This is a genomic window from Aeromonas sp. OTU364 (assembly GCF_038440395.1).
GTDB lineage: Bacteria > Pseudomonadota > Gammaproteobacteria > Enterobacterales > Aeromonadaceae > Aeromonas.
This window is the reverse complement of sequence record NZ_JASATR010000001.1, coordinates 227,035-454,235: the sequence shown is the minus strand read 5'-3', so window position 1 is coordinate 454,235 and position 227,201 is coordinate 227,035. Positions and strand designations below refer to the sequence as shown.

Genomic DNA, 227,201 nt, shown 5'->3' with positions numbered 1-227,201 from the left:
GAGCCCGCAGTGGAAGCTGCTTGGGCCGCTGGAGGCGGTCAACGGCGCCCTGATGATAGGCCTCTCCGGCGCCTCCATGCTGGCGGTCTTGCAGCATCACATTCGCAAGCAGCTCAATGACGGCGCCCCCTGAGCGGGCTGTGCTCCTGATGTAGAAAAGGGCCACTCCATGGAGTGGCCCTTTTTCATGCACAGCAGGGGATTGGGCCATGTCGGCCGGGCAGCACTATTCGGCGAAGGCCAGCTGCCAGGTCTTGAAGCCGCCGGAGAGGTTCTTCACCCGAAAGCCGTGCTGGCTCAGCAGGCGGCAGGCCACGTGACCGCGCAAGCCCACCTGACAGCTGATGAGCAGCTCCTTGTCTCTTGGCAACTCCTCGAAGCGGCCGCGCAGCTCGTCGAGGGGAATGTGCATCGCCCCCGGGATGCGCCCCAGCTTGTCGAGCTCGGGGCCGTTTCGCACATCCACCACCTGCTGGTGAGGGTGGCGGGCCTGCACCTCGGCCGCGTGGCAGAGGATGGTGTCCCCCTTCAGGTGGTTGCTCGCCACGAAGCCCGCCATGTTGATCACATCCTTGGCCGAGCCGAACGGCGGCGCATAGGTGAGCTCCAGATCCTGCAGGTCAAAGACGGTGAGACCGGCGCGCTGGGCCACCGCCAGCACGTCGATGCGCTTGTCGATGCCATCCTTGCCGATGGCCTGGGCGCCGTAAATCTTGCCATCCGGGGCAAACAGCAGCTTGAGGCTGACTGGGTGAGCGCCGGGGTAGTAGCCGGCGTGACTGCCCGGGTGGACATAGACCTTCTCGAACGGCAGCCCCAGCTGCACCAGTCGCTTCTCGTTGAGCCCAGTGCTGGCCACCGCCAAGTCGAACAGCTTGCAGATGGCGGTCCCTTGCGTCTTCTTGTAGGTTTCGCTTCGGCCCAGCATGTTGTCGGCGGCGATGCGCCCCTGCCGGTTGGCGGGGCCCGCCAGCGGGATCAGCACGGATTCGCCGGTGACGAAGTCGGTCTCCTCCACCGCATCCCCCACCGCAAAGATAAAGGGATCCGAGGTGCGCATGCCGGCATCTACCTTGATGCCGCCGCGGGGGCCCAGCGCCAGCCCCGCCTTGGCGGCGAGCAGGGTTTCCGGTTTGACGCCGATGGCGAGGATCAGCAGGCCGGTATCGAGGTGAGTGCCGTCGCTCAGGGTCAGGCGCAGGCCGCCGCTGTTGGCGGTGGGCACGGCCGCCGTCATCTCGGCGGGCAGATCCAGACTCTCGATAGCCGATAGGCCGGTGCGCAGACGCAGATCGATCCCCTCTTCCCGGATGCGGGCGTGGAGCATGTTGGCCATCTCCTTGTCCACCGGCGCCATCACCTGATCGGAGAGCTCCAGCAGGGTGACCGCCAGCTGGCGCTGGTGCAGCGCCTCCATCATCTCCAGCCCGATAAAGCCGCCGCCCACCACGGTGACGTGGCGCGGCTTGTCGTGGTGCAGGGCCGCCAGGATGCGATCCATGTCCGGGATATTGCGCAGGGTGTACACGCCAGGGCTGTCGATGCCGGGGAAGGGAGGACGAATGGGCGCCGCCCCCGGGCTCAGCAGCAGCACGTCGTAAGGCTCGCGCCGCTCCTCGCCGGTTTGCAGGTTGCGCACCAGCAGGCTCTTGCCCGCCTTGTCTATCTCGATCACATCGTGGAATACCCGCACATCGACGTTGAAACGGCGCTTGAAGCTCTGGGGCGTCTGCAGCAGCAGGGCATCCCGACTGGGGATATCCCCCCCGATATGATAGGGCAGACCGCAGTTGGCGAAGCTGACGAACTCCCCCCGCTCGAACATCACTATCTCTGCCTCTTCGCTCAACCGACGGGCGCGGGCCGCCGCCGAGGCGCCCCCGGCGACGCCACCCACAATCAGGATCCGTTTCATCTGCAAGACTCCACTCAACAGGAAATGACCAATAAATTAGACTCATCTAATTTAGGTTTCAATGAAATTTTGTTTGCCGCAGATTTGCAGTATTCTTGCCCTCCGACAATTGCTCAACAGGATAGTGCCAGTTCATGTCGTCTACCGCGCTCAGTCATCTCCCGACAGCCAGCCAGGCCCCCCTGTTCTTTCGCCTGGATACCCGTAGTCAACGGCTGGTCGCCCTGACCGATGTGATGCAGACCCCGCTCCACTGGCTCGATGAGCCCCGCAGCGCCTGGCCGGCCCAGTTGCCGGACGTCCTGCGCCAGCCCATAGAGCAGCGGCTCGCCAGCGGCAAGGGGGGCAAGCTGCTGCTGCGCTTTGCCGCCCAGCAGTGGCATATCTCCCTCTCCCATGAACAGGACGCCTTCTGGCTCATCTGCCTGCAGACCCAGCCCCAGGAGAGTGCGGCCAACTTGTCGCTGCAACTGCCGCGCCTGAGCCAGATGGCCAGTCAGCAGCAGTACGCCCCTATGCTGGAGAGCCTCAGGGAGTGCCTGGGGGCCGATCGCCTCATCCTCTGGCACTACCAGGCCAACGGCCCCCTCGGTAGCGAGCAGCTGACCCCTGTCTTCACCCTGAATGCTGATTCTGTCGGTGCCATTCGCGGTGACAGCCGCTACATCCGGGCCTTGCGCACCCGGGGCGCCCTGAGCTTCTCGGAGGCCGCCCATCAGCCCATGCTGAGCCAGCACTATTATCTGGCCAATGCCAATGTCAGCTCCCGCCTGGACGGCGCCCTGCTGGAGCAGGAGAAACTCATCGGCGTGCTCAGCCTCGAGTACGCCGAGACGACCCTGATAGGCGAAGAGACGCTGCAGCTGGTGCGCCACTGCGCCCAGTTGCTGGGTCACTGGCAGCCCGAACCCGAGGTGGTCGAGGCCTCCCCCTTCACCCTGCCAGGCGGGCTCAGTTGCAAGACCGGCAATGAGTATTGCCGCGCCCTGGTGCGCTGGGCCATGACGGCGAGCGGCGCCCGCATCGGCTGGCTCGGGGAGTTTCAGCTGCGCGGCCAGGATCTCTGGCTCATTCCCCGCTGCGTGCTGGAAGGAGAGACCTTCTCCGCGGTCAAGCCCATGCGAATGGAGATAGGTCCGGGCCGGGAGATCTTCCAGCACGGCCAGAGCCTCTACGTGGAAGACCTGCCCCTGCGCTATCCCCAGGCCACCCAGTTGCTGGCCCTCGACGCCAAGGCCTATATCGGCATCCCCCTCCAGGGCCAGGGCGGCGTTCCCCTGGGTCAGATCACCCTGATGCTGGACGGGCCGCTGGCCGACCCCATTCCCCTGCTCGATGCCCTCCATGAGCAGCGCGAGCGAGCCGCCATCGAGCTGCAGCGCCTCGCCAACGACGATGCCCTGCGCCTGGCGGAAGTGGCCTTCAACACCCACGACGGTCTGCTGGTGATGGATCACGGCGGCATCATCCTCAAGGTCAACGACTCCTTCAGCCGCATCACCGGCTTTGCCAGCGAGGAGATGCTGGGTCAGCATATCGAGGCCCTGAGGCCCACCTACTATGGCGACAGCCTCAAGCAGGAGGTCATCGCCGCCGTCGACAAGCAGGGATACTGGCTCGGCGAGGAGCAGTGCCTGCACAGGGACGGCCATCTCTTCCCGGTACGGCTGATGGTGAGCGGCGTCAAGGATGAGGAGGACGAGATCAGCCACTTCGTCTGCAGCTTCCACGACATCACCCAGGAGAAGGAGACGGCCCGCCACATAGAGCGGCTCGCCTATTACGACGATCTGTGCGACCTCTACAACAGGCGCAGCCTGAACGACATCATGCAGCGCACCCTGCAGAGCCCGAACGGGCAGTGGGGGGCATTGCTGCTGCTGGATCTCGACAACTTCAAGTCCATCAACGACTCCCTCGGCCACGCCTGCGGCGATCTGCTGCTCCAGGCCGTGGTGGTGCGGCTCAAGTCCCTGCCCCAGGAGAACCTGGTGCTGGCCCGCACCTCGGGGGACGAGTTCGCCCTGCTGTTCACCGCGCTGGGCCAGGGCTATGTCACCGCCAAGATACTGGCGGAGCACTTCGCCCGGGAGCTGATGGGGATTTTCCGGCTCCCCTTCGACATCGGCGATCACAAGCTGCACTGCAGCGCCTCCGTGGGGATCAGCCTGTTCAGCGACGATGACAAGGATCACCTGATCCTGATGCAGCAGGCCGACACCGCCGTCCACATGGCCAAACGGGCCGGCCAGGGCAACCACATCTTCTTCAGCGAGGCCATGGCGGAGAAGGAGAAGAGCAAGCTCTCCCTGAGCAACCAGCTGCGCGATGCCCTGCGCAACAACGAGCTGGTGCTGCACTACCAGCCCCAGTACAGAGTCGACAATGGCAGCCTCTCGGGCGTGGAGGCCCTGTTGCGCTGGCAGAAGATGGACGGCACCATGATCCCCCCCGGGGACTTCATTCCCATCGCCGAAGAGACCACCCTGATCCAGGAGATAGGCTACTGGGTGATGAAGACCGCCTGCGCCCAGTACAGTTTCTGGCTCAACAACGGCCTGGCCATCCCCCATCTGTCGGTCAACGTCAGCGCCCGCCAGTTCCACACCGCCGGCTTCGTGCAGCAGGTGGAGTACGTGCTGCGCGATACCGGGGTGCCGCCATCGCGCCTGCTGCTGGAGGTCACCGAGTCCGTGGTGCTGGAGAACCGGCTGGACAGCATCGCCAAGATCCGCCAGCTCAAGGCGCTGGGCATCCTCATCTCCATCGATGACTTCGGCACCGGCTACTCTTCTCTCGCCTATTTGCGCGATCTGCCCGCCGATGAGGTCAAACTGGATAGGAGCTTCATTCAGACGCTGGTGCACAGCGAGCAGGACAAGGCCATCGTCAAGGCCATCCTGGATCTCGCCAAGGTATTTCGCTTCACGGTGACCGCCGAAGGGGTGGAGGACGAGGAGCAGCTGGCCGTGCTCAAGGCCCTGGGATGCCAGCACTACCAGGGCTTCCTGACCAGCCGCCCGCTCCCCGTCAAGGCACTGGAGAGTCTGCTGGGTGCCACCCCGGCGGGCTAAACTGGTAGGATTTATAGGGCTTTATGTCATAAAATAACGACCGCTCGAACCCTGTCCGAACAATTGGAGTCGTCTATGTCAGTCATTAACCGGATCCCTGCCGTTGAAACCAGCGGCCCTGCCGATCAGGGCACTCAGCGGATCCCTGCCGCCACCGTTAGCGACACCAGCAATCCCGACATCATTGGCCGGATCCATTCCGTCGAGACCTGCGGCACAGTCGACGGCCCCGGCATCCGCTTCATCGTATTCATGCAGGGCTGCCTGATGCGCTGCAAGTATTGCCACAACCGGGACACCTGGGACACCCAGGGCGGCCGCGAGGTCACGGTGCCCGAGTTGATGCAGGATCTCACCAGCTACCGCCACTTCATGAATGCCTCGGGCGGCGGCGTCACCGCCTCCGGTGGGGAAGCCATGCTGCAGCAAGAGTTCATCGCCGAGCTGTTTGCCGCCTGCAAGGCGCAAGGGATCCACACCTGCCTGGATACCAACGGCTTCGTGCGTCACTACGACGAGCTGCTCGATCGGGTGCTCGACAACACCGACCTGGTGCTGCTCGACATCAAGCAGATCAACGACGAGAAGCACATCCCCCTCACCCATGTCAGCAACAAGTACACCCTGGAGTTCGCCCGCTACCTGGCGTCCCGCGGCCAGACCATGTGGATCCGCTACGTGGTGGTGCCCACCTGGTCCGACGATGACGAGAGCGCCGAGGGGCTCGGCCAGTTCATCGCCGAGCTGGGGGAGTGTGTCGAGAAGGTGGAGCTGCTGCCCTACCATGAACTCGGCAAGCACAAGTGGGACGTGCTGGGAGACACTTACGATCTGACCGGGATCAAGCCCCCCAGCAAGGAGACCATGGACAGGGTCCAGGGCATCCTCGGCAAGTACCACCCCAACGTGAAGTATTGAGACAGGAGGCCGCCCGGGACTGGGCGGCCTCTTTTTTGCGCCGCCAGCGCCCGGGCTCATCACCGGGCAGTGAGATCCGGGGGAACAGGCCATGAGTGAAGGACAAGTCGCCGCCCTCCTGCTCTGGCTGGTGCTGCTCGCCTTCAGCCTGCGCGCCTCCCTGCTGCGCACCCTCCACGACAACCCCCTCTATCAGCACCTCTGTCTGGGGAGCGCCATCGTCCTAGTGCCGCTCTGGACCCTGCGAGCCGGCCTCCATGAGGGGCTGGAGATCCACTTTCTCGGCCTCACCAGCCTGACCCTGCTGCTGGGCTGGCGCCTCGCCCTGCTGGCCCCCTGCCTCACCCTGCTGATCCTCGGGGCCTTTGGTGTCACCGATCTGGCGGAGTTCGGCTGGCAGGCGCTCATCGGCGTCGCGCTGCCGGTGGCCACCAGCTGGCTGCTGTTTCTCGCAAGCTGGGCCTGGCTGCCCCGCCACCTCTTCGTCTACCTGTTCGTGCCCGCCTTTCTTGGGGGGGCGCTCAGCATCTCGGTCAAGATCCTCGCCAGCGCCCTGCTGATGGGGATGAGCGGCGCCTACCCCTGGCACACCATCACTGCCGACTACCTCTCCATCTGGCCACTGCTGCTCTTCCCCGAGGCCCTGCTCAACGGCATGGCCATGACACTGCTCGCCGTCTACCGACCCCACTGGGTCAACACCTTCTTCGACAGGGAATATCTGGGGCGGTAAGCCTGGCATGGTGGTCGTACCGGCCCCATGCCTCGGATCCCCTGAATGTCGAACACGGCTCAGAAGACCTGATGAAAATCTAAAATCTGTACTCGATGTGGAGTGTATGGCTGTCCAGTGATGGATTGGGCTCATACATATGCCCATTGGACATATGTTCATACTGGTACCCCAACAGCCAGTTCCGATTGAAGGCATACCCCAGCCCCAATCCTGTTGATAGCTGGACAGGGCCACCATAGTCCTTGAAACCATTCCCCTTGTGCCCAAACTCATGTTTGCTCAGCCACAGCACCTCAACCGGCATCCATACCACCCATTGGCCCCATAGGCATTCAGCACGCCCTCCAGCCCCCAACCGGGCCCCGGATTCATGGCCAACATCCAGCACGCCACCACGCACTCCCAGCCCAAACTGACAACCCGACTCACCCCATTGCCAGAACATATGGTGGAGCTTGATGTCAGCAGTATAAATATCGAGCTTCTCATTTTCGGCAGGTGTTCCTAGCTGCACAGCCACGATCTCGTCATTGGCAATGGCTGTCGTGCTCATGCTCAGCAAGAGCAATAATCTGGCTATCGAGTGAAGATTGGCGTCCATGCCCCCTCCTACATCCTGATGTCCCCGCTTTGTCAAGCGTCAAACAGGTACACATCAGGCATAGACAGTGAGGGAAAGAGCTGTCAACTCAACACCAAAAACTAAAAATAAATATGTTTTCGAAGAAATAGTCTACAAAACTAGCAATTGAGCGTTACGTTCAAGGGGATAACACTAATGACATACACTATGTAAGTCTTAATGACGCGTCCTGCCACACCAACCACATTATTACTTCTGATGCAACAAAAATATCCATCGTCAAATAGATATCTCAAACGCCCCCTTATTTAAGGTCTTTCTAAACTAACAACTTCAGCGCTAAAAATACTCATCAGACCTGTTTCAACCATTACTGAAAACATGAAAATATAGTTACATAACAATAGATTAAACCACTCTGGCGCGACCGGCTTCACGACTAATATGTATTGACTCATTCGCAACCCAAAGGTAGTATGCGCCCGCAATAAAATTAAACATGACGAGCGTTTCGAAATAACGCAATATATGCGAGCTCGGCTCCAGCACGACTGGAAAGCCATTCAAACAGGGCTGTTGATGACAGTCCGTCTTAGATGTTTTTAATTTTATTTCAAGCCCCAATTTGAGCACCCCCAAGCCGGAGCAATGTCACTTCCGTGCGGTAGCTTTTTTCTTTTTTTGCCTTTTGAGATAATCTATTCCCGTGTACAGTTTCAGTACAGCAATACCAAGGAACAACATAAGACAAGCATTATCGCAAAATGAACACCGCCCACAACATTAAATTTACACAGAATTTACATTTCAAGTTTTGACTCCATGGATAATATTGACACATGAACTACGCAACCCGGTTTCTGGCGATATCGCTAGCTGTGTGTATTGCTGGCTGCGCATATGAGCCAAAGCAGGTCGAAGCCTCCCGTCCCCTCGTCAATCCATCATCGACCACAGCACAGCAAGCCATGCCAGCCAATCTGCAACAGGCGCTCAATACTCAATCTCAAGGGGCTGCACTCAGCACAAACGGCGTTACCTTCACCCTGGGTCAACGCTATGTGTCGGCCATGGGGCGTGAGTGCGTTGACCTGTTGTTCAACAACATGCAAGGCCACTCGCAAAGAAGTGTCGCATGCAAGAGTGAAGAACTGTGGTACCTGATACCTCAATTGGATCAGGCTTCTGTCAGCAGCCTTCTTGCTGAACAATAAAACTCGAAGGTATCTGTTTTGAAAATGAACGTTCGTCAGCTGAGTACCCTTCTGCTTCTCATCGGTGCCTCCTGCACCACCATGGCGGCTAGCGCACCAGACCAGGCCCAGGCAAATGGGGCATCATTTGGCTATAACCTGTCGGGTAATTCTGGCGATAACAATCGGCCCCAACTTGGCGGCCAGTCATCGCTGAGTGGTCAAGCCAGTACGAGTTCAACAACCGGCAGTTTTGCGCAACAAAATCGGCAGGGCATGTTGCTGCCAGGTGAGGCAGATGTTCGGAAGTTACTGCCACAGGCCGAGGCCGGACTCCCTCCCCCCTACGGCGCAAACCTCTTTGCTGGTGGATATGAAACCGAACGCAGCGATGGCTTGAATGATAATTACCTGATAGCACCAGGTGACAAGCTGAATATCTGGATCTGGGGCGCCGTCAATTTCTCCAATGTGGTAACGGTCGACAATCAGGGCAATATCTTCATCCCTGATGTAGGCCCAATCAATGTCAAGAATGTTCCAGCCAGCCAAGTCAATAATCTGGTAACCAGCAAGATTGGCGATGTATTCACCAACAACGTCAACATTTACGTCAATTTACTGACGACAACCCCAGTGAGTGTATTCGTGACGGGGCCGGTGATCCGCCCAGGCCAATATGCCGGGCAATCGTCTGATAGCGTGCTCTATTTCCTCAAGCGGGCGGGTGGCATCGATTCAGAGCGTGGCAGCTACCGTCAAATCAAGGTCTTGCGCCAAAACCAGGTCCTCCAGCAGATCGACCTGTATGAATTCATGCAGAAGGGCAAAATGCCCAAACTTTCCCTGAAGGATCAGGATGTGATCCTGGTGGAACCCCAGGGGCCGATGATCAATGTGGCTGGCAAGGTTCGCAATCCATTCCGCTTCGAATTAAAGCAGCGCAATACACTGGGTTCGGAACTGGTCAATTATGCCCTGCCCCTCGCCAAGGTGAGTCATGTCGGGGTAATTGGTGATCGTGCAAACGGTCCCTTCTCTATTTATCTGCCTTACAAAGATTTTGCCCAGGTCCAACTCAAGGACGGCGACAAGGTGCTATTTAACGATGACATGCATGCACAAGTTTACGATGTGCAGGTCACCGGCAGTTATATGGGCCCCTCTTACTTCACCGTCCGCAAAGAGACCAAGCTGCACGATCTGCTCAACCACATTCCGATCAACCCGGATCTGGCCGATTACCAATCCATCTATCTGATGCGAAAGAGCGTGGCCATCCGGCAAAAAGAGATGCTGGATGAATCGCTCAACCGGCTGGAGCGCAGCGTGTTCACCGCGCCGGCCAGTTCGGACGGTGAGGCAACCATCCGTGCCAAAGAGGCCGAGCTGGTCATGCAGTTTGTCGACAAGGCTCGCAAGATTCAGCCCCTGGGTAAGGTCGTGGTCGCCGACAAGGGCATCATCGCCAACATTCAGTTGGAGCAAGGCGACCAGATTGTGATCCCGAACAAGACTGACCTTATCCAGGTGGGTGGTGAGGTGTTGATGCCACAAGCCGTGGTCTACAACGCCAATGCCGACCTAGATGATTATGTCGCCTGGGCCGGTGGGTTTACCGAACGAGCCAATGATCAGCGCATCGCCGTGGTCCATGCCAACGGGCTGGTGGAGTTCAAGGGTCAGGGGAATGTTCAGCCTGGGGATCAGATCATGGTATTGCCCAAGGTTGACAGCAAAACCATGCAATCTGTCAAAGACATTACCCAGATCATCTATCAGATCGCCGTGGCGGCGAACGTAGCCATCAACTAAACCGCCCACACCGAACAATGCAGGCTCGCCCATCGGCGAGTCTGCCATACGGTAAACGACTCAATGCATAAACCCATTCTCAATCAGACACCTCGAACGCCCCTGCAGGTGCTGCGCGATGTGACGTTTGGTTTGCTTATCCGAGAACTGAAGACCCGTTTTGGCAGTTACCGACTTGGCTATGCCTGGGCCCTGCTCGACCCACTGCTCATCATTGGCGCATTCAGCCTCATTTTTGGCATGCGCGGCCATAGCGGATTCGGGGGGGCGCCGGCGCCGCTCTTCATTACCGCCGGTTATTTACCCTTTATTTTTTTCAAGAATGTCGTGAGCAAGCTGCAATCCGCAGTCAGCGCCAATATGGGACTGTTCTGCTACCGGCAAGTGACCCCATTTTCTACCTTTGTTGCCCGCTTCATGCTCGAGACCCTGATTGGCATGATGGTGGGGATCATCCTGGTGTTGGGGCTGCTCTGGTTCGGGTTCGATGCCATTCCGGCGGATCCCTTGCAGGTGATCCTCATCTATTTGCTGTTGATGGTGTTCTCCTTTTCCCTCGGCATCGTCTTCTGCGTTATCTGCACGCTATTTCAGGAGGCAGACAAGTTCCTCGGTCTGCTGATGATGCCCTTGATGTTTATCTCTTGTGTGATGTATCCACTGATCAGCATCCCAGTTCAGTATCAACACTGGTTTTTATGGAACCCGCTGGTGCATGCTCTCGAGCTGATTCGAAGTGGCTGGATCGCCGGTTACAGCAGTCCCAATGTCAGTGCGGCTTATCTGTCAGGCGTGACCCTGTTGCTGCTGACCTTTGCCATGAGCTGCTATCGTCTGAGCCATCGCCGGCTGATCGCCAGTTGATCGTCAATGAGTGCGGAATAACATGATCATTCTCGACAACGTATCCAAGTACTACCCCACCAAGTTCGGCCGCAACTATGTGCTGCGGGATGTGAGCATCACACTGCCGCGGGATCGCAACATCGGTATTCTGGGGGTCAACGGGGCGGGCAAATCCACCCTGCTTCGCCTGCTGGGTGGCATGGATACCCCAAGCAAGGGCAAGGTGACGCGCCAATGTCGCGTCTCCTGGCCGCTGGCCCTCGGTGGTGGATTTCAAGGCAGCATGACGGGCCGGGAAAACACCCGCTTCGTCTGTCGCATCCACGGGGTACGCGACACGCAGGCGGTGGAGGAGTGGGTCAAGGAGTTCTCCGAAATCGGCCAACACTTTGAGCTGCCTATCAAAACCTACTCCAGCGGCATGAGATCCAAGTTTTCCTTCGCCGTCAGCATGGCCTTTGACTTTGATATCTATCTGACCGATGAGATCACCTCGGTGGGGGATGCCCGCTTCAAACAAAAATGCATCGATACCTTCAATCAGAAGCGCGAGACTGCGAGCCTTATCATGGTGTCCCACGACATGAAAAACCTGCGCCAGCAGTGCGACATGGGGATGCTGCTGCGCAACAGTAAATTGGAAATCTTCGACAATATCGATGACGCCATCCGCATTTATCAGGATCTTTAACAAGCTGCACCCAATATGACTCAACCTATCCGTTCCGAAAGACCATCCCGCTTTGCGCGCAAATTGCGCAAGCTCGGCAATGAACCCAAGCAGTTCTTTATCGACTCCAGCGGCTTTCAGATTGCCCACCGCTCCTGGCAACAGAGCCTCAAGCTCGGCAGTTTTCTCTGGGTCTTGGCCTGTTTTACCATAGCGGCCCTCTATCTGGGGGTCATCGCCTCTGATCGTTACGTGAGCCGGGCGGAGATCATCATCAAGCAGGCGGACCAGATTAAGATGCTGCCCGATGCCCTGTCCATGCTGGGGATTGGTGGCAGCAATCATCAGGATGTGCTGCTGATCCAGGATTATCTGAACTCCTGGGATCTGCTGGCAAAACTCGACAAGGAGCTTGACCTCAAGTCCCATTACCAGAGCGACCAGGCCGACTATTTCTCCCGCCTGCCACAGGATGTCAGCCGGGAAGACTTTATCGAATACTACCGCGATCACCTGACACTGCGCCTGGATGAGCTGTCGGGTGTGCTCACCATCGAATTGCAGGCGTTTGACCCCGAGTATGGCCAGCGGGTGGTGGGCATGATGCTCAAGGAGTCCGAGCGTTTTATCAACAAGCTGGGGCATCAGGTGGCGCTGGATCAACTGGCCTTTGTCGAGAAAGAGGTCGATAGAGCCTATCGACGGCTGCAGGACGAGAAGGCCAAGGTGCTCGCCTTTCAAAACAGCCATCAACTCATCAGTCCGGAATCCACCAGTAGCGCGCGTCTCGGGGTCGTCAGCCAGATCGAGGCCGAACTGGTGAACCAGCAGGCGCAGCTCAAACAACTGCGCAGTTATATGAGAGAGAACGCCCCCGGTGTCATCTCGGTGCAGAGCCGGGTCGACGCCTTGACCCGGCAACTGGAGCAGGAGCGTGCCAAGCTCACCGGTCTCGATAAAGATGCCATGAACGAAATCAACGCCGGTTATCTGGATGTGCAAACCCAGGCCACTCTGGCGGCGGATCTCTACAAGACAGGACTCATCAGTCTGGAGCAGGCCAGGGTCGAGGCATACCGCAAGCTCAAACACCTGCTGGTCATCAGTCAACCAAGTCAGGCTCAGGATGCGGAATACCCTCGCCGCCTCTACAACCTGGCCACCGTCGGCGTGCTGCTGTTCCTCTTCTACGGGCTGATCGTGATGGGCCTCGCCACCCTGCGTGAGCACCAGGACTGACAACGAGGTGCTGAATTGGGCCATACCGGCGAGCTCAAGCCTATGGGTATGGCCTATTTCGCGCTTTGCCTGCATCCCAGATAACTGGGAATAAGCAAGGATATAATCGAGGCGCCTCATCCAGGCGCCCAATTGGCGAGAAAATTCACTCTCTTGTCATATCGACATGTAATTATCGTATTTCCCACTCTATTAAAGCTGTGAGTCAATCCATTTGCATAATAATAAACGCCCACGCATTGCGTTAGTGGCAGACCAGTTCACCACGTTCAGCCTGACACCTGATGCAGACCTTATTCACATCACGCCATTTGACTGGCAATGGAAACTGAGGATATTCAAACCAGATTTTCTGTTGGTCGAGTCAGCATGGCGGGGTCATAAAAATAGCTGGCAAGGGAAAATTGCCAGCTATGCCCATAGCTCCCCCGTCAAACTGGAATTGAGTAAATTGGTGGCATTTTGCCAAAAGCGCCATATACCCACCATTTTCTGGAATAAAGAGGACCCCTTTCATTTCGAACGCTTTGCCGATGCCGCGGCGCTGTTCGATGTGGTCTACACCACGGATGCCGATTCAGTCGCTCGCTATCAGGCCCTGCCTCGTCAAGCCTTCCGGCATGTGGGGGTCTTGATGTTTGCCGCCCAGCCCCGCTGGTATCAGCCCGCAGCGGCGGAAGAAAGGGAGTCAGGGATCGCTTTTTTGGGCGGCTATTACGGCAACGAGCTGGCTGAGCGTAGCCGGGCACAAGAAGAGGTGTTATATGCACTGCGTGACCAAGGGTTAATCATTTTCGACAGGTTTTGGCAAAAGAACAACGGTTGCAGCTACCCAGAAAAATTGCAGCCATATTGCAGGCCGGCCATCTCACCGGTGTCGGTTGCCAAGGCCTATCGTCAATATCAGCTTTATTTGAACTTCAACACGATCAGCCAATCACCGACCATGTTATCCCGCCGGGTATTTGAGTTGGCCGCGGCAGGGTGCCCTATTATCAGTACACCTTCGCGGGCAATGGATAACATTTTTGGCAAGAGTATTGTCACGGTGCAGCATGGTACCGAGGCACAAGAATGGTGTGTGCAATTACAGAAAGATATTCGACAAAGAAGCGAACTGGGTAGACAGGCAAGGGAGATAGTGCTTGCCCAGCACACCTGGCAACATCGGCTGGCACAGCTTAATCGTGATCTCGGCCTTTATTGAGTAGTTTTGGAACAATACATAAATCACATAAATTTACACGGGAATGACTATTATGCCGATGAAAGCGCAGCGGGTATTGATGGTATTCGGGACAAGGCCTGAAGCAATCAAGATGGCCCCGATCGTCAAGGCCTTCCAGGCCAATCGCAAGGTGGACATCAGAGTCTGTGTCACAGGACAACATAGAGAGATGCTGGACCAGGTGCTCAATCTGTTCGAGATCAAGCCTGACTATGACCTCAACATCATGAAGCCTGGACAGGATCTGACCGATGTCACCACCGCCATCTTGCAGGGGTTAAAACCTGTGTTTGCCGAGTTCAAGCCGGATCGCATTCTGGTACATGGTGACACCGCCACCTCTTTTGCCGCGACCCTGGCGGCCTACTATCACCGCATCGCGGTGGGTCACGTTGAAGCTGGCCTGCGCACCGGCAATATCTACTCTCCCTGGCCTGAAGAGGGGATGCGCCGCCTGACCGGGGGGATTGCCGACCAACACTACACCCCGACCATCAGTTCGCTGAAAAACCTCATCATGGAAAACATCGCCCCCGAGACCATCTTCGTCACTGGCAACTCGGTGATCGACGCCCTGATCGAGGTATCCCATCGCATCGACAAGAACGTGGGCATGAAAGCAGAGCTGGCTGCCCGCTTCCCCTTCCTTGACCAGAGCAAGAAGCTGATCCTGGTGACCGGCCACCGCCGTGAGAACCATGGTGATGGTTTCGAGCGCATCTGCAAGGCACTGGCGGTGCTGGCACAGCGGGATGACGTGCAGATCGTTTATCCGGTCCACCTCAACCCCAATGTGCAAGAGCCGGTCAATCGCAACCTCAAGGGGCTCGACAACGTGTACCTGATCGAGCCGCAAGATTACCTGCCGTTCGTCTACCTGATGAAACAGAGCTATCTGATCCTGACCGACTCCGGTGGCATTCAGGAAGAGGCACCCACCCTGGGCAAGCCCGTGCTCTGCATGCGCGACACCACGGAGCGCCCTGCAGCCGTCAAGGCTGGCACCGTACGCCTGGTCGGCACCTGTGACGAAACCATAGTCGCCGAGACAGTTCGCCTGCTGGATGACGAGCTGGCCTACCAGGTGATGAGCCACGCCAACAACCCCTATGGGGATGGCAAGACCAGTCAGCGTATCGTCGAGGCGGTGCTGGGTCTGAGCGGCGCTCTGGGCCAGCAGATTGACAGCAGCCTGCAAGTGGCCTGATTTACAGATTACATACCTGTCTAGGGGGCAAGGGTTATGCCCCTTTTTTACTATCGAGAGCACATAATAAAATGAAATTCGAAACCATCTCTGTCGTGGGTCTGGGTTATATCGGTTTGCCAACTGCCGCAGTCATCGCCAGCAACGGCATTCGTGTCGTGGGCGTGGATGTCAACCAGCATGCGGTCGACACCATCAACCAGGGCAAGATCCACATCGTTGAGCCGGGTCTGGAAGACCTGGTCAAGCAAGCCGTACAAGATGGCCATCTGAGTGCCCATACCAGCCCGCAGAAGGCCGATGCCTTCCTGATTGCCGTGCCGACCCCCTTCAAGGGCGAGGATCATGAGCCGGATCTGAAATATATCGAGAGTGCCTCCCGCGCCCTGGCCCCCATGCTGGAGAAAGGCAACCTGGTGGTACTGGAATCCACGTCGCCGGTCGGCGCCACCGAGCAGATGGCCAAATGGCTGGCGGAAGAGCGCAGCGATCTGACCTTCCCGCACACTGTGGCTGAGGGCCAGACCCCTGATATCTTTGTGGCGCATTGCCCGGAACGGGTCCTGCCAGGCCAGGTGATCCGCGAGCTGGTGGAAAACGATCGCATCATCGGTGGCATGGACAAGGCCAGTACCGCCGCCGCCACCCAGGTCTACAAGATGTTTGTGAAAAAAGGGGAGTGCATCGCGACCGAAGCCCGCACCGCCGAGATGAGCAAGCTGACCGAGAATGCCTTCCGTGACGTCAATATCGCCTTTGCCAACGAACTGTCCCTCATCTGCGACAAGCAGGGCATCGATGTGTGGGAACTGATCTCCCTGGCCAACCGCCACCCCCGCGTCAATATCCTGCAGCCGGGTTGCGGCGTAGGCGGTCACTGCATCGCGGTCGACCCCTGGTTTATCGTCAACCAGAACCCGGATACCGCCAAGATCATCCACCAGGCGCGCCTGATCAACGACTACAAGCCGCACTATGTGGTGGAGCAGGTTGAACAGGCCGTCGCCGGGCTGAGCAATCCGAAAATTGCCTGTCTGGGGTTGGCGTTCAAGCCGGATATCGACGACCTGCGCGAAAGCCCGGCCCTGGATATCACCAAGACCCTGGCCAGCAATCCGGCCTATCAGATTCTGGCGGTGGAACCCAATATCGAGGCCCTGCCGCCAGTACTGGAAAATCGTAATAACGTTGCTCTCGCCACTCTCTCCGACGCTCTGCTGCAAGCAGATGTGCTCGTGATTTTGGTCAAGCACACGCAGTTCCTTGGTATAACCCAGCACGATACCAAGTCCTGCGAGATACTCGACTTCGTTAACGCCATCCAGTAACTAACTACGGGGCCATGTCAACATGGCCCCGTTGATATATATAAGAACATGAAAAAACAAAGAAAAAACCGAATAGCTAAGAAAAGCATGGCCGAGATATCCAAGGCAGATCTGGTAAAAAAACTGGATCTGACGGCAAGCGCGTCTGCAGAGAAAATCGACACACTTGAGGATGAAATACAAGCATCCCTTCACCAGCTACGTGAAGCTCGGCTCAAATACCGAAATGTGACCCAGCAAGTTTCTGATTATAAGGAAAAAGTCACCAACCTAGAAAAAGAATATGATGAGGCACGAGAACAACGGGATACTCTTCAGCAGCAACTTGCTCAGTTAAATCATCAAGTTGAACAACTCAATGGTCACCTTTTGACAAAAGACAGTGCATTGTCTGTCAATACGGCGGTGACACAATCGATTCAGTCTGAACAAGAACACATGAAGATGGAGTTCTTGCGCTCAAGACTCGCTCTTCATGAGATGAGGCAAGAGCTGGCCCGCGTTCATGGCGAGCTGGAAGAGCAACGGGTGAAAGCCGCCAAGCTAAAAAACACACTTTCCTATCAACTCGGTCATACGCTCATCTTTTCCACCAAGAGTTGGAAAGGTTTTTTCTCTTTGCCTCTAAAATTGTTGGCACTGAAGAAAATTGCCAAGGAGCGGCGTGGAATTACCATTCCTCCGAGTATGCTGTCCAAACCACTACCTGACACAACCAGTACCCACACCCGAGCCGATGTTATTCATCTCGAACGCGCCATCGAAAAACTGGTCCTTGATACCGGCGATGGAATCATTAATGCATTAAGGCGTCTCAAAATCGCCAGCATTATGGATGAATTTACCTATCTCTCCTACGAACCTGAATGCAATCTGCTTCAACTCACCCCGCAGAACTGGTTGACCGAGCTCGAGTCATTCCGCCCAGAAATGCTCATGATTGAGTCAGCCTGGCGCGGTAAAAATGATCTCTGGGGCAGTAAAGTCGGTCACATGAGCCAGGAAGTCGTCAGCATAGTTGAATGGTGCCGCAGCAACAATGTGCCCACTATTTTCTGGAATAAAGAGGATCCGGTTCATTTCGAGACTTTCCTTAATACTGCCAAGCTCTTTGACTATGTCTTTACGACAGATATCGACTGTATCAGCCGGTATAAGACTGCGCTTGGTCATGACCGTGTTTATTTCCTGCCATTTGCTGCTCAGCCAAAGGTTAACAATCCGATTGAGAAGTATCAGCGTAAGGATGCATTCTGCTTTGCTGGTGCCTACTATGCCAAATATCCTGAGCGTACCCGTGACCTAGGTGATTTCTTGCTAAGCCTGCCCAGTTTCAAGCCAGTAGAAATATATGACAGAAACTATGGAAAGAATGATCCTAATTATAAGTTCCCGACAGAGTATCAACCCTTTATTGTCGGTACGCTCCCCTATAGCGAAATAGACAAGGCCTACAAGGGTTATTATTACTCGATCAATCTGAACTCGATCAAGCAGTCGCAGTCGATGTTTGCACGTCGAGTCTTCGAGTTGTTGGCATCCAACACTATCAGTGTCAGTAATTTCTCACGTGGGGTCAGAGCCATGTTTGGCGATCTGGTCTTTACGGGAGATTCGGGAAGCGAGCTGGTCAGGCGGTTAAAGCATGTCGCCGGGAATCCACTGAAAGTGAAGCAGCTACGGCTGATGGCCCTACGCAAGGTCATGTTGGAACATACCTATCAGGATCGACTCGCGTACATCTATTCCAAGGTCAGCAGCACCCCACAGGAAAGTATGCTTTCTGCAGTTTGCGTCACCGCCTATGCCAGAAGCATCGAAGAGTGCGTCACCCTGATGCAACACTTCACACGTCAAGAATATGAGAACAAGCGCCTCGTAATCGTTACACCGAACGGACTGGACACCTCCGGCCTTGCTCCCGAGGGCAATGTCACTCTGCTGAGTGCATCGGACGCTCAACAGCTCAGACTGCGCGAGGTGTGCGACGGGGCATGGCTGTCAGTCATGGTGGCAGAAGACTACTATGGCCCTCACTATCTGACTGACATCATCATTGCGACACGCTACACAGACGCTCAGGTCATTGGAAAGGGGGCGCTATACAAGGTTAAAAATGGTGAGCTGCAACTGAATCATGGTGAACGTATCTATCAGGAGATGGCCGTCCTGCCAGCACGTAGCAGCCTTGCGTTTGGCTCACTAATCCCCGAGGGAAACCTTCGCGAGTGGGTCACCAGCCTCTACACCTATCACTATGAAAATGCTCGCGCATTCTCGGTGGATGAGTTCAACTACTGCATGAACGGTGCTGAGGAAGCAGAGCGCTTCGATGCGTTTAATGCCCCAACGCTGGCAACTGGTTATGGCTTGACCGAGCTCAACCAGATTGCCGAAAACTGCCAACTGTTCGAACGCAACGTCGATGAGCTGCCCGCGTTACAAGCAATCACTTTGAGCGAGTTGCTGGTACCTGCCAAGAACACCCAGGTTTCAGCCTTAATGGAAAACGGCCTGCTGACGTTCAGCTCTTCATTGTCCGACGGCAAACATGAGTATTGGTATGCCAAACGCGAGCACCATCTGTCAGAGCTCAATGTGCAAAATGACAAGCTGCGTCTGCATATGGAGACCACACCGGGACTGAACCTGCAATTTGTCCTCTTCTTTATGGACGGGAACAATGAGCGTCTCTCCCATGTGGTGAAACCTGCCAATCGCAATGTGGAAATAGCCATTCCACAGGGAACGGTATCGGTCAAGTTTGGCCTGCGGATCTATGCGGCTGGTTCGGCATCGCTCTCATCGCTCATTCTCGACTTCAAGCCACAGACTCCCTGTCAGCAACTGACATGCAACCCTTATCTGGTGATCACCAACAACTACCCCAGCTACAACGATCTCTACAAAAATGCCTTCGTTCACAGCCGTGTCAAGGCTTACAAGGAAGCCGGCGTTGCCTGCGATGTCTTCCGTTTTAAGGCAGATACTGCACTGTTCTATCATGAGTTTGAGGATATCGATGTCACCACGGGGGGCGCCGAAGCACTAGAGGTACAACTGCGACACGGTCGTTACAAGCACATCGTGATCCACTTTATCGATCGCGGGATTTGGGACGTTATCAAGCACCACTTGGACCGGGTGCGGGTGACCGTCTGGACCCATGGCGCAGATATTCAGTCCTACGAACGACGAGCCTTCCTCTATGAGACGCCCGAGCAACATGCCAAGGCGCAGATGTTGAGCGATGCGCGCCTTTCTCTGTGGCGAGAGATGCTCTGCCCCATGCACCCAAATCTGAAGATAGTGTTTGTGTCACGGTATTTGGCGGAAACATCCATGGCAGATCTGGGAATACAAATCCCGCCGCATCAATATGCAATCATCCATAACCCGATTGACACCGACTTCTTTGAATACAAACCCAAGCCTGCAGAGCAGAGAAAGAAAATTCTGTCCATCCGCCCCTACGCCTCCCGCGTATATGCCAACGATCTGATGGTCGAAGCGATTCTGGAACTGCAGAAATATGAGTTCTTTAAAGAGCTGGAGTTTAGAATCATCGGCGATGGCCCACTATTTGACGAGGTTCTCGCCCCCATCGTGGGACTGGATAACGTTATTATTGAACGCCGCTTTGTCAACCGTCATGAGATTAAGGCGCTGCACCAGCAATATGGGCTCTTTATGTGTCCCACTCGGATGGATACGCAAGGCGTATCCCGTGATGAAGCAATGTCATCCGGGCTGGTGCCACTCACTAATGCTGTAGCTGCTGTACCTGAGTTTGTTGATAATTCTTGTGCAGTGTTGTCTCACGACGATGACTATGAAGGAATTGTACGTGGCATTGTTGAGCTTTATGAAAATGAAGATATTTTTATCAAAAAAACAAATCTGGCACGGGAAAATGCATACATAAAGTGCAACGCAAGACACATAATAAATAATGAACTTTCGTTGCTAGAAACTCGTGAGGAACAATACCATCGTGAAATTTGAAAGCTTTAGTGTAGATAATATAAAAAAAGACTGCCTATATAACTCGAATGAAGTGACCATCTACAAGGAACTGAATGAAAAGGTAAGGATAGATTGTGTCTGCAACTTTAGAAAAGACAGCAAACATACTATTATATTCATGCCATCAGCCCAGCCCAAAAAAGATGAGATTCAGAATCCGATCTTCCATAGATGGTCTTGGAGTAAGTATCTAAAAGAACAGTCAATAATAACATTTAGCGATCCAAGTTTATATGGTGCTAAGCTACATGGTGGCTGGTTTATATCTGGCGATGAAAACATTGACTATATAGAAGAAATGGCAGTTTTTGCAAAGGAACTTCTAATAAAACTAAATTTAAGCGAAAACAAAATAATTATTTATGGATCATCAATGGGGGGGTTTGGTGCACTAATGCTATCGAGTAAAATCGAGAACTCCTACGCTATTGCTGAAGTCCCACAGTTAAATCTATTAAATTACCCATATAAATCATCTCTTCATGAAATAGAGAAAAATTCTATCAATAACAAACTAGAGAATTTTTATCTTAAGCATCCGGAGCGGATTGATGTTTACGAACGTTTCCTGAAAGAAAGCTATATCCCACCATTTACTATTCTCACAAATAGAGAAGACAATGAAATTCAAGAACATCTAGAATTCATTTCTAAGTTGACAAAAAATGGCAGAGCCTTTAATTTTTCTGGTGACATAAACATTTCAATAAATTCTAGATTTATTGGTCATCGCCCTTTGGATACATCTATAAGTGTTAGCATCATAAAAAGCAGGATTATTGAAGGCTGGAATGTTGTCAATAATCGCCTTGAGATTAATAAGAAAGCTCAATTATTTTTCTCAAATGAAATTAATGAAATACATAGTAGAATACCTGCATTTTTACCTCATAAACATGACTACAGAAACACCGAGTATATTCCAGATGGAGAATTTGCACATTTAAAGCACTATAGCATTAATGGTGCAGACCCTCACTCTGAAAACAAAGTAACTCAAGTAAATGGTGGTTTAAAAGCTTGGTCAGTTTGGCATAGTTCTGGAAGAACAGATGAAGAGCAACTTAAGATTGCGAAATTTGTCGGCATGCAACTTGTCAATGCGCAACTTATATCTGGTGAAGTTCCACTAAACAAATATAATAGTGGCTATTATTCATATGATAAAGGCTGGATATCTGGCATACAGCTCAAAAATGTTGCGTTATGGGCTAGACTTTGGTCTATAGAAAATGACCGTGAAATAAAGTCCAAGCTGTACGATGCCATTTATGCCATGCTAAAGTGCTATCTCCGTCCAATCGCTGATGGTGGAGTAATTTCATCCTTGATTGATGTTGACAACACGTTGTCAGATTTTCTACTACCACAAGAATATCCAATTCCTGGCAAATCGAAACAACGACATGTTCTAAATGGTGCTCAATTCGCTGTTCTATCTATTCTTGATGCTGCGATTATTCTTGACGATGTGGACTTGAAAGCTAAAGCGATTAAGTATGAAGAAGCACTATTCGAGGTGGCAAATCTTGCAACTTGGGATGGTGGTGAGAATGTTGTCACCTCATATGGACTTGAGTACTATACTGGTTTAAGTGAAAAGCCGCTCTTGAGCAACGCTCCTTATCATATAACTCATTGTGTGTTGGGTGCTATTCTCTACAAAGCTTTTAGTAGAGAAAGCTGGTTGACATTGACAGACAAATGGATAAGTTCAATACAATAAGAACAATAAAACGACATGTGGTAGGGGTAACCCTATCACTTTTTCAAGGAAACTCATGATAAACATTATAACGCCTTTTTATCATGCAAGTAATCGTGGGGAGATAAGTTCTTCTATCACGAGATTGAGTAATGCCATCAGTTCATTATCTCCCTATGAACAAGAAAGTATATATATAACAAGTAATATTAAAGAAATCCTCTCTAAGCATGGGATAGTGAGTCGCGTTCTTAATTTTAACCGTGGAGATTTTTCTCCTGGCGTTGCACGGAACGAAGCAATTAAATCATGTGGTTCTAAATATATTTTTATCTTTGATGCTGACCTAATGAGCCAAGCGTCGCTAATAATACACATACAGTCATTGCTCAGTCAGCCCGATTATTGTAGGCCTCCATTCTTCGAAATGTACCCCTGCCTCTATCTGACCAAAGAAGAGACGGAGCAGTTTGACGGGGATTTTCAGGGCTGTCTGGAGTCCTTCTTACGTGGTGAAAACCACAGGGTGGAGGGCATCGCCCTGGCCAGCAGTTGCCTGCTGATGAACCGCGAGTGGTTCTTGCAGCTAGGGGGCTTTGACGAACAGTTTGTCGGCCATGGCGGCGAAGATCTGGAGCTGATAGACCGGCTCACCCGCCACTATCCCATAGGGCCGAGGCCGGATGACTATGCCCTCAATATCAAGGCCCAGCATCCGGGAGATTATCAGGGCTTTCGCCGCTATTTCAGCTACTATGCCCTCCCCCACCTGTTTGCCGGTCGCTTCCTGGTGCATCAATGGCATCCGCGCCCCCTGACGCACCCTTATCACAAGCGACGGGCGGGCAATGATCAGTTGCTGGAACAGATGCTGTCACGCAGCGAGGCTGAGCGAGGCCCCCTGAAGGGGCCCGTGGTGCCCTGCAATGATCTCAATGGCGAGCTGCCGGACTTTCGGGAGTGGATGATCCGCGTGCAGGAAGAGGCGGGGTATCCCGTCAGCGAGTACCCTGGGCTGTTACGTTGGCAGGATGGGATCACGCTCAGGCGCCCGCTGTGGCGCAAAGTTCGCAAGCTGTACCTCAACCCACGGGCTTTTTTCAGAGACATGTTCAAACCCACATCTCGCTGAATCTTATTATTTGAGCAACTTGTATGACTCTATGGACTCAATCTGGCGGCATTATGGCTCGCAGCGCCCAGATCAGCACCTGCCTTGACCAGCCGTTGGCGCGTTTCACTTCTGATGCCACGCCCCAACCTGGCGATGTGCTGGTTGGCTGGGGCCAGAAGGCCAATGCCCGCCAGATCAAGCAGCAGGCACAGGATCTTGGCCTGCCCTATTGGCAGCTGGAAGATGGCTTTATCGGCTATATCGGCCATCCGGCCAAGGGCGGCAAGGCGGTGTCCCTTATCGCCGATCCGGTCGGTATCTATTACGATGCCCGCCAGCCCAGCCAGCTTGAACAGCTGATCGCCACCCCCTGTGACGCCGCCATGCTGGCGCGAGCCGAGCGGCTTGTCCATGAACTGGTACGCCTTGGGGTCACCAAATACAACTGCTATGCCGGGCGACCCGCCCCTCTCTCTTCTTGTTCGGCGACCAGCCTGACGGCGAAGGATGTGGGTGGGCTGCCTGTGGCGCTGGCCCAGCGTCTGCAGCAAGATGGCAGGCCCTGCGTCTTGCTGGTGGATCAGGTGGCCGGGGATCTCTCCATTCCCGGCGCCCTGGCCAACGAAGCGGACTTTATCGCCATGGTGGAGGCGGCGCGGCGCAATCATCCCGATGCCCGTCTCTTGCTTCGCACCCACCCGGATACCCGCTTTGGCAAAAAGAGTGGCGTGCTGGCCAGACTGAAACTGAGGGATGTAGAGATCGTTGCCGACCATTGTCATCCCCATGCCCTGCTCAACCTGGTGGACGCCGTTTACACAGTGTCATCCCAGCTTGGCTTCGAGGCGCTGCTGCTCGGCAAATCGGTGTATTGCTTCGGCATGCCGTTTTATGCGGGTTGGGGTCTGACCCAGGACAGCAAGCCGTGTGAACGCCGCAACGTTCAGGTGTCACTGGCCCAGCTGGTGGCGGCGGCACTGATCTGCTATCCCCGCTATCTGGATCCCGTGCTTGGCCAGTGCTGCGAGGTGGAAGAGGTGATCGCCATCATCGCCCGCCAACAGAAGGCCGCTCCCCGCTGGCGCAGGCTCTATCTGGTGGGATTCTCCTTGTGGAAGCGCGCCTTTATGCAGGCCTTCTGCCAGCCCCTGGCCGAGGAGCTCTGTTTTGTGCGCAAACCGCCAAAACGGCTGACCGGTGACGAGCAGGTGCTGGTGTGGGGCAGTCGTTACCCCGAGCTCACCTCGGCCATTCGGGTGGAAGATGGCTTTATCCGCTCCAGGGGGCTTGGCTCCAACCTGTGCCGCCCCTCTTCCCTGTCGCTGGATCCGGTCGGGATCTATTTCGACAGCCGCAGCCCCAGCGGGCTCGAGCAGTTGCTCAATTATCAGGAGCTGACACGGTCACAGCTCGATCGGGGCGAGCAACTGCTCACCCTGCTGCGCGAAAACAAGGTGAGCAAATACAATGTCGGCACCCCGGAGCACTTCACGCCTCCCGCCGATGGCCGTCCCCTGGTGCTGGTGGTGGGCCAGGTGGATGGGGATGCCTCCATCCTGACCGGCAGCCCGACCATTCGCAGCAACGAGCAGCTGCTGTGGGCGGTGCGCGCCGCCAAGCCAGAGGCCCACATCCTCTACAAACCCCACCCGGATGTGGTGGCGGGTAATCGGGCCGGGGCCATTTCTGCGGCCTGCCTAGCAGAGTGCGTGGACAGCCAGGTGCTGGATATCGGCCTGACCAGCCTCTATCCCCACGTGGACGAGCTGCACACCATGACCTCCCTGAGCGGCTTCGAAGCCCTGGTGCAGGGGGTCAAGGTCACGACCTGGGGCCAGCCCTTCTACAGTGGCTGGGGACTGACCACGGATGCCCATCCCCCGGCCCGGCGCCAGCGCTCGCTCCCCCTGGCGGCACTGGTCTATCTGACCCTGGTGGCCTATCCGCTCTATATCGATTGGCAGAGCGGACTCTGGATAAGTCCGGAACAGTTGATCCGCCAACTGGCCGCACAAGGCCAATCATCCGGCCGCAAGTCGAGCCACTGGCAGCGCTGGCAAGTCAAGCTGAGTTATCTGGCACAGACCCTGCTGCAACGCCCCTCCCTTCCCCAGTTGATGAGATAAGTCGTACATGAAGATTTTGCTGCTGCAAGGACCGCTCGGCCCCTTCTTTCAGACCCTCAGCCAGGCGCTTTCCGACGCCGGTCACGAGGTCTACAAGATCCATTTCAACGGGGGGGATGAGTGCTGGCGCTGCGTGGGCCATAGTGAACGCTTCACCGGCAAGCCGGATACCTGGAACACCTTCTTTCGCCGCTTCATCAAGCGCCATGGTATCGACAGCCTCATCTGTTACGGTGATTGCCGTTACTACCATCAGCAGGCCATCCGTATCTGCAAGCTGAAAAAAATCCGTGTCTGGGCCATGGAGGAGGGTTATCTGCGCCCCGACTTCGTAACCCTGGAGCAAGGGGGCGTCAATGCCTTCAGCCCGCTCTATGCCAGGCGTGACTCGCTGGCCGAGATGACGTGGCCAGCGCCTTATGAGGCGCCGCTGAAGGTGGGCAAGACCTTCGCCCGCCGGGCCTGGTATGCCAGCCGCTACCACATCAACAAGAACCTGTTGCGCTGGCGCTACCCCCATTTCGTCAATCACAGGCCCTGGAGTCTCTATCAGGAGGCCAGGGGCTGGGTCGCTGGAGGGGTGGTGAAGTGGAAGCACAGATGGAGCGATCGCTCCCTGCTCAAGGCACTGCCCCGGCACAAGGGACACATCTTCTTCGTGCCGCTCCAGGTTACCGAGGACTTTCAGATCCGGGAGCATTCGGATTTGAGCGGGGTGGAGGAGATGGTCGCCCAGGTGATGAACTCCTTCGCCGAGCACGCCCGCCGCGAGGATGTGCTGCTGTTCAAACACCACCCCATGGATCGGGGCTATGTCAGCTATCAGCCCCAGATCAACCGCCTGGTGACGCTGCTCGGGCTGGAGGGGCGGGTGTTCTATGGCTATGAGCTGCCACTGCCCACCCTCTATCCGCTGCTCAAGGGGGTCATCACCATCAACAGCACGGTGGGCCTCTCCGCCCTGCTGCACCAGGTGCCGACCTTCTGCATGGGGCGGGCCCTCTACGACCTGCCAGGGCTCACCACCCGGGGCACACTGGCGAAGTTCTGGCACAAGCAGAGCCCGGTTTGCAGCGAGACCTTCGAGCAGATGCGCCAGTCCTTGCTGCATCTGACCCAGCTCAATGCCAGCTTCTACCGTCATCTGGACATAGGTGCCATGGCCGTGGTGGAGAAGATCCAGCAGCACAATGTGCAGTCCCTCTCTGCCCAGAAGAGTCAACGCGCGGCAACACCTTCCGGCGTTGTCGGGGCCTTGGCCATTCTGAGCGCATTCTGCCTCCTGACCGAGGAGATGCTCACTCCGGTGACCATGCTCTAGGCCATACCGAGCATGAAAAAGCCCGCGACTGCGGGCTTTTTTGTCTCTGGCTTTTGTATCAGGTCATACGCTGCGGGGACGCAGGTGGGCGTGCCAGCGGGCCTCCCACTTCTTGAACAGCCAGACGATGGCGAAGGTGAGCAGCATATAGAGCAGGCCTGCGGTCAGGAAGGCCTCGAACGGGCTGTAGTAGCGGGAGTTGATGATCCGCGCCGCACCTGTCAGGTCGACTATGGTGATGATGCCCGCCACCGCCGAGCCCTGCAGCATGAAGATCACCTCGTTGCTGTAGGCGGGCAGCGCACGGCGAAACGAGTTGGGCAAGATGATGCGGGTGAGGGTCTGCCAGCGGCTCATGCCGAAGGCACTGGCCGCCTCAATCTGCCCCTTTGGCATGTTCAGCACGGCGCCGCGCACTATCTCGGCGGTGTAGGCGCCTGTGTTGAGGGTGAACGCCAGCAGGGCGCAGAACCAGGCCTCGGAGAAGAGCACCCAGGCGGGGCCGTTCTTGAGCCACTCCCACTGGGCGGCGCCGTAGTAGATGATGAACAGCTGCACCAGCAGTGGGGTGCCGCGGAAGAAGTAGATATAGGCCCAGATCGGCCCCTTGATCAGCCAGTTGCGGCTGTTGCGCAGTATGCCCATGGGCACCGCCAGCATGAGGCCGAGCATGAGGGAGGCCGCCACCAGCCAGATGGTGGTATAGAAGCCCTCCCAGTAGGTGGGCCACTCCGTGAGAATGATGGAGAAATCCATGGCTTACCTCGTCTTGATCGTGATGGAGATACGCTCGGCACTGACACCGCGACGATCACAGTAAACGAATGACTGCATTGAATACGGCATGGTTTACCTCGTCTTGATGGCGTAGTGACGCTCGGCCCACTTGAGCGCCGAGGTCGAGACCGCGGTGAAGATCAGGAAGATCAACGCCACCGCCATGTAGAAGGTAAAGGGTTGCTGGGTCGAGCCCGCCGCCAGGGACGCCTTTCGTACCATGTCATCGAGCCCGATGATGGAGACCAGGGCCGTGGTTTTGAGCAATACCAGCCAGTTGTTGCCAAAGCCCGGCAGGGCGTGACGCATCATCTGGGGGAAGAGGATCCGCACAAACACCTGGGTCGCCCGCATGCCAAAGGCGCGTGCCGCCTCGAGCTCCCCCTTGTCCACCGCCAGGATGGCGCCGCGGAAGGTCTCGGTCATGTAGGCACCGAAGATGAAGCCTATGGTGGCGACCCCGGCCGCAAAGGGGCTGATGTCGATGTAATCCGGCAGCAATGAGACCCACTCCTGGTTCGGGTTGCTCTCCAGCAGGTAGTTGTTGTAGGCCTCGTTGACCCAGGTGCAGATCCCGTTGATCAGCACCTGGCCGCCGAAGAACAGCAGCATCATCAGCACCAGATCCGGAATGCCGCGAATGACGGTGGTGTAGGCGGTCGCGATGCCGCGCGCCCACTTGTAGGGGGAGAGCTTGGCCAGGGCGCCCAGCATGCCGAGCACCAGCGCCAGCAGCAGAGAGGCCAGCGCCACCTCCAGGGTGACCCAGGCCCCCTCCAGCAGGGAGGTTTCGTATCCTTTCAAATCAAACATATGCGGCTCCATTGCAACGCATTGAGCGGGCTTGCCCGTCCCAATATCCTTTCAAACCAAACACATGCAGCTCCATTGCAACTAAGCGGGCCCATCGCTCCCTTGCGAGAGACAACGGGCCCGATGAGGACAGACGAGGGTCAACCTGTCGTGATGATCCGCCGCAATCCCTTCGGCGGCTACCAGAGTAGCGCGCCTGGGAGTTACTCGCCGTACACGTCGAAGTCGAAGTACTTGTCGTTGATTTCCTTGTACTTGCCGTTGGCGCGCAGGGCCAGGATGGCGGCGTTGAATTTCTCTTTCAGATCCTTGTCAGCCTTGCGCACCGCGATGCCGGCACCCTCGCCAAACCACTTGGGATCGGTCAGCTTGGGCCCCACGAACTCGAAGGCATCGCCGCCCTCTTTCTTCAGCAGGCCGTCGCTGATGGCGGCGGAGTCGGCCATCACATAGTCAACCCGACCGGATTTCAGATCGAGATAGGCCTCGTCCGCGGTGCCGTAGCGCTTGATGGTGGCATTGGGGAAATTGTCTGTGATGTAGGTGTCCATGGAGGTGGCGCGCTGCACGGCGATGGTCTTGCCATCCATGAAGGCCTTGTCGAGCTGCACCTCGGTGCCTTTCTTGGCGGCGAAGCGGGCCGGAATGTGCTGGTACTTCTGGGTGAAGTCCACCTTCTTCTTGCGCTCTTCGGTGATGTCCATGGTGGCGATGATGGCGTCATACTTGCGTGACAGCAGCGCCGGAATGATGCCATCCCAATCCTGCTTGATCAGGGTGCACTTCACCTTCATCTCTTCGCACAGGGCGTTGGCGATGTCGATGTCAAAGCCTTTCACCTCGCCGCTCGGCTCGGTCCAGGAGAAGGGAGGATAGGCACCTTCCACCCCGATCCGCACCTCTTTCCACTCCTTGGCCATCAGGCTACCGGAACACAGGGCCGTCATCACGGCAGTCGCCAGCATCAGCTTGTTCATGTATCTCTCCTTGATAAACACGTCGATCGTTGAAAACGCAGAATATTGAAAATACCGCTCCTCCATCAATAGATGGAAGAGATGAATTGCTTGAACCGCTCCGACTTGGGATGGGCGAAGATCTCCTTGGGATTGCCCTCCTCCTCCACCCGCCCCTGATGCAGGAACATCACCTTGTTGGAGACGTCACGGGCGAACGACATCTCGTGGGTCACCACCAGCATGGTGCGCCCCTCTTCCGCCAGCTCGCGCATCAGGCCGAGCACCTCCCCCACCAGCTCGGGATCGAGCGCCGAGGTGGGCTCGTCGAACAGCATCACCTCGGGCTCGACCGCCAGGGCGCGGGCGATGGCCGCCCGCTGCTGCTGGCCGCCGGAGAGGTGGCCGGGGTAGTAGTCGCGCCGCTCCCACAGCCCCACCCGGTTGAGCAGCTGCTCCGCCTTGGCGATGGCCTCGGCACGGGGCACCTTGAGCACCTGGATCGGGACTTCGATGATGTTCTGCATGATGGTCATGTGGGACCAGAGGTTGAAGCTTTGAAACACCATGGCCAGGCGGCTGCGAATGCGCTCCACCTGACGCATGTCCTCAGGCAGGCGTTCACCGGCCCGATTGCTCTTCATGCGGATCAGCTCGCCATGGAGTGAGACCGTGCCGGAAGAGGGGGTTTCCAGCAGATTGATACAGCGTAGAAAGGTCGACTTCCCCGAACCCGAGGAGCCGATCAGGGAGATCACATCCCCCTTGCGGGCCGTCATATCGATGCCCTTGAGCACTTCGTGGGTGCCAAAATACTTGTGCAGTTCACGAACTTCCAGTGCGGCAACGTCGCTCATCCATTACAACCTTGTCTGTCCCTAGACGCCGCTACGGCGTGACTCCACCATCGTAAATTTAACAAAAAGTTAACCGATGGCAACCTTCAGCGAAAATATCATTCAGGTAGTTAAAAAACAATACAGAACCGAGGTATTTAGTGGTTTATCTGTATTTTTATTGGCCTTGATGGTATTTTTCAGCACTTTGTCTGCATAAAATCCGCTTTGCGCCGTCTCCAGAATACCGCCTTTTTATACCCGGAACGCACCAGTAGCAAGAAGATTCAGCCATTTCAGTCAGAAGCCGTTCAGAGTCACTTTATTCACCCCGCTTCGGCTGAACAAAACGCACTTTTTTCTGAATGAAATTGATTTTATTGGCGATGACGGCCCGAGATCAGAGGGCTCCGGGAAGGCGGTCTCGCCATGGAAAAGTAACAAACCGATAAAAAAAGGGTCGAATGAGGCATACAAACTCGTGGATTTATGACTCTTGGCCAATAAGTAGTGGTAATGTGTCGTTTTCCCAGTTTTGTGACCGAGGCCCCAATGTTGCTGAATGTGTTGCTGATCCTGCTGCCGCTAGGTGTCGGCTATCTTGTCCCCCTCTCCTCCACCCGGCTCATCAAGCTGATCAATCAATCCCTCGGCAAGATGGTCTATCTCATCCTGTTCCTGATGGGGCTGGGGCTGGCCTATGTGGAGAACCTCGGCAGCAACCTGGCGGTGATCTTCAAGGTGGCCGGGGTGATGCTGGCCGCCATCACCGCCTGCAACCTGCTGGCGCTCTGGTGGCTGGACAGACGCAGCCCCCCCACCCACGAGTCGAGCGATGCCAGGATGCCGAGCAAGCTGCATCTGCTGTGGGAGTCGCTCCAGCTCTGCTTCGTGGTGCTCGGCGGCGTGCTGCTGGGGCTGCTGGTAGACTTGCGCGCCCTGCCCATCGACAAGTGGAGCGAGTGGGCCCTGATGCTGTTGCTGCTGCTCATCGGCATCCAGATGCGCAACTCCGGCATGCGGCTGCGCCAGATCCTGCTCAACCCCTGGGGCATGAAGATAGCCGCCACCGTCATCCTCAGCAGCTGGTTCGGCAGCCTGCTGGCCTCACAACTGCTGGGCATGCCCTTTGCCCATGGTCTGGCGATGAGCTCCAGCTTCGGCTGGTATTCGCTCTCCGGCATCCTGGTGGCCGACAAGCTGGGGCCTGTGCTCGGCTCCGCCGCCTTCATCAACGATCTGGGGCGCGAGCTCATCGCCATCCTCATCATTCCGGTGCTGATGCGTCGCCACCCCTCCGCCGCCATCGGGTACGGTGGTGCCACCGCGCTGGACTTCACCCTGCCGGTCATCCAGAAATCCGGCGGCATCCAGGTGGTCCCTGTGGCCATCGTCTCGGGCTTTATCCTGAGCCTGCTCGGCCCCATCCTGATCCTGGGCTTCCTCGCTATCTGAGTCTGGAGGAAGCCCCCAGGCGAACAAAAGCCCGGCAGCAGTGCCGGGCTTTTCGTTTACTGACGGGCGCACACTGGCTCAGGTTCGCCACTGGCCGCCGCTCATCACCCTCTCGATGGCGAGGTGCTCCGGTGCTATCAGCAGCAGATCCGCATCCTGCCCCACTCCTATCACCCCCTTGCCCGCCAGCCCCAGGGCCCGCGCCGGATTGGCCGTGACCACCCCGAGGGCGACCTCGAGCGACACCCCGAGGGCGCAGGCGCGGACGCACTCCTGCCACAGGCTGGCAATCTGGCCGCAGCGCATCTCCACAAGGCGCCCCTCGCCGTCAAAGCGCGGCAGGCTGGCGTTGGCATCCGAGCTGAAGCTGATGCGATCGGCAGGCACCCCGGCCGCCAGCAGCGCCACCAGCGCCTCTGCCGCCAGTTGCTCGCCATCGTCCAGCAGCTCGGGGAAGCTCGAGGTGGTGAGATCGATCCAGCCCCCCGCCCGGCCCCAGTCGATGGCCTCGGCAAAGAGCCAGGGGTTGCGGTTGCAGTGGGTGGGATAGAGCTGGCGCAGGGGGATGTCGGTGCCATCGCGCAGGGCCCGCAGGGGGGCCAGGGCCCCGCGGCCATCCCCGACGTGGAAGAAGCTGACCCCGCTCTTGCCCGCGAGCAGCCCGGCCACCCGCGCCTCGCTCACCAGCCGCGCCAGCTCGTCATGAGTCGGCGCACTGGATCTATGATCGCTGATGGCCAGCTCCCCCACCCCCAGCACCTCGGGGATCAACATGATGTCCGACTCCACCCTGCCGGTGAGGGTCTTGACCGGCAGGTGATAGGAGCCGGTATACATGTAAGCGCTCACCCCGGCGGCGCGAAGCTCGCGCACCTTGCCGAGCACCTGGGCCGGGGTGCGGGTCAGGCTGTCGGTGCCGAGCGCCGCCACCAGCGTGGTGACCCCGGCCTTGAGGGCCTCCCCCGCCGCGAGTTCAGGGGTACGGAAGACAAAGCCCCCCTCCCCACCGCCCCCCGTGATGTGGGCCAGAGGATCCACCAGCCCGGGCACCAGATAGCGGCCACGGCCGTCGACGCGCACCAGCGGCCAGTCAAGGGGGACCGTCAGCCCCTTGCCCAGCCAGGCGATACGGCCGTCGGCCACCAGCAGATCCTGCTGGCCGAGCGGGGCCGGGCTATGAATTTCCGCACCCTCGATCAGGGTCAACATGGGTTATCTCCTTGTTTCATCACCACTTGCCGCGAAAAAAGAGAGGGAGCAAGCTCCCTCCCTCCATCAGCCACCATAGATATCGTACTTGAAGTACTTCTGGTTGATCTCCTGATACTTGCCATTGGCCCGCAGGGTCTTGATCGCCTCGTCCAGTTTGGCCTTGAGATCCTGATCGCCCTTGCGTACCGCAATCCCCATGCCGTCACCAAACCACTGGCGATCGGTCAGGGCCGGCCCCACATACTCGAACTTGTCCCCGCCAGCCTTGCCGAGCAGCCCCTGATCGATGGCCGAGGCATCGGCCAGCAAGGCCAGCACCCGGCCCGCCTTCAGATCGAGATAGGCCTCATCGGCATTGCCGTAACGCACTATGGTGACATCGGAGCCAAAGTTGTCCGTCAGGTACTTGTCGTGGGTGGTGGCGCGCTGCACACCGATGCGCTTGCCTGCCATCCCCGCCGGGGTCAGCGCCAGCTCGGTGCCCTTGACCGCCACGAAGCGGTTGGGGATATGGGCATATTTCTCGGTGAAATCCACCTTCTTGCGCCGCTCGTCGGTGATCGACATGGCGGCGATGATCGCATCGTATTTGCGCGACAGCAGGGCCGGGATCATGCCGTCCCAATCCTGTGCCACCAGCTCGCACTTGACGGCCATCTGCTGGCACAGGGCATGGGCGAGATCGATGTCAAAGCCCTTGATCTCCCCCGACGCATCGGTCCAGGAGAAGGGGGGATAGGCGCCTTCCACACCGAAGCGCACGGTTTTCCACTCCTTGGCCGTGACGGGGGTGGTGAGCAGGCAGGCAGCAAACAGGGCTGACAGGGTCAGTTTGGTATTCATCATGAGTACTCCATTACAAAGCGCACAGGCGCGGTCAAGGCATCGCAAGCGTGGGCAAGCGATGGCCAACAAACGGCAAAACGCGGATGAGCGAGATCACGCCCCCGTGGGTATCAATGATCGACAGATATCAATGATCGGCGGGCGTCAATGAGCTGCTCCGGGGCCTCGACTTATTCGTCGAACCACTCGGAGAGGTAGAAAGGCTTGAAGTAGAAGGCCAGAAAGAAACCTCTGGCTTTGCGCATCATGATGGTCTGTCGCGTCCTGTGACAAAGATGAGAGCCACCTTAGCACGCCTCAAATTTGCCCTGCAAGAGGGGCTTGTGGGGCCAACGCAACATCCTGGCCATGGTCAACAGAACCAGGATCCTCTAGGCTCTGAGCACCTTGCCATCGACCCGCACACGACCCTGATCCCATGAATTACCTGGCGCACCTCCATCTGGCGGCCCACACCCGAAGCTCCCTCACCGGCAACCTGCTGGGGGACTTCGTCAAGGGGCCCCTGCCCACAGGCCTCGCGGCCCATTTCGACGAGGGGATCTGGCTGCACCGCAAAATAGATGCCTTCACCGATGCCCACCCCGAGCACAGGGCGGCGGTCGCCTGCTTCGAGGCACCCTGGCGCCGCTTTGGCGGCATCCTGGTGGACATGCTCTACGACCACTGGCTGAGCCGCCATTGGCAGCAATTTTGCCCGGATCCCCTGCCCCGCTTCCTGCAGCAGAGCTATGGCCAGCTACTGGCGGATCACGCCCGCCTGCCGGATGGCCTGCCAATGGCCCTCAGGCGGATGGCCGAGCAGGACTGGATCGCCTCGTACCGGCACCGGGAGGGGCTGAGTCAGGCCCTCAACGGCATAGGCCGGCGCCTGCGTCGCCCCCAGCTGCTGGGGGAGGCGCTTCATACCCTGGATGAGGGCCGCTGGCGCGACTGCGAACGGGGGTTTCTGCGCTTCTATCCCGAGGTGATGCGCTTTAGTGAGCGGCAACTCACCCACTACCGCAGGGGCCAGGACGAGGCAGGATCAACACAATGAAAAACGCCCCGAGCGGGGCGTTGAGAGGGCGCAATTAGCGGGCTTCATCCTTCTTCTTGCGAATGCTCAGACCCAGCTCGCGGCCGCGCAGACGGGCGTAATAGATGGTGCCGACGAAGGCCAGGGTGGTGAACACCAGCTCCACCACCGCCAGCCACCGCTCCCCCTCGTCCGTGGTGATCAGGGTCAGGGCGTGGAGGAAGTAGGGCATCAGCACGAAGTTGCCCCAGGCGTGGGTGTAGGGGTTGCCCTGCACTATGCCCTTCAGGGGAAACAGCAGCGGCACAGTCCAGATCACCGGCAGCAACCAGGGGTTGAGATCCGGGTGGGGAGAGAGCCACAGATGCCAGAGCAGGACCCAGGCCAGCAGGCCGAAGAAGCCGACCAGGGTCAGCAGACGGGCGAAGCGGGTGCTCACTTGAGGATCTCCAGCACCAGCTCGGGCGGACGACCGATGCGGGCCTGGCCATTCCTGATGACGATGGGGCGCTCGATGAGCTTGGGGTGCTGGTGCATGGCGGCGATCAGTGCATCACCCTCTTGCTCGGCCAATCCCAGCTCCTTGTAGAGATCTTCCTTGGTGCGCATCAGCTGGCGCGGATCGGCAAACCCGAGCTGGCCCAGCAGGGTGCGGATATCATCCTCGCTTGGCGCCTGTTCCAGATAGAGCACCACCTCGGGGGCTATCCCCTGCTGTTCCAGCAAGGCCAGGGTTTCACGGCTCTTGGAGCAGCGCGGATTGTGATAGATTTGGGTCTCGCTCATGGTAACTCCCTGATATTGCAAGATGGGACAACAAATGGCGCTATTGTAGGGGAAACGGATGGGCAGGGTAAGCGGGAGGGCGGTGGAAATGAAACGAATATGTTGGCTGATTGTGGCCGCCTTGCTGGGCGCCTGCACGCCGGCCCCCCAGTTCATCGACGGGGCGGGCAAAAACCTCAGCCTGAGCACCCTGGCGGGCAAGCCCCTGCTGGTCAACTACTTCGCCCCCTGGTGCGCCCCCTGCCTGCGGGAGATGCCCCTGCTCGCGGCGCTGCACCGGGAGGGAAAGATAGGGGTGATCGCCATCAACTATGATCCCGCCTCCCCCGCCGAGCTGGCCGAGCTGGCCCGGCGATACCAGATAGCCGTGCCCCTGATGGTCCCTCTCGATGAGGCCAGCCTCCCCTTCCCAAGGCCTGGCGCGCTGCCCACCAGCTACCTGCTCGATGGCAAGGGGCGGTTGCAAAAGACCCTGGTGGGGGAGCTCGATGAGCACAAGCTCGCCGCCATCCGGGCCTGGGCCGCCACACAAGCCTCCTCGGCACGGCCCTGATGGCCCCATGACGACAAGGGATGCACCATCTCTGGTGCACCCCGTTTCATTCAGGCGTGGTCAGCCGGACTAGCCCTTCAGGCTGTCCAGATCCTTCTTGGCCCGCTCCAGCTGGGTGATGCGCGCCTCGATGCGGGCCAGGGTCAGTTTGTCGCTGGTGGTGCCACGGGCCACAATCAGCTCGTCGATGGCCGCCTGGTAGTCACCGCGCAGGGAGAGGGTCTCCGCCCGCGCCATGTGCAGGTCCGTCATCCGTCCCGCCTTGCGATAGGCATCCGACAGCAGGCTCCAGGCCAGGCTGTTCTCGTCGTGCTCCCGGGCATAAGGGTCCAGCAGGGCGATGGACTTCTGGTAGTTGCCCGCCTCCAGATAGGCGTTGCCGAGGTTGACCACCACCACCTCGTTGTCCGGCATCCGGGTGCGGAAGCGCTCCAGCCGGGCGATGGCCTGGGCGCTGCGCCCCTTGGCGAGATCGATGTCGGTCAGGGCATCCACCACGAAGAGATCTTCCGGATGGCGGGCGGCCAGGCTCTGCATCAGGGTATCGGCCTCGTCGGTGCGCTTGAGCTGCAGCAAGGCCAGCGCCTTGCCATAGGTGGCGGCGTCTTTCAGGGGGTAGTCCCCCTTCTGCAGGCGGCTGTCGAAATAGGTGAGCAGCGCCTGGGGGCTCTCGGTGCCGTAGCGCACCTGGATGCGCACCTTGGCCAGCCAGAAGTCGAGGCTGGGAGGCAGAGCGCGGCGGCCATAGCTGTTGGCGCGGGCGCGGGCTTCGCTGATCCGGGTCTCCGGCAGGGGGTGAGTGAGCAGCATCTCGGGCGGCTTGCTGGCGTAGCGGTACTCCGCCGCCAGTTTCTGGAAGAAGCTGGCCATGCCCATGGGATCGAAACCGGCGTCATAGAGCGTCTTCATGCCGATGCGGTCCGCTTCGTACTCGTTGTCACGGGTATAGTTGATGGCCGACTGCATGGAGAGCCCGAGGGTGGTCTGCAGCGCGGCGATACCGGCGGTGGGGTTGATCACCGCCAGTGCGATGGAGCCCACCAGACCGGCCAGGGTCATGGCCGAGCTGCTCGCCTGGGCCTCCATGTAACGGGCTATGTGGCGCTGGGTCACGTGGGTGATTTCGTGAGCCAGCACCGAGGCCAGCTCGCTCTCGTTGTCGGCGTAGAGAAAGAGGCCGGTGTGCACCTTGACCCGCCCGCCGAGGAAGGCGGCCGCGTTGATGCTGGGATCATTGATGAGGAAGAAGGTAAAGGGGAAACGCACCCCGTCGGCATTGGTGAGCAGACGCTGACCAAGATCGTCGATGTATTCGCTCAGCACGGGATCATCGATGATGGGCAAGCCCGCCCGGGCAAACCGCATGAAGGCATTGCCATAGCGCACTTCCTGCTCGATGGGCAGGGCGGCAACCCCGGCGGTACCGATGTCGGGCAGCTGGTTGTTCGCTTGAGCCTGAAAGGTCGCGCTCATCAGGGATATCAGCAGGGGAAGCGATGCCATCAAGGGGGAAAAACGGGCCACAGTGTTTCTATCTCCATCAGAAGGGGCTCGGGCAGAATACCCTTGCCCATCAAGGCCCACAAGCGTTGTTTCATACTGGTATCACGGCCATAATGACCACCACGCACGCGATGGAATCCTCATGGAACAGCTCGACCTGACACCCTGGCGTTGTCCCGAGCCGCTGATCCGGCTCAAGCTCTGGCTGCGCCAGGCAAGACCCGGCCAATCCCTGCACCTCATACTGGGGGATGCCGGCTCCCGGCAGGACATTCCAGCCTACCTGCAACGCCTGGGTCACAGCGTCCGTCCCCTGGAGGAGTCCGCCGCCCGCCTCTCCTTGCTGCTCGTGGTCGGGAACCGGCCATCATGATGCCAGGCCCCGGGCTGCCCCTTTCCATCGACATGACACGGTAAAAACCAAGGAAGCCTCGATGTTAGATGTATTGAAGCGCTGGTATCAGACCCGTTTTTCCGATCCCGATGCCGTTGCCCTGTTCCTGCTGCTGGTGTTCTGCTTCGCAGTGCTCTGGCTGTTCGGCGATCTGCTGGCCCCCCTGCTGGTGGCCGTGGTGATGGCCTATCTGCTGGAGTGGCCGGTCAGCCGCCTGCAACGCACCGGGCTCTCCCGCCCCCTGGCCACCAGCCTGGTGCTGCTGCTGTTCCTCAGTGTGACCACCATGATGCTGCTGGGGCTCATCCCCACACTGGTGAGCCAGGGGGTCAACCTCGCCAAGGAGGCGCCCTCCATGCTGGCCCATGCCCAGGACGCGGTGCGCACCCTGCCGGAAAAATACCCGGAGATAGTCGACGTCAGCCTGGTCGAGACCATCATAGACAACATTCGCCAGCGCATTCTGGCCGGGGGGGAGCAGCTGGTGAGCGCCTCCCTCAGCTCCCTCATCAACGTGGTGGCCATCCTCATCTACGCCATCCTGGTGCCCCTGATGGTGTTCTTCATGCTCAAGGACAAGCAGGTGCTGATGGGCGGCCTGCGCCGCTTCCTGCCCCGCAACCGCACCCTGGTCAACCGGGTCTGGGTGGAGATGAACGACCAGATCATCAACTACATCCGCGGCAAGGTGATCGAGATCCTCATCGTCGGGGTGGCGACCTACATCCCCTTCGCCCTGATGGGGCTGCGCTACTCGGTGCTGCTGGCGGTGGCGGTCGGCTTCTCCGTACTCATCCCCTACATAGGGGCGGTGGCGGTGACCGTGCCCGTCGCCATGGTGGCCCTGTTCCAGTGGGGGCTGACCCCGGACTTCGCCTGGCTGATGGTGGCCTATCTGGTCATTCAGGCGCTCGACGGCAACCTGCTGGTGCCCCTGCTCTTCTCCGAGGCTGTCAACCTGCACCCTGTGGCCATCATCGTCGCCGTGCTGGTGTTTGGCGGACTCTGGGGATTCTGGGGGGTCTTCTTCGCCATTCCCCTGGCGACCCTGGTGAAAGCTGTGCTCAACGCCTGGCCCAAGCGGGACGAGGCGCCCCGCCCCGCCCCCTGATGAGAAGAGAGGTTTTCGCCTCTCTTTTTTTATTACCGCGAACTCATCGACCACGGACTCGGTTCCCGCCTGAATCCAGGTGAAATACAATGACGCTATCGAATTGAATTTCCAATGAAAACGGGCTTCACTGACAAGGTCATCGGCAGTATGCTCTGCCAGCCCCGACTCTGAAGGATCAGTTCATGCCCCCTGTTCGTACCCTTTACAGCGCAGCGCTTGGCGCGCTCCTGACCCTGCTGTTCGCGACCCCGGCCCGGGCCGAGGTCGATCTCGGCTCCCTCGATATCTTCGTGCAGGACAGCCCCACCAGCCCGGTACCCAAGGGGCTGGTACTGGGCGGCGCCGTCATCGGTGGCGATGCCCGCTATCAGGGCCAGGATGACACAGCCCTTGCCGTGCCCGGCTTCATCTACTTCGGCGAGCAGTTCATGTTCCTCGGGGACAGGGCCCGCTACTACTTTCACAAGGATGACAGTTTCGCCGCCTACGGTTACGGCAGGATGCGCTTTGGCAACCTGGATCCCGACGATGCCCCCGAGCTGGCCGGCATGGAGGAGCGCAAGTGGGAGCTGGAAGGGGGCGTCGGCGCCAGCCTCATCACCCCCTATGCCCTGCTCAGCACCCGCCTCAGCACGGACGTGACCGGGCGCAGCAACGGCCAGGAGCTGCTGCTGTGGGCCGACTTCCCCATATTGCGGGACAGGCTGCTCATCATGCCCGGCATGGGGATGATGATCCGAAGCAGCAAGATGGCGAACTACTACTTTGGCGGTGTCTCGGGGGGCGAGGCCAGGGGGCAACGCCCAGAGTGGGACACGGGCACCACCCTCTCCCCCATGGCGGCCATCATCACCAGCTACCGTTTCAGCCCCCACTGGATCGGCATGTTTGCCGCCAACTACGAGCGCTACGACGACGACATCGCCAACAGCCCCATAGTCCAGCACAAGGGGGAGCTCTACGCCGGCTTCGCCGTGGGTTATATCTGGTAACCCAACCGCCAACCAACAAGAAGGGAGCCATTGGCTCCCTTCTTGTTTGATGTGACTCGCAGCCGGCATGCGGCCATCACAGGGTGGCCAGAAACTCGGCCAGGGCCCGGTTGACGAACTCGGGGTTCTCCAGGGTCGAGATGTGGCCCGCCCCCGGTATCTCCCTGAAGGGGCAGGCCAGCGCCTCGGCCATCAGATAGCCCTCCAGCACCGGACGCGCCTTGTCCTCGCAGCCTGTCATCACCAGGCTCGGCATCGTCATCTCTTCGAGCCACTCGATGCGATCCTCCCGGGTCACGAAGCTGCGCCCCACCGCCACCAGGCTCGCCACCTGGTCCGCCGGCCACTGGGCCAGCCGCGCCTTGAAGCCGCTCATCAGGGCGGGATCCGGCTCATGGGCAAAGAAGAGCGGCGCCACCTGCTCGATGACGGGGGCAGGAAGGGTGCCCAGCTGCTCTATCATGGCCAGCATGCCGAGGTAGCGCTCGCAGGGGATCTGGGGCTCCCAGCCAACGAAGGTATCCATCAGCACCAGCCCCTTGAGCCGCGCCGGGGCCATCCTGGCGAGCTCCACGCCCCACATGCCACCAATCGACAGCCCCACCAGCACGCACTGCTCGATGTCGAGGGCATCGAGCAGTGCCAGGTGATCCCGGGCCAGGGTTGCCAGGGTGCAGCCACCGTCAGGGAGCACGTCGGAATCACCGTGGCCCCAGAGCTCGGGGACGATGCAGCGATAGCTGCCCTTGAGCGCCTCGACTTGTGGCGCCCACATGGCACTGTCCCACAAATAGCTGTGGCCAAAGAGCAGCACAGGGCCCTGCCCCTCGTCCAGATAGGCCATGCGGCGGCCCACAATCTCCATAAAATGCTTCATGTTATCTCCTGTTGCCAGCGGCTGCTGATGAGACGGCCGTGCAAAATCGCCATAAATGGCTTCATGTTTTTTCTGTTGCCAGCGGCTGATGAGGCGGCAGTATCAATCGCCATACCCATACAATGGCTTCATGTTTTCTTCTGTTCTGCTGGCAGCGACGGGGCGGCAGTGTAACACGCCACCCTTGGCAGTGGCGCCTCCCTGGTGCAAGCTGGGGTGGCCCACAAAAAGGACTCGAACAGGAGAAGATCATGCCGAAGGAAAAGAGCAAGAAACGCCCGCGCCTGGACAAGAAGACCTATGAACACCACCTGGCCCAGTTGCAGGAGGAGCTGGTCAAGCTGCAGGAGTGGGTCAAGCAGGAGGGGCTCAAGGTAGTGGTGCTGTTCGAGGGGCGCGATGCCGCCGGCAAGGGGGGCGTCATCAAGGCGATCACCGAGCCCCTCAATCCCCGGGTCTGCCGGGTCACCGCCCTGCCCGCGCCCTCGGACAGGGAGCGCACTCAGTGGTACTTCCAGCGCTATGCCGCCCACCTGCCGTCGGCGGGCGAGATGGTGCTGTTCGATCGCTCCTGGTACAACAGGGCCGGGGTGGAGCGGGTGATGGGCTTTTGCACCGACGCAGAATACCGCGAGTTTCTGCGTGCCTGCCCCGAGTTCGAGCGGATGCTGACGCGCTCCGGCATCACCCTCATCAAGTACTGGTTCTCGGTCAGCGACGAGGAGCAGGAGAAGCGCTTCAAGGAGCGCATCAACACCCCCATCAAGCGCTGGAAGTTCAGCCCCATGGACTTGCAGTCCCGCTCCCGCTGGGTGGAGTACTCCCGCGCCAAGGATGACATGTTCACCTACACGGATACCGAGGACTGCCCCTGGTTCGTGGTGGAGGCCGACGACAAGCGCCGTGCCCGCCTCAATTGCATCGCCCACCTGCTCGGCAAGGTGCCCTACGAGGCTATCCACTACGAGCCCATCAAGCTGCCCCCCATCAAGACCGAAGGGTATGAGCGCCCGCCCCTGACCAGCCAGACCTTCGTGCCCGACATCACCGCCGCGCTCGATACCTGATCCCCGTCACCCTGCCCGCTTGCCCGCACGGCAGGCAATAAAAAGCCGGTCATTCGACCGGCAAAAAGGCATTGAATACTACGGAAACCTGCACAACAACACCATCAGGTGCGGATATATCTGGCGGTACGGGGGAACGCCTGCTCCTTGGCATCGAACAGGTAGCAGGCCTCGGCCGGAATGCCGACGCTGTACTGCTCGCCGGTGGCCACGTCCACGTCCGAACTGGCCTTGACGGTGAAGTCGTGGCCATCCACGTCCATGTAGACGAAGGACTCGGCCCCCAGGTGTTCAGCCACCTGCACCACCCCGCTCACCCGGCTGTCGGCATGGGCGTGATCCAGCGGTACCAGGTGCTCGGGGCGAATGCCCAGCTCCACCTTGTCACCGACGGCGCCGCTGCGGGCATCGACCCGGGCACGCACGGTATCGCCAGAGGTCAGCTTGACCACGCACTCCTGCTCGCCAATCTCCAGCAACTCGCCCGCCAGGAAGTTCATCTTGGGGGAGCCGATAAAGCCCGCCACGAACTTGTTGTCCGGGTTGTGGTAGAGCTCGAGCGGGGTGCCGAACTGCTCCAGGTTGGTGGTCGCCTCGCCCTTGAGGGGGCTCAGCACCACGATGCGGTTGGCTAGCGTCATGGCCTCCACCTGATCGTGGGTCACGTAGATGATGGTGGAGTTGAGCTCCTTGTGCAGCTTGGCGATCTCGATGCGCATCTTGACCCGCAGGGCGGCGTCCAGGTTTGACAAGGGTTCGTCAAACAGGAACACCTGGGGTTGCTGCACTATGGAGCGACCGATGGCCACCCGCTGGCGCTGACCACCGGAGAGCGCCTTGGGCTTTCTGTCCAGCAGGGGCTCGAGCCCCAGGATCTCGGCGGCACGCATCACCCGCTTGTGGATGTTCTCCTTGTCCATCTTCTTGAGCTTGAGGCCGAAGGCCATGTTCTCGTAGATGTTCATGTGGGGGTAGAGGGCATAGGACTGGAACACCATGCCCACGTTGCGCTCCACCGGCGGCACGTCGTTCATGTAACGACCGCCTATGGTCAGCTCACCGCTGGTGATGTCCTCCAGCCCCGCGATCATCCGCAGCAGGGTGGACTTGCCACAGCCGGACGGGCCGACGAAGACGATGAACTCCCCTTCCTTGATGGCCAGGTTGATGTTGCGCAGCGTGTCCTTGTGGACAGCCGGATCGTAGTTTTTGCGAACGTTGTTGAGTACTACTTCAGCCATGACGAGCTCCGCTCTGAAATCTGTGCAAATCGTGATAGTCGGGGGAGCACTCCCCCGGCCATTAAAACCTTAACCTTTCACCCCACCCGCGGTGAGGCCACCCACCAGCCAGCGCTGCGCCATGAGGAAGACGACAGTGATGGGCAGGCCGGACAGCACGGCGGCGGCGGCGAAGTCACCCCACAGATAGTTCTGCGGATAGAGGTATTGCTGGGCACCGACTGCCAGGGTCAGGTTGTTCACATCCTGCAGCAGGATGGAAGCCACGGGCACCTCGGTGATGGAGCCGATGAAGGCCAGAATGAAGACCACCGCCAGGATGGGCACCGACAGGGGCAGCAGGATCAACCTGAATGCCTGCCAGGGGGTCGCACCATCGATGGCCGCCGCCTCTTCCAGGGAAGAGTCTATGGTCTCGAAGTAGCCCTTGATGGTCCAGACGTGCAGCGCGATGCCGCCCATGTAGGCCAGGATCAGGCCGCCGTGGGTGTTCAGACCCAGCCAGGGGATGTAGTCGCCAATCTTGTTGAACAGCGCATAGATGGCCACCAGTGCCAGCACCGCCGGGAACATCTGGAAGATCAGCATCCCCTGCAATATGGTCTGCTTGCCACGGAACCGCAGGCGGGCAAACGCATAGGCACAGGTGGTTGAGAGCACCACTATCATCAGGGCCGTGATGCCCGCGATCTTGATGGAGTTCCACAGCCAGGTCAGCACCGGGAACGGCGGTGGCGTGATGCTGCCATCGGCGTTGGTGATGGACATGCCGAGCGCCAGCTTCCAGTGATCCAGGGTCGGATTGGAGGGGATTATCTCCCCCACCGAGAAGTTGCCGTTACGGAACGAGATGGCGATGACCATGATCACCGGGAAGATGATCAGCGCCAGGAAGCCCCACATGACCAGGTGGGTTGCCCACACCCGGTATTTCACTGATTTGGGTTGTACGATAGCCATTGAGAAGCCTCCTTACAGCTTGTCCGCTTTGGACAATTTCAGGTTGAGCAGTGCAAGCGCGCCGACGATGAGGAAGATGGCGGTGGCGATGGCACTGGCCAGACCGTAGTCCTGACCACCCGAGCCCTGGAACGCGATCCGGTAGGTGTAGTTCACCAAGAGATCCGTGGTCCCGGCCGGGGTACTGGCCCCTATGATGTCCGGCGCCCCGTTCGTCAACAACTGGATAAGCACGAAGTTGTTGAAGTTGAAGGCAAAGGATGCAATCAACAGGGGAGTCAGCGGCTTCATCAGCAGCGGTACCGTGATCTTGAAGAAGTTCTGTACCGGACCCGCACCGTCCATGGCGGACGCCTCATAGAGATCTTCCGGGATGGCCTTGAGCAGCCCCATGCAGAGGATCATCATGTAGGGGTAGCCAAGCCAGGTGTTGACGATGAGGATCATCACCTTGGCCAGGAAGGGGGTGGTGTACCAGTCCGGCTTGATGCCGAACGCCGCTTCCAGGAACAGGTTGATCTCGCCGAAGTTCTGGTTGAACAAGCCCTTGAACACCAGGATCGAGATGAACGCCGGTATCGCATAGGGCAGGATCAGCATGACCCGGTAGAAACCGCGCCCCCTGAGCTGCTCCCACTGCACCAGACACGCCATCACCATGCCGATGGCCAGGGTGAAGGCCACCGAGCAGGCGGAGAAGATCACCGTCCAGACGAAGATCTGCATGAAGGGACCCTGGATACCCGGGTCTGTCATGATGCGGACGAAGTTCTTCCAGCCCACGCTCACCACGAAGCCAGGGGCAATGCCCTTGCCGACGAAGTGGCCATCAGCATCTATGTACTGATAGAAGCCGGTATCGCCGTTGGGCATCATCAGCTCGCCGCTCTGGTTGTCCCGCAGCAGGTTGCCGTCCTTGATAACGACACCGGACTTGAGCACGGCCCCGTCAACCAGCTGGGTGTAGAGGGGCTTTTGCGCCGCAAACTTGCGCAGGCTGCTCAGGGTCAGGTGGATGGTGCCATCGGGCAGCACCAGATCCAGGGCGCTCAGGTGAGTACGGTGATCGACGATGGCACGTATGGGTGCCGCCTGGTCGACCGCTTCCCCGTTCAGGGGTTGCAGCTGAACAACCTGTGGCTCGTCACGGACTCTGCCCTCGCGGACGGCCAGTTCACGTGCCTTGTTGTTCAGCAGGGTAAGGGGTTGACTGATAAAGGATTGGTCGTCCTGTTGCAGCAGCAGCTGAAACTGATTGTTCTCACCACCCAGGAGGGTGAAATCGAATTCACCGCCGGTCACCTTATAGATTTTTTTCAGATGGAAATCCCGTGCCTGCTCGAGAGAGAGCAAGTTGGACCCCGAATAGTTGGTGAAGGCGATGCCGATCGTGTAGGCAAGAGGGAAGATGATAAAAACAACCATGCCTGCCACACCGGGGAAGATATAGCGGTGGGCATAGGTCTTCTTGTTCATGAAGACATAGAGACCGACGGAAACGACCACCAGATCGAGCAGGGCAAACACCCACTCGCCGCTGGCATACATCATCACGGCCGCATAACCATTAAGCACTGCAATCAGTGCCGCCATGGTCCACTTCAGCCAGACGTACTTGTCTTTCTTCGGACCGGCATAGGATTCGATAGAAGGTACAACTTCCATGCCAATTAACCTTTATTGCGCCAAGAGAGATTGGAGAGAGTGGGAGGCCCGAAGGCCTCCCTGGTGCTAGCTTACTGGACGATGCGCTTGGCAGCGGTATCCAGGGCTTCGTCAACGCTCTGACGGCCAGAGGTGACGTTTTTGAGGGCTGTTTCGAAGGAAGACCAGAAACGGCTCATCTCAGGCACGGACGGCATCGGTTCGCCATTCTGGGCGTTCTGCATGGTGGCCTTGATGTTGGGGTCGGTTTCCAGGGTCTTCTGGAAGGACTTCAGCGCCACGGCACCCAGCGGCTTGTCGGCGTTCACCGGCGCCAGACCGGCATCGGTCAGCAGGTAGTTTTCCAGGAACTCGATGGCCAGATCCTTGTTCGGGCTGGCGGCGTTGATGGTGGCACCCAGCACGCCGACGAAGGCCTTGGCCGGATTACCCTTCAGGGTCGGCAGCGGCGCTACGCCGTACTTGATGCCGCTCTTGTCCAGGTTGCTCCAGGCCCAGGGACCGTTGATCATCATGGCCACTTCGCCCTTGTTGAACTTGGCATCCATGACACCGTAGTCGATGCCCTTCTCCAGGTGACCGGACTTGATCATCTCGGAGATGTAGCCGACGCCGGCCTTGGCACCCGCGTTGGCCACGCCGGTGTCTTTCACGTCATAACCGGTGGCGGTCTTCTTGAAGGCATAACCACCGTTGGCAGCCACCAGGGGATAGCTGAAGTAGGGGGTGTCATAGGCCCACATGATGGCGCGCTTGCCATTTTTCTTCAGGTCTTCGTCGATCTTGGCGATCTCTTCGAAGGTCTTGGGCGGATTGGGCAACAGATCCTTGTTGTAAATCAGGCTGACGGCTTCCACCGCGACCGGGTAGCCATAGGTCTTGCCATCAACAGTCATGGCGTCCCAGGCGAACTGCTCGAACTTGGCCTTGGTGGCGGCGTTCGGAGTCACTGGCACCAGCAGACCGGCCTTGACCCACTCACCGTAACGGTCGTGAGCCCAGAAGAAGATGTCCGGGCCGTTGCCGGTGGCGGCGGCTTGCTGGAACTTCACTTCTACCTGGTCCGGGTGCGCGACGGTCACCTTGATGCCGGTCTCGGCTTCAAACTTCTTGCCTACTTCGGCCAGGCCGTTGTAGCCCTTGTCACCGTTGATCCAGATGGTCAGCTGACCTTCGTCAATCGCAGCAGTGGCTGAGCAAGCCACACCCAGGGTAGCCAGACCGATCAGGGATGACAGCAATTTCTTTTTCATGAGCCTTTCCTTGTATTAGTTCCGCGCTGTAAGAGCATTGTGTGCGAGATGAATATTATCCCAAGCCTGCAACGCCTCACATGACACGCCTCGCATTTTTGAAATGCAATTACGTATTTTCTTCCAGAAAGTTATGAAAACATTTTCTTATTTCAGCGACTTATCGGGATTTATCGCCATATTTTTGGCCTTGCATGGAAAATTAATTACCGAAAAGAAATAAATTTACACCATTGAAAGGGGTTTCACCCCATTGAAAACCCTTTCAACTCCATTATTTTGTTTAATGTGTTAACAAAAGTACCAAGCCGGATTCCAGACTCATCTCCCCCTTAAATAAAAAGGCACCGGAGCGGACTCCGGTGCCTTTTTGCCAGAAATGGTGACTGGATCACATTATGACTGGCGCAGCAGCTGATCCTTGAGGTTGGGCGGCACGCCACGAATGGTCAGGGTGTCGGTCTGGGGATCGTAGAAGACCCGGCTGTTCAGCAATTTCTGCTCGAAGCTCAGGGTGAGGCCGCCACCTGAGCCGACAAACTTGGTCAGGCCGCGCAGGGTGGAGCGATCGGCCGGGAAGCGATCTTCCAGCTCATATTCCTGACCGATGAAGCTGTAAAAATCGAGATCGCCGTCCCCCGGCAATTCCGCCGAGAGCTCCTTGATTTCGATCTCTTCACCGGCGCTCGCCTGCTCGGTGCAATATTTGAAGACCTGCTTCTTGTAATCATTGCGCTCGGCGGGTTCGAGCTGGCGGCTGTCGCAGTAATCGTCCACCGCCTGCAGCAAGCCTTTATTTTGTACCTTGGCATCCATGCCCTCGCGGGCACCCAGCAAGTCCATGAAAAAGTCCCGCAGCTTGCGGCCGACCCGCCCCTTGCTGAAGGTGATATAACGGCGAGAGTCCGGCTGGGTTTTCCACTCGGTCAGATCGATGCGGGCCACCAGGTTGAGTTTGCCTATATCCAGATAATGAATGTGACGCAGGTCCAGCGCCTCGCTGACGGTGACGCTCTCCTTGCCCTCCAGCAGGGCGATCATCAGATAATCGACCCCCACATAGTTGTATTTGGCAATCAGCAGCACCCCCTGTTCATCGAGGGCGTGCTCCACCAGCTGCTTGACCAGCATCTGGGTCAGGGTGATCGAGAAAGGGACGAATTCGGTCTGCTCGCCAAGCAGCTGTTCGAGGGCGATGCGAAAGGCCGGAGACGGCTGTTTGAGAGCCTCTTCACCTTCTGCCAGCTCGGCGACGTCGGCTTCCGGGTCTGCAAAGAAACCGAAGCCCTTGCCACCCTTGCCGTTGTAGATGCGATGCAGTTCTGCCATCAGCCCTTGCACCGCCTCGTCGGCAGGCAGAGTCTGACTGCGGGTATCGGCGTGGGGCTGACCGTCATTGCCAGCGCGCAGGGAGTGAAGAATGATCTTGTCGATATCGAGACTCATGTCACAAAGCCATAGTGTTAGCCGAAAGGGTGAAGTATTATAAGGCGCTTTGAACCGAGATGAACCCAAGATTATGCCCATCGTATCAAAGTACAATAACGAGCAGTTTGACGCCCTGATGAACGACCTGATCACCGCCCTGGAGAAACACAAGGCGCCGGTGGATCTCAGTCTCATGGTGCTTGGCAACCTGACCACCAACATCATCAACGGTATGGCCCCGGCCCAGCGTCAGGCGATCACCGAGAAGTACATCCAGGCGCTCACCGCCTCGGTGGATCATCGCCACGATGCTCACTGAGTTTCTTCGCATTCTTTGATGTTTTTCAAGCAGATGGATCATTATGGTCGAAACCGGCAACCCCTATCGTGATAACGTTTCTCGCCTGATCACCTGGGGGCATTGGTTCTCCTTCTTCAACATCATCCTGGCCATGCTGATCGCGACCCGCTATCTGGGTTCCATCAGCTGGCCATCGACCACGCTCGGGGTCACCTATCTCATCGTCAGCTGGATAGGTCATTTCTCGTTCCTGAGCTTCGTCACCTATCTGCTGACCGTCTTCCCCTTGAGCTTCGTGCTGCCCAGGGAGAAGCCACTGCGCTTCATTTCGGCCATCATCGCCACCCTGGCGCAGGTGCTGCTGCTCATCGACACCCAGGTGTTCCAGCTGTTCAAGTTCCACTTGAATGGCCAGGTGTGGCAACTGCTGCTGGATCAGGCCCAGACCGAAGAGGGCTCTATCTGGAGCATCATCTTCGTCGCCGTGCCCACCATCTTCCTGCTGCAACTGCTGCTGTCGGCCTATGTGTGGCGCAAGATCAACAAGCGCAAGCGCCGCCAGTACGGCAATCAGGTGGGGCTGGCCCTGCTGGTCTGCTTCATGCTGACTCACCTGGTCAACAGCTGGGCCGATGCGACCCTGTATCAGCCCATCACCATGCAGCGCGCCAACTTCCCGCTCTCCTACCCCATGACAGCCCGAAGCTTCCTGGCCAAGCATGGCTGGCTCGATCTCGAGCAGTATGAGAAGAAGGCCGAGAACCAGGGCAGCGCCGAGCATCGCCTGCTCTATCCCCTGCGCCCCCTCAGCGTGAGTGCCCCGAGCGAGCACAAGAACCTGCTGGTGGTGGTGGTCGACTCCCTGCGGGCCGACATGCTCAACAACATCAACATGCCCAATCTGCAGCGCTATGCGGATCAGCACCTCAACTACAGACGCCATATGAGTGGCGGCAACGATGACGCCATGGGGATGTTCGGCCTCTTCTACGGGCTGCCCGGCCACTACTATGGCGACATCCGTGCCGACAAGCGCCCGCCGGTGCTGTTTGACGAGATGCTGCGCCAGGACTATCAGTTCGGCCTGTTCGGTGCCCTGGAAGACGCCAAGCAATATCAGCAGAGCCTGCTCGCCGGCCTGCGCAAGCAGGTGTTTGTCTCCCGCCAGAGTGATGACACTCGCCTCATCGGCGACTGGCAGCAGTGGCTTGGCACGCGCACCGCGGACAGGCCCTGGTTCTCCCTGGTCTATCTCTCGAGCCCGGGAGATTATCAGGTGCCCGCCAGCCTCAAGGGCCCCTTCCAGCCCGAGCTGACCCGGTTCAACCCGGCTACCGCCTACAGACCCGAGAACCTGCAGAAGCTGGAGAATCGCTACAAGAACTCGGTGTTCTACACCGACCAACTGCTGGAGCAGATGCTCTCCCAACTGCAGCAGCAGGGGCTGAGCGAGCAGACCATAGTCGTCATCACCTCCAATCACGGCCAGGAGTTCAACGAAACCCAGAGCAACAGCTGGGGCTATGGCAGCAACTACTCCCCCTATCAGGTGCAGGTTCCCCTGGTCCTCGCCTGGCCCGGCGTCGAGAGCCAGCCACAGGAGCAGGCAAGCAGCCATCTGGATCTGGTGCCGACCCTGATGAAGGGCATGCTGGGGGTACGCAATCCCCCTCGCGACTACAGCACGGGGCGCAGCCTGTTCGACACCAGCCCGCGCAACTGGCTGCTGGCCGGCGATCAGAATGACTTTGCCATCTATCAGGACAACACCATCACCCAGTTCAACAAGCAGGGTGACTTCGAGCTGCTGGATCGCGCCACCTATCGCCCCATCAAACACGGCACCCCGGACATGGGGGCCATGATCCAGGTGATGAACGAGCTCAACCGCTTCTATCGCACTCCCTAGGTGCTAGCACGGCTCCAATCAGCCCGCCTTCTTGGCGGGCTTTTTATTGCCTCAAGATCCAGGCGGAACGCTTCTTTCCCCTCCCCCGGCCAGCGTCCTTCGCAAACGTATGCCCTGCAACTACTGATTCATTTCTCAAAAAACTCAGTCCGATCAAGATCATAAAACCAAAATGATAATGATTATCAATCATTGAAGCAAAGGGATTCATCTGCAATAATCCGCGCCACTCAGGTTTAAATAAAAATCATTATCAACAATGAAAACACTGCTTCACTACTGGCCCATGCTGCTGTCCGGTACAGCCCTGGCCGCCAGCGATCCCGCCGGGACAGATCCCGAACCCAGGGCCCACGAGACCATAGTGGTCAAGGGGCAGCGCATCGAGCAGAAGCTGTCCGATGTCTCTGGCTCCATCACCGTCATCACGGAGGAAGATCTGGATCGCCAGGTCGCCACCGAGCTCACCGACGTGTTCAAGAACGAACCCGGGGTCTCGGTGACCGGCTCCGCCGGTCGGCCGCAGAACATCATCATCCGCGGCATGGGCGGCAACCGGGTGCTCATCATCAAGGATGGGGTGCGAGTCAGCGACGGCTTCGGCGCCGACGACCTCAACGACAAGGTGGGCCGTTTCAGCTTTGATCTCGATGACGTCAAGCAGATAGAGGTCGCCAAGGGGGCCGGCTCCTCCCTGCATGGCTCCGACGCCATCGGCGGCACCATAGTCATCTCCACCAAGCAGCCGGAGGACTACCTGCAGGGGCAGGATGCCTATCTCGGCAGCAAGGTGCTGCAGGACGGCAGCAGCGACAAGCAGAAGCTGAGCGCCACCGGCGCCGCCCGGATACTGGATAGCGAGCACCTGCTGCGGGTCTCCGGCTGGCAGGGGCACGAGACCGCCAACTATGACGAGAGCCGCATCCCGGCGGATCTGGACGGCCTCAGCGCCTCCACCAGCTCCCGCTTCCCGTTAAGCGATCACCACCTGCTGCGCCTGGAGCTCGACTACTTCGAGGACAATGCAGAGCGGGATCAGGGGCCGCGCGAAGTGCCCCAGCCCGACGGCAAGTGGCAGGTGCGCCAATACCACGAGCAGGGCAGCCAGCGCACCCAGGGGGGCAAGCTTGGCTGGGAGGCGAGCGATCTCGGCAGTCTGCTGGCGGATCAGTTCACCTGGAGCCTCTATGGCAACCACTCCAAGAACAGCGCCAACAAGCGCAGCCTGCTGCAAAACGACCTGCTGAGCGGCTATCCCCGCTACCGCAGCGAGCGGGAGCTCTCCACCTTCACCGAAGAGAGGGTCGGCAGCGAGCTGGACGTGCGCCGGGATCTCGTCACCGGCGCCATCGCCCACAAGCTGAGCTACGGCGTCGAGCTGGAGCGTACCCGCCACGAGCGACCGGTGGAGAAGCTGAGTCTGGAGGCGGGGGTGCCCCAGCCCAGCCAGTCCGAGCCCTTCAGCAGTGCCCGCACCGACCGGGCCGGCGTCTGGCTCGGCGACGTGGCAACCCTGGGCCGGTGGCAGTTCACCCCCACCCTGCGCATGGATCACCAGTGGCTGCGCCCGCAAGATGGCAATCAGGGCGAGAACCACAGCTGGCATCTCTCCCCGAGCCTGGCCACCAGCTACCGCGTCAACGAGCAGTGGCGCAGCTGGCTCAGCTATGCCAACGGCTTTCGGGCCCCCTCCTACGACAAGGTGTACGGCAACATTCCCCACTACTTCGCCCTGCCGCCATTCCAGATCATCGCCAACACGGATCTGAAGGAGGAGACCAGCCACAGCCTTGAGTGGGGGCTCAGCGGCGAGGGGGAGAACTGGAACATCAAGCCGGCCCTCTTCTACAACCGCTACTACAACTTCATCGACTGGCGCGAGGTGGGGCTGCGCCTGAGTGACGGCGTCATCCTGCGCCAGTACCGCAACGTGGCCAAGGCCGAGACCTGGGGCGCGGAAATCGCCGCCAGCTACTGGCTGACCCAGGAGTGGGAGCTGGCCACCAAGCTCGGCTGGGTCGACGGGGAAGACAGCCAGGGCGAGGCTCTGCGCACCCTGACCCCGCTGGAGGGCAACACTCGCCTCAGCTACCAGACCCATGACTGGAGCCTGGGGGTGCAGGCGGACTACGCCGCTGCCATGAGCCGGGTGCCCAGCTGCGGCAACAGCCTGACCAAGAGCCAGGATGCCTGCCTCACGAGCGCGGGCTGGTTCAGTCTCGCCATGACGGCGGACTGGCTGATCACCGATGCCCTCAAGGTCAACCTCAAGCTCGATAACCTGTTCGACACCCGCTACACCCGCTATCAGGACGTGGCCGGGCTGGAAGCCGGTACCGACGCCTCCCTCTTCACCCAGAGCGGCCGCACCTTGAGTGCCAGCCTGCGCTACACCTTCGTGGGGATCTGATGCACAGCCTGCTTGTACTGGCCAGCCTGCTGGCCAGCCTGCTGGCCACCCCGGCCCCTGCCGCCCCGCTTCCTGAGGCAACCCAGGAGGCAGCGCCCCTCATCCCCGAGCGTCCACAACTGATGAAAGGGGTGATAGCCCGCCTCGATCCCTATGGCGGCTGGCGTGACGACAGTCGCCGCGCCCCCGAGCTGCTGGCGCTGCTGCGCGAGCAGAATCGCTGGACCGACGAGCAACTCGCCGCCCAAAAGCCCCTCGAAACAACGCTGCAAGGCGAGTGGCAGGCCAGGGAACGGGGCGAGCCCCTGCCAAAAGAGTGGCTGACTCAGGCGGGCAGCCAATGGCGCATGGAGGCGGACGGCAGCCTGTGGCAGCGCAGCGACGCCCGCGACGCCCCCCGCCAGCGGCTGGCCCCCCGTCAGCCCGATCAGGGTTACTACGAGATCGCCGCCTGGGCCCTGCACCCGGATGGCCGCCTGCTTGCCCTGGCCGAAGACAGCCGTGGGGACAGGGACTACCGCATCACAGTGCTGGATCTGGCGAGCGGCGAGACGCTCACCACCCTGGCGCACCGGGCCAGCGATCTGCTCTGGAGCCTGGATGGCAAGACCCTCTACACCATTGCCAACGAACCCCGCACCCTGCGCCCCTGGCAGCTGTGGGCCTGGCAGGCCGGCAAGGAGGCGCTGGTGCACCAGGAGGCCGATCCCGCCTGGCTGCTCAGCCTCTATCGCACCACGGACAACCGCCACCTGGTGCTGCAGAGCAACAACCACAACAGCTCGGAGCAATACCTGCTGGATGAGGGCGGCCCGACCCTGCTCAGGGCCCGTGAACATGGGCTCGAATACTACCTGGATACCCAGGGGGAGAGGGTGCTTGTCAAGAGCAACCGGGACGGGGCCATGGGGCTTTATCAGGCGCCCAGCCTGACGAGCCTGGCGGCTGATCCCTGGCAGCCCCTCTGGTCCGGCGAGGGCAGGGAGCTCGAGAAGTGGCGCCTGTTTGCCCGCCACACAGTGCTGCAATACCGCAAGGCAGGGGATGACTGGCTCGATGTGCTGGACGCAGACGGCAAGCTGACCCACAGCCTGGCGCTCACCGAAGGGGCGGGCACGGCCTGGATCCAGGGGGCCCATGATCCCGCCAGCCAGCAGATCCTGATCCGCCGCCAGGGCATGGCCGAGGCGCCGCACCAGCGCTGGCTGGATCTCGCCTCCGGTCAATGGCAAGCCGCTGACAAACCGGTCGCGAGCCCCCTCTATCAGAGCGAACGGCGCTGGGTCGTCGGCCGTGACGGCGTTAAGGTGCCGGTATCCCTGGTGTGGCGCAAGGACATCCAGGCGCCCAAGGCGCTGCTGCTCTACGGCTATGGCGCCTACGGTACCCCCATGCGTCCCTACTATCAGCCCCAGGTGCTGAGCCTGCTGGATCGCGGCTTCGTCTACGCCATCGCCCATGTGCGCGGCGGGGGCCTGCTGGGGGAGGCGTGGTACAAGGAGGGTCGCGGCCAGCAGAAGCAACACAGCGTGGACGATTTTCTGGCGGTGGCAGACAGCCTGGCCCGGGATCCCGCCATCGATCCGGACCGGCTGTTCGCCATGGGGGGCAGCGCCGGCGGCCTGCTGGTGGCGGCGGCCCTCAATCAGGCACCGACCCGCTTCGCCGGGGCCGTGTTGCAGGTCCCCTTCGTCGACCTGCTCGGCACCATGCAGGATCCCGAGCTGCCCCTCACCCGCCAGGAGTACGGGGAGTGGGGCAATCCGGCCATCCCGGCCGACTATGCGGCCATGCGCCGCCTGAGCCCTTACGACAACCTGCACGCGGCCCCCTACCCGCCCCTCTATGTGACGGCCGGGCTGCACGACAGTCAGGTGCCCTACTGGGAGCCGCTCAAGTGGCTGGCCCGCCTGCGGGCCCACAGCACAGGGGCAGGTCCCTATCTGCTGCACACCGAACTCGACGGCGGCCATCTCGCCAGTGCGGGCACCGCGCAGCAGAAGGCTGCCCGTGAATATGCCTTCCTGCTCTCCCTGGCTGGGGTCCGTCACTGATGTCCGCATTCACCTTTTCTGTTTTGGAGTCACCCATGAAACCCTCCTCCCTGGCCCTCTGGCTGGCAGCAGCCCTGCTCCCCCAGCCCCTGCTGGCGGCCGAGCTGCTGTTTGTCGATGAGCCCCCCCTGACCACCACGCCCCAGGCCTGGCTGGAGCAGCGCCTCGGCGTGACGCTCGCCCCCGACTACGACAGGGCCAGCCTGCTCGGCCATCACCATAGCTTCCGCATGCTGGTCAACGGCCTGCCGGTGGCCACCACCCAGGCCGCCGTCAGCATAGACGGCGCCGGCAGACCCTGGCGCCTCTATCACAATCTGCGCCCCTTGCAGAGCGCCGCACCCGGCTGCGATGCCAGCACCAGCCTGGATCCCCTGCTGGACCAGCTGCGCGCCGACGGCAGCCGGATAGACCCGCTGGGGCCGGTCGAAGCCTGGTACTGGCGCGACGGCGACACCCTGGTGCCGGCCCTGCGCCAGCGGGTGAGCGAGCACAAGGAGGGCAATGCCAAGGCCACCCGGATCCAGCTGTTTGTCAGTTGCGAAGGGGATCGCGAGCTCGGCCGCTGGGGCGATCAGGCGAGCACCCAGGCGCAGCGTACCCCGGATGCGGGAGATCAGCGCGTCCTGGCGCGAGTGTTCGATCCCGATCCCCGCACCCAGCTGCAAGACGCCAGCCTGGTCTGGCACGAGGCCCTGGTGCTGGCGGATGCCGCCTATCAGGACAAGGTCTCCCTGCCGGTCAGCCTGCAGGGCTCGGACTATGTGCTGAGCGGCCCCCATGCCAGGGTGGTGGATGCCATCGAGCCCACCACCGCCCCCTACGGGACAGACAGCCAGCAGGCCTTTCGCCTGACCCGGGACGACCCGGGCTTTGCCGACATCAACGCCTATTACCACCTGGATCTCGCCCAGCGCCACCTCAAGGCGCTCGGCTTCACCGACCTCATCCCCGGCGCCCTCGACGTCGATACGGACGCAGGCTATCAGGACAACTCCCTCTACGATCCGTTCGAGCGCAGGCTGGAGCTGGGCCGCAGCGGCGTCCCCGATGCCGAGGATCCCATGGTGATTTGGCACGAGTTCGGCCACGGGGTGCAGCACCACATAGTGCCGGATCTCGGGGAAGAGGGGGACTGGGGCGCCATCGGCGAGGGCTTCGGCGACTTCCTGGCCGCCAGCCATCGCCAGCGCAGCGAGGCGGGTCGCCAGTTCGAGCCCGCCATGGTGTTCAACTGGGATGCCCGCTTCACCGACCGCACCCCGCGCCAGCTGGACGATGCTCGGGCCCGCTACCACCCGGACTACAACTACCCGGCCCACCGCACCATCAACGGCAGCAACGGGGATCAGCTGTGGGGCACCCCGCTGTTCCAGGCCCTGCTGGCGTCCGTGGCCGAGCACGGGGAAGGGGCGCGGGACGAGTTCGATCGTCTCGTCATCGAGTCTCACTTCGGCCTGGGGCCCGCCATCCGCATGCCGCAGCTGGCCCGCATTACCGTGGACACGGCGGCGCGCCTCTATCCGGCGCGATCCTATGCCCGCCATCTGGAGCAGGCGTTTCGCCAGCACGGCCTGCTGCAGGCACCCGTCAACGTCGCCCTGGCCGAGGGCAGCGCCCTTGCGCTGGGGCAGCGTCAGTCGGTGCAGCTGGACCTCAGCAACGCTGGCAGCACCCCGGTGACCCTCAAGAACCTGACCCTGTCCCTGCCCGCCGGCCTGCAGGCCGATCCCCTGGCCTGGTCAGCGACCACCCTGGCGGCCGGCGCCAGCCTCACCACCACAGTGCGACTGCTGGCCGCCAGCCCGCTGGCCTGTGGCGACGAGGTGAGCCTGCCGGTGAGCCTCGTCATGAGCGGCACCAGCCCGACCGAGCGTCAGTGGCAGCAGTCCCTCACCCTGCCCATAGGCACCCCCGTCATCAGCCGGGCCAACGGCAAGCCGCTGACCCTCAAGGATGCCCAGAGCGAGGAGGTGCGCGGCATCAGCGAAACCAGCCTGGTGCTGGAGAAGAGCGACGCCCGGGTGAGCGATCGCCTGCAGCTGAACCTGGACTTGCAACACCAGGCCCTGGATGAGCTGGAGATCTGGCTCAACTCCCCCTCCGGCACCCGCATCCAGATCTGGGACAAGGGATACAGCCCGTTGCCACGGCTCAAGGGGGTCTTCCCCACCGAGCTGCTGCCCCTGCAGCCCTTCACCCCCCTGGTGGGAGAGCCGCTGGCCGGTCGCTGGACCCTGGAGGTGGTGGACAGCAAGCCGGGCCATCAGGGGCGCATCAACGGCTGGAGCATCAGCCAGCGCACCGGCGCCCAGTGTGGTGAGCCCGTCGCCCCGCCGGATGACGGCATCATCCACTTCGACACCGCGGACAGCAGCGGGGGCGGCACTGTCAACCTGCTCTGGCTGCTGCCGCTCACCCTCTGGCGCCGCCTCTGCCGTCGCGGCTGATCCATCCCCATAAAAGCAAAGAGGGGCCAAGGCCCCTCCAAGGACAAGAAATGAAGATGAGAATGACCCCGCTGGCCTGTCTGCTGGCCCCCCTGCTCAGCGCCTGTGGTGGTGGCGGATCCGACGAGGCGCCCCTGACCGCGCCGGACTACCGTCTGACGGTCAACCTGCCCGCAGCGGGCACCCTGTGCGTCAACCTGAACCAGAACGACAACTGCGAGCCAGGCGAGCCCGTGGTCAGTGGCGAGGCTGGCGCGCGCCAGTTGAGCGCCAGCGCCCCCGGCCTGCTCACCAGCCCCTTGCTGTTCCTCCCCCGGGATCCGGACGCCCTGACCCTGACCCTGACCCACCCGGCGGCGCGCCTGGACGATCAGCACCTCACCCCCACCCCCTTGAGCACGCTGCTGCAGACCCGGGTCGCGGACGGGATACCGCCTGCCCAGGCCCTGGCCGAGCTGCTGCTCGCCCTTGCGCCCCTGCAACCGGATCAGGGACTCGCGGCCCTGGTGCAGCTGGAGGAGTTCAACAGGGCTCTGGAGGCGCTCGCCCTGGCGACACGGGATGACGCCGCCAGCCTGCCCGGTCTCGCCACCGGCGAGCGCCAACGCCAGATCTGGCAGGGGCTGGTCACCCTGCTGCCCGAGCTCGCCCGGCACTTTGCCGCAAGCCCCGAGCTCCTGAGCCAGCAGGCCAGACTCGCCGCCGTGCTGATGCAGCAGCAACCCCGGGCGTTGGTGACCGCCAGCGGCGTCACCACCTACACGGACGGGGTGGATTACCTGCTGACCCAGGAGCCTGCGGATCACCCGGGCCAGGAGGCGAGCCTGGGCCAGGCGCCCCTGCGCTATCGCAAGCTGGACGGCAAGGGGCAGCCCCTGGCGGACAATGCCGACGAGTGGGAGTGCGTGGAGGATCTCAACACCGGCCTCATCTGGGAGAAGAAGCTCGATGATCCGGACAGTCCGCGGGATCTGCACAAAGTCTTCGCCTGGGAGTTTGGCAACTATCACCCCAGTCAGGCGGAGCTGGATTATGCCTGCCCCGAGGGGGAAGCTATCTGCTCCACCGAGCAGTATCGCCAATGGCTCAATGGACAACGACTCTGCGGCATAGGGCACTGGCGCCTGCCCACGGCCCAGGAGCTAGGCAGCCTGCAACACTACGGCTCCCTCGCCCGCCAGGATGGCCAGCGGGTCAGCCTGGATGTGCGCTACTTCCCCGACGTCGGTCCCTCGAGCGGCGACTTCGATGGCAGCTACTGGACCCAGACCCTGACCCCATCCCGGCGCCTCGAGAGCGTCCCCATCGCCGTCATCAGCCCTCTGTTCCTGGGGGAGGATGCGGGCACCGATTACCCCTATGGCGTCCAGAACGAAAATGAAATCAATGCCATACAACTGCGCCTTGTGGCCGAGGTAACCCGATGAACAAGTATCTTCTGACCCTGCTGCTCACCCTGTGCAGCCCCCTGGCACTGGCCATCGCCATCTGCGACGACAGCCTGCCGCGCACCAGCCCAAGCTCCCGCTTCCTGGATCGCGGCAACGGCACCGTCACCGACCGGGCTTCCGGCCTCACCTGGATGCGCTGCCAGCTCGGCCAAAGCTGGCAGAATGGAAGCTGCAGCGGCGAGCCGACCCGGCTCTACTGGCAGCAGGCCCTGCTGACCGCAGAGCGGATCCGCACCGAGCCGAGCCATGCCCTCCACGGTTTCGGCGGCCACACCGATTGGCGCCTGCCCACCATCAAGGAGCTCATCAGCATACTGGAGTCCGCCTGCTACAAGCCGGCATTGAACGAGACCCTCTTCCCCCGCGCCATGGCCGGGGACGGCAAGGAGGTGAACGAGGGCTATGTCTACCTCTGGTCCTCCACCCCGGTGCCCGCCAGCAAGGGCGTCGCCTATCTGGACATCACCAGTGGCGCCGTCGGCATGCGGGCCCCCGGCTCCTGGGCAAAGCAGGTGCTGCTGGTAAGGTGAGCAGTCCGGGCGGGGACTCCCCTGCCCGGTTTTCCCTCGAATGGCCCCTTTGGGGTGGAAGGCGTCAAAAAAGCATCAAATTACGTCACCCTGTGCCGGTTCAGGCTGGTTTTGCGCGCCGGAGCGCTGGCGTGAAACGGGCAGAGCGGTTAGTCTAGCGGCGTTGAACCAATCCCATGAGGTACAGATGAAAACCGTATTGCGTTTTAGCCTGCTGGGCGCCTTGTTACTGGGCGGCCATGCCTTCGCCGCCGAACCGAAAAAATTTGATATCAGCATGTTCCCTGCCGCCGAAGTGAACCAGGAACGTGTCGTGATCCGCCTGCCGGAAGTCGAAAACGAAGCCGACATGATGGTCGAGCTGCAAGTGGGCAAGAAGATGCTGGTGGACTGCAACCTGCCCCGCTTCGCCGGCAACCTGGAACAGCACAGCGTCAAGGGCTGGGGCTACAACTACCTGACCCTGGGCCAGGTCTCGGGTCCTGTCAGCACCCTGATGGCCTGCCCGGATGGCCAGAAGAAAGAGAGCTTCGTCCAGATCTATGGTCAGGGCTTCTTCGTGAACTACAACTCCAAGCTGCCGTTCGTCATCTATGTGCCGCAGGAGTATGAAGTGCGCTACCGTCTGTGGCGTGCCGACAACCTGGCGCAGCCAGCCATGATTGAATGAGTGCCCGACGCTCAGGTTCAGCCAATCCATGAACAAATAAAGGCGCCGTATGGCGCCTTTATTTTATTGTTTTCACCCTGCAGAGACCGGGTCCAGCTGTACAAAACCTGACATAACTCCACTATTTTTCAGGCTTTTTGTGCTGTGGACCGCAAAATTCTCCCTCGGGATGAGACAAAGGTCGTTCGATAAAAGATATTTATTAACATAGTAAGAAAATTGATTTTGCACTCTGCGACGGCCTGATGATACTTGCCCGCAAAGGTCAAACTAACCAGAACAAGAGCACTATGAGCTTCGAATCAGACAAGCGTTTCAACGACTTCAAACATTTTCCCCGTGGCCTGCGTCGCAGTGGCGAATTCACCGTGGCCGAAGCGGACAGTCTGGAAAAGTACGGCACAGTGATGCTGGCGCTCTATCAGGGCAACCTGGCCCCCCGCGATGACGTAGAAAGCGCCTTCATCGAACAGGTCAAGTCTGGCGCAGCCGGCAGCAACCCCCACGCCAAGGTATGGTTCAAGTACCTGAAGGTGATTGGTCCCAAGCGGGTGCACCGTCTGTGCACAGTCGCGGGTGGCGCCAATGAGGATGCGGGCGGCAGCTTTGAGGGCGGTGGCGGCGGTGGCAGCGACGAGTCCCTCGATTAATGGATACCGAGCTGCTTCGGACCTTCATCGAGGTCAGCAAGACCCGGCATTTTGGCCGGGCTGCCGAGAATCTCTACCTGACCCAGTCGGCGGTCAGCTTTCGGATCCGCCAGCTCGAGCAACAACTCGGGGTCAGCCTGTTTGCCCGCCATCGCAACAACATCCGTCTGACCGCCTCCGGTGAGCGTCTGCTGCCTTATGCAGACGCCATCTTGCATACCCTGGGCCGCGCCAAGCAGGACGTGGCCCTCTCCCCCGGTTTCAGTCAGCAGCTCGCCATAGGTGCACCCGCGGTGTTCTGGGAACTCGACTTCAATGACTGGCTCAACCACGTCTATGCCCTGGCCCCCGGTCTCGCGGTGCGCCTCGAGACGGCGTCTCGCGAGCACCTGTGCCGCCAGTTGCTGGAGCGCTCCCTCGATCTCGCCCTGCTCTCCGAGCCGACCAAGATAGACGAGATAGCCCTGCACCCCATAGGCGAGCTGGTGTTCGAGCTGGTGAGCCGTGAGCCGGCCGCCAATGCGGACAGCCTGATGCAGATGCCCCATATTCACCTCGACTGGGGCACCAGTTTCGAGCCGCCCTCGAGCCGGTTGCAGAGCCTGCAGAAGACCCCGGTGCTGCACTCGAGCTCTGCCAGCATGGCGCTGCAGTTCGTGCTGGCCAATGGGGGCGCCGCCTATCTGCCGCGGCGTATGGTGAGCCCCTTCCTGGAGCAGGGACAACTGCACCTGGTGGAAGGGGGACAGGCGCTAAGCCGCCCGCTCTACCTCGCCTATCTGGAGAAATCCGATCGCCGGGAGCTCATCGATCAGCTGCTCACCCTGCCGCTGGGGTGGGATGGCGCCGATCTGCGGCTGCCATCGGCCTAGTAGCCGGGCCTCAGCCTGGTCAGCATGAAAAAAGGGGCCAAGCGGCCCCTTTGTTATGGATGCGTGCCGTCAGCCATGGTGACGACGGTCGTTGGCCTGGGCCAGCAGGGTGCGACTCTCGCGCAGGAACTCGTCGGCATGTTCGCCGAAGAAGCTGGAAACTTGCGAGAAGGCCTCGATGAAGCCGTCCCTGTCCCCCCGCTCCAGCAGCCCCAGCGCCTCGCCGAAGTTCTGGTAGTAGCGGCGGATCATCGCGAGGTTCTGCGGCGACGAGAGGATGATGTCGGCATAGAGGTGGGGATCCTGGGCAAACAGCCGCCCCACCATGGCGAGCTCCAGCCGGTAGATGGGGGAGCTCAAGGCAAGCAGGCGGTCGATGTTGGCCTGCTCCCGGGAGAGGTGCCAGCCGTAGGCGAAGGTGGCGAAGTGGCGCAGCGCCTGAATGAGGGTCATGGCCTCGTCGTGAGCCTTGGCCTCCACCTGCTGCAGCCGTGCGCCCCAGATGGTCATCTGATCCAGCAGCCACTGGCTGGCGGCGGGGTCGCGGCCCTGGCAGCAGACGATCACCTGCTTGGCGAGACTCGCCACATCCGGCCCGAACATGGGGTGCAGCCCCAGCACAGGTCCCGGGTGCACCGCCAGCATGTGCTCGAGCGGCGCCGCCTTCACGCTGGTCACATCCACCAGCAGGCAATCCGCAGGCAGCTTGCCGAGCCGGTCGATGATCTGGCAGGTGATGTCGATGGGCACCGCCACCATCACCAGCCCCGCATCGGCGAGGATCTCGTCGGCGCGCGGCCAGTCCCCCTGCTCCAGGGTCTCGACCCTGTAGCCGGAGAGGCCGAACATCTGGCCGAACAGGCGGCCAAGCTGGCCCTGGCCGCCTATGATGACCACCTTGCCAAGATCCGGCTTCATGCACTTGAAGTGGTTCTCCTTTTCGCTGGCGGATTCCAGAATGTAGGATTCGCGCATCACCCGGCGCAGCACATCCTCGATGAGATCCCCGGGCACCCCCAGCAGTTCGGCCTCGGCCCGGCGGCGGGCCAGCATGCTCGCCTCCCTGTCCGGTGCATAGATGGGCAGGCCGTGGCGGCTCTTCACTTCACCCACTTCCCCCACCAGGGCCAGACGGGCGGCCAGCAGATCAATTAGCTGCCTGTCCACCGCATCTATCTTGTCCCTGAGGGCATTCAACTCTTCAGCCATATCCAGTCCCTGCCGGCGCCGCAGGCGGCGGCGCCCTGTGATTCAAGAGGCAACAAGGTATCACTGCGTAGGCAGTGATACCTCTATGGTTCAATCAGTTACGACAAGATACCACGACTTACGGCGCGGTTCTGCCCTTGAGCGGCGCCGCCAGCTGGCTGTGGCATCGGGCCAGCAGCGCATCCGTGGTCTCCCAGTCGATGCAGGCATCTGTGATGGAGACGCCGTAGCGCATCTCGCACTTGGGCTGCTCGCTGGACTGGTTGCCCTCGAACAGGTTGGATTCGAGCATCACCCCTATGATGGAGCGGTTGCCCTCCTGGATCTGGTGGATGACGTTGTCCGCCACCTTGGGCTGCAGCCGGTGATCCTTGCTGGAGTTGCCGTGGCTGCAATCCACCACCAGGCCGGGCAGCAGGCCCGCCTTTTCCAGCGCCTCTTCCGCCAGCGACACATTGACGGAGTCGTAGTTCGGGTGCTTGCCGCCGCGCAGGATCACGTGGCCATCCGGGTTGCCCTGGGTCTGCAACAAGGCGACCTGGCCCTGCTGGTTGATCCCCATGAAGGCGTGGGGGCTGGAGGCCGCCTGCAGCGCGTTGATGGCGGTACCCAGGTTGCCGTCGGTGCCGTTCTTGAAGCCGACCGGCATGGAGAGGCCGGACGCCATCTCCCTGTGGGTCTGGGATTCGGTGGTACGGGCGCCAATGGCCGACCAGGAGAAGAGCTCCGCCAGGTATTGGGGGCTGATGGGGTCCAGCGCCTCGGTCGCCAGCGGCAACTCCAGCTCCGCCAGCCAGCAGAGCAGCTCCCGGGCGCGGTGCAGCCCCAGCTCCACGTCGAAGGTGCCGTCGAGGTTCGGATCGTTGATAAAGCCCTTCCAGCCGACCGTGGTGCGTGGCTTCTCAAAGTAGACCCGCATGACAATGTAGAGAGAGTCCTGGTAGGCATCATGCAGCGCTTTGAGTCTGGTTGCGTACTCTTTGGCGGCGTCCATGTCGTGGATGGAGCAGGGTCCACAGATCACCAGCAGGCGGTGATCCCGACGGTGGATGATGTCGGCTATGGTATTGCGGGCCCCTTGCACGAATGCCAGCGCCTTGTCGGAGATGGGTAGCTTCTCCTTGAGCTGGGCAGGCGTGATCATCACTTGTTCGGACTGGATATGGATGTTGTTCAGGGGGTCTCTTTGCATTTTCTCATTCTCTCTACTGTATTTAAGCCAATTGCGCCAAAGTGTATTTATTTATTTACACAAGTCAGCGCTTTGTTACGCAACCGCCCTCACCTTACCAAGGAAAAACAAACAATCAAGTGAAACTAGCGGCTCAGTGCATCAATAGATGGATTAATGACCACTCTCGTGACCAAAACAGCCAGAAAGTAGCGTGTGAGAGGCCCCCTGCACCACGAAAATCGTAAACAAATAATTACACCCCAACCTTCATCACGCCCTGGCCAACCTGCCGCCATAAAAAAACGGGGCACCTGGCCCCGCTTGCGTTCCCGTGTTGCTCTTCTTTTATTATTTGCCGTGGGCCTTGATGACCGCCACCGCCTTGTCGGGGAAGTCGCTGAACACCCCGTCCACATCCGCCTGATAGAGGAAGATGTTGAGCAAGTCGGTGAAGTCTTTCGCATAGGCCGGGATCTGCCCCTCATCCTGGCGGAAGGTATAGGGATGTACCTTGAGACCGGCGGCGTGGGCCTCCTTCACCATGGTGGTGAACACCGGCTTGCCCGGGGTGCCCGGCTCGGTGACTATCATCGGCTTCCAGGGGCCTATGCCGTCGGCGTAGCCGGCTATGGTCTTCATGGCACCCGGCTTGAACATCCAGCCATAGTCGTAGGGGGTCGCCTTGCCCTTGGCGTCGTAGACCATGGTCTCGTTCCAGTCGGTCTCGGCCATCAGCTGCACCAGCTTCAAGTCCATGCCGAGGGCCGGCATCAGCTCGGTGTCGATGCGTTTGAGCTCATCCACGTCGAAGCTCTGCAGATAGACCTTGTCGCTCTTGCCGGTGTAGCCGTACTCCTTGAGCACGGTCAGCACCGCCTTGGAGATGTCCTTGCCCTCGTGGCGGAACAGCCAGGGGGCCTTGATCTCCGGGTAGATGCCGATCTCTTTGCCGGTGCTCTTGTTGAGCCCCTGGATCATCTCTATCTCTTCCTGGAAGGTGTGGATCTTGAAGTCGGACTTCCACAGCGGGAAGCGGGCCGGATAGACGGGCACCTGCTTGCCCTCCACCAGCTGGAACGGCTCCGTCATGCGCAGGGAACGCACCTCGGCCAGGGTGAAATCCACCACATAGTAGCGGCCGTCCGGGCGGGCACGGCCGGGGAAGCGCGTCGCCACGTCCGTGATACCGTCGAGGAAGTGATCATGCATCACCACCAGCTGGTCATCCCTGGTCATCACCAGATCCTGCTCCAGATAGTCGGCCCCCATGCCATAGGCCAGCGCCTTGGAGGCCAGGGTGTGCTCGGGCAGGTAGCCGGAGGCGCCGCGGTGGGCGATCACTATCTTGCCGTCATCTGCGGCCAGGGCGGGCAATGCGAGGGCAACCCCGAGGCCAAGGGCCACCAGGGAGAGGTGAGGTTGTTTCATAAGAACGGCTCTTTGTTATTGTTTATTGGATGTAGGTAGTTGTTATAGCAGAGGTTTATTGCAGTTTAACGGCGGGCGGCAAGGGCCGCCCGCTTCTTCATCAGCTTGCCTTGGGCAGGGCGTGATGGTGTTGCTCCAGCCAGGCGTGCAGTTGCTGCTGCTCGGCATCACAGAGGCGCAGCCCCAGCTTACTGCGGCGCCACAGTATATCTTCCATCGAATGGGCCCACTCGCGGCTGATCAGATAGCGCACTTCGGATTCATACAGTCCGGATCCAAAGTGCTGGCCGCGCTCCTCGTGCAACCAGAGACGGGCATGACTGCCATAGGCCTCGGCGATGCGGCGGGCGCTGCGCTCGTCCAGCCAGTCGAATTCGAGCAGGTAGGCGCGGGCCAGCTCTGTGGTGGAGCAGTCGAACTCGCCGCCGGGCAGACGGCTGGTGGCTGTCCAGTCCTCACCCATCTGGCTGAACCAGGGTTTGAGCTTGTTGCAGGCGGCCTGGGCCAGCTTGCGATAGGTGGTGAGCTTGCCGCCAAACACCGACAAGAGCGGCGCCCCGTCGGATTCGCCGGAGAGCTCAAGGGTGTAGTCGCGGGTCACCGCCTGGGGAGAGTCGGACTCGTCATCGCACAGGGGCCGCACCCCGGCATAGGTCCAGATGACCTCGGAGGGGGCAATCTGGCGGGTGAAGTGGGCGTTGACCACCTTGCACAGGTAGCTGATTTCGGCCTCGCTGATCTTCGCCTCCCGCGGGCTGCCATGGTGCTCCACGTCCGTGGTGCCGATGAGGGAGTAGTCCTGCTGGTAGGGAATGACGAAGACGATGCGGTTGTCCTCGTTTTGCAGGATGTAGGCCTCTTCGCGCTCATGGATGCGCGGCACTATGATGTGGCTGCCCTTGATGAGGCGAATGCCGCGAGGGGATTTCTCGTGCAGGCTCTCGTCATAGAAGGTCTTGACCCAGGGACCGGCCGCATTGACCAGGCCACGGCAGGTGACGTTGAACTGCTCGCCCCCTTCCCGCTCCAGGGTCAGGGTCCAGTGCTTGGATCCGCGCACCGCCTTGACGCAGCGGGTGCGGGTCTGCACATCGGCGCCCTTGTCCCGGGCCATCATGGCGTTGAGCACCACCAGGCGGGCGTCGTCGACCCAGGCGTCCGAGTACTCGAACCCCTTGTTGATGCCGCTCTTGAGGCCATCTTGCGGCAGGAAGCGCAGGCCGCAGCTCCCCTTGAGCTTGTCGCGCTTGGCCAGGTTGTCGTAGAGGAAGAGGCCGGCACGGATCATCCAGGCCGGGCGCAGGTGCGGGCGGTGCGGCAGCCGGAAGCGCATGGGACGGGCGATGTGCGGCGCCATGCCGAGCAGCACCTCCCGCTCCGCCAGCGCCTCTTTCACCAGCCTGAATTCGTAATGTTCGAGATAGCGCAAGCCGCCGTGGATCAGCTTGCTGGAGTTGGACGAGGTGGCCGAGGCGAGATCCTGCGCCTCGAACAGCGCCACCTTCAGCCCCCGCCCCGCCGCATCCGCCGCAATGCCGACCCCGTTGATGCCGCCGCCGACGACGACCAGATCATAATGTTCGCTCATGTTCACCTACTTTCTTATTTTGTGTTCGCCATGCCGGCAATGTTTGATTTCGCTCATATTAGAACATGAAAAACCAATAAACGAACATTTCGTGAGAGAAATGTGATCGCGATTGTTCTGACAATGCTAAAAATGCTGCCGGTCGGTGACAAAGTGCCACCCCAAGCCCTCGCCATAGCCCCTACTGCCCGGGACCAAGCTGCCGCAACGGATGCGCGCGCGACTGCCCGAGGCCGAAGGAGCCCGGCCCTGAAGCCGAGATTGCCCAGAGGCAAACCACCTGGGACGAGAGGAGAGCCGTTGTTTTTAGCTCAAGCAGGCAGCGGCCAGCCGAGACGGCGCCACAGGGACAGAAGGAGAGAGGCTGCAGGGGCAAGGCGCCCCGCATGGGGAAGACCACGTTAGAGAGCAGCAAGAAAGCGGCCGCCTGACGGCGGCCTGATGCTAATGCTGCGTGGGGAGACTCAGCAGATGTGGCAGGCGATCTGATGCTGGGACATCAGTCGCATCAGCTTCTCCGGCGGCTCCTGATCCGTGAACAGGGCGTGGATCTGGTTGAGGTTGCCGAGGTTGACCATGGCATTGCGCCCGAACTTGGTGTGGTCGGCGGCCAGGAACACCTGGCGGGAGTGGGCGATGATGGCCTGGGCTATCTTCACCTCGTGGTAGTCGAAATCGAGCAAGGAGCCGTCATTGTCGATGCCGGAGATGCCGATGACGCCATAGTCCATGCGGAACTGGCCGATGAAGTCACGGGTCGCCTCCCCGACGATGCCCCCGTCCCGGTTGCGGATCTCGCCACCGGCGATGATGACGGTGAAGTCATCCTTGGCGGTGAGGATGCTGGCGACGTTGAGGTTGTTGGTGACCACGCGCAGCTCCCGGTGATCCAGCAGGGCGCGGGCGATGGCTTCCGTGGTGGTGCCGATGTCGATGAAGAGGGATGAGCCGTCCGGAATGTTGGCGGCCACCTCGCGGGCGATGCGCTCCTTCTCCTTGAGCTGCATCACCTTGCGGGCGCTGTAGGCGGTATTGACGGTACTCGAATGCAATGAGGCCCCGCCGTGATGGCGCCTGATCTTGTTCTGCTCGGCGAGATCGTTGAGATCCCGGCGAATGGTCTGGGGGCTGACGTCAAAATGGGTCACCAGATCGTCGGTCGAGACAAAGCCCTGCCTCGTCAGGACGTCCAGGATCTCCAGATGTCGTTGGGTTTGCTTCACGCTTGCACTCCGCTTGAGAGACGAAAAAAGGCCCCGGCATTGCGGGGCCTTTGGCAGTGTACCCTATCCCTTTTCGGACTGATAAGGGCAGGATCACGTTTTATGCCTTGTCGGCAGCGGCCTTCTTGGCAGCGACGGCGATGTTCTCGTGCTTGAGGGTCATTGCCAGCAGCACGATGGAGAGCACGCAAGATGCGGTCAGCACCATGAAACCGCCGTCCCAGCCGAAGTGGTCAACGGTGTAGCCCAGCATGGCGTTGGCCGCCACGGCGCCACCCAGATAACCGAACAGACCGGTGAAGCCCGCCGCTGTACCGGCCGCCTTCTTCGGCGCCAGCTCCAGCGCATAGAGACCTATCAGCATGACGGGGCCATAGATCAGGAAGCCGATGGCGACCAGTGCCAGCATGTCGACGGTGGGGTTGCCCGCCGGGTTGAGCCAGTAGACCAGCACCGCCAGGGTCACCAGCACCATGAACAGGATACCGGCCGGGGCGCGGCGGCCCTGGAACAGCTTGTCCGAGATCCAGCCGCACAGCAGGGTGCCCGGGATGCCCGCCCACTCATAGAGGAAGTAGGCCCAGGAGGAGTGATCCACGCTGAAGTCTTTGGCTTCTTTCAGGTAGGTCGGAGCCCAGTCCAGCACACCGTAACGAATGAGATAAACGAAGGCGTTGGCAATGGCGATGTACCACAAGAGCTTGTTGTGCAGCACGTACTTGACGAAAATCTCCTTGGCGGAAAACTCCTGCTCGTGACTCTCGTTGTAATCCTTCGGATAGTCGTCCTTGTACTCCTCGATGGGGGGCAGACCAACGGATTGCGGGGTATCACGCATCACGAAGAAGGCGATCACCGCAATGGCGGCGGCAGCAGCAGCCGGCACATAGAAGGCACTGCGCCAGTCATTGAACCAGCCCATCCCCAGGATGAACAGCGGACCTATCATGCCGCCCCCCACGTTGTGGGCCACGTTCCAGACCGCGACCACTTCGCCCCGCTCCTTCTGTGACCACCAGTGCACCATGGTGCGACCGCAGGGGGGCCAGCCCATGCCCTGCACCCAGCCGTTGAGGAACAGCAGCACGAACATGATGGCGATGCTGGAGGTAGCCCAGTGCACAGTCCCCATCATGAACATGATACCGGCCGAGAGCAGCAGGCCGGCGGAGAGGAAGTAACGCGCATTGGAGCGATCCGACACGTTCCCCATCAGGAATTTGGAGAGACCGTAGGCAATGGAGACGCCGGACAGGGCCAGGCCCAGATCACCGCGGGAGAAGCCCTGCTCGATGAGGTAGGGCATCGCCAGACTGAAGTTCTTGCGCACCAGGTAGTAGCCGGCATAACCGAAGAAGATCCCGAAAAACACCTGCCAGCGCATGCGTTTGTAGAAGGGATCCACCTTGTCGGCCGGTAGCCGCTCTATGTGGGGTGCAGGCCTGAAGAGACTAAGCATGTTCTGCTTCCTTATTGTTGTTATGGGCGGTTGAGGGTGCCCCGATCATGCCTGCGACCAGATGAGTCCTTATTCGCAAGCGAGCCTATTGTGCTCATTTGTGAACATTCAATCTGTGATGAAGGCTAAATTATTGCAGTTTTATTACAAAAAATGTCACCTGATGAGTGATCGCTCATCGGCCGCCAGCCCTTACAGGGCAAGGAATCTAGCTACCCACTAAGGAGTATCAACACCGCTAACAGTTGCTTTTCGTCACATTTTCTTAGCAATGAATGGGATCTTGTCCACATTTCCGGTGGCGGGGGTCTGGTGAATTGGCACAGAAGGTTTATTTTCTCTCTCGTCCAAGAACGAGCGCAAACGAGCATAACGTTTGCGTCAGCTCAAATAACAAGAAGAAACGTTTTCGGACGCAAAAAATGGGAATGCAAGATAACGAAACGGAACATCAAACCTACTCTGGGTGGATATAAGGAATAACAACTATGAGCATACAAAGACCCAATACCCTGCTCGGCGAGTGCCTCGCCGAGTTTATCGGCACCGGCCTGCTGATCTTCTTCGGCGTCGGCTGTGTGGCTGCCCTGGTGCTGGCTGGCGCCAACTTCGGACAATGGGAAATCTCCATTACCTGGGGCCTGGGGGTCGCCATCGCCATCTATGTGACCGGCGGCATCTCTGGCGCCCACCTGAACCCGGCGGTGACCCTGGCGCTGATGACCTTCTGCGGCTTCGACAAGCGCAAGGTGGTGCCCTTCATCATCGCCCAGATAGCGGGTGCCTTCGCCTCCGCCGCCCTGGTCTACTTCCTCTATGGCAACCTCTTCACCCAGTGGGAACTGACCCACAACGTGGTGCGTGGCAGCGTAGAGAGCCTCGGCACCGCCGGCATCTTCTCCACCTACCCCAATGCCCTGCTCTCCAACATGCAGGCATTCGCGGTCGAGCTGGTGATCACCGCCGTCCTGATGCTGGGCATCATGGCGCTGGGTGACAACAACAACGGCGCCCCCAAAGGCTTCGCCGCCGCCCTGCTGATCGGCATACTGATCGCGGTGATCGGCGCCTCCCTCGGCCCCCTGACCGGCTTTGCCATGAACCCGGCCCGTGACTTTGGTCCCAAACTGTTCGCCTTCTTTGCAGGCTGGGGCGATGTGGCCCTGACCGGCGGTCGCGACAACCCCTACTTCTGGGTCCCCATCCTCGGCCCCATCGTCGGCGCCCAGCTGGGTACCGCCCTGTATGTGAAAGTGCTGGCTCCCTGCGTCCCGGGCAACCGTGTCGTGACCGAAGAAGCCGCCAAGCTGTCCAATAAAGAAGAGGCCGCCGCCTAAGAGCGGTCCCTTACGTGGAAAATAAGAACGTGGAGAACATCATGTCTGCTGAAAAGAAATTTGTCGTCGCGCTGGATCAAGGTACCACCTCCTCCCGTGCCATCGTGTTCGATCAGGACGCCAACATAGTCGCGACCTCCCAGCGCGAATTCACCCAGCACTACCCGAAAGCGGGCTGGGTCGAGCACGACCCCATGGAGATCTGGGCGACCCAGTCCTCCGTCTTCACCGAGGTGCTGGCCAAGAGCGGCCTGCACAGCGAGCAGATCGCCGCCATCGGCATCACCAACCAGCGTGAAACCACAGTGGTGTGGGAGAAAGCCACCGGCAAGCCCGTCTACAACGCCATCGTCTGGCAGTGCCGCCGCACCGCGGCCATCTGTGAAGAGCTGAAAGCGCGCGGCCTGGAAGAGTACGTGCGGGAAAACACCGGCCTGGTGCTGGACGCCTACTTCTCCGGCACCAAGGTGAAGTGGATCCTGGACAACGTGGAAGGGGCCCGCGAGAAGGCGATGAACGGCGAGCTGCTGTTCGGCACCATAGACACCTGGCTGGTGTGGAAGATGACCAACGGCGAGGTGCACGTCACCGATCCGACCAACGCATCGCGCACCATGCTCTACAACATCCGCGATCTGAAGTGGGACGAGCGGATGCTGGACGAGCTGGGCATCCCCGCCTCCATGCTGCCCGAGGTCAAGCCCTCCTCCGAGGTCTATGGCTACACCACCCGTGGCGGCGGCTCCCGCATCCCCATCGCCGGTATCGCCGGTGACCAGCAGTCTGCCCTGTTCGGCCAGCTCTGCTTCGAGAAAGGCATGGCCAAGAACACCTATGGCACCGGCTGCTTCCTGCTGATGAACACAGGCACCGAGCCGGTTCGCTCCAGCAACGGCCTGCTGACCACGGTCGCCATCGGCCCGAAAGGGGAAGTGAACTACGCCCTCGAGGGTGCGGTGTTCATGGGCGGCGCCACCATCCAGTGGCTGCGTGACGAGCTGAAGATCATCCACGATGCCCGCGACACCGACTACTTCGCGAGCAAGGTGGGTGACACCAACGGCGTCTATCTGGTGCCGGCCTTCGTGGGTCTGGGCGCCCCCTACTGGGATCCGTACGCTCGCGGCACCATGGTCGGCCTGACCCGTGGCGCGAACCGCAACCACATCATCCGTGCCGCCCTGGAATCCATCGCCTACCAGAGCCGCGACGTACTGGATGCCATGCAACAGGACTCCGGCATCAAGCTGGCGGCCCTGAAGGTAGATGGCGGCGCCGTGGCCAACGACTTCCTGATGCAGTTCCAGGCCGACATGATGCACACCCCTGTGGTGCGTCCGACCCGCATCGAGACCACCGCCATGGGCGCCGCCTTCCTGGCAGGTCTGGCCGTCGGCTTCTGGAAGAGCTCCGACGAGCTGGAAGACAAGTTCAGCGTCGATCGCGAGTTCATCCCGCAGATGGACAAGGCCGATCGCGCCAAGCGTTACAGCGGCTGGCAGAAGGCGGTCGAACGCTCACGCCGCTGGGCCGAAGAGGAGTGATCGGGTAACCGACACCTCCTTGAGATGAAAAAAGCAAAGAGGCCGACAGCGATGTCGGCCTCTTTTTATTGGCACTGCAAACCCCCTCGGCCCCCTCCCCTTGAGAGATGGGAGAACATGACCCCTCCCCCTCGTGGAGGGGGAGGCCGGGAGGGGGTTTGGCACTGTCGGCATGCCCTCTACAACGCCTCGGCGCCGAGCTGCTCTTTGAGGAAGTCGAGCCAGACCCGCAGCCGGATGTCCCGCTGGGCATCGGAGTAGAAGACCCCGTTGATGGGGCGCGAGGCGCCGCTGTTACTTCGGGCCAGCACCTCCACCAGGGCGCCGCTCGCCCTGTCCTCCCCCGTCATGAAGTCCGACAGGCAGACGATCCCCTGCCCACACAGCGCCAGCTGGCGCAGGGTCTCGCCGCTGCTGGCCCGCAGTGTCGGGGTGATGGCGAACCTGTCCCCCTGCTCTGCGCTCAGCAGTGGCCAGTGGTTGAGGTGATCGGGGTGCAAAAAGCCGAGCAGCTCGTGGCCGCTCAGCAGATCCGCCGGCTGGCGCGGGGTGCCGCGCTCCGCAAGATAGTCCGGGGAGGCGAGCAGCCGCAGCTTGGATCGCCCGAGCGGCAGGGCCCGCAGGGAGGAGTCCGTCAGCTCGCCAATGCGAATGGCCATGTCCACCCGCCGCTCCATCAGATTGATGAAGCCCTCTGAGCTGTGCAGTTGCAGCTCTATGCCGGGGTAGCGGCGGCGAAACTCGCCGATGATGGGCACCAGCCGGTGCAGGATGAAGGGGGTGGCGGCATCGACCCTCAGTACCCCTTCGGGTTGTTCCCGGCGCATCAGCAGATGGCTCTCGGCCTCGCTCATCTCGGTCAGCACCTTCACCGCCCGCTGATAGAACCAGCTCCCCTCCTCGGTCAGGCTGACCCGCCTCGTGGTGCGGTTGAGCAGCACGGTGGCGAGTTTCTCTTCGAGGCGCTTGATGCCGCGGCTCACCACAGAGTTGTCCATGCCGAGGTTCTCCGCCGCCTGGCGAAAGCTGCCCGCCTCCACCACGGCCACAAACAGGGTCAGTTCATCGGAATGGGTCTTCATTGTTGTCATCCTGGCAAGAGTCATGGGGCTTTATAGGCGCAATGGCCGGAGGTTGGCAAGGCAGGCGTCGCTTCGTATCGTGACGCACCGCCTGTTTTATCTTCGCCCTTGCCAGTACAATGCCGCCAGATGGCACCGTATGGCGCCACATAATGACAGGGACGATCTTATGACATTCGACAACAGGCTGGCCGCCGCCCATCGGGAGCTGGCCGACAAGGGCGTGCAGGAACTCAACTACAACCCGCCGATCATCTGGCTGCTGCGAAAGGCGGGATTCACCATCAGGCCGCCCCATTACGAACGCTTTCTGGTCAACGTGCTCGCGATGGGGATCCCCACCGGCGCTATCTGGGGGGTGTTGATGTGGTGCTTCGGCTGGCAGGATGAGGTGAGCCCGGCCTTCGCCCTGCGCCAGAGCGCCCTGTTCGGCATAGGGTTCGGCCTGCTGATGGGAATCATCGTTTGGGTGCGCCGCAAGCAGCTCAAGCTGACCCCCTGGGACGCCTTGCCCCACTCCACTATCCGCACGCAACAGCGCTGGCAACCAAAATAACCACCGACATGGACAAGGAGACCCTTATGACCAAGGCCCATGAGAAACTGAACTATGTGGAGTTTGCGGCAAGGGATCTCGCCGCGACCAAGGCCTTCTTTCAGGCCGCTTTCGGCTGGCAATTTGCCGACTACGGCCCCGATTATTGCGCCTTCGAAGGGGAAGGGCTGGATGGCGGCTTCTACCGCGCAGATATGTGCAGTCACAGCCATCAGGGGGGCGCCCTGCTGGTGTTCTACAGCGCCGACATTGCGGCAACCCAGGCCAAGGTGCAGCACCATGGCGGCATCATCAACCGCCCGCTGTTCGACTTCCCCGGCGGCCGGCGCTTCCACTTTGTCGAACCCAGCGGCAACGAGTTTGCGGTCTGGTCCGAGCCGGCGGCCTGATGGCGAGGGCGTCCCGGCGCCCCCTGTTGCTTTACCTCCCTGACCTCCTCGCCGGCGCCTCGCCCAATCCATTTATTGCTGCTCTTATCTCAATAGTGTTTTGCGACTGCTGCCCTGTTTCCCCCAGTCTGCCGGGGGCATACTGACCGTCGTTTTAGCAAGGAGGTGCAGATGTCATCCCCCATCACAGTGATTGCCGAGCTTGAGGCCAAGCCTGAATTTGCCGCCGAGTGTCGCGCCGCCTTGAGCCCCTTGATAGCGGCTACCCAGCAAGAGCCCGGGTGCCTCTGCTACCGGCTGCACCAGAGCCTGGAGAGCCCCCACGGCTGGATGATCCACGAGGCGTGGGAGAACGAGGCCGCCCTCAGCGCCCACCAGCAGCAGCCCCATTTTCTCGCCTTCGTGGCCAGCACCCGGGGCTGGTTTGCCAGCACCAGCGTTCGCCGCTATCAACTAGCCTGAATCCAGCGGCGGCCTGCCCCTGCCCGCCCTGGATGCGGGGACGGGCCGACACAATATTGAGCGTAGAAACAATAACTTGAGGAATATGATGATGAAGATGCCCAACCTGGGTCTTGGAACCTTTCGCCTGAAGGATCAGCCCCTGCGCGACTCCCTGCTGCAGGGTCTGGATCTCGGCTATCGCCATATCGATACCGCCCAGATCTATGACAACGAGGCCGAAGTGGGCCAACTGATGAGCGAAAGCGGCGTGCCCCGCCAGGATATCTACCTGACCACCAAGGTGTGGATCAGCGAGTTCGGCCCGGGCAAGGTGATCCCGAGCCTGGAGCTGAGCCTGGAGAAACTGCGCACCGACTATCTGGATCTGGCGCTCATTCACTGGCCCTCCCCCCAGGATGAGGTGCCGATGGCGGTCTATCTGGAGCAGCTCGCCGAGGCCAAGGCCCGGGGCCTGACCCGGGAGATAGGGGTTTCCAACTTCACCGTGGCCCAGCTCAAACAGGCCATCGAGATCCTGGGGCCGGGCGCCATCGCCCACCAGCAAGTGGAGATCCACCCCCTGCTGCAAAACCGCAAGGTGGTGGCGTTCTGCCAGGAGCACGGCATCGCCATCACCGCCTATATGCCGCTGGCCTATGGCAAGGTACTGAGCGAACCGCTCCTGATGGAGATCGGCAAGCGCCACGGCGTCTCGGCGGCCCAGGTGTCGCTCGCCTGGCTGCTGGCCCAGGGCATGACGGTGATCCCGAGCTCCACCAAACGGGAGAACCTCGCCGCCAACCTGGCTGCGCTGAAGGTCAAACTCAGCCCCGAGGAGATGGCACAGATTGCCACCCTGGATCGAGGCGAGCGCTGCGCCAACCCGGACTTCGCACCGGATTGGGATTGATCCCCCTCATCCCCAGCCCTTCTCCCGCCAGGGGAGAAGGGAGCAAACCGCAGTCCGGGATCTGTCTGTGACCCCAAGCGGGAGGCACTCTGCCTCCCGCTTTTTCTCGTCCTCCCCTCCCCCACCATCACCAGGCATCTGGCGCTGGACGCCATCCAGCCCTGGGCGGCCATACTGCCCCCAGTGCTGCTCCCCCAGAGCCTTCCCTTGCCCTTTTATCCCTTGCCTCTGTGTTCCCGGCCCGCTCTGTACGCGTTGCTGCTACGCGCCTTGTCTCTGTCTTCCGCTAACTCTGCATAGCCGCTCTTGCTGCCTCAGCCACTCCTCCTTCCACGGCACCATTGCTGCTTATTTGGCAAAAGTAATTTGATGTTGCCGTCATTTTTGCCAACAAAGCTCATCGGCATACTGGCGCCATTCTCCCGTCGGGAGCCACTATCCAAGGAGTTTGTATGCCACTGGCGTTATTTGCCCTCACCCTGAGTGCCTTTGCGATCGGCACCACCGAGTTTGTGATCGTGGGGCTGATCCCCACCATAGCCGAGCAGCTCAATGTCTCGCTCCCCTCGGCGGGCCTGCTGGTCAGCCTCTATGCCCTGGGGGTGGCCATAGGCGCCCCTGTGCTGACGGCGCTCACCGGCAAGCTGCCGCGCAAGTGGCTGCTGGTGGGCCTGATGGCGCTCTTCACCGCTGGCAACCTGCTGGCCTGGCAGGCACCGGGCTACGAGAGCCTGATCGTCGCCCGCATCCTCACCGGCCTGGCCCACGGGGTCTTCTTCTCGGTGGGCAGCACCATCGCCACGGGGCTGGTGGCCAAGGAGAAGGCGGCGAGCGCCATCGCCATCATGTTCAGCGGCCTCACGGTCGCCCTGGTGACCGGCGTGCCGCTCGGCACCTGGATTGGTCAGCAGTTCGGCTGGCGCGAGACCTTCCTGGTGGTGAGCGCACTCGGGGTCATCGCCATGGCAGGCAGCCTGCTGCTCATCCCCGGCAACCTGCCAAAAGGCGCGGCCTCCAGTATTCGTGAGCAGCTTTCTGTGCTGACCCACAAGCCCCTGCTGATGGTCTATGCCAAGACGGCCCTGGGTTACGGCGGCGCCTTCACCGCCTTTACCTTCCTCGCCCCCATCTTGCAGCAGGTGAGCGGTTTTGGTGCCAATGCGGTGAGCCTGATCCTGCTGGTGTACGGGGTGTCGGTGGCGGTCGGCAATATCTGGGGCGGCAAGCTCGCGGACAAGATGGGCCCGCTGCCCGCCTTGAAGCTGATGTTTGGCGGTCTGGCGCTCATCCTGCTGATGCTCACCTTCACCGCGCCCCATCCGGTGCTGGCGGTGCTCACCGTACTGGTGTGGGGTGCCTTCGCGTTCGGCAACGTGCCGGGGCTGCAGGTGCTGGTGGTGAAACAGGCCGAACGCCACACCCCCAATGCCGTGGATGTGGCCTCCGGCCTCAACATCGCCGCCTTCAACGTCGGCATCGCGCTGGGATCCGTGGTGGGTGGTTTCGTGGTGGATCACCTGGGTCTGATGCACACCCCCTGGATCGGGGCCCTCATCGTGCTGCTGGCCTATGGCCTCACCCACGTCAGCGAGAAGCGCGAGGCCAAGTTGGCGCTGGCGGTTTAACCTCCCACAGACAAAGAGGCCGACACCCTGTGTCGGCCTCTTTCATTGGCAAGATGGCGCGGCTCAAGACTCCTTGAGATCCTCGTCGGCGGCCCAGCGCGCCTCCAGCCAGAGCAGATTGACCAGGCCGCACAGCAGCGCAAACCCCAGCCCCAAAATCCAGGTGAAATACCACATATCGAAGACTCCTCAATTCCCGTGTCAGTAAAGGCTATGGCCCTGCTGGCGCACCTGCTCGGTACTCATCTTGCCCCGCGCCACCCAGTAGACCCAGAGCGTATAGCCGATGTTGATGGGCATCAGCACGGCGACTATGCCCAGCATGATAAGCAGCGTCCGCTCGCTGGAGGTGCCGTCCCACAGGGTCAGGCTGCTCGACGGATCCAGGGAGGAGGGCAGCACGAAGGGGAAGAGCGCGATGGCCACGGTCAGCATCATGGCGGCGCAGGCACCGCCACTGGCGAGGATGGCGAGCCGCGCCCGACCCAGCTGGCTGGCCAGCGTGCTCAAGAGCGGCAGCGCGAGGCCCAGGGCCGGCACTGCCCAGAGCACGGGGTGCGCCACGAAGTTGCCAAACCAGCCATCCGGCGCCGTCGTCACCTGCTTCATCAGGGGGGTCAGGGCGCTGTTGAGATCCCCTATCTCCGCTATCCGGTAACCGCGCATCTGGCTGAGCCAGAAGCCGCCTAAGGCAAACAGGGCGCTTGCTAGGGGGCCAAGCCAGCGGCTCTGGCGGGCGCAGCGCGCTGCTATCACCCCTTGGGTCTTGCACTGCAGGAAGCTGCAGCCATGGAGCATCAGCAGGGCCAGCGCCGTGCCCATGCAGGTCAACAGCAGCGGCCAGTTGAAATCGAAGGCGCCGTAGTGGATGCGAAGGGCCGAGTCGAAGCGAAACGGCAGCCCCTGCAACAAGAAGCCCAGGGTCGCGCCAAACACCAGGGTCGGCAGCAGGGCCCCCATCACCAGGGCCCTGTCCCACCAGCGGCGCCACAGGGGGTCCGGCAGCTTGCTGCGATAGTCAAACCCCACCGGGCGCAGGAAGAGGCCGAACAGCAGGAACATGAAGGGCACGTAGAGCGCCGAGAAGGAGGCGGCATAGACCAGGGGCCAGGCGGCGAACAGGGTGCCGGCACCGGCGATGAGCCACACCTGGTTGCCCTCCCACACCGGGCCCACACTGTTGAGCAGCACCCGCCGCTCCTCATCGGTTTTGGCCACCACGGGGAGCAGCATGCCGACCCCGAGATCGAAGCCATCCATCACCACGAAGCCGATGAGCAGGAACAGTACCAGCCCCCACCAGATGAGTTTCAGGGTTTCGTAATCCATCAGACGGGACTCCCGTTTTTCAACACTTCACCTTGATAACGACCCGTCTGCAGGCTGGCGGGCCCTTTGCGGATCACGTGACGCAACAAGAACAGCTCCACCACCAGCAGCGTGCTGTAGATGAGGAAGATGGCGATCAGGCTGAACCAGAGTTGCCCAGGTTGCAGCAAGGAGACGGAGGCCGACACCGGCAGCACGTCGCTGATGGTCCAGGGCTGGCGGCCGAACTCCGCCACGAACCAGCCCGCCTCGATGGCAATCCAGGGCAGCGGAATAGACCAGAACAGCGCCTTGAGCAGACGGGGGGATTGCACCAGCTTGCCCCGGCACAGCTGCAGGAAGGCGGCACCAAAGAGCCCGAGCAGCACCACACCTATGCCTACCATCAGCCGGAAGCTCCAAAAAAGCGGCGCCACCTGGGGGATGGAGTCGTCGACCGCCTTGGCGATGGCCGCCTCGTCCGCCTTGCCGATATCGGCGGCGTAGGGGGTCAGCAGCAGGCCGTAGCCGAGATCCGCGCGGTGGCGCTCGAAGGTGGCGCGGGCCTCGGCATTGCTACCGTCTGAGCGCAGCGCCTCCAGGGCGTCGTGGGCAAGCATGCCGCTGCGAATGCGCACCTCATGCTGCGCCTTCAGATCTTTCAAACCCGTCACCTGCTCATCCAGGGAGCGGGTGGCGATGATGCCCATCAGATAGGGTATCTTGACCGCAGCGTGAGTGGTCTCGGCGCGCTGATCCGGCAGGCCGAACAGGGTGAAGGAGGCGGGCGCCGGCTCTGTGTGCCACTCCGCCTCGATGGCGGCGAGCTTGACCTTCTGCACCTCGCCGGTGCGATAGCCCGACTCGTCCCCCAGCACGATGACCGAGAGGATGGCCGCCAGACCAAAGCCCGAGGCGATGGCGAAGGATCGCAGGGCGAAGCGCACCTCCATGCGACGCAGCAGATACCAGCTGCTCACCCCCATCACGAACAGGGAGGCGGCCACATAGCCCGCCGCCACCGTGTGGACGAACTTGACCTGGGCCACCGGGTTGAAGATCACCGCCGCCACGTCCACCAGCTCCATGCGCATCGTCATGGGGTTGAACTCGGCCCCCACCGGGTTCTGCATCCAGCCGTTGGCGATGAGGATCCAGAGCGCGGAGAGGTTGGAGCCAAGCGCCACCAGCATGGTCACCAGCAGGTGCTGACCCCGGGAGAGCTTGTCCCAGCCGAAGAAGAAGAGGCCCACCAGGGTGGATTCCAGGAAGAAGGCCATCAGCCCCTCCACCGCCAGCGGGGTGCCGAAGATGTCGCCGACATAGTGGGAGTAGTAGGCCCAGTTGGTACCGAACTGGAACTCCAGGGTGATGCCGGTAGTGACCCCCATGACGAAGTTGATACCGAACAGCTTGCCCCAGAAGCGGGTGATGTCCTTGTAGATCACCTTGCCGGTCATCACGTAGGCGGACTCGGCGATCACCAGGATCCAGGACAGCCCCAGGGTGAGGGGTACAAACAGAAAGTGGAACATCGCCGTCGCGCCGAACTGTATTCGGGAGAGGCTGACCACATCATCCAGGCTTATCATGCATGACTCTCTATGTTGCATTTAACAGGCAGGTTTTCGCCCGTTAAGTACAACATGTGCCATGACACCTATAACAGATGCAGTTATAGTGAAATCCACCTATAACAGTTTAGGCCACCCCCATGTCCCGTTACGGTCAGCTGGCTGCCTTGTTGCAGCAGCAGATAGAGAGCGGCCTCTGGCAGCCGGGGGAGCGCATCCCCTCCATCCGCCAGAGCTGCAAGACCCATCATTTGAGCCCCATGACGGTGCTGCAGGCCTATCAGCTGCTCGAGAGCCGGGGCCTCATCCTGGCGCGGCCCCAGTCCGGCTACTACGTCAAGGCCGCCACCTCGCCGCTGCCCGCCGGCACGGCCCAGCAGGCCCGCTACAGCGGCTCGGTGGACATCAACGATATGGTGTTCGAGGTGTTGCAGGCGAGCAAGTCCCGGGAGCTGGTGCCGCTGGGGCTCGCGGTGGCGGATCCCGCCCTCTTCCCCCACCCCCAGCTCGGCCGGGCCCTGGCGAGCTGCATGCGCCGCCTCGACCCCTTCAGCACGGTGGCAGATCTGCCTCCCGGCAACGAGGCGCTGCGCCGCGCCATCGCCCAGCGTTACGCCAGCGACGGCCTGGCGGTGGATCCCCAGGAGATCATCATCACCACCGGCGCCATGGAGGCGCTCTCCTTAAGCCTGCAGGTGCTGACCGAGCCCGGGGACTGGGTGGTGGTGGAGTCCCCCACCTTCTACGGCGCCCTGCAGGCCATAGAGCGGCTCAAGCTCAACGTGGTGGAGATCCCCGTGATCCCCGGGGTGGGCATCGATCTCGCCCTGCTCACCGAGGCCCTCGCCCAGCGCCCCATCAAGGCGTGCTGGCTGATGGGCAACGTGCAGCATCCGCTCGGTCACACCATGCCGGATGGCCACAAGCAGGCACTGATGCAGTTGCTCAACGCCCATGAGGTGCCCCTGGTGGAGGATGACGTCTACGCCGAGCTCTATTTTGGCCGCGAGCGCCCCAGCCCCATCAAGCGCTGGGACGCCCGGGGCGACAGCCTGCTGTGCGGCTCCTGGACCAAGTGCCTGGCGCCGGGCTTTCGGGTCGGCTGGGTGGTGGCCGGATCCCATGCCGAGCGCATCCAGCGGCTGCAACTGATGTCGACGCTCTCCACCAATGTGCCGAGCCAGCTGGCGCTCGCCGACATGCTGCGCCAGGGCGGGGTGGATGCCCACTTTCGCCGCCTGCGCCACACCCTGGCCCAGCGCCAACAGCAGATGCGGGCGGCCCTGCTGCGGCTCTTCCAGGACGAGGTGCATATCTCGACCCCGGACGGCGGCTACTTCCTCTGGCTGACATTCGACGCGCGCCTCGACAGCCGGGCCCTCTATGCCCAGGCGCTGGCCAGCGGCTTCTCGTTGGCCCCCGGCGCCCTGTTCTCGAGCCAGGGCCAGCACAACCACTGCCTGCGCCTCAACAGCGCCCATCCCTGGAGCCCGGCGCTGGAGGCCGCCCTCACCCGGCTGGCGGCCCTGGTCCACCAGCAATTGGGAGGCTCCTAGCCTTTATCGATAGCTGCGCCTGAGGCGGGTTCGGCTTTATTGATAAATTAATTTTTCCTAAGCTGCATCCAATCGCCTCCCTCCTTCGTCTCTTGCTTGAACCTCAATCAAGGAGAGACGATGAAATCCCAACCCCTCTGGCTCGCCCTGCTCTGCTCGGCCCTCAACCAGCCGCTGCAGGCGGCCCCCCTCTCCCAGTCTGCCCAGACCGACCCTGTCCATCAGGCCGGTGATGGCGTGATCCGCCTCTATGGCCCCGGTGGCCCGGACACCGCCCTGAAACGGGCGGCTACAGTCTTCCAGCAGGAGACCGGGATCCCGGTCGAGGTCACCGCCGGCCCCGAACATAGCTGGCGTGACAGGGCCGTCAAGGATGCCGATCTCATCTTCGCCGGGGCCGAGCAATCCATGTCCGCCTACCTGCAGAGCTACCCCTTCCTCGACAGGAAGAGCGCCCACGCCTACTACCTGCGCCGCAGCGTCATCGCGGTGCAGAAGGGCAACCCGGCCGGGATCCGCGGCATGGAGGATCTCATCAATCGCCCCCTCAAGGTGGTGGTGACCGAGGGACTCGGCAGCTACAACACCTCGGGCACCGGACTCTGGGAAGACGTGGCCGGGCGCAGGGGCAAGCTGGCCGATGTGCAGAAGCTCAGGCGCAACATCGTCGCCTTCGAGCAGGGCAGCGGCGCCAGTTTCCGGGCCTTCACCGGCCAGCGGGCCGATGCCTGGATCACCTGGGTGCACTGGCCCCTGAACCATAAAGACAAGGCCGACTTCGTCGAGATCGAGCCGGAGCGTCGCATCTATCGCGGCCTGCTGATCACCAAGGCGCAGGGCGCGGATGCCAGCACCCAGCGCTTTATCGATTTCATCGACAGCCCCCAAGGTGAGCCCTTCTTCGCCCAGGATGGTTGGACCCGTTAACCCCTGACCTCTCATAACCAAACAAACCATCGCCAACAGACCCAAGGAGAACGCCATGAACAAGTTCCTCATCACCCTCGCCTGCCTGCCCCTCGCCTCGGCCTGGGCCCTGGACACCCAGCCCCTGAGCGGGGCCGAACAGCTGCCCATCGCCCGGATGACCGAGAACGGCAAGGCCTATCTGGTCGATGCCAAGGGCTTCAGCCTCTACCGCTTCGACAAGGATGCCCAAGGAAAATCAACCTGTTATGCTGAGTGCGCCGAGAAGTGGCCGCCGGCCTTGGCCAGCGCGGAGCAGGCCAAGGCCGGCGTCGGCAGCGCGGCCGACGTCGGCATCAGCCTGATCCTGCGCGACGATGGCAACTATCAGTGGAGCTACCGTGGCCAACCGCTCTATCGCTGGATCAAGGATGAGCAGCCCGGCCAGAGCAGCGGGGATGGCGTGAAGAATGTCTGGCACCGCGTCCAACTATGAGGTCTGAGTGAATATCGACAACCAGCAACTTGCCCACCTGCTCGCCCGCAGCCGGCAGAGGGACAAGCAGGCATTTGAAGCCCTCTACCGGCTGACGGGCCAGCCTCTGTATGCCATGCTCCACGCCCTGCTCAAGGACAAGCAGTGGGCCGCAGACATCCTGCAGGAGGGCTTTTTGAAGATCTGGCACGGCCAGAGCGCCTATCCCGTCGACTACCCCTGGGCCTGGCTCTGCCAGTGCATGCGCCATCTGGCCATCGACGCCCTGAGGGCGAAGAAACGCCATGGGGAGACCCGACTGGATGAGTCCTGGGAGGAGACGCCCGGCCGGGAGACAGAGGGGCTGGCCCCCTCTTTCTCCCTCGAGCACTGCCTCGGGCGGCTCTGTGCCGACAAGCGCAACGCCATAGTGCTCGCCTATCGCCACGGCCTGAGCCACCAGGAAATCGTCACCCACACCCAGACCCCGCTCGGCACGGTCAAGTCCTGGATCCGGCGCGGACTGGAGGAGCTCAAGCTATGCCTGACTCAATGACCCCCAAACGCTATCGAGACCCCGCCCTGCGCGAGCGGCTCGCCGGCGAGTATGTGCTGGGTACCCTGAGCCCGCGGGTACAGGCCAGGATGAGCCGCCTGATGGCCCGCGACCCCGACTGGTGGCAGTGGATTGAACAGTGGCAACAACATCTGGATCCCCTGCTGCGCCAGCCCCAACCCGCCCCCCCCCTGCCCCGCCAGATCTGGCACGGGATAGCACAGGGGATCTCCCCGAGGCCCGGGCCCAACCGCCTGTGGTGGCCGCTCGCCATGGCAGCCTCCCTGCTGCTCGGCCTATGGCTGCAGCCGCTGCTGCCCGGGCCCTCCGCGCCCATCCAGCCGGTGCGCTACCTGGCCACGATGTCCTCCGCAGGCGAGGAGGCCCCCTTCGTGCTGGTGGCCTATCAGGGCAAGCGGCCGGGCCAGTCGAGCATCCGCTTGCAACAGAATCTGGCGAACCCGCTGCGCCTGCCCGCCGACGCCATGCTCTGGATGCGTGACAAAGAGTCCGCCAAGCTGGTGCCCCTCGCCCCCCTCGGGGAGGTCATGGCGGGCCGCCTGATGAGCGGGGCCGAATGGCAGCAGCTCAAGCAGAGCAGCGAACTGCTGGTGATGGCGAAGGGCAGCGAACGCCCGCTCTATCGCGGCCACTGCATTGAGCTCGGCCCCTGGCCGGCGGAGAGCTAAACACGAGCGCTGCACTTTCAACAACAGCAACAACAAGGCCCCGTGATGGGGCCTTGTTCATCGAGAGAGGGCCCGCTTATCGGGCATAAATTTCGGACTGTCTGGTGAAACCGAGGGATTCGTAAAGAGACTTGGCCCTGTCATTGAATGACATCACCTCCAGACGGATCTGGCTTGCATCGTGGGCCTTGGCCCAGCCATCGCAGTGAGCCATCAACGCCTTGCCGATGCCGCGGGAGCGATGATCCTCATCGACGACCACGGAGCCGATACGGCAGATGGGGAGCTTGGAGAGGAAGGGGATGGCCTCATTGATCTCGATCCTGGCCGTCAGAAAGCCCAGCACCCGCTCGTTATCCACCGCCACGCAGAACAGCCGCTCCTCACAACCTATGGCCGCCAGCAAAAACTCCCGCTCCTGGGGTGAGGGCGGGCAAAACACCTCGGGGGCCTGCTCAAAATGGATCAATCCAATTTGCCGATTCAACTCGAGAATGGCGTCAATGTCCTGTTCAACTGCCTTGCGTATGTTCAATGGATGCTCCCTGCATGTCACACTTCAGATGTCAAAAAAACCGCCCCAACAGCTGGGCCAGCGGTCAATCATAACGACAGCCAAAGCGAAAATAAAATCCATTTGAAGCCTTTTTATTTGGTGGACGCCAACAACAAGGCCCCTTCACGGGGCCTTGTTGTCAAAGGGGTACGAGTCTTAGCCCGGCGCGCCCAGCTGGGCCACCTGGCGCTCTATGCTGGCTTTCAGGTTGTCATCGAGTTTCAGGGCACGGGCCAGCTCGTCGAGATAGCCGCGCTCCATGAAGTGATCCACCTCGACGGCGAGCAGGGAGGCGAGATAGACCTCGGTAGCCTGCTCCATGTCGGTCACTTCCCGGGCCAGGGCTTGCGGATCCAGCGGACGGGCCAGCTCGGCGTCAATCCAGCGGGCGGCATCGGGTTGGCCCTGCTCGGTCAGGTACTCCTGGATCTTCTGGCGCTCGGCGGCGTCGATGTGGCCGTCGGCCCGGGCCGCCGCCACCATGGCGCGCACCAGCAGGCTGGCGCGGGCATCCAGTTCGGCGCCCGCCAGCTCGTTGAGGGGATGGGGTGTGCCGGCCGCAGGCGCACTCTGGTTCTGCTGCCAGTCCTGATAGAGCTTGTAGGCCAGCCCGCCGAGGGCCGCCGCCCCGCCCACCGCCGCCACCTTGGTGCCGTACTTGCGCATCTTCTTGTTGCCAAGCAGCAGCGCCATGGCCCCGGCAGCCAGCCCCCCCTGGGCCATGCCCTTCATCTGGGCCTTGCGCGTGTCGCCGCCATCGTTGAGCCAGCCCTTGCCAGCTCCCATCAATTGCTCCAGCATCTGTTTCATGGGGCCTCCTCATTTGCATGAGATGCCATGCTGGGCCGCTGCCGCTGAACTCAAGGTGAATGGATGCCACTACCCCGCCTGTTGCTACTGACCCTGCTGACGCTCACTGCGTTCGCTGCCAATTCGGTACTCTGCCGCCTCGCCCTGTTCGAAGAGCGGATGGATCCGGCCCTGTTTACCCTGCTGCGGCTGACCAGCGGCGCCCTGATGCTTATCCTGCTGTGCCGGGTTCGCCACCAGTCGCCGCGCCAGGGAGACTGGGGGGGTGCCCTCGCCCTCATCGCCTATGGCGCCGCCTTCTCGTTCGCCTATCTCACCCTGACCGCAGGCACCGGTGCCCTGCTGCTGTTTGCCGCCGTCCAGCTCAGCATGCTGGCACCGCCCCTGCTGCGCGGAGAGTCCCTGCCACTGCGCCAGTGGGCTGGTCTGCTGCTCGCCATGGCAGGGCTGGTATTGCTGTTGCTGCCCGGCATCCGGGCGCCGGATCCCCTGGGGGCGGCCCTGATGATAGGCGCCGGCATCGCCTGGGCCAGCTATACCCTGCGGGCCTCACGCTTTGCCGATCCCATCGCCGCCAATGCCGGTCACTTCCTGCGGGCCAGCCTGCCGGCGGCACTGCTCTACCTGCTGCTTGGCCAGCTTGAGGCCAGCCCGGCGGCCATTGGCTACGCCCTGGCCTCGGGGGCCCTCGCCTCCGGCCTTGGGTATGCGCTCTGGTATCTGGTGCTGCCCCAGCTGGGACGCACCCTGGCCGCCAGCGTCCAGCTGCTGGTGCCCCTGCTCGCGGCGCTGGCCGGGATCATCTGGTTGGATGAGTCCTGGTCGCTGCGATTGTTATTGTCATCTCTGGGCATTCTGGGGGGCATAGCCCTGGTCATAACAGGACGCCCCCCACAAGGAGACAAAGCATGATGAAGATGGTCATACTGTTGCTCGCCAGCAGCCTGTCGAGCGGCCTGCTCGCCATAGAACAGGATCGGGAAACCCATCAAGCCGGGCTGGATCGGGCCTGTGCCAACGCCCAGCAACTGCTGATCGTGCAGGGTCGACAGCAGCGCATCGACGCCTGCATCAAGGAGGGGGGCAAAACGACCCGCTGCCAGCAGGAGTACGCCAGCTTCGGCCAGCGCGAGGGCAACAAGCGCCCCGATTTTTCCAAGGTGCCCGCCTGCCAGCAGGCCGAGACCTATCGCAAGAGTTACCGGCAATAAGCCGAGGAGAGAGCATGATCCCACCCCGCGAACTGACCCTGCAATTTCTCGCCGAACCCGCCGACGTCAACTTCGGAGGCAAGGTCCATGGCGGCATGGTGATGAAGTGGATCGATCAGGCCGGCTACGCCTGCGCCGCTGGCTGGTGTGGCGGCTATGCCGTCACCGTCTATGTGGGGGGCATCCGTTTCCTGCGCCCCATCCAGATAGGCCAGCTGGTGGAGGTGCACGCCAAGGTGATCCACACCGGCACCACCAGCATGCACCTGGCGGTGGACGTCTACAGCCGCCACCCCACTGACCCTGCGCGCCACAAGACCACCCACTGCATCATCATCTTCGTGGCCATGGACGAGTACGGCAAGCCGAGCCCTGTGCCCCAGTGGCAGCCGGTGAGCGAGCAGGATCTGCAGTTGCAGCAGTACGCCAGGAAGCTGATGACCCTGCGCGAGGAGCTCGACAAGGAGATGCGCCAGCACATGTGAAACCCGTCAACCCCCGGGCAGCCGGGGCGTGTCTTCACCGCCCGGGGCGCTATAATGGCGCACCCGCTGCCCCACGAGAAACCAAGATGTCACTGGAAACTGCACCGCCCGAGGTCAAACTCGCGGTGGATCTGATAGAACTGCTGGAAACCAACCAGATTGCCCCGGAGCTCGCCCTGGCGGCGCTCGCCATCGTCCGTCAGGACTATGAGCGCAAGCTCGAGGAAGGCCGGGCGCACTGACGCGCTCACCTCACCCCTTTCCCTTCGACCCTTCTCCTACAACCCGGGAGGCACCATGTCAGACCCCGTTCGCTTCGAAACCGGCAAGGCCATGCTGCTTGGCGGCCTGCGTCGCCATCACAGCTTCCAGCACGGCGACTTCGGTGGCCAGTGGCGTGACTTCAGCGCCCTTGGCCCCCTGCCGGGTCAGCTGGGGGAGCACGCCTACGGCGTCATCTGCGGCGCCGACGAGAGCGGCTGCGAATATATGTGCGCAGTTGAAGTGAGCGCTCTGGAAGTGCTGCCTCCGACCCTGGGCCGGATGCGCATCAGCCCCCAGACCTATGCGGTCTTTCGCCATCTGGGCCATGTGGATGCCCTGCCGCACACCTGGCAGCAGGCGCTGGCGTGGCTCGCACAATCCGATTACGACTCTGCCCACAGGCCTGACTTTGAGCGCTACGGCGACGCCTTTGACCCAAATAGCGGCAGCGGCGAGGTGGAACTCTGGCTCGCCGTGGTGCCCAGACAAGCCCTGGCCTGAGGGGCCGAGACGAGGGCGGCCTTCACAGTTGACCCGGATAGCGGCAGCGGCGAGGTGGAGCTCTGGCTCGCCGTGGTGCCAAGGCAAGTCCTCGCCTGAGGGGCCGAGACGAGGGCGGCCTTCGCAGGGCACGTCTCACCACGGCACTGTTCGGCGCCGTGTTGTCCCGCTCAGCGCGCCACTATTGTCTCCTCCCCCATCACCTCGTCGCAGAGCGCGATCAGGGCCTCGCACAGCCGGCTGAGGGGCTCAGAGCCCCCCGCCCCCAGGTGCAGGGCCAGCTCCACCGGACGCACCGCGGGCCAGTGTGTCAGCGCCACCTGCTCCGGTTGCAACAAGCGGGCGGGCAGCAGGCTCACCCCTATGCCCGCACTCACCGCCCCCTGCAGGCTGGCGAGACTGGCACTCACGTAGGCGATGCGCCAGGCAATGCCCCTGGCATCCAGGGCGTCGGTTATCTGGCGCCGATAGAGGCCTTCGCTCGGAAACACCACCAGGGGAACAGGCTCCCGCTCGCAGGCAGGCCACTCCCGGCTGTCGACCCAGGCGAGCGGCTCGCGCCAGCGGGCGATGGGCTCTCCCTGGCCGCGCCCCTGCTTGATCAGCGCCAGATCCAGCTCTCCCCCTTCGAACGCCTGCCAGATCTCGTGACTCAGCCCGCTTTGCACCTCCAGCCTCACCTCGGGGTATTGCCGGGCGAAGGCCGCCAGCACAGGGGTCATGGCGCCGGCGGCAAAATCCTCAGGCACCCCGAGACGCAGGGGCAGGCTCGCCTCCCCCACCCGCTCCCCTGCCCGGGCCAGCAGCCCCAGGATGCGGCGCGCCAGCCCGAGCAGTGTCTCCCCCTGGGCCGTGGTCACCACCTGGCGGCCGGATCGGTCGAGCAGCGGACAACCGAGCTGCTGCTCGAGGCGGCGCATCTGCTGGCTGATGGTGGACTGGGTCAGGTGCATCCGCTCGCCGGCACGGGTAAAACTGCCGGTCTCGACGATGGCGACAAAGCTCTGCAGCAGGTGGGGATCCAGCAAGGGTCGCTCCATGGGGGGATTCTCCATTTATAAAATCACTGAAAGTCATTTTATCATTTAATTTCCAAATGACTTGCGGGCCCGTTAGGCTGCCGTCACCCCCTCTTCTCCCAGGATGAACCCATGTCACAGCCTCCCCAGTCCGGTGCCCGCCCAGTGAACGCCCTCAGTGCCGTCTCCGCCCCCAGCCATCAGGGGTGGCTGGAGCAGACCCTGCAGTTGGCCCTGACCCACCGCCAGCAGGGGGGCCGCCCCTTCGCAGCCCTCCTGGTGCGAGACAACCAGCTGGTGGCGAGCGCCGTCAACCGCATGCTGGAGGCGGGGGATCCCACCCGCCATGCCGAGCTGGAGGCGCTGCGGGAGGGGAGTCGCCAGGGCCCCCTTGCGGGCGCCGTGGTCTACGCCAGCGGCCACCCCTGCCCCATGTGCCTGTGCGCCCTGGTGATGAACGGCATCAGCGCCGTCTACTACGCCTTCGACAATGAAGACGCAGCCCCCTTCGGCTTTGACAGCAGCGCCAGTTACCACAGGCTGCGACTGCCCCTCAACCCGCCGCCCCTGCCCCTCATCAAGTTGCCGAGCCCCATTCCGGCCGCCGCCCTCTACGGCCCCCAGTCCCATGGTTAAGCGCCCGCTCCCCTCCGGCAGCAGCGCCCTGCTGGTGCTGGTGGTGCTCATTGGCATCAACCTGCGCCCCTTCCTCACCGCCATCGGCCCCCTGGCGGGGCAGATAGACGCCCAGCTGGGCCTCGGCATGGAGAGGCTGGCCTGGGTCACCCTGCTGCCGCTGCTGCTGATCGGGGTCGGCGTCCTGCTCACCCCGGCCCTGCTCGACAAGGCCGGGCCGCGCCCCCTGCTCGGTGCGGCCCTGTTGCTGCTGATGCTGGGCAGCGCCCTTCGCCTCGATCTCGCGAGCGGTACCCTGCTTATCGTCAGCGCCGCCCTGTGCGGGCTGGGGTCGGCCCTGGTGCAGGGGACACTGCCCGGCCTCATCAAGGGGACGTTCGCGGGCAAGGTGCCCCTGGTGATGGGGATCTTCTCTGCCTGCATGATGGGGGGCGGGGCGCTCGGCGCCGTGCTCACCCCGCGCCTCGCCCTGCACCTCGACTGGTCCCGGGCGCTGGCCCTGTGGAGCCTGCCGGTGCTGCTGGCCCTGGTCTGGCTCGGCTGGCGGGTGCGCCTGCCCACCGCCGCGCCGCACTCCCCCGTATCAGGGGAGCAGCGGCTGATCGCGCTGCCCCGAGCCTGGCTGCTGATCGTCTGCTTTGGCATCATCAACAGCGGCTACGGCATCGTCGTGGCCTGGCTGGCCCCCGCCTACCTGGCGCTGGGGTGGAGCCCCCAGCAGGGGGGCGAGCTGGTGGCCTGGCTGGCCCTGGCCCAGACCGCCAGCGGCCTGGGTCTGCCGCTGCTGGCGGCGAACAAGGAGGACAGGCGCCCCTGGATGGGACTGGCCATTGTGATGCAGGTGGCGGGTTTTGGCGGCCTCTGGCTCGCCCCGCAAATCGCCCCCATCCTCTGGTGCCTGCTGTGCGGCGCCGGCCTTGGCGGCAGCTTCTCCCTCATCATGGTGATTGCGCTGGATCACCTGCCAGACCCCAGGCGCGCCGGTAGCCTCAGTGCCCTGATGCAGGGGGTCGGCTTCATCCTGGCGGCCACCGGCCCCTGGGTGGCGGCCCGCCTCCATCACCTGAGCGGCGACTTCGCCAGCGCCTGGCAGTGGCAGCTGGGGGGGCTGGCGCTGATGAGCCTGCTGGTGCTGCGCCTGGATCCGCGTCACTACGCCCGGGCGATGGGGGTCAAGGTGATGGGGCAGTCCGTCCCGCCCCTCACCCAAGGGCCCCGGACGGCACAAAGCAATACACCGGCCTAGGGCCGGTGTATTGCTCAGGTTGAAAAGCGAGTGACGGGGCGCCTTAGCGTCCCTTCTTCTGCCGTCCACCCTGGTTGGTGCGCGGTTTGCCCGCAGTGGCAGGCTTGCCCCCCTTGGCAGGGGCCCCCTTGCCAGCGGCGCCTTTAGCAGCGGCTCCCTTGCCCGCGCCGCCCTTGCCTGCGGGGCTCTTCTTCTCGAAGGCCTCCGGGCCCGGCACATTGGGGCGCCCGCCAATCTCGTGGTCGTCGTCCCGGCGCGGCTTCTTGCCCTGGGCTGGTTTGGCGGTTTGCGCCGCCGGGGTCTTGGGTTTCTCCCCCTTGGCCGGTTTCACCTCGGAGGAAGAGTCTTCAATGAGCTTGAACAGCTCGATCAGCTCGTCGTCGGTGAGATCGCGCCACTCCCCCACCGGCAGCCCCTTGAGGCTGACGTTCATGATGCGGATGCGCTCGAGCTTGGTCACCTCGAAGCCGAAGTGCTCGCACATGCGGCGGATCTGGCGATTGAGCCCCTGCACCAGGGTGATGCGAAACACGAAGGGCGCCTCTTTCTTCACCTTGCACTTCTTGGTGACGGCGCCGAGGATGGGCACCCCGGCCCCCATGCCCCGGATAAAGTCATCGGTCACCGGCTTGTCCACGGTCACCAGATACTCTTTCTCGTGATCGTTGCCCGCCCGCAGTATCTTGTTCACCAGATCCCCGTGGTTGGTGAGGAAGATGAGCCCCTGGGAGTCCTTGTCGAGGCGGCCTATGGGGAAGATGCGGGTGCTGTGGTTGACGAAGTCGACTATGTTGTCCTTCTCCCCCGCCTCCGTGGTGGAGACGATGCCCACCGGCTTGTTCAGCACGATGAAGACCAGGCTGTCCGCCTCCCGCGCCTCTATCACCTGACCGTTGACCTTGACCAGATCCCCGGCAAACACCTGATCGCCGATCCCGGCCCGCTTGCCGTTGATGTAGACATGGCCCTGCTCGATGAAGCGATCGGCCTCGCGACGGGAGCAGATGCCGCTCTCGCTGATGTATTTGTTCAGGCGCATGGATTCATCGGCCAGCATGGGTCACCTGCCAGATAGTGGAGTTCAAAAGAAGTGTCGGCTCAGTCAGCCAGGTCATGGTCGGGTTGGTCTGCATACAGTTCCATCAACAAAAAAGAATCTACAAAAAGCGCCTGCAATCAGTCTCTTCAAAAGGGCAAGCCCGCCCTTTCTTCAAAAAAACGCCGCTACAGTAGCATATTGCGCCATCCCTTGCCCCGCCCCGTGCACCGGATCCTGCCATCTGCCCCGAAGAGGGGCGCCGCCCGGCGGATGCGGCCCCGCAGATAAGGCTCCCCTTGCCCATTCCCCCCCTCCCTTGCCCCTGCTCTGGCCCTCCTCTCCCCTGCCCCGGCCCCACCTGGAGCGGCAAGCCTGCAACCGCAGAGAGCCTCGAAGGATACCCCTCGAGAGGGACGAACTAAAACTTGCTATTTATTTACCAAAAATGCATAAAAAGATTTTCGTCGGCGCGAATTATCACCCTGGTATCGGCCATGCAGCGGCGTCATCGCCATCATTGTCGGCAATTACCGCCACGAAACAAATTTTTATCCGTATTCACTTTCAACGTCGAATATAAAGCGGGGTGCGGCGCCGACCCTTCTCTGGCAAGAGGCCAATTTCCCTTTATTACAGGAGTTACAGATGAGTCATTCCCTCTCTCAGGAGGCATTCCTGGCCCAGGTGGCCAGCCGCAACCCCCATCAACCCGAGTTCATCCAGGCGGTGAGCGAGGTCGTCGCCTCCATCTGGCCCTATGTGGCGCGTCACCCCCGCTACCTGCAACACGGCCTGCTGGAGCGGCTGGTGGAGCCGGAGCGCCTCGTGCAGTTTCGGGTGAGCTGGGTGGATGACCAGGGTCAGGTACAGGTGAACCGTGGCTACCGCATCCAGCACAACAGCGCCATAGGTCCCTTCAAGGGGGGCATGCGCTTCCACCCCTCGGTGGATCTCTCGGTGCTGAAATTCCTCGCCTTCGAGCAGACCTTCAAGAACGCCCTCACCACCCTGCCCATGGGCGGTGGCAAGGGGGGCAGCGATTTCGATCCCAAGGGCAAGAGCGAGGGGGAGGTGATGCGCTTCTGCCAGGCGCTGATGCTGGAGCTCTATCGCCACCTCGGGGCCAACACAGACGTGCCGGCCGGCGACATCGGGGTGGGCGGGCGCGAGGTGAGCTACATGGCGGGCATGATGAAGAAGCTCACCAACAGCGCCGAGTGCGTCTTCACCGGCAAGGGACTCTCCTTTGGCGGCAGCCTGATCCGCCCGGAAGCCACAGGCTACGGCCTGCTCTACTTTGTGGAGGCCATGCTGACCCACCGTGGCCAGTCCCTCGATGGCATGCGGGTCTCGGTGTCGGGCTCGGGCAACGTGGCCCAGTACGCCATCGAGAAGGCGATGGCGCTCGGCGCCCGGGTCATCACCGCCTCCGACTCCGGCGGCACCGTCTATGATCCGGACGGCTTCACCCCAGAGAAGCTGGCCCGCCTGATGGCGCTCAAGAACGAGCAGCGCAAGCGGGTGGCGGATTACGCCCATGAGCTGGGGCTGGAGTTCTTCACCGGTCGTACCCCCTGGCATCTGGCGACCGACGTCGCCCTCCCCTGCGCCACCCAGAACGAGCTGGATGCATCGGATGCCGCTGCCCTGATCGCGAACGGCGTGCAGCTGGTGGCCGAGGGGGCCAACATGCCCTCCAGCGCCGCCGCCATCCGCCTCTTCCACGACGCCAAGGTGTTGTTCGCCCCGGGCAAGGCCGCCAACGCCGGTGGGGTCGCCACCTCGGGCCTCGAGATGAGCCAGAATGCCCAGCGCCTCTCCTGGACCCGGGAGGAGGTGGACGCCCGCCTCAAGGGGATCATGACCAGCATCCACGCCACCTGCGTGCGCTACGGCCAGGTGGATCAGGGCCAGGATGACGGCCATGTGAACTACGAAAGCGGCGCCAATATCGCCGGCTTCGTCAAGGTGGCCGACGCCATGCTGGCGCAAGGGGTCTGCTAGTCACGCCACTCCCGAGACATCACCCAAAGCAACAGGGCAGCCCATGGCTGCCCTGTTGTGCTAGATGCGTCGAGGTGGCTTTCATCAGGGGCGATCGCCTGTGATGTCGGCGCCACTTCACGCCCACTTCACCCAGCCATGACACCCTCACGCCTCTTTCATGCGCGAACGAGGACAACGAGATGACAACGACCCTAGGCGCCCTCCTGATCCTGGCCGGGCTCGGCTGCTTTGTGGCTTTCAACCTCGCAGGCACCACAGTGGATGCAGAGGGATTCCTGCACGAGCCCTTCGCCCTTCTGCCCCTGGGCTATCTGCTGCTCTTCAGCGGCATGGTGCTCAGCTTGCGCCCTCTGCTGCGCAGGGTCCTCGCCAAAGGGGAAGAAAACCGCCTCTGATGCGTCAGAGGCACTCAGCGATAGCGGCTGATCTCGATGAGATTCCGATCCGGATCCAGGCAATAAACCGATTCGATGGGGCCGCAGGCACCGCTCTTCATCACCGGCCCCTCCACTATCTCGACCCCCTGGCTCGGGAGCTGGGCCATCACCTGATCCAGGGGCCAGCGGGTGATGAGGCAGAGATCCCCCGAGCCCACCTGAGCCCGGTTACGCGGCTCCTCCCCCAACAACTGCAGATTGATCTTCTGGTTGCCAAAGCGCAGGGCCCGACGCCCCGCCCCGAAGGTGATGGGCTCCATCTTGAAGGCGCGGCTGTAGAATCCCACCGCCCGCTCGATGTCGCTGACCGTCAATACCAGATGGTCGATATGGCTGATCATGCTTCCTCCCTGTGGTGGTGATTAGCCCCCCATCATAGCCAGCCCCCTTGGCAAAGACTGTGCCTTGGCGCACATCCATTATCCCTAAGCATTTCTTTTATCAGGGGAATACGTCTTATCGCACGGCGGCACAGGCCTTGTCGCGCTGGGCAAGCAGGGCTTCGTCCTCGCTCTCCATGGCCGCCAGAATGGCCTGATTGCAGGCCCGCTCCGCGAGCTTCGCCGGGCTCTGCTTGGCATCGGCGATCTCCGCAATCATGGGGCGATAGCCGATGGCGGCCGAGCAGTACATGGTGCGGTACTTGGGAAGCTGCCAGCTACTGTCATCCTGGCGCGATAACTCATCGCACAACTTGCCAAACAGCGCCTGCGCCTTGACCGTACACTGACTGAAGCGCCGCACATCCTGCTCATAGGGACGGCAGACGCTGTTCTGTTTGATCTGCCAGAGCTGAAATGAGAAGGGAATCTGCTCCCCTTCATACTGCACCACCAGCGCCTTGACCTCAGTGCCATAGATATCCGTCACCTGCTGCTGCACCAGATTGAGATAAGCCGAAAAAAGATAAGAGATCGGATCCATCACCACCTCCTTGTGGTTGTCACTGCCGGGCTCTATTACCGAAAACCAGGGCGATTTTCAAACGAGTAACAGGCGACAACAGCTTACTGATTTGGTTGGAAAAAATGATACTCTTCTCGCCACCCTCATGTACAACGTTCAAGGCCAGTGTGCGATGCAACAATGCGGTATTTATGAACAACTCATTACTCAACTACTGACATCTCGACTCGACCGTGAGCGCTTTTACGTAGGGGAACGCCAACTTGAACCTGCCGAAGCGGCAGTCTGGTTATCGCGATTTCTGAGCCGGGTTTTGGAATATGCGGTGGGTTCGGTAACTGGAGAAGATCAGCTGCAACGACAGATTGAGCTGGCTAACCAGTTATTGCTTTGGCTAAAGGATCGCACCCAAGACCCAGACTTTATTGGCGAGAACCTCATCGATAGTCAGGGAAAAATTCTGACGGCGCTCTACCAGTTGGATAACCCCATCTCCGCCAATTTAAAGCAATATGCCGAGGATATTTTCCCTCTGACCGGTCTAACGCAAAGTGAGCTGTTCTGCGGCAGTAATGCGGGTTTGTCGATGGAGTCGGAGATTAAACGGGAGATATTATCTGCAGATAGCATCTGCTGGCTGGTCTCATTTATCAAATGGGCAGGTATCCGTATTTTCCGTCATGAGTTGGAAGAGTTCACTCGCAGCGGCCGCCAATTAAAAGTAATTACTACCTCTTATATGGGGGCAACCGACGCCAAGGCAGTTGAATTTTTAGCCAGCCTCCCCAATACCGAAGTCAAACTCAGCTATAACACCCAGCGCGAGCGGTTGCATGCCAAGAGTTATTTATTTTGCCGAAATACCGGCTTTCATACCGGCTATATAGGTTCATCCAACCTCTCTCATTCCGCCCTCACCAGCGGCTTGGAATGGAACCTAAAAATCACCTCGCAAGAGATCCCTCATATTATCGAGAAATCCCTGAGCACCTTTGATACCTATTGGGAATCCGATGATTTTGAGCTGTTTGATGGCAAGCTCGAAAGCCGTACAAAATTGCAGCATGCGCTGCAAGAGGCCCGTGGCGATGGTGACAAAAATAGCGCTGCCTATTTCTTTGATATCACGCCGTTTCCCCATCAACAGGAGATCCTTGAGCAATTGGCGATGGAGCGCACTTTACACCAGCGCTTCCGTAACTTGGTGGTTGCGGCCACCGGTACAGGGAAAACCCTGATCTCTGCCTTTGATTTTGCGCGTTTTCTGAAAACCAAACCCGACGCAAAGTTCCTGTTTGTCGCCCACAAAGAGGAGATCTTGCGCCAAGCATTGGCCTCTTACCGCGGAGTGCTCAAACAATCCAATTTTGGCGAACTCTTGGTCGGCGGCGCAGTGCCAGCTCACTACCGTCAGCTATTTTCCTCGGTGCAATCCTTGAATAACCAGCTGGCTAATTTGCGTCTTAGCCCAGACTATTTCGATTACATCGTTATCGATGAGGTTCACCATATTGCGGCGGCCAGTTATCGTGGTCTGCTCGCCGCCTTTGAACCTCACATTCTGCTGGGATTAACCGCAACGCCAGAGCGCCATGATGACGGTGATATTCTCGCTGATTTTTGTGGTGTCATCGCAGCAGAGATCCGCTTGCCAGAGGCCATAAATCGTCGCCATCTCTGTCCATTTCAATATTTTGGCATCGATGATGATACTGACTTGCGCCAAGTTGCTTGGAAAAATGGCCGTTATGACATTAGTGAGCTCACCAATATCTATACCCACAATCAACAGCGGGTACAGAAGATAGTCCAGAGCCTCTATGAGATCGTCACCGATATTACCAAGATCAAAGCGCTAGCATTTTGTGTGAGCCGTGAACATGCCGATTTTATGTGCAAGGCATTTTTACTGAAGGGCATCAAGGCTGACATCCTCACCAGCGATAACCGAGACGAGCGGCATAGCAAACAACAAGATTTGCGCACCGGGGTTATCAACATTCTCTGTGTAGTGGACATCTTCAACGAAGGTGTCGATATCCCGGAGGTCGATACCTTGCTGTTTTTACGACCGACGGAAAGCCTCACCATCTTCTTGCAACAATTAGGGCGGGGCCTGCGGCTGGCGAGCGATAAAGAGTGCTGCACCGTGTTGGACTTTGTTGGCAATGCCCATGAGGAATATGACTTTGCCCAGAAATTTCGGGCACTGGTGGGTAAAACCAATAAGGCGATCAGCCACGAAATCAAACAGGGCTTCCCTCACGCGCCTTTGGGTTGCCGCATCGAGCTCTCAAAACAGACACAAGAGTTAATTCTGAGCAATATCAAGAAGGCGACTCTCAATACCTCGCGACTCATGGGCCTGATCCGCCGTTTCTCACAGGACAGTGATTTACCGCTGACGCTGGCGAATTTTTTGCAGTTTTACCCTCATATCAACCTTGAAGAGATCTACAGGCGCGGCAATTGGAGCGCCTTGGTCAAACAGGCCCGCAACCATAGCGTTTCTGAAATGAGCGATGAGAAGCTGTCGACCCTCTATACCCGGGCCATCAGAACCCGGCTATTGGGCTGCGATGCGCTCCATTACTTGAACTTCCTTCAAACCTTGGTGACAGACGCCTTTACCTTAACGGCCGAGCACGATGAACGTATGGCCTTGATGTGCCATTACGACTTCTGGCAACAGAGCGGCCCCACAACAGGCTTTAGCTCCTTGGCGCACAGCCTGAAACAACTCAATCAACCAGAATTGAGAGCCGAGCTGGCAGATCTATTGCCCATGCTGATCAACCGGGTGCACCATGAACAACGAGCCATGCCCGACCTTCCCGGTAATCCACTGCAACTGCATGCCCGTTATGCTAGAGAGCAGGTGCTGGTTGGCTTCGGCGCGACCACCTTCGCGCAGCAACCCACGGCTCGCGAAGGGGTCTATGTCATCGCAGAGCGAAATATCGAGTTGCTGTTCGTGACCCTGAACAAAACGGAGCAGCACTTCTCCCCCACCACCCGTTATCACGACTACGCCATCAACGAGTCGCTGTTTCATTGGCAGAGCCAAAACAGCGCTCGCCCCGAGCGGGGTAAGGGTCTGAGTTACATAAACCACAGAGCAGAAGGTAAGCGCTTGTTTTTGTTCGTCCGTGAGCAGAGCAAAGATGAATTTGGCCGCACTCTTGGCTTTGTAAATTTTGGTGAGGTGGAATACGTCTCTCATAGCGGAAGCCAACCGATGAACATTAAGTGGCGTCTCACTACCCCGATGCCGCCCTTTATGTGGAAAGAAGCGGCCAAATTGGCTGTTGGCTAAACGACCAATCACAACAGGGCCCGCCAAGGGCGGGCCGTCTTCGTGTCGTTAACAGGCAATCCGCTCTATGCGGCCGCCACTGAGTTTGAAGAAGGCATCCTGCGGCAGCTCCTGCAACCAGGTGGTGGTGTAGTCCAGATCCGCATAGGCACCGCGCAGCATGGCACCGAACAGACCGTGAGAGACGACGATGGCCTGCTTGGCAATGCCTTCGTCCTGCAGCCATGCCTGGGCTCGGCGCTGAATGCTCTGGAAGCTCTCTCCATTCGGGGCCTGCAGATACCAATCCGGCTCTTCCAGATCGAGCTCGGGATGGGCCGCCAACAGCTCGGGAACCCGGCGGCTCTCCCACTCACCCATGCCCAGCTCCACCAGCCGTTCGTCCCAGACGATGCGTTCCTTATCCAATCCAAGCTGCTGGCATACCCGCTCCGCCGTCTGACGGGCACGACCGAGGGGGCTGGCATAAAGGGTCCAGCTCGCGGGCTCATCCAGGAGATCTGCCAGGCGGGCACCCATGGCGAGGGCCTGGGCTTCGCCTCTGGCGGTCAGTTCGGAGTTGCAACGTCCCTGCAGCCTCAGCTCGGCGTTATAGCGGGTCTGGCCGTGGCGCAGCAAATAGAGGGTTCGAGACATGGTTTCTCCTGCAGGTTCAACGAGATAACGAAAGCGGGAGACGCATGATAGCAGATGTGTTGGGTCAACCAAGGTGCAGACGAAGCCAGATACCTATGTGGCACTATGACATCACATCCCAATGGCCATGGTGAACGCAACTTTACGGCAACAAGCACCACACCCAAAGCGCCTCCAGGACTCTCCCCGAGCAGTATTTCAATGGCAGGTCAGGACCTGAACTATCTATTCCCAGATTTTCCATACCCCTGATTTTCAAGCGGGAAAATTTGGAACCCTCCTTTGGATAGGGCGTGGGAGGGCATTGCCATCAAGGGGTAAATTCAGTGTTTTTACTCTGATCCTAGGCCCATTTTGGTGCGTATCGCTGGCCGGTTTGGGACACCTCTGGTGTACAATCCCCAGCCCGATTTTTCTCTCCAGCCCGGCCATGGCTCAGGCCGTTATCCATCCCAGAGTGAATCAAGTGACCGCGACCCACCCCATGCTCGACAGTTATTACAGCCAGGATCTGGTGTTTTTCTCCATCCTGGTGGCGGTGCTCGCCTCCTACACGGCGCTGAATATGACGAGCCGGGTGAGCCAGAGTCAGGGACGGGCCGCCGCCCTCTGGCTCGCGGGGGGCGCCTTCGCCATGGGGCTGGGCATCTGGTCGATGCACTTCATCGGCATGCTCGCCTTCAACCTGCCCATAGCGCTGGGATACGACCTGACCCTCACCGGCCTCTCCCTGGTGGCGGCCATCGGCTCCTCGGCCTTCGCACTCTGGCTGGTGAGCCGCCCCGAGCTACCCTGGCGCCACGTCGCGGGGGGCGCCCTGCTGATGGGGGCCGGCATCGCCACCATGCACTACATCGGCATGGCAGCCATGAAGATAGAGCCCGGCATTCACTACCACAGCGGCCTCTTCGTCCTCTCCATCCTCATCGCCGTGCTCGCCTCCGGCGCCGCCCTCTGGATTGCGTTTCGCCTGCGCAACAGCTCGCCGCGCGCCTTCTTCAGCAAGGCCCTCGCCTCCCTGGTCATGGGGGGAGCCATCATCGGCATGCACTACACCGGCATGGCCGCCGCCCAGTTCCCCGAGGGGAGCCTGTGCGGTGCCCTCTACACCGGCCTCAATACCCAGTGGCTGGCGACCGTCATCATCCTGGTGACCCTGGCGGTGTTCGCCATCGCCCTGGTCCTCTCCATGCTGGATGCCCACGCCGCCCGCCTCTCCACCTCCTTGCACCTGGCCCACGACGAGCTGCTCAAGCTGGCGCTCCATGACAGCCTGACCCGGCTGCCGAACCGGCTGCTGTTTGCCGACCGGCTGGAGCAGCGCATCCAGGAGTGCCAGCACAATCAGCGCAGCTTCTCCCTGTTGTTTCTCGATCTCGACGGCTTCAAGATCATCAACGATGCCCACGGTCACCACACCGGGGATCTGCTGCTGGCCGAGGTGGCGACAAGGATCACCGGGCTGCTCGGCACCAGCGACACCGCCTCGCGCTTTGGCGGCGACGAGTTCGTGCTGGCCCTGGCGCCGGGAGATATCACCCAGACCACGGCCTTTGTCGAGCGGCTGCTGGCCACCCTGGCCCAGCCCTATCCCTGGGAGCATCACAGCCTGCACATCACTGCCAGCATCGGCATCGCCGTCTATCCCCAGGATGGCACCAGCCTGCACGAGCTGACCCTCAACGCCGATGCCGCCATGTACTACGCCAAGGAGCGGGGGCGCAACGACTACTACTACTTCGACAGCGCCATGAATGCCAACGCCCACCAGCAGTTCTTGCTGCAAAAGGAGCTGCGCCATGCCCTGGAGCGGGGGCAGCTCGCCCTGCACTATCAGCCCAAGTACAGCGTCCACAGCGGCGAAGTTGTCGGTGCCGAGGCGCTGCTGCGCTGGCAGCACCCGCACCATGGCGCCATCTCCCCGGCGAGCTTCCTGCCCCTGGCGGAGAAGACCCGGCTCATCATCCCCATCGGCAACTGGGTGCTCGACGAGGCCTGCCGTCAGATGAGCCGCTGGCGGGAGGCGGGTCATCACGACTGGAGTGTGGCGGTCAATCTCTCCACCATACAGCTGGCCAGCCCCGGCTTGCTGGAGGAAGTGGAGGCCGCCCTGCGCCGCCACCGGCTCGAGGCGCGCCACCTCACCCTGGAGATCACCGAATCCACCGCCATGCAGAACGCCGAGGAGAGCCTGGCCATCCTCAATCACCTGGCAGAGCTCGGGCTCGGCATCTCCATCGATGACTTCGGCACCGGCTACTCCAGCCTGCTCTACCTCAAGCGCTTCCCCGCCAACGAGCTCAAGATAGACAAGGGCTTCGTCGCCACCCTGGAGCAGGGAGGCGACGATGCCACCATCATCGGCGCCATCATCGCCCTGGGTCAGGCCCTGGGAATGCGCATCGTGGCCGAAGGGGTAGAGACCTCGGAGCAGCGCACCCTGCTGACCCAGCTCGGCTGCGACACCCTGCAGGGCTATCTGCTGGGGCGCCCCATGGCGGGGGAGCAGTTGCTGGCCCGCTGTGCCCCCGATGCCCCCCGGCTCGCGCTGGAGGGTGTGCTCGCCTGACGAATGGGTGAGGCGTGCGCCCGTATGATCGGGGCAATCATCTGCCCGATTGCGCTCCTTCACGGCGCAAGGTAGTCTGCCACAAGACTCGAATGCTCCTTTTCTTGTCGGGCGCGTCGAGTGTTCCCCATAGCAGACCACCCGTTCAGAGGAGCAACACCCGATGGCCAGATACCAGTTCTTCAGCGTCCCCGCCTCCCGTCGTCAGCAATACACCTATGTCGACATGGCCTCCCCCACCTTCCTCATCGAGAAGGAAGCGCTGCTGGCGCAAGGGTTCGAGGTGGAAGAGGATTTCATTGACGCGGCCACGCCCCGCGAGGCGGTGGAGAAGTACAAGTCAGACTTTCTCTATGTGGCGGACGAGATAGGCAAGTCAGACGAGAGCTATGCCGCGGCGACGGCGATGCTGGAGATGGGCAAACAGATCATTGGCCGCAAGGCGGGCTGAGCAAAGCGGGCCATCGGGGCAAGGCGCCAGATGGCCGACAGATAGTCAGCAGCGGGTCAGTTGCTGGAGCATGGCGATCAGCTCCTCTTCGCTGCCGGGCTCACAGGCCAGTTGCAGGCTGGGCGCGGCGCCCCCCATCAGCATGTAGACCTGGGTGCTGCAGTGATCGTAGTGATACCACTTACCGTCGATACAGACGTCGGTATAGCATCTCGGATCCTTTTTGAGTTCCATACGCACATCCTTATGTTACATCCCGACAACATCACTCCTGACCGTAAAATAACCGGCCCGAGTCCCCTTTGACCTGGATCAAGGGAGATGAGGGGCAGAGGTGGATAGTGGCCGGATCCCGGGTCTGAACAGTCCCAGATGTCTCCTGCCAGGAGGAAGCAGCCCCCCTCTGCTCCCCGCCGTGCGAATGGCGCAACAAAAACGGCGCCCGAAGGCGCCGTTTTTTATTCCCGTCTTTGACCGACGGGGCGAACCAGCCGGTGGCTTATTCGTCTTCCAGGTAGGCGTAGCCTTGCAGACCCAGCTCCAGCTCGTCGAGCAGGGCCTTGCGGGTCGCGTCGTCCAGCGCCGGGTGGGAGACGATCCGCTGGTAGTTCTCGCGGATCACTGAGGGGTCGATGTTGACGTAACGCAACAGCTGGTCGACGGTGTCGCCGCGCACCACGTTGCGGATGTCCATCTTGCCTTCCTCGTCCAGCCACACTTCCGCGCAGTGGGTGTCACCGAACAGGTTGTGCAGATCCCCCAGGATCTCCTGATAGGCCCCCACCAGGAAGAAGCCGACGTGGCACTCTTCGTTCTCGCCATACTCCGGCATCGGCAGTGTGCTCTCGACACCCAGACCGTCGACGTAGTGCTCCACCTGGCCGTCGGAGTCACAGGTGATGTCCATCAGGATACCGCGGCGGGTGAGCGGACGCTCGAGGCCGGTGAGCGGCATCACGGGGAACACCTGACCTATGCCCCAGGCATCGGGCAGGGACTGGAACAGGGAGAAGTTCGCGAAGCACTTGTCTGCCAGCTTCTCGGAGAGCTCGTCGGCCAGGGCGCGGTGGTTGCGGTTGACCGGGTTGAGCAGCTCCTTGAGCGCCAGGCAGGTGTTCTGGTGCAGCATCTCGGCCCAGGCGCGCTGCTCGAGATTCAAGAGCCCCATGGTGAACTGGGCGTTCACATCCCCCAGATCCGCCACAGAGTCGTGGAAGATCTCCAGCAGGGAGGGATCTTCGCCGCGCAGGTCCAGCCAGCCTTTCCACATGTTCTGCAGAATGGTCGGGGCGTCTTCATCCGGCGCATGGATGTCGTTCACTTCCACCCCTTCGGCACCAATCAGATTGGTGACCAGCACGGCGTGGTGGGCGGTCAGGGCACGGCCGGACTCGCTGATGATGGTCGGGTGCGGCAGGTCGAACTCGCGGCACACATCGCCTATGCCCCACACCACGTTGTTGGCGTACTCGGACAGGCTGTAGTTCGCAGAGCAGTGGCTCTGGGAGCGGGTGCCCTCATAGTCCACACCCAGGCCGCCGCCCACATCGACCACGTCGATGGGCACGCCGAGGCGACGCAGTTCGGCATAGAAGCGGCCGCACTCGCGGATGCCGCCCTGGATGTCGCGGATGTTCGCTATCTGGGAGCCCAGGTGGAAGTGCAGCAACTGCAGGCAGTCCAGCTTGCCGAGGCTGCGCAGACGCTCCACCAGCGCCAGGATCTGGGAGGCGGAGAGACCGAACTTGGACATGGAGCCACCGCTCGATTCCCACATGCCGGAGCCGGTGGAGGCGAGCTTGGCGCGCACCCCGATGTTGGGCTTGATGTTGAGGCGAACTGACTCGTCCAGCACCATTTCCAGCTCGGAGGGTTTCTCCACCACTATGTAGACCTTGTGGCCCATCAGGTTGCCCAGGAGGGCGTGGCGGATGTATTCGCGGTCCTTGTAACCGTTGCAGACGATGACGGACCCTTGCTCATGATGATGGGACAGCACGGCCAGCAGCTCCGGTTTGGAGCCGGCCTCCAGCCCAAGCCGCGGCTTGTCGCTGTAGGACTGACTGATGGTCTCGATGACGCGACGCTGCTGGTTTACCTTGATCGGGTAAACGCACAGGTAGTCCCCTTCATAGCCTGACTTCTCGATGGCCTGACCGAAGGCGTTGAACAGCGCATCGACCCGGCTCTTGAGGATGTCGGGGAAACGCAGCAATACCGGGGTAGTCAGTCCGGACTGGCGCAGCTGTTCGATGGCCTCGGACAGCACGATATGCGCCCCGGGACGAGACTTGTCGGGGGAGACGGTCACATGACCGGCGTCATTGATATTGAAAAAACCCGCACCCCAGTAGGGAACGTTGTAGACCTTCAAGGAGTCCTTGCTGGACCAGTTAGTCATGGGCTATGCCTCGCAAATGAGCGGCCAGAAGGCCGCCTTCGTTACCCTCAATCACATCCAGACCATCGATTGCAACAAGCGGCGCGCAAAGGCTGCCTGCGGGCACCCGGTGCGTCACGGCCGGCGGCGGCAGGCGTTGTTGCCTGACCCTGGGCCTTGTCGCAGCCAGATCCTCTGTTGCACATCGCGGCAAGCCAAGGCTGCCTGGTGGATCTTGGGAAGTAACGAGTCTTGATGTGGGGCTGGTGGCTTTACATCAAGCTCAACGGTATGCGGTGCCACTGTAATGGGGCGCCGCGGTACTTTGATGACAACCGGCATCAGCCACGCCGTTCGTTCATCATTCGGCAGCCATCCCGACAGAAGGAGAGAGGTTCAAGGAAGAGAAGGGTAGACGTCAGCACGCACGCGTGTTGATGAACGACAACCACCACAGCCCGCTCAACGCCAGTGACCGCCCATGACAAGGGAAGATGATGAGCCATTGGCCCACTCGGTCAGTAGGTGATGAGAGTCTGTTGTTCTCCCTGATACCGGAGCCTAACCGGTATTAAAGAAACCATTCCCCAGCAGTGTCTGTCGTTTCTGCGTGCCTCGCCCTATAGGCGTCTGATCCTGTCGGTGTCTGGCGGCCTCTGCCTGCTCAGGGTTACCCTCGGATCGGCGCGGAGTGTACACACTTACCGGCGCCACTGACAATAAAAAATCGTGTTAAAAAACGGGTTTTGATCGATGGGCCAAATCTTGCTGCCAGCAAGGCTGGCTCTGGGATGGCGAGGGATGAGGCCGCTCAGTATAGGCCCTGAAAATAACAGGGGAACCGGCCATTTTTCCCGACCCCTTGCCACTGCTGGGCCGGGGGGAAATTCAGCCCTTTCTCATATGCATGATGAGTTTTAAATTCGGAATTTTTATTCACCAAGCCCTCGGGTTGAGCGGCTTTCCCCAGCGCCCCCCCGGGATCCGGGCCCGACAAATCCATCAAAAACTGCGCTGACGCAATAATCAGCCCGGCCGTCTTGTCCACAATGGTGCCTCTTTTGTGGTTTGAGGCCTGCCAATGGATACCCTGCTTGAGCGTTTTCTGCGTTACCTGACTTTTCATACCCGCTCCGATGCGACCAATCCTGCCTGTCCCAGCAGCGAGGGCCAGATCGTCTTCGCCCGCGCCCTCTGCGAGGAGATGACCCAGCTTGGGCTGACCCAGGTCACCCTGGATGAGCACGGCTACCTCACCGCCTGCCTGCCGGGCAACCAGCCACAGGCACCCGCCATCGGGCTCATCGCCCACATGGACACCGCCGATTACGAGGCAGAACAGGTGGTGCCCCAGCTCATCGAGAATTATCAGGGAGGCGACATCTGTCTGGGCAAGGGGGACGAGGTGCTGGCCATTCGCCAGTACCGCTGCCTGAAAAACTACCTGGGGCAGGATCTCATCACCACGGACGGCACCACCCTGCTGGGGGCCGACGACAAGGCGGGCATCGCCGAGATCCTCACCGCCGCCCAGTACCTGCTGGCCCACCCCGAGATCCCCCGCGGGGATCTCTGGATAGGCTTCACCCCGGACGAGGAGATAGGCCGCGGCGCCGATCTGTTCCCCCTGGAGAGATTCCCGGCCAAGTGGGCCTATACCGTGGATGGCGGTGAACTGGGCGAGCTGGAGTATGAAAACTTCAACGCCGCCAGCGCCACAGTGCGCTTCATCGGCAACAACGTGCACCCCGGCACCGCCAAGGGCAGCATGATCAACAGCCAGACCCTGGCCGCCCGCTTCCACGCCGAGATGCCCCCCGAGCAGACCCCGGAGTGCACGGCAGGGTACGAAGGCTTCTTCCACCTGGCCCGGATGGAGGGCACGGTGGAGGAGAGCACCCTGCACTACCTCATCCGCGACTTCGACGACGACTGCTTCGCCGCCCGCAAGGCCCAGCTCAAGGAGCGGGTCGCCTCCCTGCAGCTGGACAACCCCAAGGCGCGCATCACCCTTGAGATAGAGGACAACTACCGCAACATGCGCAGCCAGATAGCGCCGCACATGCACATCGTCGAGCTGGCCAGGGCCGCCATGGAGGCCGCCGACGTGGTCCCCAGGATCAAGCCCATTCGCGGCGGCACCGACGGCGCCCGCCTCTCCTTCATGGGTCTGCCCTGCCCCAACCTCTTCACGGGTGGCCACAACTTCCACGGCAAGCACGAGTTCATCCCGCTGCAATCCATGGAGAAGGCGGTCGCCACCCTGGTGGCCCTGGTGCGGCTCACCTCGGCCTGGCGGGAGCAGTGATGCGCTCCTGAGGGAGCCGGGTGGGAGCAATAACGGCGGTATAAGCGGGGCCTGGCGGGAGCAATAACGGTGGTATGAGCGGGGCCCTCTGCCCCAAGTCATCAAACCGTCACGGCGCTGCCACAAAGGGGAAACCGGGGGGCGGCACCCTGAGGCAACGTTCCGCGGAGCCTTGCCCATGTTCAACGTCGATACCCTGCTGGGGCAGCATCTGCCCCGCCTCGCCACCCAACCCCTGATCCGTCCCCTGCTCCGGCAGGGGCTGAGCTGGCTGCTCAACGAGGAGGCCTTCGCCGAGTTTGCCGAGCGCCATCCTCACCTGCGCGGCCTCGATTTCGTCGAGCAGGCCCTCGGCGCCCTCGATTTTGACTACAGGGTGAGCGAGGCCGAGCTCGAGAACATCCCCGCCAGCGGCCGGGTCATGATAGTCGCGAACCACCCCATAGGATCCCTGGACGGGCTGGCCCTGCTGCGCCTGCTCGGCCGCATCCGCCCCGACGTCAAGATAGTGGCCAACCGGCTGCTGGCACAGATTGCCCCCCTGCGTCCCCTGCTGCTGCCGGTGGACAACCTGGGGGGCAAGACCGACCGACGCGCCATCCTGGCCATGGGGGAGCACCTGGCCCAGGAGGGAGCCCTCATCATCTTCCCCGCCGGCGAGGTGTCGCGCCTCGGCCCCAAGGGGGTGAAGGACGGTCCCTGGCAGGGGGGCTTCATCAAGCTGGCCAGGCGCACCCGCACGCCGCTGGTGCCCATTCATCTGGACGGGCGCAACGGCCTCCCCTTCTATCTCGCCTCCTGGCTCCACAAGCCCGCCTCCGCCCTGCTGCTGGTGCGCCAGCTGTTTCGCCAGCAGGGGCGACGCATCTCCCTCACCCTGGGGGAGCGCATCCCGCCCCAGAGTCTCGGGGAGCTCGCCCCCAAGACCGCAGCCGCCCTGGTGCGTCGCCATCTCTATCGCCTCGGCAAGGGGAAGAAGGGCCCCCTGGCGACCGAGGCCCCCATCGCCCTGCCGGAGGAGCGCCGCCAGCTCAAGCAGGCCATGGACGGCTGCGAGCTGCTCGGGCAGACCCCGGATGGCCAGCGCATCCTGCTCTATCGTCGCCACGAGCAGGGCCACTCTGTGATCCTGCGCGAGCTGGGGCGGCTGCGGGAGATCGCGTTTCGCGCCGTGGGGGAAGGGTCGGGCAGACGGCGGGATCTCGATGCCTTCGACGATGACTACCACCACCTCATCCTCTGGGATCCGGCCCGCCTCGACATCATAGGGGCCTACCGCTTCGCCCCCGTGGCCGAGCTGCTGGCGCGCAAAGGGGTGAGCGGCCTCTACAGCCACACCCTGTTCGGGTTTGAAGAGAGATTGCTGCCCCGGCTGGAGCAGGCCATCGAGCTTGGCCGCAGCTTCATCCAGCCCGCCTACTGGGGCAAGCGGGGGCTCGATTATCTCTGGTTCGGCATAGGGGCCTACCTGGCCCGCTACCCCCAGTATCGGTATCTGTTCGGGCCCGTCACCCTCTCCGGCAGCCTGCCGCCGCCGGCCAAGGATCTGCTGGTGGGCTTCTACCGCCAGCACTTCGCCCCCGAGCTGGCCCTGGCCCCCTCGCGCCGCCCCTATCCCGAGACCGCGCCCCTGTTCGAGGGGCGCGATTACGGCGCCGACCTCCAGGCGCTCAAGGCCCGCCTCGACCACCTGGGCTGCGCCATCCCCACCCTCTACAAGCAATACTCCGAGCTGTGCGAACCGGGGGGCGTGCAGTTCATGGACTTTGGCATAGACCCCGACTTCAACCACTGCATCGACGGCCTGGTGTGGGTGGATGTGAGCCGCATCAAGCCCCACAAGCGGGCCCGCTATATCGGCCGCCCCGCCCGGGCAGAGGCCGCAGGTTAGCCGCCATGGCAAACAAAAAGGGAGGCTGTCGCCTCCCTTTTGCACTGTGTGGTTGCCTTACTCGGCTGCGGGCTTGCGATCGGCATGGCCGAGATCGCGCTCCGGGGCGATGACGTCCCGCACCCGCTGCTTGATCTCTTTCGCCTCGGGGAAGCCCTCGTCGGCCACCCTGTCCCACACCTGGATCCCGTTGACCAGGATGCGAAACTCCCCCTTGCTGGCGGGCACCAGCGCCACCTCCCCGAGCTCGCTGTCGAAGGTGGAGAGCAGCTCCTGGGCCAGCCAGGCGGCGCGCAGCATCCAGCGGCAGAGGGTGCAGTAGCGGATCTCGATGCGCGGCTTGCTGACCGGGGTCTGTATTTCTGTCATGCGATGACTCCATGAAAATCGGTTAACCAGTGGCGGGCTATGCGCTGCATGGTGGCCTGGGGCAGCTCGAGCAGGGCGGCGGCCGGCCTCTGCCCGGCCAGCTGGTGCACCCCTTCGATAATCTCCGCCAGCACCAGATAGACGTACTCGCCGATGACGGCGCCGTGGACGAAGTTCACCGCCTCGCCGCGATTGAGCAGGAAGATGGTGCTGCCATCCGGGCGCGTGAGCGCCAGCACATGGGGGCACACCTCCTTGCTCGGCCAGGGCAGCTGGGAGAGGCAGAAGGCGAACTCGTCGTCCGCCGAGGTGACAGAGGCCACCATGGCGCCGGGGCGCAGCGCCAGCAAGTCGGCGATGTCCAGGGCCCCGTTGCCGGTGCAGCAGATCACCAGCTCGGCGCGGCCGAGGGCTTCGGCCTTGTTCACCAGCTTGAAGCCGTGGGAGAGCGCCTCCACCTGGCGCAGGGCATCCGTCTCCACCAGCTCCAGATGCAGGTTGCGGCAGCGCAGCTCGCGGGCGATGCTGCGCCCCACCTTGCCATAGCCAAACAGGGCGGCCTGGCAGACGTTGAAGGTGCGCCTCAGGGTACGCGCCAGGGACTCGGCGGAGTAGACCACGCTCAGGCCGATCTGGATGTCTTCCGCCTGCTTGAGGGGGCTGCGCGCCACCGAGATGACGGGGGCGGCCAGCGCCTCCTGTTCATAGCGCTGATGGCCGTTCTCGGTCATCTCCACCACCCCGAGAAAGCGCTCGCCGAAGTGCTCGAAGAGCACCGCCTGGGTCTTGGCGAAGTAGCCACCTATGTCCAGGATGATGAGCCGCTCGTGGGGGGCCACCAGGGGGGCAATCTGGGCAATGACGCCCTCGGGATCCGAGGTCCAGTGGCGATTGAGGGGCAGCACGGGGTAGTGCTGCTGGGCCCAGGCCAGGGTAGGTCCGTGAACGGACTTGGGTTTGGGCAGGATGGCGCCGACCCGCCCCACCCGGTCGAGCACCTGGATGAAGTGGGGCCGGTCGGGAAGCAGGTGGGTCACCAGCAGAATGCAGAGATCCCCGAGGCGTCCCTGCTCGGTGAAATGGCGAAAAAACAGATGCTCAGATCCCTGACTGCGCAACTGTGGCCTCCTTAGCGTGCCGCGAGAAAGCAGGCAAACAGAACCCGGCATAGCCGGGTTCTGTGTGTGTCCAGATAATTGAAAATCCTTTTTATCTGAAAGCGCCATGGGGCTCAATCTTTATCTATGCAGACTTTGACTAACCCATCAATTTATAAGGTAATAGCCTGTTTTTCATGCAGAAATTAATAAAGTGATGCCTCTGGCCAGACCCACCACAGACTCAAACCAGCACCAATTGCCCCCACCAGGATCAGCAGACCCCAACGAGACAACCCCGGGCGCTTGCGCAGGGCCCACTCCAGGGGCGGCAGCAACCAGACCGGCAGCAGGACCAGCAGCGGGACTTCCACGTATTGCCAGGCCAGCATCTGCACGAAGGCGAGCGTCAGCCCCAGGGCGGCCGGGGTCACCTTGATGCCCGCAAAGGCACCGAGCAGGGCACGGAAACCGGCGAAGGCGGCCAGGGCCCCCGCCAGCTGGGCGATCAGCAGGCTGCCATCGATGCCGATGACCAGCGCCAGCCAGATGAAGCCCAGGGCAAAGCCCAGCCCCTCCTCGCTGTCACCGCGCCAGCCCGTCCAGCCGAACCAGGCGATGGCGGGCAACAGGGCCAGCCAGATGCGCGGCTCGATGGCGAGGACCGAGGCCAGCCCCTGCCACCACACCAGGGCGCCGAGTACCGCAAACAGCACCAGGGCGGCGCGCTTGTCCTCAACCTGAGCCGCGATGGCGGGCACCAGCAGGGCCAGCGGCAGCCACTGCCACGCCTTGACCGGCAGGCCATAGGCGCCCCCCAGCAGGCAGCCCACCAACCAGAGCGCGAGCGCCCCCCACAGGGTGCCCAGCCGTGGCCAGCGCCATGACAGCAAAGCGGCCCCCAAAGGAGCCGCCAGGGTCTGTAGCAAGAGTGCTGCGCCCATTACTTGCGCACGCCTTCGACGAACAGGTTGATGCTCATCTCGTCCGGAATGCCCGGCAGCATGTAGTTCACGCCAAAGTCGCTGCGCTTGATGGTGGTGGTGGCGTTGAAGCCGCTGCGGTAGCCGCCCCAGGGATCCTTGCCTTCGCCGATGTGGACCATGTCGAAGGCCACGTCCTTGGCGACGCCGTGCAGGGTCAGGGTGCCCTTGAGCACGCCCTTGTCCTTGGTGCCTTCATAGCCGGAGCTGACGAAGGTCATCTTGGGGTACTGCTTGACGTCCAGGAAGTCGGGGCTGCGCAGGTGCTTGTCGCGGGCCTCGTGGTTGGAGTCCACGCTGGCGGCGTCGATTTCGAAGCTCGCCTTGGCGGCGGTCGGATTGGCATCATCCATGCTGAAGGTGCCGCTGAAGGTGTTGAACCGGCCGACCAGCTCGGAGAAGCCGAGGTGGCCCACCTTGAACTGGACTGTGGTGTGAGCCGCATCGACATCGTAGTCGGCCGCCATCAGGGGAGCCGCCATAAACAGGCAGGAAGCCAGCAGGGCCTTGGTCATTTTCATTCCGATCGTTCCTTCATTAGGGGGTTCACATCGATACCCGACATGCTAACCTCCGAGCAGGAATGGATAATCATCGATTTATTAAAATAATTATCAACCGAGAGTGGAATATGGATCAGATAGCCGCCATGCGCACCTTCATCAAGGTGGTGGAGTGCCAGAGCTTTACCAAGGCCGCCCATCAGCTCGGCATCTCGGTCGCCATGACCTCCAAGCTGATGCAGCAGCTCGAGGAGTCATTGTCGACCCGGCTGCTGTCACGCACGACCCGCCAGGTCAACCCCACAGAGGCGGGCCAGTTCTACTACCAGCGCTCCCTGGCCCTGCTGGCGGAGCTGGAAGAGACCCACAGCCAGCTCACCCACAACAACCAGCAGCCCCAGGGCACCCTCAAGCTCTCTGTGCCCATGGACTTTGGCTACCTGCACCTCTCCCCCGCCCTGCCGCTGTTTCGGACGCGGTTTCCCGAGCTCAAGCTGGAGATAGAGTACAGCGACCGGCGGGTGGCCCTGGTGGAGGAGGGATTCGATCTGGCGCTACGGATCGGCAACCTGCCGGACTCCTCCCTGGTGGCCAAGCCGCTCGCCACCATGAAGCTGGTGGTGTGCGCCAGCCCGGAATACCTGGCCCGCAGGGGCACCCCAGAGACCCCGGAGGATCTCAAGCAGCACGACTGCCTCATCTACACCCTGACCCAGCCGGACTGGGTCTTCAAGCGGGATGGGGAGCAGCAAAGCGTGCGCCCCCAGGGGCCCCTTCGCGCCAACAACGGGGTGGCCCTGACCCGGGCCGCCTGCGACCACCAGGGCATCATCTTGCAGCCCACCTTCATCGTCGGGGATGCGCTGCGCTCAGGCGCCTTGGTGCCCCTGCTGCCGGAATGGGAGAAGGGACAGGTGGGACTCTATGCCCTCTATCCGCACCGCCGTTTCGTCTCGGCCAAGGTGCGCTGCTTCATCGAGTTCGTGCAGGAGCGCTACCTGGCCCCCCACTACTGGGACAGGGAGACCTGAGCCCGGGCCGGAGGGTGATCAGGGGGTGGTGACGATCGGCAGCTCGGCCACCAGCAGCAGACTGTGCTGGGTCAGCCGCCAGCGCGGCAGACGCCGCGCCAGGGTGGCGAGCTGCTCCTCCCCCAGCTCATAGGGCAGGGTGATGTGCAGGCAGTGGCAATCGAGCATGGCCGCCAGTTGCAGGATCAGCGTGAGATTGGCCTCGTCCGTCTTGCGCTTGTTGATGCGCTTGCCGAGCTCCTGGCGAAAGTGAGTCTCGGGATCCTGGGTCATCGCCTGCCAGCCGTAGCCGAACAGCGGGATCAAGGCGCTGACGATGCCAAGGGCGGTGAGCGGCTGCTTGGGAGGGTGGTAGAGGGCATTGAGGTCCAGCAGTATGGGGCTTTGATGGGGCTCACGACTGCCGGATAAAATAGTATTACTCATTGGATAACCTTATTGATTCCTCTAGACTTCGCCGCATCTTTGACCTGACATGCCAACGAGGTGCTGATGCTAAGCGATATCGAGATCTCCCGCCAGTCCCCCCGTCTCTCCATCCAGGCGCTGGCCGAACGCCTCGCCATCCCCCTCCACCAGCTCAGCCCCCAGGGCCACCACAAGGGCAAACTCAGTCTCGACCTGCTCAAGTCCCAGCCCAAACAGAGAGGCAAGCTGGTGCTGGTGAGCGCCATCACCCCGACCCCCCTCGGCGAGGGCAAGACGGTCACCACCCTGGGGCTCTCCATGGGCCTCAACCACATAGGTCAGCCCAGCATAGCCACCATACGCCAGCCGAGTCTGGGGCCGGTGTTCGGGGTCAAGGGGGGCGCCGCCGGGGGCGGACATGCCCAGGTGGTGCCCATGGAGGAGATGAACCTGCACCTCACCGGGGACTTTCACGCCCTCAGCGCCGCCCACAACCTGGCGGCGGCGGCCCTGGATGCCCGCCTGTTCCACGAGCAGAAACTCGGCGACCAGTTCAGCGCCAGAACCGGTTTGCCGCGCCTCGAGATTGACCCGGTCAACATCCTCTGGCCGCGCACCCTGGACATGAATGACCGGGCGCTTCGCCACCTCACCCTAGGCCAGGGTGGCCCCGCCGATGGGGTGGAGCGTGCCGATCGCTTCGTCATCACAGCCGCCTCCGAGCTGATGGCCATTCTGGCGCTGGCCAGCGATCTGAAAGACTTGCGCGCCCGCATCGGCCGCATCCAGCTGGCTCGCGATATTCACGGCAACCCCATCACCGCCGAGCAGCTGGAAGTGGCGGGGGCCATGACGGTGCTGCTCAAAGACGCCCTGCAGCCGACCCTGATGCAGACCACGGAGCAGACCCCGGTGCTGGTGCACGCAGGGCCCTTCGCCAACATCGCCCATGGCAACTCCTCCGTCATCGCCGATCGCATCGCCCTGGGCCTCACCGACTATGTGGTGACCGAGGCGGGCTTTGGCTCCGACATGGGGCTGGAGAAGTTCTTCAACATCAAGAGCCGCCAGTCCGGCATCCCCCCCGCCTGCGTGGTGCTGGTGGCCACGGTGCGCGGTCTCAAGGCCAACAGCGGCCTGCTCGACATTCGCCCGGGCCAGCCGCTGCCGGCGAGCCTGCAGGGGGAAGATCTGCCCACCCTGAAAGAGGGCTGCGCCAACCTCGCCTGGCATATCCAGAACGCCCGCCGTTATGGGGTGCCCGTGGTGGTCGCCATCAACCGCTTCCCCACCGACAGCCAGGCCGAGCTGGATCTGCTGGCCCGCGAGGCGCTGGCCGCCGGCGCCTGTGACGCCGCCATCTCCCACGCCTTCACCGACGGGGGCAAGGGCGCCAGCGAGCTGGCCCGGGCCGTGGTCGCCGCCTGTGAGCAGCCGAGCCAGGTCAAACTGCTCTACCCAAACGAGATGAGCCTCGCGGCCAAGCTGGCCACCCTGGTGGAGTGCGGCTACGGCGGGCGCGGGGTGCAGCTCTCCGACAAGGCGCGCCAGCAGCTGGCCCGGCTCTCGGCCGAGGGCTGGGATCAGCTGCCCATCTGCGTGGCCAAGACGCCGCTCTCCATCAGCCATGATCCGGCCCTCAAGGGAGTACCGACGGACTTCGAGGTGCCCATCGAGGAGGTGCGCCTGTGCGCCGGCGCCGGTTTCGTCTATGCCCTGGCTGGCCCCATCATGACCATGCCTGGCCTGGGCAGCCTGCCAGCCTATCGCCATATCGACATCGATGACGACGGCAACATAGTAGGCCTGAGCTAAGAACCCTGGCAGCCTGCCTTCCCTGAGCGTCATATCGACATCGACGATAACGGCGAGATAGTCGGGTTGAGCTAAATGATCGGATAAACAGTCTGGCGCCGGCCGATTACGCTGCGCTAATCGACCCTACGATCAACAAACCTGCCAGAAACAACAAGGCCCCGCCAATTGGCGGGGCCTTGTGTTGTCCATGGACCAGGGTTTAGAGGGTGAAGCGCTGGGTCATATGGTGCAGGTTGTTGGCCAGCTTGCTCAGCTCGACACAGGCCTGGGCGGTCTGCTGGGCCCCTTGTGCGTTCTCGTCGGCGGCATTGTGGATGTTCACTATGCTGCGGTTGAGCTCCTCGGTCACCGCGTTCTGCTCTTCGGTGGCGGTGGCAATCAGGGTGTTCATGTCGCTGATCTGGGTGACGGCGCCGTTGATGCTGTCGATGCTCTCCCCCGCTTCCCGTGCCAGCCCGACGCTCTCCTGCATCTGCTGGCGGCTCAGTTGCATGGCGTTGCCCGCTTCGGCGGTGCGCTCCTGCAACAGCTCTATCATCTTGCTGATCTCGGCGGTGGAGGCCTGGGTACGCTGTGCCAGGGAGCGCACTTCGTCCGCGACGACCGCAAAACCACGCCCCTGCTCACCGGCCCGGGCCGCCTCTATGGCGGCGTTGAGTGCCAGCAGGTTGGTCTGCTCGGCGATGCCGCGAATGACATCCAGCACCATGCTGATGCTGGCGCTGTCCGCTTCCAGCTGCGACACCACAGTGCCCGCCTGCTCAATCTGCCGGGAGACCTGCTCTATGCTGCCGATGGCGCTGCGCACTACCTGGTTGCCCTGGGTCGAGGTGCGGGAGGCATCCTTGGCCGCGCTCATGGCATCCGTGGTGTTGCGGGCCACCTCATTGACGGTGGACTGCATCTCGTTCATGGCGGTGGCCACCTGGGACACCTCGCTCTGCTGGCTGGCCATGCCCCTGGCGGACTGCTCGGAGATGGCGCTCACCTCCTCCACCGCGCTGCTGAGCTGGCTCACCGAGCCGGCTATCTCGCTCACCAGGTCCGCCAGCGACCCCTGCATGCGGTCGATGGCCGAGCCGAGCTGCCCCAGCTCGTCGCGGTTGAAGCGACTGCCGCGGATCCACTCCTGCAGCTCCCCCTTGCCGAGATCGCCGCCCGCGATGCGCTGGGCCTGGCGGGCCAGCATGATGAGCGGGTCGCGGATCTGGCGGGTCAGCACCACGGAGAGACAGACCACCAGCACCAGACCGATCAGCAGGGCCAGGGTGACGCTCAGCTTGGCGGAGTCATACGCTCCCACCACCACCTTGCGGGAGGCATCGGCATAGCCATGGTTGATGCGCACCAGGTCGCCAACCGACTTGGCCAGGTTGGTGTAGAGGGTGATCCCCTCCCCCATGAAGAGGTGCTGGGCCTCGGTCATCTGACCGGCATCCTGCATCTGCCGGATGCGCTGGTGCAGGCCGAGGTATTTCTCCCAGTCCGCCTTGACGATGTCGAAGGTGCGGCGCTCCTCCAGATCCTCCGCCCAGATGGTGGCATCGTGGGCCGCTATCTGCTGCCCGGCCTCCCTCAGGCTCTTCTCGCTCTCATTGCGGTAATGGGCCTGCTGCTGGGGATCGTCCGCCACCAGAAAGACATCCAGCTCGTAGCGGCGCACCGCATTGATGGTCTCGCCCAGGGTGCTGGTGCGCACCACGGCGGGCAGTATGCTGTCGGTGAATCCGATGGCGGCCCGGTTCATGGTGCTGAATTCAAACAGTGAAAAGCCGCCGATAAAGGCCATCATCAGGCCGAGTACGGCAAAGCCGGCGGAGAGTTTCTTGCCTATCGTCATGGTGTTCATGGCATGTCCTGCATATGGGTCATCAAGTGGCATTCGTCGGCGCCGGCCCTTCGAGGCGCGAGCACGCTAGCTGCCATCCATAGCAGTCATTCAAACCTCATCCGTATCGGCACGAACGAGGGGGCCAAACGGGTGCCAAACAGGCCATCCCGCGGCACGGAGAGCTGTATCGGCCCGCGCGGGCATCACTTTAGGATTTTTTCAGAAAATAAACCGGAGCGGCAGACGGGAGGGGAAGAAGTCGGGGCATGTCGGTGAGACATGCCCCCGGGTGACTAGCCTTTCAGGCCACCGAGAAACTCGGCACGGGTGTCTGGCTGGGTCTTGAACACACCGCCGAGGGAGGTGGTGGTGGTATAGGAGGTCGAATCCATCACGCCACGGGCCTTCACGCAGAAGTGGGTCGCCTTGATGCTGATGGCCACGTCCCTGGTGCCGAGCAGGGTCTGCAACGCCAGCAGGATCTGCTGGGTGAGCCGCTCCTGCACCTGGGGACGGCGGGCGAAGAACTGCACTATGCGGTTGATCTTCGACAGCCCGATCACCTTGCCACGGGGGATGTAGGCCACGTGGGCCAGCCCGTCTATGGTGACGAAGTGGTGTTCACAGGTGCTGGTGAGACTGATGTCCCGCACCATGATCATCTCGTCCACCTTCATCTTGTTCTCGATCACCGTCACCTTGGGGAAGGTGGCATAGTCGAGGCCGGAGAAGATCTCGTTCACGTACATCTTGGCGATGCGGTGCGGCGTCTCGGCCAGACTGTCATCGGCCAGATCCAGCCCCAGCGTCTCCATGATGGCGCGCATATGGCCTTCGATGTTTTCCTTCTTCTGCTGGCCGTTCAACCCATTGGCCACCAGTGGTGTCTCCAGGCCCTCGGCCTCGAGCGCTGCCCTGACCAACAGGGCTTCCTGGCTAAAGCTCGTCATCTTGTTTCTCTCCCACGCTCAGGGACTGTGCTGGCCATCGACGTGGTGCCGTGGCGCAATGTTACAGGGCGATTATTGTCATAATTCAAACTAACTCAAGCCCGGCACCTGACTTTATGCCAAACCGCCCTGTTTTACCCTCTCCCCCTCCCGTTCGGGGCGCCGGGCACAGGTCTGGCACTCCCCATGCAAGCGCGCCTCTCACGCCACCCACAAGGAGGTAATTCAAGGGGTTGACCTTCCTCTCATCCCGGCAAAAATCGGCTTTCCCCCGCGTTCCTGCGCGATCCGCCTGCCCATACGGACGGATTTTTGGGATAATCCGCCCCCTATACACCAGAGAGGTCATGATGATGGGATTCGATACCGGTGCACTCCTCCCCTTGGACAAGGCCCTGCAAGGGATGCTGGAACAACTCGGCTGCCGCTGCGAGACGGAGCAGTTGCCGCTGCCCCAGGCGCTGGATCGGATACTGGCCGAGGAGATAAGCTCCCCCCTGTCGGTGCCCCCCTTCGACAACGCCGCCATGGACGGCTATGCCGTGCGCCTGGCGGATCTCGCCGCCGGCGCCCCGCTCCTCGTCGCGGGCAAGGCCTTCGCCGGCCAGCCCTATGAGGGCGAATGGCCGGCCGGTCACTGCATCCGCATCATGACCGGCGCCCCTGTGCCGGCGGGCACGGAGGCGGTCGTGATGCAGGAAGAAACGCAGGAAGGCGGCAACGGGATCACTTTTCTGACGACTCCCTTCCCTGGCCAGAACATCCGCCGCCGGGGCGAGGATCTGGCGCAAGGATCGCAAGTACTGGCCAGCGGCCTGCGTCTCAGTCCCCGGGAGCTGCCGCTGCTGGCCTCCTTGGGCATCGCCACGGTGACGGTGCGCCGTCCCCTCAAGGTGGCCATCTTCAGCACGGGGGACGAGCTCAAACCCCTGGGCACTCCCCTCGCCCACGGCGACATCTATGACTCCAACCGTTACGGGGTCAAGGCCATGCTGACCCGCATGGGCATAGAGTGCCTGGATCTTGGCATCATCCCCGACGATCCGGCCGCCCTGCGCGCCGCCTTCCAGCAAGCTGACCGCGAGGCGGATGCCCTGATCACCACGGGGGGCGTCTCGGTGGGGGAGGCGGACTTCACCAAGCAGTTGCTGGAGGAGCTTGGCGAAATAGGTTTCTGGAAGCTCGCCATCAAGCCGGGCAAGCCCTTTGCCTTCGGCCGCCTGCCAAACGCCTGGTTCTTCGGCCTGCCGGGCAACCCCGTCTCCGCCATGGTCACCTTCGATCAGCTGGTGCAACCGGCGCTGGCCAGGCTGGCCGGCCACCACTTCGCGCGCCCCCTGCCGCTGCAGGCCATGGCGGCCGAGCCCCTCAAGAAGGCGCCGGGGCGCCTGGACTTCCAGCGCGGCATCCTGAGCCAGGGGCCTGACGGCCTGGTGGTGCGCAGCACCGGCTCCCAGGACTCCGGGGTGTTCAGCTCCCTGTCCCGGGCCAACTGCTACATAGTGCTCGAGCAGGAACGCGGCAAGGTGGCCGCCGGTGAGACGGTCACCGTCGAGCCCTTCTCGGGGCTGCTGCTGTGAGCGAGATCCTGAGCGATGCCGAGCTCCTTCGCTACAACCGCCAGATAGTGCTCAAGTCTTTCGACTTCGAGGGGCAGGAGGCGCTCAAGCAGGCCCGGGTGCTGGTGATAGGCGCCGGGGGGCTGGGCTGCGCCGCCAGCCAATATCTGGCGGTGGCCGGGGTCGGCCACCTCACCCTGGTGGATTTCGATTGGGTGGAGCTCTCCAATCTGCAGCGCCAGGTGCTGCACAGCGACGAGCGCATCGGCATGCACAAGGTGGACTCCGCCGCCAAGACGCTGCTGGCCCTCAACCCCTGGCTAGAGGTGGAAACCCACGCCCTCCTCGCCGACGAGGCGCTGCTCGATGCCCTGCTGCCAGAGCACCAGCTGGTGCTCGACTGCACCGACAACGTCGCCATCCGCAATCTGCTCAACCAGCGCGCCCGCCGGCACAGGGTGCCCCTGGTGTCCGGCGCCGCCATCCGGCTGGAGGGGCAGCTCTGCAGCTTCACCTGGCAGGAGGACGAACCCTGCTACGCCTGCCTGAGCGCCCTCTTTGGCGAGCAGTCCCTGACCTGTGTCGAGGCCGGGGTGCTGGCCCCCGTGGTCGGTCTGGTAGGCAGCCTGCAGGCGCTGGAGGCCATCAAGCTCTTGGCAGGCATGGGCAAAAGCCACAGCGGCCGCCTGCTGATGATCGACGGCCTGGGTGGCAGCTTTCGCGAGCTGAAGCTCCCCAAGCGCCCGGACTGCCCGGTCTGCTCCCAGCCCTGAGCGGCAAACCGCGCCCACAAAAATGCCGAACCCAGGGGTTCGGCATTTTTGTGCCCATACAGGCTCAGTGAGTCGCCAGGATCCGCTGCAACAGATGATTGAACCCGGCGGGATCTTCCGCGGGCCAGGCGTGATGGCCCTCTGGGGTATGGATGCTGGCGTTGGGCAGGGAGGCGAACTGCTCCACCCGTTTGGCGAGCGGCAGGTAGTCGTGACTGGTGGAGATGATGGCCACCGGCTGCCAGAGGCTGCCGAGCCGGGCGCGCACCGACCAACCGGGCAGCGCCTCCAGCAGCGCCTTGTAGGTCTTTTTCTTGTTGCTGCGCACGAAACGCAGCCGGAAGGTGTGGCGCACCTGGGCGAGCTCGGGGCCGGGGAAGAGTTCGCGCCCCAGCCACCAGGCCAGCGGCCGCATGCCAAACCAGCGCAGCCACTTGAGGCGCATGGCATGGCGCTCCTGCTCCCTTGGCGTCTCCAGCAGAAACTCGCTGAAGCCGTTGACCAGCACCAGCCCCTGCACCTTGTGGGGCAGTCGCAGCGCCAGCTCCAGCGCCACCATGGCACCCAGCGACAGCCCCACCACCCAGGCGGGTTCCGGCTGCTCCTCGAGCCAGCGGGCCACGTCCGCCGCCAGGGTGGGCACATCGAAGGGGCCCTCCTGCATGCTCTGGCCGTGGCCGCGCAGATCCAGCGCCACCACCCGGTAGTGCTGGGAGAAGTGCTCGATCTGGGCCTGCCAGTCGAGGCTGGAGGAGCCAAGGCCGTGCAGCAGGAGCAGCAAGGGGCCCTCCCCCGCGCTGCGCAAGGCCAATCCATGGGATTTCATTACCTGGTTGCGACGCACCCGTGCTCTCCCTCTCGACTCGATAGCGGCCATTGACGGCCTTGCTGCCCATGCTGTGGCGACACGCCCCTCAGCCCTCTCCCACCAGGCTCACCGCCTTGATGTAAGCGTAGAGGCGCTGCCCCGGCACCAGCGCCAGCCGCTGCGCGGAGCGGCTGGTGATCCGGGCCAGCAGTATCTGCTGCCCCAGCGCCAACTGCAACAGGGTTTGCCCCGGCCTCACCTCCCGCGCCTCCAGCAGTCGGGTCTCGAGGCAGTTGGAGAGGCTGGAGTGCGCTATGGGGGCGGTGGCGATCACCAGATCCCGCCCCGCCACCTTGATCTGCAACTCCCCTGTCTCGTCGGGGGCATGCTCCATGGTGACCATCAGGCGCTGATCCCCGAGTTGCAGGGTCGCCATCTGCTCGGCGTCGTCGTAGTGGGCCAGGGTTGCCGTCAGCATGACACCGGCATCGTCGCGACTGGCGAGGGAGAGGTCGGTGCGGGCGAAGATCTCGCTCGGCCTGCCCTGCGCCTCCAGCCTGCCATCTGCCAGCAGCACCAGCTGATCGCAGAGCAGGCTCACCTCCTCCATGGCGTGGCTCACGAAGATCATGGGGATGCCGCTTTCGCGCTGCAACCCCTTGAGCACATGGGCCTGATGGATGCGGCTGCGGCTGTCCAGCGCCGAGAAGGGTTCATCGAGCAGCAGCAGATCCGGCTCTGCCAGCAGGGCCCGCCCCAGGGCCACCCGCTGGCGCTGGCCGCCGGAGAGGCCGTGGGCGGGCTGCCCCAGCAGATCGGCAAAGCCGAGCCGCTCCGCCAGAGCCTCGGGCTGCCAGCGCCCTCGCCCCTTGCCCGCCGCCAGCTGCAGGTTGCCGAGCACCGTCATATGGGGAAAGAGGCGGGAGTCCTGGAACACCAGCCCGATGCGGCGCGCCTCCGGCAGCAGGGCCGCCAGCTCCCGTCCCTGCCAGCGCAGGACATCCGAGGGCGCGCGGTCCAGCCCGGCGATGATGCGCAGCAAGGTGCTCTTGCCACAGCCGGAGGGGCCAAAGAGGCCGAGAATGCCACCAAGGGGCAGCGCCAGATCGCACGCCAGGGTGAAGCCGCCGAATGCACGACTGGCCTTGAGGTGCAGGCTCATCCGAACAACCTCCGCTGCCGGCGCTGCAGCACACCGTAGACCAGCACCAGCATCACCAGGGAGAAGCCCATCAGGCCGCCTGCCAGGTAGTGGGCATGCCGATAATCCATGGCCTCCACGTGATCAAACAGGGCGATGGAGAGCACCTGGGTCTCTCCGGGAATGTTGCCCCCTATCATCAGCACCACGCCAAACTCCCCCAGGGTGTGGGCAAAGCCGAGGGCCGCCGCCATCACGAAGCTCGGCAGCGTCATTGGCAAGATGATCTGAAAGAAGCGCTCAAGGGGCCCCAGCCCCAGGGTGGCGGCGGCCTCGAGCTCCTTGTTGCCTATGTTGACGAAGGCGGAGGTGAGCGGCTGCACCACGAAGGGGAGCGAATAGAGGATGGAGGCAAACAGCAGGCCGAGGAAGCTGAAGGCGAGCGGTGTCCCGAAGGTCTCCCGCCACCAGGCGCCGAGGCCGTACTCCGGCGAGAAGGCGAGCAGTAGATAGAAGCCGAGCACGGTCGGCGGCAGCACCAGGGGCAGCGCCACCAGGGCCTCCACCAGCGGCCGCAGCCGGTGCTGGCTGCGCGACAGCCACCAGGCAAGCGGCGGCGACAACAGCAGCAGGATGGCAGTGGTGCTGGCCGCCAGCTTGAGGGTGAGCCAGACCGCCAGCAGATCCCCTTCACTCATTGCCGACCTCCCGGTTGATAAATGCCCCCAACGGCATGGTATCCATCCTCATTGCAAAGAGTGGCCGACCCGAAGGCCGACCACTCAGGGTATCGCATCTGAACCATCCCCTTATCGGGGCAGGGCATAGCCTGCGGCCTTGATCTGCGCCTGACCGGGGCCCTTGAGCCAGGCCACCAGGGCATCGACTGCTTCCCCCTTCTTGAGGATCAGCCCCTGCTGCTCTATGGGGGGGTAGAAGCTGGCCGGTACCGCCCAGGCTTCGCCGGTCTTGCCCGCTTCCACCAGGTTGGCCCAGGCGACGAAGCCCAGCTTCGCATTGCCGGTGTCGACGAACTGCCAGGTCTGGCTGATGTTGGTGCCGGTCAGCACCCTGTATTGCTTGGGATCGAGCTTGAGGTAGGCCAGGGTTGCCATGGCGGCGGCGCCATAGGGGGCGGTCTTCGGGTTGGCGATGGCCAGCTCCCCCTGCCAGTTGCGCAAGGTGGCCTCGTCGGGGGCAGGTCCCCCCTTCTGCCACAGGCCGAGCTGGCCGATGGCGTAGGTGAAGCGACCGCTCCCCTTGCCCTCCGCTTCCAGTTTTTCAGGAGTGGCCACGTCGGCAGAGAGGAAGAGATCGAAGGGGGCGCCGTGGGTGATCTGGGTGTAGAGCACCCCGGTGGCTGCCGAACTGATGACGACGCTGTGGCCTGTCTTGGTGGTGAACTCCTTGCCGATGCGCTCTAGGGTGCCCTTGAAGTTGGCGGCCACCGCTACCCTGACTTCATCGGCCCGAGCGGCCCCGCTGTGCAAGGCGCCGGCCACGAGGCCGAGCAACACCACGGACAACTGTTTCTTCATTCCCTGTCTCCTTGAGGCTCCGGCGAACCCGAAGCAAGTGGTGGCGAGCGCCAGCGGGCACTCCCCTGTCATCGAACCGGGCTGGCTAGGGCGCTTGCCGCCAGCGGGCGGCGGCGTCGTCATCGCTCGCCTTGGCCTCGACCCAGCGTTGAATCCCCTCGGCGGTCAGCTCTTTTTTCCAGAACGGTGCCCGGGTCTTCAAAAAATCCATGATGAAGTGGCAGGCCTCGAATGCGGCGTCCCTGTGGGCGCTGCTCACCGCCACCAGCACGATCTGATCCCCGAGCAGCAGATCGCCGATTCGGTGGATCAGGGTGCACTCCTGCAGCGGCCAGCGGCCACGGGCCTCTGTGACTATGTCCGTCAGGGCCTTCTCGGTCATGCCGGGATAGTGCTCGAGGGAGAGCCCCTTCACCGCATCCCCCTGATTGACGTCGCGCACCTTGCCGACGAAGGTGACGATGGCGCCGCTGTCATGGCGGGCAGCGAGGCGCTCATACTCCTCCCCCAGGGAGAAGTCGGCCCGCTGCACCAGGATGCGGTCTGTGGTATTGGCAATAGACATGGCTCAGCCTCCGGTCACCGGGGGGAAGAAGGCGACTTCATCGCCATCATTGAGCGGCGTATCGAGCGGCACCAGGGTCTGGTTCACCGCCACCAGCAGCTTGCCCGATTCGAGCGCCAGGGCCCACTTGTCGCCGCGCTTGCACAAGGCCCCACGAAGCGCTTCGGCCGTGGGATAGTCGCTGGGCAGGCAGAGCTCGTCGCAGCCCACCAGCTCCCTTACTTGCGCAAAAAACAGTACCTTGATCATGCTTTCTCTCCTGCCTGGGAGCCCAGCTGGAAGTGGCCGGACTTGCCGCCCTTCTTCTCCACCAGCCTGACGTGCTCGATCACCATGTCCTTTTGCACCGCCTTGCACATGTCGTAGATGGTCAGCGCCGCCACGGACGCCGCGGTGAGCGCCTCCATCTCCACCCCTGTCTTGCCGGACAGCTTGCAGAGGGTACGGATATGGACCCTATTGTGCTCGGGCTGGGCCTCAATCTCTACCTCCACCCGGGTCAGGGCCAGAGGGTGGCAGAGGGGAATGAGATCGGCGGTCTTCTTGGCCGCCATGATGCCGGCGATGCGGGCGGTGGCGAACACGTCCCCCTTGTGGTGCTGACCGCCGAGGATCAGGGCCAGGGTCGCGGGGGCCATGGTCACGAAGGCCTCGGCGCGGGCCTCCCGCTGGGTGACCTGCTTGTCGGTGACATCCACCATGTGGGCTTCGCCGCTCTGGTTGAGATGGGTCAGGTTCATCTATTCCCCTATCGAAAAACAAGATGGATAATCGAGAGAAACTCCCGAGATCATAGATGGGACACGAAGTTGCACGGCCTGGTGCGGGCGTCCAGCTGATCCCGGATGAGCTGCTCCCAGCCGAGCTGGCAGGCGCCGGTGGAGCCCGGCAGGCAGCAGATCAGGGTGCGATTGGCGAGCCCCGCCAGGGCGCGGCTCTGCATGGCCGAGCCCTTTATCTCGGCGAAGGAGAGCTGGCGGAACATCTCGCCAAAGCCCTGTACGGTGCGCTCGAACAGCACCCCCACAGCTTCCGGCACCCGGTTCTGTTCATTGAAGCCGGTGCCGCCGTTGATCAACACCACCTGGACCGCCTCGTCGACGATCCACTGGCTCACCTGGGCCCGGATCCGGAACAGGTTGTCGGCGCACAGGGCCCGATCCGCGAGTTGGTGCCCCGCCTGGGTCAGAGCCGATACCAGATAATCCCCCGAGCTGTCGTCGGCGGCGGTGCGGCTGTCGGAGACCGTCAGCACGGCGATCTTGAGAGGGATGAATTCGCTGTTTTTGGGTGCCATGTTTCTGGATGCCATAGGACAAATCCTGTCAATCATTCATTGACCACGAGAGGAAGAAGAGGGGTACGCGTCGCCCGGCCATGCCGGTCGGTGAAAGCGCGCCGACAGGGGCGCCGCGTTGCCGGGAAGGGATTCTATCAAAAGATGTCTGGCGCAGGGGTTAAAAGGCCCATAAAAATCAAAGGCCATCGAAGCGGCGCTATCCGCTCCGATGGCCCGGCACCTTAGAACCCTTCCACGCCCTTCATGTCAGGCAGCTGATGAGCTATCCCCTTGTGGCAGTCGATGCAGGTATTCTGGCCGCTTGCCAGGTTAGTGGAGTGCATCTGGGCCGCCCGCCGCCCCTGCAGGGAGAAGTCCATGTACTCGAAGTTGTGGCAGTTGCGACACTCGCGGGAATCCGTCTCCTTCATCCGCTGCCACTCCCGCTCCGCCATCTCCCGGCGGTGGGATTCAAACTTCTCGCGGGTATCCACCTTGCCGGTCAGCATGCCCCACAGCTCCTTGGAGGCCTGCACCTTGCGAATGATCTTGTAGGTCCATTCGTGGGGCACGTGGCAATCCGGGCAGCTGGCGCGCACCCCGGAGCGGTTCGCATAGTGGATGGTGTCGCGGTACTCCACGAAGACGTTGTCCTTCATCTCGTGGCAACCGGTGCAGAACTTCTCAGTGTTGGAAGCCTCCATGGCGGTGTTGAAGCCGCCCCAGAAGATGACACCGCCGAAGAAGCCCATCAGCAGCAGCACCCAGAGGGCCGCCTTCGAGGGGGACTTGAAGGTGGTCCACAGACGCTGGATAAAGCCGGGTAATTTCATCTGGGGGTCCCTCAGTTCAGCGCTTCAACTGGTTTAAACGTATTTTCCACCAGCGGCTTGGCATCCGCTTGCGGCACGTGGCACTGCAGGCAGAAGTAGCGACGGGGGGACACTTCGCCAAGGGTCATGCCGTCGCGGGTCTCGAAGTGCGTCGGGCTTATCTTGGGCGCCTTCATCTTGCTGGCGTTCTTGAAGCTGTGGCAGGCCAGGCACTTGTTGACCTTGTTGTCCACCTCGTAGTTGCGGGTATCGTGGGGGATCAGCGGCGGCTGATGCATGTACTGGCGATCATAGAGATCCCCATCCTTGCGGTAGTTCTTGAGCGGGGCGGCATCCGCCTCGGTAACCAGATCCGTGCTTCCCCGCTCCGACTTGATCCCCCCCGTGCTGTTGGTGATCTCGGGGGTGGCTGCCATCAAGGAGCCCGCCATCAGGCAGGCCAGCATTGCTCCAATCAGCTTTTTCATTATTTGTTCTCCGACGTTTTCTCTGCCTTGACGGCAAAACCTGTAGTGATTTCGAAAACTTGCTCCGCGCAGACATCGATGCAACGGCCGCAGTTGGTACACTCCTGAGCCACAATCAAGGGCCCGTGACCGCGCCTGGCCCCGTGAACCGGGCCGCGCAGGATGGGGCGCTCCGGGCAGACCGCATAACAATCCATGCAGTTGCTGCACCGCTCACGCCCCCTGGCAGAAATCTTGATAAACCCGACCCGGTTGACCAGGGCATAGAAGGCCCCCACCGGACAGAGATGACCACACCAGCCCCGCTCCACCACGAACAGATCGAACAGGAACAGGGCCACCAGCAGACCCCAGCCCGCCCCCATGCCAAACAGCAGGCCGCGCATGGCCAAGGAGACCGGATTGACCAGCTCCCACACCAGCACGCCGGTGATGGCGGGGGCCACCAGCACCATGGCCAGCAGCCAGTAGCGGGTGTTGCGGTTGAACTGGCCGTTGCCCTTGAGCCCGAGCCGGGCCCTGAGCCAGGCGGCGGCGTCCGTGACCAGGTTGACCGGGCAGACCCAGGAGCAGAACACCCGCCCCCCGACCAGCCAGTAACCGGCCAGCACTACTACAGCCCCGAGCCACAGGGTGGTGATGGGCCAATGGCCCGCCGCCACCGACTGCAGCAGGGTGAGCGGATCCGAGAGGGGCACCGTCTCCAGCAGCAGGGAGCTGGAGAGGTTGCCCTTGAGGATCCAGACCCCCGCGAGCGGCCCCAGCAGGAAGAGCCCCAGCACGCCGAACTGGCAGAGACGGCGCAGCAGCAGGAAGCGGTGGGCGCGCCACCACCCCAGCCTGGCGCTGGCCTCGGCCCCCGGATAACGACTCATAGCCCCTCCGGTTTGCGGGTCGGCAGGGTGAGTCGCTCACCGATGAGGGACTTGCCCGCCTTGGCCTTCTCTTCCCAGCCGAGCCGGTAGTGATGACCGAGTTCACCCTTGGCAAGCCCGCGGGGCACCACCTTGATGGCCGCCGTCTCCAGCACGCAGGCGTGCTCGCACTTGCCGCAGCCGGTGCACAGATCGCTGTGTACCGTGGGCAGGAACATGGCGTGCTTGCCGGTGCGCGGATTGCGTTGCAGTTCGAGGGTGATCGCCTTATCTATCAGCGGGCAGACCCGATAGCAGACATCGCAGCGCAGCCCCAGGTAGTTGAGGCAGGTCTCGTGATCGATGAGCACCGCCACCCCCATGCGCGCCTGATCGATGTCGGTCATCCCCTGATCCAACGCCCCGCTCGGGCAGGCCGCCACGCAGGGGATGTCGTCACACATCTCGCAGGGGACGGCGCGCGCCTCGAAATAGGGGGTGCCCGTGGTCACGGGATCCAGCAGCCGGGCGAGCTTGAGGGTGTCGTAGGGGCAGGCCAGGGCGCAGAGCCCGCAGCGCACGCAGGCACCGAGGAAGTCAGCCTCCCCCAGCGCCGCCGGCGGCCGCAGTGCCTGGGCGGGCACCGCCTGCGCCTGCTGGCGGGCCACAGTGCCAAGCCCTGCCCCAAGCAGGCCCACGGAGCAGGCCCCCTTGGCAAGGTCGGCCAGGAACTGGCGACGGCTGCGACTCATCCCCCCGGCCCCGCCTTACGCCTTCATGACCTTGACGGCGCACTTCTTGTAATCCGTCTCTTTGGAGAGGGGATCCGTGGCGTCCAGGGTCAGCTTGTTGACCAGCTGGCTCGCATCAAAGAAGGGCATGAACACCAGGCCTTTGGGCGGACGGTTGCGGCCGCGGGTCTCGACGCGGGTCTTCACCTCGCCCCGGCGGGAGGCGACGATCACCTCTTCACCACGGCGCACACCGCGGGCCTTGGCATCTTCCGGGTGCATGAAGAGCACCGCATCCGGGAAGGCGCGATAGAGCTCGGGGACCCGGCGGGTCATGGTGCCGGTGTGCCAGTGCTCCAGCACGCGACCGGTGGAGAGCCACATGTCGTACTCTTTATCCGGAGCCTCGGCGGCAGGCTCGTAAGGCAGCGCGAAGATCACCGCCTTGCCGTCCGGCTTGCCGTAGAATTTCACCCCCTCCCCCGCCTTCACATAAGGGTCGAACCCTTCGCGATAGCGCCACAGGGTCTCCTTGCCGTCCACCACGGGCCAGCGCAGGCCGCGCGCCTCGTGGTACTGATCGAAGGGCGCCAGATCGTGGCCGTGACCGCGACCGAAGGAGGCGTACTCCTCGAACAGCCCCTTCTGCACGTAGAAGCCGAAGTGTTCCGCCTCGTCGTTCAGCGCCCCCTTGCTCTGCTCTTTCGGGAACTGGTTCACCTGACCGTTGGCATAGAGCACCTCGAACAGGGTCTTGCCCTTCACTTCCGGCATCTTGGCGATAAGCTCAGCCGGCCACACCTCTTCCACGGTGAAGCGCTTGGAGAACTCCATCAGCTGCCACAGGTCGGACTTGGCCCCTTCCGGCGCCTTCACCTGCTGGTGCCAGAACTGGGTGCGGCGCTCGGCGTTGCCATAGGCACCCTCTTTCTCCACCCACATGGCGGTGGGCAGGATGAGGTCAGCCGCCTGCGCCGTGACGGTCGGGTAAGGGTCGGAGACCACGATGAAGTTGGCCGGGTTGCGATAACCGGGCAGCCCCTCCTCGTTCATGTTGGGACCGGCCTGCATGTTGTTGTTGCACATCACCCAGTAGGCGTTGAGCTTGCCGTCTTTGAGCATGCGGTTTTGCAGCACGGCGTGATAACCCACCTGCTCGGGAATGGTGCCTTCCGGCAGCTTCCAGATCTTCTCGGCGATGGCGCGGTGCTTGGGGTCGGTGACCACCATGTCGGCGGGCAGGCGGTGGGCGAAGGTGCCCACTTCCCGCGCGGTGCCGCAGGCGGAGGGCTGGCCGGTCAGGGAGAAGGGACCCGAGCCCGGGGTGGAGATCTTGCCGGTCAGCAGGTGGATGTTGTAGCAGAGGTTGTTCGCCCAGACGCCACGGGTGTGCTGGTTGAAGCCCATGGTCCAGTAGGAGACCACCTTCTTGTCCGGATCCGCATAGATCTGGGCCAGTTTTTCCAGCTTCTCCTTGGAGACGCCGGAAAGCTTGGCCACGGAGTCGACGTCGTAATCCGCCACGAACTTCGCGAAGTCGTCGAAGCTCATGGGGGTGGAGTCGCCGCTGTCCGGGTTCTTGGCCTTCTGCTGCGTCGGGTGAGTCGGGCGCAGGCCGTAGCCGATGTCGGTGACGCCCTTGCGGAACTGGGTGTGTTTGTTGACGAAGTCCCAGTTCACCTTGTCGTTCTGGATGATGTAGTTGGCAATGTAGTTGAGGATCGCCAAGTCGGTCTGGGGCGTGAACACCATGCCGTTGTCCGCCAGCTCGAAGCTGCGGTGCTCGAAGGTGGAGAGCACGTGCACCTGCACATCCGGGTTGGAGAGGCGGCGATCGGACATCCGTGACCAGAGGATGGGGTGCATCTCGGCCATGTTGGAGCCCCAGAGCACGAAGGCGTCGGCCTGCTCGATGTCGTCGTAGCAGCCCATGGGCTCATCCATGCCGAAGGTGCGCATGAAACCGACCACGGCGGAGGCCATGCAGTGACGGGCGTTGGGATCCAGGTTGTTGGTGCGCAGGCCCGCCTTCATCAGCTTGGCGGCGGCATAGCCTTCCCAGACGGTCCACTGGCCGGAGCCGAACATGCCGACCGCGGTCGGTCCCTTCTCCTTGAGGGTGGCCTTGAACTTCTCGGCCATGATGTCAAACGCCTGATCCCAGCTGATGGGGGCGAAGTCGCCATTCTTGTCGAACTTGCCATTGGTCATGCGCAGCATGGGCTGGGTCAGGCGATCCTCGCCGTACATGATCTTGGAGAGGAAGTAGCCCTTGATGCAGTTGAGGCCACGGTTGACCGGCGCATCGGGATCGCCCTGGGTCGCCACGACGCGGCCGGCCTGGGAGCCCACCAGCACGGAGCAGCCGGTGCCGCAGAAGCGGCAGGGCGCCTTGTCCCAGGTGATGGCAGTCTTGTCGGTGCTGGTAATAAGGTTCGCCGCCAGGGTGGGGGCACTGACTCCGGCCACGGCAGCGGCTGCCGCCACCGCATTGGCCTTCATAAAGTCGCGTCGACTCAGCTTCATGACATATCCTCGCATTGCTTAATCACATCAATGACAGCCATTGTCACGAGCCGCGCTGGCTCAGCGTCATGGCGCTTTATTGCTATACATCGGGCATCGCGAACCGCGCGGCCCAGCCTCGTGGCGCTATTCCCTGCCCTCGGCTTCGACTTCATCAAACTGGTGGTAGATCAGGGCGGCGGAGAGTACACCCGGCATGGCATTGATCGCATCGATGGCCGCCATGATGGGGCGCTGGCTGGGCCCTTCCAGGGTCACCACCAGCTTGCCTTCGTCGCTGACGGCATGGATCTCGGCTCCGTCCAGGGCCGCAATCTGCTCTGCGAGCCGGTGGCGCAAGGGGGGCTGGGTCAGTACCACCAGGCTGGATACATGGAACTCTTCTCGGGTCATATGGTTGTTTTCCAACTTGCTCATCCCTTGCTTCATGTGGCCGATCCCTCATGGGGGGCGCCCACCCTGATACTGCCGACCGGACAATCCGCCACGCAGGCACCACAGCCATTGCACGACTCGGTATGGATGCTGGGGGTGGGTACTCGCCCCAGCTGAGGAGAAAAACGGATGGCCTGCTGCTCGCAGCTGTCCTGACAGCGCTGGCAGAAGACCTGGGCACTGGCCAGGCAACCGGCTTCGATGTGAGCCACATAGTCCCAGGGCGTCTGGGTCGTCGGCCTGAACACAGGAGCCTGGCAGGCGCTGACGCATTCGCCACAGAAGGTACACTCGCCACGCTGGAAATCCACCGTCGGGAAGCCGCCATCCCCCTTGATCAGGATCTGCTCCGGGCAGGCCGTCAGGCAGTCGCCACACCGGGTGCAATCGGCCACGAAGTCGGTCCAGGAGACGGACCAGGGCAGTTGCACCTCGGGTCTGGGCGCGCTCAGTCGTCCTCGAAACAGACTGCGGCGGGACAGATTGACCCCATCAGGCATATCAATTCCTCTTCACAGGACAGAATTCGAGCGCGGAACCAGTGACTGGCATTTTTAATACCAATTATAAGCGTGGGTGTATATTGCGACTCTCACAAGTCCAGTGATATACCACCAGGGAGATAAACAGGGGGGATTATTGCGCTGGATCAAACCCTTGGCGCAATAAGGCAGCAGAGGGGCAAGGTAAATTACCCCTATGTGAGGATTGCTTATTAATCGATGGCTATTTTGCCCTGACGGCCGGCACTCAGCCGCCGATGGAGGCGAGATGGGGGGTCATGCCGGCATTGCCCTCGTGCAGACGATGGGTGGCGGCCTTGCCGGTGAGCGCCTGGCGGATCCGCAGTTGCAGGGCCTCCTGCTGACTGTCGTCACTGAGCAGATCCCGCAGCTCCACCCCGTTGTCACCGAACAGACAGAGGTGCAGCTTGCCCACGGAGGAGACTCTCAGCCGATTGCAACCGGCGCAGAAGTCCTTGCTGTAGGGCATGATGAGCCCGACGCCCCCCTGTGATTCGGGGTGCATGAACACCTGGGCCGGGCCGTCGTCCACCGCGCGCAATTGCTGGATCCAGCCATTGCCAAGCAGTTGCGCCTTGATGAGCTCGCCGCTGGTGTGGTGGTCGCGAAACAGGTTGTCCATCTCCCCGGTCTGCATCAGCTCGATGAAGCGCAGCTCGATGGGCTTGTGCCTGATCCAGGCCAGAAACTGATCCAGTTGCTGGTCGTTGAGCCCCTTGAGCAGCACCGCATTGATCTTCACCGACTTGAAGCCGGCGGCCAGTGCCGCCTCTATTCCCTCCATCACCTCCGCCAGCTTGTTCTCGCCGGTGATCTGGTGAAACTGGCGTGGATCCAGGCTGTCGACACTGACATTGAGGGCATTGAGTCCGGCATCGAACCACTCCCGGGCGCGCTCCTTCAAGCGGTAGCCATTGGTGGTCATGGCCACCTTCTCGATGCCGGGGGTATTGGCCACCGTCTCTATGATGGCGGTGAAGTCACGGCGCAGGGAGGGCTCCCCCCCGGTCAGGCGCACCTTGCGGGTACCCATGGCGGCGAAGCCCGAGACGATGCGGCGGATCTCCTCCAGGGAGAGAAACGACTTGCGCCCCTCCCTGTTTCCATCCGGGGGGCGATAACCGTCCGGCAAACAGTAGGTACAACGGAAATTGCACACGTCGGTAATCGACAGGCGCAAATAGTAAAAACGACGGGAAAAACCATCTTCAAGTGGCAACATAAACACCTTTCCAAATACGGGAGGCCAGGGCATTTCTTTCCTGACCCTTTCAGCTCGAACGACGGCTGACGGCGTTTTCCCCCTATCTCAATGACTTAGGCAAAAACGCTCGGAGTTCATCTAGTTTTTCGATGCTAGCACATGTTGGAGTACACTCCCATGCTACTTTGTGGGGTCTTTGTCTGATCTGAAGGAAGCCAATCGGCATGGGAAAGTGGTTCAAAGTACACTCGGTCAGCAGCGCCATCGGCCGCTCCATGGTGCTGATCCTGTTCATGGCCAGCCTGATCGCCGTGGTGGCCATGGTCACTCTCTTCTACTCGGTACCCGACGCCAAGGCGATCAACCTGTCGGGCTCATTGCGGATGCAGGCCTATCGCATGGCCTACGAGATCGAGAAGGATCAGGCCGTCCTCGGCCGGCTCGACCAGTTCGAGCAGACACTCCATGCCTCCGAGTTGCAGGAGACCCAGCGCTGGATCACCCCCGCCTCCCTGCGCCGCACCTATGGCGAGGTGCTGCTGCAATGGCAGATGATGCGCGAGCACATCGAGAATGCGACCCCCAGCCGCTACACCGACAACACGGAACAGTTCGTCGCCGCCATCGATGACTTCGTCAACCAGATGCAGTATCACGTGGAGTTCAAGGTGCGCATGCTGGCCCTGGCGGAGGGGCTGGGCTTGCTCGCCATCATCACCATCGCCTGGTTCACGGTGCGTTTCACCCGCCAGCAGGTGGTGGCCCCCCTCAATCAGCTGGTCCATTGCGCCCGCCAGATCCAGCGCCAGGAGTTCGACCTGACCCTGCCCCCCCACTGCGAAAACGAGTTGGGGGAACTGTCCGGCGCCTTCGCCACCATGGCGGACGAGCTCGGCAAGCTCTATCGGGAGCTGGAGAGCAAGGTGGAAGAGAAAACCGCCAAGCTGCAGCAGGCGAACGACACCCTCTCCTTCCTCTATTCCACCGCCCAGAAGCTGCATGCGGCGCCACTGAGCCGGCGCACCCTACAGAAATTGCTGGAGCGGGCTGCCGCCCATCAGCACATCGACCATATCCGCCTGACCCGCTTCGAGCACAACGCCATGCCGGTCTACATCACAGGGCGCACCGGCTGGCCAGGAGATCTGGAGGCCGTGGTGAGCTTCTATCTGCAGATGGATGAGGAGGAGTACGGCCGGCTCGACATGATAAGCGCACACCCCATCGACGAGCGGCTGATGAAGAACTTCTCCATGTTGCTGGCCCAGGTGCTGCACAAGGATCAGACCCTGCTGCAACACCAGCGCCTGCTCTTGATGGAGGAGCGGGCCGTCATCGCCCGCGAGCTGCACGACTCGCTGGCGCAGGCGCTCTCCTACCTCAAGATCCAGTCCACCCTGCTCAAGCGCTCCGTCGCCAAGGGGGATAATGGCAAGGCCAAGGCCGCCATGGAGCAGATAGACGAAGGGCTCAGCAATGCCTACACCCAGTTGCGCGAGCTGCTCGGCACCTTCCGCCTCAGCATTGGCGACGCCAACCTCGGCGAAGCCATCGGCGTCATGCTGGAGCAGCTCAAGCCCCAGACCCGGGCCGAGATCAGGCTCCAATACGGACTGACCGATACGGATCTCGAGGCGGGGCAACACATTCACATCCTGCAACTGATCCGTGAGGCAGTGCTCAATGCCATCAAACATGCCTGCGCCCAGCGCATTGACGTTAGCTGTGAGACCCTGGCTGATGGTAACATCCAGGTTCAGATTGCAGATGATGGTGTCGGAATAGGGGGCGCAAGCTCGGCGGTGAATCACTACGGTCTCAGCATCATGAACGAGCGTGCCAGCAAGTTGCACGGTCAGTTGACCATCAGTGAACCGTCCTCCGGGGGCACCCGTGTACACCTGACCTTTCCCACCAGCCTAACAAGAGACGCCTGATGGACGAGATGAAATATAGTGTTCTGGTCGTAGATGACCATCCCCTGATGCGCAAAGGCATTGTGCAACTGCTGGAGCTGGAAGATAACATCGAAGTGATAGGCGAGGCTTCTAACGGCACTGACGCCGTAGCCATGGCCAAGGAGTCGGAGCCGGATCTCATCCTGCTCGATCTCAACATGAAGGGCTTGTCCGGCCTCGATACCCTCAAGGCCCTGCGCGCCGAAGAGGTCACCTCCCGGGTGGTGATCCTGACCGTTTCCGATGCCCGCCAGGACGTGGTTGCCCTGCTCAAGGCCGGCGCCGATGGTTACCTGCTCAAGGACACCGAGCCCGACATGCTGCTGGGCCAGCTGGCCGATGTCATGACCGGCAAGCAGATCCTGAGCGAGCCGCTGCGCCCCTACCTCGAGAACATCTACGAGCTGGATCACCTGCAGCAGAAGCTGGAAAGCTTGACCCGCCGCGAGATGCAGATCATGCGCGAGATTGCCAAGGGTCTCTCCAACAAGCAGGTCGCCTCCGTGCTCCACATCTCGGAAGGCACCGTCAAGGTGCACGTCAAGAGCCTGCTGAAAAAGCTCGAGGCCCAGAGCCGGGTGGAAGCCGCCGTCATGTATCTGGAGCAGCGCAACTAAGCTCCCGTGACCTTCCCCTTCCCATGTCAGCCAGGGCCCCGCCATCCCGGGGCCTTTTGCTGGCTGCCTCCCTCGCTCCACATAACGTCACAGACCCCGCATCTTATTGAGAAAATGAATTATTATGTTCAGGAGACGGCACATGGAGGGCACAGGGCATGACATCCGAACAGATCGAGCTGGTACAGAGGGCCTGGGGCAGGGTCACCGCCCTGAACAACACCTATGTTCAGGAGGTATATGAGGAGCTGTTTCGGCTCTCGCCTGAATTGATCGACCTCTTTCCCGATCCTGCGGGAATGCCGGTCGCCAAGGTATCGGATACCCTGAATACGGTGATCACCAGCCTGGAGCAGCTGGATGCCTTGAGCTTCATCATCCGGGATCTCGGCAGGCGGCATCAAAAATTCAAGGTGCAGTCACACCAGTTCGACCTGTTGAAACAGGCATTGACCCTGGTGCTGGCACGACGGCTGGGAGAGCATTTCACGCCAGCGCTCTCCGATGCCTGGTCACAGATGTACGACGAGATTGCAGCCCTGATGCTGGAAGGGCTCAGTCAGCCCACCGAATCCGTCGCCTAGCCGCCTCGGCCATCACGCCCGAGAGAGAGTGCCGCTTAAGATGGTCGGCAGATACCCATTTTGCAGGGGAATCATTTGCATTATGCGAACGCAGCCCCATTCTGCAGATGGGGCATGTACGAGCCCCTGCAAAGCCACCTGAATCCCTTCCTGAGCTATCCTCTCCCTGCCCTTGAATCAAATCTTAATATCTTGATTACTAATGGATATTTAAATTATCGGCATCATTTTCCTGCCGTTCCTCCATTTTCCCCGAGCTCTGGCACAGTCACTGCATTGTCATATCCAGATGCAACTTATCGGAGGATGGAACATGAAACTTCAACACTTGGCGCTGTTCCCCTTGCCCTCACACATACTGCCGGGCGGGAAACTCCCCTTGCGTCTGTTTGAGCCTCGCCACCTGCAGATGCTCAAGGAGTCCTTCATCGAAGATCGCGGCTTTGGCATCGTGATGGAAGAGACCACCAGCACGGGCACCTGCGGACGCATACTGCCGGTCGGCACTCGCGTCAAGGTGACCGATTTCTATACCCTCAACGATGGCCTGCTCGGGGTCACCGTGCTCGGTCTGGAACGATTCTGCATCCATGAGCTGGAAACGGATGAATCCGGATTGCGCCACGCTCAGGTGGAAACCCTGCCCAACTGGCCGAGCGCCCACTCGGACTTCAGCGACAAGCAGCTGGTCAGCAGACTGCAGGAAGTATTTGAACAATATCCGGAACTGGATGAGCTCTACCCGGACAAGCAGTTCGACGACGCGGCCTGGCTCTGTCAGCGCTGGCTCGAAATCCTGCCCATGCCGATCTATGAGAAACAGATGTTGATTGCCAAACAGAACAGTGAAGCGGCGCGCCAGTTCCTGCGCCGACTGATCGCACAGTGAGTCAGAGAGTGAGTCAATACGTGATTTGCAAAACGCGAATATCCTGACCGGAAATTCTTACAATGAAAAGGCGGAATTCGCAATTTGCAATCACCGGTGGCGATAACAACAGATAACTCCGCTACCAGCCGCAAATAACAGGTCATGAAAAGTTGGCACGACTTTTTCATATAAGACCGTACAACCCGATTTATCCCGTGCTCTCTTCAGTATTTGCTGAAGAATTGGTCAACCACCAGGTTGACCATTTTTTTTACCCAAAATCTGGCTACGGGAGCCGGCAATGGCGTAGCAAACAGCTACGCAGCCGGGCCAGGCTGATGGGCTTGGCCAGAAAATCGTTCATCCCCTGGGCCAGACAACGCGCCCTGTCCTCCGTCATGGCATTGGCCGTCAGCGCCACTATGGGGACCTCGCACCCCATGGCACGCAAACGGCGGGTGGCCTCCAGCCCATCCATCTGCGGCATCCGCATATCCATCAGGATGAGATCCGGTCGCCGCTCGCCGACCTGGGCCAGCGCCTCCAGGCCATTGCTTGCAAGCCTCACCCGGCACACCAGCTTTTGCAGCATAAGTGACACCACCAGCTGATTGACCGGGCTGTCCTCCACCACCAGCACATCCAGATCCAGCATGGAGAGCCCCTCGATGGCGGGGCTGGTCGACGCGATGCAAGGTGAGGCCATCCCGGGCAACTCGAACCAGAAGCAGCTGCCCTGCCCGGGGGTGCTCTGCAGCCGGAGCTCCCCCCCCATGAGTTGCACCAGCCGCCGGCAGATGGCGAGCCCAAGCCCGGAGCCGGAGAAGCGACGGGTAGCCGAGCTGTCGACCTGATAGAACGGCTCGAACAGCAGTGCCTGATCCTCGGGGGATATGCCAATCCCGGTGTCGCTGACCGACACCCTCAGCCGTTCATCCTGCCATTCCAGCGCGAGCCGCACGCTACCGGCGGCGGTAAATTTCACCGCATTGCCGAGCAGGTTGCCGATCACCTGGGACAGGCGGACCGCGTCCCCCTGCAGATGAGACGGCACTTGCTCATCCAGCTGCCAATGCAGCGCTATGCCCTTGGCGCAGGCCTGCGCCTGCAGCGGCTCCACCAGGGCCCGGCACAGCTCGGCGGGTTGGAATTGCTCGCAGTGCAGGGCCAGGGTATGGGATTCAATCTTCGAGAAGTCGAGCACATCGTCGATGATGGTCTGCAGCAGATGGGCAGAGTGGGTGGCGTGACTGAGCAGGGTCTGTTGCGGGGTCTCGAGCCGGCCATGCTGCAGCAGATCCAGCATCCCCAGCACCGCATTCATGGGGGAGCGGATCTCGTGGGTCATCATGGCCAGGAACTGGGACTTGGCGCGGTTGGCACTCTCGGCCTCATCCCGTGCCCGCGCCAGCTCCTGCTCGCGGCGGATCTGGCTGCCTATCTCCCGCGCCGTGCCCCGATAACCGATGAAGGCGCCGCTGGCGTCATGGCAAGGCTCGGCATTGATCTCCATCCAGCAGGGGCCGCTCGCCAGCGTCACCTGGGCGCGCATCGCCCGCACCGGCAGATGGCGCGCTATCTGGTGCTGATACTTGCACCAGGCGGGATCCTCCTTGTCGTGGGCAAAGTCATAGAGGCTGCGCCCCGCCTGGCGAACCAACGCCTCCCCCTGGTAGCCGGGGGCGGAGACATAGCTCAGCCTGTGCTCGGGATCCGTCTCCCAGAACCAGTCGGACGCCATGGCGGCAAAGCTGCGAAAGCGTTGCTCGCTCGCCTGCAGCGCTAGGGTCTTGAGGTCGACCTGCTCCTGCAGGCGCGCCCGATAGGCGATGTTGACCAGCGCCTGGGAGATGAGCGGGCGACAACGCTGCATCGCCGCCTTGCTCTGGAGATCGAAGGTGCCCGCGGCATTGTGCCGGCAGATGAGCACCCCGGAGAAGCCCGGCGCCTGCAACCCCGTCATCATGACGCTGGCCCAGCCCGCCACCCCCGCCAGGGAGGCCAGCTCGGGCAACTGGGCCGGATCATAGATGACCAGGGTGTCACCTGCGATGGCGCGGGAGAAGAGTGGCGTCAGCGGCCAGGTGCGACCGACCTCCCCGGGTTGGGTGCTCAGATGGGTGCTGCCCCGCCCCCCATCCCAGGCAACCACGTCAGCCTGTTCGAAGCCGATGAAGGGCTTGAGCGCCAGAATGAGGCTGTCCAGCACCTGCTCCAGGCTCTTGGCCTGTGCCAGCGTCGCCACCCCGCACAGCAGGGCCTGTGACTCCTGACGGTATCTGGCCTCCCGCTCCCGGCAACGCATCAGCTCCACCAGCGTGGTTTGCAGCTTGTCGCCCAGGGTTTCGAGTTCGCTATTGCCTATCATCTTGTGTCCAGCACCTTGTCAGCTCTCGAGGAAGATTACGCTCGATACCATGAGGTTGCCATGCGCCAGCTCACCATGGGGCAATCGCCCCTGCTCGCCGAAGGTAAATGGCGTGATAAAGGGGATCTCCCCCAGCCGTTGGCTGAAATGGCCGACGACATCGCCGAGCGCGTCTCCCAGCGCCAGACGGCAGCCCGCGCAGAACACCACCAGGGCGCCGATGGGCTGCAGGTTCCCCGCCATGCCATATTCGGGTTCGATGCGTACCGCATTCAGGCTGCGCTGAAGCAGGCCCTCCTGACTGCTGTACATGAGTTGCAGGCGCTCCCCCAACCGGGTTTCGGTAAAGAGGCGCAACCCTTCCCGCTCCGTCACCGCCTCGGGGTGGGAGAGTTTGTAATAAGGCATCTCATCCAGGGTTCCGACCTGGCGGGCCAGCGGGGAGAGGGTCGTCTCCCGCAAAATGGGGCCCACAGGCCAGGGGAGCTGGCGCTCCGTCCAGCGGGCATAGACCCGGGCCGCAGGTTCATTGTCTATGGTCAGCACCTCGCGGCCCTCCAGCGCGGTAATGGTGCCATGGCGCTCGGTGGGCACATAACCCGAGTGGAACTGGAAGGCCAGCTGGCAATCGGGATAGAGCACAGCCACCACGCAGCCCTGGCGCCCCTCCCCCTCATCCCAGCACAGCTGCCACTCGCCGGTGACACCGTCGTCCGCCGCCGACCCGCCGACGACGGGAACCGTCGCCCCGAACTCGGCATCTATGCCCGCCAGCACAGCCTCTTCCTGCCCTGGGCTGGTGTGCAGCAGGATGAGTTGCGGCAACTCGCCGGGACGCCCGCCATCGGCGATGGCGCGGCGCAGCAACTGGCGCACATCCAGCTCGTCCCCTGCCTGACCGGCCACGCCGTAGGCTCCCTTGTCGTCATAGAGGGCCGCCACTGCCAGACTCCAGCCCAGCCGGCCATGATGGCCAGCCTGGGTCAGGATACCGCCACAGGAGCTGCACCCGATGAGCCGAGTTTGGGGAAAACGGGCCTTGAGCGCACGGCGCAGTACCGCGGCATCGTGTGCTTGGGTAAAATAGACCAGCAACAGCGACGGGGAATGAGGTGATTGAGCGAGCAACCGTTCAGCTATCTGTTGGGCGGCCAGCGGGGTCGTCTCGGCAAGAGAGTGAGCCGTCAGGAAGTTCAACACCATCTCCTAGTGGTATGTGATGCCGGGTCATCAAGCAAAAATCATACCTTTATCAAACAATTACCTGGCCAGGCGGACTAAACTGATGCGCACTGGCCTCCCACAGGATGACTGCATGTGGCAGAAAAATATCAATGACTTTGACCGGGTCGTCGCCATCGGCGGTGGTCACGGCATGGGTCGGGTGCTCTCTTCCCTCTCGTTTTTAGGCACTCGGCTGACCGGTATAGTCACCACGACGGATGACGGCGGCTCCACCGGGCGCCTGCGCAAGAGCCAGGAGTGCATCGCCTGGGGAGATCTGCGCAACTGCCTCAATCAGCTGGTGACCGAGCCCAGCATCGGCAGCCAGCTGTTCGAATACCGCTTCACGGGTCGCGGCGAGCTGGCGGGTCACAACCTCGGCAACCTGATGCTGCTGGCCCTCGATAACCTCTGTGTCCGCCCCCTGGATGCCATCCGGCTCATCAGCGACATGTTGCACATAGCGCCCAGCCTGCTGCCCATGTCCGAGCACCCCACGGATCTGTGTGCCCACACCGTCTGTGGCGATCAGATCCTGGGGGAAGTCTCCATCGATCAGCTCACCACGCCGCCACGGGCCCTGAGCCTGAACCCGGTCGTACCCGCCACCCGCGAGGCGATCGACGCCCTGAGCCAGGCCGACATGATCATTCTGGGGCCAGGCAGCTTCCTCACCTCCATCATGCCGCCCCTGTTGCTGAGCGAGGTCGCCGAGGCGATTCGCGGCAGCGGCGCCATCGTCGTCTTCATCAGCAATCTGGTGGCCGAAAACGGGCCGGCTGGCAAGCTGACGCTGTCCCACCAGCATCGCTGGCTGGAAGAGCGGATCGGTCAGGGCCGGATCGATGCCATCCTTGCCCCCGAATGCCATGGGGCTCCCGAGCTGCAGCATTGCCTGGTTCAGGCCAGTCTGGGTGAGGCGGCCCTGCCCCATCGCCACGATCGCCTCAAGCTTCGACAGGCGCTGGATGCGGTGATACTGAGCTGGTACGCAGAGCGTGACAAGGCGGGCTAATCCGCCAATGCGATCTAGTGATACTCGGCCAGATGGGAGAAGACCTGCGGCAGGGAGTGCTCGAGCTGTTCGAGCAGGCGAGCGGCCTCCTCCACATCCTCCCGGCGACAGGCAAGCTCAAGCGCCATCACCTGCTGATAGCTGGGCTCGGCACCGTAACTGCCACAGGAGGACTTCATGCTGTGGGCGAGGCGGGCCAGAGCGGTCCAGTCCCGCTGATCAAAGAGCGGCCTGAGCTGGGCGAGCTGCCCGCCCACCTCTTCGACAAACACCGAGATGACGACCGGCATCATGTCATGACCTATGTCATCCGCCAGTTGTCGCAGCACTTTCTGATCCAGCCACTCCATCTTCTCTTCCCTATGATGGTATTCAAACAGACCACAATATAGCCGACCCGCACACCGGCTGTCACCCGCGCTGCGACGAGAGCCGGTTGAAGCGGCTTGCCGCCATCAGAATGTGAGCCAGTTCAAGTTATCAACACGCAGTCCCAGGCAGGAAAGAGATAAATGTTGTCACAAAATTAACAATGACATAACAATGCAGGCCATGAGAATGATGCGGCTCAGCAACACCTCTCTCATCCCTTTTGCCTGTATGGCTGCTGCGAAGAACCAGGGTAGGATTCTACCCTGGTATTTTTTTATTGGCGGGTCAGCAGCCTGGCTGCATTGCCGTATTCCAGCTCACCCAGCCTAAACAGGCAGAACTCCCCGGGCGCCATCTTCACCCAGCTCTCATTGCCGGTGAGCGGGCGGGTGGCTATCAGCGTCACCACGTCATTCGGGGTGGTCTCGCTCTGGAAGTCGATGGCCACGTCTTCATCCAGCAGACGGGCTTCGCCAAAGGGGGCCCTGCGGGTCAGCCAGTAGAGGTTGTTGCTGCAATAGGTCATCACGAACTCCCCATCCGACAGCAACATGTTGAATACCCCGAGTTCGCGCAGCTCGTCGCACAGGGTCGCGAGATAACGGAACATGGCGGGGAAGTTCGCCGGACGCTTGGGGTATTTCTGCTCCAGCCTGTCGAGCAGCCAGCAGAAGGCGTGCTCGCTGTCGGTGTCCCCCACAGGACGGTGGCGCCCGGTCCGCAACCCCTTGTAGCCGGTCAGCTGGCCGTTGTGGGCAAAGGTCCAGTAGCGTCCCCACAGCTCGCGGGTGAAGGGGTGGGTATTCTCCAGCGACACGCACCCCCGGTTGGCCTGCCGGATATGGCTGACCACGGCACGGCTCTTGATGGGCAGCGCCTGCACCAGCTTGGCGATGGGTGACTGGGCACTGGGTTCCGGATCCTTGAAGGTGCGAAAACCCCGCCCCTCGTAGAAGGTGATCCCCCAGCCATCCTTGTGGGGGCCCGTCTTGCCGCCCCGCAGCATCAGCCCGGTAAAGCTGAAGCAGATGTCGGTCGGCACATTGGCGCTCATGCCGAGCAGTTCGCACATGTCCAGTCCACTCCCTGAATTAATTGATCATCTCTGCGTCAATCAGCGAACTCAAGCTGGATGCGAGGCGCCAGGATCGGTCATCTGCCCCCCCGGCTGCCCCACCCGCCCTCTCTGATTACTTGGCCATCTCTTTTTCGACCAGCTGGATCAGGATGTGAATGACCTTGATGTGCACTTCCTGGATGCGGTCGGCATAGCCGAAGTGCGGCACCCGGATCTCGACATCGGCCAGGCCCGCCATCTTGCCACCGTCCTTGCCGGTCAGGGCGATCACTTTCATGCCTTTGGCGCGGGCAGCCTCGATGGCTTTGAGGATATTGCCGGAATTGCCGCTGGTGGAGATGCCGAGCAGCACGTCGCCACGACGGCCGACTGCTTCCACGTAGCGGGAGAAGACATAGTCATAGCCGAAGTCGTTGGAGACGCAGGAGAGGTGGCTGGGATCGGAAATGGCGATGCCGGCATAGCCAGGGCGGTTTTCGCGATAGCGGCCGGTCAGCTCCTCGGCAAAGTGCATGGCGTCGCAGTGGGAGCCGCCGTTGCCGCAGGAGAGCACCTTACCCTCTTCCTTGAAAGAGTCAGCCAGCAGTTTGGCGGCCGCCTCTATGTTCTTCAGATTTTGCTCATCGGCCAGAAAGGCCTGGAGCACGCCGGCAGCTTCGGTCAATTCATTGCGGATAAGTTCTTGGTACATGGCGTCTGATGTCTCTTTGTATCGTCCAACATAGGGTTCTGCATTGTCGCACAAGCCAATCCAATCGTCGCCCCCCGCCCGCCAAGATGCGGCCCCGCTACGTTAGGCCGATCACGGTGTCAAGGTAACGAGCTTGTAAACATCTTGATAATTTTGTGCACATGAATTACAACAGGGGCCACATCCAACAGGTCAGACCTCTGGATCAGTTAACCCACGTTTCCCAACTTCGGCAACTCATGCAAGGAGCGAAAAATGACGACGACCCTCACTCTGTTCGGGGTGATCCTGGTGATCGGCGCCATGGCTTACCGCCGGGCGTCACTGTTCACCTCCACGCTTGCCACGGCCGCCGCCCTGGTCGCCGGCGCCCTCTATGGCCATGTGCCCCTGCTGGTGTGGGTGCTGTTCGCGGTGATCGCCATCCCGCTCAACCTGGTGGAGTTTCGTCGCAACCAGCTGACCAAACCCCTGTTCAAGATCTACAAATCCATCATGCCGGAGATGTCCCGCACCGAGAAGGAAGCCATAGAGGCGGGCACCACCTGGTGGGAAGCGGATCTCTTTGCCGGCAATCCGAACTGGAAGAAGCTGCACGCCATCCCGGTCAGCACCCTCTCCGCCGAAGAGCAGGCCTTCATGGACGGCCCGGTTGAAGACGTGTGCCGCATGGTCAACGACTGGGAAGTGACCCACGAGCGGGCCGATCTCTCCCCCGAGGTGTGGCAATACCTGAAGGACCACAAGTTCTTCGCCATGATCATCAAGAAGAAGTACGGTGGCCTGGAGTTCTCCGCCTACGCCCAGTCCTGCGTGCTGCAAAAACTGTGCGGCGCCAGCGCCGTGCTCGCCTCCACCGTCGGCGTGCCCAACTCCCTGGGCCCGGGCGAGCTGCTGCAACACTACGGCACCGAAGAGCAGAAAGACCACTACCTGCCGCGCCTGGCCGTCGGCAAGGAGATCCCCTGCTTCGCCCTGACCAGCCCGGAAGCGGGCTCGGATGCGGGCTCCATTCCCGACTTCGGCGTCGTCTGCAAGGGCGAGTGGGAAGGGGAAGAAGTGCTCGGCATGCGCCTGACCTGGAACAAGCGCTACATCACGCTCGCCCCCATCGCCACCGTGCTGGGGCTGGCCTTCAAGCTGCGCGACCCGGATCACCTGCTGGGTGAGGAAGAGGAGCTTGGCATCACCTGTGCCCTGATCCCCACCGACATCAAGGGCGTCGAGATAGGCCGCCGTCACTTCCCCCTCAACGTGCCGTTCCAGAACGGGCCGACCAGGGGTAACGATGTGTTCGTGCCGCTGGACTTCATCATCGGCGGCCCGGCCATGGCCGGTCAGGGCTGGCGCATGCTGGTGGAGTGCCTCTCCGTCGGTCGCGGCATCACCCTGCCCTCCAACAGCACAGGGGGCGTCAAGATGCTGGCCCTGGCCACCGGTGCCTACAGCCGCATTCGTCGCCAGTTCAAGCTGCCCATCGGCAAGATGGAAGGCATCGAAGAGCCGCTGGCACGCCTGGGCGGCAACGCCTACATCATGGGCGCCGCCGCCAAGCTGACGGTGACCGGCATCGATCTCGGCGAGAAGCCGTCCGTCATCTCCGCCATCGTCAAGTACCACCTCACCGACCGTGCCCAGAAGTGCATCATAGATGCCATGGACATCCACGGCGGCAAGGCCATCTGCATGGGCCCGAACAACTACCTGGCCCGCGGCTATCAGGGGGCTCCCATCGCGGTGACCGTTGAGGGTGCCAACATCCTGACCCGCAGCATGATCATCTACGGTCAGGGTGCCATCCGCTGCCACCCCTACGTGCTGCCGGAGATGCTGGCGGCCAGCCACCCGGACAAGGAGCAGGCGCTGAAGGATTTCGACAAGGCGGTGTTCAGCCACGTGGGCTTTGCCATCAGCAACCTGGTGCGCAGCTTCTGGCTGGGCCTGACCGGCGCCCGCTTTGCAGCAGCGCCGTACAGGGATCAGACCAAGGGCTACTACCAGCAGCTCTCCCGCCTCAGTGCCAACCTGGCCTTCCTGTCCGACATGGCCATGGGCACCCTGGGCGGCGAGCTCAAGCGCAAGGAGCGGGTCTCCGCCCGCCTCGGCGACGTGCTGAGCCAGCTCTATCTCGCCTCCAGCGCCCTCAAGCGCTATCAGGACGAGGGGCGCCAGCAGGCCGACCTGCCGCTGCTGCACTGGGCGCTGCAAGACGCCATGTTCAAGGCACAGGAAGCCATCGACGAGCTGCTGCGCAACTTCCCGAATCGCTGGATTGGCTTGGCCCTGCGCGTCATCGTGTTGCCGCTGGGTCGCGACATGAAGCGTCCCTCCGACAAGCTGGACAGCCAGGTGGCCCGTCTGCTGCAGACCCCGAGTGCCACCCGCGACCGTCTGGCCGAAGGGCAGTACCTCACCCGCGAGGAGGGCAACCCCTTCGGGTTGCTGGAACAGGCCCTCGATGACGTGCTGACCGCCGAGCCGCTGTTTGACAAGGTGTGCAAGGCAGAGGGTCGCAAGCGTCCCTTCACCCAGCTGGACAAGGTGGCGGACGCCGGCCTGGCCCTGGGGGTCATCAACCAGACCGAGGCCGACCTGCTGCGTCGTGCCGAAGAGAGCCGCCTGCGCACCATCAACGTCGATGACTTCGACCCCATCGACCTGGTGGCCAACAAGGCGCTGTTTGAAGCGTCGGCCTATCACAGGGCAGCCTGATGCCATGAATGCCAAAACGCCTCCTTAATGGAGGCGTTTTTCATGCTGGCATCTGCCCGGCAACCCCGGAGACAGAAAGAGCGATCGGCTGGATCATATTTTGGATATCAATCCGTTTCCTATCTTGAATGAAGCGGTTAAGGTAAGCACAGGATCACAAACAGGATTGCGTAATGGATGATCAAATCCTGATTATTGACGATGAAGAGCTGCCCCAGACAGCACCGCGACCCGCCGGCTGGAAGGTGATGATAGTGGACGATGAGCCCGAGGTGCATCGCATCACCAAGATTACCCTGAGCAAGTTTGAGTTCGACGGCAAGCCCATCGATTTTCTGCACGCCTATTCGGCCGCCGAGGCCAAGTCCCTGCTCGCCACCACCCCGGATGTCGCCCTGCTGCTGCTCGATGTGGTCATGGAAGCGGATCACGCCGGTCTGGAGGTGGTCAAGTTCGTGCGCGACGAGCTGCAAAACAAGATGGTGCGCATAGTGCTGCGCACCGGCCAACCCGGCCAGGCGCCGGAAGATGACGTCGTCACCAACTACGACATCAACGACTACAAGGACAAGACGGAACTCACCTCCCAGAAGCTGCGCACCCTGCTGCGCGCCAGCCTGCGCTCCTACCGGGACATTCGCACCCTGGAGAGCAATCGCCAGGGGCTGGAGAAGGTCATCGAGGCCTCCAAGGGGATCTTCGAGCAGCGGGCACTGCGGCAGTTCGTCGAAGGGGCCCAGACCCAGCTCAGCGCCCTGCTCAACCTGGAAGAGTCCCAGATCTATGATGTGAAGCATCTGGCCTACGAGGTGCGGGATCAGGTGCTGGAGCCCCTGCTCAGCGACGGCCCGGCCCTGCGCCTCAGTGAAGCGCCGGCCATACTGCGCTGCGCCATGGACAAGGGCGCCAACGTCTACGACGGCAACCAGCTGGTGCTCTACTGCCAGAACCCCCGTCACCACCTGCTGTTCCACATCGAGACCACCCGTCCCCTCAGCCAGATGGATACCGGCCTGCTCAGCCTGTTCACCGAGAACATCATAGTGGCGCTGGAGAACATCCGGCTCAACGAGGTCATCGGCGACAACCAGCGCGAGATCATCTACCGCATCGGCGAGCTGGTGGAGAGCCGCTCCAAGGAGTCCGGCCTGCACGTCAAGCGGGTGGCGCTCTACACCGAGCTGTTCTGCCAGCTGCTGGGCATGAACGAAGACAGGTGCGAGCTCATCAAGCGCGCCTCTCCCCTGCACGACATCGGCAAGGTGGGGATCCCGGATGCCATCCTGCACAAGCCGGGCAAACTCACCCCAGAGGAGTGGGAGATCATGAAGACCCACGCCCAGCTGGGGCAGGACATGCTCTCCGGCAGCGATCTCGCGCTGTTCCAGATAGGCGCCACCATAGCCGGGAACCATCACGAGAAGTGGAACGGCAGCGGCTACCCCCGCGGGCTAAAGGGAGAGGCCATCCCGCTGGAGGGGCGCATAGTCGCGCTGGCGGACGTGTTCGATGCCCTGGGGTCGGATCGCTGCTACAAGCAGGCCTGGCCACTTGATGAGGTGCTGGCGCTGATCAGGGCAGAGAAGGGAGAGCACTTCGATCCCCTGCTGGTGGACCTGATGCTGACCAACCTCGAGAAGTTCCTCGAGATCCGCGAACAGTACAAGGACGTCTATATCGGCGCCCACTGAGACAGGGGTCCTGCGAGCTGCCACCTCGCCATCATGCAGAAGCCGCCCACAGGGCGGCTTCTTTGCGTTGAGCGTGGCTACTGCTCCGGCAGATTGAGATCCAGCTTGGGCTCCGCCGCCGGGGTCGCTGCCTCGCTTTGTGCCTTCTGGGCCGCCATCGCCTTGTGCAGGGTGCGGCGCTTTTGCAGCAGGATGAAGCCACCCGCCCCCAGCAGGAGCAGCAACAGGCCGCCACCTCCCAGGGCCCAGGGCAACCAGACCGGGCTCTCCCGCTCCTCAAACCTGGCCTGGGCCGGTACCGCCGCCGAGGTGGGAGACGCCGCTGAAGGGGTGGGCGCCGGTGGCGGCATGATGGTGAACGACTTGACCGGCAGCTGCAGTTGCACCTCGCGGCCGAGTCGGGTGGTGCCAAACAGGGTCGCTTCCACCCTGTACTGGCCTGCCGCCTTGAGGGCGGAGAGATCGACGCCAAGGCGGGGCTCGGTTGCTACTGCATTGAAGGCCATGCTGACCCCTGTGCTGTCGATGGCCTTGCCCTGGATCACCACGGAGGCCGGATCCAGCTCGTCGGCATCGATGAGCAAGGAGAGCCTGGCCCCGGTGTCACCGGAAGGGGCATCCAGGGTGTAGCTCAGCGGCCAGGGGAAGAGCAGCACCTGCTGGGACTGGGCACGGGAGAACACCTGGTTGCCGGTGCTGTAGAGGGCGCGATACTTGCCTGCCGGCACGTCCAGCACCGCCTCGGCGGTCAGCACGCCATCCCCGGGCACCTCGTCGAGCCCCTTGCCATCATCCAGGTAGTGTCCGAGGGTCTCCTCGACGATGGGCTCCCCGCTCTGGGCCGCATCGTTGAACTGCTGCAGCTTCACCGTCATGCCGAGATCGGAGAGGTAGTAGTCCGCCCCCGGCGCCGCCCCGTCGATCAGCAGCCTGGCTTGCAGCTTGACCCGCTCCCCCTGATAGAGGCGGGTCGGCAACGGCTCGCTCTCGAGCCGGATATCGGTGAGCAGGCGCACCCTGTTGTCGGGATCCACCTCGCCGATGGCCTGCCAGGGGCCCGGCATGGGGTTGCGCACCGTGATGAGATCCTGATCCTGCTGCGTCAGCCAGCCCACATCCGGCGGCGTGACCTTGCCCACATAGAGCTTGCTGCCATCCGGCCGCACCAGGATCACCGACGGCGTGCCCGGCTTGCGCTTGATGATGAAGGTGATCTCCTTGACCCCGTAATCGATGCGAAAGCGGTTGTCGAGCAGCGGAATGTCGGAGGGGGCAAACACCTCGTTGGCCATGCCGGAGAGGGAGGCCAGCAGCAGCACGCCCCCCCAGAGCGAACTCATTGCCGCCACAGGCAGGCTCCCCCTTTCTTCTGAACCAGATCCAGCCTGGCCTCATGGGCGGCGACCACCTCGTCGCTGGCGCGCACCACCTTGAGGGGCGCGCGGTTGCTCTCCAGCCGGCGGATACCGGTGTCCTGGTTGCTGTCATTCTCGTTGCTCTCGCTGGCCAGATTGAGCTTGGTCTGGCCACCCGTCATCAGCAGGTAGACGTCCGCCAGGATCTCCGCATCGAGCAAGGCCCCGTGCAGGGTACGGTGGGAGTTGTCGATGCCGTAGCGATCGCACAGCACATCCAGGTTGTTGCGCTTGCCGGGGAAAAGGTCCCGCGCCATCGCCAGGGTATCCGTGATGCCGCAGATGTCCGCCGTCTTGAAGTCGAGGCCGAGCTTGCTGAACTCATAGTCCATGAAGCTCACGTCAAAGGGCGCGTTGTGGGCGATGATCTCGGCACCGCGGATGAAGGCGATGAAGTCGTCGGCTATCTGGCTGAAGGAGGGCTTGTCCGCCAGGAAGGCATCGGTGATGCCGTGCACGGCGATGGCCTCGGGGTCCACCAGCCGATCCGGCTTGATGTAGACATGGAAATGGTTGCCGGTCAGTTTGCGGTTGATCACCTCCACACAGCCGATCTCGACGATGCGGTGCCCGAGGTAGACGGGGCCGCCTGCCGTGTTCATGCCTGTGGTTTCAGTATCCAGAATGATCTGGCGATTCAGTTGGGGTGTGCTCATGATCGAATCCATGTCAAACTTCGGTTTTATTCGCTAGTTTACCCCAAGACACATGCTAAAAAAGATTGATTTGTATACGGATGGTTCCTGTCTCGGCAATCCGGGCCCCGGCGGCTATGGCGCCGTCATGGTCTATGGCAAGCACCGCAAGGAGTTGGCAGGGGGCTATCGGCTGACCACCAACAACCGGATGGAGCTGATGGCCGCCATCATGGGGCTGCGCACCCTGAACGAACCCTGCCAGGTTCGCCTGACCACTGACAGCCAGTATGTGCGCCAGGGCATCACCCAGTGGATCATCGGCTGGAAGAAGAAAGGCTGGATGACATCCAACCGCCAACCGGTCAAGAACGTCGATCTCTGGCAGGCGCTGGACGCGGAAGTGGCGCGCCACCAGATCGAATGGCTCTGGGTCAAGGGTCACTCCGGTCACCCGGAAAACGAACGCTGCGACGTGCTGGCCCGGGATGCCGCCAGCGGCAAGCAGCTCGCCGAAGACACGGGTTACCAGCCCTGAGATGCCGAAGCGTCTCTATCAATGAAGGGAACAGCCAGCGGTCTGTCGTGGCATCCTCGTCACCAGCCCTGGCGCGCCATGCCAGGCGCCGCCATCGACTCCGGCAGGCGCCAGCGACGGCGCACCGGGGTGACGGGGAAACGCCGCTTGCGGGCGGCTATCACATAGACAGAGGCAAAGGCCCTGCAGTAATCCCGCCCCAGGCTCTCCCGCCACCAGCCGATCCGGCTCTGCTTCCCCATGAAGGAGAAACCGAAGCGCTCGTCAAACATCACCTCGCACCCCAGCAGTTGCAACCAGTCGGTCACCCGGGCCGGGGTGAACATGCGGGCCGACCAGGGCAGGTGTTGTCGCATGAAGGGCAGGTAATGACCCAGGCCGACCAGGCTGGTGGGGTTGTAGCCACTGACGATGAGCCAGCCGTCATCGGTCAGCACCCGCTCAGCCTCGCGCAGCACCTGGTGGGGATCCGGTGAAAAGTCGAGGCAGTGGGCGAGCAGGCAGGCATCCACGCTGGCGGTGCGGATCGGCAAGGCAAGGGGATCCCCCTTGATGTCCAGCAGGCGCCCGCCGGGGGCAACACCTAGCTGGTGGCGAATGGTGGAGCTGCCGCAGGAGAGCTCGGCGCTCAGGGCGCCAATTTTCAGCAGATGGTAGCCAAACAGATGAGGGCACCAGTTGTCGAGCCGCTCCTGGAGCTCGGCCGCCACCCAGTCCCCCATGGGCAGTGCCGACCAGCTGGTCGGGATCGCGATCTGTTGTTCGGTACGTGCCAGCTGCATAATGGGACCAATCCGGGGTGCGAATGCCATCTTGTTATATAAGATCCCTTCCACAAAGAGAACACAAAGAGAAGCCGACCCATGTATACCGTCATCACAGTTCCCGCCTTCAGCGACAATTACATCTGGTTGATCCGACACGAAAATCACTGCCTGGTCGTGGATCCGGGAGAGGCGGCCCCCGTGCTGGAGCGGCTCGAGACCCTCGGGCTTGAGCTCGATGCCATCCTGCTGACCCACCATCATCGCGACCATGTGGGCGGCGTCACGGATCTGCTCCACCATTTCCCCCATGCCCGCCTCTATGGCCCCAAGCATGATCCCATGCCGGATCACCACGGCCAGTGGCTCGATGACGGGGATCAGATCAACTGGCACGGCCTGAGCCTGGATGTCCTCCACATCCCCGGCCATACCCTGGGCCACATCGCCTATCACGGCCATGGCATGCTGTTTTGTGGCGACACCCTCTTCAGTGCCGGCTGCGGCCGCCTGTTCGAAGGCAGCCCAGCCCAGATGTATGGATCCCTGCAGCGGCTCGCGGCCCTGCCCGATGACACCCTCCTCTATTGTGCCCATGAATACACCCTCTCCAACCTGCGTTTCGCCCATGCGGTCGAGCCGGACAATCTGGCGATCCAGCGCCGGATCGGGGTGATCAGCAAGCTGCGTCAGCAGGGCCTGCCGAGCCTCCCCTCACGCCTGGGGGATGAGCGGCATTTCAATGTTTTTCTGCGCTGCAATGAGGACTCAGTGAAATTTTCTGCTGAGAAATACGCCCTTAAATGCTTGGAAAATCCAGAGGATACCTTCACCGTGCTGAGGGGCTGGAAGGACGTTTTTTGAACAAACCTTGATCAGGGGGCCATTGCCCCTTATGATGCGAGCTGTTTTTCAAGAGATGACCTGAGCGAGATGAAGCTACGAACGGCCTTATTGGCGGCGCTGTTTCTCAGCGGCTGTCAAAACCTGAGCCATCAGGATGACCGGGCGGTAACGGCAATCGAGCCGATCAAATCCCCCCAAGTCAGCAAGAAAACATACAAAAAACATTCGGCACGCTTCCTGTTCGGCGATGAACAGATTGAAGAGCTGGATGACACGGATAACCTGTGGGTGCGTATCAGCGATGATATGCAGCTGGACTCGCACGAAAATGCTCGTGTCCGCCAGCAGCGTGATTGGTTACTGCGTAATGATAAGCATATGGCGACCATTGCCAGCCGGGCTGAGCCCTACCTGTATCTGATGGTAGAGGAAATCGAACGGCGTGAGCTGCCAATGGAGCTTATTACCATCCCCATGATCGAGAGCATGTTCGATCCCAATGCCCGCTCCCGCAGCAATGCGGTGGGTCTTTGGCAGTTCGTGCCTGCGACCGGCAAGAACTTCGGCCTGCGCCACGACAACTGGTATGACGGCCGCCGCGATGTATTGGCGTCCACCAATGCCGCACTGGACTACCTGGAGTACCTGAACCGTTTCTTCGACGGCGACTGGCTGCAGACCCTGGCCGCTTACAATGCCGGCGAAGGCCGGGTACGCAACGCCATCATCCGCAATCAGAAGGCCGGTCGGCCGACCGATTACTGGTCGCTGGACCTGCCACGTGAGACCCGGATGTATGTACCCAAGATCCTGGCCATGGCCGACATGATCCGCAATGCGGACAAATACAATGTCACCCTGCCGGTGCTGGCCAACAAGCCGCAGCTGCGGACCATCAACACAGGTGGCCAGATCGATCTGAACGTGGCGGCCCAGCTGGCAGGCGTCTCCGCTTCCCAGCTCAAGGCCCTCAATCCGGCACTCAAGCGTGGCATGACCTCGCCGCGAGGCCCCTACAACCTGTTGGTACCCATCGAGTACGCCGACACCCTGGAGCTGGCCCTGGCCGATCTGCCCCAGCGTGAACGTACCCGTGGCGTGCGCTCCTATCAGGTCACCAGCGGCGATACCCTCTCCCGCATCGCCCAGAACCACGGGGTGAGCGTGCAGCAGCTCAAGCTGGCCAACAACCTGCGCGGCAACAATCTGCGCCGTGGCCAGAGCCTGATAATCCCCAACGGGGGACGCGCAAGCCAGGCCGTTCAGAGCAAACCGCAGCAGCTGGCGAGCCGCAGTGGCAGCAAGATCCAGTATCAGGTGCGTTCGGGTGACAATCTGTGGAGCATCAGCCAGGCCCACGGGGTGACCCACGCCGATCTGGCCAAGTGGAACGGCCTGAGCGCCAAGTCAGCCCTGAAACCGGGCATGAAGCTGGTGGTCTGGCCCAAGCAGGGCAAGGGCAGCAACAAATCCATGGTCTATCAGGTGCGTCGCGGGGATTCCCTCTCCTCCATCGCCGCCCGCTTCCAGGTCGCCGTCAACGACGTGATGCGCTGGAACCAGCTCGGCAAGAGCGACTACCTCAAGCCGGGGCAGGAGCTGACCCTGTTCGTGAAGAACAACAGCTGATCGCTTCTCACCGAATAAAAAAATACCCCGCGAGTGCGGGGTATTTTTTTATCTGCATACACCAGCCGAAGCCAATCCCCCTTGTTGGGCGTCAGACTCAGGGAGTGATGGCCTGGGCCGCGAACCGCGCCATGATGGGATTGTGATCCGAGGCATCGGTGGCCGGTGAGCTCACCTCCACCAGGTCCAGGTTGCGGTAGTAGAGGTGATCCAGCGGACGGCCAAAGGCAGTACGGCGCAAGTCGGGCACGGGGATGGCCTCCTGCAGGCCGAGCTCGCCGACCAGCTTGTTCAGCCAGAACTCGCGCTTGTCGCTCCAGGTGTTGAAGTCGCCCCCCAGGATGACAGGGCCCTGATGGCGATGGATCAAGGCGGTCAGATCGTTGAGCTGTTCGCGGAAGGTGGCCATCCCCAGCTCGAAGTTGACCGCATGCAGGTTGACCACCAGCACGCCGTCAGGATCCCCCTGCAAGGGGTAGAGGCTCACCAGACCGGACTTGGGGATGCGCAGCAGCGGCTCGGGGGAGCGCACGCCACAGACGAAGGCCTGCGGCGTCTTGGCCACCGTCATGACACCGAAGGAGACGCCGCCCTGGGTGAACGCCTGCAACTGCTGCCACTGGAAGTCGCCGGCACGCAGCCATTGCAGCATCTCGGGCCGGGTCGCCGACTCCTGCAGCAGCACCAGATCCTGGGACTTGGCATATTCATCCAGCCCTTCGCGCCAGTTCTTGCGCTGCCCCTTGTAGAGATTCCAGACGGTGATGCCAAACTCGCGGGGCAAGGCGGTGGAGGCCAGCGCCACCAGGGGGGGCTTCTGGCAATCAACGCCGGGCACTATGCCCGCCGCCGTGACCAGGTGATCCTGATCCGGCACCTCGAAACAGCCAACCAGTCCCAGCGTCAGCAGGGAAGTCCCCAGAATCCGATAACTATTTTTCATTGGCTAACAATCACCTGCCTCTGCAAGGCGCCATGATCCTCACAGAGGTCATGGACGCCGACTAGTCTCATTATTCGTGTCCGGCCCGACTCATCCATGAGGGATCCCGCAATGGCGAGACAGCACCAGTACCGCGTGACATTTTATGATCAACAAGGAACCTGTCATCAAGTGGAGCTTTCCACCGTCTATCAGATCAGACGGGATCCCCAGTGCGATCTCTGCCTGTTCGACACGGATCAGTGCGTCGGCTCGGAAGAAATGCTGGAACGCATGATACGGCAAAAAACCGGGCTTGAGCAGGAAATATCCATAATCAACGCCCGGCTCATCTGAGCAGGTTCAGACCGGAACGGGACGGGATTTGCCCTGATCGTCGATGGCCACGTAGGTAAAGACCCCTTCCGTCACGCAGTAACGCTGGGCCTCATTCTCCCGCAGCACCGGCTTGACCCAGACCTCCAGCTTGAGGCGCATGGAGCTGCGCCCCACCTTCAGGCAGCGACCATAGCAGCACACCACGTCGCCCACCTTGACCGGACTGTGGAAGGTCATGCCCTCCACCGAGACGGTACAGATGCGTCCTTTTGCCAGCTCCTTGGCCATGATGCCCCCACCTATATCCATCTGGGACATGATCCACCCCCCGAAGATATCGCCATTGGGGTTGGTATCGGCTGGCATCGCCAGGGTTCTCAGCAACAGCTCCCCATCGGGATGACGCTTTGTCTCTTCCATCATTACCGCTCTCTACTATATGGATGGCGGCATGATAGGGGGCGATCCCGCCCTTGGCAAACTTCAATCGCCGAGCAGACCCGCGCCGCGCGGGGCTCCCGTGCCCCACCACATGCAAAAAAGACCAGGTTGAAACCCATCCTGACTCAGCCTTGCAAGGACGCCTGGGCGGCAAACCAGTGGGCCGGATCCGGCCAGCGGTAGACGAAACCCAGTCGCTGGCAGATGCGCTCTCCCTCGATGGGGGAAAAGTCCCCCACCGGCTCGATGAACTGCGGGGGCGCCAGCCCGAGCAGACGGCTCGCGAAGGGATAGAGCTGCTCCCGGCGCGGGTGGACCGGAGCGCTCAGGTTATAGGCGTCCCCCTCCTGCCCCGCCGCCAGCATCAGCTGGCAGGCCGCCACCACATCGTCCAGATGCACCAGGTTCACCGCCTGCCCTCCCCCCGCCAGCGTCTTGCCCGCGAGGAAGCGCCCGGGGTGTCTGTCCGGACCGTAGAGGCCGGCCGGGCGCAGCACCATGGCGCAGGCAAAGCCTCCCTCCTGGACAGCCAGTTCTGCCGCCCGCATCCGCTCACCCCTGGCGCTGGCCGGACTCGGGGTCTCATCCTCCCCCTGCCCTGGCGCCCACACCGAGGTCGCGCTGATAAAGAGCACCTTGCCAGCGCTGGCCGCCCTGGCCAGCTGGCACAGCCGTGCCACCGACGCCGGGTAGTCTTCGGTCTTGCTGGGGGGCACGCAGATCACCAGATCGCGGCAGCAAAACGGCAGCGGGCCCGCCATGTCCGGGGCCAGCAGCAGCGGCCAGGCCGCGATGCCCCCGTCACGCAACCGGGTCGCCTTCTCGAGGGAACTGACCGTCACGGCGACCGACTGACCCTGCGCCTGCAACGCCCGGGCCAGCGGCAACCCCAGCCAGCCAGCTCCCACTATTCCCGTCTGATACTCGTGTTCGGTCGTCATTGGCAAAATCCTGACAAAAAAAAACGGCCATCCATGATGACCGTCGAAAGTAACGAAGGAAATAGCCGGATGAACCGGTTACCTCCCACAGCGGGAAAATCGGGAGCGCACGCTCCTAATTCGTGGGCCTATCCTAGTGGCAGCGCGGTCAAAAAGCTTTGAAGCGGATCACAGTTGAAAAGGATTTCTGAAAGCGCTTTCACCGTTTGATGAAAAAGCTGGCCCGCTTGGGGCCAACTTCATGACTCAGGCCACGGACTCCCGACGCACCAGTTCCGCTTCAAACTTGAGCGCCAGGCCCTCTACCGGCTTGTGATCCAGCAGGCGCAAGGCCAGCTCGGCGGCCCGCTCTCCCATCTCCTCGATGGGGTAGCGCACCGTGGTGAGCTTGGGATAGATGTAACGGGCATAGGGTATGTCGTCGAAGCCGACCACCGAGACCTGCTGCGGTATCTTGTAGCCCCGCTCCAGCAGGCAGGAGATGGCCCCCGCCACCATGGCATCGTTGAAGCCCAGCACGGCCGTGAAGGGAACGCCGCGCTCCAGCAGCTCGCTCATGGCCACATAGCCCCCCTTCTCGTCGGCGAAGGCGCGACCGATGAGGGCAGGATCCAGCTCGATGCCGGCCCGTTGCAGGGCGACGCGATAGCCGGCCATCCGCTGCTGGCCATCGACGAACTCCTCGTCATCCGAGGTGATGAAGGCGATCCGGCTGTGTCCCGCGTCCAGCAGGTGCTGACAGGCCGTGGTGATGCCCGCCTGGTTGTCGAGCCAGACGCAGCGCTCCTCGCAGCCCGGCACCTGGCGATTGATGAAGACGATGGGGGTGGACCCCGACGCCAGCTCGCTGAGCTCTTCGTCCGGCAGCGCCTTGCTGTGCAGGATCAGGGCGTCGCACTGGCGTTGCAGCAGCGCCTGGATGGCGTGACGCTCCCGGGCCGCGTCATGGTTGCCGGAGACCACTATGGTGAACTTGTTCGCCTTGTCGACCATGCTCTCGATGCCACGCATCATCTGGGCGAAGAAGGGGCCACCACAGAGATCCCCAACCAGGACACCGATGCAGTTGGAACGCTTGCTTACCAGGGCCTGGGCGAAGCTGTTTGGACGAAAACTCAGCTCCTTCATGGCCGCGAGCACGGCCTCGCGCTTCTCGGGTGCCACCTGCGCCGTGTTGTTGATGACTCGCGACACCGTCGAAATGGACACATTCGCCAGCTGAGATACGTCTTTGATCGTTGCCACTCTCAATTCCTTTGTTGGGGAAGCCTGTCTGTGTTGATCGGGCATTATATCGAACCAGTCAGACCAAGACGCGGCGCCCGATCACCTGACAGGTTTCCTTTTGTAACAAAGCTTAAGGGATAATAACCATTCTGAGGCAAGAATGGGAGGCAGCCGCTGACGCGACTGCCTCGGTTCTCAATAGGCGTGATTGAGCTCGCGCTCCGACATGAAACGCAGGGGCTGCTGCAGCTTGTGCTGGTAGATGAGATCGAAGGAGAGCACGTTCTGGACGTAGTTGCGCGTCTCTCTATAGGGGATGCTCTCCACCCAGACATCCATCGGCTTGTTGGTGCTCTGCTCCCGCCAGCGCTTGACCCTGCCGGGGCCCGCATTATAGGCCGCCGCCGCCAGGATCCGGTTGCCGTCATAGACGTCAAGCAGCCGCTTGAGGTAGGCGCTGCCGAGGCGGATGTTCATGGCGGGATCGAACAGCTGCTGCTCGTTGCGATAGGGCACCCCCAGCTTGCTGGCGGTCTCCCTCGCGGTGGCCGGCATCAGCTGCATCAGGCCACGCGCCCCGACCGGCGACTGCGCCAGCGGATAGAGGGCGCTCTCCTGACGGGAGATGGCGTAGAGCAGGCTGGTGTTCATGGTACGCTCCTGCGCCATCTGGGAGAAGGTACGCTTGAGGGGCAAGGGGAAGCGCAAGTCGATCGCATCCCAGGCCTCGGCCCGGATGCTGGAGAGGATCGCCAGCTCGTGCCAGCCCTGGTTGAGGGCGATATGACCGAACTCCAGGCGCTGGGCCACGGGGTTGCGATCCATGTTGTGGATCCACTCAGAGCGCGCCGCCGTGATCTCGTTCATCGCCAGCAGTTCGCGCACCCGCACCAGGAAAGGCCAGCGGCTGCTGGCGGTGCGCCAGTCCGGCACCTTGTGCCCCACGCTCTGGTTCTTGATGCGATAGGGCACACCGGTGCGCTGCGCCGCCATGAAGCCATAGAAGCCGCGCAGATTGGCGGTCTCGAGATAGAGCTCCCGCGCCGGTTTTTGTCGACCCTGCACCTCCAGGGAGCGCGCCAGCCAGTAGCGCCAGCGATCCTCCTTCTGCAGTGCCATGGGCATCCGCTTGACCCAGCCTTCGAGGCCGCGCCAATCCTGCTCCCAGATGGCGAGCCGTGCCCGCAGCTCCACCAGCTCGGCATCCTTCATCCGCACCAGGGTCGCATCCAGCCAGCTGCGCTGGGCGAGGGAGCGATCGAACAGCAGGCGGCGGGCGGCGGCCCGCTCCACCCGAGCAACCTCGGCCTGGTTCAGGCCGAAGCGGCGCTTCATCTCCCCCAGCTGGCGCAGGGCGGGCTCGGGTTGCTCGTTGGCATAGCGGGCCAGCCCGAGGGAGAGCAGCTGTCTCGACTGCGGCGCCGTCGAGAAGGAGGCCGGGTTCATCGCCCTGGCCGGTTTATCAAACAGGGCTATCATCTGATCCCCATAGGGTTTCAGACTGCCCCCCAGCTGGGCGCCGAGGTGGCGGATGAGATTGGGGTTCTGCGCCTCGAAGGCCAGGTTCATCCGCTGCCAGATCTTCTCCTGGGTGCGCAGGCCCGCCTGCTGCCAGAGCTGGAACAGGGGATCGCAGGCATCGGGTCTGGCCTGGCCGCTCAGCCAGAGCTTGCCCGCTTCCTGCAGGGCCTCGCTCTTGTGGCCGGTGTAATAGCGGGCCTGGTAGTGCATGCAGAGCAGATCGGTAGAGTTCGGCTTGGCCGGGTAGAAGCGCAGGAACTGGGACCACTGCTGGCTCTGGGCCAGGTAGGTGAGGTAAGCGCGCTCCAGACGGTTGGACTGGGGGGTATCCCCGTGCTGGCGGATGAAGCGGGTCACGTCGTTGTAGTCTGCCGCCCCGGGCCGGAACGCCAGCTGGTAGTAATCCAGATAGGGCAGCAGCGGATAGTGGTTGAGGCGGGCGCGGATCTGCTGGAAACGCTCCTGATCATTGGCACGCACGGCGTCATAACCCTCGCGATAGAGGGACTGCTCCATGGTTTGCGCAAAGACGGGTGCCACTAGCCCTGGCACGCACAGCGCCGAAAAGATGATTCCCTGCACGGCTTTCACGAAAGGCATTCTCCCTAAAGAAGAGGCATAACCACCGCCCGCTGGCGGTGGTGAGATACCTTCATTCTACCCGTTAAAGATGGGCGCTACGCCACACTATTTTTGTCGGCAGGGGCGGCGCGATCATGGCGGCTCAGGCGGCTGATGTAGCGCTCCAGATAGGGCACGGGCAGCGGCTTGGAGGCGAGATAGCCCTGGAAGAAATGGCAGCCCTGCGCCTGCAGGAACTCCAGCTGCTGGCGGGACTCCACTCCCTCGGCCGTCACGTTGAATCCCATGTGACGGGCCATGGCGATCACCGCCTCGACGATGGCCATGTTGTCGCCATCCTTGGGGATGTCCTGGATGAAGGAGCGGTCGATCTTGAGTTCATCGGCGGGCAACCGTTTGAGGTAGCTCAGGGAGGAGTAGCCGGCGCCGAAATCGTCGATGGCGAAGCTGATGCCAAGGGTCTTGAGCTCGGCCATCTTGCTGATGGTGTCCTCCGCATGACCGAGCACCACGGACTCGGTGATCTCCAGGTTCAGGCAGGAGGGATCCATGCCGGTGGCGGCCAGCACATCGTGGATCCGATCGACGAAATCGTGGGCATGGAACTGCTTGGCACTGACGTTGACCGACAGCTGGGGCACGTGGATCCCGTTCTCCTCCCAGGAGACATATTGGGTACAGGCCTCATGCAACACCCAGTTGCCGATGTCGACGATGAGATCCGTCTCCTCGGCGATGGGGATGAACTCGGCGGGAGAGACCAGGGCACGGCCCGGCGGCTGCCAGCGGATCAGCGCCTCCACCCCTATGATGTCCCCCCCTTCGACCATGTGCTGGGGCTGATAGTGAAGGGTCAGCTCCTGATTGTTGAGGGCGCTGCGCAGCTCGTTGTGAATGAGCAGACGCCTGTCCGCCTGCAACTGCATGGAGGCATCGAAGAAACGCCGGGTCTTGCGGCCCGCCGACTTGGCCTGGTACATGGCGGTGTCGGCCTGCTTGAGCAGATCCCCGGCCTCCTGCTCCCTTCCGGGGAAGAGCGTGATGCCGACGCTGGCCCCGATGTGCAGCACCTGGCCCCCGTGACTGTAGGGGGCGGCAATCTCGCCGATGAGCCGCTCGGCGATGAGATCGGCCTGCATCTCCGCCTGGGGCGGGCTGATGGAGAGGCCGGGCAGCAGCAACACGAACTCGTCGCCGCCGAGCCGGGCCAGACAATCCCCCTGCCGCACCAGCCGCTTGAGGCGGTTCGCCACCTCCTTGAGCAGCCAGTCGCCGGTGGCATGGCCGAGGGAGTCGTTGATGGTCTTGAAGTGATCGAGATCGATGAACAGCAGGGCGCCGATCAGGTGCTCGCGGCTCGCCTCGCTGAACGCCTGGGCCAGGGTCTCGTGGAGCTGGCGGCGATTGGGCAAACCGGTCAGCTCGTCGTAATAGGCGAGATCCTGGATGCGGCGCTCCGCCGCCTTACGCTCGGAGATGTCTTCGAAGAAGATGACGTAGTGGCTGATCCCCCCCTTGTCATCCTGCACCGGCGTGACGATTTCCCACTGGGGGTAGACATGGCCGTCGGCGTGCAGGCGCAACGTCTCTCCTTGCCAGCGATCCAGGGCGTTGAGCTCATAGCCGAGCCCCCCGAGCCCGGACCAGAGGTCGTTGCCAAGGTGCAGGCCTATCACCCCCTGGCTGTCGAAGCCGGTGATCTGGCTGAAGGCGTAGTTGACCCGCAGGATCTTGAAGTCAGGATCCGTGATGATGATGCCTTCGTGGGTTTCGAACGCCACCGCAGAGAGTCGCATCAGGGCGTCGCTCTGCAGACGCTCCAGCTCGGCCACCATGCGCACCGAGAAGATGGTCAGCACGGATCCCAGATCGGCGGTCTGGGTCTGGTTCGGGAACAGCAGGGCGAGATGGCCCAGGATCTGGCCACTGCGATCCAGCAGGGGCTGCGCATAGTAGTGCTGGCCAGGGGGCAGGCAGGTGCAGCCGGTCAGGGGTTCGCTGATGGGGGTCGCACTGGCGGCGCCCCGATAGAGCTGCTGGCAGGGCATGTCCGCCAGGGCGTACTCCTTGAAGTCGATGCCGTGGCTCGCCAGCACCCTGAGCCGGTCAAGGCCCACCCGCTCCGTCAGCCAGACCGCGTTGGCCCCCAGGATGTGAGCCAGCTCGTTGACCAGGGTATGGCAGAAATCGAGGCCAGTCCTCGCGGAGAGCGCCTGCGCCAGCTGGGCCAGCAAGGGGGCTTGCAGCAGGGGAAGCGGCGGGGCCAGACTGGCGGGCGGTTCGGCGCGGCTGGCGGCGTTGTGAGCCATCTCCAGGGGCGCCAGCCAGCCGCAGCAGAGCTGCTGGGCAGGCACATACTGGCCGTACCAGAGCACGTGATGCACTGTGCCTGCCTCATCGCAGAGGTGGCCGATGAACTGGCCGGGCTGGCCCGAATGGTGGAGTCTTGCGAAAAAATCGGCGAAACCGGATTCATCTTCTGGCGCCAGCTGGCTGGCCCAGGGATGAGCCCCCTCACCTTGCCAGGGCTGGCAAGAGAGATGATCGGACAGACTCCACTGCTCATGCTGCCGATCATAAAACCACATCATCTGGGTGGCTTGTTGCTTCATTTACAACTCCAACACTACAACCACGTTATCCACCCCGACACATGCAGAAAAGCATATCCGTTTGTGCGCATATCTCCACCGGCGCATGGCAATCCTTTTGCGATGCGATAAACGATGTGGGTAGAGAAAATGCGAGACTGAGCGGTGAAAACCAGACATCGGGTCGACACAAGGCGCTGCCAAGGGGGGACAGAAACGATCCTATTCGCGCATACTGCCTGCCCGTTTCGCTGAGCTCAAGCGGTTTTTGGCATGAAACGGGAAAAGCTCACAATTTAGGGATTGCCGGATCACCAAGGGGATATTTTGTGATCCAAATCACATTTCCATCCAACCACATGGGTAATCTGAGGGTGAAGACACAAGCAAGACGACCCGAAGGGGGCCAATATGAAAATCGAAATGACCAGTAAAATCATCGACATTACCCCAGCCATCCGCGAGCGCATTGAATCCCGTTTTGAAAAGCTCGAGCGTCTTCAGGTGCCTCTTATCACACCCCATGTGATCATCTCCAAAGAGCGTTTGATGTATATCGTCGAGGCCACCGCCGGTATTCCCAACGGCAAGTTGTTTGCGCAGGCAGAGCACGAGGATCTGTATGCCGCCATCACGGATCTGGGCCAGAAGCTGGAGCGCCAGCTCAATCGCCATATCGAGAAACCCCTCGCTCGCCGCGCGGCGGTCGTAGGCAAGGATGTTCCCGAGGTGGACGAAGCCGACGTCTAATCCCGGTTATCCCATCCATTGCGCAAGAAGGCGGGTCATCCCGCCTTTTTGCATCTTGTTCCTGTGCCTCTGGCATCAAGCCAGCCAGCGCAAGCGCGCATCCACTCCGCGCGTCAGATCATCCAGCAACGGCAGCATCAGCAAGGGATCCTCGTCTCTTGGCTGAGAAGCCAGCTTGCCTTGCCAGCGTTCCCGCCCAAGCGCCGAGAGATTGTCATACACCGCGGGATCCAGCGCCGGTGTCCGGTTGACCAGCGGAGGAGATCGCAGCGCCAGCCAGAGCCGCACATCGGCCATGCAACCCCCCTGCTGCAGACGCTCGTTGAGCGCACCGGCGTCTGACTCCTGCAGATCTCCCTGCAAGGCGGCCTGAGGCATCAGGCCGAAATGGGTACGCCATGTCTGTGCTGGCGGTGCCGCCGTCGGGGCGGCCCCAAACCAGGGTTGCTCCTCGACCGCATCGGTCAGCAGCGCCAGGTGCAGCCTGAAGTCGGCTCTGTCTCCCTGACGGAGATCCTGGTTGAGCCGCTGGCCCAACTGGGCTTCATCGACGAGCAGGCGATCACGAATGGCACTGGGCAGCATGGGATAAATCTTGGAAATAAGGGTTTCATTGCTTATCGGCCGTCAACCCAATCCTTTAAGCATTAAAAATCCCTGCCAAGGGGTTCACAAGCGCGACAGATCTGTTAGTATGCGCCTCGCACTTGGGGAGGGGTTCCCGAGCGGCCAAAGGGATCAGACTGTAAATCTGACGGCTCTGCCTTCGAAGGTTCGAATCCTTCTCCCTCCACCATTCAAGTGCCACAATCAGGTCATGCCCCGTGGAGGGGTTCCCGAGCGGCCAAAGGGATCAGACTGTAAATCTGACGGCTCTGCCTTCGAAGGTTCGAATCCTTCTCCCTCCACCACTCTTCTGAAGACCCGGCCTGGCGCCGGGTTTTTGCTTTTCCGGGCATCCCAATCCTGCCCTGCCCTGCCAGAATGCACATCATGAAAAACGGGAGGCCAAGGCCTCCCGTTTTCGTGCTCATCCCCTTCACAGGGTGAAGCGATAGAAGATGTCTACCGCCTGGGCCACCCCGCTCATGGCCTGCAGATAGAGTCTGGGCATCAGCTCGTAGCGCAGCTTGAACTCGGCGATGGGGCTGAACACCCCGACGCCGTACTGGAACTGCAAGCCGGGCAACAGGTAGGCAGACAGGGTCACCTGGGTATCGTCACCGCTCCCTGCGGTGTCGAGTGCCACATCGCTCATGCCCAGCGACTCCCCGATGCTGGAGACCACCCCACTCGCCTGGCTCACCGCCCCCGCCACCAGCAGGCCGTTGAAGCCGCCATCCTCGCCACTGGTCTGCAGCCCCTTGCCGCGCAGCAGGTAGGAGAGCTGCTCGGACTGCGCCATCTGCGGCTCGGAATAGACGGTGATCTTCGGCTTGGCCGCCGGCCCCGTCACCCGGACCCCGACGGTGACATTGTCCTCTATGGTGTCGGGATCCCGGTAGGTCTCTATGTTGAGATAGGGCTGATCGATGGGGCCGGAGAAGAGGATCCGCCCCTCCTTGATGATGAGGTTCTGGCCGTAGGCCTTGAAGCGTCCATCTTTCAGCTCCAGCTGACCATTGCCCGCCAAGGGCTTGGAAGGATCCTGGCGAATGCCGAGCGCCCCCGTCACCTTGGTCTTGAGCCCCATGGCCTCCAGCCGGACGTCGTCGCCGAGCCGGATGGCGAGCTTGATCTCCATCGGCAGGGGCTCCGCCTTGGGCACCGGCGGCAGATCATCATAGATGACGGTCACGTCATCCGAGACCGCCACCGCACTCTCCGGCAAGGTCTTGACCAGGATGCGCGACCAGGGGATGTCCACCTGACCGCTGACCCTGGTCTCCTCCCCCAGGGAGATGGCGATGTCAGGCGTTACCCTGACCCGACCCATGCCTGGGTACTGGGCTTCCAGATCCTTGCCTTTGATGGTGAGACTGCCGGTCACCGGCAGCCTGGCCCAGCTCAGCCAGCCCCCCAGCACGAGCGGCCCCTTGCCCACCAGCATGGAGCCGTCGAGTTCGGCCCGGTTGCCGTCTATCTTGAGGCGGGTCACCAGCCTGGAGAGGGTCACCATGTCGGAGTGGGTCTGCACCTCCCCCTCCAGCAGGTTCAGCTCACCGTACAGCAGGGGCGCGGCCAGGGTGCCATCGAAGCGGGCATCCGCCGAGATGAAGCCTTGCAGGGAGCGCACCTCGGGGATGAGGGGGGCAAAGGTCGCCAGCTTGAGGTCGTCAAACTTGAGCTGACCCGACAGCTGGCCACGACCCGCTGGCTCCTTTATCAGCAGATCCGTGTCTATGTTGCCTATCTGTCTGGAGGCGAAATCGAGCCGGATGGCGGCCTGCTGGCGTTCGAAATCGACCCCGAGCTCGAGGCGCTGGTACTCGGTCTTGATCTCGTCGGCCACCAATGTACCCGGCGTGGTGCGCACTGTGGCGTGCAGGGTCGGCTGGCTGCCGCGCCAGCTGGCGCGCCCGTCCGCCGACAGCACCGCCTGCCAGCGGAAGTTGTCCGGCAACCAGGGGCGCAGCCGCTTGAGATCGAACTCGCTCAGGGCAAACTCCAGGCTGCCCTGGGCGGCCGAGATCTGGCTGCCCTTGACGCAGAGGCTGGCCTTCTGGGAGCCCAGGCAGAGGTCCCCCATGGTCAGCTGTTGTCTGGGCAAGTCCAGATCCAGGGACCAGGGGGCGGTCAGGGACCAGCGCTTGAGCGGGGTCTTCACCTTGAGCTCGGAGAGGGTGCCGCGCCAGCGATCCCCGCGCAGGCTGCCATTCAGACTCAGATCCGCAGCCACCGGATCCCCCTTCATGGTCAAGGTGAGCCCGTGGCGGTCGAGATCGCCACTCAGGTTCAGGGCTATCTTGGAGAGCGCCGTCGTCCCCTGCACCAGGCTCGCCACCGTCAGGGCCAGCTCGCCGGCCGGCTTGTCCCCCACCAGGGCGTTGCCCTTTATGACAGTCTCTTTCAGCACGGTTCCGCCATAGGAGAGGCGGCTCGAGACCAGATCCGCATTCACCCTCGGCGCCTGCTGGCTGCCGGTGACGCGCACCTGTCCCTTGAGGTCGCCCCCAAGGCCGGGGTAGATGCCGCCGAGTTTGGGGGCATCTATCTGGGCATCCAGCTTCCAGGCCTGGGCGGTGAGCGCCCCCTTGGCCTGCAACTGGTTGGGACCGCTTTGCAGCGCCAGGGCAGGTATGGTCCACTCCATCTTGTCGTTGCCGCTGAGGGCACCCTTGAGCGCCAGCGGATACTGGTTGAGCTTGCCGTCCACCTTGAGCTCCGGCAGGGCCAGCTGCCAGTGGCCCGCCTCGTCAAGCTCGAAGCGGCTCGCTATCTTGCCCGCCAGCGTCCCCTTGATCTCGGGCACCAGCTCGGCCGGGTTGATCCCCTTGAATTCGGTGGTCCCCTGCCACTGGACGCCCTTGCGCCAGGCGAGCTTGCCATCGAGCCTGAGCTCCCCCTTCAGGGCGCCCAGCAGCAGCTTTATCTGGCTCAGCTGCTCCAGATCCCCCTTGCCCGAGAGCGCCAGCTTGAAGGGGGGCACATCCGTGCCCTTGCCGGCGGTGTCGAGTGCAAACTGATAGCCAGAGAGCTTGCCCTTGGCGCTCAGGCTGCCCTTGTCCAACCGATAGCTCGGCTCATCCTTGGCCGGTTTGTGCAGCGGCCAGCCGAGGCTCTTCCAGTCCAGCGCCAGATCGAAGGGCAAGTCGGGATCCAGCGTCGCCAGCGTCCCCTTGAGGTTGGCCGCGATCGGCCCCTTGGCCTTGAGCGCCAACCCCAGCTTGCCCACGGAGCCATCCAGGGTCAGGTTCGCCTGCTCGGTGTCGAGCTCCCACTGCTTGAGCCCCTTGCGGGCCTTGGCATCCAGGGTCAGGGCGAGGGGATAATCCGAGGTCAGGCTGACATGGCCCTTGAGCGCCAGATCCGCCATGGCGTGGCGCAAGGAGAGCTCACGCACCTCGATGCGCGCATCCTGGGCCTTGGCCGACAGCAGCAGCTTGTCGACTCCCTCGACGAGCTCCCCCTGCTGATAGCGCACCCGGGTCGCCGCCAGGCCTTCCAGCTGGATGGGGAATGGCAGGCGGATCTCGGGCAGCTGGATGGGGGCGGCCGCCTCTGGCTTCGCCTTGGCGGTCGCGGTCTCCTTGGGCTCGGCCTTGGTCGCGCTCTGCGCCTTGGCCCTCTTGCTGGCGGCCGGCTTGGCCGCCTCGTCGGCAGCAGGGGCCTCGGCCAGGGTCACGTTCAGGCCATCGAGCACGGGCCCGCGCACTATGAGCCCCTTGCGATCCAGGGTGGCGCCGATGTCGAGGGCGGCCAGGGTCACCCCAACACTGGGGACGGCCAGGTCCAGATCCGTCACCTTGAGGCTGTCCACCTGGATGCGCAGTGGCAACGGGCGCCAGACGAAGGGCTCGGTGGGCTCTTCCGGCACAGGCTCAGCGTCGGCGACCTTCACCACAGGGTGGGTGACCGTCAGGGACTTGATCCAGAGCTTGCCCTGCAGCAGCTTGCCGAGATCCCAGTCCAGCACGGCCCGCTCGACGGTGACGTCCACCAGCTCGTCCTGCCAGCCGACCCCTTCCAGGGTCCAGCCATAGCCGAGTTGGCCCGCCACCAGCTCCCCCTTGAGGGAAGGCAGCGCCCCCCTGGCCTGCTGCCACAGCCACTTGTTGCCCTGATGGGTGAAGCCCAGCAGGCTGACGCCGATGAGCAGCAGGAAGACGAGCCCCATGAGCCACAAGAAAATACGCTTTACCCAGATCACAGCGCAGACCCCCGAGAAAGAGGCAGCCGCAGCGGCCAGGAGAGAGAAGAGAGAGGATGAGTGGGTTCAAACCGGATCATAATTCAGGCCCCAGCGCGAAATGCAGCCGCAACGGCTTGTCCTCCTCCGAGATGGCCACCGCCAGATCCAGCCTGACCTGGCCGATGGGCGTCACCCAGCGCACCCCGACCCCGGTGCCTATCTTCCAGGCCTCGCTGTAGTCCACGGTGGCCGTGCCGCCATCCACGAACAAGGCGCCGAGCCACTTGTCGCTGAAGCGGTAGTTGTACTCCAGGCTGCCCACGCTGGTGTAGCGCCCGCCGGTGAGCTTGCCATCCTCGTCCTTCGGCGAGACCGTCTCATAGCCGTAGCCACGTATGGTCTGATCGCCGCCGGTGAAGAAACGCAGGGAGGGGGGAACCAGGGAGAAGTCATCCCCTATGATGGCCCCCTGCTCGACCCGCATCAGGAAACGGTGATCCTCCCCCAGGGTGCGCAGCCACTTGCTGCGCCCCCACACCCGCATGAAGTTGATGTCCGAGCCCCAGTAGGGGCTGGAGAATTCCGTCGTCAGTTGCTGACGATCCCCCCAGTCCGGCACCAGGCCACCGCGCACCCGCAGCCGCGACCAGGAGACCCCGGGGATCAGCAGCAGACTGTTCCCCTCGTCGTTGCCCTGCACGTAGCGCTCGTTCTCCAGCCGGATGAAGACGTCCCTGTCCCAGCTCTCCGGCCGCCGTTTCCAGCGGTGCACGCCGAAGGTAGCCAGATCGGAGCGGGTATCGTTGTTGTCTGTGTACTGGTAGCCGGCCTGCAGGGAGTAGTAGTCCCGCAGCGGGTTGCCGACCGGGATCTGGTAGTCGAAACTGAGCTCCGCCTCCGGGGCCGAGATCTTGGCGGTGCTGGAGAGGCTGTGGCCATAGCGGTTGACCCAGGGCTTCTCCCAGGTGGCACTCAGGCGCGGCCCCACGTCCGTGGCATAGCCGATACCGGTTTCGATCTCGTGGTCGACCCGGTTCGAGAGGGTCACCTGCACCGGCACCAAGTTGCCCTCGGCCTGGCTTATCATGGGCTTGATGTCCACCTGCTTGAACAGCTTGGTGGAGGAGACGTCCTGGGACATCTCGGCCAGTCGGATCGCCAGATAGGGGTCGCCACTCTTGATGTTGATGAGCGGCCGGATGAGGCGCAGGGCCTCCGGCGTCGCATCGTAGTTGATCTCGCCGAAGTGATAGCGGGGACCGGAGCGGAACAGGATATAGATCTCGGCCTTGCCCTGATCCGGGAAGACCTTCACCTGGCTCTTGCTGATCTTGGCGTCAAAATAGCCCCGCGCCAGCCCCAGGCTGCCGAGATCCGCCTTGATGGACTCGTACTTGCCGTGGTTGAGGGGATCCCCCTCCTTGAGGGGCAGCTTGTCCAGCAGCTCGCTGTAGACCTCGTCGCTGCCCGCCTCCCCTTCCAGCAGAATGTCTAGGCGCGAGATGAGCACTGGCTCCCCCCGCGCTATCTCGATCACCACCCTGGCGGGGGATTTCTTGTCGCGAGCGAGGGTGATCTTCGGCTGGTAGTAGCCATAGACCTGCAGGGCTTTCTGCACGCTCTCGGTGATCTTGGCGCGGGCGGGACGATACTGGCGCTCCTGGTAGACCGGCAGGGCATTGAGATAGGCCTCGACGTTATCCTTCTGCTCCCCCTTGATGCCCTTGATCTGATAGGTCAGCTTGGCCGCCATGGCGGGGGTCACCAGCAGCCACAGAGAGAGGGCGAGCAGCAAGGTGCCGAGCCCGGGGCGACGGGTTCGCCCGGGTGAGGTGAACCCGGCAGGCAAAATAGGATGGCATCCTGTCAAACGTCAATTTCCCCGAATAACATAAGTAAAAAACTGTTCGATTTAGAATGATAATGGGGCCCACCCCAGGCGAGCGCGGCTCATCCTAGCATAACCGCAGTCGCGAAATCCCCCTCTCCCCCGGGGCTGGCATCCTCTTCCGGGGCTGGCTTTCACCGGGAACTGAGAGGGAAAACCGCCCGTCAGCGGGGAAAGTGCGCACTCTCCCGGCAAGGGTCGTACAAAAAAACATCACCCAGGTGCGATACCGGCAGCACCTTCCCGTCGCCGCCCGTGGCGCAGCTGCGCTCGCCACGCGACAACCCCTGTCGGACTACCCCGGACCTTGAGACCCAGGATCCCCTGACAGGCTTGACATCACCGTCTGGCGCCCCCATTGCCATATCCTGCTATTGAACAGGAAAATAAGTTTAAATCAACAACTTGAATAGGTGGCACTAAAGCTTCGTTCAATCCAATCGATTTATCCCGCTGCCACTGCCACCTTCCCTGCCCCACACTGATGTCATCAAATCGCAGGAGAGATCCCATGCACTTACGTAGCGAACAACTGGCTGACTACATAGCCGACCGACTCGAATTCGTCACCTTCCTGGCCTGTTGCAGTGCCCTGCTGGCCCTGTTGACCGGCATGAACGGTCAGCAGGCCCTGGCCTTCACCGCCCTCAACCTGCCCTTCGGTCTCGCCCTGCTGCTGGGGCTGGCCATGCTGGCACCGCTGCCGGTCCACTGGCGCCTGCCCGGGATAGCCCTGCTGCTGGTCGGCGGCGCCCTGCTCACCCTGCAGCTCGGCGGCGACTGGCTCAATCCCCTGGCCATCTGGAGCCTCTACGCCCTGCTGGGGCTGGAGATCCTCTGGCAGTCTCGCCCCAGGGCACGTCTGGCGACCCATCCCCGCGGCTGATGTGCCGCCGGCGGGGCTGACGCGCGCGCCGAATTGGAGTACCCTTGCGCCCCCTTTACCCTCGCCGAGGAGCGTTCCGATGAAAAAAGCCTGTGCCCAGCACATCCTGGTCAAGACCGAAAAAGAGTGTCTCGAGATCAAGGAAAAACTCGCCAAGGGTGCCGATTTTGGCCAGATGGCCAAGCGCTTCTCCACCTGCGCCTCCGCCAAGCGCAGCGGCGATCTGGGGGAGTTCTCCAAGGGGGACATGGTCAAGGCCTTTGACGATGCCGTCTTCAAGGGGGAACTCCTGACTGTGCTGGGGCCGGTACGCACCAAGTTCGGCTTCCACCTCATCAAGGTGCTCTACCGCAACTGAGGGCCCTCCCCGCGCCCCAGCCCTGACAAGGGCTCGGCCGGCTTCCTGCCCGGCCGACTCCTGGCCACCGCCCTGCCGCCCTGCGCCCAGGGCGGCAAAAAGCGCCAAGATAAAGATAATTTACTAACGTTATCAGGTAATTAAGTTTATCCTTCTGGGCATTGCTCCATCATAACCAGTGGATCCTGCATATGCACAGCTATTTGTGGTGGCCCCTGCTGGCCTGGTTGCTGCCCCTGGGGGGCGCCCTCGGCAGCCGGGCCCATCTCTGGCCCTGGTGGCTCGGTTTCGCCCTCTGCCTCGCGAGCGCCCTGATCAGCCTCTGGCTCCTGTTGCGCCTGCCCTGGCGCTACCGCAGCTCCCCCTGTCTGTGGGCCGATGCCTGGGGCATAGCCCCCCTGCTGCTGCCCCTGCTGTTTGTCGTTCAGGCGCTGCGCTCGCCGCTCACCAACGACGTCAGCACGGATCCCCATCATCCGCCCCGTCTGCTGTGGGCCGAGCAGCTGAGAACGGCTGAGGATCTCCCCGTCAATGCCCCCCCCTTGCAAGTTTTTCCCGGCAACCCCGGTCCTCTCTATACCCGAGCCTCCCCGGCCGAGGTGATCGCCGAAGCGGACGAGCTGATGACGGAGCTCAGCTGGCGGGTGCGCCCGAGCCCGGACGGCCTCGATGCCGTGGTCACCACCGGCTGGTTCGGCTTTGAGGATGACGTGGCGCTGCGGGTCTTCGCCGGGCCGAAAGAGACCCGGGTCGACATGCGATCCGCCTCCCGTCAGGGGCGCAGCGATCTGGGGGTCAACCGGGCACGGATCCAGAACTTCCTGACCCGGCTCAACGAGCGGCTGGGGGGGGCCTACAAACCCAAGATGCAGAAAATGGAACAAGAGGAATAACATGCGCGTTGAGGTCAAGCCTGATCGGGAATATGCCTGGTTTATCCGCCCCTTTTTCTGGCTGCAGCAACGCAACTACGGTCAGGTGCTGATCCCGGGCAAGTGCTGGGGCCGCTCGCCGCGCCTGTTTGCCGCCGTCGCCACCCTCTACGGCGTCATCAACCGCAAGCGCTCCCCCATAGACCCCGTGCTGCGCTCCCTGGTGACGGTGCGGGTCTCCCAACTCAACTGGTGCCGCTTCTGCGTCGACATCAACGCCATGACCCTCATCAAGCGCGCCGGCTCCAGCGACAAGGTGGAGGCGCTGGCCCAGTGGCGTGACAGCCCATTGTTCGATGAGCGGGAACGCGCCGTGCTCGAATACACAGAGGCGATGACCGGGCTGGAGGGGGTGAGCGATGAGCAGGCGGCGCGCCTCAAACCCTGGTTCGACGACGATGCCCTGGTGGAGCTGACCGGCCTCATCGCCTTCCAGAACATGTCCGCCAAGTTCAACGCCGCCCTCGACATCGCCCCCCAGGGCTTCTGCCAGTTGCCGGTGCAGCCCGAACGCCCGGCGCCCTCCGACAGGGACGGCCAATGAGCCGGGGCCGCCTGCTGCTGTTGCTGGTGATGGGATGCCTGATCGGCGCCTTCTTCGCCCTCGATCTCGGCCGCTACCTCAGCCTCGCCGAGCTGCAGGCCCGTCAGGCGCAGCTCTCCGGCTGGGTACAGGCGCACTTCGGCCAGGCCAGTCTGCTGTTCATGCTCATCTACGTGCTCACCACCGCGCTCTCCCTGCCCGGCGCCAGCCTGCTGACCCTGGTGGGCAGCGCCCTGTTCGGCATCGGCTGGGGGCTGCTGCTGGTGTCGTTTGCCAGCACCATCGGCGCCACCCTGGCCTTTCTCAGCGCCCGCTTCCTGCTGCGCGACTGGGTCAGGGCGCGCTTCGGCGACAAGCTGGCCCAGCTCGAGCAGGGGATGGCGAAGGATGGCGCCTTCTACCTGCTGAGCCTGCGCCTCATCCCCCTCTTCCCCTTCTTTCTGATCAACCTGCTGATGGGGCTCACCCCCATCAGGGTCAGTACCTACTACTGGGTCAGCCAGCTCGGCATGCTGCCGGGCACCTTCGTCTATGTGCTGGCGGGCAGCGAGCTCGCCACCCTCACCAGCACGGGCAAGATCCTCTCCCCCGGCCTGGTGGCGGCCCTGACCCTGCTCGGCCTGATGCCCTGGCTGATGCGCTGGCTGCAACGCAGGCTCGCCCTGCGCCGCCTGCACGCCCCCTATCGCAAACCGGCTCGCTTCGACTACAACCTGCTGGTGGTGGGCGCCGGTGCCGGAGGCCTGGTCACCAGCTACATCGCCGCCGCCGTCAAGGCCAGGGTGGCGCTCATAGAGCAGCACAAGATGGGGGGGGATTGCCTCAACACCGGCTGCGTTCCCTCCAAGGCGCTGATCCGAAGCGCCCGCTTCGCCGCTGAACAGCGCAAGGCCGGCGAGCTTGGCTTCAGCCCCAGTCAATCCCGGGCCGATTTTTCCGCCGTGATGGCACGGGTGGCGACGGTGATCAAGGAGGTCGAACCCCACGACTCGGTTGAACGCTATCAGGGGCTGGGGGTGGAGTGCATCCAGGGCCGGGCCCGCCTCGTCTCCCCCTGGGAGCTGGAGGTGGACGGCAGACGCCTGAGCAGCCGCCACATCGTCATAGCTACCGGGGCCAGGCCTATGGTGCCCAGGCTGCCGGGTCTCGAGCAGGTGCCCTACCTCACCTCTGACAGCCTCTGGCAGCTGCGCGAACCGCCCCGCCACCTGCTGGTGCTCGGCGGCGGCCCCATCGGCTGCGAGCTGGCCCAGAGCCTGGCCCTGCTCGGCATTCCCGTCACCCTGGTGGAGCTCGCCGATCAGCTGCTGCCCCGGGAAGAGCGGGAGGTCGCCGAGGCGCTGGCCGAGCAGATGAGCCGCGACGGCGTGCGGCTGCTCACCGGCTGGCGGGCGGAGCGCGCCGACTACGAGCCCGCGGCCGAGGGCACTCTGCCTGTCCGGCTGCAACTGCGCCGGGGGGAGGAAACGCACCTAGTTGAGGGGGATCAGCTGCTGCTGGCCCTGGGCCGGGTCGCCAACGTGAGCGGCTTCGGGCTCGAAGAGCTGGGGCTGGAGCTGGCCCCCCGTGGCACAGTCAAGGTCGATGGCTTCCTCGCCACCAACTACCCCAGCATACTGGCGGTGGGAGACGTAGCAGGCCCTTATCAGTTCACCCACTTCGCAGCCCATCAGGCCTGGTATGCGGCGGTCAACGCCCTGTTTGGCCAGTTCAGACGCTTCAAGGCGGACTATCGCGTGATCCCGGCGGCCACCTACACCAGCCCCGAGATTGCCCGGGTCGGCCTCAACCGCAAGGAGGCCGAGGCCCAAGGCATTCCCTTCGAGGCGACCCGCTTCGAGCTGGCCGAGCTGGATCGCGCCATCGCCGACGGGGAGCGCCACGGTTTTGTCGAGGTGCTGACGGTGCCGGGCAAGGATAAAATCCTTGGCGCCACCATAGTGGGCACTCACGCCGGCGAGCGGATCGCCGAATTTGTGCTCGCCATGCGCCACCGCCTGGGGCTTGGCAAGATCCTGGGCACCATCCACACCTATCCCACCCTGATGGAGGGGAACAAGTACCTGGCCGGCGAGTGGAAGCGGGCCCACCAGCCCACCCGCCTGCTGGCCCTGCTGGCCCGTTATCACAGTTGGCGCCGCGGCGCCTGAGCCCACGAGACCCTCACCATGTTCAAGACCCGAGTTCGCGCCCTGCTCCGTCCCCTGCTCGCCGCCCCCCTGCTGCTGGCGACCCAGCTCCACGCCGCCGAGACCACCTGGCAACAGACCCTCGCAGAGGCGAAGGGCCAGCGCGTCTATTTCAATGCCTGGGGCGGCAGCCCGGAGATCAACGCCTACCTGGGGTGGGCGGGGCAGGAGATTGAGCGCCAGTACGGGGTCACCCTGGTGCAGGTGAAGGTGGATGACATAGCCCAGAGCGTCAGCCAGCTGCTGGCCAGCAAGCAGGCGGGCAAGACGTCGGGCGGCCCCATCGACCTGCTCTGGGTCAACGGGGAGAACTTCAAGGCGCTCAAGGAGCAGGGGCTGCTGGGGGCCCCCTTCACCCAGGATCTGCCGAACCTGGCACTGGTGGACACCAAGCTGCCGGTGCACGAAGACTTCACCCTGCCGGTCGCCGGGCTCGAGGCCCCCTGGGGCATAGGCCAGCTCAATCTGATGGTCGACACGGAGGAAGTCACCACAGCGCCCACCTCGGCGGCCGAGCTGCTCGCCTGGGCCAAGGCCAATCCTGGCCGCTTCACCTACCCCAAGCCGCCCCAGTTTCATGGCTCGAGCTTCCTCAAGCAGATCTTGCTTGAGCTGACCGCCGATCCTGCGCCCCTCTATCGGGAGGCGAGCGACGCCGACTTTGCCCGCCTCACGGCCCCGCTCTGGGGCTGGCTCGATCAGCTGCACCCCGTGCTCTGGCGCAAGGGCAAGCTGTTCCCCACCAGCGCCGCCGAGACCAAACAGTTGCTCGATGACGGCGAGCTGGCCATGGCCATCAGCTTCAACCCGGGCGAGGCCCAGAGTTCGGTGCAAAACGGCACCCTGCCCCCTGCGGTGAAGGCCGTTGCCATGGCCAAGGGGGCCCTGACCAACAGCCACTTCCTCGCCATCCCCTTCAACGCCAGCGCCCGGGCCGGTGCCAAGGTGGTGGCCAACTTCCTGCTGAGCCCCACCGCCCAGGCCCGCAAGGCGGATCCCGCCTTCTGGGGGGACCCCAGCGTGCTGCGCCAGGATGCCCTGCCGGGGAACCGTCAGCCGGCCCTGCGCTTCAAGGCGGTGGCCGAACCCCATCCCAGCTGGCAGACTCGGCTGGAAGCGGCCTGGGCCGAACGCTACGGCCACTAGACCATGAGCATCCGGCCCTGGCGCCTCCTCTTTCTCCTGCTGTGCGCCCTGTCGCTGGCCGCGCCTGTCGCCGGCGGTCTGCTGCTCCTGCTGCTTGAAGGCCTGGCCAAAGGCCATATCAGCCTGCTGCTCGCCCAGCCCGGGCTCTGGCACTCGCTGGGCCTGAGCCTCTGGGTGGCGGGGGCCTCCACCCTGGGGGCCCTGCTCTTCACCGCCCTGCTGCTCGCCCGGGGGGAGGGGCGACCCTGGATGCGCAGGCTGCGCCGCCTGCTCTCCCCCCTGCTGGCCCTGCCCCACGTCGCCTTCGCCATCGGCGTGGCCTTCCTGCTCGCCCCTTCCGGCTGGTTGCTGCGCCTGATCTCCCCCGCCCTCACCGGCTTTGACTTGCCGCCCGACTGGCAGACCCTGAGAGATCCCTGGGGGCTCGGCCTCATTCTGGCGCTCATCCTGAAAGAGACCCCCTTTCTGTTGCTGATGGCGCTCTCGGCCCTCGACCCCGCCCGAGTCAGCCGCCAGCAGTGGCTGGGGCAAACCATGGGCTTCAGCGGGCCGCAGATCTGGTGGCGCCTGCTGCTGCCCGCGCTCTGGCCCTCCCTGCGCCTGCCCCTCTATGCGGTGGCGGCCTATGGCCTGGGGGTGGTGGATCTCGCCCTGCTGCTGGGGCCAGATGCCCCTGCCCCCCTGGCGGTGCGGCTCTGGCTCTGGTATCAGGACCCGGACCTCCAGTGGCGCGGGGCCAGCGCCAGCGGCGCCCTGCTGCTACTGGTGCTCAACCTCTTGCTGCTCGCCGCCCTGCGGCTGCTGGAGTGGAGCCACGGGGCGCTTGGCAAGGCCCGCTGGCTGGACGGCAGGCGCAGCCTCCCCTCGCCCTGGCCAGAGCGCCTCACCCGGGCCGGGGTCTGGGTCCTGCTCGCCATCAACCTGCTGGTGCTGGCCTCCCTGCTGCTCTGGTCCCTGGCCCGGCGCTGGTCCTTCCCCGCGCTCTGGCCCAGCGAATGGAGCGGCCGCCACTGGCTGGAGCTGCTGCCCACCCTGGGGCCCCTGCTGTGGCAGAGCCTGTGGCTGGTCCTGCTCTGCGCCGGCCTCTCGCTGCTGCTGGCGGTGCTCGCCCTGGAGGCCCAGCAGGGCCGACGTCCCCACCACAGCCAGTGGCCGCTCTGGCTCATCTGCCTGCCGCTGCTGCTGCCCCAGGCCAGCCTGCTGTTCGGACTGCGCCTGCAGATCGACTGGCTCGGCGGCGTCGACGGCATAGGACCGGGCTGGGTGCTGTGGAGCCAGCTGCTGTTCGTCTTCCCTTACGTCTATCTCTGCCTGCACGGCCCCTATCGCCAGTTCGACGATCGCCTCACCCGGGCGGCACTCTCCCTCGGGGCCAGCCCCTGGCGCGCCTGGTGGCAGGTGAAGGGGCCGCTGCTGGCGCGGCCGCTGCTGATCGCCTTCGGGGTCGGTGCGGCGGTGAGCCTGGCCCAATACCTGCCCACCCTGCTGTTTGGCGCGGGCCGCGTGGTCACCATCACCACCGAGGCGGTGGCCATAGGCAGCGGCCTCAACCGGAGACTGGCTGGCCTCTATGGCCTGCTGCAACTGCTGTTGCCACTCTTCATCTACGGCCTGGTGCTCTGGCTGCCCCGCCGTATCAACCCCGCACTGAGGCATTGATCATGCTGCATACCACCGCGCTCACCCTCTACCTGGATGACCAGCCCCTGCTGACGCTGCCCCCCCTGACGGTGGCCCCCGGCGAGGTGCTGACCCTGATGGGTCCGAGTGGCTGCGGCAAGAGCTCCCTGCTGGCGGCTCTGGCTGGGGTGCTGCCCCCCGGGCCCATCCGGCTGGCGGGGGAGATAGGGCTCGGCGAGCGGCTGCTCACCCCCCTGGCGCCCCAGGCGCGGCGCATCGGCATGCTGTTTCAGGACGATCTGCTGTTTGCCCATCTGACGGTGGCAGAGAACCTGATGTTCGGCATGCCGGCTCATCTCGGGGGGATGGCGGCGAGACGGGCCCGCGCCCTCGAGGCGCTGGCAGAGGTGGGGCTGGAGGGGCAGGCGGACAAGCTGCCGGGCCAGCTCTCCGGCGGTCAGAAGGCGCGCGTCGGCCTGCTGCGGGCCCTGCTGGCAGAGCCAGAGGCCCTGCTGCTGGACGAGCCCTTCTCCCGGCTGGACAAGCCGCTGCGCGCGGCCTTCAGAACCCTGGTGTTCGAGCGGCTCAAGGCGCTCGGCATGCCCGCCCTGCTGGTCACCCACGACGAGGAGGATGCCCCGGGGGCTATCCTGACACTCACCACTCCCTGCTTGACCAAAGAGGAGACCGACCTTGTTTGATCGCCACCTGATCCCCCTCATTCGCCGCCCCCTCCAACTGCTGGCCGCCCCCCTGTGCCGGGCCGGGATCAACGCCAACCAGATAAGCCTCACCGGCTTTGCCGGCGGCATGCTGGCCTTGCCGCTGCTGGCGCTGGGCTGGCACGGTTGGGCCCTCGCCGCCATCCTGTTCAACCGGCTGCTGGACGGCCTGGATGGGGCCGTGGCACGCCAGACCGGGATCACCGACTGCGGCGGCTTCCTCGACATCAGCCTCGACTTCATCTTCTATGCCGCCGTGGTGCTGGGCTTTGCCCTCGGCGCCCCCGCCAACGCCCTGCCCGCCGCCACCCTGCTGTTCGCCTTCATGGGCACCGGCTCGAGCTTCCTCGCCTTTGCCATCATGGCGGGCAAGCGCGGCATCGAGAATCCGGTCTACCACCACAAGTCCCTCTACTACCTGGGCGGCCTCACCGAAGGGAGCGAGACCATAGCCCTGTTCGTGCTGATGTGCCTGTGGCCCGCCGCCTTCGCTCCGCTCGCCTATGGCTTTGCCCTGCTCTGCGCCATCACCACCCTGACCCGGCTCTGGAGCGGCTACCACACCCTGCGTTGAGAGGAGAGGGGCCTGTCGGCGAATTCAGCGGCGGATGAATATGGGCCCCTGGCCCTGCACTGAGCACTTGCGCATGGACGCCAATGTTTTACCATGACGACACTCTTTTTCAGGCTCACGAGAACCATATGCGTCGCCTTCTCCTCACCCTCTCCCTGTTCCCTCTGCTGTATGGCTGCAGCAGCACACCGGCCCCCAAGCCCGTGGTCAAGCCGCAGCCCCAGAGCGCCTTCATCAATCAGACGCCGCCGAGCAAACCTTTCTACCAACAGGGGGTCAGCAAGGGAGACTTCGCCAACCGCAGCAACGTGGATCAGTTCGTGCAGCGCATGGTCGACAAGCACGGCTTCAACGGCGCCGAGCTGCATCGGGTGCTGGCCCAGGCCGAGCGCTACGACTGGATCATCCGGCTGATGGACGCCCAGGCGCCCACCACCACGCCCCCCACAGGGCCGACCGGCGCCTGGAATCGCTACCGCGCCAAGTTCATCACCCCGGACAATGTGCAAAACGGCGTCAGCTTCTGGCGTGAGTACGAGAGCGAGCTCAATAGGGCGCAGCAGATCTACGGGGTGCCTCCCGAGATCATCGTCGGCATCATAGGGGTGGAGACCCGCTGGGGCCGGGTGATGGGCAAGACCCGCATCTTGGATGCCCTGGCGACCCTGGCGTTCGACTATCCGCGCCGGGCGACCTTCTTCACCGGCGAGCTGGAGGCCTTCCTGGTGATGACCCGGGATGAGGGCATGGATCCCACCGAACCCAAGGGTTCCTACGCCGGCGCCATGGGCTATGGCCAGTTCATGCCGTCGAGCTTCCGCAGCTATGCGGTGGACTTCAACGGCAATGGCCACACCAATCTGTGGGATCCGGTGGATGCCATCGGCAGCGTGGCCAACTACTTCAAGGCCCATGGCTGGGAGAAGGGGCAACCGGTGGCGGTGCGCGGTCAGGGCCAGCTGCCCGGCTATGAGCACGGCTTCCAGACCCGCTACCCGGTCGCCACCCTGCGCGGAGCTGGGCTGGCCCCCACAGCGTCGCTCGGCAACCACAAGGAGGCGAGCCTGCTGCGCCTAGACGTGGGCACCGGTTATCAGTACTGGTACGGCCTGCCGAACTTCTACGCCATCACCCGCTACAACCACAGCACCCACTACGCCATGGCGGTGTGGCAGCTGGGTCTGGCGGTCAGGGATGCCAGAGGCGGCTACTGAGCCAGCCCCACCCAACGAAAACGGGCCCATCGGGCCCGTTTTGCTATTCGTTTTCCAGCAGCCAGCGCTTGAGCAGAGCGGCCAGTTGCCCCTGCTCCTCGTCCGTCAGCGGGGCCAGCAGGCGCCGCTCGTTCGCCACGTGCCGCTCCACCGCTTGATCGACCAGCTCCCGCCCCGGCTCCGTCAGGCAGACCAAGAGGCTTCGCCTGTCATCGGGGGAGGCTTCACGTCTTATGAGGCCACGCTGCTCCAGCTTGTCGAGCCTGGCCGTCATGGCCCCCGAACTCAGCATGGCGGACTGATAGAGGGCGGTCGGGGTCAGCGGCTCGCCGGCCCGGCGCAGGGTCGCCAGGATGTCGAAGTCTGAGCCCAGCAGGCCGCACCCCTTGAGCTCTTCACTCACCTCGCGCCCGGCGATGGCCGCCATCCGCGCCACCCGCCCCAGCACCCCCATGGGGGTGCAGTCGAGATCCGGTCGCTGCCGCGCCCACTGGGCCAGCAGCAGGTCTACATGATCACTATCCATTCCGGCTCCATTATCTTTTCGAAAAGATACTTGATAATAAACTAACTCGCGGCTAATTTATCTTTACTTGAAGATACTTTATTGCGAGACAACCATGCCACTGCTGATTGCCCTGCTCGCCCCCCTGCTCTGGGGCAGTACCTATGCCGTCGTCAGCCTCTATCTGACCGACTACTCCCCCTACTGGGTGGCCGTGTGGCGGGCGCTGCCGGCCGGCGTACTGCTGTTGCTGCTCCATCCCCGCCGACCACCGCTCACCTGGAACCGGCAGTTCCTGCTGGCGTTTTGCAACATCACCGCCTTCTTCGCCCTGCTGTTCGTGGCGGCCTATCGCCTGCCGGGGGCGGTGGCGGGCACCCTGGGTGCCACCCTGCCCCTCATTCTGATGGGGCTGGCCTGGTGGCAGGATGGCAAGCGGCCCAGCCTGAAGTGGCTGCTGCTGGGCCTGATGGGGCTCGCGGGTGTGCTCCTGCTGCTCAATCCCTCCGCCAACCTGGATCCCGTCGGCGTGGCGTGCGCCCTGCTGGCCACCCTGCTCATCGGCCAGTCCAGCCGCTGGATGCAGCGCTGGCCGGTGAGCGATCTGCTGGCGCTGACCGCCTGGCAACTGCTGCTCGGGGGCCTGATGCTGATCCCGCTCGCCTGGTGGCTGGCGGGCCCCATGCCGCTGCCGCAGCCGGCAAGCGCTCCCGGCCTGCTCTGGCTGATCCTGCTCAACACGGCGCTGGCCTACTGGGCCTGGCTGTGGGGGCTCAAGCGCCACGGTCCGGAGGTGATGGGCATGCTGGCCCTCACCAACCCCATGGTGGCGGTCTCCTTCGGCGTGCTGCTGGTGGGAGAGACCCTGGACGGTCGCCAGTGGCTCGGCATCGCGGTGATCCTGCTCTCCCTGTTCCTGATGAAGCTGCCGACCCGGCCCCTCTTCAAGGGCGGGCAGGCTGCCAAGGTTTGCCCAGACCAGCCGGGAAATGGCTGATCGGGCACCAGATCCCCGCCAGGCACACAGCAAAAAGGAGCCGATAAGGCTCCTTTTTATGCACTTCAAAAACTTGCTTCAGCCTCAGACGCCGGCCTTGGCCAGGGCCGCGGAGACGATCTGCTGGGCCTCCTGCTGAATCAGGTCCAGGTGCGCCTCGCCCTTGAAGCTCTCCATGTAGATCTTGTAGATGGACTCGGTGCCCGAGGGGCGCGCCGCGAACCAGCCGTTCTCGGTCACCACCTTGAGGCCACCGATGGCGGCATCGTTGCCGGGGGCCTTGGTCAGCTTGGCAAGGATGGGCTCGCCAGCCAGGGTCGAGGCCTCCACCAGCGCCGGATCCAGCTTGGAGAGCACCGCCTTCTGGGCGCTGTTGGCCGGGGCGTCGATGCGGCGGTAGCTGGAGCGACCGAACTTGGCTTCCAGGGCATCGTAGTGGGCCTGGGGATCCTTGCCGGTGACGGCCAGGATCTCGGCGGCCAGCAGGGCCAGGATGAAGCCATCCTTGTCTGTGGTCCAGACGGTGCCGTCCTTGCGCAGGAAGGAGGCGCCTGCGCTCTCCTCGCCGCCGAAGCCAAACTCACCGCTGAAAAGACCATCCACGAACCACTTGAAGCCGACCGGCACCTCTTTCAGGGTGCGGCCGATCTCGCCGGCGACCCGGTCGATCATGGACGAGGAGACCAGCGTCTTGCCGACCGCCGCCGTCTTGGGCCAGCCGGTTCTGTGGGTGAACAGATACTGGATGGCCACCGCCAGATAGTGGTTCGGGTTCATCAGACCCGCCTTGGTGACGATGCCGTGACGGTCGTAGTCAGGGTCGTTGCCAAGGGCGATGTCGAACTTGTCTTTCAGGGCAATCAGGCCCGCCATGGCGAAGGGGCTGGAGCAGTCCATCCGGATCTTGCCGTCCTTGTCCAGGGTCATGAAGGAGAAGGTCGGGTCGACCTTGTAGTTCACCACCTCTATGTCCAGATCGTAGCGCTTGGCGATCACGTCCCAATAGGCGACGCCTGAGCCGCCCAGCGGATCCACACCGATCTTGATGCCGGCGCGCTTGATGGCCGCCAGGTCCAGCACGTTCTCGAGATCGTCCACATAGGGGGTGACATAGTCGTGCTCGACCACGAACTCACTGGCCAGGGCCTCGGCGAACGGCATCCGCTTCACGCCGGCCAGACCGGCTTCCAGAATGGCGTTGGCGCGGTCTTCCACCCACTTGGTGATCTCCCCTTCGGCAGGACCGCCGTGGGGGGGGTTGTACTTGAAGCCACCGTCTTCCGGCGGGTTGTGGGACGGGGTGATCACCACGCCGTCCGCCAGGGCCGCCGGCTTGCCCGCGTTATGGCGCAGGATGGCGTGGGAGATGACCGGGGTCGGCGTGAAGCCCAGACCAGCCTGGATGCGGGTCTCGACGCCATTGGCCGCCAGCACTTCCACCGCGCTGGAGAAGGCGGATTCAGAGAGGGCGTGCGTGTCCATGCCCACAAACAGCGGGCCCTGGATGCCGGCCTGCTGGCGATACTCCACCAGCGCCTGAGTCACCGCCAGGATGTGGGATTCGGTGAAGGCGTTGTGCAGGGCGCTGCCGCGGTGGCCGGAGGTGCCAAAGGCTACCCGCTGCTCGGGGCGGCTCATGTCCGGCTTGTTGAGGTAGTAGGCGCTGACCAGACGGGGAATGTTGGTCAGATCGCTTAAACGGGCCGGCTGACCGGCGTGGGGATGCTGTGCCATGGCGTTTTCCTTGAGCAGAAGCCTTGCCCGGCAAGGCCTTGAGTCGTTGATGCGTTAAACGGTGCCGCACACCCGAGCCGTCAGAGCCTCGTCATAACCCATGCTGGTCATCAGCTGGGCCACCATGTTCTGCTTGCGACTGGTGTTGGTGTTGGTGATGACCCAGAACGGGGTATCCGGCACCTGCTTGGGCTTGGTGGTGCTGCCACTGGCACGCAGCGCTTCCGGGTCACGGGAGAAATAGACGCGCTTGCGCCCCTTGATCTCGGTCGCCTGAGTAAAGCTCTCCGGGTTGTCCCGATACAGGGTGCTGAGCACCAGCATGAAGCGGTTGATGGACTTCTCTTCTTTTTGCAGCTCGCCGGAATCGAGCAGGGCTTCCAGTCCCATGGCATCGGCCAGGGGCTGAGGCTGGACCACAGGCGCGGCTGGCACTGTCGTCCCCGCCTTGACGGGCTGTTCCAGCAGACGGCGCAGGATATCGGAAGCACTCTCGCCGATGTGCCGGGTCTGGCTGGCGATAAAGAAGTAGAGATCGTCATCAAGCTCGATGGTTTTCATAGGGATGCGCTGGACTCGTCGAAATTCGGATGCGGCGATTATACATAGGCAGACCCGGCAGCCCAAGGGAGGGGCTGGCAGATGTGCATGAATCTCGGTGAGAATACGGCATAATGGCGAGCCAAGTGTGTGATCCCCCGCACTGATAACCGATCCCGGGCCGTTTTTTTGGAAAAAAACCACAAAAAAATGCCCCCCAAGGAATGAAATCCTTTTCTTTCAGTGTGTTAAAAATCTGGCGAAACAGCCCACGACCGACAAGGTGTCATTTTGCAACAAAACTCATTATTGAATTTCAAGGATCAGGGACAAGGCCCTGTCGTCGTGCTGATCCATGGCCTGTTCGGCAGCCTGGACAACCTCGGCCTGCTGGCCCGCCCCCTGAGCGAGCAATACAGGGTCATCAGCGTCGATCTGCGCAACCACGGCGCCTCCTTTCACTCCGATGAGATGAGCTACCCGCAGCAGGGGGCGGATGTGATCGCCCTGCTGGATCGGCTCGGGCTTGAGCAGGTATCCCTGGTCGGTCACTCCATGGGGGGCAAGGTCGCCATGCAGGTCGCCAAGCTGGCCCCTGCCCGGGTCGACAGGCTGGTGGTGGCCGACATAGCCCCGGTCGCCTATCCCCATGCCCGCCACCAGAATGTGTTCGCCGGGCTCAACGCCACGCTCACGCGCCCCCCCCAAAGCCGCAGCGAGGCGGAAGCCATCCTGGCCGAACATATCGAGATCCCCGGCGTGCGCCAGTTCCTGCTCAAATCCTTCGCCAAAACCGAGGCGGGCTGGGGCTGGCGTTTCAATGTGCCGGCCCTTGAGCGCAACTACGCCAACATCATGGGCTGGCCCGACGACCAGACCCGCTTCGAGGGGCCGACCCTGTTCATCAAGGGGGGGGATTCCGACTATGTGCAGCCTCAGTATACCGAGACAGTGATGGCACAATTCCCGGCCGCCAAGGCCCGTGTCATCGCCGGAACCGGTCACTGGCTGCACGCCGAAAAGCCGGTTTTGTTCAATAAACTGGTTGTGGATTTCCTGTCGACAGGCGGTTAACAGTTTCAAATCCTTTGTGATATAGTGCGCCCGTCATAAGGAGTGTGCGCAATCCATGCTGTATGAACATATCGATCTGATCGAGAGTCTGGGCCTGAAGCTGTTCTTCGTGGCCATCTTCCTGCTGATTGGTCTGGCCATTCACGACGTGCTCAAACGCGGCAACGTGCCCCGTTTCGGCCGCTTTATCGTCTGGCTGGTTCTGTTTCTGGGTTGCGCGGGTTTTGTCGCCAAGGGGCTGATCGAAATGGGCTGGGAAGGCTCTGGGATCGGCTAACTACTTTTCATCTGTGATGTATGGCCAAACAGCAAACTGATCGAACAACACTGGATCTGTTCGCAACTGAGAAGCGCCCCGGCAGGCCAAAGACCAATCCACTCCCCCGTGAGACCCAACTCAAGATCAACAAGCGCAACCAGCTCAAGCGCGATCGGGAGAACGGCCTGAAGCGGGTCGAGTTAAAGGTGGAGGCCGAATTGCTGGAGCGCCTGAACCAACTTGCGCTACAACAGAACGTCAGCCGAGCCGAGCTGATCCAATCTATCCTGAAGCAACAGATTGAGTCTGCGCATGCAGCAGGCATCGCAATCTGAACCGTTAAGCATTAACCAGATACGGGTAACTAAACACTATGGCTAGTGTAGGTCTGTTTTTCGGCAGCGATACCGGTAATACCGAAGCTGTCGCCAAGATGATCCAGAAAGAACTGGGCAAACAACTGATTGAAGTCCGTGACATTGCCAAGAGCAGCAAGGCCGACATCGACAGCTTCGATCTGCTGATGTTCGGTATCCCGACTTGGTACTACGGCGAAGCCCAGGCCGATTGGGATGACTTCTTCCCCGAGCTCGAAGAGATCGACTTCAACAACAAGCTGGTCGCCATCTTCGGCTGCGGCGATCAGGAAGACTATTCCGAGTATTTCCTCGACGCCATGGGCACCCTGCGTGACATCGTCGAAGCCAAAGGTGCCATCATCATCGGCCACTGGCCAACCGCGAGCTACGAGTTCGAGGCCTCCAAGGCACTGGTGGATGACAAGCACTTCGTCGGTCTGGGGATCGATGAGGATCGCCAGCCGGAGCTGACCGCCGAGCGCGTCAAGGGCTGGTGCAAGCAGTTGCACGAAGAGATGTGCCTGAGCGAGCTGGAGTGATCTCCCTCCTCTGACAACAAGGGCCCCGTCGGGGCCCTTGTTGTTTCTACTCCTTCATGGCTGGCGCAGCCAGGCTCTGGGTTCTGTGTTCCGGCTTGGGTTTCACATACAGGGTGCGCCTGACCTGGGCCACCAACTCGCCCCGCTTGTCCTGCACCTGCACCTCGAACTCGGGGAAATGCTTGTTGCCCCCCTCGGTCGCCGCCACTATGGATGCCAGCTTGGCGTCGGTCAGATTGAACTCCGCCACCAGCATCCCCTTGCCAGGCTTGATGAAATTGATGCTGCCCGCCTTGTCCCAGACGTAATAACGGTTCTTGAAATGGCCCATCAGCATCAGCGGATAGATGGGATCCGTCATGGCGAACATGCTGCCGCCAAACTGGGTCCGGTTGGCGTTCTTGTTCCACCAGCGGGACTTGAGGGTGACCCGACAGAAGCGAAAATCGGGACTCAATGTTTCTATCTTGATGCCCGCCCCCCAGAACGGGGGCCAGGCGTTGAGGGCGTGGCGCACCCAGGCCGCGTTGCCAAAAAGCCAATCCATGGATCTCATCCGACCAGACTATAGAGAAGTGACATAGTATCAACATTCCCTCGCGGAGCAAGCCCGGTCCGAGCTGGCCAGATTAATCTTCCACAGGGGGGAAATGTGCTAAACCCCTTGAATTACTGGGTTTATTTTTGACTTGGCTACGACCTATAATGTCAGGCCATACGAGTTCGTGGTTGCCATTCCTTCGGCAGTCAATCAGAATAACCACACCTTCGAGAATGCGAATAAATAGAATATGGCAGACAACAACCAAGCGTTAAAAAAGGCCGGGCTCAAGATCACCTTGCCCCGCGTCAAGATCCTGGAAATCCTGCAACAGCCGGACTGCCAGCACACCAGTGCGGAAGATCTGTACAAACGGCTGATCGACCAGGGTGAGGAGATTGGTCTCGCTACCGTCTATCGCGTTCTCAACCAGTTTGATGATGCCGGTATCGTTACCCGCCATCACTTCGAAGGGGGCAAGTCGGTGTTCGAGCTGGCCACCCAGGAACATCACGACCACCTGGTCTGCCTCGATTGTGGCAAGGTGATCGAGTTTTCCGACGAGGTGATCGAGCAGCGTCAGCGCGACATCGCCAAGCACCACAACATCCGCCTGACCAACCACAGCCTCTATCTCTATGGTCACTGCGTGAACGGTGACTGCAAGCACGACGAATAGCGCCGTCGGCCGCGAGCAGCCATGAAAAAGCCAGCATCACGCTGGCTTTTTTTGTGTCCGCAATTCGGACCAGAGTGGCAGGGTCTCCCCTGCCCTCTGCCTGTCAGACGGCAGCGATCAGGCCTCGGCCTTGCCCCAGACGTCACGCAGGGCCACGGTGCGGTTGAACACCAGATGCTCGGCGCTGGAGAGCTTGTTGTCGGCGCAGAAGTAGCCTTCGCGTTCGAACTGGTAGGCAAACTCCGGCTTGGCGTCCTTGAGGGAGGCCTCGACCCGGGCACCCTGGATGATCACCAGAGAGTCCGGGTTGAGCGCCGCCTCGAAGTCGTCCTCGGCACCCGGGTTCGGCATCTTGAACAGACGATCGTAGAGACGGATCTCGGCCGGCAGGGAGTGAGTGGCGCTGACCCAGTGGATCACCCCCTTCACCTTGCGGCCATCGGCCGGATCCTTGCCCAGGGTCTCGGGATCGTAGTAGCAATAAATGCAGGTAACCTTGCCGTCCGCATCCTTCTCGACCCGCTCCGCCTTGATGACGTAGGCGTTGCGCAGGCGCACTTCCTTGCCCAGCACCAGACGCTTGAACTGCTTGTTCGCCTCTTCTTTGAAGTCCGCCTCGTCGATGAAGATCTCGCGGGTGAAGGTCAGCTCACGGCTGCCCATCTCAGGATTGTTCGGGTGCGCCGGGGCGGTCAGCACCTCGTCGGCGGCCAGGTTCTCGATGACTACCTTCACCGGATGCAGCACGGCCATGGCGCGCGGTGCATTCTCGTTGAGATCGTCGCGGATGCAGGCTTCCAGCATGCTCATCTCGACGATGTTGTCCTGCTTGGTCACGCCGATGCGCTGGCAGAACTCGCGGATGGAGGCCGGAGTGTAACCACGGCGACGCAGCCCGGAGACGGTCAGCATGCGCGGATCGTCCCAGCCGCTGACGTGCCCCTCGGTCACCAGCAGGTTCAGCTTGCGCTTGGACATGACGGTGTATTCGAGGTTCAGACGGGAGAACTCGTACTGACGGGGATGGCAGTCGATGCTGATGTTGTCCAGCACCCAGTCATAGAGGCGACGGTTGTCCTGGAACTCCAGGGTGCACAGGGAGTGGGTGATCCCCTCCAGGGCGTCCGAGATGCAGTGGGTGAAGTCGTACATGGGGTAGATGCACCACTTGTCACCGGTCTGGTGGTGGTGGGCAAACTTGATGCGATAGATGACGGGATCGCGCATCACCATGAAGGGGGATGCCATGTCGATCTTGGCGCGCAGGCAGGCGCTGCCTTCGGCCAGCTCGCCGCTTTTCATCTTGGCAAACAGCGCCAGGTTCTCTTCCACGCTGCGATCGCGGAACGGGCTGTTCTTGCCAGGGGCGGTCAGGGTGCCGCGGTATTCGCGCATCTGCTCGGGGGAGAGCTCGTCCACATAGGCCAGACCCTTCTCGATGAGCTCGATGGCATAGCCGTGCAGCTTGTCGAAATAGTCGGAGGAGTAGCAGATCTCGCCGCTCCACTGGAAGCCGAGCCACTGTACGTCCTGCTTGATGGACTCCACGAACTCGATGTCTTCCTTCGCCGGGTTGGTGTCATCGAAGCGCAGGTTGCACTGGCCCTGATAGTCACGGGCGATGCCGAAGTTCAGGCAGATGGACTTGGCGTGGCCGATATGGAGATAACCGTTCGGCTCCGGCGGAAAACGGGTATGCACGCTCTTGTGCTTACCGCTGGCCAGATCTTCATCGATGATCTGACGGATAAAGTTGGTTGGGCTGCTCGCCTCGCTCATGAATTCACCTCGAATGTCTCAGCTCATGGGGCAACCGCGCGCCCCCGCTTAGAAACCGACAATGATCCACTATTCATCCATGAGGCTCAACAGGAATTTGCCGCCGCGCCCTGGCTGGCGTCACGCCAGACGCCATTTGCCTCCGGGCAGGGTCGCTTCCCGGCCACAGGCATCCTTTATTTCGCCGCGATCGGCTCTCGGGCAAGCCACTTCCCCACAGAGAACAGGCTGAACGAGGCTGGCATAAAGGGCTTACTGCGGGCACAACCACATGGCTGCTTGATATTGCGACGAGATCACACTTCAATGTCTTGAAACAATTTAGCAACATCCGGTCCGTCACACCGCCAAGCTGAACAGAGCTGGAACCAGCAAGAACCAGACATTTTCCAAACTGCATCCTCCTAGTATCCTATTTACAACTTTGTCATTTTGCTGCGACATCAGGGAAGATGGTCGACAACACCTGTCCCCTCCCTTTCCCCCGAGCCACTCGCCTCATCCTCACACAGGTAGCTGAGCCATGTCCTACTCCGTATCAAGACGTGATTTCATCAAGCAGTGCGTCATAGCCGGCATCGCCGTCTACAGCGCTCCCCTCCTCGCCAACCTCTCCCTGTCCGGCATGGAAGACGAGGTCTTCGATCCCGCCTTGCTCGGCCAGTGGAAGCAGGGGGGCAAGGTCAAGTTCCGCAGCGATGGCCTGGCCAAGGTTACCGGCCAGAAGATCTACAGCCGGGACTATCGCGCCCAGGATCTGGCTGGCTGGCCGTCCCAGCAGCAACATGCGCTGCTGATCCGGCTCGACAAGGCGGATCGCGTCTATCTGGGGCTGGATCTCTCCATGCTGCCCGCCAATGCCCAGCCTCGCCGGGTGATCACGGCCGCCGACCTGGTGCGCGATGGCGTCGAGCTGCCCGCCTTCTACGGCATCAACATGATGGTGAGCGAAGGGGCCACCCCGGACTATCTGGGCCATGCGGCCGCCATGCTGATCTTCACAGACTTCGCCACCTTCAACCGGGCCAAGCAGATCCTGCAGTTCAACGGCAAGGTGGTGCGCTACGGTGATGTGACCCCCCTGGTCGCCACCACCCGGGATCCCTGGGCCTGCTGGCGCATCATCCGGATCGAGGGCAAGATCGGCAGGGAGGATCAATACAGCACCTTGAAGAACGGCCTCTTCTTCCCGGCCATCGTCAACCACCAGCCGGTCTGGCCGACGGCCAACGCCGATGGCAACGCAGGCGAACAGGGAATGCATCAGGCCGGACTGGTGCACAAGGAGCTGGAGGCCGAGGACGCCCTGGTGCTGGATCGCACCTACCAGACCCAGTTCATCGAGCCCATGATGATGGAGCCGGAAAACTTCAACGGCTGGTTCGACGCCAAGGCGCGCACCATGCACCTGGTGCTGAGCACCCAGTCCCCTCACGACTTCTACTACGAGGCCGCCGAGATGCTGGCCAAGGGGCCGCTGGCCGGCAAGGTCGACAAGCTGGTGGTGCACTCCCCCTTCATCGGGGGTGGCTTCGGGGCCAAGGATCACACCATATTCCCCTTCTATGGCCTGCTCGCGACCCTTTATGGCGAGGGGCCGGTGCGCCTGGCCAACGATCGTTTCGAACAGTTCCAGGGTGGCCTCAAGCGTCATCCGTTCAACATGCACAACAGGCTGGTGCTCGACAAGCAGAGCGGCCAGTTCCGCGCCCTGATCAGCGCCATGACAGTGGACGGCGGCGGTCGCCTGAACTTCACCGGCTCGGTGGCCAGCGTGGGGGCCAGCGCCATCCAGGGGGTCTACTACCTCCCCAAGAACGACATCACCGCGGTCGCCCTGCCCTCCGAGAACCCGGATTGCGGCTCCATGCGGGGATACGGTTCCCTGCAAACCATGGCGGCCATGGAGATGATGGTCAACGAGGCCGCCGCACTGCTGAAGATGGATCCGCTGGAGCTGCGGCGCCGCAACCTGATCAGGCCCGGCCAGCCCAATACCCAGGGGGCCATTCCCGAGGGCAACAACCGTTACCCCGAGATCCTGGCCATGACCGAACAGCACGAGATCTGGGCCCAGCGTCAGGCCAGAAAGCAGGCTTACGAGAGCCAGCATCCGGATCGCCTGCACGGCACGGGCTTTGGCATCACCACCAAGGACTATGGCACCGGCGCCGTGGCCCCCTCCGCCTGCGTCGAGCTGACAAGCAAGGGGGAGATACTGCTGAAAATCAGCGGCATGGAGATGGGCACCGGGATCCAGACCTCCCAGGCCGAGATCGTCAGCCGCTACCTGGGCCAACCGGCCGACACCATAGCGCTCGCCGAAATCGCCCTCTGGGATAGCTTCAAGCTGGTCTCGACCGACAACCCCTACACCATCTCGCAGGTGCGCCAGGACGAGATGCAGAAGAACCCGCGCTGGACCCTGGCCATTCCGCAGGCCTCCTCGGCCTCCATCTCCTCCTACTTCCAGAGTCATGCCACCGTCACCGCGGCCCGCATCCTGTTCGAGCAGACGCTCTGGCCGGCGGCGACCGCCATCTGGCGCAAGCAGTACTTCGTCGGCCAGGCAGGCCTGGATCTCGGCCCGGCCAGCGAGGCGAGCTGGACCCCGGCTGGCCTCACGACCCGTGGCATGCCGCCGCTGCCGCTCGCCCTGCTGGCGGCCCATGCTCACGCCAACGGCCTCATCACAGGCGCCATGGTGCACTGCTTCAACCGCTGGGCCTGGGCCGAGTGCGACTTCACCATAGAGGGTCAGAGCCAGCGCCTGCCCATAGATGCGCTGGCGTTGCGCTACGGCGAGGGCGCCAGCAGCGAGAAACGGGCCCAGGCGGATGGCAACGGCTACCAACTGCTCGAGCGCACCCAGGCCCACTACCCCAGCACCAGCCTGAACAACGCCATGGTGACCTACTACGCCCCCTGCGCCACCCTGGTCGAGATAGCCCTGGAGAAAGGCTCCGGCAAGGTGCACATACTGTCTGCCCACAGCTGGCTGGACGCCGGCCGTGTCATCGTCCCCGAGCTGGTGGAAGGGCAGATCCAGGGCGGTCTGGCCATGGGGGTCGGTCACGCCCTGTATGAATACCTGCCCGCCGGGCAGGACGGGCCGGGCAACGGCACCTGGAACCTGAACCGCTACCAGGTCCCCCTGGCGCACCAGCTGCCGGTCTGGAACCTGACCCACACCCTGCTCGATCCCCTCTCGCCGACCGATGCCACCAAAGGCATAGGCGAAGTGGTGATGATCCCCGTGGTCGCCGCCCTGGTCGAAGCCATCTATCAGGCGACCGGCACACGCTTCTATCATCTTCCCGTCACTGCAACCGACATTCAGAAGGCCATCCAATGATCACCGTAAACATGACCATCAACGACCGTCTCATTGGCCCGATCGACGTGGATGACAACACCATGATGATCGACTTCCTGCACGAGTATGTGAACCTGACCGGCACCAAGTTCGGCTGCGGCGTCGGCGTCTGCCATGCCTGCACCATAGTGGTCGACGGGGCGGACGGCAGCAGCGAGAGCGTGCGCACCTGCATCAACGGGGTGGGCCGCTTCAACGGCCAGCGCATCCGCACCGTGGAAGGCCACGCAACGCGCAACAAGCTGGGCAAGATCATCGCCCTGAGCCCGGTGCAGAAGACCTTCCTGGATCACTTCTCCTTCCAGTGCGGCTGGTGTACCTCGGGTTTTGTCAACGAGACCACAGTGCTGCTGGAGCGGCTGCGCAAAGCGCCGGTGGCCATGGCCGATCTCGAATCCACCATCGAGGAAGCACTCAAGGATCACGTCTGCCGCTGCACCGGTTACAAGAAGTACTACGAGGGGGTCAAGGCCATGCTGATCTCGGAGGGGGTAGTCCGCACATGATGCTCTCCAGACTCACATTCGCGCTCCTGCTGGGCGCAGGCGCCGTCTCCGCGGCCGACACCCGGGATCCGCTGGTGGCACAGGGGGAATACCTCGCCAAGGTGGGTGACTGCGCCGCCTGCCACACCGCCGAGGGGGGCCAGAAATACGCAGGCGGGCTGGGGTTCAAGACGCCTTTTGGCGTCATCTACTCCACCAACATCAGCTCCGACAAGAGTCAGGGGATAGGCAGCTACAGCTATGAGGATTTCTACGAGGTGATGCACAACGGCAACGCCCCCAAGGGACGCCTCTATCCCGCCATGCCCTACACCTCCTATCACCTGGTCACGGATGAGGACATGAAGGCACTCTACGCCTACTTCATGCAGACCAGGCCGGCCGCCACCGTAAACCGCGACAACGAGGTCGGCTTCCCCTTCAACGTGCGCACCGGCCTGATGGCCTGGAACCTGGTGGCCCATGAGGACAGCGCCTTCCAGCCGGATCCGGCCAAAAGCAGCAACTGGAACCGTGGCCGCTACCTGGTGGACGGGCTGGGACACTGCGGCGAGTGCCACACGCCGCGGGATCTGTTCATGGCGATGGACAACTCACGCTACCTGAAAGGGGCCATGATAGAGGGGGTGATGGCCCCGGAGATCACCGCCACCGAGCTCAGGCGCCAGGGCTGGACCCATGACTCCCTGACCCGGCTGCTGCGCAAGGGCTACTCGGTCAAGGGGGGCGTCTTCGCCGGCATGTATCCCGTGGTCGAGAAGAGCTTCGCCTACCTGACCGACGAGGACATGCATGCCGTCACCAGCTACCTGCTCGGCAGCGACACCCCGTTGCCGGAGCCTGCACCCAGGCCGGTCACTCTGGACGCATCGCACCCGGGTTACGGGCTCTACCGGGACTACTGCGCCGGCTGTCACGGCCAGCAGGGTCAGGGCAAGCCGAACGTGACCCCCTCCATGTATGCCAACGCCACCCTGGATCAGGCGACCGCGACCAACACCCTGGCGGTGCTGCTGCGCGGGATCCCGGCCCAGAGTTACAGCCAGACCGAGCGCTTCGCCCCCATGCCCGGCTACGCCAGGGAGCTCAACGACCAGCAACTGGCGGATCTGGTGAACTTCCTGCGCCAGACCTGGGCCCATCAGGCCTCCACCCTGAGTGCCGACGACATCAGTACGCTCAAGAAGGAGATCGTCGAGGCGCACGATGAGTGACGCTCAGCTGGAGGTGCTGCGTCAGAGCCTCGCCTGGCTGGCCCAGGGGAAAGGCATCTGGCTGTGCAGCATAGTGGCGACCTACGGCTCGGCCCCCCGCCCCAGGGGGGCCCTGTTCGCCACCGATGGCCTCCACCGCAGCGGCTCCATCTCGGGGGGCTGCATCGAGGATGCCTTCGTCGCCATGCTGGCCAGAGGGGAGCATGACGCCCCCCTGAGCCTGCTGGACTATGGCGCCCACCTGGCCCCCGATGGCAGTGCGTTCGAGCTGCCGTGCGGTGGCCGCATCCGGCTGCTGGTGGAGCGCCTCGAAGGGGACGCGGCCAGTGCGGATCTCGACGAGTGGCTCACCCGGCTGCAAGGGGGCCGCCCCTTCGTGCGGGAGGTGCTGCTCGAGCAGGGGACACGCCGCTATCTGGCCGGAGAGACGACGGATCCCTGCGAGCAAGAGACGCCAGGCCGGGTACGCCTGAGCTATGCACAGCGCTGGTGCCTGCTGCTGCTCGGCATCAGCCAGGTGAGCGAGCAGGTGGCCAGGCTCGGTCAGGCCGCCGGTTTCGAGGTGCGGCTGTGCGATACCCGCGAGCCGTACCGCAGCGACTGGTGCTGGGGGCCGGAGCAAGGGGGCATAGCGGTGGAGTGGTGCGATCCCGAGCGCTTCGTCGAGCGCCATGCCACGGCCCGGAGTGCCGTGCTGGCCCTGGCCCACGACCCCAGGATCGACGATGCCGGGCTGATGGCGGGGCTAGAATCCGACGCCTTCTACCTCGGAGCCATGGGGTCGGTGCGCACCAGCGCCCGTCGGCTGGAGCGGCTGCAGCGAATTGCCGAGGCGAGTCAGGCCCAGCTTGCGCGGATCCACGCCCCCATAGGGCTGCCCATCGGCAGCAAGACCCCCATGGAGATCGCCATCGCCGTGCTGGCCGAGGTGATCGCCGTGCGCCAGGGCATCCGATTGAGAGAGGCCACAGATGCAACCTGAGCACGTCGCCCTGCTGCTGGCGGCCGGCTTCTCCCGTCGCTACGGCAGCGACAAGCGCCTCGCAGGCTCCCCGCCCCTGATCCTGCGCACCCTGGCCACCCTGCTCCCCTGTCATGACAGCGTGCTGGTGGTGCTCAGACAGCGAGACGAGGCACTGCGCCGCCTGCTGGCGGACTCCGGCGCCGAGTTGACCCAGGTGCCACGGGACGGCGGCCTGGGGGACAGCCTGGCCCACGGGGTGCGCACCCTGCTGGCGAGCGGCCGCCCCATCCACAGCCTGCTCATCGCCCTGGCCGACATGCCCCGCCTCTCCCCCGCCAGCCTGGGGGCGCTGCAAGCCGCCCAGACTGGCAGGGAGATAGTCCGCCCCCTCCATCAGGGGCAGCCTGGCCACCCCGTCAGCTTCCCCGCGGATCTGCTCCCCGAGCTGGCGAGCCTGGCGGGGGAGCAGGGCGCGCAAGGCGTACTGCTGCGCCATCGGGGGCGCCTGCACACCCTGCCCCTGGACGATCCCGGCTGCGTGCAAGACATCGACTGGCCAGAGGATCCGCTCTGAGGCGCCAGCCCCGTCCGACCCGCCTCTCCCCGCACAGCCCACCATATGCCGTTCACGGCATGCCTGATCGCCGGGCAAAAAAAGCCCCGCACGAGGCGGGGTCACAAGTGATGAAAAACAGACAATACACACACAACAAAGGTTCACACGCACAGTCAACCTTTCCCAAGCCCGATGGCCATCGCCCTTGGGAAAGGCGGGTCTTGCGACCCGCCCTGTGTCAGAGACGATACGCTATCAGTTCAGCTCGGTGACGCGGCTGGCGCGCTTGCCGTCGAAGCTGGTGGTACGCAGCCAGACCTTGCCATTGACGGTCGGCTTGGCGGCGGCGTCATAGGCGCTCCAGCTCTTGCCATCCAGGCTGTACTGGATGGGCAGACCCGGCAGATCCACGTTCGCTTCCAGCTTGCCGTTCACCACCTTGGCACCCGGTACCGAGAGGCGGTATTCCACACCGGCCTGATCGAGTTTGGGCAGCACGCGCTGACCCAGCAGGTTGGCGAACTGGTTCCACTCCTTGTTCAGGGTGGCCTTGTTGACGTGCTTGGTGGTACCGGAGAACTCGCGACCCTTCACGTAGTCGAGCTCGAAGCCACCCTTGTGCCAGGCGCGCTCGGCCACGGAGAAGATCCGCGGGTAGACCATGTACTCGTACTGGGCGTCGGTGCGCACTGTCTCGCTCCACTGCTGACCGGAGATCCCCTTGAACTTGACCGGATCCTGGTCACCCTTGGCCACGAAGGCGTTGCCGTCGCGATCAACCGAGGTCTCGGCGTTCTGCGGCAGGTTTTCCGGGGCGAAGGCGAACACCTTGCGGGTGTCGTTGAAGCGGGTTGCCCAGTAGTAGCCGCGCTCGGCCGGGTGTACCTCGTTCGGGAAGTCGAAGTAGAGGTAGTCCGGGTTGGAGAGCACCACGTCGTAGCCCTTGTGCGCCCACTTCATCGCCTCGTTGAAGCCACCCCAGTAGAGGGTTTCCCAGAAGTTGACCCGGGTCTTCTCGGTGGCGAACACGCTGGCGTCCGTGGCGTACTTCAGACCATCTTCCCACGCCTGCAGGGTGGAGAAGCCATGGCCCTTGACCATCTCGCTCACTTCCTTGGCGAAGTGGACAGGCAGCTCGGCCACGTCCTTGATCTTGCCATCGTCGATCATCTTCTGGCACATGGGGGACTTGCCGAACGGCTTGTCCTGCTTGCTGGAGTCGACGTTGCCCTTCCAGGCCACCAGCTCTTCTTTCTTGGTGACAGCCGGGTCCTGGTAACCACCGCCCTGCATGATGTTCTTCGCCTCGTCACCACCGTAGTGCCAGGCGGTCAGGGGCTGACCGGCGGCCTGGTGCATCTGGGCCACTTCATCCATCACCTTGGCCACGAAGGTGGCGGCACCCGGCTGGCAGGGGTTGATGAAGGACATCTTGTCGTAGAACTGCACCGAGGTGACGTTGGAGGTGTCATCCGGGTCAGTCAGACGGAACTGGTTGGCTTCGGTCTCTTTACCTTCAGCCAGCAGACGCTTGTAGCGCGCCTCCATGGAGACCACGGCGGCACGGGCGTGGGCCGGCATGTTGATCTCGGGGATCACGGTCACGCCGCGGGCCTTGGCATAGCGCACCAGGTCGATGTAGTCGGCCTTGCTGTAGAAGCCGGAACCCTGGTTGTCGCTGGTGGGGCCTGAGCCGAGCTGCGGCATCAGGCACTGGGTCTCGGAGAGATCGTGGCAACGCTGGCTGCCGACCTCGGTCAGCTCCGGCAGGCCCGGGATCTCGATGCGCCAGCCTTCATCGTTGGTCAGGCCAAGGTGCAGCACGTTGAGCTTCATGGCAGACATCTGGTCAACCAGCTTCTTCATGGTCTCCGGGCTTCTGAAGTGGCGGGCCACGTCGGTCTGCATGCCGCGGTATTCGAAGCGCGGTGCATCCTCGACGCTCATCTGGCTCACCAGCTTGTCGTCAACCCCCAAGAGGGAGATCAGGGACTGGGCGCCCCAGAAGGCCCCGTCGATGTCATGACCCTGCACCACAGTGCCTTTGGCACCTATGGTCATGTCATAGCCTTCGGCCTGCTTGAGCTTGCTGCCGAGCTTGATGGTCACTGGGTAGCCGGTGTCGGAGAGGGTAACACCCAGCTTGGTCAGTTGAGCCTTCAGGGCCTCGGCGCGATCGCTTGGCAGGTCAAGGGCATTGAGCTTGATGGTGGAGAAGTCGACCTGGGGACCGGCCTTGACCACCTGCTTCATCGGGGTCGGCAGGATCTGGTCGTCAATCTTGCCGGCAGGCAGCAAGGTGCTGGTCTGGTTGGCGGCAAAACGGGTCTCGCTGTTCATCAGGATGTTGTTGTCATCCTTGGTACGCTTCCAGCCGTCGGCCGGCATCGGCTTCTCATAGGTGGTGGCATCGTCGATGTTGCTCATGCTGGCCAGCACTTTCGGCTCGGCCCCTTCGCTGGCGACGTACCAGTTCGGCATGATGTCAGATTCGAACAATACCCAGTACTCCACCACCAGGGGTACTTCGACCGTGGCGTCCTTGGCAAAGCCCTGGAACTTCTCGGTTGGCGTCAAACGATAGAGGTCGCCGGTCAGGTGGGTGATGGTGAACTGGTCGTTGTCCACCCGCTGGATGCGGCGGATGGAGGAGACATAGATGCTCCAGTCCTTGGAGGTGACGTCGGCACCGGTATTGGTCAGGTGCAGCTTGGCAACGCCGCAGCTCGCCCACTCGGAGCCCAGTGCCTGGCAATCGAGGCCGGCGCCGGCACCGTCGTTGGTGACGACTTCGTACTTGACGACCAGGTTGCTGGCGAGGGAATCGACCACGGCTTGCTTGGCGGCATCGGCTGCCTGTACCTGGGCGGCACAAACGGTAGACATGGCAATGGCTAACAGAGAATGTTTCAAGTTCATAACTGCTGCTCTCGTTTGAAGTAAAGGTTGGATTTTCTTGGCTTTTTTTATATGGGGCCCCTAAGCGGGGCCCTTAGTTATGTCAACAATGGACTTAGACTTGAGGTGAGCGGGTCGCTCGATTAACGCAGGGCTTTCATCTCACCGGCGATGATCTCGGCCAAGGGGCCCAGAATCACCTGCAGGTTCTGCTCACCGAGCTTGACCACACCGGCCGCGCCCAGGGCTTTGAGCTTGCGCTCGTCGACGATGCTGCGATCTTTCAGGGTCAGACGCAGACGGGTGATGCAGGCATCTATGGTCACCAGGTTGTCCTGGCCACCCAGCACTTCCAGATACTGGCGAGCCAGCTCGGTGCGGTCAGTGGTCTGGGCCTGTACCGGCACGGCTTCGTCATCTTCACGACCCGGGGTTTTCAGGTTGAACTTGACGATCACGGCACGGAAGATGGCGTAGTAGAGACCGAAGAACACCAGGCCTTGTACCAGCAGCATGTACCACTGGGTCGCCAGCGGGTTGCGCGATTGGATGAACATATCGACGAAACCGGCGCTGAAGCCGAAGCCTGAGATCCAGTGCATGCTGGCGGCGATGAACACGGACAGGCCGGTCAGCAGGGCGTGGATGACGTACAGTACCGGCGCCACGAACATGAAGGAGAACTCGAGCGGCTCGGTCACCCCGGTGAAGAAGGCGGCAAAGGCGGCTGCGATCATGATGGAGGCAACTTTCTCTTTGTTCTCTTTCTTCGCGCTGTGGTAGATGGCCAGTGCCGCACCCGGCAGACCGAACATCATGATGGGGAAGAAGCCAGCCTGGTACATGCCGGTCACGCCCACGACAGCCTTGCCGGCGTCGATGGAGGATTGGCCACCCAGGAAGTTCGGGATGTCGTTGATGCCGGCCACGTCGAACCAGAACACCGAGTTCAGGGCGTGGTGCAGACCGACCGGGATCAGCAGACGGTTGAAGAAGGCGTAGATGCCGGCACCGGTGGAGCCCATGCTGACGATGGATTCACCGAAGGAGACCAGGCCACCATAGATGATGGGCCAGACGGCCATCAGGATGAAGGAGACCACGATCATGACAACGGAGGTCACGATCGGCACCAGACGACGGCCGGAGAAGAAGGCCAGGGCCTTGTGCAGCTCGACGCCACTGAAGCGGTTGTACAGCTCGGCAGCGATGACACCGGTCAAGATACCGATGAACTGGTTCTCAATCTTGCCGAAGGCGGCAGGGACCTGGTCCAGCGGGATTTGCTGGATCTGAGAGACCGCACCCGGGCTCAGCAGGGTGGTGACCACCAGGTAACCGACCAGACCGGCCAGCGCGGCGGAACCGTCTTTATCCTTGGACATGCCATAGGCGACACCCACGGCAAACAGAATGGCCATCTTGTCGATGATGGCGGCACCCGCCTTGATCAGGAAGGCCGCCAGCGCGCTTTCGCCACCCCAGCCGTTCGGGTCAATCCAATAGCCAATCCCCATCAGGATCGCTGCGGCAGGCAATACCGCTACCGGCACCATCAGGGCACGGCCGATCTTTTGCAAATAACCGAGAATGTTCACGGTTCCTCTCCTTAGTTGATGTTTTTCTAGAAATTAAGTGCTTATCACGTTCGACGCATAAGCCATCAAGGCTTGATTGGCAGTCTATGTGTTTTATTTCGCTGCGCAAATTAATAAACCAGCTTTCGTGATCATTATCACTCAACAGAGATAAAGGTAGCGGATAGATGTGGCTTAGTTCGCAATCTTTATTTACGCTATAAAACAACTTGAATCCGTGTTTGGTCCCTTGCCGTCAATCCTGTGCGGCAACCGTACTGAGGTATAGAAAATGCGCCTGATCCCGTTGAAGTCTGCCAGCCAGGTGGGTCTCTGGTCTGCCCGTTACATCGTTGACCGCATCAATGCGTTCAAACCGACCGCCGACCGCCCCTTCGTACTGGGCCTGCCCACCGGTGGCACGCCGCTGACGACCTACAAGCGCCTGATCGAGCTGCACAAGGCCGGCGAGGTGAGCTTCCAGCACGTGGTGACCTTCAACATGGACGAGTACGTGGGGCTGCCCAAGGAGCACCCGGAGAGCTACCACAGCTTCATGTACAACAACTTCTTCAACCACGTGGACATTCGCCCGGAAAACATCAACATCCTCAACGGCAACGCCGAGGACCTGGTGGCCGAGTGCAAGCGCTACGAGGAGAAGATCAAGTCCTACGGCAGGATCAACCTCTTCATGGGCGGCGTCGGCAACGACGGGCACATCGCCTTCAACGAGCCGGCCTCTTCCCTGGCCTCCCGTACCCGGGTCAAGACCCTGACCGAGGATACCCGCATCGCCAACTCCCGCTTCTTCGGTGGCGACATGGAGCAGGTGCCCAAGCTGGCGCTGACCGTGGGCGTGGGCACCCTGATGGATGCCGAAGAGATCATGATCCTGGTGACCGGTCACGCCAAGGCCCTGGCCCTGCAGGCCGCGGTGGAAGGCTGCGTCAACCACATGTGGACCATCTCCACCCTGCAACTGCATCCCAAGGGCATGATGGTGTGCGACGAGCCCTCCACCATGGAGCTGAAGGTCAAGACGGTCCGTTACTTCCAGCAGCTGGAAGCCGCCAACATCGACCGTCTGTAAGGAGCCGTCATGTACGCACTGACTAATTGCACCCTCTATACCGGCAGCTGCGTGCTGACCGGCCACGGCGTACTGATCGAAGGCGACAGGATTGTCGCCATCTCCCACCTGGCCGAGCTGCCCGCCGGCATCGAGCAAATTGATCTCAAGGGCGCCAACCTCAGCGCCGGCTTCATCGACGTGCAGCTCAATGGCTGCGGCGGTGTCATGTTCAACGGTCATATCACCACCGAGACCCTGGCCACCATGCAGGCGGCCAACCTCAAGTCCGGTACCACCAGCTTCCTGCCGACCCTGATCACCAGTCCGGATGCGGACATGAAGCTGGCGGTAGCGGTGACCCGCGACTACATGGCCGCCCGTCCGAACGAGGTGCTGGGGGTCCATCTGGAAGGGCCCTACACCAACCTCAAGCGCAAGGGGATACACCCGGCCGAGCAGATCCGTCAGCCCGTCGACGAGATGATCGATTTCTTCTGCGCCAACGCAGACGCCATCGCCAAGATCACCCTGGCGCCGGAGCGCAACAAGCCGGAGCACATCCGCCGCCTGGTGGAAGCCGGCATCCTGGTCTCCGCCGGTCACACCGCTGCCAGCTATGACCAGGCCATGGCCGGGTTTGACAACGGCATGCGCTTTGCCACCCACCTCTACAACGCCATGACCCCGACCCTGAACGGTCGCGAGCCTGGGGTGGTGGGCGCCATCTACGATCGCAAGGATGTCTATGCCGGCATCATAGTCGACGGTCACCACGTGCACTGGGCCAACGTGCGCCTGGCACACAGGATCCTCGGCGAGAAACTGGTGCTGGTCACCGATGCCACCGCCGCGGCCGGGGCACCGGAAGGCTTTGAGCAGTTTGATTTTTGTGGCGCAACCGTCTATTTCCGCGATGGTCAGTGCGTCGATGAGAATGGTACACTCGGCGGCTCCGCCCTCACCATGATTGAAGGGGTGGAGAATCTGGTCAAACAGGTCGGATTACCGCTCGATGAAGCACTGAGAATGGCCACCCTTTACCCCGCTCGCGCCATTGGATGGGACTCACGTCTCGGTAGTATCCAGGTCGGAAAAATTGCCAACCTCACCGTCTTTGATCAGGCCTTCACGGTCTGCGGGACCGTGGTTAACGGACACTACACAACACAGTGACACTATGACTGGCGGACAAATAGCAAACGTAGATCTTATCAAGCAGGTGAACAGTGCCGTCGTCTATCGACTCATTGACCTGCAGGGGCCCATCTCGCGGGTCAAAATTGCCGAGTTGAGTCAGCTGGCCCCGGCCAGCGTGACCAAGATAACCCGGCAACTGATCGAGCATGGGCTGATCAGGGAGACGTCGCCCCAGGCGTCAACCGGCGGACGACGCGCCATCTCCCTGACCACCATCAAGCATCGCTTTCAGTTTGTCTCCGCCAAGCTTGGCCGCGGCTATCTGCAGCTCTCCCTGTATGATCTCGACGGCAAGGAGCTAGATCAGCACATCACCCAGGTGACCGAGATCGAGCAACAGCCCGTGGTCGACATGCTGCTGCGGGAGATTGGCGCCTTCATCGACGCCAATACCGAGCGCAGCCGCAACCTCATCAGCATCGCGCTGACCATGCCGGGCCTGGTCAATCCAGAATCCGGCATGGTCATCTATACCCCCACCTACCAGATCCGCAACCTGGGGCTCGCCAAGCTGCTGGAGCACCATTTCAACCTCCCCTGCTACGTGGGCAACGACACCCGTTCCCTGGCGCTCGCGGAGCACTTCTTCGGCGAGTCCCGCGACTGCATGGACTCCATCCTGGTGAGCGTGCACCAGGGCACCGGCTCCGGCATCATCACCAAGGGGCAGGTGTTCCTCGGTCATAACCGCAACGTCGGCGAGATCGGTCACATCCAGGTCGAGCCCCTCGGCAAGCGCTGCCACTGCGGCAACTTCGGCTGCCTCGAGACCATCGCCTCCAACGAGGCCATCGTCGACAAGGTGAAGGAGCTCATCAGCCGCGGCCACCTGAGCTCGCTGCAGGAGAAGCACATCACCATCCAGGAGGTGTGCAAGGCCGCGGTGGCGGGGGATGAACTGGCCCGCAGCGTGATCGAGAACGTGGGGGAACATCTGGGCCGGGCCATCGCCATCACGGTCAACCTGTTCAACCCCCAGAAGGTGCTGATCGCCGGCGAAATCACCGCCGCCGAGGAGATCCTGATCCCGGCCATCCGTCGCTGCGTCGAGCACCAGTCCCTGCCAAGCTTCCACCGTGGCCTGCCCATCGTGAAGGCGCGCTTCCAGAACCAGCCCACCATAGGGGGTTTCGCCCTGGTGAAGCGCTCCCTGCTGGAAGGGGATCTGTTGCAGATCATCATGGAGCAGAAGTAAGGCCGCGCCTTGCATCAATAAAAAACGGCAGCCAGTGGCTGCCGTTTTTTATGGTCGGCTTTCGCCGGTTTACCCCGCCCTACAGGGTTTGAACAGAGCCCAGGTTCGATTAGCCGCGTAGCGGCGTAATCGGACGCGGTGACGGAAGGTCTTTTGCTCTCAACTCTCCCGATAGGCAAACGGCAGCCAGTGGCTGCCGTTTTTTATGGTCGGCTTTCGCCGGTTCACCCCGCCCTACAAGGCTTGAACAGAGCGTAGGTTCGATTAGCCCCGTAGCGGCGTAATCGGACGCGGTGGTTCACCCCGCCCTACACGGCTTGAACAGATCAAGCGCACCGTCATAGACCTGGGTCTGCACGTCCATGATACCCAGCATCGAGTGGAACAGGTTGTCGTGGGAGAAGCGCTTGCTGTCCGCCTCCTGGCGCAGGCAATCCTGATTGAGCCCGCGATCCCGCTGCAGCTGGGGAGAGAACCAGGTCAGCAAGGGCACCCGGGTCTGATCGTCCGGGGCGAACTTGTAGGGAGTGCCGTGCAGGTAGAGCCCCAGCGCGCCGAGAGATTCCCCGTGATCCGACAGGTAGACCAGCCCCACGTTGTACTGGCTCTCCAGGGTCTTGAGCTTGGCGATGAGTTGGGACAGCACCTTGTCGGTATAGCGGATGGTGTTGTCATAGGTGTTGACCAGCTCCTCGTTGCTGCAGTTCTCGATGTCGCTGCGCGGGCAATCCGGCAGGAAGACGCGATCGGCGGCCGGGTAGCGGCGATAGTAGGTCGGGCCATGGCTGCCCATCAGGTGGAAGGCCACCAGCTTGCTGCCCTGCCTGCCCTTCATCCCGGCGATCTGCCGATCCAGCCCCTGCAGCAAGACCTCGTCATAGCAGGAATCCCCTTCACAGTATTCGGGGAAGGCCTTGGGTTCGATCTCCAGGGTGGGCACGTGATTGCATACCCCCTTGCAGCCACCATCGTTCTCCTTCCACAGCACGGAGACACCGGCGTGCTGCAGCACGTCCAGCAGGCCGTCCCTGGACTTGGCCAGGGTCTCGTCATAACCACGGCGCGTGAGGTTGGAGAACATGCAGGGCACCGAGACCGCGGTGGCGGTGCCACAGGAGCGCACATCCCTGAAGGAGACCAGATCCGGCTCCTTCATGGTGAAACCGTTGGTCTGCTTCTGGTAACCGTTGAGGGAGTAGTTCTGGCTGCGGGCCGTCTCCCCCACCACCAGGAACATCAGGGTCGGCTTGTCGCTCCTGGCGACCACCCTGGCATCTGTGCCTATCGGCTCATAAGGGACAGGGGTGGCGAAGAGAATATCCCGGGCGTAGCGATAGAGGCCGCGCACGTAGTTGGAGGGGACTATCTCTTTGACGATGGTGTGGTTGTTGCGCCCGACCGAGGCGTAGTCCTGGTAATAGAGGGCGGCGACGCCGACCAGGAACAGCAGGGAGAGGGCGATACCCGCCAGACGCTGGGCCAGCCCCTTGTACCAGGGAGTTGGGTATTCGATCTTCAGCCACAAGAGGGCAAGCACCGGCAGCACGGCGGTCAGCAGGAACCAGAGCACCACTGAACCATTGAGGTAGGAGCTCGCCTCCCCGCTGTTGGTCTCGAGTATGTTCTGCACCATGCCCACATCGAAGATGATGCCGTATTTGAGCATGGCGTAGCTGACCAGGGAGGCGGTGACGATCAGGAAGGTGAAGAAGGGCTTGAGCAGATAGCGGAAGGTGAACGGCAGGAAAACCGCATTGAGGGCGGCAATCAGCACCAGGGGGATGGAGAGGGCAAACCCCGCCTTGACGTGCTCGAGGGCGCTGAGAATACGGTAAAAGTGCAGGAAAATGGGCCAGTTGAACACCAGTGCAAACAGCAGCACCAGCAACAGGTTGACCTTCATCACTCCCAGGGTGAGACGCATAACGATACTCCGACAAGCCAGTGTTCTGGAGACCCTGCATGGGGGCTCCGTTGTGGGCATCCCTGTCACCCGTCTCTCTTCCCGAGCAGACAACGCGGTGATGGGCACAGCGGCCCGGATGCAAGGAGAGAGTAGGAAGGCAAACTTAAGCGGGCATTAAGGGAGGCACAGCGAAGAAAATGGCGCTAGAGAAGAGTCAAAGATATAAAAAAACGGCAGCCTTAGGCTGCCGTCTGGTCGGAGGTGACACCCTTGTGGTGCCTCCTGCCGCTAGTGTCTATTTCTGATGGCGATCAGAGCAGCGCAGCCACTTCGTCAGAGATGGAGCCGTTGTGGTAGACCTCCTGCACGTCGTCCAGATCTTCCAGCATGTCGATGAGACGCATCAGCTTGGGGGCGGTGTCGGCGTCCAGCTCGGCTTCGGTGGAAGCTATCATGGTCACTTCGGCGCTCTGGGGCTTGAAGCCGGCGGCTTCCAGGCCATCGAGCACTGTGCCGAAATCGTTCGGGGTGGTGTAGACCTCGATGGAGCCATCCTCTTCGGTGACAACATCATCGGCGCCCGCTTCCAGGGCCGCGTCCATCAGGGCATCTTCGTCCACGCCCACGAAGGTCAGCAGACCCTTCTTGCTGAACAGGTAGGCCACCGAGCCGTCGGTGCCCAGGTTGCCGCCACACTTGCTGAAGGCATGACGCACTTCCGCCACTGTGCGGTTACGGTTGTCGGTCAGGCACTCCACCATGACGGCGGAGCCCGCCGGGCCGTAACCTTCGTAGACGATGGTCTCGAGCTGCTCGCCATCGCCACCACCGGCGCCACGCTGGATGGCACGGTTGATGGTGTCACGGGTCATGTTGCCGGTCAGGGCAGCCGCTACCGCCGCGCGCAGGCGCGGGTTGTTGGCGGGATCCGCATCACCGAGGCGAGCCGAGGTGGTGATTTCGCGGATCAGCTTGGTGAAGATCTTGCCACGCTTGGCGTCTTGCGCCGCCTTGCGGTGTTTGATGTTGGCCCATTTGCTGTGACCTGCCATATAAACTCTCCGTTATAATGTGAAATCAATGGGATACGGGTCGCATGGCGACCCGTTCTTCAATCTTCTCAGGCGTCAGCCTTGGCATCGGCCTTGGCAACGGTGGCGATGGCCAGCTCGGTCAGCTGGGCCTGGTTGGCGAAGCTGGGAGCATCCGTCATCAGGCAGGCCGCTGCCGTGGTTTTCGGGAAGGCGATCACGTCCCGGATGTTGTCGGTACCGGTCAGCAGCATGCTGAGGCGGTCCAGACCGAAGGCCAGACCGGCGTGGGGCGGGGTACCGTACTTCAGGGCATCCAGCAGGAAGCCGAACTTCAGGCGCTGCTCGTCCGGGGTGATCCCCAGGATGTCGAACACGGTGGACTGCATCTCGCTGTTGTGGATACGCACAGAGCCGCCACCCACTTCGTAGCCGTTGATCACCATGTCGTAGGCGTTGGCATAGGCACCCAGGGGGTTGGCCTTGAGCTCGTCCGGGCCCAGGTTGCTCGGGGCGGTGAAGGGGTGGTGCATGGCAGCCAGGCCACCTTCGCCATCTTCCTCGAACATGGGGAAGTCGATGACCCACAGCGGCTTCCAGACGTTCTCCACCAGACCCAGATCGCGGCCCACCTTCAGGCGCAGGGCGCCCATGGCGTCGCACACCACCTTCTTGGAGTCGGCGCCGAAGAAGAGGATGTCGCCGTCGGCGGCGCCGGTACGGGCCAGGATCTCGCGCACTATCTCGTCGGTGAGGAACTTGGCCACCGGAGACTGCACGCCCTCTATGCCATTAGCGGCTTCGTTGACCTTCATCCAGGCCAGGCCCTTGGCACCATAGATGCCGACGAACTTGGTGTACTCGTCGATCTGCTTGCGGGACAGCTCGGCGCCGCCCGGGACTTTCAGGGCTGCCACGCGGCCTTTCGGATCGTTGGCGGGGCCGGCGAACACGGCGAACTCCACTGCGGTCAGCAGGTCGGCCACATCCACCAGCTCCATCGGCAGGCGCAGGTCCGGCTTGTCGGAGCCGAAGCGGCGCATGGCCTCATCGAAGGTCATGATGGGGAAGTCACCGAGATCCACGTTCAGGATGTGCAGCCAGAGCTTGCGGATCATCTCTTCCATGATTTCACGCACCTGGGGCGCGGTCATGAAGGAGGTCTCCACGTCGATCTGGGTGAATTCCGGCTGGCGGTCGGCACGCAGGTCTTCATCGCGGAAGCACTTGACGATCTGGTAGTAGCGATCGAAGCCGGACATCATCAGCAACTGCTTGAACAGCTGCGGGGACTGCGGCAGGGCGTAGAACTTGCCCTTGTGCACCCGGCTCGGCACCAGGTAGTCACGGGCCCCTTCCGGGGTCGCCTTGGTCAGCATGGGGGTCTCGATGTCGAGGAAGCCCTGCTCGTCCATGAAGCGGCGCACGAAGGCGCTGGCCTTGGCACGGGTCTTCAGGTACCTGGCCATCTCGGGGCGACGCAGGTCCAGGTAGCGATACTTGAGGCTGATCTCTTCGCTGTTGACCTGGTTGAAGTCAAGGGGCAGCGGCTCGGCACGGTTGATGATGGTGAGCTCGTGGGCGAACACCTCGATGGCGCCGGTGGCCATGTCGCTGTTGCGCTGGGAGTCCGGACGGGTACGCACCACGCCGGTCACCTGGATGCAGAACTCGCCGCGCAACTCGGAGGCCAGGGCGAAGGCGTCCGGCTTGTCCGGGTCGAAGAAGACTTGCACGATCCCTTCCCGGTCGCGCATGTCGATAAAGATGAGGCCGCCGAGATCACGACGACGGTGGACCCAACCGCACAATGTAATGGTCTGCCCGGCATGGGCCTCATTGACCTGTCCGCAATAGATAGAGCGCATGGACTTCTTCCTTCGAAATGGTAGAGAGACGGTTCACCTTGGGTCGCCGGGCACGACTGGCAAGCACCGTCTGTCTCACAGCTGGCCAGATCCTGGTTCTTACCCGGTTTGAAATCAGTCTCATATCATCCGGCTCCCCGAGCCGGATACTTGCCGCCAATGCCGGCTCGCGCCGAGTGCCCCGTCGAGGGGTCGATGCGCGAGGCGAGAACATCGGCAAGCGTCGTTGTCTGGCAACCTTGTGACTTAGATCATCGCCACCTTAGGCGCACAACCCCGTGAGTCACAACGATTTGGCAAACAAAAGGGCTGGCATTATAGAGGAAAACCCCCATTTGGGTAAAATGGCCCGCAGCCTCCTTTGCCCTGTTTTTTGTTGTCCTGGCGCAAAAAGGGGAGCAAAACAGCATAAATCCGCAGACAGGAACCGACATGAGCCTCTATTTGGGTCTGCCCCAGTGGTCACACCCGGCCTGGCCCGGCCAGTTGCTGGGGGTGGGTGCCAGGCCCGCCGAGCACCTCGCCCACTATGCCCGGGTGTTCAATACCGTGGAGGGCAACACCACCTTCTACGCCTCCCCCACCCCGGACACGGTGCGCCGCTGGGCCGATGCGGTGCCGCCCCAGTTCCGTTTCAGCTTCAAGTTTCCGAAAGAGATCAGCCACCAGAGCGATCTGGTGAGCGCCGGCAAGCAGGTGGCGGCCTTCATCGCCCTGCTGGCGCCCCTGCACGGGCAACTGGGGCTGCTCAAGCTGCAACTGCCCGCCCGCTTCGGCCCCGCCGGTCTGCCGCGCCTCGCCGCCTTCTTCGAGAGCCTGCCGCCGGATTTCACCTATGCCCTCGAGGTGCGCCACCCTGACTTCTTCGCCAAGGGGGAGGCGGAGCGGGCCCTGAACCGCCTGCTGATGGACAGGGGCATCAACCGCATCATGCTCGACAGCCGGCCGCTCTTCTCGGTGCCCGCCACCACGGCCGCCATGATCGATGCCCAGGGCAAGAAGCCGAGGCTCCCGGTGCACCTGCTCGCCACCGCCAACAGCCCAGTGGTGCGCCTCATCGGCCTTCCTCAAATCGAGGACAATTACCCATTTTTGCCATCCTGGTTGCCCCGTTGGAAACAATGGCTGGCAGAGGGGAAGGATCTCTACCTCTTTATCCATACCGCCGACAACGCCCGGGCCCCCGAACTGGCCCGTCAGGTCAGTCGGCTGCTCGGTCAGGAGATGGCCCCCTGGCCGGGGGAAAACGATCGCGCGCGCCAGGGCGTGCTGCCCTTTTAGCCACTCCCTTCCCCGCCCCTGTTTCACCGCTAAAAAAAGCCGTTTTTTTGTGGCCCCACTGGGTTCGGCGTCAAGACAAACGCCCGCCTTTCCTCTACACTACCGCCCCAAGCAAGGACCCGGACGCCCGCCATGGCACAGTGTTGCAGGCGACCGTCCGGCTCCCGGGAAAGGGCTCTGACCGCTGTCCATGGCAACACCTGCCGCAGACGGCTCATCCCCATAAAGGACCAGGATGATGATCCATTGCGAACAGGGCGGGCCCGAAGGATCACAAGGCCAGCCACCCCGTTCGTAAACCGGTGACGACCCGGACGGGCGTCACCCAACGACTCCATTGAACACACAGTCGGTTCGCGCACCGGCTGTCAGGTTGCGCCAGCATGCACGATCAGATTTTTGCCGCCCCCATCGCCCAATTGGGGGATTTTTGCTTTGACGAACAGGTCGTCGATGTCTTCCCCGACATGATCCAGCGCTCTGTGCCGGGTTACAGCAACATCATCTCCGCCATCGGCATGATGGCCGCCCGCTACGCCCAGCCCGAGAGCCGGCTCTATGACCTCGGCTGTTCGCTGGGCGCCGCCACCCAGGCGATGCGCCGTCATGTCAACCAGCCGGGCTGCCAGATCACGGCGGTGGATCTCTCCCATCCGATGATAGAGCGCGCCCGCGCCCACCTCTCCGGCTTCAAATCCGAGGTGCCGGTAGAGCTGGTGGAGGCGGACATCTGCGACGTCGAAATCGAGAACGCCTCCGTGGTGGTGCTCAACTTCACCTTGCAGTTCGTCGAACCCGAGAAGCGCGCCGCCCTCATCGCGCGCATCCATGACGGTCTGCGCCCCGGCGGGATCCTCATCCTGAGCGAGAAGTTCCGCTTCGAGGACGAGCAGGTCAACGCGCTGCTCATCGACTTGCACCTCGATTTCAAGCGGGCCAACGGCTACAGCGAGCTGGAGATAAGCCAGAAGCGCACGGCGCTGGAGAACGTGATGCGCACCGACAGCCTGGAGATCCACCGTGCCCGCCTGCGGGACGCCGGTTTCACCCATCAGGATCTCTGGTTCCAGTGCTTCAACTTCGGCTCCATGATTGCCATCAAATCAAGCGACGCCCAGCCATGATCGATTTCGCCAACTTTTATCAACTGATCGCCAAGAACCGGCTGAGCCACTGGCTGCACACCCTGCCCGCCCAGTTGCACGCCTGGCAGCACGACAACCTGCACGGCGATCTGCCGCGCTGGAACCGGGCCCTCAACAAGCTGCCGCAGGTGGCCCCCGGCAACGTCGAGCTGAAAAACCGGGTCGAGGTAGGCAGCCTTGAGAGCATGAACGAGGGGGAGCGCAAGAAGACCGAGAGCCTGCTGCGCCAGTTCATGCCCTGGCGCAAGGGCCCCTTCCATGTGCACGGCATCCACATCGACACTGAGTGGCGCTCCGACTGGAAGTGGGATCGGGTGCTGCCCCATATCAGCCCGCTCGCAGGGCGTTACGTGCTGGACGTGGGCTGCGGCAGCGGCTACCACCTCTGGCGCATGGTGGGGGAAGGGGCCAAGCTTGCGGTCGGCATAGACCCGAGCCCGCTCTTCCTCTGCCAGTTCGAGGCCATTCGCCACTTCGCCGGCAACGATCAGCGCGCCCACCTGCTGCCGCTCGGCATCCAGGAGCTCCCTGAGCTGCGGGCCTTTGACACCGTCTTCTCCATGGGGGTGCTCTATCATCGCAAGTCCCCCATCGAGCACATCGAACAGCTGCGCAACCAGCTCAAAGACGATGGGGAGCTGGTGCTGGAGACGCTAGTGATCGACGGCGGTGTCAACGACGTGCTGGTGCCCACCGATCGTTACGGCAAGATGCGCAACGTCTGGTTCATCCCCTCGAGCGCGGCCCTCAAGCTGTGGGTCGAGCGCTGCGGGTTCAGGGACGTGCGGATAGTGGACGAGAATATGACCAGCACCGACGAACAGCGTCGTACCGACTGGATGATTAACGAGTCCCTGAGTGACTATCTGGATCCCACCGATCCCGCACTCACGGTCGAAGGATACCCGGCACCCAAGCGTGCCGTACTGATCGCCAGAAAGGCCAAAGACTAGCCGATGGCGGCTGTGGAAGTTACACTGACCCAATTCCAGGAAGCACAGTTAAATGAATGACATGAAAAGCAAATTAAAAGGAATGACCCTGCTCTCCCTGCTCAGTCTCGGCGGGTGTGTCAGTATGGAAAAAGCGCCCCCTGTCCCGACCCTGACGCTGGCGGAGCTGCGCAACGAGATCTCGTTGAGCGAGCAACGCCTGCAAACATCCATGGAACAGCAACAGAAGCAGTATGTGCAGCAACAGCACCTGCTGGTTCAGCTCAACACCGATGTCACCAACATGAAAGAGTCCGTGAAGAAAGTCGACAGCAAGCTGGCTACCCTGCCACCCGAGCCCCCCAAACCCATGGCCATTCCCACCGAGAAGTGCCCGGCTCCGAGCCAGGGCCACACGGTCGACGGCAAGCTGCTGGTGGGTGAAGCGGAGTGGATCTGGGTAGACGCCGCCAACGATGCCTTCCAGGCACGGGTCGATACCGGCGCCACCACCTCCTCCATCAGCGCCCAGGAGATCACCATCTTCGAGCGCAACGGCAAGAACTGGGTGCGCTTCTTCCTGAGCCACCAGGAGATGGACGACAAGATCCAGATCGAGGCACCCCTGGTGCGTCACGTGCGGGTGCGTCAGGCTTCTGCCGACGATCTCGATCGTCGTCCCGTGGTGCGCCTCACAGTGCGCATCGGCGACATGACGGAGAAGGCCGAATTTACCCTGAAGGATCGCAGCGACATGACCTTCCCCGTGCTGCTGGGCCGTGAATTCTTGAAAGACATCGCCGTGGTCGACGTGGCCCGCGAGTATATCCAACCAAAACCCAAGCTCAAGGATGTAAAATAATCCATGGTTTCCCGTAAGCCGTTCTATCTGCTGGTCGCCCTGCTGTTCATTGTCGGCCTGGGAATGACGTTTTATCACCATGTCGCCCTGGACGTGCCCCTCACGCCCGGTGAAAAACGTCAGATCTGGTCTATCGAAGCCAAGCTCGAGTTCGAGGCCACCGGCGAGCCGGTGATCGCCTCCCTGGCCATTCCGGGCACCCAGCCCGGCTTCACCCTGATGAACGAGAATGCCGCGAGCCCGGGCTACGGCCTGTCGTTCGTGGAAAAAGACGGGGATGCCCGCGCCGAGTGGTCCATTCGCAGCGCCTCCGGCCGCCAGGAGCTCTACTACCGGGTCGACATGATGGCGGATGCCCATGCCAAGCCCGCCGCCAACCCCCTGCCGCCCGCCATCGAGAAGCAGATCGAGAGTGAGCCCTACGCCACCGCGATGAAGCAGATCCTCGAGCGCGCCCAGGAGCGTTCCGCCGACGGCTACACCCTGACCCGCGAGATCATCAAGGAGATCGAGAAGCAGGAACAGAACGCCGAGCTGCTCAAATCCCACAAGAGCCGCGCCAGCCTGATCGCCGAGCTGCTCAACAACGCCGAGGTGCCGGCACGGGTGGTGCACGCCCTGAGCCTGGAAGACGGTCGCCGTCGTCAAGAGCTGGTGGACTACCTGCAGGTGTTCAACAGCCCGACCGACTACAAGCTGTTCAACCCGCAAACCGGCGAACAGGGACAACCGGGCAACCTGCTGCTGTGGGAATACAACTCCGGCGCCCTCCTGGACGTCACCGGCGGTCACAACTCCCGCGTCACCTTCTCGATGATCGAGCAGGAGCAACCGGTCAACGTGGCCCTGGCGCAGAAGTTCGAGAAGTCCGAGATGATGAACTTCTCCATCCACAGCCTGCCGCTGGAAGAGCAGGCCCTGTTCAAGGGTCTGCTGCTGATCCCCATCGGCGTGCTCATGGTGGTCTTCCTGCGGGTCATCGTCGGTATCAAGACCTCGGGCACCTTCATGCCGGTGCTGATCGCGGTCGCCTTCATCCAGACCTCGCTGGTCACCGGTCTCATCGGCTTCCTGCTGATCGTCGGCACCGGCCTGGTGATCCGCTCCTACCTCTCAAGGCTCAACCTGCTGCTGGTGGCGCGAATATCGGCGATCATCATCATGGTGATCTCGATGATCGGCATCTTCTCCGCCTTTGCCTTCAAGCTGGGGCTGACCGACGGCATGAAGATCACCTTCTTCCCGATGATCATCCTCTCCTGGACCATTGAGCGGATGTCCATCCTGTGGGAAGAAGAGGGTCCGAAAGAGGTGGTACGCCAGGGTGGCGGCTCCCTGCTGGTGGCGGTCATCGCCTACCTGGCCATGGACAACGAGCTCATTCGTCACCTCACCTTCAACTTCCTCGGCCTGCAACTGGTGCTGATGGCGACCGTGCTGGTGATGGGCAACTACACCGGCTACAAGCTGAGCGAGCTCAAGCGCTTCAAGCCGCTGGTGGACGAGATGAAGTCCGGTGCCACCCCGGGTAAGGACAAGTAACAGATGTGGTTCTGGCAGAAATACACCAGCCCGTGGAGCCTGTCGCAAGCAGGCATCCTCGGCATGAACAAACGCAACCACTCCTACATCAGCCGCTACAACCCGCGTCGTCTCTACCCGCTGGTGGATGACAAGCTCAAGACCAAGCGCATCGCGCTGGACGCGGGGGTGACGGTGCCTGAACTCATCGGCACCATTCGCGAGCAGCACGACGTGACCCGCATCACCGAGCTGGTGAAGGATTGGCCGGGCTTCTGCATCAAGCCGGCCCGCGGCTCCGGCGGCAAGGGGATCCTGGTGATCCTGCGCCAGGAAGAGGGCAGCTTCTACAAGCCCAACGGCAGCGCCTGCAACGGCCAGGATCTGGAGCGCCATGTCTCCAACATACTGGCGGGCCTCTATTCCCTGGGCGGCAAGCCCGACGTGGCGCTGGTGGAAGGCCTCATCAACTTCGATGACGTGTTCGACGGCTACTCCTTCGAAGGGGTCCCCGATGCCCGGGTGATCATCTTCAAGGGCTTCCCCGTGATGGCCATGATGCGCCTCTCCACCTCAGCCTCGGACGGCAAGGCGAACCTGCACCAGGGCGCCGTGGGGGTGGGCCTGTGCCTGCGCACCGGTCGCGCCCTGCGGGCGGTGCAATTTGGCAACCCCCTGCGCCACCACCCGGACACCGGCCTGGATCTCTACGATCTCAAGGTGCCCCACTGGGATACCCTGCTGACGCTCGCGGCCTCCTGCTACGAGATGTCGGGGCTTGGCTACATCGGGACCGACATGGTGCTGGACAAGTTCCGCGGCCCCATGCTGCTGGAGCTCAACGCCCGTCCCGGCCTCGCCATCCAGATCGCCAACGGTCGCGGCCTGGTGCCCAACCTCAAGACCATAGAGAAGCTGGGTCAGGTCAAGATGAACGTGGAGCAGCGGGTCAACTTCGCCAAGGATCACTTCGGTATCTTCGACGAATAGCCTGCCTCGCACCTGCAAAAACGCGCCAACAGGCGCGTTTTTTTATGGCCGGCCATGGGCGGCACCGCAAGACGCCGGGGAAGGCCGATCCCCGTCACATCCCATGGCAACCCCCCTTCAACGGGCTGGCACAAGGAGATAAGCTCCCATGGCAGTAGTTGCCGCGACGGGCATGGACTGGCGGGCTTACCCCCATTCGCTGGCCCCGCGATGCACGGACCCTGCCAGGAGGGCGCCTAATCTCGGCGACAAAGCAGTCTCTCGATGGTAGATTAATCAAATCAAATAGATAGCATCGATCGGGTTTCCCCTATGCAACGTTGGCCCAGCCTGAAACAGCTGCAGTATCTGGTCGCTCTGGACGAGCACAAGAATTTCAATCGCGCCGCCAAGGCCTGTCATGTCAGCCAGTCCACCCTGAGTACCGGGATCCAGACCCTGGAGGACATGATGAACCTGCAACTGGTGGAGCGTGACCACAAGAGCTTCATCATGACGCCGGTCGGCATGGAAATAGTGGCGCGGGCGCGCAACCTGCTCTCCGACGCCCGGGATCTGATGGAGCTCGGCCAGCAGCAGGGGGGCGTCATGCACGGCACCGTCCGCCTGGGTTGCATCCCCACCATAGCCCCCTTCCTGCTGAGCAAGCTGCTGCAGCGGTGCGGCAAGGCCTATCCGGAGCTGGAGCTGCTGCTGCGGGAAGACACCACCACCAACCTGCTCAAGCAGCTGGAGCAGGGCCAGCTCGACCTGCTGATCCTGGCCCTGCCGGTGGAGATAGGGGGCTTTCACAGCAAGACGGTGGGGCAAGATCCCTTCCACATGGTGATGCCCTCTCACATGGCGGCGGGTCTGCACATGCCGTTCGATTACAAGGAGCTGCCCAACCAGAGCATCTTCCTGCTGGAGCGGGAGCACTGCCTGACCGAGCACGCGGTGAGCGCCTGCCGGCTGAGGGACAAGAGCAAGATCAACCCCTTCGCCGCCACCAGTCTGCACACCCTGGTGCAGATGGTGGGCGCGGGCCTTGGCACCACCTTCCTGCCCCAGATGGCCATAGATGCGGGCATCCTCGACAACTCGGATCTGGTGGCCATCCCCCTGCCCGGGGAGAAGCCCTATCGGGAGATAGGCCTGGTGTGGCGCCCCAGCACCACCCGGGTGCAGACCTTCTACAAGATTGCCGAGCTGCTCACGCCGCTGATAACTCCCAAGGCGGCGGAGTGACGACTGGCTTGCCGGGGGCTGGTCTTCCGCCCTTGGCAAGCATTTATGCTATCGCTGTTCAGCTTCCAGGCAGGAACATCGTCTATGATGAATCCCGTGCCCTATCAAGGAGTTGAGATGTTTCGCACCCTGCTGCCGCCCCTGCTGGCCCTGCTTGTCGTCGCCTGCTCCAGTACTCCGGAGCCGCCACCGCCTGCCCGCCAGGCCAGTGCCTTCGACGGCTTCTATCAGCAGTGGCGCGGCGTCCCCTACCGCATGGGCGGCACCGGTCGCGCCGGCCTCGACTGCTCCGCCTTCACCCAGCTTGCCTACCAGCAGGTGCTGGGCTTCACCCTGCCCCGCACCACGGAATCCCAGGCCAGCCTCGGCAGGCCGGTGGACAGATACCGGCTGCAGCACGGGGATCTGGTGTTCTTCAAGACCGGCTGGCAGCAGTACCACGTCGGCGTCTATACCGGCGCCGGGGAGTTCATTCACGCCTCCACCAGCAAGGGGGTGATCCGCTCGCGCCTCGACAACGTCTACTGGAACAGCCGCTACTGGCAGGCTCGCCGCCTGACTCAGTAGCCGCCACCAACGAACCGAAAAGAAGAAGGCCCCGAGGGGCCTTCTTCTTTTGTGCCGCGCAGAGGCTCAGTGCTTGCGGTGCCAGCGGGGCGAGGTAGCCCGCTCCCCCCAGGGGGTGACGCAGGGCAGCAGGGCTCCCTCGATCAGCCGCTCGCTGGCTGCCAGCGCCTCGGCAATCTTCTCGTGGAGCAGGCGCAGCAGGTTCTTCTCCTGCTCCGCCAGGGAGTGGCCCGCGGCGAAATACTCCCGCTGATGTTGCAGCGCCAGCTTCTGGGCAAATTCATAGGTGTTGAAACTGTCCGGCATCCGCTCGATCACATCGTCCAGCCGGGCCAGCAGGCTGTGCAATTCCCTGGTCATGTGCTGCTCTCCATTTGAGTTGATGAGCAAAAACTACCCCTTATTGGATAATTCACCAATCGAGATCCCCCAAAACTGTGGGGCCGAGCACAGTTCCGGCGGACAGGACCCCCCAGCCGCCCTCGCTCCGGCACGCCCCTGTTTACAAGCTGGCAACAAGGCGCTAGGCTTGGACCGACTAATCAGTCGGTCAGTTTTTGTGCGGAGCAAACCATGGAAGCCATACGAACAGAGTCCCCAGACAAGTTCTCCCTGCCCGAGCAGTTGCACCGCCTCAAGCAGGCCTGCCAGGCCCATCCCATGCCGAGCTTGGCACAGCGCCGCAACCGGCTGATCGCACTCAAGGGGGCCCTGCTCGCCCACAAGCAACCCCTGTGCGACGCCCTGGCCCTGGACTACGGCCAGCGCAGCGACTACGACTCCCTGGTCGCCGACATCCTGCCCTGCGTCATGCAGATCAACTACAGCCTGAAACGGCTCAAGGGGTGGATGAGGCCGGCGCGGCGCCACCCCGGCCTGCTGCTGGCCCCCGCCAGGGTCGAGGTGCACTATCAGCCGCTGGGCGTCATCGGCATCATGGTGCCCTGGAACTTCCCTGTGATGCTGAGCCTGGGGCCCCTCATCGGCGCCATCGCCGCTGGCAACCGCGCCATGATCAAGCTCTCCGAGTTCACCCCTCGCACCAACGCCGTGCTGCGCACCCTGCTGGCCCAGGTGTTTGACGACGACGAGGTGGTGGTCATCGAGGGGGACGCGGGACTCGCGGCCGCCTTCAGCACCCTCCCCTTCGATCATCTGCTGTTCACCGGATCCACTGCGGTGGGCAGGCGGGTGATGGCCGCCGCCGCCCCCCAGCTCACGCCGCTGACCCTGGAGCTCGGTGGCAAGAGCCCCTGCCTCATCGCCCCCGACATGCCCCTGGCCCTGGCGGTGGCGCGGATGATCTTCGGCAAGAGCCTCAACGCTGGCCAGATCTGCGTGGCCCCGGACTATGTGCTGCTGCCGCGAGGGCAGGAGCAGCCCTTTATCGAGGCCTATCAGGCGCACTTTCGCCGCCTCTATCCCAAGGGGCTGGATAGCCCGGATTATGGCTCCATCATCAACGGGACCCAGTATGAGCGGCTCACCGCCTGGCTGGCGGAGGCGAAACAGGCGGGTGCCGAGGTGCACCCTTGCGCCTCGCCGGCCCGGGATGACGGCACCCGCCGCCTGGTGCCCCACCTGCTGACCGAGGTGCCCGGCCACTGCCAGCTGATGCAGCAGGAGATCTTCGGTCCCCTGCTGCCCCTGGTGCCCTATGACAGCATCGAGGAGGCCATTGCCTATGTGGCGGCCCGGCCACGCCCGCTGGCGCTCTATCTGATGAGCCTGGATCCGGCGCTGCAGCACCGCCTCATCCGGGAGACCCACGCCGGTGGCATGGCCATCAACGAGTGCCTGTTCCAGGTGGCGGCGGACGACGCCCCCTTCGGCGGCATAGGTCCCTCCGGCATGGGTCACTACCACGGCCACGAGGGCTTTCTCACCTTCTCCAAGGCGAAAACCGTGCTGCGCCGCGGCCGTTTCAGCGCCGGGACCCTGATCCATCCCCCTTATCGGCGCTGGTACCAGAAGCTGATGATGGCCCTGTTCCTGCGCTAGGAGGCAGCATGAGCGATCCCATGACAGACAAACGCCGCCAGATCCTGGATGCCGCCCTTGCCCTGTGCGCCGAGGATGGCCTGCAGGGGGCCGCCACCGCCCGCATCGCCCGGGCGGCCGGGGTGGCCAACGGCACCCTGTTCCACCACTTTCCCAGCAAGGAGCTGCTGATCCAGCAGCTCTACCAGGACGTCAAGCTGCGCCTTGGCGCCGCCATCAGCGAGGCGGATCCGGCCCTGCCCCTCAGGGAGCAGGCGCGCCACTACTGGTGTCAGGCGATGAGCTGGATGCAGGCCCATCCCCACGAGCTCAAGTTCGTGCTGGGCTTCTTCCACTCCCCCCTGCTGGCCAGATCCCTGCGCAGCCAGATCCTGGGGGAGACACTGCGCTTCCTGCCGCGCCTGCTCGCCCGGGGTCAGGCCAGCGGCGAGCTGATGCAGGCGCCCCCCGTCCTGATGCTGGAGGTGTGCCAGAGCCAGTTCCTGGCCTGCGCCTCCCTCTTTGTCGACCAGCCCGAGCTCGGGGAGGATCCCCACTGGCAGGCCAGCGCCTTCGCCCTCTTCTGGTCCGCCATCGCAGGAGGCCTTGATGACGCTTGATCCTTGGCTTGCCACCGGCAGGCGCCTCTGGATAGGGGGCCTGCTCTGGGTCATCGGCCGCACCCTGTGCCGCGCCGCCCGGGTCGACGAGGCGGTGCGCCGCGAGCTCGCCCCCCTGCCGGAGGGGCTCTGCATCCGGCTGGAGGTGAGCGGCATAAAACGGGGGCTGACCCTGCACAAGAGGGCCGGGCGCTGGCGCTGCGGCCCCGCGCCCCTTGAGGCAACAAGTCCTCATGTTCTGCGGGTCTGCTTCAAGCATCCCGCCATCGCCTTTCGCGCCCTCAGCTTTCGCCTCGGCATCAATCAGGCCTTCTGCGAGAACCGGCTGCTGGTGGAGGGGGATCTCGGGGCGGCCATGCACCTGGTGCGGGCGCTGGAACAGTTGCAAGCGCTGATCCTGCCTGCCTTCATCGCGCGGCCCCTGCTGCGCCACTACCCGAACCCGCGCCACAAGCTGACGCGAGCCTGCCACATCTACCTGGGTCTGCTGACCGGTTGAAGAGAAGGATGAACACCATGAGCCGTTATTACGATTTCTTCTGTCCGGTCAGATTGATGGCGGGGGAGCAGGCGCTGGAGCAGCTCCCGGACGAGCTGATGGCACTGGGGGCGCGCCGTCCGCTGCTGCTCACCGACAAGGGGGTCGGCGGCAGCGGGCTCGCCACCCTGCTGGCCAATGTGCTGGCGGAGGGGGGCCTGCCGGTGGCCGCCATCTGGGACGAGATCCCCGCCGACTCCTCCACCGCCGTGGTGGAGCGCATCGCCGCCCGCTGGCGGGAGCTGGGCTGTGACAGCCTGGTGGCCCTGGGGGGAGGCTCCGTCATCGATACCGCCAAGGCGGTCAACATCCTGGTCACCCTGGGCGGGGAGCGGCTGCTGGATCACGCGGGGGCAGGCTGCCTGACCCGGCCCCTCAAGCCGCTGGCGGTGGTGCCCACCACGGCGGGCACCGGCTCCGAGGTGACCCTGGTGGCGGTGATCCGGGACGAGGGGAGCGGGCGCAAGGTGCCCTTCACCTCCCCCTTCCTGCTGCCCCAGCTGGCGGTGCTGGATCCGCGCCTCACCCAGGGGCTGCCGCTGCCCATCACGGCCGCCACCGCCATGGACGCCATGACCCACGCCATCGAGGCCTTCATCGGCAACGGCAAGAACCCGGTCAGTGACGCCCTGGCCCTGATGGCGGTGGAGAAGATAGCCGATGCCCTGCCCAGGGTGCTGCTGGCCCCCGAGGACAAGCACCTGCGACTGCAGCTGGCGGAGGGCTCAACCCTGGCGGGCATGGCGTTTTCCAACTCCATGGTGGGGCTGGTGCACGCCCTCGGCCACAGCCTGGGGGCCCGCTGCCACCTGCCCCACGGCCTGTGCATGAACCTCTTCCTGCCCACTGTGCTCGACTACAACAGGCCGCAGATAGACCCTGAGCTGGCCCATCTGCTGCTGCCGCTGGCGGGGCCGGAGCGCTTCGCCGCCACCCCAGAGGCGCTGCGCCCCCAGGCCACCCTGGATGCACTCTGCGCCCTGCGCGACACCCTGTGGGAGGCGGTGCGGCTGCCGCGCACCCTGGCGGAAGCCGGGGTGACGGACAGAGCCGTGCTCAAGGATATCCGGGATCTCGCCATCAACGACGGCGCCCTGCTCTACAACCGCAAGGATGCGGACAGGGAACAGTTGCTGGCCCTGCTGGAGCAGGTGTGGGAATGACCCCCAAGCCAGCCCTACAGAGGGCCGGGGGCGCAGGATCAGATGGGCGGCGTGAAGACCCCGGTGGAGAGGTAGCGATCCCCCCGATCGCAGATGATGGCCACCACCACCCCCTGTTTGATCTCTGCCGCCACCCGCAGGGCACCGGCCACGGCGCCCCCCGAGCTGACCCCGCAGCAGATCCCCTCTTCCCGCGCCAGCCGGCGCATGGTGGCGAGCGCCTCCTCCTGGGTCACATCCAGCACCCGATCGACCCGCTCTGGCTCGAAGATGGCGGGCATATAGGCCTCTGGCCAGCGGCGAATGCCGGGGATCTGGCTCCCCTCTGCCGGTTGCAGGCCGATCACCTGCACCGCCGGGTTCTGCTCCTTGAGGTAGCGGGAGACCCCCATGATGGTGCCCGTGGTGCCCATGGCCGAGACGAAGTGAGTGATTGCCCCCTCGCTCTGGCGCCAGATCTCGGGGCCGGTGGAGAGGTAGTGGGCATCCGGATTGGCCGGGTTGTTGAACTGATCGAGCACCAGCCCTTCGCCGCGGGCCTGCATGGCCAGCGCCAGATCCCGCGCTTCTTCCATGCCGTTTTCCACCAGCACCAGCTCGGCGCCGTAGGCCTGCATGGCGTCGCGCCGCTCCTGGCTCATGGTACTGGGCATGACGAGGCGCATCCGGTATCCCCGGGCCGCCGCCACCATGGCCAGCGCTATGCCGGTATTGCCCGAGGTGGCCTCGATGAGTCGTGCTCCTGGCCCTAAGTGACCGCTCGCCTCCGCCGCCCGGATGAGGTTCAGGGCCGGCCTGTCCTTGACCGAGCCGGCGGGGTTGTTGCCCTCCAGCTTCACCAGCAGGGTCACGTCGGGACAGGGGTTGATGCGGCGCAGGCGCAGCAACGGAGTATTGCCAATCAGATCTTCCAGGGTGGCGAAGGCCATAACGGGATCCATCCTCTGCTAACTGTTCTATACCTTGCCTAGCGAGCCGCTCGCAGGCCGGTCAGTGTAAGCGAGCCTCCTCGGCCCGCAAAGAGCACGGTTGGCAAAGTCCGGCCAGCATGCTCTGATACCCCTTCCCCACCCTTTGAGGAGCCTCCATGAGCGACATTCTTCATCAGGCCGACCAGCAGCAGTTCATCTGCGTGGTGGACGGCAAGACCTCTCGCCTCAGCTACCGCATGCTGGACGCAACCACGGTGGACGCCTGCAGCACCCAGGTGCCGTCCGAGCTGAGGGGACAGGGCATTGCCGACAGGCTGGCGCGCAACTTCTACGACTGGGCCCGGGCAGAGGGGCTCACCATAGTGCCGAGCTGCAGCTACATAGACGTCTGGCTGCGCCGTCATGCCGGTTGAGGCACAAGCCCCCCGGGAGGCGCAGCTGCAAGCCCACACCGAGGCCCTGCTGCGGGCCGATCCCCTGCGCATGGCCTGCCTCCGGGCGGCGCGGGAGCTGGCCCTGCCGGACTGGGCGCTGGGGGCGGGCTTTGTGCGAAACCTCATCTGGGATCATCTCCATCACAAGGCCGAGCCCACCCCCCTCAACGACATAGATCTTGTCTATCTGGATCCGAGCGACCCGGAAGGTGCCGCCGAACGGGAGCACCAAGCCTGGCTGGCGGAGCGTCTGCCCGGCCAGCGCTGGGAGGTGCGCAACCAGGCGCGCATGCATGTGCGCCAGCAAGTGGCCCCCTTTGCCAGCTCGCTGGCGGCGCTCGGCCACTGGGTGGAGGTGCCCACCTGCATCGGGGTCCGCCTGCTGGAAAACGATGAGTTCCAGTGGCTGGCCCCCTACGGCTTTGGCCCCAACTGGTCCCTGCAGGTGAGCCCCAATCCGCGCTGCCGGCAGGAGAGCCGGATCTTCATCGACAGGATCAGGGACAAACAGTGGCAGCGCATCTGGCCTGATCTGGTGGTGAACTGGCCATGACCGGATTGCAATGGGCCGACAACCTTGGGCACACTAAGAAAAAGATTTTTGTAACTCAATGGGTTAAATAATGCGCGACTTCTTCTCACTCGAACGCTGGCTGCCGGGCCTCGCCGCCCTGCTGCAATATCAGCGGGCCTGGCTGATGCCGGATCTTCGCGCTGGACTCTCGGTGGCGGCCGTGGCCCTGCCCGTGGCCATCGCCTATGCGGAGCTCGCCGGCGTGGGCGCCATCGTCGGCCTCTACTCCTGCATACTGCCCATGGTGGTCTACGCCCTCTTTGGCACCTCCCGCCAGCTCATCGTCGGCCCGGACGCCGCCACCTGCGCCGTCATCGCCGCCGTTGTGACGCCGCTCGCCGCCGGGGATCCCACCCGCCAGTGGCAACTGGTGATGACCATGACCGCCATGACCGGCTTCTGGTGCCTCATCGCCAGCCGCTTCAAGCTGGGGGTGCTGGCGGACTTTCTCTCCCGCCCCATTCTGATGGGGCTGCTCAACGGGGTGGCCATCACCATCATGGTGGGTCAGCTCTCCAAGATCTTCGGCTTCACCTTCAGCGAGCGCTATCTCATCGAGCGGATCCTGAATGGCACCGACTACATTACCCAGACCCATCTGCCCACCCTGGCCATGAGCCTGACCGCCCTGCTCACCCTGCTGCTGGCCAAGCGCTACAAGCCATCCTGGCCCTCCTCCATGGTGGCCATGGTGGTGACGGCGGCCCTGGTGTGGGCCCTCAATCTCGGCCAGTTCGACATCGCCACCCTGGGGGCCGTGGGCTCGGGCCTGCCTGCCTTCCAGATGCCGGAATTCCCCCCCGGCCTGATGCGCGAGCTGGTGCTGCCGGCGCTCAACCTCGCCATGGTGAGCTTCGTCTCCATGATGCTCACCGCCCGCAGCTTCGCCGCCAAGAACGGCTACGAGATCGATGCGGACAAGGAGTTCAGGGCGCTGGGCATGGCAAACCTCGCCTCTGCGGTCTCCCAGGGGTTTGCCATCAGCGGGGCGGATTCACGCACCGCGGTCAACGACGCCAACGGCGGCAAGAGCCAGCTGGTCTCCATCATCGCCGCCGCTGTGATCGCCCTCATCACCTTCTACCTGACGGCGCCGCTTAAATTCATCCCCACCGCCGCCCTCGGGGTGGTGCTGGTGATGGCCTCCCTGTCGCTCACCGATTTTCGCGGCCTCTGGGCCCTGCGCGACTCGGACCGCGCCGCCTTCTGGCTGGCCCTCATCACCTTCATCAGCGTGCTGACCATGGGGGTCATTCCGGGGATCACCCTGGCGGTCCTGCTGGGCCTGTTCCAGTTCCTGCGCAACGTGATGCGCCCCACCGATCAGCTGCTCGGCATGGACGACGAGGGGGTGGTGCGCACCCTGGGGGACAACGAGCAGGCCAAGGCGATTCCCGGCATCCTGGTCTATCGCTTCAACTCGCCGCTCACCTACTTCAACGCCCCCTACTTCAAGCGGCGGGTGCTGGCGCTGCTGGTACAGGATCCCCACAATCCCAAGTGCCTGGTGGTGGATGCGGTGGCCTGCTTCACCCATCAGGACATCAGCGTGATGAGCATGGTGGGGGAGCTGCACAAGGAGCTCAGGCGCCGTGGCATCCACATGGTGATGGCCGGTCGCCACGGCCAGATGACCCAGTGGCTCAAGCAGGCAGGGATCCGGATTGGGGACGAGGGGGTCATCCTCAGTCCCGACATGTATCAGGCCCTGCGCATGACCCGCTGCTACCGGGAGCCGGTGTTCAAGGATGACGAGGTGGTGGAGAGCACCACGGATACCCTGCTCTCCCGCTGGCCCCAGGACGACGAGCTGCCGGACTCGGCGCACCTCACCCGGCCCTGCGAGCAGGAAGCGGGCGCCACCCCGGTCTGACGGCGCAGCCTAGCGAGAGGGTGCCGGGCCGGCCCGCCCCCCTCTTTGCTCAGGGCAGGATTGCACCCCGCACCCGCTTGGTGTTAAATGCCCGTCCAGATGGCGCTGACGAGGGCCATCCCCAGTATTTGGACATCCCATGCAGACTCAATCCCACGCGGGCCCGGGCTCCCTCTTCGCCCTGACCTGGCCACTGTTCATCGATCTCGCCCTGCACTTCCTGACCGGGGCCCTCAACACCTTCATGGTGGGCCATGTCTCCTACCAGGGGGTGGCGGCGCTGGCGGTGGGCAACCAGGTGTTCGACCTCGCCATCACCCTGTTCAGCTTCGTCAGCATAGGCACCAGCGTGGTGATCACCCAGTATCTGGGGGCGGGGGATAGGGAGAAGGCGCGCGTGGTCATCCACACCGCCATCGGCTTCAACCTGCTGGTGGGGCTGGTGGCCGCGGTCGGGGTCATGGCCGGTGCCAGCACCATGCTGGCGCTGATGAACCTGCCCGCCCACCTGATGGGGGATGCCACCCTTTACCTGCAGATCATCGGGCTCTGCCTGCTGCCGGAGGCGGCGGCGCTCTGCCTGGCCGCCACCCTGCGCGCCCATGGCCACACCCGTCAGGCCATGTACGTGACCCTCATCGTCAACCTCATCACCTTCGTCGGCAACCTGCTGCTGCTTTACGGCTGGTTCGGCCTGCCCCAGCTCGGGGTCGCCGGGGTCGCCATCAGCACTGTTGCCGGGCGCATCGTCGGTGTGGTGCTGCTGGTGTGGCTGGTGGCGCGCAAGACCGGCATACGGCTGCGGCTGCCGGAGATCCTCCGGCCAAGCCGCGCCATGCTGGACAAGGTGCTGCACATCGGCCTGCCGGCGGCGGGGGAGAACCTCTCCTGGATGCTGCAGTTCATGGTGGTGACCGCCTTCGTCGGCCTGCTCGGCGACAAGGCGCTGGCGACCCAGTCCTACTTCTTCCAGATCTGCCTGTTCATCCTGC

206 protein-coding genes, 2 tRNA genes and 1 riboswitch (2 of these 209 only partly in view) are annotated in these 227,201 nt (G+C 62.3%); of the genes, 118 read left to right on the top strand and 90 right to left on the bottom strand.

From position 1 onward, the window contains the following. Positions 1-133: the end of an ion channel gene (locus AAHB08_RS02145; RefSeq protein WP_342057960.1), read on the top strand. The gene continues 296 nt to the left of window position 1, outside the view; the window shows 133 of its 429 coding nt (coding positions 297-429); the start codon falls outside the window, past its left edge; it ends in the stop codon at positions 131-133. A gap of 93 nt (positions 134-226) precedes the next feature. On the opposite strand, the gene AAHB08_RS02140 is transcribed toward AAHB08_RS02145, so the two are convergent. Then, the gene (locus tag AAHB08_RS02140; protein ID WP_342057959.1) at positions 227-1,915 is read right to left on the bottom strand and encodes an FAD-dependent oxidoreductase; all 1,689 of its coding nucleotides are present in this window, start codon (positions 1,913-1,915) and stop codon (positions 227-229) included. 134 nt (positions 1,916-2,049) lie between these two features. On the opposite strand from AAHB08_RS02140, the gene AAHB08_RS02135 reads away from it, so the two are divergent. The 3 genes from AAHB08_RS02135 to AAHB08_RS02125 all read left to right on the top strand — a co-directional run bounded on the left by AAHB08_RS02135 (position 2,050) and on the right by AAHB08_RS02125 (position 6,640). Continuing rightward, on the top strand, positions 2,050-4,989 hold the full coding sequence (locus tag AAHB08_RS02135) for a sensor domain-containing phosphodiesterase (RefSeq protein WP_342057958.1): 2,940 nt from the start codon (positions 2,050-2,052) through the stop codon (positions 4,987-4,989). Positions 4,990-5,064: 75 nt separating this feature from the next. Next, complete coding sequence (pflA, locus tag AAHB08_RS02130; RefSeq protein WP_139434163.1) at positions 5,065-5,907, top strand: pyruvate formate lyase 1-activating protein; 843 nt, start codon at positions 5,065-5,067, stop codon at positions 5,905-5,907. A 91-nt stretch (positions 5,908-5,998) separates the two neighbouring features. Continuing rightward, complete coding sequence (locus tag AAHB08_RS02125; protein WP_342057957.1) at positions 5,999-6,640, top strand: energy-coupling factor ABC transporter permease; 642 nt, start codon at positions 5,999-6,001, stop codon at positions 6,638-6,640. Positions 6,641-6,719: 79 nt separating this feature from the next. Here AAHB08_RS02125 and AAHB08_RS02120 read toward each other — a convergent pair whose 3' ends face one another. Continuing rightward, the gene (locus AAHB08_RS02120) at positions 6,720-7,244 is read right to left on the bottom strand and encodes an acyloxyacyl hydrolase (RefSeq protein ID WP_182785726.1); all 525 of its coding nucleotides are present in this window, start codon (positions 7,242-7,244) and stop codon (positions 6,720-6,722) included. Between the two features lie 821 nt (positions 7,245-8,065). Between AAHB08_RS02120 and AAHB08_RS02115 the strand changes: the two genes are divergently transcribed. The 13 genes from AAHB08_RS02115 to AAHB08_RS02055 all read left to right on the top strand — a co-directional run bounded on the left by AAHB08_RS02115 (position 8,066) and on the right by AAHB08_RS02055 (position 27,044). Beyond that, positions 8,066-8,440: a hypothetical protein gene (locus AAHB08_RS02115; RefSeq protein ID WP_342057956.1), complete on the top strand. Its 375-nt coding sequence runs from the start codon at positions 8,066-8,068 to the stop codon at positions 8,438-8,440. Positions 8,441-8,464: 24 nt separating this feature from the next. Further along, positions 8,465-10,234 (top strand): polysaccharide biosynthesis/export family protein, encoded by a 1,770-nt coding sequence (locus AAHB08_RS02110; protein ID WP_342058051.1) that lies wholly within the window; start codon positions 8,465-8,467, stop codon positions 10,232-10,234. Between the two features lie 63 nt (positions 10,235-10,297). Continuing rightward, a complete protein-coding gene (locus AAHB08_RS02105; RefSeq protein ID WP_111872991.1) occupies positions 10,298-11,098 on the top strand; it encodes an ABC transporter permease in 801 nt (266 codons plus the stop codon). A 22-nt stretch (positions 11,099-11,120) separates the two neighbouring features. Continuing rightward, positions 11,121-11,771, top strand: coding sequence for an ABC transporter ATP-binding protein (locus tag AAHB08_RS02100; RefSeq protein ID WP_218408865.1), 651 nt, complete (start codon positions 11,121-11,123; stop codon positions 11,769-11,771). 15 nt (positions 11,772-11,786) lie between these two features. Beyond that, the gene (locus AAHB08_RS02095) at positions 11,787-12,989 is read left to right on the top strand and encodes a sugar transporter (protein WP_342057955.1); all 1,203 of its coding nucleotides are present in this window, start codon (positions 11,787-11,789) and stop codon (positions 12,987-12,989) included. 247 nt (positions 12,990-13,236) lie between these two features. After that, positions 13,237-14,196, top strand: a complete 960-nt coding sequence (locus AAHB08_RS02090; protein ID WP_342057954.1) for a CgeB family protein — start codon at positions 13,237-13,239, stop codon at positions 14,194-14,196. Between the two features lie 43 nt (positions 14,197-14,239). After that, a complete protein-coding gene (wecB, locus tag AAHB08_RS02085; RefSeq protein ID WP_446699495.1) occupies positions 14,240-15,424 on the top strand; it encodes a non-hydrolyzing UDP-N-acetylglucosamine 2-epimerase in 1,185 nt (394 codons plus the stop codon). 71 nt (positions 15,425-15,495) lie between these two features. After that, on the top strand, positions 15,496-16,752 hold the full coding sequence (gene wecC / locus AAHB08_RS02080; protein ID WP_218408868.1) for a UDP-N-acetyl-D-mannosamine dehydrogenase: 1,257 nt from the start codon (positions 15,496-15,498) through the stop codon (positions 16,750-16,752). Positions 16,753-16,800: 48 nt separating this feature from the next. Next, positions 16,801-20,757: a glycosyltransferase family protein gene (locus AAHB08_RS02075; protein ID WP_342057953.1), complete on the top strand. Its 3,957-nt coding sequence runs from the start codon at positions 16,801-16,803 to the stop codon at positions 20,755-20,757. Next, positions 20,747-22,504, top strand: coding sequence for a D-glucuronyl C5-epimerase family protein (locus tag AAHB08_RS02070; RefSeq protein WP_342057952.1), 1,758 nt, complete (start codon positions 20,747-20,749; stop codon positions 22,502-22,504). The genes AAHB08_RS02075 and AAHB08_RS02070 overlap by 11 nt, the downstream gene beginning before the upstream one ends. 55 nt (positions 22,505-22,559) lie before the next feature. After that, positions 22,560-23,615 (top strand): galactosyltransferase-related protein, encoded by a 1,056-nt coding sequence (locus tag AAHB08_RS02065; RefSeq protein WP_342057951.1) that lies wholly within the window; start codon positions 22,560-22,562, stop codon positions 23,613-23,615. Positions 23,616-23,668: 53 nt separating this feature from the next. Further along, the gene (locus AAHB08_RS02060; protein WP_342057950.1) at positions 23,669-25,723 is read left to right on the top strand and encodes a capsular polysaccharide biosynthesis protein; all 2,055 of its coding nucleotides are present in this window, start codon (positions 23,669-23,671) and stop codon (positions 25,721-25,723) included. Positions 25,724-25,730: 7 nt separating this feature from the next. Beyond that, entirely contained in the window at positions 25,731-27,044 is a 1,314-nt protein-coding gene (locus AAHB08_RS02055) for a capsule biosynthesis protein (protein ID WP_342057949.1), read from the top strand. A 63-nt stretch (positions 27,045-27,107) separates the two neighbouring features. Here the strand turns inward: AAHB08_RS02055 and AAHB08_RS02050 are convergent, their stop codons facing one another. The 4 genes from AAHB08_RS02050 to AAHB08_RS02035 all read right to left on the bottom strand — a co-directional run bounded on the left by AAHB08_RS02050 (position 27,108) and on the right by AAHB08_RS02035 (position 30,447). Beyond that, positions 27,108-27,800 carry an ABC transporter permease gene (locus AAHB08_RS02050; protein ID WP_139434165.1) on the bottom strand — a complete coding sequence of 231 codons (693 nt, stop codon included), beginning with the start codon at positions 27,798-27,800 and terminating at the stop codon, positions 27,108-27,110. Between the two features lie 93 nt (positions 27,801-27,893). Next, positions 27,894-28,634, bottom strand: coding sequence for an ABC transporter permease (locus AAHB08_RS02045; RefSeq protein ID WP_025326495.1), 741 nt, complete (start codon positions 28,632-28,634; stop codon positions 27,894-27,896). 203 nt (positions 28,635-28,837) lie between these two features. Then, positions 28,838-29,611, bottom strand: a complete 774-nt coding sequence (locus AAHB08_RS02040; protein WP_139434167.1) for an ABC transporter substrate-binding protein — start codon at positions 29,609-29,611, stop codon at positions 28,838-28,840. Positions 29,612-29,676: 65 nt separating this feature from the next. Next, positions 29,677-30,447, bottom strand: a complete 771-nt coding sequence (locus AAHB08_RS02035; RefSeq protein ID WP_025326493.1) for an ABC transporter ATP-binding protein — start codon at positions 30,445-30,447, stop codon at positions 29,677-29,679. Between the two features lie 531 nt (positions 30,448-30,978). Between AAHB08_RS02035 and AAHB08_RS02030 the strand changes: the two genes are divergently transcribed. Further along, a complete protein-coding gene (locus AAHB08_RS02030; protein ID WP_342057948.1) occupies positions 30,979-31,881 on the top strand; it encodes a lysine exporter LysO family protein in 903 nt (300 codons plus the stop codon). A 78-nt stretch (positions 31,882-31,959) separates the two neighbouring features. Here AAHB08_RS02030 and iadA read toward each other — a convergent pair whose 3' ends face one another. Both iadA and AAHB08_RS02020 read right to left on the bottom strand, forming a co-directional pair. Beyond that, the gene (gene iadA, locus AAHB08_RS02025; RefSeq protein ID WP_342057947.1) at positions 31,960-33,090 is read right to left on the bottom strand and encodes a beta-aspartyl-peptidase; all 1,131 of its coding nucleotides are present in this window, start codon (positions 33,088-33,090) and stop codon (positions 31,960-31,962) included. A 66-nt stretch (positions 33,091-33,156) separates the two neighbouring features. Beyond that, positions 33,157-33,936, bottom strand: coding sequence for an ABC transporter substrate-binding protein (locus AAHB08_RS02020; RefSeq protein ID WP_446699497.1), 780 nt, complete (start codon positions 33,934-33,936; stop codon positions 33,157-33,159). A 421-nt stretch (positions 33,937-34,357) separates the two neighbouring features. Here AAHB08_RS02020 and AAHB08_RS02015 point away from each other — a divergent pair, with 421 nt between their 5' ends. Continuing rightward, a complete protein-coding gene (locus AAHB08_RS02015) occupies positions 34,358-34,978 on the top strand; it encodes an acyl carrier protein phosphodiesterase (protein WP_342057945.1) in 621 nt (206 codons plus the stop codon). 34 nt (positions 34,979-35,012) lie between these two features. Here AAHB08_RS02015 and AAHB08_RS02010 read toward each other — a convergent pair whose 3' ends face one another. Beyond that, positions 35,013-35,396 (bottom strand): DUF2069 domain-containing protein, encoded by a 384-nt coding sequence (locus AAHB08_RS02010; protein WP_342057944.1) that lies wholly within the window; start codon positions 35,394-35,396, stop codon positions 35,013-35,015. Next, a complete protein-coding gene (gene arsC / locus AAHB08_RS02005; RefSeq protein WP_342057943.1) occupies positions 35,393-35,743 on the bottom strand; it encodes an arsenate reductase (glutaredoxin) in 351 nt (116 codons plus the stop codon). The genes AAHB08_RS02010 and arsC overlap by 4 nt, the downstream gene beginning before the upstream one ends. A gap of 58 nt (positions 35,744-35,801) precedes the next feature. Here arsC and AAHB08_RS02000 point away from each other — a divergent pair, with 58 nt between their 5' ends. Beyond that, entirely contained in the window at positions 35,802-36,296 is a 495-nt protein-coding gene (locus tag AAHB08_RS02000) for a TlpA disulfide reductase family protein (RefSeq protein WP_342057942.1), read from the top strand. A 69-nt stretch (positions 36,297-36,365) separates the two neighbouring features. On the opposite strand, the gene bepA is transcribed toward AAHB08_RS02000, so the two are convergent. Next, positions 36,366-37,820 (bottom strand): beta-barrel assembly-enhancing protease, encoded by a 1,455-nt coding sequence (bepA, locus tag AAHB08_RS01995; RefSeq protein ID WP_420883425.1) that lies wholly within the window; start codon positions 37,818-37,820, stop codon positions 36,366-36,368. Between the two features lie 121 nt (positions 37,821-37,941). Here bepA and AAHB08_RS01990 point away from each other — a divergent pair, with 121 nt between their 5' ends. The 3 genes from AAHB08_RS01990 (at position 37,942) to AAHB08_RS01980 (ending at position 40,299) form a co-directional block, all read left to right on the top strand. After that, entirely contained in the window at positions 37,942-38,172 is a 231-nt protein-coding gene (locus tag AAHB08_RS01990) for a sulfurtransferase TusA family protein (RefSeq protein ID WP_289986253.1), read from the top strand. 61 nt (positions 38,173-38,233) lie between these two features. Beyond that, entirely contained in the window at positions 38,234-39,304 is a 1,071-nt protein-coding gene (locus AAHB08_RS01985; RefSeq protein WP_025326482.1) for an AI-2E family transporter, read from the top strand. Between the two features lie 185 nt (positions 39,305-39,489). Beyond that, positions 39,490-40,299 (top strand): MipA/OmpV family protein, encoded by an 810-nt coding sequence (locus AAHB08_RS01980; protein ID WP_342057941.1) that lies wholly within the window; start codon positions 39,490-39,492, stop codon positions 40,297-40,299. Positions 40,300-40,375: 76 nt separating this feature from the next. On the opposite strand, the gene AAHB08_RS01975 is transcribed toward AAHB08_RS01980, so the two are convergent. Next, the gene (locus tag AAHB08_RS01975; protein ID WP_342057940.1) at positions 40,376-41,176 is read right to left on the bottom strand and encodes an alpha/beta fold hydrolase; all 801 of its coding nucleotides are present in this window, start codon (positions 41,174-41,176) and stop codon (positions 40,376-40,378) included. Positions 41,177-41,427: 251 nt separating this feature from the next. Here AAHB08_RS01975 and ppk2 point away from each other — a divergent pair, with 251 nt between their 5' ends. Beyond that, positions 41,428-42,243 carry a polyphosphate kinase 2 gene (ppk2, locus tag AAHB08_RS01970; protein WP_202046237.1) on the top strand — a complete coding sequence of 272 codons (816 nt, stop codon included), beginning with the start codon at positions 41,428-41,430 and terminating at the stop codon, positions 42,241-42,243. Between the two features lie 104 nt (positions 42,244-42,347). On the opposite strand, the gene AAHB08_RS01965 is transcribed toward ppk2, so the two are convergent. The 5 genes from AAHB08_RS01965 to yejK form a co-directional block, all read right to left on the bottom strand. Continuing rightward, positions 42,348-43,484, bottom strand: a complete 1,137-nt coding sequence (locus AAHB08_RS01965) for an ABC transporter ATP-binding protein (protein ID WP_247626780.1) — start codon at positions 43,482-43,484, stop codon at positions 42,348-42,350. Positions 43,485-43,553: 69 nt separating this feature from the next. Beyond that, positions 43,554-44,444 carry a maltose ABC transporter permease MalG gene (gene malG / locus AAHB08_RS01960; protein ID WP_025326477.1) on the bottom strand — a complete coding sequence of 297 codons (891 nt, stop codon included), beginning with the start codon at positions 44,442-44,444 and terminating at the stop codon, positions 43,554-43,556. A gap of 12 nt (positions 44,445-44,456) precedes the next feature. Further along, the gene (gene malF, locus AAHB08_RS01955; protein WP_342057939.1) at positions 44,457-46,109 is read right to left on the bottom strand and encodes a maltose ABC transporter permease MalF; all 1,653 of its coding nucleotides are present in this window, start codon (positions 46,107-46,109) and stop codon (positions 44,457-44,459) included. A 71-nt stretch (positions 46,110-46,180) separates the two neighbouring features. Beyond that, positions 46,181-47,362, bottom strand: coding sequence for a maltose/maltodextrin ABC transporter substrate-binding protein MalE (malE, locus tag AAHB08_RS01950; RefSeq protein ID WP_025326475.1), 1,182 nt, complete (start codon positions 47,360-47,362; stop codon positions 46,181-46,183). 396 nt (positions 47,363-47,758) lie between these two features. Further along, positions 47,759-48,808, bottom strand: a complete 1,050-nt coding sequence (gene yejK, locus AAHB08_RS01945; protein ID WP_342057938.1) for a nucleoid-associated protein YejK — start codon at positions 48,806-48,808, stop codon at positions 47,759-47,761. A gap of 73 nt (positions 48,809-48,881) precedes the next feature. Between yejK and AAHB08_RS01940 the strand changes: the two genes are divergently transcribed. From AAHB08_RS01940 to hdfR, 10 genes are all read left to right on the top strand, one after another. After that, on the top strand, positions 48,882-49,109 hold the full coding sequence (locus tag AAHB08_RS01940; RefSeq protein ID WP_011705556.1) for a DUF1414 domain-containing protein: 228 nt from the start codon (positions 48,882-48,884) through the stop codon (positions 49,107-49,109). A 43-nt stretch (positions 49,110-49,152) separates the two neighbouring features. Further along, positions 49,153-51,000, top strand: coding sequence for a DUF3413 domain-containing protein (locus AAHB08_RS01935; RefSeq protein ID WP_247626783.1), 1,848 nt, complete (start codon positions 49,153-49,155; stop codon positions 50,998-51,000). A 259-nt stretch (positions 51,001-51,259) separates the two neighbouring features. Then, a complete protein-coding gene (locus AAHB08_RS01930) occupies positions 51,260-53,410 on the top strand; it encodes a TonB-dependent hemoglobin/transferrin/lactoferrin family receptor (protein WP_342057937.1) in 2,151 nt (716 codons plus the stop codon). Beyond that, positions 53,410-55,464, top strand: a complete 2,055-nt coding sequence (locus AAHB08_RS01925) for a prolyl oligopeptidase family serine peptidase (RefSeq protein ID WP_342057936.1) — start codon at positions 53,410-53,412, stop codon at positions 55,462-55,464. Before AAHB08_RS01930 ends, AAHB08_RS01925 begins: the two co-directional genes overlap by 1 nt. A gap of 35 nt (positions 55,465-55,499) precedes the next feature. Next, entirely contained in the window at positions 55,500-57,914 is a 2,415-nt protein-coding gene (locus AAHB08_RS01920) for a proprotein convertase P-domain-containing protein (protein ID WP_342057935.1), read from the top strand. 62 nt (positions 57,915-57,976) lie between these two features. Further along, on the top strand, positions 57,977-59,341 hold the full coding sequence (locus AAHB08_RS01915; RefSeq protein WP_342058050.1) for an Lcl C-terminal domain-containing protein: 1,365 nt from the start codon (positions 57,977-57,979) through the stop codon (positions 59,339-59,341). Beyond that, positions 59,338-59,895 (top strand): Lcl C-terminal domain-containing protein, encoded by a 558-nt coding sequence (locus AAHB08_RS01910; RefSeq protein ID WP_342057934.1) that lies wholly within the window; start codon positions 59,338-59,340, stop codon positions 59,893-59,895. Before AAHB08_RS01915 ends, AAHB08_RS01910 begins: the two co-directional genes overlap by 4 nt. A gap of 187 nt (positions 59,896-60,082) precedes the next feature. Then, complete coding sequence (eco, locus tag AAHB08_RS01905) at positions 60,083-60,565, top strand: serine protease inhibitor ecotin (protein ID WP_005328180.1); 483 nt, start codon at positions 60,083-60,085, stop codon at positions 60,563-60,565. 290 nt (positions 60,566-60,855) lie between these two features. Beyond that, complete coding sequence (gene maoP / locus AAHB08_RS01900) at positions 60,856-61,215, top strand: DUF413 domain-containing protein (RefSeq protein WP_005328181.1); 360 nt, start codon at positions 60,856-60,858, stop codon at positions 61,213-61,215. Then, the gene (gene hdfR, locus AAHB08_RS01895; protein ID WP_342057933.1) at positions 61,215-62,087 is read left to right on the top strand and encodes an HTH-type transcriptional regulator HdfR; all 873 of its coding nucleotides are present in this window, start codon (positions 61,215-61,217) and stop codon (positions 62,085-62,087) included. Before maoP ends, hdfR begins: the two co-directional genes overlap by 1 nt. Positions 62,088-62,156: 69 nt before the next feature. Here hdfR and tyrA read toward each other — a convergent pair whose 3' ends face one another. From tyrA to glpT, 6 genes are all read right to left on the bottom strand, one after another. Beyond that, positions 62,157-63,296 carry a bifunctional chorismate mutase/prephenate dehydrogenase gene (gene tyrA / locus AAHB08_RS01890; protein WP_342057932.1) on the bottom strand — a complete coding sequence of 380 codons (1,140 nt, stop codon included), beginning with the start codon at positions 63,294-63,296 and terminating at the stop codon, positions 62,157-62,159. A 118-nt stretch (positions 63,297-63,414) separates the two neighbouring features. Beyond that, on the bottom strand, positions 63,415-64,488 hold the full coding sequence (locus tag AAHB08_RS01885) for a 3-deoxy-7-phosphoheptulonate synthase (RefSeq protein ID WP_319912912.1): 1,074 nt from the start codon (positions 64,486-64,488) through the stop codon (positions 63,415-63,417). Between the two features lie 330 nt (positions 64,489-64,818). Next, positions 64,819-65,898: a glycerophosphodiester phosphodiesterase gene (gene glpQ / locus AAHB08_RS01880; protein ID WP_342057931.1), complete on the bottom strand. Its 1,080-nt coding sequence runs from the start codon at positions 65,896-65,898 to the stop codon at positions 64,819-64,821. A 100-nt stretch (positions 65,899-65,998) separates the two neighbouring features. Next, positions 65,999-67,486 carry a glycerol-3-phosphate dehydrogenase gene (glpD, locus tag AAHB08_RS01875; RefSeq protein WP_342057930.1) on the bottom strand — a complete coding sequence of 496 codons (1,488 nt, stop codon included), beginning with the start codon at positions 67,484-67,486 and terminating at the stop codon, positions 65,999-66,001. A gap of 464 nt (positions 67,487-67,950) precedes the next feature. Next, the gene (locus tag AAHB08_RS01870; protein WP_005328190.1) at positions 67,951-68,709 is read right to left on the bottom strand and encodes a DeoR/GlpR family transcriptional regulator; all 759 of its coding nucleotides are present in this window, start codon (positions 68,707-68,709) and stop codon (positions 67,951-67,953) included. A 100-nt stretch (positions 68,710-68,809) separates the two neighbouring features. Next, entirely contained in the window at positions 68,810-70,168 is a 1,359-nt protein-coding gene (glpT, locus tag AAHB08_RS01865) for a glycerol-3-phosphate transporter (RefSeq protein WP_139435903.1), read from the bottom strand. 488 nt (positions 70,169-70,656) lie between these two features. Here glpT and AAHB08_RS01860 point away from each other — a divergent pair, with 488 nt between their 5' ends. Together AAHB08_RS01860 and glpK are read left to right on the top strand one after the other, a co-directional pair. After that, positions 70,657-71,505: an MIP/aquaporin family protein gene (locus AAHB08_RS01860; RefSeq protein ID WP_005327692.1), complete on the top strand. Its 849-nt coding sequence runs from the start codon at positions 70,657-70,659 to the stop codon at positions 71,503-71,505. A gap of 41 nt (positions 71,506-71,546) precedes the next feature. After that, entirely contained in the window at positions 71,547-73,049 is a 1,503-nt protein-coding gene (glpK, locus tag AAHB08_RS01855) for a glycerol kinase GlpK (RefSeq protein ID WP_139435909.1), read from the top strand. Between the two features lie 179 nt (positions 73,050-73,228). Here the strand turns inward: glpK and AAHB08_RS01850 are convergent, their stop codons facing one another. Then, entirely contained in the window at positions 73,229-74,131 is a 903-nt protein-coding gene (locus AAHB08_RS01850; RefSeq protein ID WP_342057929.1) for a LysR substrate-binding domain-containing protein, read from the bottom strand. A gap of 169 nt (positions 74,132-74,300) precedes the next feature. Here AAHB08_RS01850 and AAHB08_RS01845 point away from each other — a divergent pair, with 169 nt between their 5' ends. The 5 genes from AAHB08_RS01845 to AAHB08_RS01825 all read left to right on the top strand — a co-directional run bounded on the left by AAHB08_RS01845 (position 74,301) and on the right by AAHB08_RS01825 (position 78,055). Then, positions 74,301-74,687, top strand: coding sequence for a DUF6404 family protein (locus AAHB08_RS01845; RefSeq protein ID WP_342057928.1), 387 nt, complete (start codon positions 74,301-74,303; stop codon positions 74,685-74,687). A 26-nt stretch (positions 74,688-74,713) separates the two neighbouring features. Then, a complete protein-coding gene (locus tag AAHB08_RS01840) occupies positions 74,714-75,076 on the top strand; it encodes a VOC family protein (protein ID WP_265437480.1) in 363 nt (120 codons plus the stop codon). A 171-nt stretch (positions 75,077-75,247) separates the two neighbouring features. After that, complete coding sequence (locus AAHB08_RS01835; RefSeq protein ID WP_342057927.1) at positions 75,248-75,538, top strand: putative quinol monooxygenase; 291 nt, start codon at positions 75,248-75,250, stop codon at positions 75,536-75,538. Positions 75,539-75,626: 88 nt separating this feature from the next. Further along, positions 75,627-76,430 (top strand): 2,5-didehydrogluconate reductase DkgB, encoded by an 804-nt coding sequence (gene dkgB, locus AAHB08_RS01830; RefSeq protein ID WP_342057926.1) that lies wholly within the window; start codon positions 75,627-75,629, stop codon positions 76,428-76,430. Positions 76,431-76,882: 452 nt separating this feature from the next. Then, positions 76,883-78,055 (top strand): MFS transporter, encoded by a 1,173-nt coding sequence (locus AAHB08_RS01825; RefSeq protein ID WP_342057925.1) that lies wholly within the window; start codon positions 76,883-76,885, stop codon positions 78,053-78,055. 63 nt (positions 78,056-78,118) lie between these two features. On the opposite strand, the gene cydX is transcribed toward AAHB08_RS01825, so the two are convergent. From cydX to AAHB08_RS01810, 3 genes are read right to left on the bottom strand one after another with little or no spacing between them, the layout of a single operon-like run. Then, a complete protein-coding gene (gene cydX, locus AAHB08_RS01820; RefSeq protein ID WP_005310033.1) occupies positions 78,119-78,232 on the bottom strand; it encodes a cytochrome bd-I oxidase subunit CydX in 114 nt (37 codons plus the stop codon). Between the two features lie 24 nt (positions 78,233-78,256). After that, a complete protein-coding gene (gene cydB, locus AAHB08_RS01815) occupies positions 78,257-79,384 on the bottom strand; it encodes a cytochrome d ubiquinol oxidase subunit II (RefSeq protein ID WP_342057924.1) in 1,128 nt (375 codons plus the stop codon). After that, the gene (locus AAHB08_RS01810; RefSeq protein ID WP_342057923.1) at positions 79,384-80,955 is read right to left on the bottom strand and encodes a cytochrome ubiquinol oxidase subunit I; all 1,572 of its coding nucleotides are present in this window, start codon (positions 80,953-80,955) and stop codon (positions 79,384-79,386) included. Before AAHB08_RS01810 ends, cydB begins: the two co-directional genes overlap by 1 nt. A gap of 122 nt (positions 80,956-81,077) precedes the next feature. Between AAHB08_RS01810 and AAHB08_RS01805 the strand changes: the two genes are divergently transcribed. The 5 genes from AAHB08_RS01805 to AAHB08_RS01785 all read left to right on the top strand — a co-directional run bounded on the left by AAHB08_RS01805 (position 81,078) and on the right by AAHB08_RS01785 (position 85,119). Continuing rightward, positions 81,078-82,493: an aminotransferase-like domain-containing protein gene (locus tag AAHB08_RS01805; RefSeq protein ID WP_342057922.1), complete on the top strand. Its 1,416-nt coding sequence runs from the start codon at positions 81,078-81,080 to the stop codon at positions 82,491-82,493. Positions 82,494-82,613: 120 nt separating this feature from the next. Beyond that, entirely contained in the window at positions 82,614-83,420 is an 807-nt protein-coding gene (locus tag AAHB08_RS01800; RefSeq protein ID WP_342057921.1) for a substrate-binding domain-containing protein, read from the top strand. Positions 83,421-83,475: 55 nt separating this feature from the next. Next, entirely contained in the window at positions 83,476-83,895 is a 420-nt protein-coding gene (locus AAHB08_RS01795) for a COG4315 family predicted lipoprotein (protein ID WP_202046261.1), read from the top strand. A gap of 7 nt (positions 83,896-83,902) precedes the next feature. After that, positions 83,903-84,430 carry an RNA polymerase sigma factor gene (locus AAHB08_RS01790; RefSeq protein WP_342057920.1) on the top strand — a complete coding sequence of 176 codons (528 nt, stop codon included), beginning with the start codon at positions 83,903-83,905 and terminating at the stop codon, positions 84,428-84,430. Then, positions 84,415-85,119, top strand: coding sequence for a hypothetical protein (locus AAHB08_RS01785; RefSeq protein WP_342057919.1), 705 nt, complete (start codon positions 84,415-84,417; stop codon positions 85,117-85,119). Before AAHB08_RS01790 ends, AAHB08_RS01785 begins: the two co-directional genes overlap by 16 nt. A gap of 76 nt (positions 85,120-85,195) precedes the next feature. On the opposite strand, the gene AAHB08_RS01780 is transcribed toward AAHB08_RS01785, so the two are convergent. Both AAHB08_RS01780 and AAHB08_RS01775 read right to left on the bottom strand, forming a co-directional pair. Then, entirely contained in the window at positions 85,196-85,654 is a 459-nt protein-coding gene (locus AAHB08_RS01780; protein WP_342057918.1) for a GNAT family N-acetyltransferase, read from the bottom strand. A gap of 177 nt (positions 85,655-85,831) precedes the next feature. Further along, positions 85,832-86,485, bottom strand: a complete 654-nt coding sequence (locus AAHB08_RS01775) for a tellurite resistance TerB family protein (protein ID WP_202046265.1) — start codon at positions 86,483-86,485, stop codon at positions 85,832-85,834. Positions 86,486-86,548: 63 nt separating this feature from the next. Here AAHB08_RS01775 and AAHB08_RS01770 point away from each other — a divergent pair, with 63 nt between their 5' ends. The 5 genes from AAHB08_RS01770 (at position 86,549) to AAHB08_RS01750 (ending at position 88,946) form a co-directional block, all read left to right on the top strand. Next, positions 86,549-87,397 carry a DMT family transporter gene (locus AAHB08_RS01770; protein ID WP_342057917.1) on the top strand — a complete coding sequence of 283 codons (849 nt, stop codon included), beginning with the start codon at positions 86,549-86,551 and terminating at the stop codon, positions 87,395-87,397. Further along, entirely contained in the window at positions 87,394-87,696 is a 303-nt protein-coding gene (locus AAHB08_RS01765; RefSeq protein WP_236661616.1) for a hypothetical protein, read from the top strand. The genes AAHB08_RS01770 and AAHB08_RS01765 overlap by 4 nt, the downstream gene beginning before the upstream one ends. A gap of 14 nt (positions 87,697-87,710) precedes the next feature. Continuing rightward, the gene (locus AAHB08_RS01760) at positions 87,711-88,181 is read left to right on the top strand and encodes an acyl-CoA thioesterase (RefSeq protein ID WP_342057916.1); all 471 of its coding nucleotides are present in this window, start codon (positions 87,711-87,713) and stop codon (positions 88,179-88,181) included. Between the two features lie 86 nt (positions 88,182-88,267). Beyond that, on the top strand, positions 88,268-88,423 hold the full coding sequence (rsmS, locus tag AAHB08_RS01755; RefSeq protein WP_139435937.1) for a pleiotropic regulatory protein RsmS: 156 nt from the start codon (positions 88,268-88,270) through the stop codon (positions 88,421-88,423). Between the two features lie 55 nt (positions 88,424-88,478). Beyond that, the gene (locus AAHB08_RS01750; RefSeq protein ID WP_342057915.1) at positions 88,479-88,946 is read left to right on the top strand and encodes a GyrI-like domain-containing protein; all 468 of its coding nucleotides are present in this window, start codon (positions 88,479-88,481) and stop codon (positions 88,944-88,946) included. Between the two features lie 170 nt (positions 88,947-89,116). Here the strand turns inward: AAHB08_RS01750 and AAHB08_RS01745 are convergent, their stop codons facing one another. Then, a complete protein-coding gene (locus tag AAHB08_RS01745; RefSeq protein ID WP_342058049.1) occupies positions 89,117-89,974 on the bottom strand; it encodes a LysR family transcriptional regulator in 858 nt (285 codons plus the stop codon). A gap of 123 nt (positions 89,975-90,097) precedes the next feature. On the opposite strand from AAHB08_RS01745, the gene AAHB08_RS01740 reads away from it, so the two are divergent. Both AAHB08_RS01740 and AAHB08_RS01735 read left to right on the top strand, forming a co-directional pair. Next, entirely contained in the window at positions 90,098-90,601 is a 504-nt protein-coding gene (locus AAHB08_RS01740) for a nucleoside deaminase (protein WP_342057914.1), read from the top strand. Further along, a complete protein-coding gene (locus AAHB08_RS01735) occupies positions 90,594-91,847 on the top strand; it encodes a cyanate transporter (protein WP_342057913.1) in 1,254 nt (417 codons plus the stop codon). The genes AAHB08_RS01740 and AAHB08_RS01735 overlap by 8 nt, the downstream gene beginning before the upstream one ends. Positions 91,848-91,890: 43 nt before the next feature. Here AAHB08_RS01735 and rluF read toward each other — a convergent pair whose 3' ends face one another. After that, entirely contained in the window at positions 91,891-92,904 is a 1,014-nt protein-coding gene (gene rluF, locus AAHB08_RS01730) for a 23S rRNA pseudouridine(2604) synthase RluF (protein WP_342057912.1), read from the bottom strand. Between the two features lie 627 nt (positions 92,905-93,531). Here rluF and gdhA point away from each other — a divergent pair. Together gdhA and AAHB08_RS01720 are read left to right on the top strand one after the other, a co-directional pair. Continuing rightward, the gene (gene gdhA, locus AAHB08_RS01725) at positions 93,532-94,890 is read left to right on the top strand and encodes an NADP-specific glutamate dehydrogenase (RefSeq protein WP_342057911.1); all 1,359 of its coding nucleotides are present in this window, start codon (positions 93,532-93,534) and stop codon (positions 94,888-94,890) included. A 182-nt stretch (positions 94,891-95,072) separates the two neighbouring features. Then, positions 95,073-95,288, top strand: coding sequence for a DUF3955 domain-containing protein (locus AAHB08_RS01720; protein ID WP_342057910.1), 216 nt, complete (start codon positions 95,073-95,075; stop codon positions 95,286-95,288). Between the two features lie 14 nt (positions 95,289-95,302). On the opposite strand, the gene AAHB08_RS01715 is transcribed toward AAHB08_RS01720, so the two are convergent. Continuing rightward, positions 95,303-95,671 carry a VOC family protein gene (locus AAHB08_RS01715; RefSeq protein ID WP_342057909.1) on the bottom strand — a complete coding sequence of 123 codons (369 nt, stop codon included), beginning with the start codon at positions 95,669-95,671 and terminating at the stop codon, positions 95,303-95,305. Positions 95,672-95,786: 115 nt separating this feature from the next. Further along, on the bottom strand, positions 95,787-96,254 hold the full coding sequence (locus tag AAHB08_RS01710; RefSeq protein ID WP_265435676.1) for a hypothetical protein: 468 nt from the start codon (positions 96,252-96,254) through the stop codon (positions 95,787-95,789). 154 nt (positions 96,255-96,408) lie between these two features. Here AAHB08_RS01710 and AAHB08_RS01705 point away from each other — a divergent pair, with 154 nt between their 5' ends. Then, positions 96,409-99,552 carry a DUF3427 domain-containing protein gene (locus AAHB08_RS01705; protein WP_342058048.1) on the top strand — a complete coding sequence of 1,048 codons (3,144 nt, stop codon included), beginning with the start codon at positions 96,409-96,411 and terminating at the stop codon, positions 99,550-99,552. Positions 99,553-99,600: 48 nt separating this feature from the next. On the opposite strand, the gene AAHB08_RS01700 is transcribed toward AAHB08_RS01705, so the two are convergent. Then, positions 99,601-100,188: a histidine phosphatase family protein gene (locus AAHB08_RS01700; RefSeq protein ID WP_342057908.1), complete on the bottom strand. Its 588-nt coding sequence runs from the start codon at positions 100,186-100,188 to the stop codon at positions 99,601-99,603. Between the two features lie 484 nt (positions 100,189-100,672). Between AAHB08_RS01700 and AAHB08_RS01695 the strand changes: the two genes are divergently transcribed. Both AAHB08_RS01695 and AAHB08_RS01690 read left to right on the top strand, forming a co-directional pair. Next, positions 100,673-102,757, top strand: a complete 2,085-nt coding sequence (locus AAHB08_RS01695; RefSeq protein ID WP_342057907.1) for a putative bifunctional diguanylate cyclase/phosphodiesterase — start codon at positions 100,673-100,675, stop codon at positions 102,755-102,757. 163 nt (positions 102,758-102,920) lie between these two features. Continuing rightward, positions 102,921-103,208: a hypothetical protein gene (locus tag AAHB08_RS01690; RefSeq protein ID WP_139439313.1), complete on the top strand. Its 288-nt coding sequence runs from the start codon at positions 102,921-102,923 to the stop codon at positions 103,206-103,208. Positions 103,209-103,253: 45 nt separating this feature from the next. Here AAHB08_RS01690 and AAHB08_RS01685 read toward each other — a convergent pair whose 3' ends face one another. The 3 genes from AAHB08_RS01685 to AAHB08_RS01675 form a co-directional block, all read right to left on the bottom strand. After that, positions 103,254-103,442 (bottom strand): hypothetical protein, encoded by a 189-nt coding sequence (locus tag AAHB08_RS01685; RefSeq protein ID WP_139439312.1) that lies wholly within the window; start codon positions 103,440-103,442, stop codon positions 103,254-103,256. Positions 103,443-103,707: 265 nt separating this feature from the next. Continuing rightward, on the bottom strand, positions 103,708-105,609 hold the full coding sequence (gene speA / locus AAHB08_RS01680; protein WP_139439311.1) for a biosynthetic arginine decarboxylase: 1,902 nt from the start codon (positions 105,607-105,609) through the stop codon (positions 103,708-103,710). Between the two features lie 790 nt (positions 105,610-106,399). Beyond that, the gene (locus AAHB08_RS01675) at positions 106,400-106,714 is read right to left on the bottom strand and encodes a hypothetical protein (RefSeq protein WP_342057906.1); all 315 of its coding nucleotides are present in this window, start codon (positions 106,712-106,714) and stop codon (positions 106,400-106,402) included. Here AAHB08_RS01675 and pepT point away from each other — a divergent pair. Both pepT and AAHB08_RS01665 read left to right on the top strand, forming a co-directional pair. Next, positions 106,670-107,896: a peptidase T gene (gene pepT, locus AAHB08_RS01670; protein WP_139439309.1), complete on the top strand. Its 1,227-nt coding sequence runs from the start codon at positions 106,670-106,672 to the stop codon at positions 107,894-107,896. The genes AAHB08_RS01675 and pepT overlap by 45 nt on opposite strands. A 178-nt stretch (positions 107,897-108,074) precedes the next feature. Then, positions 108,075-109,787 carry a lysophospholipid acyltransferase family protein gene (locus AAHB08_RS01665; protein WP_342057905.1) on the top strand — a complete coding sequence of 571 codons (1,713 nt, stop codon included), beginning with the start codon at positions 108,075-108,077 and terminating at the stop codon, positions 109,785-109,787. 57 nt (positions 109,788-109,844) lie between these two features. Here the strand turns inward: AAHB08_RS01665 and AAHB08_RS01660 are convergent, their stop codons facing one another. From AAHB08_RS01660 to AAHB08_RS01645, 4 genes are all read right to left on the bottom strand, one after another. Next, entirely contained in the window at positions 109,845-110,156 is a 312-nt protein-coding gene (locus AAHB08_RS01660) for a SelT/SelW/SelH family protein (RefSeq protein ID WP_342057904.1), read from the bottom strand. Next, positions 110,153-111,274 carry an adenosylhomocysteinase gene (locus AAHB08_RS01655; protein ID WP_342057903.1) on the bottom strand — a complete coding sequence of 374 codons (1,122 nt, stop codon included), beginning with the start codon at positions 111,272-111,274 and terminating at the stop codon, positions 110,153-110,155. The genes AAHB08_RS01660 and AAHB08_RS01655 overlap by 4 nt, the downstream gene beginning before the upstream one ends. 185 nt (positions 111,275-111,459) lie before the next feature. Next, entirely contained in the window at positions 111,460-112,197 is a 738-nt protein-coding gene (locus AAHB08_RS01650) for a hypothetical protein (protein ID WP_342057902.1), read from the bottom strand. After that, positions 112,197-112,757 (bottom strand): YceI family protein, encoded by a 561-nt coding sequence (locus AAHB08_RS01645; protein WP_202046282.1) that lies wholly within the window; start codon positions 112,755-112,757, stop codon positions 112,197-112,199. The genes AAHB08_RS01650 and AAHB08_RS01645 overlap by 1 nt, the downstream gene beginning before the upstream one ends. Positions 112,758-112,867: 110 nt before the next feature. On the opposite strand from AAHB08_RS01645, the gene AAHB08_RS01640 reads away from it, so the two are divergent. Next, complete coding sequence (locus AAHB08_RS01640) at positions 112,868-113,770, top strand: LysR family transcriptional regulator (protein ID WP_139439304.1); 903 nt, start codon at positions 112,868-112,870, stop codon at positions 113,768-113,770. An 18-nt stretch (positions 113,771-113,788) separates the two neighbouring features. Here the strand turns inward: AAHB08_RS01640 and AAHB08_RS01635 are convergent, their stop codons facing one another. Then, complete coding sequence (locus AAHB08_RS01635; protein WP_342057901.1) at positions 113,789-114,196, bottom strand: hypothetical protein; 408 nt, start codon at positions 114,194-114,196, stop codon at positions 113,789-113,791. Between the two features lie 66 nt (positions 114,197-114,262). On the opposite strand from AAHB08_RS01635, the gene AAHB08_RS01630 reads away from it, so the two are divergent. Then, a complete protein-coding gene (locus AAHB08_RS01630; RefSeq protein ID WP_342057900.1) occupies positions 114,263-115,993 on the top strand; it encodes a formate--tetrahydrofolate ligase in 1,731 nt (576 codons plus the stop codon). Between the two features lie 202 nt (positions 115,994-116,195). On the opposite strand, the gene AAHB08_RS01625 is transcribed toward AAHB08_RS01630, so the two are convergent. Continuing rightward, positions 116,196-117,845 carry a methyl-accepting chemotaxis protein gene (locus AAHB08_RS01625; RefSeq protein ID WP_139439301.1) on the bottom strand — a complete coding sequence of 550 codons (1,650 nt, stop codon included), beginning with the start codon at positions 117,843-117,845 and terminating at the stop codon, positions 116,196-116,198. A gap of 275 nt (positions 117,846-118,120) precedes the next feature. Then, positions 118,121-118,777, bottom strand: a complete 657-nt coding sequence (folE, locus tag AAHB08_RS01620; protein ID WP_106887327.1) for a GTP cyclohydrolase I FolE — start codon at positions 118,775-118,777, stop codon at positions 118,121-118,123. A gap of 353 nt (positions 118,778-119,130) precedes the next feature. On the opposite strand from folE, the gene moeA reads away from it, so the two are divergent. Both moeA and moeB read left to right on the top strand, forming a co-directional pair. After that, positions 119,131-120,357, top strand: coding sequence for a molybdopterin molybdotransferase MoeA (moeA, locus tag AAHB08_RS01615; RefSeq protein WP_342058047.1), 1,227 nt, complete (start codon positions 119,131-119,133; stop codon positions 120,355-120,357). Next, complete coding sequence (gene moeB, locus AAHB08_RS01610; protein ID WP_342057899.1) at positions 120,354-121,109, top strand: molybdopterin-synthase adenylyltransferase MoeB; 756 nt, start codon at positions 120,354-120,356, stop codon at positions 121,107-121,109. Before moeA ends, moeB begins: the two co-directional genes overlap by 4 nt. Before the next feature lie 64 nt (positions 121,110-121,173). Here the strand turns inward: moeB and AAHB08_RS01605 are convergent, their stop codons facing one another. The 16 genes from AAHB08_RS01605 to moaA form a co-directional block, all read right to left on the bottom strand. Further along, complete coding sequence (locus AAHB08_RS01605; RefSeq protein WP_342057898.1) at positions 121,174-121,953, bottom strand: alpha/beta fold hydrolase; 780 nt, start codon at positions 121,951-121,953, stop codon at positions 121,174-121,176. A 70-nt stretch (positions 121,954-122,023) separates the two neighbouring features. Then, a complete protein-coding gene (modC, locus tag AAHB08_RS01600; RefSeq protein ID WP_342057897.1) occupies positions 122,024-123,079 on the bottom strand; it encodes a molybdenum ABC transporter ATP-binding protein in 1,056 nt (351 codons plus the stop codon). Further along, positions 123,076-123,756, bottom strand: a complete 681-nt coding sequence (gene modB / locus AAHB08_RS01595) for a molybdate ABC transporter permease subunit (RefSeq protein ID WP_342057896.1) — start codon at positions 123,754-123,756, stop codon at positions 123,076-123,078. The genes modC and modB overlap by 4 nt, the downstream gene beginning before the upstream one ends. Positions 123,757-123,867: 111 nt before the next feature. Further along, the gene (gene modA, locus AAHB08_RS01590; protein WP_342057895.1) at positions 123,868-124,596 is read right to left on the bottom strand and encodes a molybdate ABC transporter substrate-binding protein; all 729 of its coding nucleotides are present in this window, start codon (positions 124,594-124,596) and stop codon (positions 123,868-123,870) included. An 85-nt stretch (positions 124,597-124,681) separates the two neighbouring features. Continuing rightward, complete coding sequence (gene moaE, locus AAHB08_RS01585) at positions 124,682-125,161, bottom strand: molybdopterin synthase catalytic subunit MoaE (RefSeq protein WP_342057894.1); 480 nt, start codon at positions 125,159-125,161, stop codon at positions 124,682-124,684. Between the two features lie 3 nt (positions 125,162-125,164). Next, the gene (gene moaD, locus AAHB08_RS01580; protein WP_342057893.1) at positions 125,165-125,410 is read right to left on the bottom strand and encodes a molybdopterin synthase sulfur carrier subunit; all 246 of its coding nucleotides are present in this window, start codon (positions 125,408-125,410) and stop codon (positions 125,165-125,167) included. After that, entirely contained in the window at positions 125,407-125,901 is a 495-nt protein-coding gene (gene moaC / locus AAHB08_RS01575; RefSeq protein ID WP_139439293.1) for a cyclic pyranopterin monophosphate synthase MoaC, read from the bottom strand. The genes moaD and moaC overlap by 4 nt, the downstream gene beginning before the upstream one ends. 50 nt (positions 125,902-125,951) lie before the next feature. Further along, positions 125,952-126,458, bottom strand: a complete 507-nt coding sequence (gene moaB, locus AAHB08_RS01570; protein ID WP_106887335.1) for a molybdenum cofactor biosynthesis protein B — start codon at positions 126,456-126,458, stop codon at positions 125,952-125,954. A gap of 224 nt (positions 126,459-126,682) precedes the next feature. Continuing rightward, positions 126,683-127,273: a cytochrome c3 family protein gene (locus tag AAHB08_RS01565; protein WP_139439292.1), complete on the bottom strand. Its 591-nt coding sequence runs from the start codon at positions 127,271-127,273 to the stop codon at positions 126,683-126,685. Positions 127,274-127,284: 11 nt separating this feature from the next. Next, positions 127,285-127,740: a nitrate reductase cytochrome c-type subunit gene (locus AAHB08_RS01560; RefSeq protein WP_139439291.1), complete on the bottom strand. Its 456-nt coding sequence runs from the start codon at positions 127,738-127,740 to the stop codon at positions 127,285-127,287. Next, complete coding sequence (gene napH / locus AAHB08_RS01555) at positions 127,740-128,615, bottom strand: quinol dehydrogenase ferredoxin subunit NapH (RefSeq protein ID WP_342057892.1); 876 nt, start codon at positions 128,613-128,615, stop codon at positions 127,740-127,742. The genes AAHB08_RS01560 and napH overlap by 1 nt, the downstream gene beginning before the upstream one ends. Then, positions 128,612-129,346 (bottom strand): ferredoxin-type protein NapG, encoded by a 735-nt coding sequence (gene napG, locus AAHB08_RS01550; RefSeq protein ID WP_342057891.1) that lies wholly within the window; start codon positions 129,344-129,346, stop codon positions 128,612-128,614. Before napG ends, napH begins: the two co-directional genes overlap by 4 nt. 15 nt (positions 129,347-129,361) lie before the next feature. Further along, positions 129,362-131,851 carry a nitrate reductase catalytic subunit NapA gene (napA, locus tag AAHB08_RS01545; protein WP_247626832.1) on the bottom strand — a complete coding sequence of 830 codons (2,490 nt, stop codon included), beginning with the start codon at positions 131,849-131,851 and terminating at the stop codon, positions 129,362-129,364. 126 nt (positions 131,852-131,977) lie between these two features. Continuing rightward, complete coding sequence (locus AAHB08_RS01540) at positions 131,978-132,268, bottom strand: chaperone NapD (RefSeq protein ID WP_226989672.1); 291 nt, start codon at positions 132,266-132,268, stop codon at positions 131,978-131,980. Between the two features lie 8 nt (positions 132,269-132,276). Next, positions 132,277-132,786: a ferredoxin-type protein NapF gene (gene napF, locus AAHB08_RS01535; protein ID WP_342057890.1), complete on the bottom strand. Its 510-nt coding sequence runs from the start codon at positions 132,784-132,786 to the stop codon at positions 132,277-132,279. Between the two features lie 250 nt (positions 132,787-133,036). After that, the gene (gene moaA, locus AAHB08_RS01530; RefSeq protein ID WP_342057889.1) at positions 133,037-134,032 is read right to left on the bottom strand and encodes a GTP 3',8-cyclase MoaA; all 996 of its coding nucleotides are present in this window, start codon (positions 134,030-134,032) and stop codon (positions 133,037-133,039) included. After that, positions 134,020-134,159, bottom strand: a riboswitch (molybdenum cofactor riboswitch). Its footprint overlaps the gene before it by 13 nt. 79 nt (positions 134,160-134,238) lie before the next feature. On the opposite strand from moaA, the gene narQ reads away from it, so the two are divergent. The 4 genes from narQ to AAHB08_RS01510 all read left to right on the top strand — a co-directional run bounded on the left by narQ (position 134,239) and on the right by AAHB08_RS01510 (position 138,062). After that, positions 134,239-135,951 (top strand): nitrate/nitrite two-component system sensor histidine kinase NarQ, encoded by a 1,713-nt coding sequence (narQ, locus tag AAHB08_RS01525; protein WP_342057888.1) that lies wholly within the window; start codon positions 134,239-134,241, stop codon positions 135,949-135,951. Next, positions 135,951-136,589 carry a two-component system response regulator NarL gene (gene narL / locus AAHB08_RS01520; protein WP_005325544.1) on the top strand — a complete coding sequence of 213 codons (639 nt, stop codon included), beginning with the start codon at positions 135,951-135,953 and terminating at the stop codon, positions 136,587-136,589. The genes narQ and narL overlap by 1 nt, the downstream gene beginning before the upstream one ends. Positions 136,590-136,747: 158 nt before the next feature. Next, positions 136,748-137,173: a globin domain-containing protein gene (locus AAHB08_RS01515; RefSeq protein ID WP_342057887.1), complete on the top strand. Its 426-nt coding sequence runs from the start codon at positions 136,748-136,750 to the stop codon at positions 137,171-137,173. Positions 137,174-137,486: 313 nt separating this feature from the next. Further along, positions 137,487-138,062 carry an LON peptidase substrate-binding domain-containing protein gene (locus AAHB08_RS01510; protein ID WP_139439283.1) on the top strand — a complete coding sequence of 192 codons (576 nt, stop codon included), beginning with the start codon at positions 137,487-137,489 and terminating at the stop codon, positions 138,060-138,062. 268 nt (positions 138,063-138,330) lie between these two features. On the opposite strand, the gene AAHB08_RS01505 is transcribed toward AAHB08_RS01510, so the two are convergent. Continuing rightward, positions 138,331-140,412 carry an ATP-binding protein gene (locus tag AAHB08_RS01505; RefSeq protein WP_342057886.1) on the bottom strand — a complete coding sequence of 694 codons (2,082 nt, stop codon included), beginning with the start codon at positions 140,410-140,412 and terminating at the stop codon, positions 138,331-138,333. 18 nt (positions 140,413-140,430) lie between these two features. Next, entirely contained in the window at positions 140,431-141,615 is a 1,185-nt protein-coding gene (locus tag AAHB08_RS01500; protein ID WP_342057885.1) for an FIST signal transduction protein, read from the bottom strand. Between the two features lie 112 nt (positions 141,616-141,727). Here AAHB08_RS01500 and AAHB08_RS01495 point away from each other — a divergent pair, with 112 nt between their 5' ends. Further along, complete coding sequence (locus tag AAHB08_RS01495; RefSeq protein WP_342057884.1) at positions 141,728-142,651, top strand: gluconeogenesis factor YvcK family protein; 924 nt, start codon at positions 141,728-141,730, stop codon at positions 142,649-142,651. Positions 142,652-142,665: 14 nt separating this feature from the next. Here the strand turns inward: AAHB08_RS01495 and AAHB08_RS01490 are convergent, their stop codons facing one another. The 3 genes from AAHB08_RS01490 to lpcA all read right to left on the bottom strand — a co-directional run bounded on the left by AAHB08_RS01490 (position 142,666) and on the right by lpcA (position 144,792). Beyond that, a complete protein-coding gene (locus tag AAHB08_RS01490) occupies positions 142,666-143,001 on the bottom strand; it encodes an Hpt domain-containing protein (protein WP_342057883.1) in 336 nt (111 codons plus the stop codon). 296 nt (positions 143,002-143,297) lie between these two features. After that, positions 143,298-144,095, bottom strand: coding sequence for a class II glutamine amidotransferase (locus tag AAHB08_RS01485; RefSeq protein WP_139439280.1), 798 nt, complete (start codon positions 144,093-144,095; stop codon positions 143,298-143,300). A 118-nt stretch (positions 144,096-144,213) separates the two neighbouring features. Then, entirely contained in the window at positions 144,214-144,792 is a 579-nt protein-coding gene (lpcA, locus tag AAHB08_RS01480) for a D-sedoheptulose 7-phosphate isomerase (protein ID WP_005325554.1), read from the bottom strand. A gap of 255 nt (positions 144,793-145,047) precedes the next feature. On the opposite strand from lpcA, the gene fadE reads away from it, so the two are divergent. Both fadE and AAHB08_RS01470 read left to right on the top strand, forming a co-directional pair. Then, entirely contained in the window at positions 145,048-147,504 is a 2,457-nt protein-coding gene (fadE, locus tag AAHB08_RS01475) for an acyl-CoA dehydrogenase FadE (RefSeq protein WP_265435705.1), read from the top strand. 173 nt (positions 147,505-147,677) lie between these two features. Continuing rightward, the gene (locus AAHB08_RS01470) at positions 147,678-149,195 is read left to right on the top strand and encodes an HD domain-containing phosphohydrolase (protein WP_139439278.1); all 1,518 of its coding nucleotides are present in this window, start codon (positions 147,678-147,680) and stop codon (positions 149,193-149,195) included. 77 nt (positions 149,196-149,272) lie between these two features. Here AAHB08_RS01470 and AAHB08_RS01465 read toward each other — a convergent pair whose 3' ends face one another. Together AAHB08_RS01465 and dnaQ are read right to left on the bottom strand one after the other, a co-directional pair. Further along, a complete protein-coding gene (locus AAHB08_RS01465; RefSeq protein ID WP_342057882.1) occupies positions 149,273-150,535 on the bottom strand; it encodes a TIGR03503 family protein in 1,263 nt (420 codons plus the stop codon). After that, positions 150,532-151,266 carry a DNA polymerase III subunit epsilon gene (dnaQ, locus tag AAHB08_RS01460; protein ID WP_342057881.1) on the bottom strand — a complete coding sequence of 245 codons (735 nt, stop codon included), beginning with the start codon at positions 151,264-151,266 and terminating at the stop codon, positions 150,532-150,534. Before dnaQ ends, AAHB08_RS01465 begins: the two co-directional genes overlap by 4 nt. A gap of 52 nt (positions 151,267-151,318) precedes the next feature. Between dnaQ and rnhA the strand changes: the two genes are divergently transcribed. Then, on the top strand, positions 151,319-151,783 hold the full coding sequence (gene rnhA / locus AAHB08_RS01455; RefSeq protein WP_025326391.1) for a ribonuclease HI: 465 nt from the start codon (positions 151,319-151,321) through the stop codon (positions 151,781-151,783). A gap of 59 nt (positions 151,784-151,842) precedes the next feature. On the opposite strand, the gene AAHB08_RS01450 is transcribed toward rnhA, so the two are convergent. Then, entirely contained in the window at positions 151,843-152,565 is a 723-nt protein-coding gene (locus AAHB08_RS01450) for a class I SAM-dependent methyltransferase (RefSeq protein ID WP_162519303.1), read from the bottom strand. An 81-nt stretch (positions 152,566-152,646) separates the two neighbouring features. On the opposite strand from AAHB08_RS01450, the gene gloB reads away from it, so the two are divergent. Next, positions 152,647-153,411 (top strand): hydroxyacylglutathione hydrolase, encoded by a 765-nt coding sequence (gloB, locus tag AAHB08_RS01445; RefSeq protein ID WP_247626843.1) that lies wholly within the window; start codon positions 152,647-152,649, stop codon positions 153,409-153,411. Positions 153,412-153,498: 87 nt separating this feature from the next. Here the strand turns inward: gloB and AAHB08_RS01440 are convergent, their stop codons facing one another. Continuing rightward, the gene (locus tag AAHB08_RS01440; protein ID WP_241672827.1) at positions 153,499-153,717 is read right to left on the bottom strand and encodes a hypothetical protein; all 219 of its coding nucleotides are present in this window, start codon (positions 153,715-153,717) and stop codon (positions 153,499-153,501) included. Between the two features lie 54 nt (positions 153,718-153,771). On the opposite strand from AAHB08_RS01440, the gene AAHB08_RS01435 reads away from it, so the two are divergent. Then, positions 153,772-155,022 carry a LysM peptidoglycan-binding domain-containing protein gene (locus tag AAHB08_RS01435; protein WP_241672826.1) on the top strand — a complete coding sequence of 417 codons (1,251 nt, stop codon included), beginning with the start codon at positions 153,772-153,774 and terminating at the stop codon, positions 155,020-155,022. A gap of 97 nt (positions 155,023-155,119) precedes the next feature. Here AAHB08_RS01435 and AAHB08_RS01430 read toward each other — a convergent pair whose 3' ends face one another. Continuing rightward, the gene (locus tag AAHB08_RS01430) at positions 155,120-155,965 is read right to left on the bottom strand and encodes an endonuclease/exonuclease/phosphatase family protein (protein ID WP_139439273.1); all 846 of its coding nucleotides are present in this window, start codon (positions 155,963-155,965) and stop codon (positions 155,120-155,122) included. A 111-nt stretch (positions 155,966-156,076) separates the two neighbouring features. Between AAHB08_RS01430 and AAHB08_RS01425 the strand changes: the two genes are divergently transcribed. Next, on the top strand, positions 156,077-156,301 hold the full coding sequence (locus tag AAHB08_RS01425; RefSeq protein ID WP_025326386.1) for a hypothetical protein: 225 nt from the start codon (positions 156,077-156,079) through the stop codon (positions 156,299-156,301). 6 nt (positions 156,302-156,307) lie between these two features. Here the strand turns inward: AAHB08_RS01425 and yciA are convergent, their stop codons facing one another. The 5 genes from yciA to AAHB08_RS01400 all read right to left on the bottom strand — a co-directional run bounded on the left by yciA (position 156,308) and on the right by AAHB08_RS01400 (position 163,607). Then, positions 156,308-156,706 (bottom strand): acyl-CoA thioester hydrolase YciA, encoded by a 399-nt coding sequence (gene yciA / locus AAHB08_RS01420; protein WP_005325590.1) that lies wholly within the window; start codon positions 156,704-156,706, stop codon positions 156,308-156,310. A gap of 143 nt (positions 156,707-156,849) precedes the next feature. Further along, complete coding sequence (locus tag AAHB08_RS01415) at positions 156,850-157,665, bottom strand: NAD-dependent epimerase/dehydratase family protein (protein ID WP_342057880.1); 816 nt, start codon at positions 157,663-157,665, stop codon at positions 156,850-156,852. A gap of 246 nt (positions 157,666-157,911) precedes the next feature. Then, positions 157,912-158,910, bottom strand: coding sequence for a LacI family DNA-binding transcriptional regulator (locus tag AAHB08_RS01410; protein WP_041206143.1), 999 nt, complete (start codon positions 158,908-158,910; stop codon positions 157,912-157,914). A 177-nt stretch (positions 158,911-159,087) separates the two neighbouring features. Next, entirely contained in the window at positions 159,088-161,004 is a 1,917-nt protein-coding gene (locus AAHB08_RS01405) for a transglycosylase SLT domain-containing protein (protein WP_342057879.1), read from the bottom strand. Positions 161,005-161,090: 86 nt separating this feature from the next. Then, entirely contained in the window at positions 161,091-163,607 is a 2,517-nt protein-coding gene (locus AAHB08_RS01400; RefSeq protein WP_342057878.1) for a putative bifunctional diguanylate cyclase/phosphodiesterase, read from the bottom strand. A 390-nt stretch (positions 163,608-163,997) separates the two neighbouring features. Between AAHB08_RS01400 and hpf the strand changes: the two genes are divergently transcribed. Continuing rightward, complete coding sequence (hpf, locus tag AAHB08_RS01395) at positions 163,998-164,336, top strand: ribosome hibernation-promoting factor, HPF/YfiA family (protein WP_283941602.1); 339 nt, start codon at positions 163,998-164,000, stop codon at positions 164,334-164,336. A gap of 75 nt (positions 164,337-164,411) precedes the next feature. On the opposite strand, the gene AAHB08_RS01390 is transcribed toward hpf, so the two are convergent. Then, positions 164,412-164,921, bottom strand: coding sequence for a VC2046/SO_2500 family protein (locus AAHB08_RS01390; RefSeq protein WP_342057877.1), 510 nt, complete (start codon positions 164,919-164,921; stop codon positions 164,412-164,414). A gap of 126 nt (positions 164,922-165,047) precedes the next feature. Here AAHB08_RS01390 and AAHB08_RS01385 point away from each other — a divergent pair. Further along, positions 165,048-165,132, top strand: a tRNA-Tyr gene (locus AAHB08_RS01385). A gap of 30 nt (positions 165,133-165,162) precedes the next feature. Continuing rightward, positions 165,163-165,247 (top strand) — tRNA-Tyr (locus AAHB08_RS01380). 128 nt (positions 165,248-165,375) lie between these two features. Here the strand turns inward: AAHB08_RS01380 and tamB are convergent. Next, complete coding sequence (gene tamB, locus AAHB08_RS01375; protein WP_342057876.1) at positions 165,376-169,146, bottom strand: autotransporter assembly complex protein TamB; 3,771 nt, start codon at positions 169,144-169,146, stop codon at positions 165,376-165,378. A gap of 76 nt (positions 169,147-169,222) precedes the next feature. Next, complete coding sequence (gene tamA / locus AAHB08_RS01370; protein ID WP_404838089.1) at positions 169,223-170,998, bottom strand: autotransporter assembly complex protein TamA; 1,776 nt, start codon at positions 170,996-170,998, stop codon at positions 169,223-169,225. Between the two features lie 529 nt (positions 170,999-171,527). On the opposite strand from tamA, the gene AAHB08_RS01365 reads away from it, so the two are divergent. The 10 genes from AAHB08_RS01365 (at position 171,528) to mltB (ending at position 181,201) form a co-directional block, all read left to right on the top strand. After that, the gene (locus AAHB08_RS01365) at positions 171,528-171,902 is read left to right on the top strand and encodes a hypothetical protein (protein WP_139436421.1); all 375 of its coding nucleotides are present in this window, start codon (positions 171,528-171,530) and stop codon (positions 171,900-171,902) included. 79 nt (positions 171,903-171,981) lie between these two features. Then, positions 171,982-172,260 carry a peptidylprolyl isomerase gene (locus AAHB08_RS01360; RefSeq protein ID WP_042650241.1) on the top strand — a complete coding sequence of 93 codons (279 nt, stop codon included), beginning with the start codon at positions 171,982-171,984 and terminating at the stop codon, positions 172,258-172,260. 191 nt (positions 172,261-172,451) lie between these two features. After that, positions 172,452-173,153: a DUF1499 domain-containing protein gene (locus tag AAHB08_RS01355; protein WP_342057875.1), complete on the top strand. Its 702-nt coding sequence runs from the start codon at positions 172,452-172,454 to the stop codon at positions 173,151-173,153. A gap of 1 nt (position 173,154) precedes the next feature. Continuing rightward, positions 173,155-173,736, top strand: a complete 582-nt coding sequence (locus tag AAHB08_RS01350) for a carboxymuconolactone decarboxylase family protein (protein WP_342057874.1) — start codon at positions 173,155-173,157, stop codon at positions 173,734-173,736. Continuing rightward, positions 173,733-175,886 carry an FAD-dependent oxidoreductase gene (locus AAHB08_RS01345; RefSeq protein ID WP_342057873.1) on the top strand — a complete coding sequence of 718 codons (2,154 nt, stop codon included), beginning with the start codon at positions 173,733-173,735 and terminating at the stop codon, positions 175,884-175,886. Before AAHB08_RS01350 ends, AAHB08_RS01345 begins: the two co-directional genes overlap by 4 nt. 18 nt (positions 175,887-175,904) lie before the next feature. Continuing rightward, a complete protein-coding gene (locus AAHB08_RS01340; protein ID WP_342057872.1) occupies positions 175,905-177,071 on the top strand; it encodes an ABC transporter substrate-binding protein in 1,167 nt (388 codons plus the stop codon). Between the two features lie 3 nt (positions 177,072-177,074). Further along, on the top strand, positions 177,075-178,730 hold the full coding sequence (locus tag AAHB08_RS01335; RefSeq protein WP_342057871.1) for an ABC transporter permease: 1,656 nt from the start codon (positions 177,075-177,077) through the stop codon (positions 178,728-178,730). Positions 178,731-178,732: 2 nt separating this feature from the next. Next, positions 178,733-179,392, top strand: coding sequence for an ATP-binding cassette domain-containing protein (locus AAHB08_RS01330; protein ID WP_342057870.1), 660 nt, complete (start codon positions 178,733-178,735; stop codon positions 179,390-179,392). Beyond that, positions 179,385-179,987: a CDP-alcohol phosphatidyltransferase family protein gene (locus tag AAHB08_RS01325; protein ID WP_342057869.1), complete on the top strand. Its 603-nt coding sequence runs from the start codon at positions 179,385-179,387 to the stop codon at positions 179,985-179,987. The genes AAHB08_RS01330 and AAHB08_RS01325 overlap by 8 nt, the downstream gene beginning before the upstream one ends. A 128-nt stretch (positions 179,988-180,115) precedes the next feature. Further along, a complete protein-coding gene (gene mltB, locus AAHB08_RS01320; RefSeq protein ID WP_139436436.1) occupies positions 180,116-181,201 on the top strand; it encodes a lytic murein transglycosylase B in 1,086 nt (361 codons plus the stop codon). Positions 181,202-181,244: 43 nt separating this feature from the next. On the opposite strand, the gene AAHB08_RS01315 is transcribed toward mltB, so the two are convergent. Continuing rightward, entirely contained in the window at positions 181,245-181,727 is a 483-nt protein-coding gene (locus AAHB08_RS01315) for a MarR family winged helix-turn-helix transcriptional regulator (protein ID WP_342057868.1), read from the bottom strand. A 94-nt stretch (positions 181,728-181,821) separates the two neighbouring features. Between AAHB08_RS01315 and AAHB08_RS01310 the strand changes: the two genes are divergently transcribed. Next, positions 181,822-182,703, top strand: a complete 882-nt coding sequence (locus tag AAHB08_RS01310) for a DMT family transporter (RefSeq protein ID WP_342057867.1) — start codon at positions 181,822-181,824, stop codon at positions 182,701-182,703. An 84-nt stretch (positions 182,704-182,787) separates the two neighbouring features. Here AAHB08_RS01310 and pgm read toward each other — a convergent pair whose 3' ends face one another. Both pgm and seqA read right to left on the bottom strand, forming a co-directional pair. Further along, complete coding sequence (gene pgm / locus AAHB08_RS01305; RefSeq protein ID WP_342057866.1) at positions 182,788-184,437, bottom strand: phosphoglucomutase (alpha-D-glucose-1,6-bisphosphate-dependent); 1,650 nt, start codon at positions 184,435-184,437, stop codon at positions 182,788-182,790. A gap of 54 nt (positions 184,438-184,491) precedes the next feature. Next, entirely contained in the window at positions 184,492-184,998 is a 507-nt protein-coding gene (gene seqA, locus AAHB08_RS01300; protein ID WP_202046322.1) for a replication initiation negative regulator SeqA, read from the bottom strand. Between the two features lie 288 nt (positions 184,999-185,286). On the opposite strand from seqA, the gene AAHB08_RS01295 reads away from it, so the two are divergent. The 4 genes from AAHB08_RS01295 to fldA are packed head-to-tail and all read left to right on the top strand — an operon-like array spanning position 185,287 to position 187,208. Next, entirely contained in the window at positions 185,287-186,051 is a 765-nt protein-coding gene (locus tag AAHB08_RS01295) for an alpha/beta fold hydrolase (RefSeq protein ID WP_342058045.1), read from the top strand. A gap of 55 nt (positions 186,052-186,106) precedes the next feature. Next, on the top strand, positions 186,107-186,328 hold the full coding sequence (locus tag AAHB08_RS01290; protein WP_106887376.1) for a DUF2788 domain-containing protein: 222 nt from the start codon (positions 186,107-186,109) through the stop codon (positions 186,326-186,328). A 20-nt stretch (positions 186,329-186,348) separates the two neighbouring features. Further along, complete coding sequence (gene ybfE, locus AAHB08_RS01285; protein ID WP_005325670.1) at positions 186,349-186,645, top strand: LexA regulated protein; 297 nt, start codon at positions 186,349-186,351, stop codon at positions 186,643-186,645. Positions 186,646-186,683: 38 nt separating this feature from the next. After that, a complete protein-coding gene (gene fldA / locus AAHB08_RS01280) occupies positions 186,684-187,208 on the top strand; it encodes a flavodoxin FldA (protein ID WP_005325673.1) in 525 nt (174 codons plus the stop codon). Between the two features lie 46 nt (positions 187,209-187,254). On the opposite strand, the gene AAHB08_RS01275 is transcribed toward fldA, so the two are convergent. Next, positions 187,255-187,755, bottom strand: coding sequence for a DUF4442 domain-containing protein (locus tag AAHB08_RS01275; protein ID WP_247626857.1), 501 nt, complete (start codon positions 187,753-187,755; stop codon positions 187,255-187,257). A 244-nt stretch (positions 187,756-187,999) separates the two neighbouring features. Here AAHB08_RS01275 and fur point away from each other — a divergent pair, with 244 nt between their 5' ends. After that, complete coding sequence (fur, locus tag AAHB08_RS01270; RefSeq protein WP_005325677.1) at positions 188,000-188,428, top strand: ferric iron uptake transcriptional regulator; 429 nt, start codon at positions 188,000-188,002, stop codon at positions 188,426-188,428. A gap of 117 nt (positions 188,429-188,545) precedes the next feature. Here fur and glnS read toward each other — a convergent pair whose 3' ends face one another. Further along, positions 188,546-190,207: a glutamine--tRNA ligase gene (gene glnS, locus AAHB08_RS01265; protein WP_342057865.1), complete on the bottom strand. Its 1,662-nt coding sequence runs from the start codon at positions 190,205-190,207 to the stop codon at positions 188,546-188,548. A gap of 523 nt (positions 190,208-190,730) precedes the next feature. Here glnS and AAHB08_RS01260 point away from each other — a divergent pair. The 5 genes from AAHB08_RS01260 to AAHB08_RS01240 are packed head-to-tail and all read left to right on the top strand — an operon-like array spanning position 190,731 to position 196,841. Then, on the top strand, positions 190,731-193,562 hold the full coding sequence (locus AAHB08_RS01260; protein ID WP_342057864.1) for a xanthine dehydrogenase family protein molybdopterin-binding subunit: 2,832 nt from the start codon (positions 190,731-190,733) through the stop codon (positions 193,560-193,562). Further along, complete coding sequence (locus AAHB08_RS01255) at positions 193,559-194,089, top strand: (2Fe-2S)-binding protein (protein WP_139436452.1); 531 nt, start codon at positions 193,559-193,561, stop codon at positions 194,087-194,089. Before AAHB08_RS01260 ends, AAHB08_RS01255 begins: the two co-directional genes overlap by 4 nt. After that, entirely contained in the window at positions 194,086-195,303 is a 1,218-nt protein-coding gene (locus tag AAHB08_RS01250) for a c-type cytochrome (protein ID WP_342057863.1), read from the top strand. The genes AAHB08_RS01255 and AAHB08_RS01250 overlap by 4 nt, the downstream gene beginning before the upstream one ends. Further along, positions 195,296-196,285 carry an XdhC family protein gene (locus tag AAHB08_RS01245; RefSeq protein WP_342057862.1) on the top strand — a complete coding sequence of 330 codons (990 nt, stop codon included), beginning with the start codon at positions 195,296-195,298 and terminating at the stop codon, positions 196,283-196,285. Before AAHB08_RS01250 ends, AAHB08_RS01245 begins: the two co-directional genes overlap by 8 nt. Then, positions 196,275-196,841: a nucleotidyltransferase family protein gene (locus AAHB08_RS01240; RefSeq protein ID WP_342057861.1), complete on the top strand. Its 567-nt coding sequence runs from the start codon at positions 196,275-196,277 to the stop codon at positions 196,839-196,841. Before AAHB08_RS01245 ends, AAHB08_RS01240 begins: the two co-directional genes overlap by 11 nt. A 237-nt stretch (positions 196,842-197,078) precedes the next feature. On the opposite strand, the gene AAHB08_RS01235 is transcribed toward AAHB08_RS01240, so the two are convergent. Together AAHB08_RS01235 and nagE are read right to left on the bottom strand one after the other, a co-directional pair. Then, the gene (locus AAHB08_RS01235; RefSeq protein ID WP_342057860.1) at positions 197,079-199,742 is read right to left on the bottom strand and encodes a beta-N-acetylhexosaminidase; all 2,664 of its coding nucleotides are present in this window, start codon (positions 199,740-199,742) and stop codon (positions 197,079-197,081) included. A gap of 122 nt (positions 199,743-199,864) precedes the next feature. Further along, the gene (nagE, locus tag AAHB08_RS01230) at positions 199,865-201,319 is read right to left on the bottom strand and encodes an N-acetylglucosamine-specific PTS transporter subunit IIBC (protein WP_005325683.1); all 1,455 of its coding nucleotides are present in this window, start codon (positions 201,317-201,319) and stop codon (positions 199,865-199,867) included. A gap of 271 nt (positions 201,320-201,590) precedes the next feature. Here nagE and nagB point away from each other — a divergent pair, with 271 nt between their 5' ends. The 3 genes from nagB to nagC are packed head-to-tail and all read left to right on the top strand — an operon-like array spanning position 201,591 to position 204,765. After that, positions 201,591-202,391, top strand: coding sequence for a glucosamine-6-phosphate deaminase (nagB, locus tag AAHB08_RS01225; RefSeq protein ID WP_139436464.1), 801 nt, complete (start codon positions 201,591-201,593; stop codon positions 202,389-202,391). Between the two features lie 9 nt (positions 202,392-202,400). Next, positions 202,401-203,546 carry an N-acetylglucosamine-6-phosphate deacetylase gene (gene nagA / locus AAHB08_RS01220; protein ID WP_202046332.1) on the top strand — a complete coding sequence of 382 codons (1,146 nt, stop codon included), beginning with the start codon at positions 202,401-202,403 and terminating at the stop codon, positions 203,544-203,546. Between the two features lie 4 nt (positions 203,547-203,550). Beyond that, positions 203,551-204,765 carry a DNA-binding transcriptional regulator NagC gene (gene nagC / locus AAHB08_RS01215; protein ID WP_162519201.1) on the top strand — a complete coding sequence of 405 codons (1,215 nt, stop codon included), beginning with the start codon at positions 203,551-203,553 and terminating at the stop codon, positions 204,763-204,765. Between the two features lie 298 nt (positions 204,766-205,063). On the opposite strand, the gene AAHB08_RS01210 is transcribed toward nagC, so the two are convergent. The 3 genes from AAHB08_RS01210 to aspS form a co-directional block, all read right to left on the bottom strand. Then, positions 205,064-206,689 carry a phosphoethanolamine transferase gene (locus tag AAHB08_RS01210; protein WP_342057859.1) on the bottom strand — a complete coding sequence of 542 codons (1,626 nt, stop codon included), beginning with the start codon at positions 206,687-206,689 and terminating at the stop codon, positions 205,064-205,066. Positions 206,690-206,982: 293 nt separating this feature from the next. After that, the gene (locus AAHB08_RS01205; RefSeq protein WP_005325689.1) at positions 206,983-207,723 is read right to left on the bottom strand and encodes a YebC/PmpR family DNA-binding transcriptional regulator; all 741 of its coding nucleotides are present in this window, start codon (positions 207,721-207,723) and stop codon (positions 206,983-206,985) included. Positions 207,724-207,791: 68 nt separating this feature from the next. After that, positions 207,792-209,570, bottom strand: a complete 1,779-nt coding sequence (aspS, locus tag AAHB08_RS01200; protein ID WP_139436472.1) for an aspartate--tRNA ligase — start codon at positions 209,568-209,570, stop codon at positions 207,792-207,794. A gap of 432 nt (positions 209,571-210,002) precedes the next feature. Here aspS and AAHB08_RS01195 point away from each other — a divergent pair, with 432 nt between their 5' ends. From AAHB08_RS01195 to AAHB08_RS01160, 8 genes are all read left to right on the top strand, one after another. Continuing rightward, the gene (locus tag AAHB08_RS01195; RefSeq protein ID WP_202046335.1) at positions 210,003-210,851 is read left to right on the top strand and encodes a DUF72 domain-containing protein; all 849 of its coding nucleotides are present in this window, start codon (positions 210,003-210,005) and stop codon (positions 210,849-210,851) included. Between the two features lie 383 nt (positions 210,852-211,234). Then, complete coding sequence (gene cmoA, locus AAHB08_RS01190; RefSeq protein WP_342057858.1) at positions 211,235-211,975, top strand: carboxy-S-adenosyl-L-methionine synthase CmoA; 741 nt, start codon at positions 211,235-211,237, stop codon at positions 211,973-211,975. After that, entirely contained in the window at positions 211,972-212,949 is a 978-nt protein-coding gene (gene cmoB, locus AAHB08_RS01185; RefSeq protein WP_319912851.1) for a tRNA 5-methoxyuridine(34)/uridine 5-oxyacetic acid(34) synthase CmoB, read from the top strand. Before cmoA ends, cmoB begins: the two co-directional genes overlap by 4 nt. 52 nt (positions 212,950-213,001) lie before the next feature. Next, positions 213,002-213,790: an ATP-dependent zinc protease family protein gene (locus AAHB08_RS01180; protein WP_041204232.1), complete on the top strand. Its 789-nt coding sequence runs from the start codon at positions 213,002-213,004 to the stop codon at positions 213,788-213,790. A gap of 3 nt (positions 213,791-213,793) precedes the next feature. Then, a complete protein-coding gene (locus AAHB08_RS01175) occupies positions 213,794-215,332 on the top strand; it encodes an inactive transglutaminase family protein (protein WP_202046338.1) in 1,539 nt (512 codons plus the stop codon). A gap of 3 nt (positions 215,333-215,335) precedes the next feature. Beyond that, the gene (locus AAHB08_RS01170) at positions 215,336-216,301 is read left to right on the top strand and encodes an alpha-L-glutamate ligase-like protein (protein WP_025326340.1); all 966 of its coding nucleotides are present in this window, start codon (positions 215,336-215,338) and stop codon (positions 216,299-216,301) included. 312 nt (positions 216,302-216,613) lie between these two features. Continuing rightward, positions 216,614-217,528 carry a hydrogen peroxide-inducible genes activator gene (locus tag AAHB08_RS01165; protein ID WP_202046339.1) on the top strand — a complete coding sequence of 305 codons (915 nt, stop codon included), beginning with the start codon at positions 216,614-216,616 and terminating at the stop codon, positions 217,526-217,528. A 117-nt stretch (positions 217,529-217,645) separates the two neighbouring features. Continuing rightward, entirely contained in the window at positions 217,646-218,095 is a 450-nt protein-coding gene (locus AAHB08_RS01160; protein WP_202046340.1) for a C40 family peptidase, read from the top strand. Between the two features lie 66 nt (positions 218,096-218,161). On the opposite strand, the gene AAHB08_RS01155 is transcribed toward AAHB08_RS01160, so the two are convergent. Continuing rightward, a complete protein-coding gene (locus AAHB08_RS01155) occupies positions 218,162-218,455 on the bottom strand; it encodes a hypothetical protein (RefSeq protein WP_342057857.1) in 294 nt (97 codons plus the stop codon). A 213-nt stretch (positions 218,456-218,668) separates the two neighbouring features. On the opposite strand from AAHB08_RS01155, the gene AAHB08_RS01150 reads away from it, so the two are divergent. The 4 genes from AAHB08_RS01150 to AAHB08_RS01135 are packed head-to-tail and all read left to right on the top strand — an operon-like array spanning position 218,669 to position 222,396. Continuing rightward, positions 218,669-220,096 (top strand): coniferyl aldehyde dehydrogenase, encoded by a 1,428-nt coding sequence (locus AAHB08_RS01150; RefSeq protein WP_342057856.1) that lies wholly within the window; start codon positions 218,669-218,671, stop codon positions 220,094-220,096. Positions 220,097-220,104: 8 nt separating this feature from the next. Beyond that, entirely contained in the window at positions 220,105-220,695 is a 591-nt protein-coding gene (locus tag AAHB08_RS01145) for a TetR/AcrR family transcriptional regulator (protein ID WP_139435125.1), read from the top strand. Further along, entirely contained in the window at positions 220,685-221,194 is a 510-nt protein-coding gene (locus tag AAHB08_RS01140; RefSeq protein ID WP_202046343.1) for an SCP2 sterol-binding domain-containing protein, read from the top strand. Before AAHB08_RS01145 ends, AAHB08_RS01140 begins: the two co-directional genes overlap by 11 nt. 17 nt (positions 221,195-221,211) lie before the next feature. Continuing rightward, positions 221,212-222,396 carry an iron-containing alcohol dehydrogenase gene (locus AAHB08_RS01135; RefSeq protein WP_342057855.1) on the top strand — a complete coding sequence of 395 codons (1,185 nt, stop codon included), beginning with the start codon at positions 221,212-221,214 and terminating at the stop codon, positions 222,394-222,396. A 38-nt stretch (positions 222,397-222,434) separates the two neighbouring features. Here the strand turns inward: AAHB08_RS01135 and cysM are convergent, their stop codons facing one another. Further along, positions 222,435-223,337, bottom strand: a complete 903-nt coding sequence (gene cysM / locus AAHB08_RS01130) for a cysteine synthase CysM (RefSeq protein WP_342057854.1) — start codon at positions 223,335-223,337, stop codon at positions 222,435-222,437. A 146-nt stretch (positions 223,338-223,483) separates the two neighbouring features. Between cysM and AAHB08_RS01125 the strand changes: the two genes are divergently transcribed. From AAHB08_RS01125 to AAHB08_RS01110, 4 genes are all read left to right on the top strand, one after another. Further along, positions 223,484-223,741, top strand: a complete 258-nt coding sequence (locus tag AAHB08_RS01125) for a GNAT family N-acetyltransferase (RefSeq protein ID WP_171275747.1) — start codon at positions 223,484-223,486, stop codon at positions 223,739-223,741. Then, positions 223,731-224,315, top strand: coding sequence for a nucleotidyltransferase family protein (locus AAHB08_RS01120; protein ID WP_342057853.1), 585 nt, complete (start codon positions 223,731-223,733; stop codon positions 224,313-224,315). Before AAHB08_RS01125 ends, AAHB08_RS01120 begins: the two co-directional genes overlap by 11 nt. 70 nt (positions 224,316-224,385) lie before the next feature. Continuing rightward, complete coding sequence (locus AAHB08_RS01115; RefSeq protein ID WP_043131609.1) at positions 224,386-226,209, top strand: SulP family inorganic anion transporter; 1,824 nt, start codon at positions 224,386-224,388, stop codon at positions 226,207-226,209. Between the two features lie 139 nt (positions 226,210-226,348). Next, a protein-coding gene (locus AAHB08_RS01110; RefSeq protein ID WP_319912845.1) for an MATE family efflux transporter crosses the window boundary here: on the top strand, positions 226,349-227,201 show its 5' portion. It continues 494 nt past the right edge of the window; 853 of the gene's 1,347 nt are visible here — the first part of the coding sequence; the start codon lies at positions 226,349-226,351; its stop codon lies off the right edge, out of view.

Excerpts from the sequence above, each read along its gene's own strand:
- AAHB08_RS02140 (WP_342057959.1), bottom strand. The coding sequence starts at position 1,915 with ATGAAACGGATCCTGATTGTGGGTGGCGTCGCCGGGGGCGCCTCGGCG.
- AAHB08_RS02135 (WP_342057958.1), top strand. The coding sequence starts at position 2,050 with ATGTCGTCTACCGCGCTCAGTCATCTCCCGACAGCCAGCCAGGCCCCC.
- pflA (WP_139434163.1), top strand. The coding sequence starts at position 5,065 with ATGTCAGTCATTAACCGGATCCCTGCCGTTGAAACCAGCGGCCCTGCC.
- AAHB08_RS02125 (WP_342057957.1), top strand. The coding sequence starts at position 5,999 with ATGAGTGAAGGACAAGTCGCCGCCCTCCTGCTCTGGCTGGTGCTGCTC.
- AAHB08_RS02120 (WP_182785726.1), bottom strand. The coding sequence starts at position 7,244 with ATGGACGCCAATCTTCACTCGATAGCCAGATTATTGCTCTTGCTGAGC.
- AAHB08_RS02115 (WP_342057956.1), top strand. The coding sequence starts at position 8,066 with ATGAACTACGCAACCCGGTTTCTGGCGATATCGCTAGCTGTGTGTATT.
- AAHB08_RS02110 (WP_342058051.1), top strand. The coding sequence starts at position 8,465 with ATGAACGTTCGTCAGCTGAGTACCCTTCTGCTTCTCATCGGTGCCTCC.
- AAHB08_RS02105 (WP_111872991.1), top strand. The coding sequence starts at position 10,298 with ATGCATAAACCCATTCTCAATCAGACACCTCGAACGCCCCTGCAGGTG.
- AAHB08_RS02100 (WP_218408865.1), top strand. The coding sequence starts at position 11,121 with ATGATCATTCTCGACAACGTATCCAAGTACTACCCCACCAAGTTCGGC.
- AAHB08_RS02095 (WP_342057955.1), top strand. The coding sequence starts at position 11,787 with ATGACTCAACCTATCCGTTCCGAAAGACCATCCCGCTTTGCGCGCAAA.
- wecB (WP_446699495.1), top strand. The coding sequence starts at position 14,240 with ATGACTATTATGCCGATGAAAGCGCAGCGGGTATTGATGGTATTCGGG.
- wecC (WP_218408868.1), top strand. The coding sequence starts at position 15,496 with ATGAAATTCGAAACCATCTCTGTCGTGGGTCTGGGTTATATCGGTTTG.
- AAHB08_RS02075 (WP_342057953.1), top strand. The coding sequence starts at position 16,801 with ATGAAAAAACAAAGAAAAAACCGAATAGCTAAGAAAAGCATGGCCGAG.
- AAHB08_RS02065 (WP_342057951.1), top strand. The coding sequence starts at position 22,560 with ATGATAAACATTATAACGCCTTTTTATCATGCAAGTAATCGTGGGGAG.
- AAHB08_RS02060 (WP_342057950.1), top strand. The coding sequence starts at position 23,669 with ATGGCTCGCAGCGCCCAGATCAGCACCTGCCTTGACCAGCCGTTGGCG.
- AAHB08_RS02055 (WP_342057949.1), top strand. The coding sequence starts at position 25,731 with ATGAAGATTTTGCTGCTGCAAGGACCGCTCGGCCCCTTCTTTCAGACC.
- AAHB08_RS02050 (WP_139434165.1), bottom strand. The coding sequence starts at position 27,800 with ATGGATTTCTCCATCATTCTCACGGAGTGGCCCACCTACTGGGAGGGC.
- AAHB08_RS02045 (WP_025326495.1), bottom strand. The coding sequence starts at position 28,634 with ATGTTTGATTTGAAAGGATACGAAACCTCCCTGCTGGAGGGGGCCTGG.
- AAHB08_RS02040 (WP_139434167.1), bottom strand. The coding sequence starts at position 29,611 with ATGAACAAGCTGATGCTGGCGACTGCCGTGATGACGGCCCTGTGTTCC.
- AAHB08_RS02035 (WP_025326493.1), bottom strand. The coding sequence starts at position 30,447 with ATGAGCGACGTTGCCGCACTGGAAGTTCGTGAACTGCACAAGTATTTT.
- AAHB08_RS02030 (WP_342057948.1), top strand. The coding sequence starts at position 30,979 with ATGTTGCTGAATGTGTTGCTGATCCTGCTGCCGCTAGGTGTCGGCTAT.
- iadA (WP_342057947.1), bottom strand. The coding sequence starts at position 33,090 with ATGTTGACCCTGATCGAGGGTGCGGAAATTCATAGCCCGGCCCCGCTC.
- AAHB08_RS02020 (WP_446699497.1), bottom strand. The coding sequence starts at position 33,936 with ATGAATACCAAACTGACCCTGTCAGCCCTGTTTGCTGCCTGCCTGCTC.
- AAHB08_RS02015 (WP_342057945.1), top strand. The coding sequence starts at position 34,358 with ATGAATTACCTGGCGCACCTCCATCTGGCGGCCCACACCCGAAGCTCC.
- arsC (WP_342057943.1), bottom strand. The coding sequence starts at position 35,743 with ATGAGCGAGACCCAAATCTATCACAATCCGCGCTGCTCCAAGAGCCGT.
- AAHB08_RS02000 (WP_342057942.1), top strand. The coding sequence starts at position 35,802 with ATGGGCAGGGTAAGCGGGAGGGCGGTGGAAATGAAACGAATATGTTGG.
- AAHB08_RS01990 (WP_289986253.1), top strand. The coding sequence starts at position 37,942 with ATGGAACAGCTCGACCTGACACCCTGGCGTTGTCCCGAGCCGCTGATC.
- AAHB08_RS01985 (WP_025326482.1), top strand. The coding sequence starts at position 38,234 with ATGTTAGATGTATTGAAGCGCTGGTATCAGACCCGTTTTTCCGATCCC.
- AAHB08_RS01980 (WP_342057941.1), top strand. The coding sequence starts at position 39,490 with ATGCCCCCTGTTCGTACCCTTTACAGCGCAGCGCTTGGCGCGCTCCTG.
- AAHB08_RS01975 (WP_342057940.1), bottom strand. The coding sequence starts at position 41,176 with ATGAAGCATTTTATGGAGATTGTGGGCCGCCGCATGGCCTATCTGGAC.
- ppk2 (WP_202046237.1), top strand. The coding sequence starts at position 41,428 with ATGCCGAAGGAAAAGAGCAAGAAACGCCCGCGCCTGGACAAGAAGACC.
- AAHB08_RS01965 (WP_247626780.1), bottom strand. The coding sequence starts at position 43,484 with ATGGCTGAAGTAGTACTCAACAACGTTCGCAAAAACTACGATCCGGCT.
- malG (WP_025326477.1), bottom strand. The coding sequence starts at position 44,444 with ATGGCTATCGTACAACCCAAATCAGTGAAATACCGGGTGTGGGCAACC.
- malF (WP_342057939.1), bottom strand. The coding sequence starts at position 46,109 with ATGGAAGTTGTACCTTCTATCGAATCCTATGCCGGTCCGAAGAAAGAC.
- malE (WP_025326475.1), bottom strand. The coding sequence starts at position 47,362 with ATGAAAAAGAAATTGCTGTCATCCCTGATCGGTCTGGCTACCCTGGGT.
- yejK (WP_342057938.1), bottom strand. The coding sequence starts at position 48,808 with ATGAGTCTCGATATCGACAAGATCATTCTTCACTCCCTGCGCGCTGGC.
- AAHB08_RS01940 (WP_011705556.1), top strand. The coding sequence starts at position 48,882 with ATGCCCATCGTATCAAAGTACAATAACGAGCAGTTTGACGCCCTGATG.
- AAHB08_RS01935 (WP_247626783.1), top strand. The coding sequence starts at position 49,153 with ATGGTCGAAACCGGCAACCCCTATCGTGATAACGTTTCTCGCCTGATC.
- AAHB08_RS01930 (WP_342057937.1), top strand. The coding sequence starts at position 51,260 with ATGAAAACACTGCTTCACTACTGGCCCATGCTGCTGTCCGGTACAGCC.
- AAHB08_RS01925 (WP_342057936.1), top strand. The coding sequence starts at position 53,410 with ATGCACAGCCTGCTTGTACTGGCCAGCCTGCTGGCCAGCCTGCTGGCC.
- AAHB08_RS01920 (WP_342057935.1), top strand. The coding sequence starts at position 55,500 with ATGAAACCCTCCTCCCTGGCCCTCTGGCTGGCAGCAGCCCTGCTCCCC.
- AAHB08_RS01915 (WP_342058050.1), top strand. The coding sequence starts at position 57,977 with ATGACCCCGCTGGCCTGTCTGCTGGCCCCCCTGCTCAGCGCCTGTGGT.
- AAHB08_RS01910 (WP_342057934.1), top strand. The coding sequence starts at position 59,338 with ATGAACAAGTATCTTCTGACCCTGCTGCTCACCCTGTGCAGCCCCCTG.
- eco (WP_005328180.1), top strand. The coding sequence starts at position 60,083 with ATGAAAACCGTATTGCGTTTTAGCCTGCTGGGCGCCTTGTTACTGGGC.
- maoP (WP_005328181.1), top strand. The coding sequence starts at position 60,856 with ATGAGCTTCGAATCAGACAAGCGTTTCAACGACTTCAAACATTTTCCC.
- hdfR (WP_342057933.1), top strand. The coding sequence starts at position 61,215 with ATGGATACCGAGCTGCTTCGGACCTTCATCGAGGTCAGCAAGACCCGG.
- tyrA (WP_342057932.1), bottom strand. The coding sequence starts at position 63,296 with ATGGCTGAAGAGTTGAATGCCCTCAGGGACAAGATAGATGCGGTGGAC.
- AAHB08_RS01885 (WP_319912912.1), bottom strand. The coding sequence starts at position 64,488 with ATGCAAAGAGACCCCCTGAACAACATCCATATCCAGTCCGAACAAGTG.
- glpQ (WP_342057931.1), bottom strand. The coding sequence starts at position 65,898 with ATGAAACAACCTCACCTCTCCCTGGTGGCCCTTGGCCTCGGGGTTGCC.
- glpD (WP_342057930.1), bottom strand. The coding sequence starts at position 67,486 with ATGAGCGAACATTATGATCTGGTCGTCGTCGGCGGCGGCATCAACGGG.
- glpT (WP_139435903.1), bottom strand. The coding sequence starts at position 70,168 with ATGCTTAGTCTCTTCAGGCCTGCACCCCACATAGAGCGGCTACCGGCC.
- AAHB08_RS01860 (WP_005327692.1), top strand. The coding sequence starts at position 70,657 with ATGAGCATACAAAGACCCAATACCCTGCTCGGCGAGTGCCTCGCCGAG.
- glpK (WP_139435909.1), top strand. The coding sequence starts at position 71,547 with ATGTCTGCTGAAAAGAAATTTGTCGTCGCGCTGGATCAAGGTACCACC.
- AAHB08_RS01850 (WP_342057929.1), bottom strand. The coding sequence starts at position 74,131 with ATGAAGACCCATTCCGATGAACTGACCCTGTTTGTGGCCGTGGTGGAG.
- AAHB08_RS01845 (WP_342057928.1), top strand. The coding sequence starts at position 74,301 with ATGACATTCGACAACAGGCTGGCCGCCGCCCATCGGGAGCTGGCCGAC.
- AAHB08_RS01840 (WP_265437480.1), top strand. The coding sequence starts at position 74,714 with ATGACCAAGGCCCATGAGAAACTGAACTATGTGGAGTTTGCGGCAAGG.
- AAHB08_RS01835 (WP_342057927.1), top strand. The coding sequence starts at position 75,248 with ATGTCATCCCCCATCACAGTGATTGCCGAGCTTGAGGCCAAGCCTGAA.
- dkgB (WP_342057926.1), top strand. The coding sequence starts at position 75,627 with ATGATGAAGATGCCCAACCTGGGTCTTGGAACCTTTCGCCTGAAGGAT.
- AAHB08_RS01825 (WP_342057925.1), top strand. The coding sequence starts at position 76,883 with ATGCCACTGGCGTTATTTGCCCTCACCCTGAGTGCCTTTGCGATCGGC.
- cydX (WP_005310033.1), bottom strand. The coding sequence starts at position 78,232 with ATGTGGTATTTCACCTGGATTTTGGGGCTGGGGTTTGCGCTGCTGTGC.
- cydB (WP_342057924.1), bottom strand. The coding sequence starts at position 79,384 with ATGGATTACGAAACCCTGAAACTCATCTGGTGGGGGCTGGTACTGTTC.
- AAHB08_RS01810 (WP_342057923.1), bottom strand. The coding sequence starts at position 80,955 with ATGATAAGCCTGGATGATGTGGTCAGCCTCTCCCGAATACAGTTCGGC.
- AAHB08_RS01805 (WP_342057922.1), top strand. The coding sequence starts at position 81,078 with ATGTCCCGTTACGGTCAGCTGGCTGCCTTGTTGCAGCAGCAGATAGAG.
- AAHB08_RS01800 (WP_342057921.1), top strand. The coding sequence starts at position 82,614 with ATGAAATCCCAACCCCTCTGGCTCGCCCTGCTCTGCTCGGCCCTCAAC.
- AAHB08_RS01795 (WP_202046261.1), top strand. The coding sequence starts at position 83,476 with ATGAACAAGTTCCTCATCACCCTCGCCTGCCTGCCCCTCGCCTCGGCC.
- AAHB08_RS01785 (WP_342057919.1), top strand. The coding sequence starts at position 84,415 with ATGCCTGACTCAATGACCCCCAAACGCTATCGAGACCCCGCCCTGCGC.
- AAHB08_RS01775 (WP_202046265.1), bottom strand. The coding sequence starts at position 86,485 with ATGAAACAGATGCTGGAGCAATTGATGGGAGCTGGCAAGGGCTGGCTC.
- AAHB08_RS01770 (WP_342057917.1), top strand. The coding sequence starts at position 86,549 with ATGCCACTACCCCGCCTGTTGCTACTGACCCTGCTGACGCTCACTGCG.
- AAHB08_RS01765 (WP_236661616.1), top strand. The coding sequence starts at position 87,394 with ATGATGAAGATGGTCATACTGTTGCTCGCCAGCAGCCTGTCGAGCGGC.
- AAHB08_RS01760 (WP_342057916.1), top strand. The coding sequence starts at position 87,711 with ATGATCCCACCCCGCGAACTGACCCTGCAATTTCTCGCCGAACCCGCC.
- rsmS (WP_139435937.1), top strand. The coding sequence starts at position 88,268 with ATGTCACTGGAAACTGCACCGCCCGAGGTCAAACTCGCGGTGGATCTG.
- AAHB08_RS01750 (WP_342057915.1), top strand. The coding sequence starts at position 88,479 with ATGTCAGACCCCGTTCGCTTCGAAACCGGCAAGGCCATGCTGCTTGGC.
- AAHB08_RS01740 (WP_342057914.1), top strand. The coding sequence starts at position 90,098 with ATGTCACAGCCTCCCCAGTCCGGTGCCCGCCCAGTGAACGCCCTCAGT.
- AAHB08_RS01735 (WP_342057913.1), top strand. The coding sequence starts at position 90,594 with ATGGTTAAGCGCCCGCTCCCCTCCGGCAGCAGCGCCCTGCTGGTGCTG.
- rluF (WP_342057912.1), bottom strand. The coding sequence starts at position 92,904 with ATGCTGGCCGATGAATCCATGCGCCTGAACAAATACATCAGCGAGAGC.
- gdhA (WP_342057911.1), top strand. The coding sequence starts at position 93,532 with ATGAGTCATTCCCTCTCTCAGGAGGCATTCCTGGCCCAGGTGGCCAGC.
- AAHB08_RS01720 (WP_342057910.1), top strand. The coding sequence starts at position 95,073 with ATGACAACGACCCTAGGCGCCCTCCTGATCCTGGCCGGGCTCGGCTGC.
- AAHB08_RS01715 (WP_342057909.1), bottom strand. The coding sequence starts at position 95,671 with ATGATCAGCCATATCGACCATCTGGTATTGACGGTCAGCGACATCGAG.
- AAHB08_RS01710 (WP_265435676.1), bottom strand. The coding sequence starts at position 96,254 with ATGGATCCGATCTCTTATCTTTTTTCGGCTTATCTCAATCTGGTGCAG.
- AAHB08_RS01705 (WP_342058048.1), top strand. The coding sequence starts at position 96,409 with ATGCAACAATGCGGTATTTATGAACAACTCATTACTCAACTACTGACA.
- AAHB08_RS01700 (WP_342057908.1), bottom strand. The coding sequence starts at position 100,188 with ATGTCTCGAACCCTCTATTTGCTGCGCCACGGCCAGACCCGCTATAAC.
- AAHB08_RS01695 (WP_342057907.1), top strand. The coding sequence starts at position 100,673 with ATGCTCGACAGTTATTACAGCCAGGATCTGGTGTTTTTCTCCATCCTG.
- AAHB08_RS01690 (WP_139439313.1), top strand. The coding sequence starts at position 102,921 with ATGGCCAGATACCAGTTCTTCAGCGTCCCCGCCTCCCGTCGTCAGCAA.
- AAHB08_RS01685 (WP_139439312.1), bottom strand. The coding sequence starts at position 103,442 with ATGGAACTCAAAAAGGATCCGAGATGCTATACCGACGTCTGTATCGAC.
- speA (WP_139439311.1), bottom strand. The coding sequence starts at position 105,609 with ATGACTAACTGGTCCAGCAAGGACTCCTTGAAGGTCTACAACGTTCCC.
- pepT (WP_139439309.1), top strand. The coding sequence starts at position 106,670 with ATGGATACCCTGCTTGAGCGTTTTCTGCGTTACCTGACTTTTCATACC.
- AAHB08_RS01675 (WP_342057906.1), bottom strand. The coding sequence starts at position 106,714 with ATGAAAAGTCAGGTAACGCAGAAAACGCTCAAGCAGGGTATCCATTGG.
- AAHB08_RS01665 (WP_342057905.1), top strand. The coding sequence starts at position 108,075 with ATGTTCAACGTCGATACCCTGCTGGGGCAGCATCTGCCCCGCCTCGCC.
- AAHB08_RS01660 (WP_342057904.1), bottom strand. The coding sequence starts at position 110,156 with ATGACAGAAATACAGACCCCGGTCAGCAAGCCGCGCATCGAGATCCGC.
- AAHB08_RS01650 (WP_342057902.1), bottom strand. The coding sequence starts at position 112,197 with ATGGGCGCAGCACTCTTGCTACAGACCCTGGCGGCTCCTTTGGGGGCC.
- AAHB08_RS01645 (WP_202046282.1), bottom strand. The coding sequence starts at position 112,757 with ATGAAAATGACCAAGGCCCTGCTGGCTTCCTGCCTGTTTATGGCGGCT.
- AAHB08_RS01640 (WP_139439304.1), top strand. The coding sequence starts at position 112,868 with ATGGATCAGATAGCCGCCATGCGCACCTTCATCAAGGTGGTGGAGTGC.
- AAHB08_RS01635 (WP_342057901.1), bottom strand. The coding sequence starts at position 114,196 with ATGAGTAATACTATTTTATCCGGCAGTCGTGAGCCCCATCAAAGCCCC.
- AAHB08_RS01630 (WP_342057900.1), top strand. The coding sequence starts at position 114,263 with ATGCTAAGCGATATCGAGATCTCCCGCCAGTCCCCCCGTCTCTCCATC.
- AAHB08_RS01625 (WP_139439301.1), bottom strand. The coding sequence starts at position 117,845 with ATGAACACCATGACGATAGGCAAGAAACTCTCCGCCGGCTTTGCCGTA.
- folE (WP_106887327.1), bottom strand. The coding sequence starts at position 118,777 with ATGACGAGCTTTAGCCAGGAAGCCCTGTTGGTCAGGGCAGCGCTCGAG.
- moeA (WP_342058047.1), top strand. The coding sequence starts at position 119,131 with ATGGGATTCGATACCGGTGCACTCCTCCCCTTGGACAAGGCCCTGCAA.
- modC (WP_342057897.1), bottom strand. The coding sequence starts at position 123,079 with ATGAGCCTGCACCTCAAGGCCAGTCGTGCATTCGGCGGCTTCACCCTG.
- modB (WP_342057896.1), bottom strand. The coding sequence starts at position 123,756 with ATGAGTGAAGGGGATCTGCTGGCGGTCTGGCTCACCCTCAAGCTGGCG.
- modA (WP_342057895.1), bottom strand. The coding sequence starts at position 124,596 with ATGAAGAAACAGTTGTCCGTGGTGTTGCTCGGCCTCGTGGCCGGCGCC.
- moaE (WP_342057894.1), bottom strand. The coding sequence starts at position 125,161 with ATGTCTATTGCCAATACCACAGACCGCATCCTGGTGCAGCGGGCCGAC.
- moaD (WP_342057893.1), bottom strand. The coding sequence starts at position 125,410 with ATGATCAAGGTACTGTTTTTTGCGCAAGTAAGGGAGCTGGTGGGCTGC.
- moaC (WP_139439293.1), bottom strand. The coding sequence starts at position 125,901 with ATGAACCTGACCCATCTCAACCAGAGCGGCGAAGCCCACATGGTGGAT.
- moaB (WP_106887335.1), bottom strand. The coding sequence starts at position 126,458 with ATGGCACCCAAAAACAGCGAATTCATCCCTCTCAAGATCGCCGTGCTG.
- AAHB08_RS01565 (WP_139439292.1), bottom strand. The coding sequence starts at position 127,273 with ATGAAATTACCCGGCTTTATCCAGCGTCTGTGGACCACCTTCAAGTCC.
- AAHB08_RS01560 (WP_139439291.1), bottom strand. The coding sequence starts at position 127,740 with ATGAAAAAGCTGATTGGAGCAATGCTGGCCTGCCTGATGGCGGGCTCC.
- napH (WP_342057892.1), bottom strand. The coding sequence starts at position 128,615 with ATGAGTCGTTATCCGGGGGCCGAGGCCAGCGCCAGGCTGGGGTGGTGG.
- napG (WP_342057891.1), bottom strand. The coding sequence starts at position 129,346 with ATGAGTCGCAGCCGTCGCCAGTTCCTGGCCGACCTTGCCAAGGGGGCC.
- napA (WP_247626832.1), bottom strand. The coding sequence starts at position 131,851 with ATGAAGCTGAGTCGACGCGACTTTATGAAGGCCAATGCGGTGGCGGCA.
- AAHB08_RS01540 (WP_226989672.1), bottom strand. The coding sequence starts at position 132,268 with ATGAGCAAGTTGGAAAACAACCATATGACCCGAGAAGAGTTCCATGTA.
- napF (WP_342057890.1), bottom strand. The coding sequence starts at position 132,786 with ATGCCTGATGGGGTCAATCTGTCCCGCCGCAGTCTGTTTCGAGGACGA.
- moaA (WP_342057889.1), bottom strand. The coding sequence starts at position 134,032 with ATGTTGCCACTTGAAGATGGTTTTTCCCGTCGTTTTTACTATTTGCGC.
- narQ (WP_342057888.1), top strand. The coding sequence starts at position 134,239 with ATGGGAAAGTGGTTCAAAGTACACTCGGTCAGCAGCGCCATCGGCCGC.
- narL (WP_005325544.1), top strand. The coding sequence starts at position 135,951 with ATGGACGAGATGAAATATAGTGTTCTGGTCGTAGATGACCATCCCCTG.
- AAHB08_RS01515 (WP_342057887.1), top strand. The coding sequence starts at position 136,748 with ATGACATCCGAACAGATCGAGCTGGTACAGAGGGCCTGGGGCAGGGTC.
- AAHB08_RS01510 (WP_139439283.1), top strand. The coding sequence starts at position 137,487 with ATGAAACTTCAACACTTGGCGCTGTTCCCCTTGCCCTCACACATACTG.
- AAHB08_RS01505 (WP_342057886.1), bottom strand. The coding sequence starts at position 140,412 with ATGATAGGCAATAGCGAACTCGAAACCCTGGGCGACAAGCTGCAAACC.
- AAHB08_RS01500 (WP_342057885.1), bottom strand. The coding sequence starts at position 141,615 with ATGGTGTTGAACTTCCTGACGGCTCACTCTCTTGCCGAGACGACCCCG.
- AAHB08_RS01495 (WP_342057884.1), top strand. The coding sequence starts at position 141,728 with ATGTGGCAGAAAAATATCAATGACTTTGACCGGGTCGTCGCCATCGGC.
- AAHB08_RS01490 (WP_342057883.1), bottom strand. The coding sequence starts at position 143,001 with ATGGAGTGGCTGGATCAGAAAGTGCTGCGACAACTGGCGGATGACATA.
- AAHB08_RS01485 (WP_139439280.1), bottom strand. The coding sequence starts at position 144,095 with ATGTGCGAACTGCTCGGCATGAGCGCCAATGTGCCGACCGACATCTGC.
- lpcA (WP_005325554.1), bottom strand. The coding sequence starts at position 144,792 with ATGTACCAAGAACTTATCCGCAATGAATTGACCGAAGCTGCCGGCGTG.
- fadE (WP_265435705.1), top strand. The coding sequence starts at position 145,048 with ATGACGACGACCCTCACTCTGTTCGGGGTGATCCTGGTGATCGGCGCC.
- AAHB08_RS01470 (WP_139439278.1), top strand. The coding sequence starts at position 147,678 with ATGGATGATCAAATCCTGATTATTGACGATGAAGAGCTGCCCCAGACA.
- AAHB08_RS01465 (WP_342057882.1), bottom strand. The coding sequence starts at position 150,535 with ATGAGTTCGCTCTGGGGGGGCGTGCTGCTGCTGGCCTCCCTCTCCGGC.
- dnaQ (WP_342057881.1), bottom strand. The coding sequence starts at position 151,266 with ATGAGCACACCCCAACTGAATCGCCAGATCATTCTGGATACTGAAACC.
- rnhA (WP_025326391.1), top strand. The coding sequence starts at position 151,319 with ATGCTAAAAAAGATTGATTTGTATACGGATGGTTCCTGTCTCGGCAAT.
- AAHB08_RS01450 (WP_162519303.1), bottom strand. The coding sequence starts at position 152,565 with ATGCAGCTGGCACGTACCGAACAACAGATCGCGATCCCGACCAGCTGG.
- gloB (WP_247626843.1), top strand. The coding sequence starts at position 152,647 with ATGTATACCGTCATCACAGTTCCCGCCTTCAGCGACAATTACATCTGG.
- AAHB08_RS01435 (WP_241672826.1), top strand. The coding sequence starts at position 153,772 with ATGGCGACCATTGCCAGCCGGGCTGAGCCCTACCTGTATCTGATGGTA.
- AAHB08_RS01430 (WP_139439273.1), bottom strand. The coding sequence starts at position 155,965 with ATGAAAAATAGTTATCGGATTCTGGGGACTTCCCTGCTGACGCTGGGA.
- AAHB08_RS01425 (WP_025326386.1), top strand. The coding sequence starts at position 156,077 with ATGGCGAGACAGCACCAGTACCGCGTGACATTTTATGATCAACAAGGA.
- yciA (WP_005325590.1), bottom strand. The coding sequence starts at position 156,706 with ATGATGGAAGAGACAAAGCGTCATCCCGATGGGGAGCTGTTGCTGAGA.
- AAHB08_RS01415 (WP_342057880.1), bottom strand. The coding sequence starts at position 157,665 with ATGACGACCGAACACGAGTATCAGACGGGAATAGTGGGAGCTGGCTGG.
- AAHB08_RS01400 (WP_342057878.1), bottom strand. The coding sequence starts at position 163,607 with ATGAAGCAACAAGCCACCCAGATGATGTGGTTTTATGATCGGCAGCAT.
- hpf (WP_283941602.1), top strand. The coding sequence starts at position 163,998 with ATGAAAATCGAAATGACCAGTAAAATCATCGACATTACCCCAGCCATC.
- AAHB08_RS01390 (WP_342057877.1), bottom strand. The coding sequence starts at position 164,921 with ATGCTGCCCAGTGCCATTCGTGATCGCCTGCTCGTCGATGAAGCCCAG.
- AAHB08_RS01365 (WP_139436421.1), top strand. The coding sequence starts at position 171,528 with ATGCACTTACGTAGCGAACAACTGGCTGACTACATAGCCGACCGACTC.
- AAHB08_RS01360 (WP_042650241.1), top strand. The coding sequence starts at position 171,982 with ATGAAAAAAGCCTGTGCCCAGCACATCCTGGTCAAGACCGAAAAAGAG.
- AAHB08_RS01355 (WP_342057875.1), top strand. The coding sequence starts at position 172,452 with ATGCACAGCTATTTGTGGTGGCCCCTGCTGGCCTGGTTGCTGCCCCTG.
- AAHB08_RS01350 (WP_342057874.1), top strand. The coding sequence starts at position 173,155 with ATGCGCGTTGAGGTCAAGCCTGATCGGGAATATGCCTGGTTTATCCGC.
- AAHB08_RS01345 (WP_342057873.1), top strand. The coding sequence starts at position 173,733 with ATGAGCCGGGGCCGCCTGCTGCTGTTGCTGGTGATGGGATGCCTGATC.
- AAHB08_RS01340 (WP_342057872.1), top strand. The coding sequence starts at position 175,905 with ATGTTCAAGACCCGAGTTCGCGCCCTGCTCCGTCCCCTGCTCGCCGCC.
- AAHB08_RS01335 (WP_342057871.1), top strand. The coding sequence starts at position 177,075 with ATGAGCATCCGGCCCTGGCGCCTCCTCTTTCTCCTGCTGTGCGCCCTG.
- AAHB08_RS01330 (WP_342057870.1), top strand. The coding sequence starts at position 178,733 with ATGCTGCATACCACCGCGCTCACCCTCTACCTGGATGACCAGCCCCTG.
- mltB (WP_139436436.1), top strand. The coding sequence starts at position 180,116 with ATGCGTCGCCTTCTCCTCACCCTCTCCCTGTTCCCTCTGCTGTATGGC.
- AAHB08_RS01315 (WP_342057868.1), bottom strand. The coding sequence starts at position 181,727 with ATGGATAGTGATCATGTAGACCTGCTGCTGGCCCAGTGGGCGCGGCAG.
- AAHB08_RS01310 (WP_342057867.1), top strand. The coding sequence starts at position 181,822 with ATGCCACTGCTGATTGCCCTGCTCGCCCCCCTGCTCTGGGGCAGTACC.
- pgm (WP_342057866.1), bottom strand. The coding sequence starts at position 184,437 with ATGGCACAGCATCCCCACGCCGGTCAGCCGGCCCGTTTAAGCGATCTG.
- seqA (WP_202046322.1), bottom strand. The coding sequence starts at position 184,998 with ATGAAAACCATCGAGCTTGATGACGATCTCTACTTCTTTATCGCCAGC.
- AAHB08_RS01290 (WP_106887376.1), top strand. The coding sequence starts at position 186,107 with ATGCTGTATGAACATATCGATCTGATCGAGAGTCTGGGCCTGAAGCTG.
- ybfE (WP_005325670.1), top strand. The coding sequence starts at position 186,349 with ATGGCCAAACAGCAAACTGATCGAACAACACTGGATCTGTTCGCAACT.
- fldA (WP_005325673.1), top strand. The coding sequence starts at position 186,684 with ATGGCTAGTGTAGGTCTGTTTTTCGGCAGCGATACCGGTAATACCGAA.
- AAHB08_RS01275 (WP_247626857.1), bottom strand. The coding sequence starts at position 187,755 with ATGGATTGGCTTTTTGGCAACGCGGCCTGGGTGCGCCACGCCCTCAAC.
- fur (WP_005325677.1), top strand. The coding sequence starts at position 188,000 with ATGGCAGACAACAACCAAGCGTTAAAAAAGGCCGGGCTCAAGATCACC.
- glnS (WP_342057865.1), bottom strand. The coding sequence starts at position 190,207 with ATGAGCGAGGCGAGCAGCCCAACCAACTTTATCCGTCAGATCATCGAT.
- AAHB08_RS01260 (WP_342057864.1), top strand. The coding sequence starts at position 190,731 with ATGTCCTACTCCGTATCAAGACGTGATTTCATCAAGCAGTGCGTCATA.
- AAHB08_RS01255 (WP_139436452.1), top strand. The coding sequence starts at position 193,559 with ATGATCACCGTAAACATGACCATCAACGACCGTCTCATTGGCCCGATC.
- AAHB08_RS01250 (WP_342057863.1), top strand. The coding sequence starts at position 194,086 with ATGATGCTCTCCAGACTCACATTCGCGCTCCTGCTGGGCGCAGGCGCC.
- AAHB08_RS01245 (WP_342057862.1), top strand. The coding sequence starts at position 195,296 with ATGAGTGACGCTCAGCTGGAGGTGCTGCGTCAGAGCCTCGCCTGGCTG.
- AAHB08_RS01240 (WP_342057861.1), top strand. The coding sequence starts at position 196,275 with ATGCAACCTGAGCACGTCGCCCTGCTGCTGGCGGCCGGCTTCTCCCGT.
- AAHB08_RS01235 (WP_342057860.1), bottom strand. The coding sequence starts at position 199,742 with ATGAACTTGAAACATTCTCTGTTAGCCATTGCCATGTCTACCGTTTGT.
- nagB (WP_139436464.1), top strand. The coding sequence starts at position 201,591 with ATGCGCCTGATCCCGTTGAAGTCTGCCAGCCAGGTGGGTCTCTGGTCT.
- nagA (WP_202046332.1), top strand. The coding sequence starts at position 202,401 with ATGTACGCACTGACTAATTGCACCCTCTATACCGGCAGCTGCGTGCTG.
- nagC (WP_162519201.1), top strand. The coding sequence starts at position 203,551 with ATGACTGGCGGACAAATAGCAAACGTAGATCTTATCAAGCAGGTGAAC.
- AAHB08_RS01210 (WP_342057859.1), bottom strand. The coding sequence starts at position 206,689 with ATGCGTCTCACCCTGGGAGTGATGAAGGTCAACCTGTTGCTGGTGCTG.
- AAHB08_RS01205 (WP_005325689.1), bottom strand. The coding sequence starts at position 207,723 with ATGGCAGGTCACAGCAAATGGGCCAACATCAAACACCGCAAGGCGGCG.
- aspS (WP_139436472.1), bottom strand. The coding sequence starts at position 209,570 with ATGCGCTCTATCTATTGCGGACAGGTCAATGAGGCCCATGCCGGGCAG.
- AAHB08_RS01195 (WP_202046335.1), top strand. The coding sequence starts at position 210,003 with ATGAGCCTCTATTTGGGTCTGCCCCAGTGGTCACACCCGGCCTGGCCC.
- cmoA (WP_342057858.1), top strand. The coding sequence starts at position 211,235 with ATGCACGATCAGATTTTTGCCGCCCCCATCGCCCAATTGGGGGATTTT.
- cmoB (WP_319912851.1), top strand. The coding sequence starts at position 211,972 with ATGATCGATTTCGCCAACTTTTATCAACTGATCGCCAAGAACCGGCTG.
- AAHB08_RS01180 (WP_041204232.1), top strand. The coding sequence starts at position 213,002 with ATGAATGACATGAAAAGCAAATTAAAAGGAATGACCCTGCTCTCCCTG.
- AAHB08_RS01175 (WP_202046338.1), top strand. The coding sequence starts at position 213,794 with ATGGTTTCCCGTAAGCCGTTCTATCTGCTGGTCGCCCTGCTGTTCATT.
- AAHB08_RS01170 (WP_025326340.1), top strand. The coding sequence starts at position 215,336 with ATGTGGTTCTGGCAGAAATACACCAGCCCGTGGAGCCTGTCGCAAGCA.
- AAHB08_RS01165 (WP_202046339.1), top strand. The coding sequence starts at position 216,614 with ATGCAACGTTGGCCCAGCCTGAAACAGCTGCAGTATCTGGTCGCTCTG.
- AAHB08_RS01160 (WP_202046340.1), top strand. The coding sequence starts at position 217,646 with ATGTTTCGCACCCTGCTGCCGCCCCTGCTGGCCCTGCTTGTCGTCGCC.
- AAHB08_RS01155 (WP_342057857.1), bottom strand. The coding sequence starts at position 218,455 with ATGACCAGGGAATTGCACAGCCTGCTGGCCCGGCTGGACGATGTGATC.
- AAHB08_RS01150 (WP_342057856.1), top strand. The coding sequence starts at position 218,669 with ATGGAAGCCATACGAACAGAGTCCCCAGACAAGTTCTCCCTGCCCGAG.
- AAHB08_RS01145 (WP_139435125.1), top strand. The coding sequence starts at position 220,105 with ATGAGCGATCCCATGACAGACAAACGCCGCCAGATCCTGGATGCCGCC.
- AAHB08_RS01140 (WP_202046343.1), top strand. The coding sequence starts at position 220,685 with ATGACGCTTGATCCTTGGCTTGCCACCGGCAGGCGCCTCTGGATAGGG.
- AAHB08_RS01135 (WP_342057855.1), top strand. The coding sequence starts at position 221,212 with ATGAGCCGTTATTACGATTTCTTCTGTCCGGTCAGATTGATGGCGGGG.
- cysM (WP_342057854.1), bottom strand. The coding sequence starts at position 223,337 with ATGGATCCCGTTATGGCCTTCGCCACCCTGGAAGATCTGATTGGCAAT.
- AAHB08_RS01125 (WP_171275747.1), top strand. The coding sequence starts at position 223,484 with ATGAGCGACATTCTTCATCAGGCCGACCAGCAGCAGTTCATCTGCGTG.
- AAHB08_RS01120 (WP_342057853.1), top strand. The coding sequence starts at position 223,731 with ATGCCGGTTGAGGCACAAGCCCCCCGGGAGGCGCAGCTGCAAGCCCAC.
- AAHB08_RS01115 (WP_043131609.1), top strand. The coding sequence starts at position 224,386 with ATGCGCGACTTCTTCTCACTCGAACGCTGGCTGCCGGGCCTCGCCGCC.